The following is a 173828-nucleotide window of genomic DNA, read 5'->3' on the forward strand; positions in this document are numbered from 1 at the left end:
GCGTGCTTCTCTCGAAGCGACTACTTAATAGTAACATTTTTAGTTAACTAGGTCAATACTTTTTTGAAAAAGTTTTTGCTAGTCATGTTTGCGTCTCTTAAAAGACAACAGAAATGATTATACCATATTTATTATGGCTGTAAAGGGTTATGCCAAAAAAAAGCGCAGCTGGTTCGCTGCGCTTTTTCTCACACTTCTTCTTGTGATTCTTCTAGATCGTCTTCTTCATTTTTCTCTACTAATGCTACTGTAGCAACATGCTCTTCATCTGTCATTCGGATGAGGCGCACACCTTGAGTGACACGTCCAGTGATAGAGATGTCATTGATGTCCATTCTAATGAGTACGCCGCTGGCTGTAATAATCATTAGATCCTCTTCACCTTTAGTGGCTTTAACTGTTACTAAGTGGCCGTTGTTCTCAGTGATTTTCGCTGTTTTGAGTCCTTTTCCGCCACGGCTTTGGGTTCTGTACTCTTCAGCCGGAGTTCGTTTTCCGTAACCTTTTTCAGTTACGATGAGGATATGTGATTCTTCCTCTAATATCTCCATGCCCACAACAACGTCGTCATCGGTCAAGGTGATGCCTTTTACACCTGCTGCAGTTCTTCCCATTTCCCGGACATCTGTTTCAGGGAAACGGATCAGTAATCCGTTTTTCGTACCGATGATCATTTGTTTTGTGCCGTCAGTCAGACGTACACCCATCAATTCATCATCCTCACGAAGACTCAGAGCAATCAAACCATTGTTACGGATATTAGCGAACTGAGAAAGCGAAGTCCGTTTTGAAACCCCGTGCTTTGTGGTGAAGAAAAGGTAAAGATCCGCATTGAATTCAGTGACTGGAATAATCGCGTTGATCCATTCACCCTTTTCTACTTCCAATAGGTTGATAATCGGGATTCCTTTTGCTGTCCTGCCGTATTCAGGGATTTCATATCCTTTTGCACGGTACACTTTCCCCTTATTCGAGAAGAAGAGAATCGTGTCATGTGTTGAGGTGGAGATCAAATGCTCAACGAAATCATCTTCGTTTGTTCCCATTCCCTGCACGCCTTTTCCGCCTCGTTTTTGACTGCGGTAAGTTGATGCAGGAAGACGTTTGATGTATCCGTTGTGCGTCAGTGTGACAACAATGTTTTCTCTCTCGATGAGATCTTCATCTTCAATTGCCTCTAGTCCGGAAGTGACGATCTCTGTACGTCTTTCATCGTTAAAGCGCTCTTTGATTTCTGTGAGTTCTTCGCGGATGATCTCAAGCACTTTATATTCATTTGCCAAGATGTCTTTTAGCTCTGCAATTAATTTAACAAGAGATAGGTATTCTTCTTCGATCTTCTCGCGTTCCAGTCCTGTCAAACGCTGCAGCCTCATATCGAGGATCGCTTGTGCTTGCTTTTCTGTCAGTGAGAATTGTTCAATTAAACCTGTTCTCGCAATTTCAGCCGTTTGAGAATTACGGATAAGGGAAATAACTGCATCGAGATGATCCAAAGCCACTCTCAAACCTTCTAAGATGTGAGCTCTCGCTTCCGCTTTACGCAATTCATAGGCAGTACGGCGTCTGATTACGACTTTTTGATGGTCAAGGTAATGCTCTAAGCATTGCTTTAGATTTAAAACCTTCGGCTGACCGTCAACAAGTGCAAGCAGGTTGATACCAAAAGATGTTTGCAAAGCAGTTTGTTTGTATAGATTGTTTAAAATAACATTTGCATTGGCATCGCGTCTGATTTCAATGACAACTCTCATTCCTGTACGGTCTGATTCATCACGCAGATCTGTAATGCCCTCTATCTTCTTGTCCCTTACAAGATCAGCAATCTTCTCGATTAGTTTCGCCTTATTTACTTGGTAAGGTAACTCTGTAACGATAATTCTTTCTTTACCTGAAGACGTTTGTTCGATCTCAGCTTTTGCCCGGATTGTGATAGAGCCTCGGCCAGATTCGTATGCTTTTCGGATGCCACTGCGTCCTAAGATTTGACCCGCAGTCGGGAAGTCAGGACCTGGAATAACCTCCATAAGCTCCTGTATTGTGATTTCAGGATTTTCACTGACTGCAAGTACACCGTCAATAACTTCTCCCAGCTGGTGTGGAGGAATGTTTGTTGCCATACCTACCGCAATTCCAGCAGCACCGTTTACGAGCAGATTCGGAAACCTTGAAGGCATAACGACAGGTTCTCTTTCTGATCCGTCATAGTTATCCTGATAATCGATTGTGTCTTTTGTGATGTCTCGAAGGATCTCCATTGAGATTTTAGACATTCTTGCTTCTGTATAACGCATGGCAGCCGCTGAGTCCCCGTCAACAGAACCGAAGTTTCCGTGACCGTCAACGAGCATATAACGATAGTTGAAATCCTGCGCCATTCTGACCATGGATTCATATACCGCTGAATCACCATGCGGGTGGTATTTCCCGATCACTTCTCCGACGATACGTGCGGATTTTTTATAAGGCTTGTCACTTGTCATGCCCAAATCGTTCATTGCATACAAAATCCGTCTGTGAACCGGTTTTAAACCGTCACGAACATCCGGAAGAGCCCGGGACACAATAACGCTCATTGCATAATCCAAGAAGGACGTACGCATTTCCTGACTGATATTTATTTCACGAACTTGTGGTGTGTTTTGTTCACTCATTAAAAAACCTCCCTGAAGTATCACATGAAATATGTGGGAGTAGATTGTCCATTATGATCTTCAATACGATTTCACTATTCTCCATTATATCAATAAACTTATGATTATACACATTAAATTGCTAGAATATATAGGTGTTGCAAGCATGACTGTATCTGATCTTGTTCAGAAAAAAGCCTTATTTCTTATTGGAAATAAGGCTTTTTATGATTAGATGTCAAGATTTTTAACGTATCTCGCATTCGCTTCTATGAAGTTTCGGCGCGGTTCTACTTTATCGCCCATCAGCATTTCAAATGTCTCATCCGCATCCATAGCATCTTCAAGAGTTACCTGAAGAAGTGTTCTAGAGCTCGGATCCATGGTTGTCTCCCATAGCTGAGTGGCATTCATTTCTCCAAGACCTTTATAACGCTGCAATCCAGGCTTAGGCGTTTGAGGAAGAGTTTGTAACAGGTCATCAAGCTCTTTGTCATTGTATGCATATTCAACGCGTTTCCCCTGTTGAATCTTATAGAGCGGCGGCTGTGCAATGTACACATAGCCATTTTCAATGATTTGGCGCATATATCTGTAAAAGAACGTTAATAGCAGTGTTCTGATGTGCGCGCCGTCAACGTCCGCATCTGTCATAATGACAACTTTGTGATAACGGGCTTTCTCCAGATTGAAATCTTCCCCGATACCTGTGCCGAGTGCCGTGATCATAGAACGAACTTCGTTGTTAGAAAGAATTTTGTCCAATCTTGCTTTTTCAACGTTCAGGATTTTACCTCTAAGCGGCAAAATGGCTTGGAAATGTCTATCGCGGCCTTGTTTAGCTGATCCACCTGCAGAGTCACCCTCTACGATATATAACTCGGAGATGCTCGGGTCTTTTGATGAGCAGTCCGCTAGCTTGCCGGGAAGGTTTGAAATTTCCAAAGCACTCTTGCGGCGTGTTAATTCACGCGCTTTTTTCGCAGCCATTCTAGCTCTGGCCGCCATTAAACCTTTGTCGACGATTTTTTTAGCCGCATCCGGATTTTCTAGCATAAATGTTTCCATTGCCGTAGAAAATAACGTATCGGTGATCGTCCGTGCTTCTGAGTTGCCTAGTTTTGTTTTCGTTTGGCCTTCAAACTGCGGATCAGGGTGTTTGATGGAAATAATCGCGGTCAACCCTTCTCTTACATCGTCTCCGCTTAGGTTCGGATCATTTTCTTTAATAAGCCCTTTTTTTCTGGCGTAATCGTTGATCACACGAGTTAGACCTGTTTTGAAGCCCGCTTCGTGAGTCCCGCCTTCATACGTGTTAATGTTGTTTGTAAACGAGTAAATGTTACTCGTATAGCTGTCATTATACTGCAACGCCACTTCAACCGTAATGCCGTCTTTTTCGCCTTCGATGTAAATCGGCTCTTCATGGACAACCTCTTTAGAACGGTTTAAATACTCTACATAACTTTTAATTCCGCCTTCGTAATGATACTCATTTTTGCGCTCTTGTCCTTCACGTTTATCTTCAATCGTGATGTTTACGCCTTTTGTCAAAAAGGCTAATTCGCGCACACGGTTAGCAAGCAGATCATAATCATACTCAGTTGTTTCTGTGAAAATCTCAGGATCCGGGAAAAAACGTGTTGTCGTTCCTGAATGATCTGTTTCACCAATGATTTCAAGGTCTGAAACCGGGACTCCGCGTTTATAGGTTTGACGGTGAATTTTACCGTCACGATGTACCGTCACAACAAGCTCGGTTGAAAGCGCGTTTACGACTGACGCACCTACACCGTGCAATCCTCCGGATACTTTATAACCGCTTCCGTCAAATTTTCCTCCGGCATGAAGCACCGTCATAATGACTTCTACCGCAGGCCGGCCCATTTTTTCATGAATACCGACTGGAATACCGCGGCCATTATCTATCACTGTGATGCTATTGTCTTTTTCGATTTGGATATTGATATCCGTACAATAACCGGCGAGGGCTTCGTCAATACTATTGTCGACAATTTCCCATACCAGATGGTGAAGGCCTTTGCTGTTTGTTGAACCGATATACATCCCCGGTCTTTTACGAACAGCTTCCAATCCCTCTAGAACCTGTATCTGATTTTCATCATAACTGTTTTGCTGCTGTTCCATAGCCACGTCATTCACCTACACTTTTCTAAACGATATATTCGTGATAAAAAACTTCTAAGAATCTATTTCAAACATAAATTGCGCACGTTTTTTTAATGTACTGGAAGATAAGGGAGAGTAATATATATTCTGAACCGTGACTACGATAGATTTGGGCGTGCCGTTTACGGAAGGCACCACCTTGCGTTTCTGTTTTTTTAGAAATTCTTCAACAATAGGCGACATGTTGGCTTTAAAATCAAAAATGCCGACAATATCCCGTGTTGAAACCACAAAGTCATCTCCTAAATGAATATACAATTGCTCACCTCATTTCTTCACTTCACTAACGCACCGTTCTGCACACGGAACATTCCTGCTTGACGTAAGGTTTCGTGATCAATGCCATCAACGCTTGTCGTTGTGACAAACGTTTGTACACGGCCTTGGATCGTATGAAGCAAGTGCGACTGGCGATAATCATCCAGCTCACTTAATACATCATCCAATAGTAAAATGGGATATTCTCCGATTTCCTCATGGATCAGGTCAATCTCCGCCAGTTTAAGGGACAATGCCGTTGTTCGCTGCTGTCCTTGAGAACCATACGTCTGCACATCGCGTCCGTTCACATAGAAAAGGACATCGTCACGATGAGGCCCCGAAAGCGTAACACCGCGCTCAATTTCTTTTTCTCTTAATTTAGAAAACGCTTCTTGATAGCTATCTCCTATTTTCGACAAGTCTTCAGGATCTGATACCTCAAGAGCCGTATGGTACTTCAGGGTCAGCTCTTCAAGCCCTCTTGAGATCCCCGTATGAATAGGCTGTGCCCATTTTTCGAGCTGCGCTGTAAACTGCAGGCGTTTTACGACGACTTTTGACGCAACTTCTACAAGCTGATCGGTCAAGACATCGAGCATTGTTCTGTCAGTTTGTTTTCTTGTTTGCAGCTGCTTCAAAAAATGATTTCGCTGGGAAAGGATTTTCTGGTAAAGAGAAAGATCATGCAGATAGACAGGGGAAACCTGTCCGATTTCCATGTCGAGAAACCGCCTTCTCACTTGAGGGCTTCCCTTTACCAGATTTAAATCTTCCGGTGCGAACATGATGGTATTGAGGGCCCCGACATAATGGCTGAGCTTTTGCTGTTCAATATGATTGACCTTGCCCTTTTTACCCTTTTTGGAGATGACGAGCTGCATCGGGATCGCCCCATTTTGCTTCATCACTCTTCCCTCTATTTTAGCATAGTCTTTGTCCCACCGTATAAGTTCTTTGTCATTTGATGTCCGATGCGACTTCGCCATGGACAAGACATAGATCGCCTCCATGAGATTTGTTTTCCCCTGGGCGTTTTCTCCGATGATGACATTTACTTTGTTTTCAAATTGGAGTTCAGTATGGTCGTAGTTGCGGTAAGATGTCAGTTCTAAGTTCTGGATATACAATCAGTATCACCCGCTTTAATTGACAACTTGAAATGAACCAAATCCTTCAATCTCTACCACATCTCCAACATACAGCTTTCTGCCTCGGCGGTTATCCGGCTCGTTGTTCACCAGCACTTCATGCTCGCTTAAAAACCACTTCGCCATACCGCCTGACTGAATGACATCGGCTAATTTCAAAAATTGTCCAAGTGTAATCATCTCTGTATCAATTGAAATCGGATTTGCCATTTTATCGACCTCTTTCAAATATCACTAATATCTAATTGTACTAAAAAAAACGGATTAGGGAAAGGGAAAACTTGTCGGAGCTGATACCGAATAGAAAAGCTGCCGAGCGGGTCGGCAGCGGTGTATCGGATTAATAGGTTCTGACAGGAAGGATAAGCTGTACAATCGTTTCATCATTCGGCGTGCGAATTAAGAAAGGCCTCATTGCACCTGTAAAGCTTACGCGTATCTCCGCTCCTTCAAGCACCTTTAGTGCATCCAGCATATATTTTGGACTAAATGAGATATTTAATTCCTCACCATCAATTTGATCTGCAAGAATGGCTTCCACTACTTTTCCGATTTCAGGTGAGTTAGACGAAATCTCAATGGATTCAGCAGGTTTTGCAGAAAGTTTCACTACGTTGTTGCGTCCCTCTCTGGCTAGAAGGGATGCACGATCAATCGCCTGAAGGAATTCTTTTGTGTTCACAATGATTTCTGTTTTGCTTTCCTGCGGAATCAGGCTGGTCGTGTCCGGGTAATTACCGTCCAGAAGCCGTGAGAAAAACAAGACGTTTTTGGCTTTAAACAGAACTTGAGTTTCTGTAATCACGATATCTACAAGTTCCTGATTGTCATCCAAAATCTTACTGAGTTCAGTTAAGCTTTTTCCCGGAATCACGACGTTATAAGATCTGTCTTCTGGAATATCAAGTTTCGCTTTTCTTAATGCTAGACGGTGGCTATCCGTCGCAGTGCATAATAATTCACTTTGCTCTACCTTCCAGTTTACACCTGTCAAGATAGGTCGTGTTTCTGAGGTGGACACCGCAAACACTGTTTGTCTGATTAGATTTTTTAGCAAATCAGTTGGAATCTGTATCGCATGATGCTCTTCGATCTGCGGCAAATGCGGATACTCATCGGCATCAAGCCCATTTAGGTTAAATTCAGCTTTGCCGGAACGGATAATTGTCAAATACTGATTTTGTACTTCGATTTCGACAGTTGCCATCGGAAGTTTTTTTACAATTTCACTAAAGAAGCGGGCTTGTAAGACGATGCTTCCAGGCTGTTCTATCGTGACGATTTCCTTATCGCCTTCTTCTTTAGGAATAAAGGATTCAATAGAAATGTCTGAATCGCTTCCTGTAAAGGATACTCCATCATCTGAAGCAACGATTTTAATACCAGTCAAGATGGGAATTGTAGTTCTGGATGAAACGGCTTTTAATACATCTTGGACACTTTCAACAAGACGATCTTTTTGAATCGTGAATTTCATTTTTATCCTCCTAACGGATAATGTATTAATATATATATTTTAAAAAAATAGTAGAAGTAATAGTAGGGCTTGTGGATTTGTGGATAAGTTGTGAAAAAGACAGGAAACACAGCCTATCCACATGTGGACAGACTGTGCATGACTACCGGAAAGTTATTCACACTTTCCCCGATTAATCCCCGCCTGCTATTTAAGTTGTTCTTTAATTTCTTTTACATGCTGCTGAAGTTGTTCATCGTCTGTCAGCAGTTTTGAAATTTTTTCATGCGCATGAATAACGGTCGTATGGTCACGGCCTCCAAACTCTTCCCCGATTTTAGGAAGAGAGGAATCCGTCATCTCCCTTGATAGATACATGGCAATTTGACGCGGAAAAGCAACTGATTTTGTCCGTTTTTTTGCTTTGAAGTCCTCAAGCTTAATATTAAATTGCTGGCCTACTACCCTTTGAATTTCTTTTATCGTAATCACTTTCGGTTTTGAAGAAGGAATAATATCTTTCAGCGCCTCAGCGGCCAGATCAGCATTAATATCTTTATTAATTAAAGATGAGTACGCAACAACCCTGATCAATGCTCCTTCAAGTTCCCGAATATTGCTGTCGATTTGATTTGCGATATAGAGCATAACCTCGTTCGGAATATCGAGGCCCTCTGCTTTGGCTTTTTTTCTTAAAATCGCAATTCTCGTTTCCAAATCAGGCGGTGTGATATCCGTAATTAAGCCCCATTCAAAACGTGAGCGCAATCTGTCTTCAAGTGTCGGAATTTCTTTTGGCGGTCTGTCACTTGAAATGACGATTTGTTTGCTTTCTTCGTGCAATGTGTTAAATGTATGGAAAAATTCTTCCTGGGTCTGTTCTTTTCCCGCTAAAAATTGAATATCATCTATCAAAAGCACATCAACATTTCGATAGCGATTGCGGAAGTCGACGGCTTTATTATCCCGGATAGAGTTGATGAATTCGTTAGTAAATTTCTCAGAAGACAGATAAACCACTTTGGCAGAAGGATTATGATCTATTACATAATGGCCGATCGCATGCATTAAGTGTGTTTTCCCTAGGCCGACGCCCCCATAGATAAATAAAGGGTTGTATGCTTTCGCGGGTGCTTCCGCTACTGCGAGAGAAGCAGCGTGTGCAAATCGGTTTCCAGATCCGATGACAAAAGTATCAAAAGTGTATTTTGGATTGAGCATATTTTGAGGAAAATCAGATGTCTCTTCTTTGACCGCTTTTTTGACTTGCGGTTTCGGCATAAAGTCTTCAACATCTTGATTTTGAGGAATGACAAACTTAATGCTCAATTCTTCCCCGGTTAATTCATATATTGTATCTGCAATAAGATGCAAGTATCTGGACTCCAGCCAGTCTCTGGCAAATTCATTAGGAGCGGTGATTGTCAATGTATCTCCCTGCAGTGAGTGAGCTTTGGTTGATTTCATCCAAGTTTCAAAACTCGGTTTGCTCAATTTTTTTTCGATTTGAGCTAGAGCTTGATTCCACAGATCTAATATATTTTCCATCTTCCGGCACGTCCCTCCTTTTCGTAGAAAATGGCATCCTTCTCTGTTATAGAACACAAAAAAAGAGCAAATGGCGCTTGCCATTCGTACACATTAAATGTTGAAAACATATAATATAGTAGATAAATAGCTTTTCGACAAATTTCACAACTTGTGGACAACGTTCTACACAAGTTGTGTGAAATCAATCCACAACTTATCCACAATTTGTGGATAAAGAGGGAAGGTGAGATTCGTAATCAAGAGTTAAAACACAAATATAATACCAAAATAAACGAGAGCTTGCAATGGTTGTCACAATCTTATCCACAAAGCGGACAACCTGTTGAAAATTTTTTGTCCACAGGGGTTGGTAATGTGAAAATGTTGTCGATAACCTCTGTGGATACTAAAAAAAGGCGAAAAAGATATCCACACTCGCAATTTAGGGAGAATGATGAGGTTATCTTGTTTCGTTAATTTAAGGAATCTTAAAAATAAGGTTTCGAAAGTTGAAAAGGTATGGTATCCTATTATGGTTGCAAGAAATAAAAGCACTAGTGAAGTTGACAATGAACAGGTAACGCAAATATAATAAGTAAGACTGTCTTTAACAGCTATTCCTCGAGGGAGGTGTCATAAATGAAAAGAACATTCCAACCGAATAACCGTAAACGCAGTAAAGTTCATGGCTTCAGAAGCCGTATGAGTTCAAAAAACGGTCGTCTAGTTTTAGCACGCCGTCGCCGCAAAGGCAGAAAAGTATTATCAGCTTAGGCCACTGAATAATGTCAGTGGTCTTTTTTCACTTTATGGGAAAAGATAAATGTGATGCGTAATGAACCAGGGCGTGCTTCCTGGTTCTGATGCATCTCATTTTTCATCATAAATTTTAAAAGTTTCTGCCAGCCAGTATCGGAGTGAGTCATTTGAAGAAGCGAAATCGTTTAAAGAAAAATGAAGATTTTCAAAAAGTGTTTAAGCATGGGACATCAGTAGCGAACCGCCAGTTTGTCTTATATACGCTTGATCAGCCTGAAAACGATGAGCTGCGTGTCGGGCTTTCCGTCAGCAAAAAAATTGGCAACGCTGTGATGCGAAATCGAATCAAACGTTTAATTCGGCAGGCCTTTCTTGAAGAGAAAGAGAGACTGAAGGAAAAGGATTACATCATTATTGCCAGAAAACCGGCGAGCCAGCTGACATATGAGGAAACGAAAAAAAGCCTGCAGCATCTATTCAGGAAGTCTTCTTTATATAAGAAATCTTCGTCAAAGTAAGCAAGGGCATTGCTTTCTGATCACTTTTAAAAGCGCTTCCTTTCTGGTTGAACAGAAAAAGGCACCATTTAAATCTGAAAGATGCTAAAATACATACAAGTATGCTTTGCAATAAAAGAGTGTAAAGATTAATTATAGGAGGAAATGTTGTTGAAAAGGAGAATAGGGTTGCTATTAAGTATGGTTGGCGTATTCATGCTTTTGGCTGGATGCTCGAGTGTGCAAAAGCCGATCACTGCAGATAGTCCGCATTTTTGGGACAAGTACGTAGTATATCCATTGTCTGAGCTCATTACGTATGTAGCGAAAGTCACGGGAGATAACTATGGACTATCAATTATTCTTGTTACCATTTTAATTCGTTTATTAATTTTGCCGCTGATGATTAAGCAGCTGAGAAGTTCAAAAGCGATGCAGGCTTTACAGCCGGAAATGCAAAAGCTTAAAGAAAAATACAGCTCAAAGGATCAAAAAACGCAGCAAAAGCTTCAGCAGGAAACAATGGCTTTATTCCAAAAGCACGGTGTCAATCCGTTGGCGGGATGTTTCCCGATTTTAATCCAGATGCCGATTTTAATTGGATTCTATCATGCGATCATGAGAACACAGGCGATATCAGAGCATAGTTTCTTATGGTTTGACTTAGGAGAAAAAGACCCTTACTATATTCTTCCTATCGTTGCCGGGGTCGCTACATTTGTTCAGCAAAAGCTGATGATGGCGGGCAATGCGCAGCAAAATCCGCAAATGGCGATGATGCTTTGGATTATGCCGATCATGATTATCGTATTTGCGATCAATTTCCCGGCGGCTCTTTCTCTTTATTGGGTAGTCGGTAACTTGTTTATGATTGCGCAAACTTTCCTTATCAAAGGACCTGATATTAAAAAAGATCCTGAACCGCAAAAAGCCGGAGGAAAGAAAAAGTGAGAAATGTAACTGCTGCAGGGCGAAATGTCGATGAAGCAGTACAGTCCGGATTACAAGAGCTGGAATTAACAATGGATAAGGTGGATATTACCGTTATTGAAGAGGGAAACAAAGGGTTTCTCGGTATTTTCGGTAAAAAGCCGGCGGTCGTAAAGCTTGTTGAAAAGGTTGATCCAATTCAGCAAGCGAAGTCTTATCTTCATACGATTGCCGAAGCCATTGCTGGGAAGTCTGAAGTGACTGTAAAAGAAAACAAAAAGACGGTGAGTTTCCATATAACAGGCGAAAAAGCGGCATTGTTGATTGGAAAAAGAGGACAAACCTTAAATGCTCTGGAAACTTTGACACAGCTTGTCATTAATCGTTATTCAGGGCAATTCAAAAATGTCACGGTAGATGCAGAAAACTATCGTTTAAAAAGAAAAGAAACACTGAGTCAGTTGGCCATCAGGCTTGCGGATCAGGTTTTGAAAACGAAAAAAGAAGTTCATCTTGAACCTATGCCGTCCAGTGAAAGAAAAGTCATTCATGATACTCTTTCTGAGTATGCAAATCACCAGATCAAAACGTATTCAATGGGTGAAGGCGAAAATCGCCATCTCGTTATTTCCCATAAAAAATAGCATAAAACCGAAGTCCGGTAAAAAGCGGATTTCGGTTTTTTTGTTTGAGAAAAATCTATTTTTCCTAGTCATATCAAGCTTTTGCCGTTTAAGTTTTTGCTTTTTAGGTGTATCCTGTTGATAAAAAGGAAGTTCAGGAAATAAAATTAATTGTTATTCACATGTGGATAAGTTAAAGTAATAGAGGGTGAATCCCTTATTCTGTGGATAACACATCTTCCACTTCGAACCAAACTATGTTATCTTTTAGTTTTGGCATAATAAAAATTTTTTTATATAGATGTAAGGTTAAGTAAAGAGAGGTGAACAGCATGGATACAATTGCGGCAATTTCCACACCGATGGGAGAAGGCGCGATTGCGATTGTACGGTTGAGCGGACCAGAAGCAATTCAAATCGCAGATAAAATGTATAAAGGGCCGAAGGGGAAAACACTCAGCTCGGTTGAATCACATACGATTCATTATGGTCACATCGTAGACAGACCTTCGGATCGTGTCGTTGAGGAAGTAATGGTATCAGTGTTAAAAGCGCCGAGAACTTTTACACGTGAAGATGTCATCGAAATTAACTGTCACGGGGGAATTGTGACTGTGAACCAAGTGCTTCAGCTCGCATTAAGAGAGGGAGCGAGATTAGCAGAGCCTGGTGAATTTACAAAACGCGCGTTTTTAAACGGCCGAATCGATCTTTCACAGGCGGAAGCGGTTATGGACTTAATCAGAGCAAAAACGGACCGGGCAATGAACGTCGCCATGAATCAAATGGAAGGGCGTCTTTCTGCTTTGGTGCGCCGTTTACGCAGTGAGATTTTAGAAACGCTGGCTCATGTTGAGGTAAATATAGATTATCCGGAGTACGATGATGTAGAGGAAATGACGCATCAGCTTTTGGTTGAAAAGGCAACCGCCGTGAAAAAAGAAATTGAGGCACTGCTAAGGACTTCTGAGCAAGGGAAAATCTTGCGTGAAGGTCTATCTACTGTTATTATCGGCCGGCCAAATGTAGGGAAATCATCTCTTCTGAACAGCCTTGTTCATGAGGCGAAAGCCATTGTGACTGATATACCTGGAACGACTCGGGATGTGATTGAGGAATACGTTAATGTAAGAGGCGTTCCGCTTCGTCTAATTGATACAGCGGGTATTCGTGAAACAGAGGATATTGTTGAACGAATCGGTGTTGAACGTTCTCGCCAGGTTCTTAAGGAAGCGGACCTGATTTTACTTGTGCTTAATTATAGTGAAGAGCTTTCTGAAGAAGACGTAAAGCTTTTTGAAGCCGTTGAGGGCATGGATGTGATCGTGATTATGAATAAGACTGACCTTGAGGCGAAGATTGACAGTGAGCGTGTCCGTGAGCTTGCCAATGGACGTCCTGTTGTTACGACATCTCTTTTAAAAGAGGAAGGCATCAATGATTTGGAAGAAGCGATTCAATCGCTGTTCTATACTGGTGCTATTGAAAGCGGAGATCTGACTTATGTCAGCAATACACGTCATATCTCTATCTTACAGCAAGCAAACCGTGCCATTGAAGATGCGCTTAGCGGCATCGAACAGGATGTCCCGATCGACATGGTGCAAATCGACCTGACAAGATGCTGGGAGCTTTTGGGCGAAATCATCGGAGATGCTGTCCATGAAAGCTTAATTGATCAGCTCTTTTCACAATTCTGTTTAGGAAAATAATAAAAGGAGGAACGAGAATCATGGGGTATGAAGCAGGCCAATACGATGTGATTGTGATTGGCGCCGGGCATGCCGGTGTTGAGGCTGCCCTCGCATCAGCACGCCAAGGCGCCAAAACACTTGTCTTGACCATCAACCTAGATATGGTTGCATTTATGCCATGTAATCCGTCTGTCGGCGGCCCCGCAAAAGGGATTGTCGTCCGCGAAATTGACGCGCTCGGCGGAGAAATGGGCAGAAACATCGATAAAACGCATATACAAATGAGAATGCTGAATACTGGAAAAGGTCCTGCCGTCCGTGCATTGCGTGCGCAAGCAGACAAATTCCAATATCAGCACGAAATGAAAAATACACTTGAAAAAGAACCAAACTTAACAATGCTGCAAGGAATTGTGGAGCGGCTGATCGTTGAAGACGGCGAATGCCGCGGTGTCATTACACAAACAGGCGCGCATTATCGTGCGAAAGCGGTTGTCATGACGACAGGGACATATTTAAGAGGACGAATCATTCTTGGAGATCTGTCTTACTCAAGCGGTCCGAATAACCAGCAGCCTTCTATTAAGCTTTCTGAGCACTTGGAGGAACTGGGCTTTGACCTTGTTCGTTTTAAAACAGGTACGCCGCCTCGCGTGAAAAGCGACACGATTGATTACAGCAAAACGGAAATTCAGCCTGGTGACGATGTGCCTCGCGCTTTCTCATATGAAACTGTGGAATATATTACAGATCAGCTTCCTTGCTGGCTGACATATACAAGCCCTGAAACACATGAGATTATCGACGGCAACCTGCACCGTTCACCGATGTATTCCGGCATGATCAAAGGCACGGGCCCTAGATATTGCCCGTCCATTGAAGATAAAGTTGTCCGTTTTAATGATAAACCGCGTCACCAAATCTTCCTTGAGCCGGAAGGCAGAAATACACAGGAAGTCTATGTCCAAGGTTTATCTACAAGTCTTCCAGAAGATGTACAGCAAAGAATGCTTGCAACGATTCCGGGTCTTGAAAACGTGCAAATGATGAGAGCCGGCTATGCGATTGAGTACGATGCGATCGTACCGACACAGCTATGGCCGACACTTGAAACGAAAAAAATCACAAACCTTTATACTGCGGGCCAAATTAACGGAACATCCGGTTATGAAGAAGCTGCAGGACAAGGAATTATGGCGGGGATCAATGCAGGGCGAAAAGCGCTTGGAGAAGAAGAAGTGATTCTGAGCCGTTCTGACGCCTACATTGGTGTTCTGATTGATGACCTTGTCACGAAGGGAACAAACGAGCCATACCGTCTTCTCACATCACGTGCTGAATACAGATTGCTTCTTCGCCATGACAATGCTGATTTGCGCCTGACAGAAATCGGACATCGCATTGGATTGATTTCTGATGAGCGCTATGCAGCTTTTGAACAGAAAAAAGCGGCGATCGAAGCGGAGAAAAAACGTCTGTATTCTGTGATTATCAAGCCGTCTCCGGAAAATCAAGAATATATCCGTTCTCTTGGCGGAAGCGAATTGAAAGATGGGGTTCGCGGCACAGACTTGATGAAACGTCCTGAAATGAACTATGAAACAGTCACAAAACTGGCGCCGCCAGAAGTGCCGGTTCCGCAAGACGTGGCAGAACAAGTAGAAATCCAAGTGAAATATGAAGGATATATTGAAAAATCTCTTCAGCAAGTGGAAAAACTGAAGAAGATGGAAAATAAGAAAATTCCGGATCGAATTGATTATGACGCAATTAAAGGGATCGCGACTGAGGCGCGTCAAAAGCTGAAAGATGTACGGCCTCTGTCTGTTGCCCAAGCTTCCCGCATTTCCGGTGTAAATCCAGCAGACATTTCAATTCTATTGGTGTATTTAGAGCAGGGACGCATTGCGAAGATAGCCGAATAGAAAGGATGACGGCATGAATATTGAAGAATTCACTTCTGGTTTGGCGGAAAAAGGGATATCCCTCTCTCCCCGCCAGCTGGAGCAATTTGAGCTGTATTACGACATGTTGGTTGAATGGAACGAAAAAATTAATCTGACTTCCATTACAGAGAAAAAAGAAGTGTATCTTAAGCATTTTTACGATTCCATTACAGCCGCTTTTTATGTCGACTTCAACCAAGTGAACACGATTTGTGATGTTGGAGCGGGAGCTGGTTTTCCCAGTCTTCCGATTAAAATATGCTTTCCGCACCTCCATGTCACAATTGTGGATTCACTAAACAAGCGGATTACGTTTTTAGAAAAGTTGTCTGAAGCTTTGCAAATGGAGAATACGACATTCTGCCATGACAGAGCTGAAACATTCGGACAGCGGAAAGATGTCCGGGAAAGCTATGATATTGTGACGGCGCGAGCAGTTGCGAGACTATCTGTTTTAAGCGAACTTTGCCTGCCTCTGGTGAAGAAAAACGGTTTATTTGTTGCTTTAAAAGCCGCATCAGCAGAAGAAGAACTGAATGCCGGCAAAAAAGCGATCACGACGCTTGGAGGAGAACTTGAGCATACCCATTCCTTTAAGCTGCCTATTGAAGAAAGCGATCGTAACATTATGGTGATACGCAAGAAAAAAAGTACGCCTAAGAAGTATCCAAGAAAACCGGGAACTCCTAATAAATCGCCAATTGAAGGGTAATTTAGACAGCCTGTTGTGACAATACCATCATATTTTCCTCAAAATTGATGGATGTACAGCAGGAAAAACCATGAGAAAATAGAATTATAAAAATGGCAGTTTTTAAAGGTGGTGTAGGTACATGAAGCATTCATTCTCTCGTTTCTTCGGGCTTGGTGAGAAGGAACAGGAGCCGGAGATTGCTGAACATGAGACAAACAAAGAAGAGATTCTGGAAATACCGGTAAATGCTATCGTTCCCAACCGTTTTCAGCCACGCACCATTTTCTCAGATGAAAAAATCAAAGAGTTAGCAATGACCATTCATACACACGGCATTATTCAGCCGATTGTTGTCAGGCATACAGAAGAAGAAGGCCAATACGAACTCATTGCAGGTGAAAGACGCTGGAGAGCGGTTCAATCGCTCGAGTGGGAAAAGATTCCCGCTATTATTAAGGATTTTTCCGACACGGAAACCGCTTCTGTGGCGTTAATTGAAAACTTGCAACGGGAAGAACTATCTTCTATTGAGGAAGCGCATGCCTATGCTAGGCTTCTTGAGCTTCATGATTTAACACAGGAAGCACTCGCGCAGCGTTTAGGAAAAGGACAGTCAACAATTGCGAATAAGCTGCGGTTATTAAAGCTGCCTCAGCCGGTCCAAGACGCGATCATGGAGAAAAAAATCACTGAGCGTCATGCCAGAGCGCTGATTCCGCTGAAACAGCCTGAGCTCCAAGTCACACTGCTCACAGAGATTATTGAGAAAAGTTTAAATGTAAAACAGACGGAAGACCGCGTGGTAAAAATGCTGGAGCAAGGCCAGAGAAAACCAAAGCCTAGACGCAAAGCGTTCAGCAGAGACACAAGAATTGCAATGAATACGATTCGCCAGTCACTAACAATGGTTGAAGACAGCGGTGTAAAATTGAATACAGAAGAAGAAGAATTTGAAGAATATATTCAATTAACGATCCGCATACCGAAATAAAGCTCTCCTGAAAATTAGGGGAGCTTTATTTTTGTAGTAAAAGGAAATCAATTACTTTTACTTGTTATTGTTTTATTAGAATTCTATTTTTAAGTTTGTGGATACATCCTTCAGTATCCTGTGGAAAAATTACTGCGTACCCCAAACAATATATCGTAATGGCATGCCGAGGAGCATGCAGACGAAAACCTGACTTTTTGAACACTTTTTCGATTTCTTCCGCAATGATTCGAGTTTGATCGGTCTGGGATCGATCTAGCCTGAAACTCTCACTTTCCCCAGTACAAAAGGAACGATATCGTAATATGAGAAACATCTCATCAGCGTAACGGGTACATCTTTGTTTTGTAGACCAAATTCTCTTTTGTACGGAAACTTCTTCTTTTTTCTCTGAAAACTCCTTATTTGAGTCAAAAAAACATAGAAATAACAGAATTTATAAGAGAAAGGATTAGCCACACTTTAATTTTCAATTATTTCCTTTCTTATTCAGAACAAAATGATGAAAAAAATGAAACGCTTTAATCTTTTTTTGATAGAATAGAAGCAAGATAGTACATGTTCATGTGAAAGTAGGTGACATCGTGGGAAAAATCATAGCAATTACGAACCAAAAAGGCGGAGTCGGAAAAACAACGACGTCTGTCAACCTTGGGGCATGCTTAGCTTACATAGGGAAAAGGGTTCTGCTGGTAGATATTGATCCGCAGGGAAATGCGACAAGCGGATTAGGGATTGAAAAAGCCGATGTAGAGCAGTGTGTGTACGATATTTTAGTAGACGATGCAGATGTAATAGATATAATTAAAGCAACGACAGTGGAGAACCTGGACGTGATTCCTGCGACAATACAGCTTGCAGGAGCTGAAATCGAGCTGGTTCCGACGATTTCAAGAGAAGTGAGACTGAAGAGGGCGCTTGAAGCAGTAAAGCAGAATTATGATTACATTATCATTGACTGTCCGCCTTCCTTGGGGTTGTTGACGATTAACGCGCTTACTGCCTCAGATTCTGTTGTGATTCCTGTACAGTGCGAATATTACGCGTTGGAGGGGCTCAGCCAGTTATTAAATACAGTACGTCTTGTGCAAAAGCATTTGAATACGGATTTAATGATTGAAGGTGTATTGCTGACAATGCTTGATGCCCGGACGAATCTCGGCATCCAAGTGATTGAAGAGGTTAAGAAGTATTTTAGAGATAAAGTATATAAGACGGTTATTCCGCGTAATGTCCGTCTAAGCGAGGCACCGAGTCACGGAAAACCCATCATTTTATACGATCCGCGGTCAAGAGGTGCGGAAGTATATTTAGATTTAGCAAAGGAAGTGGCTGCGAATGGCTAAAGGCCTTGGAAAAGGGATTAATGCGTTGTTCAATCAGGTCGATTTGTCGAATGAGACAGTTGAAGAAATTAAAGTTGCCGATTTACGCCCTAATCCTTATCAGCCAAGAAAACACTTTGATGACGAGGCATTAGCTGAACTAAAAGAATCTGTGCTGCAGCATGGCATTCTTCAGCCGCTTATCGTCAGAAAATCTTTAAAAGGCTATGATATTGTTGCGGGTGAACGGCGTTTTCGAGCGGCAAAGCTTGCGGGTTTAGACACGGTTCCGGCCATTGTCCGCGAATTATCAGAGGCATTAATGAGAGAAATCGCTTTATTGGAAAACCTTCAGCGTGAAGATTTATCGCCGCTTGAAGAGGCTCAGGCTTACGATTCTTTGCTGAAACACTTAGATCTCACGCAAGAACAGCTTGCTAAACGTTTGGGGAAAAGCAGGCCGCATATTGCGAATCATTTAAGATTACTGACACTTCCAGAAAACGTTCAACATCTTATTGCTGAAGGTACGCTTTCGATGGGACATGGACGCACGCTTCTTGGCCTGAAAAACAAAAGTAAGCTTGAACCGCTTGTACAAAAAGTCATTGCGGAGCAGCTCAATGTTCGACAGCTTGAACAGCTGATTCAGCAGTTAAATCAGAATGTTTCACGTGAAACAAAGAAAAAAGAGCCTGTGAAAGACGCGGTTCTTAAAGAACGGGAATCCTATCTGCAAAATTATTTTGGTACAACGGTCAATATTAAACGACAAAAGAAAAAAGGAAGAATTGAGATTGAATTTTTCTCAAATGAAGATCTTGATCGGATTTTAGAGCTTTTGTCTGAAAGAGAATCGTAAATACAGAAACCATCTTTCAAAAGAAGATGGTTTTTTGAATTAGATGCGCCCGGTGATCCTTTGAAGCGGGCTCAGGCGTTCGTGCCTCCACCCTGTCCGATCAGTTGCACTCAATCCTTCAGCAAGAACATTTGCCATATTCATGACCAAGTGCAGCCTTGTATTTTGTAAAACAAAGTATTCCATAAAACCACTCACATTTACAATTCCGTTAATATGAAGATCTCCCACTTCAGGAAGGTCCTTTTGCACACCGGCTCCCGGCTTTAGTGGTCCCTCTCCGATTTGAAAAGAACCTACACTTTTAACGCGTCCTAAGCATGCATCGACTGCTATAATGAATGGGTTTTTATGTATTTTTTGAATGTCTTGAATTTTATCCTTCATATTCACAGCGTGGACAGGATCAGATAAAGTGCCATAGACATGAAATCTAGTGAGCTGCATTTGTTTGAGTTTCATTCCTACGAGCGGGCCTAATGAATCACCGGTTGAACGGTCTGTTCCGATACAAACCACGATAATGGGTTTGCCGGCAGCTTTCCGCAAGGATGAAGAAAGGATGGTTTGGATCTGTTTTACTGCGGCTGCATCCGTGTGTGAAACATATTGCTTTACTCGTTCCTGAGAGGAAAAAAGCCCGCCTTTTCGATTCATAGGTTTCACTTCCTTGTTATAGTAGGTAGCAAAGTGGCTGTGGTGTGTGTTTAGATATGTAAGGTTGTTTACAGTATATCCAGCAGTACGATCTTTTATGCTTCGTGTATAGAGCCGGATATTTTTTATTCATAGAGGGCGTCATTAGCGGGTTAATGATAAGTATTGTGCCCAAATGTCTCGATACGATCAAGCTAGGGTTTGCTTACAAAACATTTGAGCATATATGGAAGTGTATACCAGTTATCTAAATGGCGACGAATTGAAAGGTTCCGGTATCAGAAGTGATATTTATTATCCTTCAATCGGTGGAAAAGGGTTTCTGGATGGCGATGTATACATGAGAGAAAGTGAAGAATGAGGTTTCTTTCTAAATATCTTATTTTTGACTGCCTGCATCGGCAGTTTTTTTATGTGTATTTTGGATGATAATTTCCTGATGTATATGAAAATATGGCATGTTTGCTTTCAGATACTTATATAGTAACAATAGCGGGAACAAGCCCAACTCTGTGCTATGAGGTGATGATGTTGTGGAGAGCCGGAATGAAGTGGATGCTGCTCATATTAGGGAGCCTGATCGGGGCCGGATATGCGAGCGGTCAGGAGATATGGCAGTTTTTTGGAGTGGAAAGCGGACTTGCTATTGTGCTGTTTACAATCATGTTCATGTTCTCATCTTATATTGTGATGAAAATTAGTTTTACGGTAAAATCCACTCATTTTTTGCCGGTTCTGGAGCATTTGATGGGACCATGGTTGGCGAAAATTTATGATGTCCTCATCGTTTTTTATTTGTTTTCGACGACTATGGTGATGATTGCCGGAGGCGGTGTGACCCTGCAAATGTACAAGCTTCCTTTCTGGTGGGGAATCGCGCTGATTTGTATCGTGACTGTGTGTTTGTTTTTCTGGGATGTGAAAGGGATATTATCAGTAAATGGCGTTATCATTCCTGTATTAGTTGCGGGTTTGCTGTATGCGCTGATCTCCTTTCAGAGCACCCATCACCATACATGGACAATTGATTTGACTAGGCAGTATAACTGGCCTGCAAGCATTACGTTCACCTCTTTAAACATTCTTTCTGTTGTCGCGATTTTATCCTCCGTGGGAAAAGAAATGAAAGGCCTCGGTGAAGCGAAAATCGCCAGTGTGGCAAGCGGTCTTGTTTTTGGCGTGATCTCATTTGTTTATAATGAGACGTTAGTGGAGCTGGCGGGCTCCCTTTCTCAGTTTGAAATCCCGTTGTTTGCCGTCTTGGAGGATTCTCCTTATCTCCTTATTTTATGTATGACGGCGGTTTTGTGCCTAGCGATTTATACAACGACGGTAGCGGGATTGCTTGGGCTCTCAAGCCGGCTGATGGCGCTTGTTCATATGCCGAGATGGATGATTGTATTCATTCTATTAGCATTGATGGTGCCTTTTACTTCTTTTGGATTTTCTGAATTGATCGCATTCTTGTATCCGATATATGGGATGCTGAATTTGTACTTGTTAGTTTGTCTGTTGTTATATCCTATTTTAAGTAAATGGAAATAAGAGGATGTATTTCTTTTCGGGTATCTTAATTGCTCTTCTGATCAGTTTTTTTGTACAATAGATACAGCAGTTTATGAAAAGAGGTGAAGGGTCTTGGCGGATAAAGACTTTGGCCTGAATGATATCGTAGAAATGAAAAAACCGCATCCATGCGGAGCGAACAGCTGGAAAATTATACGCATGGGGATGGATATCCGAGTTAAGTGTGAGGGATGCTCTCACAGTGTGATGATTCCGAGAAGAGAATTTGAAAGAAAACTAAAAAAAGTACTAGTCAAGCATGAGGAGCCTACTTCATAAAAAGGCCGGCACTCATGCTTTTTCATATACAAGGTAAGGAGAAGACGGCGATGGGCAAAGTGCATCAGTCAGCTTGTCCGCTGAATTGCTGGGACAGCTGCGGCTTTTTGGTGACTGTTGATGAGGGAAAAGTAACAAAAGTGGACGGTGATCCGAACCATCCGATTACGGAAGGCAAGATCTGCGGACGCGGCAGAATGCTTGAGACAAAAACAAATTCGCCTGAGCGGCTTCGCTATCCGATGAAAAAACAAAATGGCGAGTTTGTGCGGATTTCCTGGGAGCAGGCGCTTGATGAAATTGCCGACAAGCTTCGGGAGATCAAAGAAACGTCGGAAACGACTGCTGTTTTGCACAGCCATGATTATGCCAATAACGGTTTGTTAAAGGCGCTCGATCAGCGTTTTTTTAATGGATATGGCGGCGTGACTGAAATCGTCGGAAGCATATGCTGGGGCTCCGGTATCGAGGCGCAAAGCTGGGATTTCGGCCGTTCGTACGGACACGGCCCGCTTGATATTTATAACAGCAAGCATGTTGTTGTATGGGGAAGAAATGTATCCAGAACAAATATGCACTTATACCATCACTTGCAGCAGGTGAAGAAAAAGGGAGCCACAATTACGGTGATTGACCCGATCTTCAACCCGACTGCCAAACTTGCAGATCGCTATATCTCTGTCAAGCCCGGAATGGATGGCTGGCTTGCGGCAGCTGTTTTAAAGGTTCTGATTGAGACGGGAAGAACCGATGAGACGTTTATTTCTGAGCACTCTGTCGGTTTTGATGATGTGAAAAAGCTATTAGAAACGGTTTCTTTAGAGGAGTTTATTGTGAAAACAGAAACGTCTATGGAGGAACTGGCGTATTTGGCTGGTTTGTATGCAGATGGCCCGGTTTCTACCTTTATGGGGCTCGGCATGCAGCGATATAAAAACGGCGGCGAAACGATTCGTTGGATTGATGCACTTGCAGCGGCAAGCGGAAATGTTGGAATCAAAGGCGGAGGCGCGAATTTCGGGAATGTCCAGATCGGTGAAAGCTTTGCGAAAACGAAGCTGACGCTGCCGGAATTAAAAACAGCATCACGTTCGTTTTCAATGATGACGCAGGCTGAAGAGGTGCTGACGGCTGCTGATCCTGCGATTGAGATGATGATTGTGACGTGCGGGAATCCGCTGACTCAGGTGCCAAATACCAATAAAGTAAGACAAGCCTTTGAAAACATACCGATGACGGTGGCGATTGATTCGATTATGACAGATACGGCAAAGCTATGTGACTATGTGTTGCCGACTGCCACTGTTTTTGAAGAAGAGGATATCTATTATTCCAGTATGTATCATCATTACGTTCAGTACGGGAAGAAGCTTGTTGAGCCGCAGGGTGAAGCGAAATCGGACAGCTGGATCTGGACAAAGCTTGCAGAACGTCTTGGATTTGGCGAGTTGTTTGACCACAGCACTGAAGAATTTTTGGAGATGGGGCTTTCTTCATTGGAAGAAGAGGGTGTGACGCTTGAGCGATTGAAAGAAAAAGGCCATCTCCCTCTTCCAGTCAAGCAGGTTCCGTGGGATGATTATCAGTTTTTGACACCGAGCGGAAAATTTGAATTTACTTCGTCGTTAGCTGAGGAAAAAGGATTTAGCGGTTTGCTTCATTTAAACGTACCTGAAGAATCCGTTTTCCATAATGAACAGTTAGCTGGCAAGTATCCTTACACGCTGCTGTCCATTCATCCGCAACGCTCTAATCACTCTCAGCATGTGCCGTTTATCGAAAAGCTTCAGCACATTCAGGTCGATATTTCTCCAGATATAGCGGCTGAGCAGAATCTTCAGGATGGAGATGCTGTTGCCATCTTTAATGACCGCGGGCGCTTAAAGGGCAAGGTGAAGGTGATGAAGCAGGCTCACCCGAAGACGATTAACATAGATGAAGGTATGTGGGCGGCTTTTGGAGGTTCAGTCAATACCCTGACAAACGATACAAATTCCGATAATGGAATGGGAAGTACGCTTTTTGACTGTTTGGTAGGTTTGAAAAAAGCATAATCAATGGGATCAACAGGCTGAAAATGCTTTTTTGTCAGCTTGTCTTTTCCAGTGAACCTCCTTATAATTGCTCTAGGTTCAAAATACGTTTATTCAATGACGGTTTTATATAGAGGAGATGAAAGAATGGCTTTAACAGCTGGAATTGTCGGTTTGCCGAACGTCGGGAAATCAACATTATTTAACGCAATTACACAGGCCGGTGCCGAATCAGCCAACTACCCGTTCTGCACGATTGATCCGAACGTGGGAATTGTAGAAGTGCCGGACGATCGTCTGCAAAAGCTGACTGAGCTGGTCAACCCGAAGAAGACTGTGCCGACTGCTTTTGAATTCACTGATATTGCAGGGATTGTAAAAGGCGCGTCTAAAGGAGAAGGACTCGGTAACAAATTCCTTTCTCATATTCGCCAGGTTGACGCGATTTGCCACGTTGTCCGTGCCTTTTCTGATGACAACATTACACACGTTTCCGGGAAAGTTGATCCGATTGATGACATTGAAACGATCAACCTTGAGCTGATCCTCGCTGATATGGAAACAGTTGAAAAGCGGATAACACGCGTCAGCAAACTTGCAAAGCAAAAAGATAAAGACGCTGTATTCGAGTTTGAGATTCTGTCTAAACTGAAAGAAGCGTTTGAGAATGAAAAGCCTGCTCGTTCTGTTGAGTTTACAGAAGAGCAGCAAAAGCTTGTAAAGCAGCTTCATTTACTGACTTCGAAGCCTATTTTGTACGTGGCGAACGTAAGCGAGGAGGAAGTGGCTGACCCGTCTGGCAATGAAAATGTAGCGAAGATTCGCGAGTACGCTGCCGGTGAAAACGCTGAAGTTATCGTTGTCTGTGCGAAAATCGAATCCGAAATCGCCGAGCTTGAAGGCGAAGAAAAGCAAATGTTCCTTGAAGAGCTTGGCATTGAAGAATCAGGTCTTGATCAGCTGATCAAGGCGTCATACTCTCTGCTTGGCCTTGCAACATACTTCACAGCCGGAGAACAGGAAGTCAGAGCTTGGACATTCAAAAGAGGCATGAAAGCCCCTGAGTGTGCAGGCGTTATTCATAGTGACTTTGAGCGCGGATTCATTCGTGCTGAAACGGTTGCCTATGAGGATCTTCTTGCGGGCGGCGGTATGGCAGGAGCCAAAGAAGCAGGGAAAGTCCGTCTCGAAGGAAAAGAATATGTGGTCCAAGACGGAGATGTTATTCATTTCCGATTTAATGTATAGGATGCAGTTGTAAAGGGACAAGAGCTTTGGTATAATATAAAATTGTGAGTAATAGAATTATTGCTCCTTGCCCATTATGGGCCGCTTAGTCCAAAAGGAGGTGCAAACAGATGAGAAAGTACGAAGTTATGTACATTATCCGCCCAAACATTGACGATGAGTCTAAAAAAGCAGTTATCGAGCGTTTCAACAACGTTCTGACTTCTAACGGTGCGGAGATCACTGGAACAAAGGATTGGGGTAAACGTCGTCTTGCTTACGAAATCAACGATTTCCGCGACGGTTTCTACCAAATCTTAAACGTTCAAGCTGATGCTGCGGCAGTTCAAGAATTTGACCGTCTAGCTAAGATCAGTGACGATATCATTCGCCACATTGTTGTTAAAGAAGAAGAATAAGCAATTTTGAAATATATAATGGTAAAAGGTGGTCTTTCTTATGCTTAACCGAGTTGTATTAGTCGGAAGACTGACAAAAGACCCAGAGCTTCGTTATACGCCAAACGGTGCGGCTGTTGCTACGTTTACTCTTGCTGTGAATCGTACATTTACGAACCAGTCCGGAGAACGTGAGGCCGATTTCATTAATTGTGTCACTTGGAGAAGACAAGCCGAAAACGTTGCGAACTTCCTGAAAAAAGGAAGCCTTGCAGGCGTAGATGGCCGTTTACAAACAAGAAACTATGAAAACCAGCAAGGACAGCGTGTCTTCGTGACCGAAGTTCAAGCTGAAAGTGTTCAGTTTCTTGAGCCTAAAAGCGGCGGCGGTTCTGGTTCAGGTGGATACAACGAAGGAAACAGCGGCGGAGGCCAGTACTTTGGCGGAGGCCAAAATGATAATCCATTCGGGGGAAATCAGAACAACAACCAGAGACGCAATCAGGGAAACAGCTTTAATGATGACCCGTTTGCCAACGACGGCAAACCGATTGACATCTCGGATGATGATCTTCCATTCTAATGAGAATATCGCTTAATCTAAAACAGAAAGGAGGGAAATGACAATGGCAGGAGGACGCAGAGGCGGTCGTGCGAAACGCCGTAAAGTGTGTTATTTCACTTCTAACGGTATCACGCACATCGACTACAAAGATGTAGATCTTCTTAGAAAGTTTGTTTCTGAGCGCGGTAAAATTTTACCACGTCGTGTAACTGGAACAAACGCTAAATACCAACGTAAATTGACTGCAGCGATCAAACGCGCTCGTCAAATGGCTTTACTTCCATACGTAACTGGTGAGTAAGCTGATACGTAAAGAGCAAGGACTTTCGGGTTCTTGCTCTTTTTTATAGGGGGATGAAACATGAAGCTGATTTCTTGGAATGTAAACGGCCTGCGGGCTGTGATGAGAAAGATGGATTTCCTCTCTTATCTGAAAGAAGAGGATGCAGATATTATATGTCTTCAGGAAACAAAGATACAGGACGGCCAGGTCGATCTTCAGCCTGAAGGCTATCATGTGTATTGGAATTATGCAGTGAAAAAAGGGTATTCTGGCACGGCTGTTTTTTCAAGACGAGAGCCGCTGCGGGTTATGTACGGGATCGGAATAGAAGAGCACGATCAAGAAGGCAGAGTGATTACGCTGGAATTTGAAAATATGTTTGTGATGACCGTTTACACGCCCAATTCTAAAAGGGGCTTGGAGCGGATTGATTATCGCATGCAGTGGGAAGAGGCTTTATTATCTTATATTCTTGAATTGGATCAGAAAAAACCTGTCATTTTATGTGGTGATTTGAATGTAGCTCATCAGGAGATCGATTTGAAAAACCCAAAAGCGAACCGGAATAACGCTGGGTTTTCTGATCAAGAAAGAGAGGCATTCACCCGTTTCTTAGAAGCTGGATTTATAGACTCATTCCGCCACGCCTATCCTGATCTTGAAGGTGCTTATTCCTGGTGGTCGTATCGTGCCGGCGCTCGAGACAGAAATATCGGATGGCGTCTCGATTATGTTGTGGTTTCCGAAAGGCTTAGGGAGCAGATTGAGGATGCTAGCATATCAGCGGACGTCATGGGTTCCGACCATTGCCCTGTTGAACTAATGATTAATATATGATGAGATAAGCAGTAAGGAATTTACACTTACTGCTTTTTTATATAAAAAGGGAGAAAGAGATTGCAAGACTGGTTGTATTGAATCAACATCCATATGTTTCTGAAGAAAAGAGAAAACTTGTTCACCAACTTCCTTATAGCGATTGTCCCTGCTTTGATAAAATCGTAAACGGAATCACCGAGTCGACCTATCAGCATGAGAATGCAACGGTCCTCTTCCCCACCAATTATAACTCCGCTATTGCATTCAACTATTTAGAGCTGTTAAGAACGAAGAAAATAGACGGATTCATCATGACATCCGCGCCAATGACTGGGACAGCAATAGCAGGCGTATGGGCCGATCATCGAATGTGAGGAGACCGGAGACATTGATGTCCCATGTGCGTACAATGACAGAAAAGCTGCGTATGCCGAGAGCGTTCGCTATCTAAAGAGCCGGGGACATGAGAATATTGCTTTTACGTGCGTGAGAGAAGCCGACAGGAGTCCGAGCACGGCTGATAAAGCTGCGGCCTATAAAGTCATCCGCGGAAGGTTGGAAGACCGTCATATGCTGTCTGGATGCAATGATATGAATGACGGTGAGCGGGCAGTGATGAACCCGGGAGTGACGATCGGTGATAATGCGGTGATTGCATCAGGATCTCTTGTCACTAAGGATGTACCTGCCCATACGGTTGTAGGAGGAAATCCTGCGAGGGTGTTGAAGGAATTGTAGTGAGATCAGTGCGGCAGGTCCGCACTGACTTTATTAAATTTGTTTTGCATTCGTATTAGGGCCGAAGCAGATTAACAGCACGGAGCATGCGAGCCAGCAGCCGCCGATAAATAAAAAAACGCTGATATAGCCGAGCTGAACGGCGATAAACCCGACGAGCAATGAGCCAAAGATGTTTGAAAAGCGGCCGAGGCCATAGGCTAAACCGCTGCCTGACGAGCGGTATTCAGTCGGATAAGGTTCTGACGTATAGGCGTATAAGTTCGAGGTGAAAACCCGTTCCGTGATATTCACGATAAAACCAAACACAATGATCATGATCGGAATAAAAGTCATGCCATATAAGAGGCCGGCGATGGCTGTCAAAAAGGCGCTGGCGGCTAAAATCCATTTTCTTTGAAATGTTTCAGAAATCATCGAACCGAGCAGTGCGCCAAGCGGAGCGCCGACGGAGTGCAGCACGTTATACCACAATGTATTTTCCATGGTGACACCATTGCTTTTTAAGAGGCTTGGAACCCATGACGCAAATCCGTAAAATCCAAACGTTTCAAAAATCCATACAGCAGATAAAACGATGGTGATTTTGAGGTTTCTTCCTTTCAACAACCCTGCGTAACCCGCATGCTTCTGAACGGTACTGTTTGCTTTAGGCTGAGCTGGTGCCGGAAGCGGGCCTTTCTCTTGTTCAACCTGAGCCTCAATTCTGTTGAGGATCGCATCGGCTTTCGCGTATTCACCGCGGTTTTCGTGCCAGCGAGGTGATTCTTCGAGACGGCGGATAAAGAAAAAATAAATAAGGCCAACGGCACCCCATACAAATACAAGCCTCCATCCCCATGAACCGAGCGGAATGACAAAGGCAGACACAATATTGGTGATCGGAACGCCGACTAGTCCAATCATGGCACAGAAAGAAATATATTTCCCGCGGACACTGGAAGGAAAAAACTCCGCCAAATAGCTATTGGTAATGACCATAGCCGCTGCGACACCAAATCCGGTGAGAAAACGGAATGCCATTAAAGACGGGATGTCCCATGCTGCGGCATTGAATAGCGATGCGATGGAGAAAACGAAGACAAATAGATGTAAGGCTTTTTTGCGGCCGATTCGATCGGAAAGCCTTCCACCCAGTGATGCACCTAAAAACATGCCTAAAAACGAGGCCGCCGTTATATTGGCAATGGTTGAAAGCGGGACGTGCCAATGCTCAATCAGTGCAGGCGCCACATTGCTGAGGGTAAATAAATCTGCAAGATCGAAGAAATAAACAATGCCGAGAGCAGTTAAGACTTGAAAGTGAGCGCGAGAAATCGGCAGGCGGTCTAAACGATTCGCTGCGTTTGAGAAAGGGTGTTTATTCTTCTGTTTGAAGATTGGATTCATTTAAAACCCTCCTTTTGAGTAGTAAGAAAAGATGGAACACTACCTCTTGGGAATCATTATAAGTAGCTTGATTCTTTGGCGACAGAGTTCAAATCACTAGATGAAAGAACTAAATTCGCACTCTTTATTAACATTTAGCTTAAAAGATTTCCAAAACAGTAGATTTGAAGACCAATTTATGCAAATATATAGGAATATTCTCATTGAAAGGAAGAGACGTAGAAGGAATGAATTCATTTATCCGTCCATTAGAAGGAAACAATACGTTGTGGAGATATTTTTTCGCCTTTTTGGTGATGGTAGGTTTATATGTATTCGGGAATATTGCTTACCTTTTCGCTATACTGTTTACGGTTATTGTGAATCCTGATATCACATTTGATTTGGATGAAGCTGTGCTGAGTGATCCACTGGTCGATCTTTATTTGGCTCATGTCATTTATTTATTTGCGATTCCGGGAGTATGGCTGGCTGTGCGCTTTATTCTGAAACGGCCATTTCGATCGGTCATTACGCCAAACGCTAGGATCAATTGGCGGAGAATTTCCTTTGGCTTTATTGCCTATTTCTTGCTGATAATTGCTGTACAATTGATTGATTATATGATTCATCCCGGCAGCTATTCCATGCAGGATGTTGATGCTTCACGGTTTATCTGGCTGTTAGCGGCGGCTCTCATTTTGGTTCCGATTCAGACATCAGCTGAGGAACTGTTTTTCAGAGGCTTTTTGCTTCAAGCTTTTGGCAGAGTGACGAAAAATCCTCTTATCTTGATATTGATTGTCGGAGGTTTGTTTGGCGTACTGCATTTTGCGAATCCAGAAATGAACAATGGCGCTGTCTGGGCAGGAATTGAGTATTTAACATTTGGTTTTGTGTGGACTTATTACACGATTAAAACAGGCAGTATTGAAATATCACTTGGCGCCCATGCCGCGAATAATATGTTTTTGTGTATGTTTATCACAGAAAAAAACAGTGTGTATGGAGGCATCCCTTCTTTATTTATCGTTACGCGGGGGGACCCAATGTGGGAGGCTTTATTTACGATAGCGGTCAACCTTGTGTTTGCGGGAATCGCGATATGGTACCACAAGAAATCACAAAGTAGGCAGCAAGGGTCTTAATCCCTGCTGCTTATTAATGTTTGAATGGCTTCTTTGATATTTGTTGTTGGCTGCTGGCAGGCGAAGTTTTCACAAATATACACGGTTGTTTGACCATCTATGATGCGATAATCTGCCGCGAATGGCGCGATGTCTTTGCATTGGTCAGGGTGTTCTGCCACCAGAATAGAGTCGTTGGGTTTAAAGGTTTTTTGAAGCGCAGTGATTAATTGTTTTCTGTTTGGATCGTCTGCACTTCCAAAAATAACGATTTCTTTTTTAGGCGTCACATGTTTTAACACGCTTTGCATAAAGAAAGCATGGCCGCTCGGATACGCGTCGATATCCGGCTTAAACACAGAAAACATCGTTTCCGCTTTTTCAATCAATGATAAGTCGCCTGTAACTTGTCCGAGGCGCAGCAGCTGAACGGCTGCCACGCTGTTTCCGGAAGGCACGGCGCCGTCATATACTTCTTTTTCCCGGACAATTAAGGCTTCTGCATCGTGTCCGGTGAAATAGAATCCGCTATGCTCCTCATCCCAAAATAAGCCGATCATATTGTCTGTCAGTTTCTTTGCTTTTTCTAAATAAGAAAGATCAAACGAGGCTTCATAGAGGTCCAGATAAGCCCATAGGAGAAATGCGTAATCGTCGATAAAGCCTTTGTTTTTCACTTCTCCCTCTCGGTACCGGACCATCACACGGCCGTCGATGATTAAATTGTTTTCAATAAAAGTAATGGCGTTTTCCGCTAAGCTGAGATACTTCGGTTCCTGATAAACCTTTGCGGCTTTGGCGAGACCCGCGATCATCAGCGCGTTCCATGAGGTCAGCACCTTATCATCGACATGCGGATAGGTTCTTTCTTCTCGTGTCTTCAAGAGCTTTCGTCTTGCATCCTCAAGCTTGAGGATGAGCTCTTCCTCAGTTAACCCGGCATCCGCTTTGATTTGTTCCCGCTTTGAGTGAATGAGGTTCGGAATATTTTTGCCTTCAAAGTTCCCCTCTTCAGTGATGTCATATACTTGGCAATACAGTGTTCCGAGTTCGTCTCCGAGCGTTTTCAGGATCTCTTCCTTTGACCACACGTAGTACTTTCCTTCTTCTCCTTCTGTATCCGCGTCTAAAGCGGAGAAAAAGCTTCCGTCTTCATGGGTCATTTCCCGCTGAATGAAGGTGATGATTTGCTTGCAAATCTCTTGATACCGGCTGTTTTGCGTAACTTGAAAAGCTTCTGTATAAGCGGCCAGCAGCAACGCATTGTCGTACAGCATTTTTTCAAAATGGGGAACGAGCCACTCGTCATCGGTGGAGTAGCGGGCGAACCCATAGCCGATATGATCGTATATGCCGCCATTCGCCATGCTGTCCAGCGTTTTTGTGACATTGTATAAGGCATTCTCCTGCCCCGTATTGTGGTCATAACGAAGCAAATACATGAGCATATGGGGCATCGGAAATTTCGGCGCCTTCCCGAAACCGCCGTAGATCGTATCAAAACCGCTGGCAAGCTGCTGGAATGTCCGGTGAATCGCTGCTTCACTAAGGCCTTCGCCCGATTTTGCCGCCGTTTTGGTCTGCAAATGTTTAGCAGCGTTCTCCGCAATATCCTCGACATGCTCGCGATCGTTCGCAAATGTCTCAGACAGATGCTCAAGCACATCTACAAAACCGGGACGATTGAATTTACTCGTCTTTGGAAAGTATGTACCCGCATAAAACGGCTTCTGATCAGGCGTGATAAACACATTCAGCGGCCAGCCGCCCTGCCCGGTCATCAGCTGGCAGATTCTCATATAAACAGAATCCACATCCGGCCGCTCTTCCCGATCGACTTTAATCGCCACAAACCGTTCATTGAGAAGGCGCGCGATTTCTTCGTCCTCAAAGCTTTCGTGGGCCATGACATGGCACCAATGGCAAGTCGAATAGCCGATGCTGACCAGAACTGGCTTGTTTTCACGTTTCGCTTTTTCGAAGGCTTTTTCTCCCCAAGGGAACCAGTCCACAGGGTTGTGGGCGTGTTGAAGTAAGTATGGTGATTTCTCATTGATTAATCTATTGGGTTTGTTGTTAGTTGGCATGGAATCACCTTCTTTCTATACAAATTTTTATTCAGTATTGTCTATACATTATTTAATATACCAAGAAGAAGAGACCTTTTGAGGTAATCTCTTCTTTCTTATTATGGATCTTCGGAAATATATTGTCTAATTGATTAATTAAACCATACTATAATCAGAATATTTTAAAAAATGACTTGAAAAACATTTTAAATCGAATTACCTTATCTAAGAAAGGAGGATTAAAATTTGAATATAACAATTGAAGAATTACCTGAATCAAGGATTGCTTATTTCAGAAATGTTGGGGAGTATGGTGAAAAGCAAAACAAAGAATTAATGGAGACTTTTAAAAAGTGGGCAAAATTGAATGATGTATTTGATAATTCTACAATTTTAGGCATACCGCAAGATAACCCAGAGATTACTCCTAAAGAGGAATGTCGTTATGATGTTTGTGTTGTTATAAATAAAGATTTCAATGTGAAAAAACCAGCTCATGTTGGGGGATTTTCTGGTGGGAAATACGCTGTTTTCTTGCTTGACCATACAAAAGAGGCAGTCAGAGACTTTTGGGGCAATATTTCTTCTGAGATAGAAAGAAATAATCTATCAATAAGAGAGCAACCAATTATAGAAAGATATACTCCACAAATGATTGATAGTCATTTGTGTGAAATATTAATTCCTATACAGTAAGGAAGCAGGGACATTTCCTACCTTCTATTTAAAGGACGAACAATATTAGGCCTACTATGTATTTCAGATCTAACTGCAATTGAACTACCACAAGTAAATGGCACATATATGATATTTGATGTTTAAGCAGTGGTCCCACCTGAACGTTATCCTGAGTGTGGTTTCGACATGTCTGAGGAAGATATTAAGGGTCATAGGTTAGAGAAAAGTTTTTAAACTTAGGTTTCTAAAAATTCGCATTAAATTTATTAAAAGGCAACCGAAACTGGTTGCTTTTGGTGGTTATTTTAATAGACATGGCACCAATGGCAAGTTGAATAACCGATGCTGACCAGAACAGGCTTGTTTTCGCGTTTCGCTTTTTCAAATGCTTCTTCTCCCCAAGGGAACCAGTCCACAGGGTTATGAGCATGTTGAAGTAAATATGGAGACTTCTCAGCGATCAATCTATTGGGTTTATTGTTAGTGGGCATGGGATCACCTTCTTTCTTTTTTATTTGCCTTTAGGTTACCATAATAATTATGAATAAATACAAAGATTAGCCGATTTACTTAAAAGATGGAACAATTAAGCTGGAAAAAAGCTTTTTCATCCTTCTCACTCTCCCCCTTTTTTCATGTCATCATAATTGAGATTCTTCAACACTAAATTAGCTTGTTAGAATCATATGTACTTTGAGAGAAAACACTTCTGACTCCATCGTATCACTTCATTTCAGAATCGTGACAATATGATTTTACGTTCAAACCGAACTAAATCCTGTAAATTATTTTATAAGTGATAGAATCTATAAGTGAAACGGTGAGTATTGATTTATCCAAATTACTTTTTATTACAAATACAGTATTCAAGACCCTTTTAATGGATAGTTATTCCTCTTATAATTAAGTTGCATTACAAAACTTGAGAGTGGAGATGATTCACATGAAATTGAGAAGGACAATTACTGGAGTTGCTTTATCTTTAGGATTGCTTTTACCTGTTTCTGGACAAGCTCTTGCTACAAATGATTCAACGGATGGGGATATGCGTGCGAAGGCTACTTCAATTGTGGATTGTTCTAAAACTCCATTTAAAGACGCAAGTAATAGATTATGTATGTATTCAGATAATGGCGTTTTTGCAAATAGTTTTGATCGTTATGGTACTACATTTTTCTTTAAAGGCAAAGCTGGAAATTATGCATATTATGAAAGTAAAAGTAGATAAGACAACGGGGGCTTTTAGCCCCTCAGGCTGAGAGAACATCTCTAAAAGAGTGCAGCTTTGCAGCATGTGTTTCGCTACGGCCGATTGAGGTGAAAACAAAACGTAAGTGGCAAGTTCTTCTCCCATTTGCATGTCAGAACATGAAAAAGTTCATGCATCATACATACGCTAAAAATAAAAAAATGTAGAACAACCCGGAGGATAACAAAATTGTTATCCTTTTTTATTTTTAATAATATCTACTGTCAAGTCACAAAAGTATCGCTATTGTTTGACTAATAACATGGAATAGTTTAGAATTAAAGTAAATATTTATATTTTATCCACTAGGGGAGCTTTTAGAAGCTGAGAAGAGACACAAGTCCTGACCCTTTGAACCTGATTTGGTTAACACCAGCGTAGGAAAGTGAAAAAATTAGAGAGATTTTTTATCTTATCTATATTTAAGCCACTTTCCATATGAAAGTGGCTTTATTTAGTTGAAAGGATGATAGCTGCTTAAGCCTGTTACGTCTCTATCAACACAGATAGTGATCAACGTATCAAAAGAATTATAGATGAAATTTTTCGTGTGTTAAATCCGGTGCTTCTTTTGGCAAGGGAATATGGGGGAAAGAGTATTCTTATGAGGAAGAAAGAAATATTGAGTGGCCGCATGTTCCTGACTAAGCAAATTTAATTTTAAATGACTTTCATTGACCGAAGTCAATGTACTAATGTATCAACAGGAAAAGAATTTATCTCAGTAGCCATTAAACATCCCATAGGAATTGGGAAGGGCCAAGGACCTACAAATCATTTCGCGTATCGCTCAATCATTTATCAGGAGACAACGACTTAAGGAGTGTTACGATGATTTACAAGGAATATGATGTATTTTTATTCGACTTAGACGGAGTTATTTATATAGGAGACAAAGCTTTACCAGAAGCTGTTTCTTCTTTAAAACGCCTCCGTGAAGAAAAGAAATCCATTCGTTTTTTAACGAATGATCCCTGTGTTACAAGAGAAACGATTGTTAAAAGGCTTCATAAACTTGGTATTTCCGCAAGTATTGATGAAGTGATTACTTCGGGGTGGGCAACAGCTGATTACCTTGTTAAGGCCGGAGTAAAGAGAGCGTATATATTAGGAAATGATGAACTTAAAAGCGAGATTCAAAAAGCTGGTATTGATCTTGAAGAAGACCTAGCAGAGGCTGTTGTCATTGGATGGGATTACAATATTACTTTTCAAGATATACATAAGGCGGTAAATCTCATCCGCCGTGGAGCTTCATTTATTGCTACAAATGGAGATAAAACATTTCCCACCGCTAATGGGCCAGTTCCAGCTACAGGTGCCATAGTAGCGGCTGTTAAAACGGGAGCAGATAAAGAGCCCATTATAATTGGAAAACCGGAGTCTGCTATTTTTGAAAAAGTACTTGAGTCCATTGAAGACATAGAGAGATGCGTCATGATTGGAGATACACCTGAGACAGATATGATTGGAGCGAACCGAATGGGCATAGCTTCTATCTTAGTTTCTGATCAAAATATTTTATTTCCTGTAGAACATGACTTTAGAAATCCAGATGTTGTGATCCGCGATTTAAAGTATTTGTTCAATAGTGAATTTAAGATAGAAGTACGTGAGAAACCAGATTATCTATGGACAGAACAAGTGAAAGCTGGAGTCGCTGGAATAATAATTAAAGAATCACATTCGGTTTTATTAATGAAGCGTGCTGATAATGGTCAATGGGGTATCCCTTCAGGACATGTGGAACCTGGTGAATCAGTTGAACAAGCGATAATAAGAGAAATAAAAGAGGAAACCGGATTAACTGTTAAAGTTTCTAAAATGATAGGAGTTTACTCAGATCCAAGCTCACAGACATTTATTTACCCTGACGGAAGAGTGAGCCACTTTATTACCAACTGTTTTCAATGTGAAGTAATTGGAGGGACATTGAAAAAAACGACAAAGGAGGCCTTAGAAGTTAGGTATTTTAATATTCACGAGTTACCAGATAATCTATTGCCAATGCATCCTAGGTGGTTGGAGGATGCTTTAGCACAGAAAGACCTTGCTTTTATTCGTTAAGTTCACTTTATATTTTCCATTAGTAATAAAGAAGATGCCAAAGATTAAATTGGTATCTTTTTTGTTTTTCATCCCTACAGGTTTATTCTTGATGCAGTATCAGTGAGTTAAAGATACTGAGAGTTTAAAGCTTTCTTTCTCTTTTTATTTCTGGCTATTTTAATAGACATGGCACCAATGGCAAGTCGAATAGCCGATGCTGACCAGAACCGGCTTGTTTTCGCGTTTCGCTTTTTTGAAACTTATTCTCCCCAAGGGTACCAGTCTACAGGGTTGTGGGCGTGTTGAAGCAGGTATGGGGACTGCTGACTGTTCTTTAGGATTGTACTTAGGAATACGTATTCCCACGGAAGCAATTAAAATATCCAATATAATTAGCACTGTCCCAATAACTTGAAATACCTTTATTGGTGTTCCAACGGCAAATGAAATAATTACAGATATAAACTGGGAATATTAGTGATGATGGTGTTCCTGTGTTTGTTCATTTTTGCTCTGGCAAAGGATCGTTTTTTCATGATCATGCGTTGCTGTTTCCATTTGAATGGTTACGTGGGTAATGCCTTTTTGGTCAAGTTTTTGTTCAAGCTTGCGTAAAATACCTTCACTTTCTGTAATGGTCAATTGATCGTCAACAACAGCGTGGCAAGAAAGCGCGTTTAATCCGCTTGTAATAGACCAAATGTGCAAATCATGAATGCCTTGGATTCCCTCTGTCTCTTCTATTGTAAGAATGATATCGGTCACGTCGATATTTTGCGGAGTGCCTTCCATTAATATATGGATGGAGTCTTTAGACACTTTGTAGCCGCTTCTTAGAACAAGGATAGCCACAATGACACTAGCCAGTGGATCTGCCCAGCCCCATCCAAAAAAGATGATCAGGATGGCTGCTAAAATGGCGCCTACAGAGCCGAGCATATCACTGACTACATGTAAAAAAGCTCCTTTAATGTTTAGATTATTCTTTGTATCTCCGCCACTTAACATAATCCATGCGACCAATAGATTCACCACTAATCCAATGATGCTAATAATCAGCATGCCAGTAGTTGCTACCTTTGGTGGATTAGACAAACGTTCGATTGCCTCATAAATGATATAAAGGGCAATAAGAATGAGGGCAACGCCGTTGATCATGGCTGCTAGAATCTCAAATCGTTTATAGCCAAACGTTTTATCATGGGTTGCATCTCTTTCAGCTAATGTAAAAGCAATCAGAGCAACCAACAATGAGATTGAATCACTTAGCATATGGCCTGCATCTGATAAAAGCGCTAAACTATTAGTTAAAAAGCCGCCGATAGCTTCAATCATCATATAACCTGTAATAAGAGCAAATGAGATCGCTAATACTTTTTTATTTGAACCATGCGTGTGATTGTGTCCTATTGTCATTCTCCCCCTTACCCAAAGTTCATAGTTTTACCATGCCCGCGTTCATTAAAATTAAACTTTAGCATGGGCTTTTCATATGATATGACCATATATTCACGTATGGTATATGCCTTCTTATCGTATACTGTCACGATACTCTTGCATTATTTGGTAAAGCACTTTGTTTGGTTATTGTATGTTTAAATTATCAATACTAAGGAATATGTAAGGGAGATCTTTATATAGGAGGTGTTCGCCTTACTTGGTAAGGCAAACGATTGACAACCCTTAATCTTATTATCTTTGCCATTTTAATTGTATTAACCGCATTTTTTGTTGCAACTGAATTTGCGATTGTGAAAATTAGAACGTCGAAAGTCGATCAACTCATATTAGAGGGCAAAAAAGGTGCTGTGTCAGCAAAAAAAGTTGTGACTCATTTGGACGAATATTTGTCGGCTTGCCAGCTGGGAATCACTGTGACAGCATTAGGAATTGGCTGGGTTGGAGAGTCGACTTTTGAAGTGATTCTGCACCCCTTATTTGCTTATTTTCATGTAAGTGAACCCGTCTCACATGTATTGATTTTGATCATTGCGTTTGTCATGGCGACTTTTTTGCATGTAGTGGTTGGTGAGCTTGCTCCCAAAACACTCGCGATTCAAAAAGCTGAAGCCATCACTCTTTTAACAGCAAAGCCCATCATCTGGTTTTACCGAATCCTGTATCCTTTTATCTGGTTTTTAAATGGTTCAGCCCGGTTTATCGTCGGACTCTTTGGGTTAAAACCTGCGTCGGAACATGAGCTCGCCCACTCTGAAGAGGAACTGCGCATTTTACTGTCTGAAAGCTATAAGAGCGGTGAAATCAATAAGAACGAGTTAAAGTATGTCAATAACATTTTCGAATTTGATGAAAGAATCGCTAAAGAAATCATGATTCCAAGAAGAGAAATAGTCGCGATTTCTATCGAGGATTCTTATGAATCTGTTGTTAAGACGGTTAAGACAGAGAGCTATACAAGATATCCGGTTTTAAATGGAGATAAAGATACGATTATTGGTTTTATCAATGCCAAGGAATTTTTGTCAGCTTATATTGATACGGACCAGAAAACCAAGGATCATTTCAAATTAGAACATCATATCAACCCTGTGATCCATGTGATTGAATCGGTTCCGATCCATGACTTATTAGTGAAAATGCAAAGAGAGCGAACTCATATCGCTATTCTAGTGGATGAATATGGCGGTACTTCAGGATTGGTGACTGTTGAAGATATTCTTGAAGAAATAGTAGGCGACATCAGAGATGAATTTGATGAACATGAAGTGCCTGATATTAGAAAAATCAATGATGATCATTATATTTTAGATTCAAAAGTGTTGATTGAAGATGTCAATAAACTATTGGAAACCGCGTTAGCGAGTGCAGATGTCGATACCATAGGCGGCTGGTTTATGACTCAAAATATTGATGCCGAACTTGGCTCTGAAATAGAAGCTGAGGGATATGTGTTTAAAGTCCACAAAATAGACGGCCGGCATATTCATTATGTAGAGGTAAAACCGAAATGACGAGTAAGGCAATCTGACTGTTTGTCGTCAGCCACTCAAAGCCTGTGATGATTTAGCTATTCATCCAGGCTTTTTATATTCAATTAGGAGGATAAGTATGCTATATCTGATTGGCGGTTCCTCAAGGAGCGGGAAGACAACTACAGCGAAGAGAATGTTAGCAGAAACAAAAATCCCTTATTTCTCGTTAGACTATTTAATGATGGGAATTGCGAAGGGAGTTCCAGAAATGGAGGTTGATCCAACTGATGGCGATTTTGAAAATGGAGAGCGGCTCTGGAACATCATTCACCCTTTGATGACTGCCATGGTTGAAAACAAAATAGATTACATAATAGAAGGTGTACAATTCATTCCTAGTCACGTAGCAAAGTTTGAGCAGTGTTATTCTGGAAATGTTAAGGCCTGTTTTATAGGAATAGCAGAAATAGACATAGAACAGAATATAGATAAAATGAAATTTTACTCCAGCATGACAGAGAATGATGGATTGAGAAATCTAGATCATGCTCAGACCAAATCAGAATTAGAGCGGATGAAAACAGATAGTATCCGGATAAAAGAGGAATGCCAAAAGTACAATCTTCAATACTTTGAAAGCTCCTTACATTTTAATGAAACGATAGACACAATAATAGATTATCTTGTTTACAAATAATTTATGTAGATATGCACCTTATCACAAAAGCAAGCCGAAAACAGATGCTGACGAGAAGGCTAGTTTTCGCATTTCGTTTTTAAGAAGGAAGTTCACACACGTTGTGAGGGTAATGAGCACAGAGACTTTTTGTCGAGGTTACTGAATGTGTTAACATGTTATTTTATAAAGAAGAGATCGAGGAGATGCCCCTATGAAGTTAGATGAATTTTCTATTGGACAGGTTTTTCAAACGAAATCCTTTCAATTCACAAAAGAGAATGTCATGAATTTTGCAGAAGAATATGACCCGCAATACATGCACGTAAATGAAGAGAAAGCGAAAATGGGCAGATTTAATGGAATCATTGCGTCTGGCATACAAACGTTAGCCGTGACGTTTAAGCTCTGGATTGAAGAAGGGTGTCATGAGGACGATATTATCGTGGAACAGGAATGAATCATATAAAATTCCTAGCGCCCGTCTATCCTGATGATACGCTGAACACCATCGTTAAGGTTATTGATAAAAAACCAAATAAAAGTCAAACGGGAATACTTACTGTATTGTTATCTACCTATAATCAAAATGAGGAAAAAGTGTTTGAAGGTGAGTTATCCGTATTAATGAAACGGTAACATAAGATACAAACAGGAACTGATGATAGGTTCCTGCATCAATATGGTGAAAACCATTAAGACTTCTTTGGCTTTGTCAAATCGAAACTATGTTGCACCATATCCTCAAGAGCCTCTTGTGAGAGTTTGCCATCTAAGATCACTGTATTCCAATGGTCTTTATTCATATGATAGCCGGGCTTTACCTCTTTAAAAATGCTGCGCAGGAAATGGGCACGCTCAGGTTCGCACTTAAGGTTAACGCATAGATGGCCATCAAGATGAAAGATAAGCGCAAACCATTTTTTATTCCCTTTGTGACGCAATACTGTCCACCCTTCACCAAAAGGATAGTCTTTATAGGTATCTGGATATGACAGGCAATAATTGATGATTTCCTCGTGATTCATAAACCGCCACCTCCATCTTCAAAAAAACCAATGTTTCATTTTCATGATATCACAATGTAATGAATGGATAGGTGATATTGCGGATTTAAAAAAAGCTTAAAGGAGATCAAAATCATCTAATCTCCTTTACCATCAACCATTTTTTGTGCAATTAGCTGAAAATCCTTTTCACTGATCTCAAAATGCCCAAATCGAAATGAGCATCCCCAACGCTTCTCGTCCTTTATAAAAGATAGGTAGGGGAGTAATGGGCGAATGGGTATTTCTGTGGAATGAATGAAATGTATATGTCTTCGAAAAGGCTGAAAATCATTTTCCATATCAAATTGAAAAATACGATGATCTACTACTTTGCCCAAAGCCGTAAATGTTTGACATGGCGTATTTTCCTTAAGATTGACCTTTGGAGAATAATAAATGATCCAATCACCTTTATTCATCCTTTTTAAGGGGGTTTCTTTGCCATGGCAAAGTTGTGCAAACCCGCCTTGGATTGCTTTCATGACGTGATCTCGCGAAGCCACTCCCACCCAGTATCTTTTATGTTGCACAGAGTCAGCATCCACAATCATCAGATGTGCTATTGTCTTGATTTGTATGGGTGACAGGGAAGTTCATTTCTTTCCATGCTGCAATCCCTCCAGTCAACTCTTTCACTTTATATCCGTGTTCTAATAAAATTGTTGCAACTTTTGCAGCTGTATTGCACCAGACTTCCCAACAATAAACAATGATTTCCTTTTCTTTTGGTATTTCATTTAATCGAGATTGCAGTTCTTGTTCGGGAATAATGTGAGCATCTTTTATTGTTACACTCCTTACATGAGTCGGACCGTTTCGAACATCGAGTAAGAAGTATTTCTCTGGATTCATTTGCTTTGCTTTCAAATAATCCATAGGGCTTATCGTGGCTTCAAGGCGTGCAGTAAAATAATCGAGAGCTTGCATATTGTAAAACCTCCTGTTTTTTAAAAAGATTTCCAAATTTTAAACAAAAACTCTTTAAGTAATTGTCTTTCTTGTTGATGTAACGGAGCTAATACCTCTAATTCCGTATTCATTAAAAATTCCCAACGTGAATCCAATACATCGCTACCTTTGTCCGTAATTTTAAGGCTATAAGATCTTCTATCATTAGGATTCTTTGTTCTCTCAACAAATCCTAAAGCTTCCAAATGATCGATATGGCTCACCATCGTAGTCCGGTCGATTTGCAGGCTTTCAGAAATATCTTTTTGAGATGAGTAAGGGTTTTCTTTGATAAATAAAAGAACCCCGTATTGTCTTGCGTTGATTTCATATGGTCTAAGCCCTTCAGCAAATATACTTTCCATGCGCTGAAGAACTTTTCCGAGTAGAAAGCCATAGGATTGATTCCATTTTTCCAATTCTTTCACCTCCGATTATAATCAGTTTAGCATATAATCAGCATAACTGATTAATTTCCGGAAAACAAGGTTTAAGTTTTGTTTTTGAGAAAGTGTTTTGGGTGATTTTCTATGTCGATGATTCCCCCTCATGTTGAGTAACCACTGGCTGAAAGTGATTTGGCTTGGGGTCTCTTCTTTCTCTATTAATTTATGTGAAAAAGAAGAGGTTATTTAAGGTTAACCTCTTCTTTTCTTTTATTAGTGATTCCAAACAATCAACTTACATGTTTAAAAAGCGCCGTTCAACATAAGGCATAAAAAAGTGAAGGATCATTCCACCTAAACAAACAGTTAAAAGGGTTCCGATGCCGATAGGGCCTTTACATATAATGGCTAATACTAAGAAAAGAGCATAGACCAGTGTTCTTGAAAATAGGATTGTTCTTTTGGAGAGGTCGCGGATAATGAGTGATAAATAGTCGATGGGTGTTGATGCAAATGTCGTCTGAAGATAGATGGCTGTTCCAAGACCGATGAGCACCAAACCGATTCCGAAACAAGCCAGTTTGCTAAACCACATGCTCGGAACAATCGTGCTTTTTACAATAAACAACCATAGGTCAATGCCTATCCCAGTAATAAATGCTGTAAGTAACCCCAACAACATAGGTTTTTTCTCGTTAATATAGAGTTACAGATTAAGAGGAGCGCAGAAATAAGAACCTCCCAGCTCCCTACGGTAAGACCGACTTCTTCCGACAGGCCAACCAAAAGGGCATCGAAGGGCGATGTGCTTAGGCCTGACTGTATCGTTAAAGAAATGCCTAAACTTAATATGAGGATACCTAATCCGTAATACATATATTTGATTTTATTAGCACTCATTCTTTTGTCATCAAGAACTGCGGGATGCCGTCTTCTATAAATTCTGCTGAGGAAATCTGATAGCCCAGCTTTTTATAAAAGCCTGCTGCTTGTGTTTGCCCATGCAGTTTACATTTTGTCATTCCTTTTTCCTGCAAGATGTTTCTAACTCGCTTATGATAGCCTTGCCCAGCCCGTACTTACGGTAAGGTTTTAGGACACAGATTCTTTCCAGTTTTCTTGTATGGTCTACGATGCACACACGGCCTGTACCGACGGGTTGATTCTCATGAAATACCAAGATATGCTGGCATTGTTCTTGGAGCGTATCACATTCATCGAACTCAGCAGATTCAGATACATGCTGCTCCTCAATGAATACCGTTCTTCTAATAGCTAGAGCAACGTGTAAATCCATTTCAGATGTGATTCTTTTTATATTGATATTTGATCAATCCTTTTTTCATATTAGTCTGGACTGTACAGCATGCTTGTGGTCTTATAATAGTAAGGTTAAAACAATTTTGTTGTAATTGCGACAAAAATACGTGAGGGGTTTTAGGAATGAATGACATTTTGCGAGAGATCGGCATGATAGCAAGAGCGTTGGATTCCATAAGCAATATTGAATTTAAAGATTTGGACTTAACAAGAGGGCAGTATCTCTATCTTGTACGTATATACGAAAATCCGGGGATTATTCAAGAAAAGTTGGCGGAAATGATCAAAGTCGACCGAACAACAGCTGCGCGGGCCATAAAGAAACTGGAAATGCAGGGGTTTATACAAAGAATTCCTGATGAGCAAAATAAAAAATAAAAAAATTGTTCCCGACTGAGAAAGGGAACAAGGTGTATCCATTGTTAAGAAGAGAAGGAGAGCATTCCACGGAAGTGGCCTTGTCTGGTTTTACACCTGAGGAAAAGGAAACAATTTCTGTACTCATTCACAGAGTTAGGAAAAACATAGAGCGGGATTGGGAATATGTGAAGAAGGGGAACAAAAGGGATTATTAATGGTCAACAAGTCGAGCCGGTGAGAACGGATTCTTCGGGTGCATGGGGATATTTTCAAGATAATGAGTCATGAATATGCTTCCCCCACTCAAATGGCAGTCTTGATGAATGGCTCCGTTGATGATGGCATTGTAAATCGACATGACGCAGACCATTCCAAAGCACATCATCACGCCAAATATAAAACCTTCTTTTTTGTTTGTTGGCATACAATCATTCCTTCTCTCCATAATCGGTGATTAGTATACCAATGAACCACTTACGCTCATAAGTGACAAATTTTGAACGATTTATCGGCCGGATCCGTCTTGTTTTGTCATCAGCACATGAGGAATGCCATCCAGCATGAATTCTTCTGATGCTGTCTGATAGCCGAGTTTTTTATAAAAGCCTGCCGCTTGTGTCTGGCCGTGCAATTTGAATGAGGAAATGCCTTGTTCTTTCACAATACGTTCTAACGCTTCAACAATCACTTTGCCCAGCCCACATTTGCGATAAGGCTTCAGAATGCAGATTCTTTCCAGCTTGCCTACGTGGTCAACGATTCGGACACGTGCAGTGCCAACAGGTTCATTCTGATGATAAACGAGGATGTGCCGGCAATCTCCGCCGAGTGTATCGAACTCATCGAATTCATCGGAAATGGGGCAGCTTTGTTCTTCTACAAAGACTGCCTTTCTGATTTCAAACGCTGTATGTAAATCATGTTTTGCCATTATTCTCTTCACATTCATAAGGCGATCCTCTCTTTTTTATCGGTTTGTGACCCAATGGGCAGGGATTTGCAGAGACGGCGGCAGTTTTGTGTTTGCATCGCCGTTTGCGGTATTCACCTGTGCCTGTGTCAGAAAAATGCTCCCGGTCAGGTCGGCGCCGCTCAGATCGGCCTCTCTTACATCTGCACCGATAAAGTCTGACATTCTCAGGTCTGCATTTCTCAGATCGGCAGCGATGAGTAGCGCTCTTCTTAGGTTTGCTCCGCGTAAATCCAGCCCTTTCAGTTTCGCGCCGATCAGGACACTTCCCCGGCTGATTTTTTTCGGGCGTTTTGGACTGCGTGCTTGGGCGCGCACCAGTTTACTCGTTTTTAACAGCCATTCATTGATCTCAGCCCGGTGTTCGTGCACCTGTAGTGTCAGCAGATTTTCCTTGCTGAGTCTGGTGAGCTTGTCTATTTTTTCGTAACAGGCTCTGAGCTCGCGATGAAGCGGTTTGGCTGTTTCTATAGAAAGCGCTTCGTGTAAGTACCAGAGCATTTCGTGCAGCTGCTGCATGATAGGGAAGACGTCAAACATCTCGTTGACCGTTTCAGGATGGTTTCGCCAATCCTTTCCCTCATAAGTGACTTGCGATACCTTCTGGCCGGCGCCAAAGCATTCATAAGCAGAACAGCCTCGAAATCCCTTTTCTCGGAGGTCTTTATGGATACAACATTGATAGTTTGCTTGCAAGTTGCGGCAAGGCGTGCCCCCGTCTTTGTCAAAAGCAAAATCCGCAGACTTCGCATAGGGCAAGGCGACACAGCACAGGCTAAAACAGTGCTGGCAATCCGCGCTTAAACCATGATGTATATTGTCATGTAATGTCAATTCCGCAGACAATATCGTTCGCCCCTTCACTTGGGAACTTTGTTAAATATATCTATTTGATTATATAGGAAATAGGGGTCCTTTTCACTTTTGTTTTTTACGATTTCAGTGGGCCAAATGATTCATGATGATTGGGGGACCTTTTGGAACAGCAAATAAAAGATAAATCTCTGCGTGTGATTTGGCGATGCCCAAATATTGATTTTGATACATTGATGAATTTTCGCAAGGAAGATGCCGTTTTAGTTATGGTGCCAGGCATGATCACGCAAGGCGAGTGGCGTTGTGCCAGCGATCATTCATATGGTACGGATTTAATTGGTGTGTAGTGACTAATATGTCTTCCACGTGCCAATCCCGCATATAATGATTCATTCAGCTGATAAGGAAGGTGACTTCATTGAATGGAAACGACAGGTTTGATGCGGGGAGGTATAGAGGGGTTCTTCAAAATCCACACTTATTTCGGCAGCCTGTTTCCGCCCGCGCAATCATTACATCAGCTCGCGGGGATGTAACGGGAGACGGCGTTATTGACGAAGTCTTTCTGACTGGCACTCAAATGCCAGGCAGCCCTTTATGGAGAGATATTATGTTGGTGATTCGTGACGACAGAATCCATCAGGAACAGCGAATCCAGCTCCAGAACATTATGGGATACAGTCCGTCTCTTTTTCTCGGGGATTTGACAGGCGATAAGATCGTTGATGTGGCAGTGGTGATGGACACTGGGGGAAGCGGAGGCGCTATATATGCCTATATTTTTGCCTATCTAAACCGGCAGTTTCAGCAGATTTTTCATTCGGATATGTTTAATGCTGAATGGAAGTACAGTGTGAAGTACCAAAATCAATATAAAGCGAGCGTCATCAGCCATCATCAGAATGAAATGTATATGCTCGATCTTACTTACAAAGGTAGGGAATATTTGAATGAGATTTATACCGCTCAGGGTGTGTTGAAAATGCCGATAGAAGGCTGGGTGAATCCTTTGTCTGGCTTGTACCCGGTTGATTTTGACAGAGACGGCACGTACGAACTGCTGGCGTATCAGCGGATCGCCGGGAGGTATAACGCTGACTCGCTCGGATATGTCCAAACCGTGTTGAAATGGAACGGACGGAGATTTATGCTTGACCGCCAGAATGTATCGATTGTTGGGAGTGGCCTGTCGTAAGTATCAAATCGTCTTATGAGAGAGGGCTTGTTTTTTATGGCCAAAGGAAAAGAGTGCTCACCATAAGCTTTTTTTGTTTTATGCTGTTCTATCTCCCTTCTATTTTGGCCACTTAAGAGTTATTTCTTTTATTTGATTGATCTAATTCACGATTAGAGTCTTTTTTTAAACGTTTATTGATAATATTTTGGTTTGCTTTTATAAAAAAATATTGATGTATGAACTTAACAGCTACGTAGCAAAATAAGCATGCTCCGAATAATGTAACCATACTCATTACTGTATCAATAACAGAGTCAGAAAAACGAAAGAGAAATTGTGCTATGATATAACCTGCAGCTGGAGCAATGGTTAATAGGTTTGTTGTCCAAGATAACGATTTTGTTTTCTTTCGTTTATAATTAGGAAATTCAATTAGATAGTATCGTATAAAACCTATCATGACTATGCAGTAGGTTAATAGTGAGATGGCAATAAAAATCCAATTTAAACCATAGACGAAAAAGGCTCTTTTAATAGAGACAATAAAAAAACTATAAGAAATTACTGTGAAAGAGCACCCGCTATAAATTAAAAAACTATGGCTATTTTTATATTTATCTAGCCTTTTAAATAGTGCAATCAGGGACCAGATATGAACAATTAAAATTAGAGGTAAAGTCGCAAAGGTAAAAGGACGAATCTCATTAACGATTAACGGAATTAAACAACAAATATCCAGCATAAATAGAATTGCAAAAATCATGCCGAATTTTTCACGATTTGTATTTGGAGAAGTTAAATGTGTCTGTATTTCAGTAGGTAAATCTCTGTATTTCACATTTTCATTTAGTTTTAGCAATGAGACCTTCTCCATCATTAACATCTTGCCAACGCTCCTTCTGATTTTGGTTCAAATGACCCGGCGCTACTGGGTGTTTTATAGATTATTTTTAATGTTACATCATGGTATATTTGGGTTAAATAGTAAAAATGGATGTTAATATCTATGGGGTTCTGTATGCTGAAGAGTTAGCTGAAATCATTTTTTTATTCTTTACTACATCACTTTTTGAAGTTCTACATTTGATTAGAAACCGAGTGAAGAGATTGTAACGATTTTTCTTATCTTGTCACACAAAAAGAGAGCCGTTCGAGTCGGCTCTCTATTCCAGTTTAATCCTTTTCACATCCCCTAGAACAAATACATAAAAAATCAGGCCTATTAGCAATACCAGCCCGGCTACCAGAAAGCTGAGCGTAAAGGAGCCTGTCACATCAACCAAATATCCTGTCAGCGAAGCAGCGATAATGCCTCCAAACAGGTTGTTTGCCAGGTTCACCATAGAGCTTAGCAGGGACACGGAACCGATCGGCGCCAGCTCTGCGGAGATGGACCAGCCGACTGGAGCGGTTGCGGAAATGCCGGCGAGTCCGATTGAAATGCAGATAATCGCGACGGTGATATTGTTCGTCAGAATGGAGCCTAAAAAGAAAAAGCCGAAACTCATTCCGACAATGATTACGGTTCGGTATACCTTGGTGTTGGGATAACCTTTCTTAATAAAGTAATCAACGAGCCAGCCGCCGACGACAATTCCGGAAATGGTTGAGATCAGCCATGGTACAGCCGTAAATAAACCGGACGACATGATATCCATTCCGTATGTATGTTTAAAGAAAGTCGGAAGCCAGGTAAGCAGCAGGTTGAATGTATAGCCGTACCCTGTAAACCCGATCATTAAGCCCCATACTTTCCGGTTGGAGAATAGTTTTTTTAATAGCGGACCCGTTTTATAAGGGATTTGCTCTGTTGTGATTGAATTGTGTTTTTGGATATAGTTTAGCTCACCTTTGGAAATGCGTTTGTGCCGTTCAGGCTGCTCATAATACTGCCAGAAAAAGATTGTAAACAGCACATTGATGCATCCAATCGTCAAAAAAGCGACACGCCAGTCAAACGCGGTAACAAGAAAGGCGACCAATGGCGCGCCGATCACGTTTGAAAACTTGGCGGCCGAGTCGAACAGTGAGTTTGCCAACCCCCGCTCACTTGGAGGAAACCATTGAGCGGTTGCCTTAGAAGCGGCAGGAAACGCGGAGGCGCTCGTCAGCCCAATGAGAAAGCGAAATAGATACAACAGCAATTTTCCTTGCAAAAAAGCAAGGAGGATGGTTAAAAGACTCCATATGGTCATTCCAATCCTCGTGACCCACGCCACGCCAAACCGATCCAGCAAACTTCCGACAGGCAGTTGCATCAGTGTATAGGAATAAGTGTAAATGGAAAACACGATGCCGAGTTCGGTTGCAGTAAGGTGAAACGAATCTTGTATCGCAGGGGCCGCTACAGAGATGGCCACTCGGTCAAAATAATTAAGAATAATAATGCCGCTGAGTAACGAAGATATGTACCATCTGGTATGTCCAGGCCGTTTCACGCGCTCTTGACTCATGATGAAAACCTCCTCTGTCATAGCATGATCTCCTGATGGAAATACCATTCAAATTTTACATACCACAGCATGCGTTAACGTAAACGGATAACAGAAATTTGACTGGTCCGGCCCGGTGCCTTAGAATGAAAGTAATAAAAATGAACACTCCAAAGGGGAGTAGCTTTCACAGTAAAGTCGTCATTACGGGACAAGATGTCCTCGGCTTTGCTGGCAATCTCATTGTTAGCGAGACCTTTGCCAAATCTGATTTGGTGAAGGTCTTTTTGTTTCTAAACTTCACCAAAATCGGTGGAGTTTTTTCATTTTTAACATAAAGGGAGAGGAGCGTCAGGATGTCTAAGCTGAAAAAGTGGCTGAAGCGTGAATTGGTGAGGAAAGGGCTGCCATTAGCGAAAGAAAAATTGATCCCGATCTTAAAAGAAAAGATGAAGAAGAAACGATGAGGAGGCTGACGATGAAAATCATGTTGACTGTTGTTGCCGGAGTGGGGCTTTTGAGTGCAGGTGGATGCGGTATGCTTGATCAGGTGACTGACGGATTGAATTATACGAGTGAAGCGACGGGCTATGTGGAGAAGGTGAAGACATTTGCAGAGGAGGCGCCTGAATTGGCTGAACAAGCTGTACATGACGCGGAGGCGAAAGAAAAACTTGAAGCACAGCTTGAAACGATTCAGCAGGCTGCCGCTGATTTTAATGAATTAACACCGCCCGATGCCGCGGCGGAGATTCATCAAACCATTCAGGAGCATAATGAAACGTTGCAGAAAAGTGCTGAAGATGTATTGAAACAAGTGGAGGAAGGCAAAGTATCGCTTGAGGAATTGGAGCAGTCCGACATTGTCCAAAACGCAAAGCAAATCACCGATGTGATGGGACAGATTGAAAAGCTTGGCGAATAAGAAAAAGCATCCCTGCGCGGGATGCTTTCAGCGTGTCGACAAACCCTCGCATTCGTTGTCAGTTCTGCGCGTTGGTGCTCACGAATCATAACATTCGCTCCGCTCCAATGCTCGTCCTTCCTAGACTTCTAGGGTTTTCAATCACGCTGAAAAGATGACAAAGTCCTAAAACAAAAACCGTTTTAGGACTTTGTCAACAATCTGAAAGCATCCCTGCGCGGGATGCTTTTTCATTAGTCAGCCATTGCGTCAGTTAAGACAGGGACGACTTGTTTTTTACGGGAAACAACGCCTTTTAAGAGAGCTGTGTTGTTTTCTAATGTAACGTTGAACGCTTTTTCCACTTTTGCTGCTTCGTTACCGATCGCAAGGGCAAGTGAATCATTTTCTAAGATGTCTGTGATGACAAGAAGAAATAGGTCAAGATTCTTCTCGGCCACAACGGCAGAAATTGCAGCTTCTAATTCAGCTTGGCGTTTTTTCACATCTTCAATGTCCACTGTATTCACTTGTGCGATTTCGACTTTTTTGCTGCCGAGTGTAAATTCTTTCGCATCAAGAGAGATCAGCTCCTCGACTGTTTTTTTGCTTAAGTCAGCACCAGCTTTTAGCATGTTTAAGCCGTATTCTTCTGCATCTACGCCGGCGATTACAGCAAGCTCTTTTGCAGCAGCTACGTCTTGGTCTGTGCAAGTAGGAGATTTGAATAACAGAGAATCGGAAATGATCGCTGACAGCATCAAGCCGGCAATTTCTTTTTCGATTTTCACGTTATTTTCTTTGTACATTTTGTTTAAGATTGTAGCCGTGCAGCCTACAGGCTCAGCGCGATAGTAAAGCGGCTCAGCTGTTTCAAAGTTAGCGATGCGGTGGTGGTCGATAACTTCAAGAACCTGAACATCTTCAATGTCGTTGATGCTTTGCTGGCGTTCGTTATGGTCAACCAGGATAACACCGTTTACTTCGTTAGCAGCTGTTTCAACAAGACGCGGGCTTTCTTGTTTGAAATAGTCAAGCGCGTATTGTGTTTCTCCGTTGACTTGTCCGAGACGGACTGGCTCAGCATTGAAGCCGAGTTTGTTTTTTAAATCAGCATAAGCAATCGCAGAACAAATCGTATCTGTGTCTGGGTTTTGGTGTCCAAAAATAAGTATCTTTTCCATGATAGCTCCTTATCTTTTTTTAAGTATTGTCATCTTTATATAGTTTAACACGTCTTGATGCGGGTGTAATCATGCAAACCCTTAAAAATTGATGTGAATAAAAAGCATTTTCTTTGAGCCCAAGAGAAAAGGCGTGTAAAATACTGGGTAGCTAAGTTGCGAAATGTAATGTAGTATCAAAAAAGGTACTATTGGAGGTCAAGTATGAGTGAAAAAAAGAATAAATACCCGAACAAAGAAGGCTGTCCAGTTGAATTTACGCTAGATGTCATTGGCGGAAAGTGGAAAGGAATTCTTTTTTATCACATGATAGAGGGCAAGAAGCGGTTTAATGAGTTTCGCCGGATCTGCCCGAGTATCACCCAAAGAATGCTCACTCTTCAGCTGCGGGAGCTGGAAGCGGATGGCATCGTGCATCGTGAGGTTTACCATCAGGTGCCGCCAAAGGTTGAATACTCTCTGACGGAATTCGGGCGAACGCTTGAACCAATCGTGCTGCAAATGAAAGAGTGGGGAGAATCCAACAGAGACGTGCTGGAATCTTATCGTTCGAACGGCATGCTGAAGGATCAGCACAAATAGCAGCAAAGGGAACTCCTTTGCTGCTTGTTTTATTTCATTGAAAGAGCTTTGTTGGCGTTTCTGACATCATTTTTCAATAGTTCAGAAAGGTTGTAGGCTGGATAGTAACCGTGCTGATACATGTATTGGAATACTTGCGCATGCCACTTAATGGCTGCATTGAGCTGTTTGACAAGCACATTTCTTAATTGAGGTGTCGCTGTTTCAGTGATGGCGATCGCATAGTTGCGGACTGATGTTTTGGCAAGAACAAGCAGGTCGCCGCTGTAGAATGGGTTATCCGCGCGTTCTTCCTCGTCATCACGAGCCATCGGTGCTTGTGGGAAGAATGGGAGAAGCTCTCTTAGATTTTGCTCTATGGCTTGTATGGATACGGCATAAAGCTGTTTAAGCTGGGGATCTCTTACTTCCTTTATCATTTTCTTCAATTTAATGAGTCCGATTGACTGAAAAGCGACCAGCTCATGCAACTCTAATGTTTCATGCCAAGCCAATGTTCTGCGTTCATCCATTTAACAATTCTCCTTTATCAATGAGATTCCATACCAGCATATGCCCAACGCTCAATGTTGTTCATGATGTTTTGAAGTTTTTAAAACGGGAAATTCACCTTATATAGGATACGGGTTGAGAACATGCAAATGAGGTGAAACACATGTGGGACATGATAAGGAATTTTTTCTTGTTTAGCAGCGGCATTCTGCAAGCAACAACCCTTTTACTAGTGATTTTAATCTTTATGTATGTCAGAAAAACGAAAAAGAAAAACAAGGAATCTTCTGGCTTTATGGATGATAAACATTAATCGTGATGGGCATTCTTTTCAAAGAATGTCTTTTCATTTGCAATGTTTCACATGAAACATCAGCGTCATTTTACTTGCGATTTGGACTTATGTTAAAATGGAAAAGGAAAATGCAGAGAAGATATGAAAACATTCGGTGCAATGCATGTTGCAGTGATGAAGAAAGAGCAGTCGTTTATGCTGCTCTTTTCTATTCGTGTGTTCAGGATGATACGAGGTGACTAAGTGAAACAAACGAGAGCATTAATGGAAGGTGCTGTTTTAATCAGTCTTTTTGCGATCATCACGCTTTTGGTCGTATATGTACCTGTGATCGGAACAATTCTGTTTTTTGCAATGCCTCTGCCCTTGATCCTGTATACGATCAGACATGGATTGAAATTAGGGACGTGGATGGGCGCTGTCAGTCTTCCGGTTGTTTTTATTGTCGGGTCCTTCAACGGACTTATTTTAGCTTTTATGTCAGCTTGCGCTGGCATTGCCATGGGGCACTTTTTCAAGAAGAAAGAACCCGGGAACGCCATCATTTCGGGCGCTCTTATTTATATGCTTTGTATTGTCTTCTATTTTGTGATAAGCATTCAGTTTTTGGGTATCAATATCATTGATGAAGCAATGATACAATACCGGCAGACTCTTGATATGGTAGGAACGGTAGTGAAGCAGTCGGGCAATGCTGAACAGCTTGATAAGCAATTAAAACTGATGGAAGAACAAATGGGTATCGTTCAATATCTTTTTCCAACAGCTATTGTGATGGTAGGAGCTATTTTTTCTTTCCTCAGTTACCTTATCGCTAAGCCGCTCTTAAGGCGATTCTCCCCCGATATTCCTAATCTAAAGCCTTTTAGAGAGTTGAAGTTTCCACAAAGTGTTGTAGTGCTGTATTTAATGATTGTGTTGCTTTCATTTTTGCCTTTAGAAAAGGGCCAAATGCTGTACTCTATCGCTTTAAATGGGGAGTTTATACTCGGGTTTCTGATTTTCATCCAAGGTTTATCATTTATCTTTTTCTATTGCCATAAAAAACAATATCCGAAGGCTGCGGCAGTGATTGCAGTGATTCTTGGGCTGATGCATCCGATTTTTATGGCAGCGATTCGCATTTTAGGCGTAATAGATATAGGCTTTCATATAAGGAAAAAGGTGAAGTGAACATGAGTTTTACTCACATGGTGGGGAGTGATAGAATTGCCAAGCTTTTATGAAAAACCGCTGTTTCGGTATCCCATCTATGCAATGATTGCTCTGTCAATCATTACAATCCTCATCAGCTTTTATTTTAACTGGATATTAGGAACCGTCGAAGTGCTGCTGCTTGCAGTTATTTTGTTTTTTATTAAACGCGCTGATTCTCTTATTCGACAAGAGATTGATGCTTATATTTCTACGTTATCCTACAGGTTGAAAAAAGTCGGTGAAGAGGCATTGATGGAAATGCCGATTGGCATCATGCTTTTTAATGACCAATATTATATAGAATGGGCAAATCCGTTTCTTTCTTCTTGCTTTAATGAAAGCACATTAGTGGGGAGATCACTTTACGACACTTGTGAATCGGTTGTGCCGCTCATCAAACAAGAGGTGGAATCGGAAACGGTTACATTGAATGACCGCAAGTTTAAGGTTGTCATCAAACGGGATGAGCGCTTGCTGTATTTCTTTGATGTAACAGAACAAATCCAGATTGAAAAGCTTTATGAAAATGAAAGAACCGTGCTGGCGTATATTTTCCTTGATAACTATGATGATGTGACACAAGGATTGGATGACCAGACGAGAAGCACGATGAACAGCCAGGTGACATCTTTGCTGAACGCTTGGGCGCAGGAGTATGGGATCTTCCTGAAAAGGACGTCTTCAGAACGCTTTATCGCTGTGCTTAATGAACATATCTTAACGAAACTTGAAAATTCGAAGTTTTCGATTCTTGATGAGGTGCGGGAAAAAACCTCATTTGACGGCGTTGCGCTGACGTTGAGCGTTGGTGTCGGGGCTTCAGTCTCCTCGCTGAAAGAACTTGGCGATTTGGCGCAATCCAGCTTGGACTTGGCGCTGGGGCGCGGCGGAGACCAAGTAGCTATTAAGCTGCCGAACGGCAAGGTGAAGTTTTACGGAGGTAAAACAAACCCGATGGAGAAACGAACAAGGGTGCGGGCCCGCGTCATTTCACACGCCTTAAAAGAAATCGTCTCTGAAAGCAGTAATGTCATTATCATGGGGCATAAATTCCCCGACATGGATTCTATCGGCGCGGCGATCGGGATTTTAAAGGTGGCACAGGCAAATAACAAAGATGGTTTTATCGTGATTGATCCAAATCAAATCGGATCAAGTGTCCAGCGCTTGATTGAAGAAATCAAAAAATATGAAGAATTATGGTCAAGGTTTATTACGCCTGAAGAAGCGATGGAAATTTCCAATGATGATACGCTGCTTGTGGTCGTTGATACCCATAAGCCGTCACTTGTCATGGAGGAACGGCTGGTCAATAAAATTGAACATGTCGTGGTCATCGACCATCACCGCAGGGGTGAGGAGTTTATCAGAGATCCATTGCTCGTTTATATGGAGCCGTACGCTTCTTCGACAGCGGAATTGGTGACAGAGCTGCTTGAATATCAGCCGAAGCGCTTAAAAATCAATATGATTGAAGCAACAGCCCTATTAGCTGGTATAATAGTGGATACAAAGAGTTTTTCTCTCCGCACGGGCTCGCGGACTTTTGATGCAGCTTCTTATTTAAGGGCGAAAGGCGCCGACACGGTGCTTGTGCAGAAGTTCCTGAAAGAAACCGTTGATTCCTATATTAAACGGGCGAAGCTGATCCAGCATACGGTCCTTTTTAAAGAGAACATTGCGATTGCTTCTCTTCCTGAAAATGAGGAGGAATATTTCGATCAAGTGCTGATTGCGCAGGCAGCTGATTCATTGCTGTCGATGAGTGAGGTTGAGGCTTCATTTGCTGTCGCGAGACGAGATGAACAAACCGTTTGCATCAGTGCGCGGTCACTTGGCGAGGTTAATGTTCAGATCATCATGGAGGCGCTGGAAGGCGGAGGACATTTAACAAATGCGGCGACTCAGTTGTCCGGCATTTCAGTAACGGAAGCGCTGGAACGGCTGAAGCACGCCATAGATGAGTATTTTGAGGGAGGCGTACAGAGATGAAGGTTATTTTCTTGCAAGATGTAAAAGGAAAAGGGAAAAAAGGCGAAGTCAAAAACGTAGCAGACGGATATGCGCAAAACTTTCTGGTTAAAAAAGGCCTCGCGGTTGAAGCGAATGCGTCAAACATCAGCGCGCTAAACGGACAAAAGCAGAAAGAGAAGAAAGAAGCCATCGCCGAACTTGAGCAGGCTAAGAGCCTAAAAGAGACATTAGAAAAACTGACTGTTGAGATCAGCGCGAAGTCAGGTGAAGGCGGCCGTTTATTCGGTTCTGTGACTAGCAAGCAAATTGCTGAACAGCTCCAAAAAGACCATAAGATTAAAGTGGATAAGCGGAAACTTGACCTGCCGGATGGCATTCGCGCGTTAGGTTATACAAACGTGCCTGTGAAGCTGCATCCTGAGGTGCAGGCTGTATTGAAGGTGCATGTGAAAGAAGAAGCTTAATAGAAATCGTAAAGAGGCTTGGCGCAATCCAAGCCTCTCAGTTGATGACAAAGTCCTAAAACGGTTTTCATTTTAGGGCTTTGTTATTTTTTAGGCCGAATTTCTTTGTTTCCCTGTCTGAAAAATGTATTGATCCCGTCCGGCTCCCAGTCCGGCTGCTCCCATTGCAACCAGGGCAGCAATGAGAAGGATAAGCGGCATTGTCCATGAATGCGTCTGGTCAAAGAGATAGCCGACAAAGATTGGCCCTATGGCCGCAAGCAGGTAGCCGAAAGACTGTGACATGCCTGACAGCGCCGCGGCCTGCTGGGCATTTTCACTGCGGAGGCCAATCAAAGTGAGTGCCAGGCTAATGCTGGAGCCTTGTCCGATACCGATAATCACCATCCAGATGGCAAGAAGTGTGTGGCTGCCGCCTGCCAGCAATCCGCACAGCCCGATGAGGTAAACGGCGATCAGCCCCGCAACAATGCCGCGCTGGTGTTTCAAGCGGTCTGCGAAAACAGGTGTCAGAAACGTGGAAGGCAGACTCGCAAATTGCATGAGTGACACCATCCATCCGGCTGTTGCCGTATCAATCCCGTGAGAACGGAGAATTTCGGGAAACCAGGTGATGCTGCTGTAAAACAAAAAGGATTGCAGTCCCATAAAGATGGTGACATACCATGCCATTTTTGAAGCCCAAATGGAACTGGTTTGAAGCTTTACCGCTTTGTTTGCCGTATCACGGTGGCGCAGCTGTGGTATCCATATCAGCAATGCGAGTAAAGCCAGCCCGCCCCATAGGAGAAAGGCCTGCTTCCATCCGCCAGCCATCTGGGCCGCTAAAGGAACGCTGACACCCGATGCCAAAGCGGCGAATATATTCATTGATGTTGTATACAGGCTGATCATGATCCCTGACTTTTCAGGGTATTTATGTTTAATTAAGCTTGGCAAAAGTACGTTTCCGAGCGCAATTCCGATACCGATGAGTGCCGTTCCGAAAAACAAAGCGGGAGTATAGCCGGCAGAGCGAACCAAGACGCCGATTAACAGTGCCAAAAGGCCAAGCCATAATGTCCGTTCATTTCCGAGCCGCTGTCCAAGCTTGGGCGCAAGCGGAGAAAAAACGGCAAACGATAGCAGCGGGAGTGCCGTCAAAAACCCGGCCGCCCCATTGGACATATGCAGCTCTGCCCGGATTGAGCTGATGACCGGACCGACTGAAGTGATCGCGGGCCGTAAGTTAAACGCAATAAAAATGATGCCGGCGATCAGCCAAAACGATTGGTTTTTTTATTTTGTGGATGTGGCAAAGCAGTTACTCCTTCTTTCTAACATATAATGATTATGATTCCGTAAGATGTAAGCAAGTATGCGAACGGAATGCTACGATTGTTTTTCTTCTTTCTGCAATTCAGCCAACTTGGCCAGCAGGGTGTGCTGAGGCATATGCATGATCTGTTCAAGCGGCAGATTCAAGGACGCTGCAAGCTTTTGTGCAGTTTCAGCAGAAATTTGCAAAGGTCTCACAAAAGATCCCTCCTCTCTTCTGTCCATTGTACAAGAATCAGATGGGAAACGTAAGAAGATGTCACAAAGGAGTGGAGCAATCCGAAAATGCCCGTTATAAAAGAGGTAAAGGAGGGTTCCTATGCACGCGCAATTGTTAAGACAAATGCTGATTGAACACCAAAAAGACACTGAGAAAGCTGTCACCTTTGAAGAATATGTAGCAGTGAGACGAAAGCTTCAGGAGCTGATGGGGAAATGTGCTTCATTGGAGGAGTGGGACCTGTATCAAAAAGCCGCGGATCTGATGATGCACACAGGCTTCCAATGGATGAAATAAGCGAGTATCGCTAAAAAAACCCCCGCTTGAGCGAAGGGTTTTAATCATCAAAATGAGTGTTCTTCTTCCACATTTTTAAACTTGTCATAAATCACAAGCTTTGCTGGACTGTTTTCTTTTGCCACCTGTTTGGCTTTTTCAATTGCGGCGTCCTTAGATGTATACAAAGCTGTCGGCGCCACATTCTCCACTTTGATAAACCAGCCGTCCGCATCGACATTGGGTGTAACGGCATATTCTTTCATCATATTTCATTCCTCCCTCACGTTTTATTTCGTATTTCCCGAGCTGTTCCTGTCCAAAACGATCCAATCGGCTAGCTGAAAAAAATAGGAAACCAACAAATTTTCTATTTTTTTTCTGCAGAAATGGTAGAATGGAGTTTGGAGATTTTTTAATGAGAGGACGGTGCTTAGCATGACAGACCTTCTAAATGATCGGCTTCCTCCTCAAAACATAGAAGCCGAACAAGCCGTGTTAGGCGCTATTTTTTTACAGCCGTCTGCTTTAACACTGGCTTCAGAAGTATTGATACCAGATGATTTCTATAGAATGTCCCACCAAAAAATCTATAATGCGATGCTGGTGCTCGGTGACCGGGGTGAGCCTGTTGATCTAGTGACGGTTACGTCTGAGCTTGCGAACACGGAACTGTTGGAAGAAGTGGGCGGCATTTCGTATCTGACAGATATCGCAAACTCGGTGCCGACAGCGGCTAACATAGAATATTACGCGAAAATCGTTGAGGAAAAATCGATTCTTCGCCGATTAATCAGAACCGCGACAACCATCGCTCAAGACGGATATACCCGTGAGGATGAGGTCGAGGATTTACTCAGTGAAGCGGAAAAAACGATTATGGAAGTGGCACAGCGCAAAAACACAAGTGCCTTCCAAAATATTAAGGACGTCCTTGTCCAGACTTATGACAATATCGAGCAGCTTCACAATCGAAAAGGCGATATTACGGGAATTCCGACAGGGTTTACAGAACTTGACCGGATGACTGCCGGGTTCCAGCGCAACGACTTGATCATTGTGGCTGCCCGTCCGTCTGTGGGGAAAACGGCCTTTGCCTTGAACATCGCCCAAAACGTGGCGACCAAGACCGACGAAAGCGTAGCGATTTTCAGTCTTGAGATGGGTGCAGAGCAGCTCGTGATGCGTATGCTCTGTGCCGAAGGAAATATCAATGCCCAAAATCTTCGTACCGGAAACCTGACGGAAGAGGATTGGGGCAAGCTGACGATGGCGATGGGAAGCCTGTCAAACAGCGGGATTTACATCGATGATACACCGGGTATCCGCGTGAGTGAAATCCGCGCCAAGTGCCGCCGTTTAAAGCAGGAAAGCGGACTCGGCATGATTTTGATCGATTACCTGCAATTGATTCAGGGAAGCGGGCGGTCAAAGGATAACCGTCAGCAGGAAGTATCAGAAATTTCCCGTGAGCTGAAGTCGATCGCCAGGGAGCTGCAAGTCCCTGTTATCGCGCTTTCTCAGCTCTCACGTGGTGTTGAGCAGCGTCAGGATAAACGTCCGATGATGTCTGATATTCGGGAATCAGGAAGTATCGAGCAGGACGCGGATATTGTCGCGTTCCTTTACCGCGATGACTACTATGATAAAGAGAGCGAGAATAAAAACATTATCGAAATTATTATTGCCAAACAGCGTAACGGCCCGGTGGGAACCGTGTCTCTTGCGTTCGTAAAAGAATACAATAAGTTCGTCAACCTGGAACGGCGTTTTGATGACGCAGGTGTTCCGCCTGGCGCATAAACCCCAAGAGCTGATCTTGGGGTTTTTTCATTCGAAAGATGGAAGACATTCCGGTCGCTCAGAGGATGTAAATTTGAAAGCGTTTTAATAAAATGGTGTAAAAAGCAGATGGTAACATGGGAAATCGTTTTTCATATTTTCACGCTGCGCAAATCCGGATTGCCCGGCCTACGGGCCAGCTAGATGAAATCATTCGTTTTTACGAAGAGGGGCTGGGCTTGAAACGAATCGGAGAATTTTCGCAGCATAACGGATACGACGGTGTCATGTACGGCCTCCCGCGTGCTGATTATCATTTGGAATTCACTCAATATGAGGGGGAAAGCAGTGCCCCTGTTCCCCATCCCGACAGTCTCCTCGTTTTTTATGTGCCTGATGCTGATGAACTGGCAGCGATCACGTCAAAGCTTCAGCACATGGGCTATCAACAGGTGGAACCAGAGAACCCTTATTGGAGCCATGGAGGCGTGACGATAGAGGACCCGGACGGCTGGCGAGTCGTTTTTATGAATACAAAAGGGCTATCAGGCAAGTGAGACTTTTTTATGGTAAAGGACAAAAGTTTCGTAAGCTTTTGATGGCAAACCGGTGAGAAAACGCTTCTAAAACGAATGAAAGCGAACAAATATAGATTTACATTAATTTAATGTTCGGATTTACAATTGACTTTCTGTTTCTTCACTGATAAACTTGATTTGTTTGAATAGAATCGTTTTGAAAGGTTAACGGAGGTGCACGGACATGTCTTCAGTAGTTGTAGTAGGTACGCAATGGGGCGATGAAGGAAAAGGTAAAATTACAGATTTCCTGTCAGAAAATGCAGAAGTGATCGCCCGTTATCAAGGCGGAAATAACGCAGGGCATACAATCAAGTTTGACGGAGTCACATACAAGCTTCACTTAATCCCGTCTGGAATTTTCTATAAGGATAAAACGTGTGTGATCGGAAACGGAATGGTTGTAGATCCGAAAGCATTAGTCACAGAGCTTGCGTATCTTCATGAGCGCAACGTCAGTACAGATAACCTGAGAATCAGCAACAGAGCTCACGTCATTCTGCCGTATCACTTGAAATTGGATGAAGTGGAAGAAGAGCGAAAAGGGGCTAACAAGATCGGCACAACGAAAAAAGGAATCGGCCCTGCTTACATGGATAAAGCAGCCCGCATCGGAATTCGGATCGCGGACCTGTTAGACCGTGACGCATTTGCGGAAAAGCTTGAACGCAATCTTGAAGAAAAAAACCGCCTGCTTGAGAAAATGTACGAGACAGAAGGATTTAAAATTGAGGAAATCTTAGACGAATATTATGAGTACGGCCAGCAGATTAAAAAATATGTCTGCGATACATCTGTTGTCTTAAATGATGCGCTTGATGATGGCCGCCGTGTATTGTTTGAAGGCGCGCAAGGGGTTATGCTCGATATTGACCAAGGAACATACCCGTTTGTGACATCATCTAACCCGGTTGCCGGCGGCGTCACGATTGGTTCTGGCGTTGGCCCGACCAAAATTCAGCACGTTGTCGGTGTATCAAAAGCATATACGACTCGTGTCGGTGACGGTCCTTTCCCGACTGAGCTGAAAGATGAAATCGGCGATCAAATCCGTGAAGTCGGACGTGAGTATGGAACAACAACAGGCCGTCCGCGCCGTGTCGGCTGGTTTGACAGTGTCGTTGTCCGCCACGCCCGCCGTGTGAGCGGAATTACAGATCTTTCTCTGAACTCAATTGACGTTTTAACAGGAATTGAAACGCTGAAAATCTGTGTGGCGTACCGCTACAAAGGCGAAATCATTGAAGAATTCCCGGCAAGCCTCAAAGCGCTTGCTGAATGTGAGCCGGTATATGAAGAAATGCCGGGGTGGACTGAGGATATCACAGGTGCGAAGAGCTTGAGCGAGCTTCCGGAAAATGCGCGCCACTATCTTGAGCGTGTGTCTCAGCTGACAGGCATTCCGCTTTCTATTTTCTCTGTCGGTCCAGACCGTGCACAAACAAATGTCCTTCGCAGCGTGTACCGTGCGAACTAATAGATCATGCCCTTACAAGCCCCTAATTCTGGGGCTTGTTTTTTAGTGAAGCCCGAATCTAAGTTGGTCTGAGAAAAAAATATGAAAAAAACCAAAAAAGTTATTGCCACTTCTATTTGTTCGTGATATTATAAATCTCGTTGTTACGGAAACTGCTTCAATAGAGTACAAGATGAGAACTTGATCCGAGTCGTTTGCTCTATGGAATATCCGGCATATTGAGAGCCATTAGCTCAGTTGGTAGAGCATCTGACTTTTAATCAGAGGGTCGAAGGTTCGAGTCCTTCATGGCTCACCATTTCGTGAAGGCCCGTTGGTCAAGCGGTTAAGACACCGCCCTTTCACGGCGGTAACACGGGTTCGAATCCCGTACGGGTCATTGATTTACTTTAGCGTTATTGCTAAATTCCTTATTTGTCTGTGAGAGCTGACACGACAGCTCTCCGGGCAATTACTGTAAGGTCCGGTAGTTCAGTTGGTTAGAATGCCTGCCTGTCACGCAGGAGGTCGCGGGTTCGAGTCCCGTCCGGACCGCCATTTTACTTTACATAGTAGAGAAAAATAAAACATTTGGCTCGGTAGCTCAGTTGGTAGAGCAACGGACTGAAAATCCGTGTGTCGGCGGTTCGATTCCGTCCCGAGCCACTTACCAAACGCATCTGCAATTGTAGGTGCGTTTTTTCTTTTAGGAAAAGACAAACATGAGAAGTGTTATAATAGAAGAAAAAGGGAGAACCGGCCCTGCGGCCGGTTCAAAGAAGAAGACGTCATTGATAAAGACGCACTCCGATGAGGGGAGGTTTCAATTGAATGATCATTTTTTTTAAAAGATTTACCAGTATGACAAAAGAGAAACCATTGGCGGATAAAGGTGAAACATGTGTTTTTTTCTAAACCTTTATTTTTTTTATCTTTTCACCTTAAACCGTTATAATAGACAAGGACCTATTGTTTACAGGCCATAAGTGATGAAATGATTATGATATAGATGAAATGAAGTTATTCGGCAGGAGGAAAATCAAAATGATGGATAAAAAGATCCTTGTAGTAGATGATGAAAAACCGATTGCAGATATATTGGAATTTAACTTAAGAAAAGAAGGCTATGAAGTGCACTGCGCCCACGACGGAAATGAAGCCGTTGAAATGGTAGAAGAGCTTCAGCCTGATTTAATTCTTTTAGATATTATGCTTCCTAATAAAGACGGCGTTGAAGTGTGCCGTGAAGTCAGAAAGAAATACGATATGCCGATCATTATGCTGACGGCCAAGGATTCAGAAATTGATAAGGTCATCGGGCTTGAAATCGGTGCGGATGACTATGTGACAAAGCCATTCAGCACACGAGAGCTTCTGGCGCGTGTAAAAGCGAACTTGCGCCGACAGCTGACCACAGCGCCTGCGGAGGAAGAGCCGTCCTCTAACGAGATTCATATCGGTTCTCTCGTCATCTTCCCTGACGCGTACGTCGTATCAAAACGAGATGAAACTATCGAATTGACTCATCGTGAGTTCGAATTGCTTCATTATTTAGCAAAGCATATCGGACAAGTGATGACACGTGAACATTTGCTTCAAACCGTTTGGGGCTATGATTACTTCGGTGATGTCAGAACGGTTGACGTAACAGTCCGCCGGCTTCGTGAAAAAATTGAGGACAACCCAAGCCATCCAAATTGGATTGTCACACGCCGCGGAGTTGGTTATTACTTGAGAAACCCAGAACAGGACTAATGCCCTTATGAATAAGGTTGGTTTTTTTCGGTCGATCCAATTTAAGATTACCTTGATCTATGTGCTTTTGATCATCATTGCCATGCAAATCATTGGGGTGTATTTTGTCAATCAGGTCGAGAAATCGCTGATGAGCTCTTATGAACAGTCGCTGAATCAGCGAATCGACAACCTTTCTTACTATATCGAACAAGAATATAAAAGTGATAACGACAGTACCGTCATCAAGGATGACGTCAGCCGTATTTTGAATGATTTCACGAAAAGTGATGAAGTTCGGGAAATTAGTTTTGTAGATAAAAGCTATGAAGTGGTCGGTTCATCAAAACCGTATGGTGAGGAAGTAGCAGGGAAACAAACGACTGATCTTATATTTAAAAGGATTTTCTCTACTAAACAATCGTATTTAAGAAAGTACTATGACCCAAGAAGCAAAATTAGAGTGCTCATTTCCGCAAAGCCCGTCATGACTGAAAACCAAGAAGTGGTCGGTGCGATCTATGTTGTCGCGAGTATGGAAGAAGTTTTTAACCAAATGAAGACCATCAACACGATACTGGCGTCCGGCACTGGTTTGGCGCTCGTTTTGACGGCGCTCCTCGGTATTTTTCTGGCGCGCACCATCACCCACCCGCTTTCAGATATGAGAAAGCAGGCGATGGAGCTTGCGAAAGGGAATTTCTCGAGGAAGGTTAAAAAGTATGGGCATGATGAAATCGGGCAGCTCGCCACCACGTTTAACCACTTAACGAAAGAGCTTGAAGATGCCCAGGCGATGACAGAAGGAGAACGCAGAAAGCTAGCTTCTGTTATTGCGTATATGACAGACGGCGTTATCGCCACGAACCGTAACGGAGCGATTATTCTCTTAAACAGCCCGGCGCTTGAGCTGTTGAACGTTTCACGTGAAACAGCTTTAGAAATGCCGATTACGAGTTTGCTGGGGATTCAAGAGAATTATACGTTTGAAGATTTAGTGGAGCAGCAGGATTCTATGCTGCTTGAAATTGAGCGTGATGATCAATTAACGGTGCTTCGCGTGAATTTCTCTGTGATTCAAAGGGAACATGGCAAAATTGATGGCTTAATTGCGGTCATTTACGATGTAACCGAGCAAGAGAAAATGGATCAGGAGCGCAGAGAATTCGTGGCAAATGTATCACACGAGCTGCGGACGCCGCTTACGACAATGCGCAGTTATTTAGAAGCGTTAGCCGAAGGCGCATGGGAAAATAAAGACATTGCCCCGCGTTTCTTAATGGTGACGCAAAATGAAACGGAGCGTATGATCCGGCTTGTCAATGACTTGCTTCAGCTTTCCAAATTCGACAGCAAGGATTATCAATTTAACCGGGAATGGATTCAAATTGTCCGGTTTATGTCCCTTATTATTGACCGTTTTGAAATGACCAAAGAACAGCATGTGGAATTTATCCGTAATCTGCCGGATAGAAATCTGTATGTTGAGATTGACCAAGATAAAATTACGCAGGTGCTTGATAATATTATTTCCAACGCTTTGAAATACTCACCGGAAGGCGGACATGTGACATTCTCAATTGATGTAAATGAAGAGGAAGAGCTTCTCTATATTAGCGTCAAGGATGAAGGGATCGGTATTCCGAAAAAAGATGTCGAAAAAGTCTTTGACCGCTTCTACAGGGTGGATAAAGCAAGAACGAGAAAGCTTGGCGGGACCGGTCTCGGACTGGCGATTGCCAGGGAAATGGTTCAGGCGCATGGCGGGGATATTTGGGCGGACAGCATAGAAGGAAAAGGCACGACGATTACATTTACTCTTCCATATAAAGAGGAACAAGAGGATGATTGGGATGAAGCGTGAAAATATAAAAACGATATTACTTACGGTACTCGTCGTCATCAGCCTTGTGTTTACGTGGGGGATATGGACGTTCCAGCCAAACTTTTCCGGAGGCTCATCATCAACAGCGTCTCCTGTGCGTGAGAAGCATAAAATTGAAAAAAACACCCAAAGGCTGTCTGAAACGGTAAGGCCGAGAGACATGTTTATCCATGATAGCGGCGCTCATTATAAAGTGGACGATGATTCCCTTTATCATGAAGTCTGGTCTGACTTGCCGCATTGGGATGTAAAAGGAATCAAAGATATTTCTGATCAGTATGACAAGACAGCATTTAAGAGCTGGTTTTATGGGATAAGCGGGTATGATGCTAAACTCGACTTGCAATTCAATGACACGATTCCGATTGATATTTTCCAAACGCTGTTTAAATGGTCTAACCAGTCATTTGAATACAGTTCGTTTGACCACATTCTGATTCCGCTTCATGAAACAAAAGCGAACAAGAAAATCTATTTGGTATCTTTCAGCAAGCAGCTGATTCTGGAAGTGACCGTTGAATCGGCAAACTACCGAAACATGATGAATGACTTGAAAAACAGTCAATCAAACATGCCGGCATACAGTCTGTTCTCTATCGGTTCCAAGAAAGAGTTTCTGCTGCCGAACAAAACGCTTACGATGGATAAAAAAGAATTTGTGACAGAATCCATTAAAACAAACACCTTTAAGCAAGCGTTGTTCAGCGATCCAAGCATTGTAAGGGAAGATTCAAATTACAACAACAGAAACGTGCTGACAGATGGGATCAGCCGTTTAGATGTGAATTTAAGCCAGCGCCAGGTGCAGTTTCAACAGCGCAATTTGGTACAGAGCACATCCTATCAAACGGGAGAATTGATCAAAAAGAGCCAAAAATACCTTGAGGATACGGGAAGCTGGACAGATCATTATCAATTTTTCAATATCAATGACAGTCAGCAGCTAAGCTTTTATATCTTTATGGACCAGACGCCAGTCATTAACAGCACCTCCAAACCATTTGGAGCGACATCAGCGATTACGGTGCAGTGGGCGAACGATGAAATTCTCAGTTATAAGCGGCCGAATTTCAGTCTCGGAACAAATCCGATTAAAACGACAGAGACTGAGCTGATGAGAGGAAGTGAAGTGAAGCTGCTGCTTTCTAAACAAACCGCTTATAATACGGATAAAATTGATCAGATTTTCCTTGCGTATCAATTGGTGTCAACATCATCCAATAATGACCCTCTTGTTGAGCTGGAACCTGTTTGGGCAATGAAAATAAACGGGAAAATTGTGCCGATTACGAAGGACTTATTGAAGAAGGAGGGGGCAAACAGTGGAGTGGAATAAGACAAAATCAATCTTCATCGTTGCCTTCCTCATTTTAGATATTTTCTTAGGCTATCAGTTTTTTCAAAAATGGCAGTCTACCAGCAAAGATTATGAAGTCATTAAAAATGATGTCGAGCATGACATGAAGGCCGATCATATTACGTATGAAGGGCTGAATAAGGAAGCGACAGAAGGCTACCGAATCACAGCGAATCAAAAGGCCTTCACCAAGGACGAAATTGAGGCGCTTAAGGATCAAAAGCCATTGATGGAAATGCCTAGTGATGATCGTAAAGTAACGACCCTGAAAATGAAATTTACAAATCCGATCGCCTTGTCCAAGAAGAAAATCGAGGACGATGCCGAGGCGCTTGTTTCTTCGAAAATCCAAGACGGTGAAAAATATAAGCTTTGGAAGGTTAATAAATCGCAAAAAGAAATTATTTTCTTCCAAACATATGAGGGCCATTACATTTATCAGCAGACCGACACGTCTTCTAATATGATCGGGCAAGTGATTTTGCGTTTGAACGATAAAAACGAGGTTGTGTCATACGACCAGACGACGCTCGACACCTTTAAGCAAATCCAGAAGGAAAGCCTGATCACTGAAATGGATGCGGTTGAGTTATTGTATTACCAAAATCAATTAAAAGAGTACAGTACGATAAAGAGTGTCAAATTCGGCTACGTCGCGCAATATCCGCTGACAAGTACACAGGTGCTGGCGCCGGTATGGAGAATTACGGTTGAGTATGACAAAAAAGTGAACGGTGAGAAAAAGACCGTACAAGAGTATTTTACTGTCAATGCTTTGGAGAGCACGATTTTAGATACAGATCAATGAAAATAATGGAGTGAGACAAACATGAGCTTGCAATTTAGCGTACTTGCGAGCGGGAGTACGGGGAATGCGTTTTACCTTGAAACGGAGGATCACGCATTTTTGGTAGACGCCGGTTTGAGCGGGAAAGCCATGGATGGGCTGATGGCGCAAATTGGGCGTAAGCTGGATGATGTAGACGGCATTTTTGTGACGCATGAGCATAGTGACCATATTAAGGGCCTCGGCGTGGTCGCCAGAAAGTACAAGCTTCCGATTTATGCGAATGAGAAGACGTGGAAAGCAATGGAGAACCAGATCGGCAAAATTGATACCGACCAGAAATTTGTGTTTCCGATGGAGACGGTGAAGTCGTTCGGCGGACTTGACGTGGAGTCGTTTGGCGTCTCGCACGACGCGGCGGAGCCTATGTTTTATGTGTTCCATTATAACGGCCGAAAGCTTGCATTAATGACAGATACGGGATATGTCAGCGACCGGATGAAAGGCATCATCCGCTCAGCGAATGTGTTTGTGTTTGAAAGCAATCACGATGTCGGCATGCTGCAAATGGGAAGATACCCATGGAGCATTAAGCGGCGGATATTAAGTGATGTCGGGCACGTGTCAAATGAAGATGCTGCCTTGGCAATGACGGATGTCATTGGCGATGAGACGTCTCGCATTTATCTGGCGCATTTGAGCCAGGACAACAACATGAAGGATCTGGCGAGAATGTCTGTGCAGCAGACATTGGCTTCTAAAGGATTTGTGACGGGGGAGACATTTGATTTGTTTGACACTGATCCGAAGAAGGCTACTCCGCTTTGCGCTGTATAATTTTTATGTAAACCATGACTATTATAGGAGTTTCTTACCCACAATATAACCATATTAACGTTCTTGGAAAGGGTGGAATATGGTGGATTACGATCGTGAGGAAGACTATACTGCTCCTGAACAGCGAAAGCGAAGCAAAAAAGGATATTTCCTTTCTAGTCTGATTGGCGTGATTGTGGGTGCCGTATTAATGGCGTTTCTCATGCCGTACCTTTCAGATGAAGGGATCGATACGGGCGCCTTAGAACAGCAGCAGAACAACAATAACCGGGAATCAATCAGGACGGTGAATGTCAGTGTCAACAACGCAGTCACCAAGATTGTCAGCAATGTATCGCCCGCCGTTGTCGGTGTTGTGAACATCCAAAAATCAGATATTTGGGGAGAGAGCGGCGAGGCTGGGAGCGGCTCTGGCGTCATCTATAAGAAAAATGACAACGCTGCTTATGTCGTGACCAACCATCATGTGATCGAGGGCGCTTCCCAAATTGAAATCAGCTTGAAAGACGGTTCGCGTGTATCGGCTGAACTGATTGGCAGCGACCAGCTGATGGATCTTGCTGTGTTACGAGTGAAAAGCGATAAAATAAAAGCAGTCGCTGACTTCGGGAATTCAGACAAAGTGAAGTCAGGGGAGCCGGTTATCGCGATTGGGAACCCGTTAGGCCTTGAATTTGCGGGCTCTGTCACACAAGGTGTCATCTCGGGTACGGAGAGGGCCATCCCGGTGGATTCAAACGGTGATGGACAGCCTGACTGGAACGCAGAAGTCATGCAAACAGATGCGGCCATTAACCCTGGAAACAGCGGTGGTGCATTGTTAAATATGGACGGAAAAGTCATTGGCATCAATTCAATGAAAATAGCGGAGTCGGCGGTTGAAGGAATTGGCCTGTCCATTCCGTCTAAGCTTGTGATCCCGGTGATAGAGGATCTGGAGAAATACGGCGAAGTTAAACGTCCGTTCCTTGGCATCGAGATGAAATCGCTAAGCGACATTGCAAGCTATCATTGGGATGAAACATTAAAGCTTCCTAAGGATGTCACCAATGGCGCGGTAGTGATGGGTGTAGATGCCTTTTCACCAGCTGGAAAAGCAGGGCTTAAAGAACTGGATGTCATCACGGAATTTGACGGCCAAAAAGTAAATGATGTTGTTGATCTGCGCAAACGCCTTTACCAGAAAAAAGTTGGTGACCGCGTCAAAGTAACATTTTATCGCGGCGCTAAAGAACAATCCGTTGATATTAAGCTCTCCTCCGCAGATCAGCTAGGAAGGTAATCAAAGCAGTCTGGCACAATGGCCAGACTGCTTTTTTATGCAAAAAAACTGAACGAGGGCCAGGCCCGTTCAGTTGAAAAGAATATATACTAGATGGGTGTTACACGTGAAACAACAGCATTGAAAGTGAGAGTTTGTTCGGGTGGTTGCTGGGTGTGAGGCGGCTTATTTGTGTTCATGTGTGATGTTTGACGACTCGTCCGCCATTGCTGTTGACATTGTGAACTTTGCGCATATGTGCCATCTTGCCTGCGCTGGAACAGGCTGTTACTCGGCAGGCGGGTGAGAAAATTTCTTCAGCCGGTATTGGAGGCTTTGTCTGCTTATGCCAAGCTCCTGAGCGGCCTGCGAGATGTTATGGCCATATTTTCTTAACACATTTTCAATCACATATTTTTCGAAGCTCTCCAATTTTTCTTTTAAGTCCGCGGCCGGCTGGTGTCTTGGTATTTCCGGTTCTGGGCTGTCAGCCGGCTTGATTTTCATGCGGTATTGATAGGGCAGATGGGAAGCTGTAATGGTTTGCTCGTCTGTCATGAAGTTCATTGCGCCTTCAATCATATGCTCTAACTCACGAATGTTTCCCGGCCAGTCGTAGGATAAGAAAAATTGCTTCACGTCTTCACTGATATGTTCCACATTCATTTGGAACAAGTGGTTGTTTTTCTGAATAAACTCGGATGCGAGAGGCAAAATATCCTCTTTTCGTTCCCGAAGCGGCGGGATAATGAGCGTCACAACGCTCAGCCTGTAATACAAGTCCTTTCGCATTCGTTCGCCCGCAATCGCATCAATGGGGTCTTCATTCATCGTCGCAATAATACGCACGTCAATCGGCGTATCCTTAGTGGAACCGATACGCCTGATTTTCCGTTCTTGAAGGGCGCGCAGCAGCTTTGCCTGAAGGCTGAGATTCAGTGAGTTGATCTCATCTAGCAGAAGCGTGCCGCCATGGGCTTGTTCGAACAGGCCGGGCTGGTCCACAGCGCCGGTAAACGCGCCTTTTTTCGTTCCGAACAAAATGCTTTCCACAAGACTGTCTGGCAGCGCCGCGCAGTTTTGTGAAATAAACGGGCCGCCTGAACGGTCGCTGCCATTGTGGATGCTTTGTGCGAACAGCTCTTTTCCTGTTCCGGTTTCTCCTGCGAGAAGAACCGATGAAGATGTGCGCGTAGCCCGTTTCGCGTTTTCGATGACGTCTTGAATGGCTGGGCTGGTGCCGAGAATGCTGTCAAATGTATAGGTTGTGCTGCCTTTTTTGTTCATATTCTCCCTGATCAGCCGTTCAAGCTTTGTCACATCCTTGGCAATTTCGACTGCGCCCCTGATTTTGCCGTCTTGGACGATGGGATAGGTATGATTGATTGTCGTGATTTCCTGGCCTTTATTATTGAAGTAGCTCTGCTTCACATTTTTAATCGTTTTGCCTTCCTGAAGAGCCTGTACCAGGGTGCTGTCCTGCTGCTTAGAGAACATGAACACATCCATCAGGTTTTTATTCAGGACGTCATGCTTCTCCATATCTTCAATCTGCATCATTTTATTGTTATAAACGATCGTGTTTCCGTGCTCGTCCACCACGTGCAGGCCAACATCAATTTCATCCAGTATGCTCTGAAAAACCAATGTGAGGAATTCGCTGTCCTTGACCAATGTATAAACCTCCCTCAATTATTTTCTTAATATTTCTTCTATTTTATAAAAGAATGCAGAGGATATGCAAAAGAATTTTGCACTTGCTGAATTTTTCAATTGAAAAAACAGAAAATTTTTGCACCTTGTCCTCGAAAATTGTAGAAAACACACGAAATCTTGATTTGGCACAGAACTTGCATTTATATAAAGGGAAAGCAGGATATCATGTTGAAACAGAAAATAAGGGGGAATTCTAATATGCCATCTAAATCCAAAGACATTATTGATCAGACGTCTCATTACGGAGCCAATAATTATCATCCGCTCCCAATTGTCATTTCTAAAGCGCTGGGTGCTTGGGTAAAGGACCCGGAGGGCAATGAATATATGGATATGCTGAGTGCCTATTCTGCGGTAAACCAGGGGCACAGGCACCCGAAAATCATTCAGGCATTGAAGGATCAGGCTGATAAAATCACCCTCACGTCACGCGCGTTTCACAACGATCAGCTGGGACCGTTTTACGAGAAAACAGCTAAGCTGACGGGCAAAGAAATGATCCTGCCAATGAATACAGGAGCTGAAGCGGTTGAATCCGCGGTGAAAGCGGCGAGACGCTGGGCATACGAAGTGAAAGGCGTGGCAGACAATCAAGCGGAAATCATCGCGTGTGTCGGGAACTTCCACGGGCGGACGATGCTGGCGGTCTCTCTGTCTTCTGAAGACGAATACAAAAGAGGATTCGGCCCGATGCTTCCGGGAATCAAATTAATCCCATACGGCGATGCGGAAGCGCTTCGTCAGGCCATTACGCCGAATACTGCGGCATTCTTGTTTGAACCGATTCAAGGTGAAGCGGGTATCGTGATTCCGCCTGAAGGGTTTTTGCAGGAAGCAGCGGCGATTTGTAAGGAAGAGAATGTCCTGTTTATTGCCGATGAGATTCAGACGGGTCTTGGGCGTACAGGTAAGACATTCGCCTGTGACTGGGACGGCATTGTTCCGGATATGTATATCTTGGGCAAAGCGCTTGGCGGCGGTGTGTTCCCGATTTCATGCATTGCGGCGGACCGCGAGATTTTGGGCGTATTTAACCCGGGTTCACACGGATCGACATTTGGCGGAAACCCGCTTGCCTGTGCGGTGTCTATCGCCTCATTGGAAGTGATGGAGGATGAAAAGCTCGCGGAACGTTCTCTTGAGCTTGGCGAATACTTTAAAAGAGAGCTTGAGAGCATTGACAATCCTGTCATTAAAGAAGTCCGCGGCAGAGGGCTGTTTATCGGTGTGGAATTAACGGAAGCCGCCCGTCCGTATTGTGAGCGTTTGAAGGAAGAAGGGCTTTTATGCAAGGAAACGCATGATACAGTCATTCGTTTTGCACCGCCATTAATCATTTCGAAAAAGGATTTGGATTGGGCGATAGAGAAAATTAAGCACGTGCTTCAAAACGCATAACGCCGCACCATGGCGGGATATTCACCTCGTTTGTATAAATTTACAACAGAAAAATTAGCACTCCCTATTTGCTCAGCTACAGTATTTTAGTATAATGTATCTTTATGAGAAGAAGTGAATTTTATATTAAATAGATAAAAACTCTTTGGACAGCAAACTGGGATATGCACCGTGTAGTTGTTCCAGCTTAGATCCAATACAAGTTGCTGAAGGGGTGCAGAATGTGAATACAAACCAAGATAACGGAAATCAGCTCCAGCGGACAATGAAATCACGCCACTTGTTCATGATTTCATTGGGCGGAGTGATCGGAACCGGTTTCTTCCTTGGAACCGGATTTACCATTAACCAGGCGGGACCGCTCGGCGCGGTTCTGTCCTATTTAGTGGGCGGCTTTATCATGTTTTTGACAATGCTTTGCTTAGGGGAGCTGGCAGTCGCCTTTCCTGTGTCGGGGTCCTTCCAGACCTACGCGACGAAATTCATCAGCCCGGCTTTCGGGTTTGCGTTCGGCTGGCTGTACTGGCTCGGCTGGGCGGTTACATGCGCTATTGAATTCTTATCAGCGGGACAGCTGATGCTTCGCTGGTTTCCGCACGTAGACGTGTGGATATGGTGTCTGGTATTCGCGGCACTGATGTTTATCCTAAATGCGATAACAGCAAAAGCCTTTGCCGAATCGGAATTCTGGTTCTCAGGCATTAAAATTTTGATTATCCTTTTATTTATTATTCTCGGCGGAGCCGCCATGTTTGACCTGATCGATTTGAAGGGCGGAGAGCAGGCGCCGTTTTTCACACATTTTTATGAAGACGGGTTATTCCCGAACGGTATTAAGGCAATATTGATAACGATGATTACCGTGAACTTCGCGTTCCAGGGAACTGAGCTGATCGGGGTTGCAGCAGGAGAAAGTGAAGACCCTGAAAAAACGATTCCGCGGTCTATCAAACAGACAGTATGGAGAACGCTTGTCTTCTTTGTTCTTTCCATTATTGTCATTGCCGGCATGATACCGTGGGAACAGGCGGGTGTTGTGAAAAGTCCGTTTGTTGCGGTATTTGAACAAATCGGAATTCCGTATGCAGCTGATATCATGAACTTTGTTATTTTAATCGCGCTGTTATCTGTTGCGAATTCAGGTTTATACGCATCGACACGTATCCTGTACGCGATGGCGAATGAAGGACAGGCCTTCAAAGCGCTGGGCAAAACAAACAAACGAGGTGTGCCGCTGAATGCGTTAATCGCAACGATGGCTGTGGCCTGCCTATCGCTTCTATCGAAAGTGGCGGCGGCTGAAACCGTGTATATGGTGCTTCTATCTTTGGCAGGCATGAGCGCCCAGGTCGGCTGGATCACGATTACGCTTTCTCAAATCATGTTCAGACGCAAATATATCCGCGAGGGCGGCAAGAAGGAAGATTTGAAATTCAAAACGCCGCTTTATCCGGTGCTTCCGCTAATCGGCCTGACATTAAATACGGTCGTTCTCATCAGCCTTGCGTTTGATCCGGAGCAGCGTATCGCGCTGTATTGCGGCATACCGTTTATGATCATTTGCTACATCGTTTATCATGTCGTCATTAAAAAACGCCAGCAGGCAAATCATCAGCTAGAGCTTTAAACACATTGTCCGCAAGTCATCTTTGTTATAACCCGCATAGGACATTATCTTATATGTTGAGGTGGAATCACAGATGGATAGAACGATTTCGGTTATTGGAATGCCAATGGATTTAGGACAAGCACGACGCGGAGTGGACATGGGCCCGAGTGCCATCCGGTACGCCCATCTGATTGAGAGGCTGTCAGACATGGGGTATACGGTTGAAGATCTCGGTGACATTCCGATCAACCGCGAAAAGATCAACAATGACGAGGAATTAAAGAACCTGAATTCCGTTTTGGCGGGAAATGAAAAACTCGCGCAAAAGGTCAACAAAGTCATCGAAGAGAAAAAATTCCCGCTTGTCCTGGGCGGCGACCATAGTATGGCGATCGGCACGCTCGCAGGCACAGCGAAGCATTACGATCATCTCGGCGTCATCTGGTATGACGCGCACGGCGACTTGAATACGCTTGAAACGTCACCATCAGGCAATATTCACGGCATGCCGCTTGCCGTCAGCCTCGGCATCGGCCACGAGTCACTGGTGAACCTTGAAGGCTACGCGCCTAAAATCAAACCGGAAAACGTCGTCATCATCGGCGCCCGGTCACTTGATGAAGGGGAGCGCAAGTATATTAGGGAAAGCGGCATGAAGGTGTACACGATGCACGAAATCGACCGTCTCGGCATGACAAAGGTGATCGAAGAAACCCTTGATTATTTATCAGCATGTGACGGCGTCCATCTCAGCCTTGATCTGGACGGGCTTGATCCGAACGACGCACCGGGTGTCGGAACCCCCGTCATCGGCGGCATCAGCTACCGTGAGAGTCATTTGGCGATGGAAATGCTGTATGACGCAGGCATTATCACTTCAGCTGAATTCGTCGAGGTCAACCCGATTCTTGATCATGAAAACAAGACTGGCCAAACAGCAGTAGAACTCGTAGAATCTCTGCTAGGGAAGAAGCTGCTGTAGACATGAGAAAACCCCCGCATTCCCGCGGGGGTTTTTGATTTATCCAATCATTTTCTCAGCGACTTTCATCTCCTGTGAATGGGTTTGGTGGTCTGCAATAAACCATCCTGATAAAATCACCGCTGCGACGCCTACACCAATCAGACATTTTTTCATTTATATAACCTCCGTTCGTTTAATGAGTTCTTCAATTTGCAATGCCTCATAAAAAAAGTGGGCAGCTTCTTTATAAAGCTCATGCTCCTTATACTTTTCGCCAGCCAAAATGGAAAGTTCTCTTACACTGTCATACTCTTTCTCGGACACCAATTCATCCATATGTTGTTTGCATAAGTGAAACGTTTCCGCATGACCTCCTTCTGCATAAATGGCATATAAAATATCTATTTTTGCCTCACATATTCTATTCGGCTCGACAGCCAATTTTTCCTTCACATCTTGGTAATAAGATAAAGCCTGTTCTTTCTTTTGACTCTTAAACAGTTCTCGTATCAGTAGATAGACAGAATGATAGTAATAGGCGGAGCGGGCATATTCTTCGTGTTGCAGGGCCTCTTCTAATTTGGAGACCGCTTCTTCTGATTTGCCGCTTTGCGCATGAAGAAGTCCGAAGTTATGCAAAAGCTGGGCTTCAAAAAAATGATCCTCTAATTCTCTCGTGATCCGGATCGCTTCGTCCAAGTATGTTTCAGCTTCTTCAAACTGGTTCATCTCGGTGCAATTGCCTGACATCGTGATCAGCGCCGAGGCGAGTTTCTTTTTATAATCGGTCTCTTCCCTAAATGTTTTGACCGCTTGCCGTGTATGATTGAGGGACACAATATTTTGACCCAGTTTGTAATAGAGCTTACCGACCTTCAGGTGAAACTCGGCTTTTTCAATCGGATCGGGAATGTTGCCAAGATACTGCTCGGCCTCTTTATAAAGCCCAATGGCGATATCGTAATTATTTTTATAGGCTTCGTACATGCCTTCAAACAGAAAAAAGTAATATTTCAGCATGTCTGACGTAGCATTCATATGAGAAGGCTCCTCATGCTGGAAGCCCTGTCCTCTCGCTTCGTGAAGCAATACCTTGTGGCGCAGTTCCAATAAGGAGAAGTAGGCAAGCACCTCCTGATCCTCTTCCATGTCATCCAATAAAGGCTTCACTTCTTCAAACAAACGGGCGGACTCTTCCACTTCATGTTTCTTGATTGCAAGGTACCAATCGTTGAGCATATTAGCGATTTCTGCAGGTGCAATTTTATTCATGTGAAACTCCCTTCTCTCGTGACTTATCAATCTCAGTTGCTTATTCTGATAGTAACACCTCTTTCTATTTTATGTAAAATCCTCTAGTCAATAAATAAAGGAGAGATGATATGACAATGATGCTGACTCCCATGCAGACAGGAGAATTTCGGTCTTATCTCACGTACACGACCAAGCATTACGCGGAAGAGAAGGTTAAGGCGGGAACATGGCAGCCTGAAGACGCACAGCTTTTGTCTAGGCAGGCCTTTTCCAATCTGCTTCCGAAAGGGCTGGAAACCCCCGATCATCATTTGTGGAGCCTCACGCTGAATGAAAAGGAAATCGTTGGCTGGCTCTGGATTCATGCTGAACCGGAGCACCCGCAGCAGGAAGCGTTTATTTACGATTTCGGGTTATATGAACCATACCGGGGCAAGGGCTATGCAAAGCAAGCATTGGCGGCGTTAGATCAAACAGCACGCAGCATGGGAATCCGGAAGCTGTCCCTTCATGTCTTTGCCCACAATCAGGCGGCGCGGAAGCTATATGAACGGACCGGATTTCAAGAAACGGACGTGATGATGAGCAAGAAGCTGTAAGAAAAGGGCCTTTATCCGGCCTTTTTTTATGGACAGCCTACTGTAAATGATTTCTAAACATTCTGTAAATAACCTAGTTCCTTTCCTTATGTTCCTAATATAATATGGGTGAAGGAAATCACCTTCCTTACATTCACAAGAAAAGAGGAGATGTAATTGAAGTTCAAGACAAGGATGTCAATATTTATGGTAGCGCTTGCAATGTGCGGCGGATTGTTTGTTTCTCCCGCCAAAGCCGTAAAAACCACAAACTATGCAGAAGAAATCGCCGCACTGCAGCCAGGCACGACGCCGGAAGAAATCATGAAGTCCGCCAGCCAGATTGCCAAACAGCAGCACGTCAAGCAAGACGTCATTCTGAAACAGTTCTATGAGGAAATCACAGCTGATAAGGCAGAAGGCGACAGGCTCGCCAAGGAAAGCGGCATGTCTGTCATGGGCGGCTCGTCCGGCACGAAAAAACTTCCGACAAGCGCGAAAGGGAATATCTACTACACCAACTCCTACACAGCCTACTACAATCACGGCCACGTCGGCATGTATTCAGCCGCTGACAAAATTGTTGAATCTGTCCCGAGCGACGGCGTTAGGCAGATCGCTTACAATGCCAGAGACGTGGAAGACAACTCCATCGTACAGACAGTCAATGTCACTTCTTCACAGAAAACATCCGCTGCCGACTGGGCGGTATCTAGAGTCGGTGACCCATACTCATTTAACTTCGTCAATAACAGAAATACCGGCCATGACGGCGCCAAAAACTGCTCAAAGCTCCTATGGTCCGCCTTTTTGCTGAAAGCAGGCATTGATATAGACGGCAACGGAGGCTTAGGCGTATATCCGCGCGACATCACTGACTCTTCCTATACGTCGACCATCATGACCATTTACTAAGGAGAAGGATATGAGGAAGTGGATGATCCCTATCGCCATGCTGATTCTCGCAGGGATCGCACTATTTGTCTTCGTTTCTCCTCTCAAAAGCCATAAAGCTGTGAGTCAGCAGGAGCTCAGAGACCCTGATTTTCTCGATGACAAAGAAGTCCTGCTGTATCTCTCAACCTCTGCGGATCAAGATGCATTCGGCGGCGGGAAAAGCTACGCCCTGTTTATCAGCCAAGACGGGTTGCTGTCTTCTTTTAAGATGAAGGGTCTTGAGCTGGGCTCAGCCAAGGTTCACGGCGACAGTGTGATGCTGGAGGATAAAAACACGATTTACACGATCAAAAACGGCCTGCGCTCCCATAAAAGAGCCTATCAGCACACCGGTGACAGTGCGGGCTTTTTACAACAAACGGACGGTTTTTACACCCTCTACAACTCCGGCTACGACAAAAAGGGAGACGGGTACCGCTCAGAGCTGTACCGCCAGATGGACGGAGAGTGGAAAAAAGACGTTATCTCCCATTACATCCGCGCCTCCGGTTTTCATGACGGCACCATCTACACACTTGTCCCGACAGCTGACGAAAAAGGCTATCAGCTCCTCCAGATTCAAGCCGATCAACAGAAGCTCGCCTATCACACGATAACGGAATGGCAGTATCGGGAAGGAGCCTCAATCGAATCCCAGCTTGCTGTGGACGATCAAGCGGTTTATGTCATGATCCGCGGCCAAAAGGCTCGTAATCTTTATCAAATGGTCAAAATCAACAAGAAAAGCGGCAAAGTAGAGCTGTACAATATTGCCGATTACAAAAACGACGAACAAACGATTTACAGCTCCATGCCCTTCAGCTTTAAAAACAGCTTTTTCTTTCATGAGGGATACCTGTACTTCATTGACGGCTTCGGAAAAGTATATAAAATCGACGCAAAGACAGGAAAATCAACCATTGCCTTCACCCTTTCACCAGAAAAAATGAAAGCCGACTTCAAAGAAATCACCCGAAAAGGCAGCAGCCTCTATTTCTTCACATACACTTATAACCAGCCTGCATATATTGAACAATACAGCCTGAAAACCGGAAAAAAAGTGAAAGAAAAAGAGATGGGGAAGGTAAAGGATGTCGTGACGCCGAAGAGTCATTTGAAGCTGTATGATTTTGAAGTGATGAAGGGGTTTTAAGCGGCAATATTGTCACATTATTTCTCAGGAAATACGAAAAAGAGACTTGCAGGAAGTCTCTTTTTCTGTTGCTTAGTTTGATACATATCCTTGATAGAAAGCTGTCCAGCCACCGTCATAACGTGGTTCAAAGTTATAAAGCTCCAATGTTCCTTTATAGCCATCAATTGAGTAGTTGTAATAGTCAGGAATATCGTTGTAATCAGAAAGCCCCCAGTAAGTCACTTTATAACCCGTGACATATTTGATATCCTGTGCTTTGACTTCCTGTGTAGAGAATTCAGCCGCAGAAGCCGGACTAGCAAAAGTGCCTCCAACACCTAGTGAAATTCCCAAAGCCAATGTTCCAATCACAATTTTTTTAAACATTTTCTTCCCTCCCATTTTTTTGAAATCAAATATAAAATTCAATGGTTTCTTTGAGAATCCTATCTGTTTTAAATTAATTCTGTGTTAGAATTGTGAATTTTTGTAAAATAATGTATCGATTGGATTGGATGACGGGTAAAGGGGGGATCAAATGGGCACCAAACGTGTCATTATGCAAGCAGCGATTATTGGTTTGACTTCGGCGGTTACTGTGTTCCTGCTTAATGGAGGAAAAGCGGGCTGGTTGGACATCGTCGGAACCATTGTCGGCTGCTGGCTTGGCATTTTTATTGTCGTTAAGCTGCAGAAAAAACAGTCGTGAAAAAGGGAAAGGGTCATGACGAACCGAAGTCATGTTCAAGGGCGCAAAGCCCAAAACCCAAAACCATGAATGGGAGGAATGGCGTTGACTGGAAACAAAGCGGTTGTGTACAAAGGCAAAGGATCTGTAGCGGTGGAGGATATCGGTTATCCGGAGTTAATCTTGAAGGACGGGCCCGGCGTTCCAAAGGCGAATGTGAACCGAAAATGTGAGCACGGGGTGATTTTGAAGGTGCTTACCACAAACATTTGCGGAAGCGACCAGCACATGGTGAGAGGCCGTACGACGGCGCCTGAAGGCTTGGTGCTCGGGCATGAAATCACCGGAGAAGTGATTGAAACGGGAAGGGATGTTGAATTTATCAAAAAAGGTGATATCGTATCCGTTCCTTTCAATATTGCCTGCGGGCGCTGTGTGATGTGCAGAACGCAAAAAACGCATGTGTGCCTGAATGTCAATCCGGACCGGCCGGGATCGGCTTACGGCTACGTCGATATGGGCGGCTGGGTCGGCGGCCAGTCGGAATACGTCATGGTGCCGTACGCCGATTTTCAGCTATTGGTGTTCCCGGATAAAGAACAGGCGTTAGAAAAGATTCTCGATTTGACGATGCTATCCGACATTTTTCCGACCGGCTTCCACGGGGCGTACACAGCGGGCGTGCAAACAGGTTCAACCGTTTATATCGCGGGAGCGGGTCCTGTCGGTTTAGCAGCTGCACACTCCGCCCAGCTTCTTGGCGCTTCGACGGTGATTGTCGGTGACCTGAACGAAGACAGACTGGCACAGGCGAGAAGCTTCGGCTGTGAAACGGTCAACGTGCAAAAACACGACCGCCTTGGCGAGCAAATTGAACAAATACTAGGTGAACCGACCGTTGATGCCGCAGTGGACTGTGTCGGCTTTGAAGCATCTGGACACGGCAGCCAAGGAGAAGCGCCAGCCGCCGTACTGAACTCGATCATGGACGTCACCCAGGTCGGCGGAAGCCTTGGCATTCCGGGCTTATACGTGACCGAAGATCCCGGTGCAAAGGATGCGGACGCGAAAACAGGCTCTTTAAAAATCCGCTTCGGACTCGGCTGGGCCAAAGCCCACACCTTTGTCACCGGACAAACGCCCGCCATGACATACAACCGCAATTTGATGAAAGCGATCCTGAGCGGCAGAGCGCACATCGCAAAAGCCGTCAACGCCACCGTCATAACGCTGGACGAAGCGCCAAACGGCTATAGCGACTTCGATAAAGGCGCAGCCAAAAAATTCGTCATCGACCCGCATGGAATGCTGAAGTAAGAGAAAAAGCCGGACGTTCTCAGAACGCCGGCTTTATTGCTGGTCATCTGTTTCTTCAAAGTGATTTCCTGATTCGTCTTGGACGATGAAATCCCCTTCTATTTTATCCAGTCCAATCAGAATATAAGGGTTTTTCTCATTTGCCTTGGGAGCGGGTTTTCGCTTCACAGTTACAATCGTTTCTTTAGGCAAGAATTTGACGCCTGACACCTCAAGCTTTTTATCCTTCTCTCTGCTTCCAAGAGACACAACAACCATTTTTTTGCCTTCTGAAATGGTGAAGACTTGATATCCTTTTACGTCATCATGCATTTGAAGATCGTTTACGTACATTTTAATATCTGTCACTTCATCAAGTCGATCCTACTCTAACACCCAATAAGACGGCTGACACCCAGCAAGCAACAACATGAACACAAAAAGCCAAACCCATCTAAAGCGCAAATGCAGACCTCCCCAAACATCGGTTACAACCAAACTAACACACGAGCGAAATAGAGTCATCAACAGCTTGTTTGTCGAATTGTGGATAAAACTCAGCCCGAAGCACTACTAACATGTGAATAAATAGGTTATATTGGGAAGAGAACATTAACAAAAACGCAAGAAACCATCGGAGGATTTGAACATGAAACAAACGTATTATTCCTGTGAAGAACACATCGAAACCGTGCTGGATATGTACATAGACGACCACGAGCTGCCGCCCGAAATCAGAAAAATCGAACATACTAACAGTTTATCCACAGCCTGTGAATTATGTGGAGACCCCGCAGTATATATAGTGGGGAACGAATGATCTTACACAAAATACAGAAAAGATATCCACAATTGTGGACAACATATATGAATAACTTGTTTCTAAAGTGGGGATGACCTGTGAATATCAATATTGTGACAATCGGAAAACTAAAAGAAAAATACCTCAAGCAAGGCATTGAAGAATACACAAAACGACTTTCGGCCTACGCAAAAATCGACATTATCGAACTCCCGGACGAAAAAGCGCCGGAAAACCTAAGCGACCAGGACATGAAAATCATAAAAGACAAAGAAGGCGACCGCATCCTATCCAAAATCAGCCCCGACGCCCACGTCATCGCCCTCGCCATCGAAGGAAAAATGAAAACATCCGAAGAACTAGCCGATACAATAGATAAGCTGGCTACATATGGAAAAAGCAAAGTCACCTTCGTTATCGGAGGGTCACTCGGATTGAGTGACGCGGTGATGAAGCGAGCGGATGAAAAGCTGTCGTTTTCAAAGATGACGTTTCCTCATCAGTTGATGCGTCTCATACTAGTTGAGCAGATTTATCGGGCTTTTCGGATTAATCGTGGGGAACCGTATCACAAGTGATGGTAAACAAGAAACAACAGATTACTGTTGAAATGTATAAACTGTCTAAGTTGAAAAATCAAATGATATAGACGGTTTACAATTGTTTTAGAAAAAAAGAACAAGCCTAAAATAGCTTGTTCTTTTTGATGTAATTAGCTGAAATTTCAAAACATTGCAATAAAAAACAGGGTTATTTGGTAAAATAGAAGTAATAAGAAAAATAAACATTTATTAGAAAGGTAATTAACCTTTATGAATGAAAAAAAGGTAAGGTCTTTACTTTTTAAAGAAGACAAAGTTGTTATATATGACATGAAAGATGAATTTAAAAAAGACGAATTATTGAACATATCAGAGCTTGATACTAATATAACAAAATTGAAAAAATTTAAACAACATAAGCCTGCACATGATGAATACTCTATAGACTGCGATGTTTGTGAATTGGCTGTTTATATATATATGAAGGCTTGGAGATTTCTTGATGAAAAAAAAGTTAATGCTAGTAGACCTACCAAACAGTATACAAAAGAACCTTATTATTATGTGCGGAAGTATAAGTATCAATTAATAATCAACCATGATAAAGAAAAGGAGTATTATCGTGGTGATACAATGACATCTTTTGTAACTACATATAGTCATTATAAAAAGCACTTTGAAAGTAATGAGAAAATAAAAGAGCAAATAGAAAAATTTGCAAAGCTACATCATACAATAGGTAATATGATACCAGTACCAAGCTATTTCAATTCAGAGCGTAGTGGTAAGGGCGCAAGGTATGATTTTTGGGATTTAACTTTGCAACAAATTAAGAAATGGTATAAGTACTCTAATGATGAGTCATTAAAACAATTACTAAACCCAGATGGAGATAATACTAAAGAAAAAACATCAATAGCACATTGTAAAAAATGGCTTAGTCACTTTACGGGTTGGAATGACTTTGTGGAACAAAACTATTTACAAAACTTTATTCAATTAGTAGATGGTGACGAATTATTGAAGGACGAAGATGGATGTTATATTCCAATGGTTTTTTGGACTAATCATTCTTTTGAAAGTGTTGCTTTACCAATGAAACCGGAGATTTTTTATGAATACTTAAGTGTTTTAAATGATGCTATTAAAAAAAGAAATGAAAAAATCCTGATTGAGTTGTATAGGAATTTAAAAGTTAAACTCAATTAAATTTTGAGAGATTAGGGTGAATTGTATTGCAAACAATCAATAATAGGAAAACAAATCATCTGAAAAGGAGGGGTATTTAGATTGGAGTATGTCTGGGTAGAAAAAGACAAAAGCATTAAAAGTATAGTAAATGAAGAGATGAAGGTACATATAAAGTGGAGTAAAAACTCAGCAGAAGACTATACCAAGCTAGCTAAGCAGTATATGAACGCTGGCTATATTATCTTAAAAGAAATCGTAGAAGGTACGCACAATAATATTAAATATGACATGTGGTTTTTACCTAGTGTATATATGATGCGGCAAGCTATAGAATTATTGATTAAGTCAGGAATAGCTATTAATGGGGCAACTATGCGGCAAGCTATAGAATTATTGATTAAGTCAGGAATAGCTATTAATGGGGCAACTAAGAACGAATTACAAACAATATTTATTGCTACAAAACATAATGTTAAGGAGTTGTACAAGATCTATAAAGATAACTATGGAGTTGAAGAGCTAAATGAAGCTGAACAAACATGGTTAGAAAAATATTTAGATAGTATTGAATTAATAGATTCCAATTCAGACCTTTTCAGATACCCATTTAAAGATAAATTCATGCAACAGTATGGCGATAAGGCATTAGATATAGTTCATATGGGTAACCGATTAATATATTGTTATAGCACCTTAAATAAAATGATTTATGGTAAATGGTCTAATGGAGTTGAATTAAACGTTGAAGAAGAACCTCATTTTTTACAGTTAACAAACACACGGATAAATAATTGCTATTTACATGATTCACCATGGAGTAATGGATTTCATAAGCAGATTACAGGATATAGTGAGGTTGCAACGTTCTTGTTTGGAAATTTTAAAGAATCAAAAGACGAAGGATTATTTTATCCAATAGTTTTTTTAATGAGAAACGCTATTGAGATAGGATTAAAAAGACTTCTTCATATGCAGATGAGCCAAGGTGTGGACGCGCATATCGTCAAAAGTAAAAGGAACTCACACTTGTTATATAAAGACCTATGGAGGTCGATCAAACCGATGTTAGTTCATTACTCCAAAGAAGATAATCAAAAGGAAGAAATACTTGAGCTGGCAGAGAGCTATATTAGATCTATAAGTTCCATAGATAAGCATGGAGATATGTTTAGATATCCATGTTCATACAGCAATGAGTACAAGTTTAATGATGTAGAGATTGATGTAGCTAACTTTTATAGCTATTTATTAGGACTTTTCCATTTTATTGATGGTTGTGATGCGTGGTTAGATAATATCAAAGACTATGAAATGGAAATACGAAGCGAATGGGAATCAGAGATGAGAAGTTATACGGAATAAAAGTAAATAATAATTTTCATACTAAAGGCAAGTTCTAAAGAGCTTGTCTTTTTAATCGGCAGTTAAAAATTAATCATTACAGGTTTGTTATTTTGATAAAATTGAACTGTTTAAGTAATAGTTTCTTTACGGCTAATTAATGTTAAAATATGTATTGTAAGAATTATTTAGGGGGAATGCAATTGAAACCGCCGATTGAGTTTATTAAAGAAAATAATAAAGAAAATTTAATTATTTTTATTCACGGATTTACTAGTGATTCTGAGACATGGACAAACTCAACAAAATATAAGTTTCCTGAAATGCTTTCAGAAGAAGATTTCATAAATGAGAATTTTGATATAGCGTATTTTAATTACTTTACTAAGTTAATAGACTTTAAGAAAGCTAGGTTCACCTCAGGGTTAATAAGGACTATTTTTGCTAAGCCTTCAAATATTGCAAAAAATATTAGTATCAAAAGTTTAAGTGAGCACTTAAAGTCCTCGATAGAAATATATTGCGAAGAGTACAAAAATATAATATTAATCGCTCATAGCATGGGAGGGTTAATATCAAAAGCATTTATTCTTGATGATTTGAACGAAAATGAAAGTACAAAAGTAAAATTATTTCTATCACTTGCTGTACCACATAAAGGCTCAAATTGGGCTAATATAGGTGGAAAACTAGCTAGATCGAACCCACAAGTAATTGACCTAAAGCCATTAAGTGCCTTTCTTGACAAGGTTAATGAAGATTGGATAGAAAATAAGGAGAGGATTCCCAAAACAGTATATTATTTTGGGCAATATGATGAGATTGTCGAAGAGCAAAATGCAGTTTCATATCAGGTGGGGAAAAAACTAAAGGTCGCTTGTAATAATGATCACTTTAATATATGTAAGCCTGAATCAAAAAACAGCATAGTATACAAGGGGATAAAAAAAGACCTCAGTACGTATGTGAAGGAAAAACATTTTTCTGAAGATATGAAACCAAAGACGTTTATTGATGATGGTAAATTAGATGATGAATTATTTGTATTGAAGTTATTAATAGCTGATGTTCATAATTCGCTAATTGATGACTCAAAGCAAACTTTCTTTAATGCGGAGTATATGATTAGGTCCATGATAAGCAAAGGATATGATATCGAAGAATTAGATCAACTTTACAATAACTTAGAACGTTTATACCGAATATATTTCAATAAACTGGTGGATGGAGAAATAAAATCAAGTAATGAACTTCTAAATAAGATTTTAGAAAATATAATTGATAGAGACAAAGAGTTCTTAAAAACTGCAATCCCTCTAATAGATGCTAATAAAAAAACTGGTATGTTACAACAACTTGCAAACAGCCTAGATAAAGATATATGGTGGGCTAAAAGTCATTCCATAAAAAATATAGAGGATTTTAGAAAGGCTAGGGATCATAATGAGAAATAATATACCAATTATTATAACCGAAAATGACATCAATTTAAGATTGATTAGATTTTTAATAATAATAGAAATATTAGCGTACACAACAAGAGGGAAATTAATATTAAATTTAGATAAACTTACGATTTTTGATTTTTTAATTAAATATCCATATCTACTAAAACAGGTATTAGCTGTTAAAAACAAGACTAGCTTGAAATTGTTAAACATTGAAACTGGCTCGGTTTCTAGCTTATTTCCTAATAAAATTACTCTACTTGATATTAAACTTGCTAAAGAACTATCTAAATTAATGATTGCATACAACATGATAGATGTTGTTCAAGAAAAAAACGAACTTTTTTATATCCTAACGGAAAAGGGAAAAACCATAGTTAATAGAACTGAAACGGATTACACAATGAGAATTAAGGAATTATGTAATGAGATGCTTATATTAAGATCAGTAAGTACAAGTGAACTCAAGAAAATTGTAAATCCTTTAGTAAAGGGGATATAAAATGGTTGTGAAATCACCAAAATTAATAATTAATAAGATGGTTTTAATAGGTAGGTCAAAATCGTATCATGTGAATTTTGAAAATGGAATCAATATTATCCATGGAGATTCAGACACTGGAAAATCCAGCATATTAAATTTAATAGATTATTTGTTAGGAAGCAAAAAAGTGTACATGTATGATGAGATTGAACAGCATGGAAAATATGCTTTGCTAGAAGTATCGTTAAGTAATAAAGTTTATACAATAAAAAGAGACATATTCAATCCAAAAGCGGATATAGAAGTTTTTTCTTCAAATATTGAAAATATAGAGAATGTATTCCCTCTAGAGTATTCTCCTAATTATGAAAAAGAAGGGGCAGCTGGTTATTTTTCTGATTTTTTATTATCTAGTTTAAATATACCCATCATTAAAGTTAAAAAATCCCCTTCTAAGGATAATTCTCCTATGGTAAGGTTAAGCTTTAGAGATATATTTAAGTATTGTTATTTTGATCAAGACGATGTTGGAAGTAGAGACTTATTGGATAGAAAAAATTATTCGTTAATGGCTAAAAACAAAGAAACATTTAAATTTTTACATAATGTGCTAGATACACAAATTACAGAATTGCAAAATATGATAGGAGAAAAAGTTAGAGAAAAGAAAGAAATTGAAAATAAGTATGGGGCAATTTCTTCATTTTTACTTGAAACAAAACTTTCAACTGAAGGTTCGCTGCAAGCTGAAAAAGAAGAGTTAAATGAAAAGATAATTTTTCTCGAAAAAGAAAAAAATAAAATAACTGACAAAATGAAGTCGAATAATGCTGAAATGGAGGAATTACGATCTGTAGTACTTGAAATAGAACAAAAAATAAATATTCTATTTACTAAAAAATCTCACAAAGAGGCTCAGTTAGAGCAAAACCTCAGACTAAGAAAAGAGTATTACAATGAAATAAATAAATTACAAACTGTTTTACAAGTTAAGGATAGTATTTCAATGCTAAATTATAAGGTAGTTGAGTGTCCTTTGTGTGATTCTAGGATGGAAACATCAGAAATAAAAAAACATTTTATCGAGCACAATGAAGATGTTCTAAAAAAAGAAATCAATAGTATAAAAAACAGATCTAAAGACTTGAATAAAATTGTAGATGAGTTACGAGATGAACTATTTATAATCGAAGATGAAATAATATCAAATAGAACTCAATTAGATAAAGCAAAAAGTATTCTAGACACTAAAGCCGAAACTTTTATTTCTCCTTATATAAGCCAGAGGGATATGGTGATTTCAGAATTATCGAGTTATAAAGAACAACTTGATAAGGTGAAATACTTTTTAAAGGTAAGATCACAATTAAGTGAATTAAAACAAAAACAAAAGGTAATCGCTAATCAGATTAGTGAGTTGGATTCTAAATTAGAATCATTAAAAGAACAAACACCGTCTGTGGAAGAAACATTAAGTGATTTAGGGACATACTTAAAAGATTTTTTAGAGTATATTCCAATAAAGAATGCCTATGGTATAAGTTTTAGTGAAAAAACATTTTTACCAATTGTTAGAGATAGAGACTATATAGATTTAACTTCGGGAGGTCTAAGAACTTTAGTTTCTGTGGGTTATATTACAAGTATATTAAAGAATAGCTTGATCAACGAAACTAATTTTCCAAGCTTAATAATGCTTGATACTATTGGTAAATATCTAGGTAAAACAAAAAAATATAGTGAAGACGCTGATGGTGCCAAAGAAAGTAAAATAGAAGGGCTAGATGACCCGAAAAAGTATATCAGAATCTATGATTATCTACAAAAAATGTCAAATGACTTTCTTGAAAAGGGGATTGAACATCAGGTTATTTTAGTCGATAATGACTTTCCTGATGATCTTGATAAAGATTTTGCTCAATATGTGGTTAAAAGATTTAGTACGGAAGATAAAGAAGGTTACGAAATAGGTTTTATAAACAATGCAAACTAATAAACCCAAAGGGTGAAAATAAAAGAGTAACTCAAACATTTTTTAAAAAAAGAATTTATTGGTTAATTCATACTTCATGTTGGTACAGCCTACAAGAGTAATTTAAATACCTAAATATAACAAAGCTCATTATCATCATGCTAATGAGCTTTTTGTGTTTTTATATTTTTAATATTCTCCTTAAAATACTGGGAATAAATAATATATATTAACCTGAAACCAAAAGGAGGTCATAATTATGAAAAGTAATCAGCCAAGGAAACCATATTTTAACCCTTATGTACTGAAACAAGTGCTAGAAGATGTTTACCTATCGCCTATGGTAAAAGAGTTATTGAAGAAAGAGGGAAAGAGTTATAAACAAGATTTTTTTCCAAATATTAGAGACCGTTTTATGCCTGAAGCTAATAAAATAATTGAGGGTATAGAAGATACAGTAATACACGAAACACTTATTCAATTATTCTAGCAATATGAAGTATACGTCAACCCTTCTGAGCGTGACAAACAGCGCTGGTATGACGAATTAAGAGAGCAATTTGACTTACCAAGTGATTATAACTTTGAATAAAAATAGTATTTTCAAAAAAGGGGTATGTCGTTATGACATTCTTGGGGGTTTGTTTGATAGCAAATCATTTCATTTTTAATTTTTTGTTCATACAAATTAGCACACTCTATATTTGTATTGGCATTTTATTTACGCATTTATGAATTAAAACGTTGCAGAAAATTGTAATTTACAGTGCTAAATGAGATAATGGAAAACCAAAAAAAGAGCCCAGAGAATAATCTCTGAACCCCACACCCCTCACTTCATATACCGATACTCCCGCAAACTCTCCAAAATCGCAACTTCCTGCAGCAATTCCTCACCGACATTCGTTTCCTTCACTTTCTTCCGCTCGAGCTCTTTGTCCACTAATCGTTTCACCGTTAAGACGTCGGTTCCGGTGCTTAGGACTTCTGCCTTGGAGTTGAAGTGTTTATGGGCGACGAGCTGCATGCCGTAGGAGTTGTATAGCAGCGTGTAGCCGGCGATGCCTGTTGTGGATTGGTAGGCTTTGGAGAAGCCACCGTCGATGACGATCATTTTTCCGTTTGCTTTGATTGGGTCTTCTCCTTCGATTTCTTTTACGGGCGTATGGCCGTTGATGATATGGCCGTTATCTGGATTGAGGCCGAATTCTGCCAGGATGTTTCGGCAGGTTGCCTCGTCCTCGCGTAAATAATAATACGGGTTTTTCTTCTCTTTGTGTGTTTCCTTCTCTTTAATGAAATAGCGCTCAAATGTCGTCATGGCGCGTTTTCCGAAGAGAGAGGAGGATTCACCTGTCCATAAATACCAGACCATATCTGTCGCTAGGTCATCGGTTTTGTCCGGATGGGCGAACGCTTCCCGTAAGAATCGTTCAAATACATCGAGCAGCTCACGGCCCGCATAGGCTTTGTCCTCAATCATCATCGTTTCCATATTGCCGTTTTCATCGACAGGAATACAGCCGTGAATTAACAGGTTGCCGTTATATTTTAAATAAAGGCTGCCTTTTTTCATCATAAATTTCATATGGCGGCCCAGCTTTTCGGAATGCTGGACAGAGAATAGCAGCTTGTCCAGCACTTCTGCTTCTTCCTCTAATAGCTCATCAGGCTGTTCCGGGTTAATCGTCGCAAAGCAGGTGTTTTCCAGTTGATATGTTTTCCCGTGCAGCGTGATTTCATTTTTGTCATAATCAATTTTTTCTAGTAACAACCGTTCCTCCATATTAAAGTTCGGCCGTCTTTTGATAATCGGGCTCTCAAGCTTGAATTGGATCATCGCAATCGCTTGATGGATTTTTGTAATTTGCTTTATCTCAGCCTCTGGCCTGTTTTCGTCTGCCTTCGGACGGAACGCCGGATTATCGTCATAATATTTTTCCGCCAGGTTCAGCAGCGGTCTCAGGTTGATGCCGTATACGTCTTCAATAATATCCAAGTTGTCATAGCGGGCGCAGATACGGATGATATTGGCCAGACATACTTTGGAACCGGCATAGGCGCCTATCCAAAGCACATCGTGATTGCCCCACTGAATATCGACAGAATGGTAGTTGATTAGTTCTTCCATAATCCGATCCGGCTGCGGACCGCGGTCGTAAATATCGCCGACAACATGCAGATGGTCGACCACCAGTCGCTGAACGCTGTAAGCAAGGCCGGTGATCAGCTTATCAGCCTGGCCAAGTTCAATAATCTGATCTATGATTTCAGAGTAATATCGCTCCTTGTTGGCGGCTTCTTCTGTTTTATACAGCAGCTCCTCCGTAATATAAGCAAACTGGGCAGGCAGTGCTTTGCGCAGTTTGGAGCGGGTATACTTCGAGGAGCAATAAGAAACGAGCTTAATCATTCTGTTTATCGTTTCTTTATACCAATCATTCAATGCTTCTTTCGTATCAAAGTCGTGTTTGATTAACTTTAGTTTATCTTCTGGATAATAGACCAATGCTGCTAATTCATCAATTTCTCTATCGTAAATGACACCGCTGAAAATATCGCGAATTTTTTCTTTTACTCGTCCTGAACCATTACGCAGCACGTGCTGGAAGGCCTGATATTCCCCGTGCAAATCACTGACAAAATGCTCGGTGCCTTTTGGCAGGTTCAGAATCGCTTTCAAATTAATGATTTCCGTTACCACTTTTTCTTCACAATCGTATTTTTGCGCGAGTAGATCTAAGTATTTGCTTTCCAAAATCGTCCATCCCCTTTATAGAATAAAGCTATCCCTATTTATAAGCTTTTGCATGATCAGTTGCATTTAAAAGTGTGACATTGTTTTTCATCAGTCGACCTTTATATGATAGTACCGCATAACGCCTTTTAGAGACAATGAAAATGAAAGGGAAGAGGTTCCGGGGCGCGTGTGTATAAAATAAATCAAAAAAACCAGATTTCATTCAAAATCTGGTTTCCCAAAGCCGTTTAAAGTAAATTATTGTTTTTTTTCTTTCACCATCTTTATAAAGAGGAAAAAGATAATGAATCCAATAAAGTAGTTCATTGGATTCTTAAAGATGCTCATCTCTAGTGAAATCTGTAATAGTATCCAAAGTATGAAGATGGCTAGTATTGCAGGAATGATGATTTTGTACATGTCGACCACCTTTCATAGTTAATGAAAGAAGAGTTCTATATTAGAAGCAAGATGCAGCAGCTCCAGTCATCGCACCGCCAACCGCACCGGTAATTGCACCAACTGCGCCAGCCCCTACAGTTCCAATGCCGGGGATTGTGACTGTTCCTACGGCAGCTCCTGCAAGACCTAGTGTACCTCCACCAGTTATCGCACCGCCGCCAGTCCCTAGAATACATTTTCCAACCGATTGGGTGCTGATTGTACCGCTAGTTTGTCCAGAATCTTGGGTTACTAATTTGATCAAAACGCCATGATCGATTTTTTCGTATTGTGGTGTAACATGATCTCCATTTTTATCAGTTAAGCTTTTAGGAAGAACTTGTTCCTCGCCCGTTACGTGATCTTTTAGGATTGCATTTCCATCAGCGTCAAGATGAACATCTGCATGATTGAACGTCATCTTCAGCTCACTATCGTTGAGGTTTTCAACGTTGTATGTAGCTTGGGATTCTGTGGCATCTACGACATTAGGTAAAACCGGGAGGGATAAGGCACCTACTAGGATTACCAAGGCAGCCAGTTTTACTGTGGTTAGCTTCATTATTCTTTGCATAATTTATCCTCCTCCTTGGTTGTCATACTAACAGAGATATTTTTACTGTTAAACCCTTATATATAAAAATCACTGAATTTCATTACATTGAATCACCAAGTTATTCATTTTTGTTCCAAAAGTCACAGACATTGGTGGGTCCTTTTGTTTTCATATATTTAAGGGTTAGACAAATAGTTTCTTAATCTAAATAAGGTGAGATAATTAAATTCATATGAATAGGTAATGCATTGACGATAAAATTTCTTTAATTATAATTTGGAAATAAAATACAGTAGGATAGCGTAGATGTTTAGAAAACAAAGAGTCTTAATAACGACGGTTGTCTTAGGATAAGCAGTTTTAGCTGTCACTACTGTATACGCTCAATCAGGTTACTTTAACACGTATACAACTTATATACCTTTATCAAAATCAAGATATTTTACTGCGATGCAGGGCATGTGTGTGGATCGCAGTAATAAAGCTATTTATGCAGCAAAACTGAATAGTTCAACTCAAAAAACTCAATTATTCTCTTTTAAAATGAGCAGTACCTACTGTTCCAGCAAGGGATTTCCTTCTATCAAGGAACCTTATAGGTCCCTTTGTATTTCTTATTCAGGTGCCTCTGAGTTTACAAATTATTTTGATGAGTTGAAAGAGGATGCGGTACAGGTTGTACTTAAACATAAATGAAATGAAAGGAGCTTTCATTTGTAAAAAAGTGAACTTACACAGAAAAGACCAAGAATGAATTTTCTTGGTCTTTTCAATAATTGGACTCTATAACAAAAAACTATTCGCCTGCACCACAAACTGCGACTGCTCATAATTATAAGAAATCTTCGAGAAATCAAACGGAACGCCATTCGTCAGGTGAAAAATACTTTCTATATACAGCTTCGGCAGTCCAGCCTTCAGCCCCAAATATTCCGCTTCTTCCTCATTCAGCTGATCCACGTGAAGAAACAAATCCGAAAAACCAATTTTCAACCCCAGTCCTTCCCGGATGTAATGGAAGATCGAGTGGGAGACGATTTCGTTGTTCAAATATGTGACGATGGATTTGTTGTAATAGGATTCTTCATAGCAAAGGGTTTGGCTGTTGATGTAGCGGACCCTTTTGACAAAGTAGACGTCGTCATGAAGTCCGATGTTGAGGTTTTCCGCCGCTTCTGGTGTCGGCTTTCTCACGTCCAGTTCAATGACTTTTGAGGTGATATTGAAATCCTCAAGGTCTTTTTTAAATCCTTGATTCGACAGGAGGCTGATGTAGCCTTTTCGTTTATGCTTTCTGACGAAAATGCCGCTTCCTCTGAGCTGAAAGACCGCGCCTTTTTGTTCTAATAGATCCAAGGATTTTGTAATCGTGCTTTTGCTGACCTCAAAATGGGCCATAAGGGTTTCTAGCACTGGCAGTTTGTCTCCCTGTTTCAGCTCATGTTCTTCTATATACTTTTCAATCTCCGCTGCGATTTGCTGGTACTTTAACATACGCATTCCTCATTTATTCGTTTAGTTTCACTTGTCAAAATTATAACATAAACCGTTTACAATTATAGTCAATGAATAAATATTTTGTTTGGGTCTTGATTAATTATACCGATACAATTATAATGAAAGCGTAATCAAAACGAAGGGGTGGGTAAAAATGTCGGGGAAAGTAAGAGATTATAGCAGACTAGCAAAAGACATTTTGGAGGCCGTAGGCGGGGAAGAGAATGTCATTGGAGCTTCTCGCTGCGCGACAAGGCTTCGGTTGGTGCTGAAGCGGTCTAACCCTAAAGCGAAGGATATCGTGAAATCGATGCCCGGCGTCATTACGGTTGTAGAGAACAGCGGCCAATTTCAGATTGTTATTGGACAGCACGTAGGAGAAGTCTTCGAAGAATTTTCAAAACTGGTCAATATTGATCTGTCTGAGGAACAGAGTGAGAATAAAGGGACGGTTCTGAACCGGATCATTGCGACGATGTCAGCGGTGTTTGCGCCGTTTGTGTATATTCTGGCCGCTGCTGGTATTTTGCAAGGGGCACTCATTATCATTAATTTATTGTTTGATGGCTTTGATGAAACAGGAGCTTATCAGGTTTTTAGTTTCATATCTTGGGCGCCGTTTACGTTTTTGCCTATTTTTATCGCGATTACGGCATCAAAGCATTTTAAGACCAACATGTATATCGCTGTAGCGTGCTGTGCAGCGTTAGTCAGTCCGACATGGGCGGAGATGGCTGTTCAAATCGCAGACGGAAAGAGTATTTCTTTCTTAGGGATTGTTTTATCGGAAACGACATACACATCCTCCGTACTGCCGCCATTATTTTTAGTGTGGATATTGTCTTATCTCGAACGATTTTTGAATAAGAGAATGAACGAAGTGGTTAGGCCGTTATTTGTTCCGTTTCTGTGCATGGTGGTGATGGTGCCATTAACGATTGTCCTCATTGGCCCTGTAACAACATTAGGCGCAAACGGAATTGCAAACGGTTACAACTTCTTGGCGGAAAACGTGCCGGCTTTAGCTGGAGCGATCATCGGCGCTTTCTGGCAGGTCATCGTTATCTTTGGCGTACATTGGGGCATTACGCCGATGGTCTTGGCGAATTATGATTTATACGGACGGGATTCATTCCAGGCGTATCAAACGATTGCGGTCATCGCGCAGGTTGGGGCGGTCCTTGGCGTCATTTTAAAAGCGAGAAACAAGGAAACGAGAAAAGTCGGCGTTTCAGCTGGGATCACAGGCTTGTTTGGGATTACAGAGCCGGCGATTTACGGCGTGACCTTGAGATTTAAGAAACCATTTATCTTTGGCTGTATTTCCGGCGCGGTCGGCGCAGTTGTGGCAAGCTTTTTCAATCCGTATTACTTTGCCTATGCGGGGCTTCCGGGACCGCTGACGATCGTAAATGGCATCAATGAACAATTCCCGGCGTCTATTTGGGGCATTTTGATCGGTTCGGCGATCGCGATTATTCTCCCTGTTGTGCTGATTCAAATCTTTGGCTATGGTGAAGATACAGCTAAACAGGCGGAAAAGGAACATGTTCAAACGGCACAGGCAAATGAAGAAACAGTATATGCACCATTTAGCGGCAAGGTCATCCCGCTTTCTGACGTGCCTGATGAGGTATTCAGTTCAGGTGCGATGGGACAAGGGCTGGCGATTGAGCCATCTGAAAATAAGCTTTATGCTCCGTTTGACGGAACTGTCGTCATGGTCGCGCCTACAAAGCATGCGATCGGCCTTCGTACGGCGTCTGGCGTCGAGTTGCTTGTGCATATCGGACTGGATACAGTGTCATTGGACGGCACCCCTTTTGCTTTGAAAGTGAAAGAGGGCGATGCAGTCAAAAAAGGCGAAATGCTTGTTGAATTTGATAAAGCATTCATTGAAGAAAATGGGTTATCAACGATCACCCCGGTCATCATTACGAATTCACATGCGTATCAGGAAATTCTCATTGAGGATCTTGAAGAAAGTGTGTTAGACCAAAAATTATTTACAGTCGTAAGCTAAGGAGGAATAAAACATGGGACATATGCCAAAAGATTTTTTATGGGGCGGCGCATTAGCTGCCCACCAATTTGAAGGCGGATGGAATCAAGGCGGGAAAGGGCCGAGTGTCGTTGATGTCATGACTGCGGGTGCGCACGGCGTGCCGAGAAAAATCACGGATACGATTGAAGAGAACGAGTTTTATCCGAACCATGAAGCCATAGATTTCTATCACAGATACAAGGAAGATATCGCTTTGTTTGCAGAAATGGGCTTAACATGCTTGCGGACGTCTATAGGATGGAGCCGGATTTTCCCGAAAGGCGATGAGGCTGAACCGAACGAAGCGGGCTTGCAGTTCTATGATGATGTGTTTGATGAATTGCTGAAGCATGGGATCGAACCGGTCATTACCCTGTCCCACTTTGAGATGCCGCTGCACCTGGCAAGGGAATACGGCGGCTTCAGAAACCGGAAAGTCGTGGACTTCTTCGCCAATTTCGCAGAGGCTTGCTTCAAGCGTTACAAAGATAAAGTGAAGTACTGGATGACCTTTAATGAGATCAACAACCAAATGGATGTGAACAATCCGCTGTTCCTATGGACGAACTCGGGTGTTACGGTGGGCGAAAACGAAAACGCCAAGGAAGTCATGTACCAAACGGCACACCATGAATTAGTGGCGAGCGCTTTAGCGGTGGCAAAAGGAAAAGACATCAATCCAGACTTCCAAATTGGTGCCATGGTGTCACATGTGCCGATTTATCCTTTCTCCTCCAATCCTGAAGATGTGATGCTGGCTGAAGAAGAAATGAGACAGCGGTATTTCTTCCCGGATGTGCAGGTTCGCGGGTACTATCCGAGCTACGCGTTGAAAGAATTTGAGCGAGAAGGCTATGACATCACTTTCGAAGACGGCGATGATGAGATTTTACGAAACGGAACCGTCGATTACTTAGGCTTCAGCTATTACATGTCAACCACTGTGAAAAGCGATGTGGAAAATGATAATATAGGCGATATCGTTAACGGCGGACTGCCAAATGGTGTCGAAAATCCATACATCACATCGAGTGACTGGGGCTGGGCAATTGATCCAACCGGGCTGAGATATACGTTAAACCGTTTTTATGACCGGTATCAAATTCCGCTATTCATCGTGGAAAACGGCTTTGGCGCGGTGGATACGGTGGAGGAAGACGGCAAGATCCATGATCCGGAACGCATCCAATATTTGAAATCACATATTGAGGCATTGGAAAAAGCGGTCACTTATGACGGTGTAGATTTGATAGGCTACACGCCGTGGGGCATTATTGATATCGTCTCCTTCACAACAGGCGAGATGAAAAAGCGCTATGGCATGATCTATGTTGATCGTGATAATGAAGGAAATGGTTCCATGAAGCGGTATAAGAAAGATTCATTTGAGTGGTACAAAAATGTGATCCAAACGAATGGCGAAGAATTATAAGAAGCGGCCCAAATCATGCACTTTTTGAAGTGCATGGTTTGGGTTTTTTTATGTAATGTAAACAGATACCTGTTGATATAGGGATATACTTCCAGTTTCGATCGCTATGTTATGATTTCATCTGTAAAATCCTTTTTTGTATAATTGACTATTAGAACGGGAGAGAGGGAGAAGATGTGTGAGAGAAAAGGGATGAAAAATGAAGAACATGAGAGAGTTCCCTAAGCAAATCTCCTAATAAAAATTTTGGTGAGAAAGGGGCAACATCACATTGAAAAACATTTTAATCAGAGCTGGCATATCACCGTTCGATACATTCAATGCAGCTGAAATGATTGTTCGCAACTCCATTGGCGGAAACGTGGGAAACTTAGTGTATGCCTATAGTGTGTTTCGTACGCTGATGACAGAAGAAACGACGATTACACCAGACTATTATCGGATTCATCCGGCAGATGCTGAACAAATAAACAACGCATATGATATGTATATTATTCCGCTGGCAGATGCATTCCGCGAGGATTTTGCACCTTCTTTACGGAAATATACCCAATTAATTAAAAAGTTAACCATTCCGGTTGTTGTGATTGGTGTTGGTTTGAGGGCTTCGTTTGAACCAAATTTAAATGAGGGTTTTCCTTTCGATCAAGATGTGAAGGCGTTTGTGAGTGCCGTGCTGGAGAGATCAAATATGATCGGTGTCCGCGGTGAAATTACAGCGAAATACCTTTCCAGATTAGGATTCCGTGAAGGCATTGACCACACGGTAATTGGCTGTCCGTCTATGTATGCGTTTGGCAGAGAGCTGAAGATTAGAGAAACCAATATCACACCGGAATCAATGGTGACGGTTAACTCATCAAGGCTGTCTCCAAAGCATGTGCTGGACTTCATTACGAGAAGCATGAAAGAATTCCCGAACCATTACTTTATCCCGCAATGGCGAAAAGAGATGATGTTGACGTATGCCGGGGCGCCTGCGATAGCGAAGCCTGCCAATAATTATCCGGTAAGCATGGAAGACCCTGTTTATCAGAATGATAGAGTCCGGTTCTTTTTAAATGTGCCGACTTGGCTGGATTTCCTGAGACAAGCTGATTTGAGCTTTGGCGCAAGGCTGCATGGGAATATCGCGGCGGCGATTGCCGGAACACCGAGCCTTCTGCTTCCGAAAGACGCCAGAATGCGGGAATTAGCTGAGTACCATCAGTTAACACATATCATGGCAAATGAGATAACGGAGCAAACAAAACTGTCAGAGTTAATTGAAACAGTCGATTTTCAACAGCCTGAAAAACGGCAAGCGCAAAACTTTGACCACTTCATCAGCTTCTTGAATCAAAATGAATTGGATCATATTTATAAAGAGAAAGCGACTCCTGATACCGTTCCTTTTGACGAAAAACTATCTAACACGAAGCTTCTATCGCCTGTGACTACAGTTAGCGGCTGCAGTTCCACAGAAACAGCGAAACGCTGGGAAGAGCTGACGGCACTAGAAAATGCCAAGAAGGAAAAAACCATTAAAGATCTAAAGCACAAGGTCAAAAAGTATCAGGGCACTTTAAATAGAAAATCAGTGCGTTTCGCTTTAAAAACAGCAAATATGCTGAGTATGAAGTAATAGTTCACTAACATGACTACTATATTACAAATGGATAAAATATGCAATGTTAGAAAGCCGCAATGCTGCCAATCTGGCAATATTGCGGCTTTATTAGTTGCGGATAAGGTAATCAAACGCGCCGAGAGCGGCGGTTGCACCTGATCCCATGGAAATAATGATTTGGTTAAACGCACTGTCTGTGCAGTCGCCGGCAGCGAATAAGCCCGGGACGCTTGTGGCGCCGTGCTTGTCGACGATGACTTCGCCGATGCGGTTGCGTTCAACTGTTTCATCTAACCAATCTGTGTTTGGCACGAGGCCGATTTGGACGAATACACCTTGGAGTTCAACATGTTTTTCTTCGCCTGTTTCACGGTCAACGTATGTGATGCCGTTTACGCTTTGATCGCCTGTGATTTCTTTCGTTTGCGCGTTTTTCACGACAGTGACGTTAGGCAGGCTGTAGAGGCGTTTTTGCAACACTTCGTCTGCTTTCAGTTCTGGCGCGAATTCAAGCACAGTGACGTGTTTGACGATGCCTGCAAGATCGATAGCAGCCTCGATTCCAGAGTTTCCTCCGCCAATGACCGCTACGTCTTTGCCTTCAAACAATGGCCCATCACAGTGCGGGCAGTATGCGACACCTTTGTTTTTGAACTCTTGTTCACCAGGTACGTTGACATTGCGCCAGCGGGCACCTGTTGACAGGATGACTGTTTTACTTTTCAAAACAGCGCCGTTTTCGAGTTCAAGTTCGAAAAGGTCTTTCTTTTCAAGGCGTTTTGCGCGCTGAAGGTTCATGACATCAATATCATATTCCTTCACGTGCTCTTCAAGACTTGCCGCAAGCTTCGGACCTTCTGTCGCTTTGACGCTGATGAAGTTTTCGATGCTCATTGTGTCGAGAACCTGTCCGCCGAAGCGCTCAGCGACGACACCAGTGCGGATGCCTTTACGCGCCGTGTAGATTGCGGCACTTGCGCCGGCTGGTCCGCCCCCGACAACAAGAACGTCAAACGGCTCTTTGTCCGCAAATTCAGATGCATCTGCGCCGCTGCCCATTTTCGCAAGAATTTCTTCAAGCGTCATACGGCCGCTTCCGAAGGATTCACCATTTAGGTAAACGGTCGGCACTGCCATGATGTTTTTGCTTTCAACTTCTGCTTTGTATGCTGCGCCGTCGATCATCGTGTGCGTAATGTTCGGGTTCAGCACGCTCATCATGTTTAAAGCTTGTACAACGTCAGGACAGTTGTGGCAAGTCAGGCTGATATAAGATTCAAAGTGGAATTCACCGCTGATCTTCTTCACCTGGTCAATGACTTTTTGGTCTACCTTAGGCGGTCTGCCGCTCACTTGAAGAAGCGCCAAAACCAATGATGTAAATTCGTGGCCTAGAGGGATACCGGCGAATGTAACACCAGTGTCTTCTCCGACACGATTGACACTGAAGCTTGGCGTTCTGTTTAATTCAGCTTTTTCTACTGTGATTTTAGATGACATGGAAGCCAGCTCATCAACGAGAGCCAGCATGTCCTTAGAAACGCCATCTTCACCTGCGCTCACTTTGAGAACAATGTCATTCTCAATAAGCTGCATGTATTGATTTAATTGTGCTTTGATATTTGCATCAAGTACCAATGGAATGCACTCCTTAGATTTTACCTACTAGGTCAAGGCTAGGTGTAAGCGTTTCTCCGCCTTCTTCCCATTTAGCCGGGCAAACTTCACCTGGGTTTTGACGAACGTATTGTGCTGCTTTTACTTTGCTGATTAGGTTGCTTGCGTCACGGCCGATACCGCCTGCATTGATTTCAACAGTTTGGATAACGCCGTCTGGATCGATGATGAAAGTTCCGCGGTCAGCTAAACCAGATTCTTCGTCAAGAACGTCAAAGTTGCGAGAGATCGTTTGAGAAGGGTCACCGATCATTGCGTAAGTGATTTTGCCGATTTTTTCAGAGCTGTCGTGCCAGCCTTTGTGTACGAAGTGAGTATCTGTAGAGATAGAGTATACTTCAACACCTAATTCTTTCAGAGCTGCGTATTGCTCTTGAAGATCTTCAAGCTCAGTCGGGCATACGAAAGAGAAATCTGCTGGGTAGAAGCAGAATACGTTCCATTGACCTTTCAAATCTTCGTTTGTTACATCGATGAATTCACCGTTTTTGAATGCTTTCGCTTCGAATGGCAGTACTTCTTTTCCAATTAAAGACATAATATCTTCCTCCTAATAGTGATAAATGGACATTATAGATGATGTGAAGCCATGTTCCCAGTATATCTATATTAATTACAATTCTAAATAAATTATTATATAATACATTTTCTCTTGTCAAGTGAAAAGGAGAGAATAAAAAAAACATGAAGCTGCACGGGAGAGGTTTCATCTTTCTATTATATAGTATGGTTTTCTGCACATGAAAATATCACAATTTGAGTGATTCTAGATAATTTTTCTTGTTGAAAGCTGATGCGAACACAACTTGTCCGATTGGTGACTTGATTCTCATTATCGATGGTTTCTCAATCAATAAGGTCAGTAGGTGTTAATAAAAATGACGAGGGGGTATTGACGAAAAGGAGAAAATGCCAAATTACTAAAGTGGATCGTGCAGTAAAACAAAGAGATCGGCAAACCGGATGATATTTGGGCATGTTGTTTATTTCGATAATATAATAATCCAGTGCCTTTTATAGAATAGTGGGTTTTGGCTGTTTTTTATCATTCTGTTGGCGTTTTTTAGGAAAATGGCCGGGATAAGGAGCTATAAGCGAACTTATGATCCTGTTTTTTGGACGATTTTGCACGATAACGGAGCATTTTTATAGATATAGCAGGATAATGACTAACAGACCGATTCAACTGAGATAATGATGAAATATTAGAGTATATTCAATTTTACTGAACATTTTGTTTTGTAGTAAGATGTTCACATACCATTTCCGATATGGTAAAACGTTAACCCTCATCATTTATTTATGGGTGAATGTACCTAAATGTTCGCCCGGCATAAACAGTATTCTCTATTCAATCAATTATGAGTCCCCGTTTTACACATTCACTTGATCTTTTGAAAGTGCCAGTCAATATGTATTTCTAAGATTACATGTAAGATCAACTTATGAAAAAGGAGTGGTTTGTTGGAAACCGATAAGATAAAAAGGCCTTCGTTTATGTATGCACTATCGATGCTGATTGCAGCGGTTAGTGTGATATCAATTGGAATTCTTGTATTTGATGCACCGATTCAAATTCTGATGTTTATCAGCATGCTTGTATTGATCCCGTTTATGATGGGATTGGGTTTTACCTATAAACAAGTAGAAAAATCGATGTTGAAATCGATGAGCAGGGCACTGCAGCCTGGGCTGATACTGTTAACCGTCGGGATTTTAATCGGCGCATGGATCGCATCCGGGACAGTACCTACATTAATTTATTATGGTATACACGCGATTTCACCACAATTCTTTTTAGTCACAACTTTAGTTTTTTGTTCATTAGTATCTGTCGCAACAGGTACGTCATGGGGAACAGTCGGAACTGCCGGGGTTGCAATGATGGGTGTTGGAGCCACAATGGGGATACCAGCAGGGCTGACTGCCGGGGCTATTGTCAGCGGAGCGTATTTCGGAGATAAAATGTCTCCGCTTTCGGATACGACGAACTTAGCGCCTACTGTTTCAGGCGGAGACATCTTTAGCCATATTAAACACATGCTTTGGACGACAATTCCCGCATATATCATAGCGGCGATCATTTATACCATTGTTGGTTTGCGATACAATTCAGCATCGGTAAATTCAGAGAGTGTCAATCAACTGACGTCTTATTTGAGCGAAACGTTCCATCTCGGACTTGTGCCAATGATTCCGATTGTTGTCCTGATTGCGCTGTTAATGTTAAAGAAACCAGCGATTCCTTCCATTTTCATTGGGGCGGCTGTTGGCGGCGTTATCGCGATGTTCTATCGAGGCTTGAGTTTTCAAGATGTCATGAATACGTTCTATGCCGGGTATACAGTTGAATCAGGCATTGACATGGTTGATAGCTTGCTTCAGCGGGGCGGACTTTCCAGTATGTTGAGCTTAATTGCCTTGTTCTTATTTGCGCTTGGTTTAGGCGGAATGCTGGCGGAGTCACAAGTATTAGAAGCGTTGATTGCATCTTTTGCCCATAAAATTAAGCATACAGGGATGGCTGTTTTTGTGACCATCATTGTGAGTTATGTGACACTTGCCATTGGTGGATCTGTGTACTTCTCAACGGTTATGGGCGGTACATTGATGAGGCCGATTTATGAACGCCTACACTTAAAACCGGAAAATCTATCGCGCGTTTTAGAGGATTCAGGAACACAAGCAGCACCACTTATTCCATGGACTGGCGGCGGTCTCTATACAGCTGGAGCTTTAGGGATTGCAACAGTCGCTTATCTTCCGTTTTGTTTCTTGGCATTCATCACGCCATTGGTTTCTCTTTTCTACGGAATCACTGGATTGACGATGACAAAAAAAGAAAAGCGGGACAAAAAGACAGCAAAAAAACTTGTGGAATTAGAAGCATAATTAAAACCCTCGCTCGAAATAAGCGAGGGTTTTAGCGTGTCGACAAACCCTCGCATTCGTTGTCAGTCCTGCGCGTTGGTGCTCACGAATCATAACATTCGCTCCGCTCCAATGCTCGTCCTTCCTAGACTTCAAGGGTTTTCAATCACGCTGAAAAGATGACAAAGCCCTAAAACAAAAACCGTTTTAGGACTTTGTCAACAATCTGGAACCCTCGCTCGAAATGAGCGAGGGTTTTTTGGTTACTGCCAATTGGTATGAAAAACGCCGTCCATATCTGTTCGTTCGTACGTATGGGCGCCGAAGTAATCACGCTGCGCCTGCAAGAGGTTCGCATTGGAACGTCCTGTGCGGTAGCCGTCGTAATAAGAGAGCGCAGTGGTCAAGCATGGGAATGAGATTCCTGTGCTGATGACCTCGCAAACGACTTTTCGCAGGCCTGTTTGATAGCCTTGCAGCTTATCTGAGAAATAAGGCGCGATCAGCAGGTTTGACAGGTTTGGCTGCTCGCTGAATGCTTCGCTGATGACGTTTAGGAAATCTGCGCGGATGATGCAGCCGCCGCGGAAAATTAAAGCGATGTCTTTGAGCGGCAGGTTCCAGCCGTAAAGCTCAGATGACATTTTGTATTGGGCAAAGCCTTGTGCGTAGGCGCATACTTTCCCCATGTAAAGAGCCTGTCTGACATATTCAATCCAAGTGTCTTTATCGAAGTGTTTTTCTTCAATTTCCGGGCCTGATAACACGTCTTGAGCTGCCATCCGTTCTTCTTTTAAGGATGACAAGTAGCGGGCGAACAAGGACTCTGTGATGATGGTGGACGGAATGCCGTTATCAATCGCCTGCATGCTCGTCCATTTTCCGGTGCCTTTTTGGCCGGTTTTATCAAGGATGACATCAATCAGAGGCTGTCCTGTTTTTTCGTCTTTTTTGCGTAAAATCTCAGCTGTAATTTCTATTAAATAGCTTTTCAGCTCACCTTGGTTCCATGTTTCAAAAATAGATGCAATCTCATCGAGCGGCAGGCGCAGTGTTTCTCTTAGAAACGTGTACGCTTCTGCAATCAGCTGCATGTCGGCATACTCAATGCCGTTGTGCACCATTTTTGTAAAGTGTCCTGCCCCTTTTGGGCCGATGTAGACACAGCATGGATCTTCTCCGACTTGTGCTGCGATTTTTGTCAGGATAGGAGCGACTTTGTCATAGACGTCGCGATCCCCGCCCGGCATGATGGAAGGCCCTGTTAATGCACCGATTTCGCCGCCGGAAATGCCGATTCCCAGGTAGCCGATGCCTTTTTCCTTCAGCTCGTCATATCTTCTTTCTGTATCTTCATAGTGGGAGTTGCCCCCGTCCATGATGACGTCGCCTTCTTCAAGCAAAGGCTTTAACGATTGGATGACGGAATCTACGGGTTTTCCCGCTGTGACCATCAAAAAGATTTTTCTTGGTTTCTCTAACGATTGAACAAAATCCTTGAGCTCGTAGTACGGGCTGAGAGATTGTCCATCCAGCTTTTGGACAAGCTGGTCCGTTAAGTCTCTGGTGTAATTATAGACGGCGACGTTTTCACCTTTGTTTGCCATGTTTAAGGCGATATTGCTTCCCATTACGCCTAAGCCTATGACACCAATCGTATTGAACATGTGTTACAGCTCCTTCTTAATTTCATACAACTAAACTTAACAATAATATGAATCCAAGTCCAGCAACGGAAATAATCGTTTCCAGCAATGTCCATGTGGCAAATGTTTCTTTCATGCTTAATCCGAAGTACTCTTTGAACATCCAGAAGCCGGCGTCATTGACGTGCGAAGCAATGACACTTCCGGCGCCTGTTGCAAGCACGACTAATGCCAAGTTGACATCAGAATGTCCCAATAACGGAATGACGAGCCCTGTTGTGCTTAACGCGGCAACGGTGGCTGATCCTAGAGAAATGCGGAGGATCGCCGCGATGACCCATGCCAGGACAATGGGCGATAATGCCGTTCCTTTGAAAAGGTCTGCCACGTAATCGCCAACACCGCCGTTGATCAGCACTTGTTTGAAGGCGCCGCCTCCACCGATGATCAATAGCATCATGCCGATTTGTGAGATGGCTGCTGAACAAGAGTCCATCACGGTTTTGACTGGAATGTTGCGTGCGATGCCCATTGTATAGACTGCGACCAATAACGAAATAATCATAGCAGTCGATGCGTTTCCAATCAATCGAATAAAAGCTAAAACGCCGTTATCCGCAAATCCGATTGTTTCTTGAAGCAGGTCGATAATGGTCGCGACCGACATGATGATAATCGGAAGCATTGCCGTAAAGACGCTGATTCCGAAGCCAGGTGTCTCCTCAAGCTTGAACGTTTTTTGCGTGCCGAGTGATGCGATATTGCCGCTTTTCGCGAATGATGCAGGCACGATTTTTTTCGCGATCTTTGTAAACAATGGCCCTGCGATGAGCACTGTCGGAACAGCAACGATAAAGCCGTACACCAGCACTTCCCCAATGTTTGCGCCGTACTCACCGGCAATGGCCGTAGGCCCCGGGTGCGGCGGCAGAAATCCGTGTGTGACGGAAAGCGCTGCGACCATTGGAATTCCAAGATATAAAATAGAAATCTTCAATTCTCTTGAAATCGCAAATACAATCGGAATTAATAGAACCAATCCTACTTCAAAAAATAATGCAATCCCAATAATGAATGAGGCAATGACAACGGCCCATTGAATGTTTTTCTCCCCGAATTTATTGACGAGCGTCATCGCGATGCGCTGGGCGCCTCCTGAATCCGCGATCAGCTTGCCCAGCATCGCACCAAGCCCGAAGATGAGCGCGATGTGGCCAAGAGTTCCCCCTATTCCTGCTTCTATAGAGCTGACAACTTGATCGAACGGCATCCCGAGTGCCAATGCCACGCTGAACGATACGATCAGCAAGGAAATAAATGTGTTTAATTTTAAGCCCATTATCAACAGCAGTAAAGCTAAGATCCCAATTGCAACGATGATTAATGGCATGATAATGCCCTCCCCTTCATGTCATGTACTAGTTGTGTGTGATTAAGCCTCTCTGATAATCTGAAATTTGTGTATATTGATTCTCTAATGATCTTGAGAGATGAATAAAGATCGGGATTAATTTTCTGTATTCTTTGGCTGAGTCTTCAATCGGCGTGTGTCTGTGTGTGCTGCCGACCATGTCGGACACAGCCTCGAATGAATCAATTTTTCCTAACGCATACAGGCCTAAAATGCAGGCGCCGAGACATGAGCTTTCGTAGCTTTCCGGAACGACGACCTCTGATTCGAAGATATCCGACATCATTTGGCGCCAAACCTCAGACCTTGCAAATCCCCCTGTCGCCTGAATGCGGGTTACCGGGCCGTCCATGCATTCGGTTAATGCCAGGAACACCGTGTACAGGTTGTAAATGACCCCTTCTAAAGCCGCGCGTATCATATGTTCTTTCTTATGCGACATGGTCAAGCCGAAAAATGAGCCGCGTACATCCGGATTCCACAGCGGAGCGCGTTCTCCGGCGAGGTATGGGTGGAACAGCAGACCGTCGGAACCGGGTCTGACGCGTTGGGCGATCTTCGTCAGCACGTCATATGGATCAATTCCCAGCCGTGTCGCTGTCTCGATTTCGGAAGAGGCAAATTCGTCTCTGATCCAGCGCAGGACGATTCCGCCATTGTTCACCGGTCCGCCGATGACCCAGTGCTTGTCTGTCAAGGCGTAGCAGAAAATCCGTCCTTTTTCATCGGTTTGCGGCTGGTCAATAATCGTCCTGATAGCGCCGCTTGTTCCGATGGTGACGGCGATCTCGCCCTTATGAATGGCGTTGACGCCGAGATTGGATAAAACACCGTCGCTCGCGCCGATGACAAAAGGTGTTTCCGGATCGATGCCCATCTGTATCGCTACATTCGGGTTGCAATGCTGAAAGACCTCGGTTGTCGGCACGAGTTTTGATAAGTGGTCCGGCGTAATGCCTGCGATGCGCAGTGCTTCTTCGTCCCAATCCAAGCTTTTCAGATTCATCATGCCTGTCGCTGAGGCCAATGAGTAATCAATAACATATTCATTGAACAGCTGTTTGAAAATGTACTCTTTGATGCCGATATATGTTTTGGCTTTGGAAGCGATTTCTTTTTGTTCGTTCGTGATCCAGGTGATTTTGCTTAGCGGTGCCATCGGATGAATCGGTGTTCCTGTCCGTTTGTACACCTCATGCCCGTTCAATTCCTCCTTAATCTTATGCGCCCAGCCTTCGCTCCGGTTGTCGGCCCATGTGATGCATGGCGTCAGCGGCTGGTCATTTTCATCAATTGCGATGACACTGTGCATGGCGCTGCTGAATGAAATGAATGAGATCTGTTTTTCTGGATGCTGCTTTGTCACTCTCGCGGTTGTTTGGATGACCGCACGAAAAATCTCTTCCGGATCTTGTTCAGCCGTTGAGATGTCCGGTGTATGGAGCGGGTAGCCGATGCTTTCTTTCTGTACTACGTCTCCGTTTTCACTGAACAACACAGCTTTTGTGCTTGTCGTGCCGATATCGATTCCTAACATATAACTAGTCATTATGGTGTTCAGCTCCTTTTGCCAGCATTTGTTGTGAGAGCCACAGGTCTTCTACCTTTTCTTGCACATCATCAAAGTTTTGGTGAAGAGACTGAATCATCAGCGCCCTGTCCTTTGCTTTAATGGCCTGAATATAAAGCTCATGGTTATCTAAAATCCTTGTGAAATCCTCGTGTTTTTCCTTTAACCGTGCCCGCATGGACAACAGAATCAAGCTTTCCATAACGGGTTTTAGATTGTTCCAGATCATCTGAATGTATGAATGGTCGATAGCTCGGATAATCGTTTCATGAAACAGCACGTCTTGAAATGAAAATTCATCTACGTCCTCATATTTGATGGAGACTTTCATCATTTCGAGTATTTTGCTGAGGTCCTTGACTAAGGGCTCAATGTCGATTTTGACAAGCCGTTCAAAGACAAATGTTTCTAATAGTAAACGCACATCATAAATCTCTGTGATTTCCTTCTCAGTTAATCCAATTGCGACCGCTCCCATTCGTTCTAAGCGGATGATTTTTTCGGATGCGAGTATTTTTAACGCTTCGCGAACCGGCGAACGGCTTACTGAAAACTCGGCGGCGATCGTATTTTCTGATAAAATGGTACCGCTTTCAATCAAACCTGAAATAATTCTCATTCTCAGCTCGTATGCGATACGAACACCGGTTGACGCTTTTGAGAGCCATTTTGCGGGATACAACAGGTCTTTGGAGTCTAGCATACATTCACCTTCCTCACTCAAGAAGTATACTTGTATACAAGTATGATAACGCGATTTTTTCATTTATGCAAACACTTTCATTTCTAATTTTTATTAAATTTTTACCAAAAGAAATGGAATGTATTTCCAAAGTTGATATGATACATTGGAGATAGAACGTGTAAGTGAATCATGTATTGAAAGAGGCGATTTGAATGAAAATCATTATTGCACCGGATTCATTTAAGGAAAGCTTATCAGCTCTGGAGGCCGCTGACGCGATAGAAAGAGGTTTTCAATCGGTATTTCCTGCCGCTGATTACAGGAAACTGCCGATGGCGGATGGCGGAGAGGGCACCGTTCAGTCTCTGGTTGACGCCACAAACGGATGGATTAAAGAACAGGTTGTCACAGGGCCGCTGGGAGAACCGGTGAAAGCGTTTTTTGGCATGATGGGAGATGGGAAAACAGCAGTGATTGAAATGGCTGCCGCCTCAGGGCTTCATCTCGTGCCTGTTGAAAGGCGCAATCCGCTCGTCACGACAACAAAGGGGACGGGAGAATTAATGGCAGCGGCTCTGGACGCGGGCGCAGAGCATTTGATGATCGGGATCGGCGGAAGCGCAACGAATGACGGAGGAGCCGGGGTGATTCAAGCGTTGGGCGGAAGGCTTCTTAATAAATCAGGCCGTGAGATCGGGCCCGGGGGCGGCGCGTTATCTCAACTTGCATCACTCGATATCAGCGAGCTTGATCCCAGATTGGAGAATGTCAAATTGGAGGTCGCCTGCGACGTGGACAATCCATTAACAGGGCCAAAAGGGGCTGCGGCTGTTTTCGGGCCGCAAAAAGGCGCGACAGAAAATATGGTGGTTACGCTGGATCAGAACTTGGCCCATTTCGCGGATGTGGCAGAAAAAGCGCTTGGAACAACATCCAGAGAAATAAAGGGCGCCGGCGCAGCAGGCGGTCTCGGGTGGAGCTTGCTGGCTTTTCTTGATGCTGATTTGAAAAGAGGCATTGATATTGTCCTGGAAGCGGTTGATTTTGAAGATGCAGTTCAGGATGCGGACCTTGTGATTACCGGTGAGGGGCGAATCGACAGCCAAACGATTTACGGGAAGACACCGATCGGCGTAGCCAAAGCGGCTAAATCATACGATGTGCCCGTCATTGGCATAGCGGGATCAGTCTCACGGGACAGTGATGCCGTCTATCAGCACGGAATTGATGCACTTTTCAGCATCGTTCCCGGCGCCGTGCCTCTTGAAGACGCGTTTGAACATGCCGCAGAATACATGGAAAGAACGGCGCGGGACATTGCCGCATCCATCAAATTGGCGAAAACGATGTTTCTGATATAGCCGGCGCACATGCCGGTGCATAGCCACCCTCCTTTTGGGGTAGATACAGTTAGCTACACAATGAGGCAATCATCCCAGAAGGAGGACGAAGACATGACGGTACAAGAAATCAAAGGCAAGAAACTAGTAAAAGGCATTGCGCCAAATGTAGAGCCAGAAGCCCTGTTACATGATAAACGAAAAGTATTTTTGTTTGGTTCCCCGAGTTACACAAACATTGGTGACCAAGCGATTGCGTATGCGGAAGAGAAATTTATCAGAAATCATTTTCCGTATTATGAATACATTGAGATTATGGATTATGCGACGGATGAGGGTATTGAGCTTGTGAAGGAGATCATTCGGGAAGACGATATTGTCTGCTTTACAGGAGGAGGGAACTTAGGAAACCTGTATCTCGATATTGAGGAAGACAGAAGAAAGGTCTTCTCGGCGTTTAAGGACTACAAATCGATTTCTCTGCCGCAATCTGTTTATTTTGAAGACACAGAGGAAGGAAATAAAGAAAAGAAAAAAACACAGGATGCGTATCATCAAAATCCTAACTTAACGATAGCCGCGCGTGAGACGCAAACACTGGATGTGGTGAAAGAGACCTTCGACTCCAATGTGATCTTTACCCCGGACATGGTGCTTTCCTTGGATATTGTGCCGAGAGAGCTTGAGCGGGACGGCGTTCTCTTTATTTTAAGAGCGGATAAGGAGAAAGTGACCGACGAAGATTTTATTTCACAGATGAGAAAATGGGCAGAAAAAACAACCTATACGGAGCGTACTGATACGGTGCTGGATACGGTTGACACTATCGATTACGCCGATCGCGAGAAGCATTTTATGGAGATGCTTGACCGCATCGGATCCAGCAAATTGGTGGTCACTGACCGCCTTCACGCGATGATTTTCTCGATTATCACCAAGACACCTTGCCTCGTCTTTGGGAACAGCTACGGCAAAGCCAAACATTCGTACCGTGATTGGCTCGAAAGCTTAAATTTCATTGAATACACAGATCAACATGATATAAAGGAACTGGAGCGCATGATCGACCGGCTGCTTCAAGCAGAACCGAATGACGTTGATGTATCAAAGGATTTTCAGCCGCTGATTGATTTTTTCAAATCATAAAAGAAAAAGCAGACTGATGGCAGTCTGCTTTTTTGCGTTAGTGATCCTCTTCCAACCCAACGATTTCATCAATGATACGCGCTTGCTCTTGTTCAGCTACTTCGTTTGAAATGATATCTTCCTTTGATAAGTTCTCGATCGCTTGATATTGGGCGTATAACGCATGTTTTTTCAAGATGGCTTGCTGTTTGTTTTTGAGTTCCGGATAGGTTTCAAATAATTGGTTTGTTTGTTGATGCAGCTGGCTGACCTCTTCTTTGTACTGGTCTGTCAGTTCGCTGGAGACAGCTTCGTGAATCAGCAAATTGTGTTTGACTTGCTGGACTTCCTGGATAGCGGTTTCTAGCCGGTGCCCCTTTGCAAGCAATGTCTCATATTCCTGATTGCCTTCTTCCTTTTGATTCACGCCTAACCGTTCCAGAAGCGGCTTGATCGTGAGCCCCTGAACAACAAGAGAGAACAAAACGACACTGAAGGCGAAAATCAGAATGTCTTCACGCCCTGGGAAGTCTCTCGGCAGGCTCAGTACGAGTGCAATAGACAGAGACCCCTTCAGCCCGCCCCAATTGATGGTATGCTTCCATGTCACCGGAAATTTTTTGATAAAGGCCAGACTGATATAGACGGCGGCACTTCGGGCGATGAGCACAATGACAATGGCCATAATCGCCAACCCCCATTTGTCAGTCAGGTCAATTCTCGTGATTTCAAGTCCCACCATTAAAAAGACAAGGGAGTTCGCGAGCAAGGCGGCGACGTCCCAAAAGTTATTGATATTCAGCTTGGTCGTCGGGCTCATGCCGATTTTTGCCCCGTAATTGCCGAAAATAAGCGCGGCGACTACGACAGCGATTACGCCGGAGGCACCTGCCATTTCCGCCAATAAAAATGAACTGTAAAACAGAATAATACTAAAAATAATTTCTAAAGGATAATCATCAAAATACTTGGTGAGCTGGGAAAAGACAAATCCTAGAGCGCCTCCGATGATGAGGCCGAGAGAAATGACTTTGACAAACTCCCACAAGCCTAAACCGGCGCCTTGGATGCCCAGATCCAAATAAGTCATCAAGTAAAATGCGGAAATATTGAACAGCACAACCGCCAGCCCGTCATTGAACAGACTTTCTCCTTCAACGACAATCGACAGCTTTTTCGGCGCGCCGACGCTTTTGAAAATGGACAGCACACTGACTGGGTCTGTCGCACTCATCAGCGCGGCAAACACAAACGCCGCCGGAATGGCTAAATGCATCAGCCACATGGAAGAAAAGCCGACGATCAGAAACGAGATGAGCGTGCCGCCGAAGGCCAGCGCCAGAACGGGACGCTTATTTTCTCGCAAATGGGAAAAGGGCAGCTTCAGCGCCGCTTCTCCTAATAAAGCCGGCAAGAACAGCGTAATGATGACGAAGTTAAAGACTTCGCCCTCAGTGATAAAATCTTTCAGCGGTTCAAAAAGCGGAATATGTACAAGTCCAATGATCGTTCCGACAATCACGAGCGCGATCGGATAAGGCTGCTTGCACTTCTTGGCAATCGCAGTGATCCCTGCTGCAATCATAACCAGCAAAAAACCGAGTTCAAAAATATGATGCAAATCTAAGTGTTCCATTAGAACCTCCTTTTGTGAATTGTAGAACTAACACATTACCCTCATTTTGTCATTTGTAATCATATCATATGTAAAACAGCCCTTTGCCAGTCTGCGCAAAAAGCAAAAAAGCAGGCAAACTGCCAGCTTTGGGTTGTTTATTCTATAAACCAATGGAATTGATTACACTCGATACATGGGAATGAACATTATCAAAAGATAGATGATCCTTCATCTTATCAGTGACACTATCAATCGCTTTTCCTGACATATGATGGCCGAGAATGTCCCGCTTTGTCTTAACTGCCTGATCATACTTTTCTTTTGAGTAAAAAAGGTGATGTGGTTTGTTTATTTTCAGTTTATTGATCAGATCATCGACATCAGAAACGGATAATTCATCATATGTGCCAAACCCAACCATTCGCGTATGCATTTTTCTGACATCTTCAATAGAATCCTTTACTTTGTCATCGATTCTTTCAATCTGGCGTATAATCTTAGACCATTCGGTTTCCGCGATATGTTTTAACTGTGTGCTTGTATTCATCAATACATGTGACTTAATGAGGATTGAAACCCCTGTATTGGCTTTTACATTGGTTGACTTCATTTGCTTAAGCATCGTTAATGCAAAGTCAGGATTGTTTTTTAACACATCATCAACAGTTTGGACAGAGCCGTCTGAATTGAAATGATATCGGTCCAAACCGTGACTTCCGACCAAGGCTTCGTAAAATAGTGTGACGTCAAGAGATGGATTGCTGTAATGTTGAATTGCAAGCCCCAGCTTTTTCTTCACTGAAGCTGAGAGACCATTACTTTGTACACCATTTGGTAAAGCCTCGTCATACATTACTTTCACTTTGCCTACTTCAGCGGCATCCCGATTCAGCAACGATAACCCATCATTTAAATTAATATATTCTGTTAAACGGCTGCGGAAATCCCCTTTTAATGCTCGGGCTTTGACATCCTCAGGCAGGTTTTCATATATGTTAGGATTTTCGAAAGTAACGCCGCGTTTGATAAAGTCATTCATCACGACTGCATAGCTTGCATTAGAGCCGCCTAATGAGTGACCCGTTACTTGAATGTCAGCTTTTTTAAAATCTTTATGTATTTTTTTGGCATATTGATCTGCCTGAATAGCCTGGTTTTCTGTCCCGTCATCAAAAGGTTTTTTGCCAACCAAATATCTGGTGTCCATATGGAACCAATCTTGCAAAATCTCATTTGAATATTCAGGAACCCCTTGTGCGTAGTCATAGAAAGAACCATCTTCATCTTCAGGGATGTTGATTCCTTTTTTCTCTACTTCTTTTATGAGTTGTTCCCGCTCATCACGATATGGCTTTATGGTGTCTTGTAATTGGCCCGGACTGATGGGCTCTGATCCGCGGTAGGCGATGATGGCGTTTTGGATTTTTTCAGGGTGTTTGCTTTTAAGGGAATTACGATAATCCTCTCTAGTAACAAGTGTGAGGGCGTTAAGGCCCTTTTCTGTTTTTTTATAATCGATAACGTATAATCTTTCTCCATTACTAACTTCAATAGTCTCTCCAACATGGTATTTTTCTATTTTATAAGCATTATTTGAAATAAGGTTGAAATCTTCAGCGGTTCATTTTTTTGAACTGTATTTAGACAATCACAAAACTCCTAATCTTTACATATCTAGTATAATAAAATAAAAAAGGGTGAAAAATCATGTCATTTTCCAAAAAAACACTTTTTGTTGGGGTGATTATAGTATTTTTAATTGGAATTGTTTACTTTAATCATAATCAATCATCAGATGGAGGGGATCATAGCGTGAACACAAATGAAAAAAATGAACAACAAAAGGCAGAAGAATACGCTGAAAAAATGAAACCGAAAATAAAGGAAAAATTGAAAAAAGATGATATCCATCATTTTGTTAATGATATAACATTCGATAAGGATGTCTCAATCAGTCCAATGGGAATGATCGAACTATCAGGGTACGTAAACAACAATCCTGAAAAATTCTCATTCGATGTCTCTTTGAGATATGGAACTGATAAAGTAGATTCCATAGGTTATGATAAAGACTTAGCGGACCGATTTGAAAACTGGAATGATTTTGATAAAGAGGTCAAAGAAGACTTTTTAAATAGTTTATCGAAAGAAGAACGAGAACAATATTTAAAAGATATAGGGGAAATAAAATAATCTATGAAAAAACAAGCGCCATTTAAACTACTAGCTTTTGTTAGCGTCTTGTTAATCGTAATGGTTGGTTTCATTTATGAAATCAAAAAAACGTCAGACACTTCTAAAAGTCAAAAATACATAGGTAGTAAAGAAAAAGCTGAAGCATACGTCGACGAAATGAAACCAAAAATAGAAGAAGAGTTAAGAAAAGAGGATATTCATCATTTTATAAAGTCTGTAACTTTTGAAGATAAAGTTACTATAAATCCGATGGGAAGAATTATAGTGAATGGCTATATCAATGACAATCCGGATAAATTCGACTTTTCCGCAGATTTGATATACGAGTCCAATAAAGTAGATGGAATAAGTTATTCTCAAGATGTATCAGATCGTTTCAGGGATTGGAGCGAATACAGCAAAGAAGTAAAAGATAAATACATCAAAACAGCTTACCCCGATAAAAAAGAACGTGAACAGTATTTAAAAGACATAGGTGAAATGAAGTAAAAATATGAAAAAACAAGCGCCATTTAAACTACTAGCTTTTGTTAGCGTCTTGTTAATCGTAATGGTTGGTTTCATTTATGAAATAAAAAAAACGATAGACACTCCTAAAAAGTACATAACTAGTAAAGAAAAAAGTGATCAAGAAAAAGCTGAAGCATATGTCGAAGAAATGAAACCGAAAATAGAAAAAGAGTTAAGAAAAGAGGATATCCATCATTTTATTAAGTCTGTAACTTTTGAAGATAAAGTCACGATAAATCCGATGGGAAGAATGATAGTGAATGGCTATATCAATGACAATCCAGATAAGTTTTATTTCTCAGCAGATTTAATTTATGATTCCAATAAAGTGGACGGAATGAGTTATTCTGAGGATGTAGGTAATCGTTTTACCGATTGGAGCGAGTACAGCAAAGAAGTAAAAGATAAATACATCAAAACAGCTTACCCTGATAAAAAGGAACGAGAACAATATTTAAAAGATATAGGGGAATAAAATAAACAGGCAAAACGCCTGTTTATTTTTGTGATCGGTTTACTTTCTCCTCTTCGATATCCCCCCAAGCCACCAGTCCGGCAACGACTGCAGCCGATACAATCGGGCGTTTTGTGGCTTTCACGTAATAGCTTCTTGACCGCATCCATCCTTTGTTTGTGCCCCTGTCATGCATGCCGAATCCCGCTTCATAAAGCGCGTTTTCTTCACGCGGTTTGGACGGTCTTTCGGCATGCTGGCTGTGGTACATGATTTTTTCCATTAGTTTGTCGGTCAGCCGGGGGAAAAGAGCGCCCAGCATGGCGATGGCTTTTGCCTGTGATCCGATGTACATGTCGCGCTTCGGGTGTTCAGCTGCAAACAGGATGGCTTCGGCGACCGCTTCCGGCGGGTAGATCATCGAGCGGCATGAGCCGGCTGTTTGTCGAGGTAGCTGTGAGCATGCTCGTTGTAGGGCGTGTCAATTCTGCCAGGATGGATGAGCGTAACCGAGACGGGTGCCTGTTCTTTTTCAAGCTCCATCCGGATGCTTTCCGTCCAGCCGTGAAGCGCAAATTTGGCATTCGTGCCGTGACAAGGCCGGTCCCGCTTGTAGCGCCGGTAATGACGATCACTTGATCCTTGAGTTTTTTCAGTTTGATCTTCGTTTTCATGCCCGGGTTTTGTTGTTCAAGCTTTTCTGTATTCGTGACTGTATAATCATTTGTCATTGAGATCCCTCCTAGACGCTGTTTTTCTACATTTACTCCATCCCCGGAGGGTTCTTATCCCTTTTTGACAATCACAGGGTTCTTTTTTATATTATATAAGTCGCTTTACCATACCTAGGAGGGAATGTTTTATGACTAGCAGAGGAGATTCACGTGAAAAAATTCTTCACACGGCGTCACGTCTGTTCCAGCTGCAAGGATATCACGCGACGGGTTTGAACCAGATTGTGAAAGAAAGCGGTGCTCCGAAGGGATCGCTTTATCACTTTTTCCCGAACGGCAAAGAAGAATTAGCGATTGAAGCGGTTACATATACAGGAAAACTGATTGAACATCTGATACAGCAAAGCATGGATGAATCCTCTGATCCAATAGAAGCGATTCAGCAATTTATCAAAAAAACAGCCAGCCAGTTTGACAATACACAAAACATTCAAGGCCTTCCGGTTGGTTTGCTGGCGAGTGAGACTGCGTTAAGCAGTGAACCGCTGCGGACGGTTTGCATGAAGGTGTTTAAAAGCTGGGAAGCTGGTTTTGCCAGAAAACTAATGGAAAACGGATTTGCAGAAGAAGAAGCAAATCAGCTCGGAATGCTGATCAATTCGATGATTGAGGGCGGTATCATGCTTTCGTTAACGAATAAAGACAAAACGCCCCTTCTTCTCATCGCCGATCAAATTCCAGTGCTTGTGAGAAAAAAAGGGTAGCGTTTTGTTATCCTTTCTCCTACAATTATATAGAACGGTCTAGTTATATATGAAAACTGGTTTAAACTGGAGGAACGATTGATGAAAGCATTACGTGAACATTCATTGCCAAAAGAAAAAATGCCATATTTGCTCCGCAGCGGAGAAGGCGAGCGCTATTTGTTCGGCAGACAGGTTGCCGCGGTGATGGCGAATGGGGAGAGCACAGGCGATCTATTTGAGATCGTGCTGCTTTCCGGGGGAAAAGGAGATGCTTTTCCGCTCCACGTCCACAAGGACACACATGAAGGGATTCTCGTTTTGGACGGGAAGCTTGAGCTGACGATTGATGGAGAACGCTATTTATTAGTATCAGGCGATTATGCGAACATTCCAGCCGGAACACCGCACAGCTACCGGATGCAGAGCCACAGAACGCGACTGGTGTCTTACACGATGAAAGGAAATGTGGCGCACATGTATTCCGTGATTGGAAATCCATATGCTCACGTTGAACATCCGCCGCACGTAAGCGAAGAGGTGTCAAACGAGCGATTTGCAGAAGCAGCCGCTGAGGCGGACATTGCATTTCTGGATGAAGAAAAGCCTGCCGGTGCGGCGAAATTAGCGGAACGTACAGAGCTTCCGGATGGAGCTGTTCCATACGTGCTTGAGTCTGGAGAAGGCGACCGCCTGTTGACGGGAGATCAGCTTCACCGCATAGTGGCTGCACAAAAAAATACAGACGGCCAGTTTATCGTCGTCGTATCAGATGGCCCTAAAGGCGACCGAATCGTTGATCACTACCATGAACATCATACAGAAACATTTTATTGCCTAGAAGGGCAGATGACGATGTGGGCAAATGGGCAAGAAATCCAGATGAGCCCTGGAGATTTTCTGCATGTTCCTGCGAATACGGTTCACTCCTATCGTTTGGATTCCCATTACACAAAGATGGTGGGCGTATTGGTTCCGGGCTTATTTGAACCGTTTTTCCGGACGCTAGGTGAGCCGTACGAAGGCCACATCTTCCCAAGTGAGCCTCGGGCTCTGCGCTTTGATCGTGTGTTGCAGAATATCGAAGCACTAGATTTAAAGGTAATGAAACCATAAAGATGACAAGATTGTAAGATTTCCATACCTGCCTGACATCTCAATCGATGTTTCCGCGCTCCTCATTTTTATACCCTTAAGGTACAGAAAAAAGGAGCGTGATGGCTATGTCTTCATTACATCCCATTTCGGCAAATGAACGGATTGGCGTGCTTGATGTGTTAAGGGGAATAGCGATTTTCGGCATCTTATTTGTCAATCTGGCACATTTCAGTTATCCGGATATGTATTTGTCGATGCTTGGGAAAGAGAACTTTTTTACGGAAAAGTGGTCAAAAGCCGATTTTGCAGTAGCAGACATACTGACATTCTTCATCCAAACAAAGTGTATTTTATTGTTTTCCTTTTTATTTGGATTTGGCATGGTTGTTATGAGGGAGAGGACAGAAAGCAAAGGGAAACGATTTGTTCCGTTATATGCGAGAAGGTTAACGGCGCTTCTCTTTTTTGGGACGATTCATGCCTTTTTGATATGGGACGGTGACATTTTGATGGAATACGCCCTGCTCGGCTTTGTCCTGCTCTTATTTCGGAAAGCAACGCCGAAAACACTGATGATATGGGCGGTCTCTTTGTATCTTTTGTTTACGGTCCCGTTCATTTTGGCAAGCTTTTATCAATCTAATGGACAGGAAGGGGCAGAAGTTGCAGTTCACCAGGCACAGCAAGCGCTCCATGTTTACGGAAGCGGCAGCTTGAAGGAGATTGCGGAACAGCGGATTCGTGATCGTCTCGTTTACATGTCTTCGAGTGGCATGCTTACGTTTAACCCGATCAGTTTTTTCTTTGCATCGATTCCTTATTTCAGCATGTTTTTGCTGGGAGCTGCGGCGGCGAAGTCACGCTATTTGCACGAGCCCCGAAAGCATTGCAAAGGATTAGAAAGAGTGTGGATGGCTGGGCTAGTCATCGGCATCAGCGCCCATGTTGTGTACAGTGTAACGGATAGGGAAGTGTTTTTGCTGATTGGCGCGCCTTTTCTCATGTTTTTCTATGTCACAACGGTTATCTATCTTTATCATAAAACAAGAGTGAAAGCCGTGCTGCAATCTTTCTCCGCTGTCGGACGGATGGCATTTACCAATTATCTGATGCAGTCTATCGTGTGTACGTGGATATTCTATCATTACGGCTTGGGGCTGTACGGGAAAGTGTATCCTGCTGCTGGCGTGTTTATGACGATTACGGTTTGTGCCGTTCAAATGGTCTTCAGCCATCTGTGGCTTCGTTTGTTTAAGATGGGGCCGTTTGAGTGGCTGTGGAGAAGCGCTGCGTATTTGGCGTGGCAGCCTATGGTAAAAAAAGCAAAAGTCTAGACTCCTATTGGCGTCTAGACTTTTTTTTCTATTATTTATACACGACACGTGTTTTGCAAATGATGTCATGCAGGCCTTTTTTCTCTCCAAAACCGATCATGATAAAACCAATATAAAAGATGATTCCAGATAAGATATAGGCGAAGTAACGGCCGATTGCCTGTCCGACAGAAACCCGTTCGCCTTGTTCATTGACCACTTTCAAGCCAAGAATTTTTTTGCCAAGTGTGCCCTGCATTTTAGAAGCTGTGAGCAGACCGTAATATAACACACAGATGACGAGCATGATTAGCATGGTAGGCAAAAATGCGAACGTCATGTATTTCACGAGATACTCCTCTTCTGTCATGTATGGGTCTGTTGCCACAGAGCCAGCTATAAACACGCTATTGATAATAAATAGAATAATATAACTAGGAACAGATACAATAATGCCATCGATAAAATAAGCTAAAAAACGAATCCAAAATCCTGCTGGTTTTTCCATGTCTTTTTCTCTCTCCTTTGAATTAATCTGGAATAGTATACTTTGAAAAAATAACATATGCAATATGATATGGTGATAAAATCCTGATATGCCTGAAAAATGAGTCTTTTATCCTCTGTTTTTTACTATATGAATATCCCGGTAAAATCTAAATTGATTGTATATTGAATTCACCAGCTGGATAACCCATCATAAAAAAGGATAATATTTCTATTCGGGGGAGGAGTTTGATGTCTAGAAAAAACAGCGTGGCGATCATGACAGTCATTTCTGCTTTTCTTTTCTGCGCTATGATTGCTGCGGCTTCACTTTCGCCGCTGTCCGAAACGGGCGGGGCGGCCAATCAGTTCAACTCAGTCGGCATGTGGTCAGCTATTGGTATGGTCCTTGTGTTGTACTTCATTCCTTTTCTCATTTACATGCTTGGAGTAGATGCGATGAGGTATGTCATGGCGGTGCTTTGCGCCTTTGGGCTGCTGATTCACTTGTCTGCGGCCGGTTTTATCTTGCTGTTTGGCCTATTCAGTGAAGATCTCCTTTCTGAGGTGATCTTTGTGATTGGAGTTTGTCTCGCTGCGGCAGCTGTCAATGTTATTTGGTTTGTGGCTGCATTTCGTTCAGATTCTAAACAAGCTGCCATTTGCTAAACGAGTAGAGTGAACATGTCATAGCGGTCGCAAAAAATTAGAAATTCAGGCTGGCGAGGACAACTCGGCAGCCTGTGTTGGGTTTAATCAATCCTATATTTACTTTGATAAATAACCTTCGTCCCGCAAATATAATCGTGCAATGCCAGTTTAGCGGGAAAGGCCGCCATGATGAAACCAATATATAGGATCCTTGACAATGTGTAGGCAAAGAAACGACCGAAGCTGTGCCAAAAAGAAATACGTTCACCATATTGATTGACAACGATGATGCCCATGAGTTTTTTTCCCAGTGTTGCTTGCATGTGTGATGAAGTCAGCACACTATAGTAAAGAATACAGGCGAGCAATATGATCGCAAAAAGGGGTATTGTACCAAATATCAACATATAGAATTGATATTGAGCTTCTGTCATATGTGTCCCTGCCGCATCAATGAGAGGCATTACAATAAGGACGTTAATAAGAGACATAATAAAAATGAATATCGATAGGATCAGTCCATCAATAATAGCGGCGGCTGCGCGTATCCAAAATCCTGCAGGTTTTTCCATGTTTAATTTTATCTCCTTTGAAGTTTTCTGGGATATTATACGTGAGCGACAGTAGGGTTTCAATGAAATTCACTAGAGGAATTTGGTCTTGTAGCAAAAACGGTATTTTATGACTATTCATTTCTTCTATTTTCCTTTTTCTATTTAGGTTAATAGGGTGATAAAAAAGAGAATCTGCAAGATCATGCAGATTCTCTTCACGTCATTATTTAACAGCTTGAATCAATACACCCTTCTCATGAGAAAATGCTTTGAATCCGTATACCCCATGATAGGAGCCGATACCGCTGGTGTTGACGCCGCCGAATGGCAGGTTGACGTCACTGAAATGGGCAACAACATCATTGATGGCTGCGTTGCCTGAAGTCGTGTGCTGAAGGACGTTGTCGATCAGGTCTTGGTTGTGGCTGAATACATAAAGCGCAAGCGGTTTATCGCGGTCATTTACGTAATCGATCACCTCGTCGATGTCTTCATAGTTCATCATCGGCAGGATTGGTGCGAAGATTTCCTCCTGCATGATTTTCATGTCAGGCGTGACGTTTTTTAAAACGGTCGGCGAGATCGTGCGGTCACTGGCATCAAATACGCCGCCGAAGACGACTTCCGCCCCTTTTTCGATGGCGTCGTCGAACAGGCCTTTGACGCGGTTGAAGTTGCGGTCATTGACGATCTGCGTGAATTTGCTGCGGTCTGGATTACGATCATCCTCCATAAATCCCGCGTTGACGATTGTTTGTAACATCCCTGCGAACTTGTCCTGCGCGTCTTTTTTAATGAACAAATAATCAGGTGCGATGCAGGTTTGGCCGGCGTTTACAAATTTTCCGACGGCGATCTTTTTCGCTGCGTCCATGAGATCGTATTCACTGTCAATGATTGTCGGGCTCTTGCCGCCAAGCTCAAGTGTGACAGATGCCAAGTGTTTGGCAGCCGCTGTCATGACGATTTTTCCGACATTTGTGCTTCCGGTAAAGAAAATGTGGTCGAACGGCTGATCCAGAAGCTCAGTTGCCACCTCAACCTCTCCTTCAAAAATCGCAACTTCTTTTTCATCAAAAGCATCTCGGATTACTTTTGCGGCAATGTTGCTTGTGTTCATCGTAAAATCAGACAGCTTCACTATCGCGCTGTTTCCGGCTGCAATCGAAGCGGCCAGCGGCGCCATCGTCAGCATAAACGGATAGTTCCACGGTCCGAGGATGAGTGTGACGCCTTTTGGCTCGTACATGAGAATCCCATTTGCCTCGGGGCTTAACGATGAACCGACTTCTTTAGGTGCCATCCATTTCTCCAGGTTGTTCATATTATCTCTAATCGCTTTTTTTGTTCCTTCGATTTCCGCTTTTTTGACCTCGTGATATGGTTTGCGGACGTCTTTGCGGATCGCTTTGATGATGTCTTCCTCATGGGCGATGACAGAATCTAAAAAGCGCTGAAGCTTTTCTCTGCGCTGTTGCGCTGTTGAAGCGCGCAATGCTTTTTGCTGTTTTTTCTGAAGCTGAAAGACACGCTGAATGTCGTCTTTTACTTGCTGTTCCATTGTAAAATCCCCCTCATTTGCTTTCTTCTATTCTCGGACCTATTATAAAGTGGTACCTTTTCTGTAAGAAAGACAACGGTGAACCATCTATACGTTACCGTACATATAACGAACTTGTGTCTAATGATTGGGGGTGTCTGGTGTGCCGGAATCTGCTGAAGCTCAAGTGAAACAGGCGCTGCTGGCTCTATTGGAAGAAAAAGATATTCAACAGATTACAATGAAAGAAATCGCCGAGAAGGCCAAAGTGAGCCGCGGGACGCTCTACCTTTATTATGAAGATAAGTTTTCAATCATTGAGGACGTGATTGAAGACATGAAGGAGGGGCTGGGTCAAGCGCTTTATGGGGCTTTCAAGTATATGGATACCCTCCATTTGAACAAAAAACGGCAAACGGTGCATCCGACCCTGTCCTTTGTTCACGAGCATCGATCCTTTTTCCGTACGATGATGAACAGAGAACATGTTCATCGTTTTTTTAAGGATGTGTTTCAGCAGGATATCCTGCTCGCTCCGATCCATGTGAACTTGACGCCGATCGAACGGGACATTTACGGACATTACCGGGCTTTGTACACGTACGCGATTATTCGGTATTGGCTGAACGAGGATGCGGGCGCGACGCCAGAAGCGATCAGCCAAAAGGTATGGGAGCTCGTTTCTCAGAAGCGGTTTTATTGGCTGTTTGGACAGGCTGTGGCAGGGGAGCGGCAGGAGAACAAGCAAATCGACAGGCGGGTGGTGCGAACGAGAGAGGCGCTGCAGAAGGCTTTGCTGGACGTATTGGCGGAGAAAAAAGATTACGCAGCCATCACGATTTCGGATATTGCCCGTAAAAGCAACCTCCGCCGCGCAACCTTTTATGATCACTATGCCAGTAAAGAGGAATTGCTTCAAACCATGATTCAGCAATCATGCGCGGAGATCATAGACCACCTGACGATTGCCTCTAGTCCGAGTGGGCTTTCCCTAGAGGAAGGGGAGGAGGCGCTTGCCAGCTTGCTTTCTGCTTTATCAAACATGCCTATTGTCCACTTTCTCAATCGGGACGGGGGCGTGCCCCATGTGATAAGCGATATGTTCAAAGCACTGGAATCGTTTTACCTGTATCAGCAGACTGACATTCATGCAGAGAAAAAACTTCACGCCTACTATGTATCCGCGATGATTATCGGGCTGATTTTGTATCGGCTTGATGAAGGAAGGGCGCATGCGCCGGAAGTGCTGGCGAGGGAGTTTTTGCAGTTTTTGGATGTGAAGAAGTATAAGGTGGTCTTGCTGTAAACGAATCGAACTGGATATACATTCGCCCGGATACTCAGTCCGGGCTCTGTGTCGTTGTGTCACTTGGCTTGGTCTTTTGAGTTTCTTTCTTTTCCTTCAAGGTGTACTTTAAAAAGAGAAGGGCCAAAAGAAATAGAGCAATGTTCACCAACCAAGATGTCCAGCTTGCAGTAGGGTCTAAAATTGAATTGAGCGAGTGAAGGATAGCAGAAAATGACAAAATGAAAAATAATAGTTTGTTTTCAGACATAAATGACGTACCTTTCTATATGGAAAATGTGATGTTTTAAACATTCAATAGCTGCCTCCACATTTTATCCTGCTAGATTTTATTTTAGTATTAATTTGAAGTTTCGGGGCTTTTAGCTCGCCTATATAAAAAAAGTGCAAAGTTAAAATAGATAAGATATAAAGCAAGATTAAAAATACCTAAATCAAAAAGGCAAGAAAGAGAAATGCTAATGAAGCCTCCTAAAATGATATAGATAAATAGCAATTTCATTCTAACAACTCCCAATAAATTCTAAATCTATTGTAGGATAGGATCGACAATATGTAAAATATATAGAGTAAGGCAGTCTGTTTTTTTTCTGCAGGAGAGCGAAAAAAGATTGAGGAATGATGAAGAGGGAGCTTATCCTCTAGTGATTAAGGAAAAGCTCCCTTTTATGATTGATATTTGATCATTGATAATGCTCAGACTATGTTTATTTCGTTTCTTCCTTCCACTTCTCATCAATCAGCATCTTCCCAGGCCATGTATAAGCCATAATGCCGCCGTCTGCGGTGATGTCTTCTCCTGTGACATACGAGCTGTCGTCTGAGGCGAGGAACAGCGCCACTGTTGCCATTTCCTTCGGCTTACCGAGGCGTCCGAGCGGCGTGATCCACTTGTTGGCTTCACGGAATGTTTCGCCCATTTCCTGTTCCTTGGTACCTGCTAATTTGTCAATCAGCGGCGTTTCGATCGTGCCCGGTGAAATGGAATTGACGCGGATGCCGTCTCTTGCGTAATCAATCGCCATCGCTCTTGTCAGATTGGTGATTCCGCCTTTTGCGGCGTTGTAGCCGGAGCGATCGAGGTCCGCGGCCTGGCCTGACATGGAGGAGGTGTTGATGATGGAGCCTCCGTTTTCGAGCATGAGCGGAATCAAGTATTTGCTGCAAAGAAACGTGCCGCGCAGGTCGACGGCGATAATGCGGTCAAACAGGTCAACGGGATATTCGTGCACTTTTCCGCCCTCCTGATCAACCCCGGCGTTATTAAACAGAATATCAATGTTACCGTAAGCATCCTTGATTTGATCCGCAAATGCTTTCACACTGTTTTCATCTGACACATCGAGGTGAAAGGCGTCCGCCTGTCCTCCCTTTTGTCTGATCGCTTCAACTGTTTCTTCCATTTGATCTGCATTGATGTCTCCAATTATCACACGCGCGCCTTCATTGGCAAAAACCTCTGCCGTCGCTTGCCCAATGCCTGTCGCGGCGCCTGTGATGACTGCGGTTTTGTTTTCGAGTCTTCCCATGATACGAGTCCTCCTTTTTTTATAACTGTTCCCCATGAATGAGGGGATAAACATACAGGCTCCATTTCTACTAATAAATATGTTAATATTATCTAGGATATATGATTAGGAGGCTTGCATATTTTGAATATACAGCATAAGAAGGAGATTTCGTTTTATTGTTATGCCATTGTTCCTATGGGTTTTGCTATTTCTACCATTATCTCTATTTTATCTCATGACATCACATTCCCTCTCACGGTAAAAAATGTTTTGAATGAGTCTTTGCGAAACATATGGTTTCTTTTCTTATTTAGCTTGTTTTTCTACCCGATATACATATGGATGAAGCAAGTATTTGGCCGCTGGAAGGAAGAAGAAAAGAGAGGATGGTAAAATTCTCTTATTTCATCTGTAAAATGTAATAAAGAAAAAGCTTACTTCTATATTGTTCTTATGAGAGTGGAAAACCGCAGTTATAAAAAAAGGTGAAAATAACCGAATAAAATGTTAAATTTACATATATATGCATCTATCAATCGGATTGACAATTGCCACCGGATGTGATAAATAGATGCTGAAAAGAGTTTACATAACACAACAACATATAAAAAGGAGCGATCTAGAGTGGCGAAAAAAGAGTTTAAAGCAGAGTCCAAACGACTGCTGGATATGATGATTAACTCCATTTATACCCAAAAAGAAATTTTCCTGCGTGAGTTAATCTCCAATTCGAGTGATGCGATTGACAAAATCTATTACAAAGCACTGACGGATGATGCGCTTACGTTTGATAAAGACAGTTACTACATAAAGGTCACAGCTGACAAAGATGCGAGAACGTTAACGATCTCTGATACCGGAATCGGGATGACAAAGGATGAACTTGAGCAGCATCTCGGCACAATTGCAAAAAGCGGTTCCCTTGCGTTTAAAAAGGAAAACGAGCAGAAAGACGGCCATGACATCATTGGACAATTTGGTGTCGGTTTTTACGCGGCGTTTATGGTTGCCGATGTCGTGACGGTCATCAGTAAGGCGCTCGGCAGCGAAGAGGCGTATAAATGGGAGTCTGCGGGCGCAGACGGCTATACGATTGAGCCGTATGAAAAGGATGCTGTCGGTACAGACATCATCCTGAAAATCAAAGAGAACACAGAAGATGACAGCTATGACGAGTTTTTAGAGGAATATCGTTTAAAAGCAATCATCAAAAAGTACTCCGACTTCATTCGCTACCCGATCAAAATGGATACTACCATTAATAAGCCGAAGGAAGATAGCGAGAATGAATTTGAAGAGGTGCAGGAGGAACAGACCGTCAACAGCATGGTGCCGATCTGGAGAAAAAACAAAAGCGAGCTGACAGACGAGGACTATGAAACGTTCTATGCTGAAAAGCATTACGGATTTGATAAACCGCTCTCACACGTTCATATCAGTGTGGACGGCGCCGTTCGCTACAACGCGATTCTATTTATTCCTGAAAATATGCCGTTTGACTATTATTCCAAGGAATATGAGAAAGGCTTGGAGCTGTATTCCAATGGCGTGCTGATCATGAACAAATGCGCGGACCTGCTTCCGGACCACTTCAGCTTCGTGAAGGGGATGGTCGATTCTGAGGATCTGTCACTGAACATTTCCAGGGAAATGCTGCAGCATGACCGCCAGCTGAAGCTGATCGCGAAAAACATCAGCAAAAAAATCAAAAGCGAGCTGCAAAGCCTGCTCAAAAAAGACCGTGAGAAATACGAGACGTTCTACAACTCATTCGGCAGACAGCTGAAATTCGGGGTGTACAATGACTTTGGCGCGAATAAAGATCAATTGAAGGACCTCTTATTATTCTACTCTTCGAAAGAGAAAAAACTGGTCAGCCTAGATGAGTACGTATCCAGAATGCCTGAGGAACAGACATACATTTATTACGCGACTGGTGATTCCTACGATCGCATTGAGAAATTGCCGCAAACGGAAATGGTAGCGGACAAAGGCTATGAAATCCTCTACTTCACTGAGGACATCGATGAGTTTGCGATTAAAATGCTGGCATCTTATCAGGAAAAAGAATTCAAATCCGTATCGAGCGGAGACCTTGGCATCGACACGGAGGAGGATCAAAAGCAGTCCGAGGAAGAGGAAAGCAAGTACAAGGATCTGTTTGAGGAAATGAAAAGTATATTGTCAGACAAAGTGAAAAACGTCAGAATCTCAAAACGGCTCAAATCACATCCAGTCTGCCTTGCTGCTGACGGCGAAGTGACAATCGAGATGGAAAAGGTGTTAAACGCGATGCCGGACAGCCAACATGTACAGGCGGAAAAAGTGCTGGAAATCAACCCGAATCACGAGGTGTTCAATACGCTGCAAGACGCGTTTGAACAAGATAAAGAGAAGCTGAGCCTGTACACGAACCTTCTGTATAATCAGGCGCTTCTCATCGAAGGCCTGCCGATTCAGGATCCTGTGGAATTTACGAACAACATGTGCAAGGTGATGGTGTAACTGAGAAAGGAATCGTCCTGTGGACGATTCCTTTTTTATAATGTACGCTCGTTCAGCACTTGGCTTTGCGTGCTGTTCTTCTTTTTAAACCGTTGTTTCAGGCTGGCTTCAATTTCCTCCAAGCTTTTCCCTTTGGTTTCAGGAACGATGTAGAAGGCGAAGAAAAACGATAGCAGGCAGATCACTGAAAAAATGGTAAAGACCCATGCGATGCCCATGGCACTGAGCATCAGCGGGAAGACGAGCGACACAATCAGGTTGGTTGCTGATAAGACCAATGTTGTAAAACCTGTTGCAGCCCCGCGCACTTTGGATGGGAAAAGCTCAGGCATCAGAACCCATACAACCGGTCCCCATGTTGCCTGGTAAAACACGATATAGACGCCGAGAAACACGACGGTCAGCCACGCTGTTGATGTAGAGAGACCCAGTGTAAGGAGCACAGCTGCTAGTGCAGCCAAGCTCAGTGTAATGCCGACGCTTCCCCAGATCAGGAGCTTTTTGCGCCCGACACGGTCAATTAAGATCATGGCGGCGATACACATGATGACGTTGAGGACGCCGATCCCCATTGTGCCGAGTACTGATGCCGATGTGCCGAGACCGGCCTTCGTAAAGATAGTCGGCGCGTAGTAGATGACCGTGTTAATGCCGACGGCTTGCTGGAAAATGGCAAGACCGACGCCAATCAAAAGCATAGGGCGAATCCATTTTGCTTTCAGTAAGCCGAGTGTCGTTTCCTTTTTCTCTGCTTCCCCTTGCTTCATCTCCGCCAATTCCATTTCAATATTCTTGGGATCATGAGTGATGTTCATGATCCGTCTCGCTTCATCTTCACGCCCGCGTTTCACGAGCCATCTTGGTGATTCAGGCATAAATGCGATCCCGATTAATAAAAGCACGGCAGGAACGGCTGCCAGCCCTACCATCCAGCGCCAAGCTTCAAATGGCGTGAACAGATAGTTTACGATATATGCTAATAAAATACCGGTAACAACTATTAAGTTGTTCATTGTACCGAGTGTCCCGCGAATTTTCGTTGGTGCCATTTCTGACAGGTACACGGGTACAAGCGCCGTTGAACCGCCGACGGCCAACCCGAGAACCACCCGAGACGCAATCAGCATGCCGATCGTTTGAGAAAACGCGCAAGCGAGCGCGCCGATAATGAAAATGATGGAAAGGACAAATACTACTTTTCTCCTGCCCCAGCGATCTGAGCATGTGCCGCTTAAAGCCGATCCGAAAATCGCGCCAAGAAGCAGCATGCTGACGACCAGTCCCTCGGTCAATGTCGTTAGGGGAATGTCGTTGTTGATAAACAGCAGCGCTCCAGAGATGACGCCCGTATCGTAACCGTAAAGCAGCCCTCCTAAAGCGCCGAAAAAGTAGATCATATATTTCCTTATGTCTTTCTTCACAAATGTTCCCCCTCAGCTGTTGAGCCAATAAGCACCTCATATATGTTTAACAAAGTTAATAAATGAGTACCCTTTTCCTATCTGATTTGAAACATTTGTTTTGAACATTAAAGCCAAAATGCGGGATACTGGCGATTTTTGCGCAAGTTATTAATAACAAGAGCGATGATCACGATGATAACAGATCCAATAAGTACGGGAAATACTAAATAGCTCCAAGCATACGCCCCTTGAATGACAACAATCGGATCCGCACCGGCAGGAGGATGAGTGGTTTTGGTCAGCATCATCAAGCAAATGGCAAGCCCTGTGCCCAATGCAAAGGTCCATGGATGGGCCCCGAATACCTCAAAGACAACAATCCCTGTAAGTGCAGAAATAAAATGGCCGCCAATCACATTTCTCGGCTGTGATAATGGAGCATTCCAAGCGCTGAATACGAGCACACAGCTTGCTCCAAAAGGCGCCATTAACCATAGGCTTGAGGTATAAGCGGTCAGCGAGGCAAGTGCGAGTATAGTGATAAATCCTCCTATAAGCCCTGTCACAGCATCTTTGCCGTTTACCTGTAAAGGTGTTTTTCCTTTTCCTTTCATTTTCAAAAAGTAGTTGTTTTCCAAATAAATCCCTCCAGTATGTATAGAATAATAGTTGATAACTAACCTGTCAATATTATTTTTAGTGGTTAGTTTGTTTATAGCAATAAAAAACCCATTCACTGGGGAACGGGTTTTCACTCATTATTGATCTTTTTCTGATGGCGCGAGACCTTTTGCCTGTTGCCGCATATTTTCATGGAGCACCATTTTCGCCTTCCTGTTTTATCAAGAAAGAGCAAAATGCATTTTTCGTTTGCGCACCGTTTCAGCTGTTGGATTTCTTTTGTATGAATCAGCGATAGCGCGTCGTAAGCGATAAGCGATAAAATAGAGTGATCGAGTGTTCCATTCGGAATGCGGGCAAGCTTTTCCTCTATGAGTTGATAAGAAAAGGGAGCGGCGGCAATTTGATCTTGCAGGAAAGAGATAAAAGCTTGGGAAGGTTCACTGCCCTCGGCGATACGCTCAAAGTGTTTTCTCAGCTCAGCGCGGAATTGATGAATCCGCTGCAACACGAGAGAACCGTGTTCTTGGACTTGCTGTAACGTAAAAGAATGGAGAAAAGGAGCTGTTACTCCCATTTGGTCAAACCATTCCATCAAATGAGTTGCTGACTGGATGAAATCGTGCCGTTTATCATAGCTTATGATTTCAGTATTCACGAGATCGAGAGAAAGGTTTTGTGTGATCAGAGGAAATTGAGTATTTGCCATTGTAATCATTCCTTTCAACATTATTGTAAGCGCCAAAACCTTTTTCACGCAAGGATATAAGAAAAAGGAGGCTTTTCTATGTTGAAAAAGCAAATGCTTAAGACGTTTAGCAACCAATTGGTTTTTTTGCCACATATCAGTATTCAGGAATTTCACCAGCCTGATTCACAATCATTCGTTTTTTTCTTAACAGCTGAACGACCAGAAGAGAGATCGGTGGAAGACGTCTTTTGTTTATTGATGGAGAGGGAAGAGTACGCGGAAGAAGGCTGGGAATGGAACAGAGCGGCGGTAGAGAAAAACAGAGATGCTGTAATCACCAAAATAATGGAACCGGTGATAGAGCATGGGATTTTTTTGGACATCGATGGAGTTTCTGTTTTACAGCGAATCCTTGCTTTTGGCCATAAAGGCATTCAACTTGATGAGCGGCTGTTTACAGATGAAAGCAGACATGTCGTCATCTATGATGAATGGAATTTGTTCGTAGTGTTTGGATATGAAGGGACGAGAGCTTATTTATATACGTGGTTTACAACAGCATAGAGAGATGTTCTTGTGATTGTCCTATGCGAAATCGTTTTGGCTTGTTCTTCGATGAGGAACATGCATGAAAAAACCTTACTCCTCATAGGGTAAGGTTTTCATTCTTATGCTGCAGGTGTAACGATTTGATTTCTTTCTAAAATCGCTTGGGATTCTTCGTTTGCCGGGCGGTATCCCTTTTCAATGAGTTCTTTTATGTAGAGCTTGTTATAAATAAATGAAAAAACAATGCCGCTGACCCAGCCGCCGATTCCTAATGTAAATGAACCAAGGGCGACAGAAATAATAAACATGATGGCAGCCCATTTTAAATCACCGCGGAATAACGCAGGGAAAAACCCGAAGAAGAAAGTCGTCCAGCTAAATCCGACTTTTACTTCCTTTGTCAGTCCGCCTTCATTTTTCAGCAAAACCTTCATCGTATTCAACCTCTTCTCTAAGATGATAGTTGTAAGCAGAATTTAAAAAATAAGACAATAGAAAGATTGCAATGTGCATTTTCTGCTCAACAATTCCTATCATACTATGACTTTAGGGAAAAAGTAACTTCAATTTTTAAAAAATGAAAAAATCGAGTGTATAAATCCATTTCAGTTTAAATATGGAAAATCAAATAAACCCGCCTTTAAACGTGAAGGCGGGTTTATTTATTATGAGAACAGCTTATCAATAAATGAAATATCTTCTTGAGAAAGCGTGACGTCGGCTGTTTTGATGTTATCAACCAGCTGATCGGCGCGTTTTGCTCCTGGGATTAAAATATCAATTTCCGGTCTTGCCAAATACCAAGCCAATACGATGTGCGGGATGTCAACGTTGTGCTTTTCGGCAATTGGCGCAAGCTTGTTGACCTTTCTGATATTTTCTTTGAAACGCTCGCCCTTGAAGTGTTCCTGTTCGTTTCGCAGGTCTCCTTCAGGGAACGTTGTATCTTCTGTATACTTTCCTGCCAGTAATCCTGATACGAGCGGGAAGTAAGGGATAAATGAAATATTATGCTCCTTCGTATACGGGAAGAATGTCTTTTCCGCTTCACGGTTTAACAGGTTGTATTCGCCTTGCAAGACATCTACCAAGCCGTCTCTGTTAGCTTCTTTCAGCTGCTCTAAAGAGAAGTTGGATACACCGATGGAGCGGATTTTCCCTGCTTGCTTCATTTCATTCAGCGCGTTGACCGCTTCATCCTTCGGCGTATGTTCGTCCGGGAAGTGAATGTAGAACAAATCGATATAATCCGTATTCAAACGCTTCAGGCTATCATCAACTGATTTCTTAAGGAATTCTGGTGAATTATCAAAGACAAAGTCATTTCCTTGTTTTTTGTGTGCCGCTTTCGTCGCGATGACCACATCTTCACGGTTGAATTCGCTTAGCACTTCACCAATTAATTCTTCGGAACGGCCAATCCCATAAATGTAAGCGGTGTCTAACATGGTCACACCATTACGGATCGCCTCGCGCACCAATTCTTTTCCGGTTTCTTCATTCAGGTTCGGGTAGAGGTTATGTCCTCCGACAGCATTTGTTCCTAATCCGATAGGGAATACCTGCAAGTCTGATTTTCCGAGCGTAGCTTTTTTCATGATCTGCCTCCTAGAATAAAATGGATGAAAGACTCTCAACACCATTGTAGCGTGTTAGGCTAGATGAATGCCGATTTGGTGCTCATTGCAGTACTGTGTGTACTCGTCATCTAATGGCTGGGATGTCACAATGCAATGCAGCCTGTCAAACGGCGCATACGTCAAAAGCGTTGATGTTCCGAATTTAGAATGGTCAGCCAATAAATACACTTCTTTTGCTTTTTCCGAAATCCTTTTTTTAATTTCGTACTCCAGCAGATCCGAATTGGTCAATCCATGTGTCAGCGTTGTTCCGGTTGCGGACATAAATGCTTTGTTGATATTGTACTTATCAAGCATTGCCGGGTCGTCCATGCCGACAAAGGAGCGCGTTTTTCTCTTATAGTTGTTTCCGATAATGATTAAGTTGATATTCTTTAAAGCTGATGCCGCATTGATAATGTCCAAACTGTTGGTTAGAATGGTGACATTTTTGGAAGGATCAAGCGTATCGAGAATAGACTTTGTTGTTGTTCCTGAATCAATGAAGATTAAATCATGATCTTCAATAAAACGTGAAGCATAATGGGCAATTTTTGTTTTTTCATCTTGATTCTGAATGGTGCGATTTTCAAAAGGAACCAATGCGGTTTTTTCGATAGATGTTACGCCGCCGTATACTTTTTCAATCGCGCCCTTTTCCGTTAGCTTGTTGATATCACGTCTGACTGTGTTTTTAGAGACATTGAACACTTGGCACAGCTCATCTAAGGAAACAGTCCCATGCGATAAAATGTACTCCTCCATTTCCTGAATCCGCATCAGTTTCATATAAATAAACTCCTTCTTGAATCTTTACGTAACATAAATATATAATAAAACCCAAGAGTTGATCAATAGTTGGTTAAAAAATGATAACATTGGTGTATATCTTTTGCAAGATTCGACGGGCTTCTCGTTACTCTATTTAGTAGTTAAAAGATTAGTATCATAAAAATAATGAAAAAATTTAGTGTTTATGATTGACTTATGGGTATTATGCGATTAGAATATAACCAAGAAATGACCAAAAAGTAACCTGATTTGCATGAAATGGTTGCTTGTATCTAACATTGCATCGCCATTTATTTTTTTGGTTTTTATGAAAGCGTTTAATTCTTGGCTTACTGAAACAGTGGATATTGATATGAATCTATCCTGAACCATCCATACAAGTGTATGTGTTTACTAATGAAGGAGGCAATAAGAATGGCAGAAATCAGAAAATTAAAAAACTATATCAACGGTGAATGGGTTGAAAGCAAAACAGATCAATACGAAGACGTTGTGAATCCGGCAACGAAAGAAGTGCTTTGCCAAGTGCCGATCTCTACAAAAGAGGATATTGAGTACGCTGCGCAAAAAGCGGCTGAGGCATTCCAAACATGGTCAAAAGTGGCGGTTCCGCGCCGTGCCAGAATTCTATTTAACTTCCAGCAGTTGCTTTCTCAGCATAGAGAAGAACTTGCTCATTTGATTACCATTGAAAATGGCAAGAACACAAAAGAAGCGCTGGGAGAAGTGGGACGCGGAATTGAGAACGTTGAGTTCGCGGCTGGAGCACCTTCCCTGATGATGGGCGACTCGCTTGCTTCCATCGCAACGGACGTTGAAGCGGCAAACTACCGCTACCCAATCGGAGTAGTCGGCGGAATCGCGCCATTCAACTTCCCGATGATGGTTCCTTGCTGGATGTTCCCAATGGCAATCGCACTCGGAAACACATTTATTTTAAAACCATCTGAGCGGACGCCGCTGTTAACAGAGAAATTGGTTGAGCTTTTTGAAAAAGCGGGCCTTCCGAAAGGGGTATTCAACGTCGTATACGGTGCGCATGACGTGGTGAACGGCATCCTCGAGCATCCTGAAATTAAAGCGATTTCATTCGTAGGCTCCAAGCCGGTCGGCGAATACGTCTACAAAAAAGGAAGCGAAAACTTAAAACGCGTTCAATCTTTGACAGGAGCGAAGAACCATACGATTGTCCTGAACGATGCGAATCTCGATGATACGATCACAAACATCATCGGAGCAGCCTTTGGTTCTGCCGGTGAACGCTGCATGGCTTGTGCGGTTGTAACGGTTGAAGAAGGGATCGCTGATGAGTTTATGGCGAAGCTTCAGGAAAAAGTGGCTGACATTAACATCGGAAACGGCCTTGATGATGGTGTATTCTTAGGACCGGTTATTCGCGAAGACAACAAGAAACGCACACTCAGCTATATCGAAAAAGGTTTGGAAGAAGGCGCGAGACTCGTATGTGACGGACGTGAAAATGTGTCTGACGAAGGCTACTTTGTCGGCCCGACGATCTTTGACAATGTCACGACAGAGATGACGATTTGGAAAGATGAAATTTTTGCTCCGGTCTTATCGGTTATTCGCGTGAAAAACCTGAAAGAAGCGATTGAGATAGCCAATGAGTCTGAGTTTGCGAACGGTGCCTGCCTGTTCACATCCAACTCAAACGCAATCCGCTACTTCCGTGAAAACATTGATGCGGGAATGCTCGGGATCAACCTGGGTGTGCCGGCTCCAATGGCGTTCTTCCCATTCTCAGGCTGGAAGTCTTCATTCTTTGGAACGCTGCATGCGAACGGAAAAGACAGCGTCGACTTCTATACGCGTAAAAAAGTGGTAACGGCAAGATATCCGGCACCTGATTTCAACTAAACGATGAACAGCCGAACGGCGTCCATGTGCGCTGTTCGGGCTCATTCTTACAATAGAAAGAGGAGGGCTTCACTATGAGTTATTTATTGCGTAAGCCGCAGTCGAATGAAGGCTCGAATGGGGTCAAGCTGGTGCACGAAGTAACGAAATCCAACTCTGATCTCACCTATGTAGAGTTTAAAGTGGTAGATCTCGCTTCCGGTTCCAGTTATGCAGAAGAGTTGGAAAAACAGGAAGTCTGTATTGTAGCGGTTACGGGGAAAATCACTGTGAGCGATCATGAGTCGATTTTTGAGAATATCGGCACACGTGAAAGCGTATTCGAACGGAAACCGACAGACAGCGTCTATATTTCTAATGACCGTTCATTTGAGATCACAGCGGTCAGCGACGCAAGAGTGGCGCTGTGCTATTCACCGTCGGAAAACCAGCTTCCGACCAAGCTGATCAAAGCGGAAGACACCGGAATTGAGCATCGCGGGAAGTTTTCAAACAAACGTACTGTTCACAACATTCTTCCGGACTCCAATCCTTCAGCTAACAGCCTTTTAGTAGTTGAAGTCTATACGGACAGCGGCAACTGGTCCAGCTATCCGCCACATAAACATGACCAAGACAATTTGCCGGAAGAATCTTTCTTAGAAGAAACGTACTATCATGAGGTAGATCCGGGACAGGGCTTTGTGTTTCAGCGCGTATACACAGATGACCGCTCCATTGACGAGACAATGACCGTAGAAAATGAAAACGTTGTCATTGTTCCTGCGGGATACCATCCGGTAGGCGTTCCGGACGGATATACATCCTACTATTTAAATGTCATGGCAGGGCCGACGCGGAAATGGAAGTTTCATAACGACCCGGCACATGAGTGGATTTTAGAACGCTAACAAGTGAGGAGTGGCTGTTTACGATGAAGTATACATTCAATGAAGAGAAGGCTTTTGATATTGTTGCCATCGGCCGGGCATGTATTGATTTGAACGCAGTGGAATACAACCGCCCAATGGAAGAAACGATGACGTTTTCGAAATACGTCGGCGGTTCACCTGCGAATATCGCGATCGGCAGCGCGAAGCTTGGCTTAAAAGCGGGCTTCATCGGCAAAATTCCAGATGACCAGCATGGAAGATTCATAGAGTCCTATATGAGAAAAACCGGTGTTGATACAACACAAATGATTGTGGATCAAGATGGTCATAAAGCGGGCCTTGCATTTACAGAAATCCTCAGCCCAGAAGAATGCAGCATCTTAATGTATCGCGATGATGTGGCGGATCTTTATCTTGAGCCTTCAGAGGTAAGCGAGGACTATATCGCAAATGCGAAAATGCTGCTTGTTTCCGGTACAGCGCTCGCCAAAAGCCCGTCACGGGAAGCGGTGTTAAAAGCTGTTCAATACGCGAAAAAGCATCAGGTCAAAGTGGTGTTCGAGCTCGATTACCGCCCGTATACGTGGCAGTCAGCTGATGAAACAGCCGTTTACTATTCTTTGGTCGCCGAGCAGTCTGATGTCGTCATCGGCACACGCGATGAATTTGATGTAATGGAAAACCTCACAGGCGGAAGCAATGAGGAATCCGTCAACCATTTATTTGAGCATTCAGCCGACCTCGTTGTCATCAAACACGGCGTCGAAGGCTCTTACGCATACAGCAAATCCGGCGAGGTATTCCGCGCCCAAGCGTACAAGACAAAAGTGCTGAAAACCTTTGGAGCCGGTGATTCTTATGCATCAGCCTTCATCTATGGCCTTGTCAGCGGAAAAGATATTGAAACGGCATTGAAATACGGCAGCGCTTCAGCCTCCATTGTGGTGAGCAAGCACAGTTCGTCAGAAGCGATGCCGACTGCGGAAGAAATCGTACAGCTTATTGAAGCACAGTCATAATTGAAAAAGATCGAGTAAAGGTGGGATCGTTTGTGGGTCAGAAAATTCGCTTAACAACAGCACAAGCGCTGATTAAATTCTTAAACCAGCAGTACATCCATGTAGATGGAAGGGAAGAGCCTTTCGTTGAAGGGATTTTCACGATTTTCGGTCATGGAAACGTACTGGGGATCGGGCAGGCGCTTGAGCAGGATGCAGGCCATTTGAAAGTTTATCAAGGGAAAAATGAACAAGGAATGGCGCATGCCGCAATGGCGTACAGCAAGCAAATGCTGAGAAGAAAAATATATGCGGTCTCTACATCCGTCGGACCGGGAGCGGCCAACTTAGTGGCGGCGGCCGGCACCGCATTGGCAAACAATATCCCGGTTCTCTTGATTCCGGCAGATACATTTGCGACAAGACAGCCAGACCCTGTACTGCAGCAAATGGAGCAAGAATACAGTGCGGCGATTACAACAAACGATGCATTGAAACCTGTATCGAGATACTGGGACCGCATTACGCGCCCTGAGCAGCTTATGAGCAGTTTGCTGCGGGCGTTTGAAGTCATGACTGATCCGGCAAAAGCAGGTCCGGCAACGATTTGTATTTCTCAGGATGTTGAAGGAGAAGCGTACGACTTTGATGAAAGTTTCTTCGTCAAACGGGTTCACTATATTGATCGCATGCAGCCGAGCGAGCGCGAGCTTCAAGGTGCGGCGGAGCTGATCAAAGCCAGCAAGCATCCTGTGATCCTCGTCGGCGGAGGCGCAAAATACTCCGGTGCGCGCGATGAATTGGTCGCCATTTCTGAAGCGTATCACATTCCGTTAGTTGAAACGCAGGCAGGAAAGTCGACCGTTGAAGCTGATTTTGCGAACAACCTCGGCGGAATGGGCATCACAGGTACACTTGCGGCAAATAAAGCGGCCCGCCAAGCTGATTTGATAATCGGTATCGGCACAAGATACACGGATTTTGCGACATCCTCTAAGACCGCTTTTGATTTTGATAAAGCGAAGTTCCTGAACATCAATGTCAACCGAATGCAGGCGTATAAACTCGATGCGTTCCAAGTGGTGGCGGATGCGAAAGTGACGCTTGGCAAACTGCACGGCTTGCTTGAAGGCTATAAGAGTGAATTCGGCTCAACGATTAAAGAGCTGAAGGACGAATGGCTCGCTGAACGCGAACGCCTCAGCAAAGTGACGTTTAAACGGGAAGCGTTTGATCCGGAAATCAAACATCATTTTTCTCAAGAGGTTCTAAATGAATACGCTGACGCGTTGAATACAGAGCTTCCGCAAACAACGGCATTGCTGACCATCAACGAGACGATTCCAGAGGACAGCGTGATCATCTGTTCAGCAGGCTCCCTTCCAGGAGATTTGCAGCGCCTGTGGCATTCTAATGTTCCGAATACGTATCATCTGGAATACGGGTATTCCTGCATGGGCTATGAAGTGTCCGGGACACTGGGCTTGAAACTGGCCCACCCTGACAGAGAAGTGTATTCCATTGTCGGAGACGGCAGCTTTCTAATGCTTCACTCCGAGCTGATTACGGCGATTCAGTACAACAAGAAAATCAATGTGCTGCTCTTTGATAACTCTGGTTTTGGATGTATCAACAACTTGCAAATGGATCATGGCAGCGGCAGCTACTATTGCGAGTTCCGCACAGATGACAACCAAATTTTGAATGTTGATTACGCAAAAGTTGCGGAGGGATACGGCGCGAAAACCTACCGTGCAAACACAGTAGAGGAGTTAAAAGCGGCGTTAGAGGATGCGAAGAAACAGGACGTATCAACGTTAATTGAAATGAAGGTTCTGCCAAAAACAATGACGGACGGCTATGACAGCTGGTGGCACGTCGGCGTGGCAGAAGTGTCTGAACAAGAAAGTGTTCAGAAGGCATACGAAGCAAAAAAGAAAATGCTGAATTCTGCGAAGCAGTATTAGGGGGGAGGCTCATCGATGGGCAAAGATAAGATCCTGTGGGGCATTGCTCCAATAGGGTGGCGGAATGATGATATTCCTGAAATCGGAGCGGGAAATACACTGCAGCATTTGTTAAGTGATATTGTTGTCGCACGTTTTCAAGGCACGGAAGTCGGGGGCTTTTTCCCCGAACCTGCCATCCTGAACAAAGAGCTGAAACTTCGAAATTTAAGAATCGCAGGAAAATGGTTCAGCAGTTTTATCTTGCGTGATGGACTTGGTGAAGCGGCAAAAGCATTTACCCTGCATTGTGAGTATTTACAGCAAGTAAACGCGGACGTCGCTGTCGTTTCTGAACAAACCCACAGCGTACAAGGCTTAGAGAAAAACGTCTTCAAAGAGAAGCCGCACTTTACGGATAATGAATGGGAACGGCTTTGCGAAGGGCTGAATCACCTTGGCAAAATTGCCGACAAGCATGGCTTAAAGCTCGTCTATCACCATCATCTTGGCACTGGTGTCCAAACGGCAGAAGAAGTCGACCGGCTGATGGCAGGAACAGACCCTGCGCATGTACACCTCCTTTATGATACAGGGCATGCGTATATTTCTGACGGTGACTACATGGGAATGCTTGAGAAGCATATCGGACGCATTAAGCATGTGCATTTTAAAGATGCCCGCCTAAATGTCATGGAACAATGCAGACTCGGAGGGGAGTCGTTTCGGCAATCATTTTTAAAAGGCATGTTTACTGTCCCCGGCGATGGGTGCATTGATTTTAGAGACGTATATCAGCTGCTGTTAAAGAACAATTATTCCGGATGGATTGTCGTTGAAGCTGAACAGGACCCCGATGTCGCAAACCCGCTTGAGTATGCATTAATCGCAAGAAACTATATTGATAAGCAGTTGTTGGATCTGGTTTAATGGGGACTGAATATATGGGACATACCAAAGCGGATTCAGCCTTCAATAAACGGACAATCGCAGCGGCATTGGCCAATTATATTGACGCCGGTTCCATTGTAGCTGGATCTGCTGGTTTATCGTTATGGGTCAGTTACCTCAAGTTATCTGATACGCAGATCGGGCTGCTTGGCGCGCTAAGCGCAAATGCAATTTCAGCCGCTGTCGGCGCTTTGTTAGGCGGGTTTCTAGCAGATAAAATCGGACGGAAGGCTGTTTATACCAATAGCATGCTTGTGTATGCGCTAGGGATTTGTTTGGTTCTGTTCGGGGCTAATTTCCCCATGTTGTTAAGCGGTTACATGATTATCGGTTTATCAGTAGGGGCCGACATTACCGCGTCATGGACAATTATCGCAGAAAATGCGCCAAAGAAAAATCGGGCCCGGCATTGCGGCGTCGCACAAGTCGCCTGGGCCGCGGGGGCTGTGGTTGTGCTGCTTCTCTCCGTACTGGTCGGTGATTTAGGCCTTCTGGGCAATAAAATTGTATTTGCCCATCTGCTTGTCATCGCGCTGATCACGTACGTGCTGAGAATCAGGCTTCCAGAGTCAGATGCCTGGCAGCCAAAAACACAGCCGGGACATTCGCAGGCAGGGAAGCCTGCCATACTGAACAAAACATCGTATTTTGATTTGCTCAAGCCGATGTATCTGAAAAACATACTGTTTTTAATGGGTGTGTTTCTGGTTTGGAATCTTGCAGCCGGCGTGATGGGCTTCTTTATGCCATACATTTATCAGCAGGTCGGCGGTGTATCGCCCACTACGGCAAACCTTTTGCAAATGGGGCTGTTTATCTTCACAGGGTTAGGGGTCGCCTTGATCTTCATGCCCTATGCTGACAAGTATAGAAAAACTGTATTTGGAATCGCGGCCTTTATGGCGGTGATTGGATGGACACTGTTTCTGCTGCCGGTTGAGGGCATGCCGATTCTGCTCCTGTTTATTGTTGTGATCGGCATCAATAACGGAGCCGGGCAGCAAGCAAACTATCAGTTATGGGCCAGTGAAATCTTTCCCACGCAGTATCGTGCATCTGCACAAGGACTGATGTTTTTCCTCGTCCGTATTTCAATAGGGATTTGGAGCTTGTTTGTCCCAATGGTTATGACCAATTTCGGCATTGGAACAATGGCTGCAATTCTTCTCGGATGTGTGACGGCCAGTATGATCATCGGGCTTCTCTACGCGCCGAATACGTCTGGCAAGTCGCTTGAAGAAATTCAAGAAGAACTCTACGGCTCTCATCGGAGCCAGGTAAAGCAAGGAACAGAAAGCAAAATCATGTAACCAACAGAAGGAGTGGCTGTCAATGAGTTTACGTATTGGCGTAATTGGAACTGGAGCAATCGGAAGAGAACATATTAACCGGATCACGAACAAGCTGTCCGGCGCGGAAATCGTTGCTGTAACCGATGTGAATCAAGAAGCAGCACAAAAGGTCGTTGAGCAATACCAATTAAACGCGTCGGTTTATCCGAACGATGACAGCCTGCTTGCAGACGAAAATGTAGACGCTGTCTTAGTGACAAGCTGGGGCCCTGCGCATGAATCGAGCGTATTGAAAGCGATCAAAGCCCAAAAGTACGTGTTCTGTGAAAAACCGCTCGCGACAACGGCTGAAGGATGCATGCGGATCGTCGAAGAGGAAATCAAAGTGGGCAAACGCCTTGTTCAAGTCGGTTTCATGCGCCGTTATGACAGCGGTTACGTACAGCTGAAGGAAGCGCTCGATAACCATGTCATCGGTGAGCCGCTTATGATTCACTGCGCGCACCGCAACCCAAGTGTTGCCGAAAATTACACAACGGATATGGCCGTTGTTGATACGCTTGTTCATGAAATTGATGTGCTGCACTGGCTCGTCAATGATGACTACGAGTCCGTTCAAGTCATCTATCCGAAAAAATCGAAAAATGCGCTTCCGCATTTAAAAGATCCGCAAATCGTAGTCATTGAAACAAAAGGCGGCATCGTCATCAATGCAGAAATCTATGTGAACTGTAAATATGGCTATGACATTCAATGTGAAATCGTCGGAGAAGACGGTGTCATCAAGCTCCCTGAACCATCAAGCATCAGCATGAGAAAAGAAGGGAAATTCAGCACGGATATTCTGATGGATTGGCAGAGACGCTTTGTGGCTGCGTACGATGTGGAAATTCAAGACTTCATTGATTCGATTCAAAAGAAAGGCGAGGTCAGCGGACCGACGGCGTGGGACGGCTATATTGCCGCTGTTACGACTGACGCGTGTGTAAAAGCTCAGGAATCCGGACAAAAAGAAAAAGTTGATTTGAAGGAAAAGCCTGAATTCTATCAATCTTATACAACAGTTGAAAACTAAAATAATAGAGGAGTGAAAATATGAAATTAGCATTGGATCCATCGATGTATCGTGATGATTTAACGTTGGAGGAAATGGTTTATAAAACGGCGGAGCTTGGCTATGAATATATTGAGCTGTCGCCTCGTGAGGATTTTTGTCCATTTTATAAATATCCGAAGGTCGATTCAGCAAAAATCAAACAATTAAAGCGGCTTTTAAAGGATACAGGTGTTAAGCTTTCATCTCTCCTCCCTCTTTACCACTGGGCGGGCCCTGATGAAGATCGCCGCCAGGCTGCGGTGCGCAATTGGAAAAGGGCGATCGAAATTGCGGTTGAACTTGAAGTGGATTTGATGAACAGTGAATTCAGCGGTTCAAAATATGATCCTTTAACAAGTGAAGAAAAATTTATCAAATCGATGGATGAGCTTCTGCCAGTCTTTGAAAAAGAAGGCGTTAAACTCAATCTTCAAGCCCATCCATACGATTTTATCGAAACGCACAAAGGCGCGATGGATATGATCCGCGCGCTAGACAAGGATTGGATCAATCTTGTCTACTCGACAGCGCATACGTTCTTCTATGATGACGGCAAAGGCGACATCGAGACCATGTTTGACGAAGCCGGCGACCGCCTTACACATGTTTTATTTGCGGATACCTATAATCACAAAGCGGCTCATGGCCTGCGCTATATCGTCAACCCGCCTGACGCCAAAGTAACGGTTCATCAGCATTTAGACATTGGCCAAGGCGAAGTTGATTTTGATACGATTTTCAGAAAGATGAGAGAAATGAAGTTCGATGGAATTGCGACCAACGCCGTATTTGCTTGGGTTGATAAAAGAGCGGATGAATCAAGCCGTTTTATGCTTCAAAAAATGAAAGAAGAATTAGGTCTGGCATAAGCTGAGCATGGAGTTCGGCGGGATATGGTAAACAGCCTTCCTGCCGAACTCCCTTCATATCTAAAACGCAGATGGGGGAGTCTGACATGAAACTTTGTTTTAATGAAGCAACAACATTGGAAAACTCAAATCTTAAACAGGATTTAGAACTATGCGAAAAGCACGGCTATGATTATATTGAAATCCGCACATTGGATAAGCTGCCAGAGTACTTAAAAGACCATACATTGGACGATCTGGCGAAGTATTTTCAAACCCATCACATCAAACCGCTTGCTTTAAACGCACTCGTTTTCTTCAACAACCGTGATGAAAAGGGGCACAATGAGATCATCGCTGAATTTAAAGATATGATGGAAACGTGCAAAACCCTCGGTGTGAAATATGTCGTGGCCGTTCCGCTTGTGACTGAGCAGAAAATTGTAAAAGAAGAGATCAAAAAGAGCAGTGTAGAGGTGCTGACTGAGCTCTCAGATATCGCGGAGCCGTACGGCGTAAAAATCGCGTTCGAGTTTGTCGGCCATCCACAGTGCACAGTTAACACATTTGAACAGGCATACGACATCATAAACACGGTCGACCGTGACAATGTCGGGCTTGTCCTTGACAGTTTCCACTTCCATGCGATGGGGTCAAATATCGAGAGCTTAAAGCAGGCGGACGGAAAGAAAATTTTCATCTACCACATCGATGATACCGAAGATTTCCCAATCGGCTTTTTAACGGATGAGGATCGTGTGTGGCCTGGCCAAGGGGCGATTGACTTAGATGCCCACTTATCAGCCCTCAAAGAAATCGGGTTTTCTGATGTTGTATCGGTTGAGCTCTTCCGTCCCGAATACTATAAGCTGAGTGCCGAGGAAGCTATTCAAACAGCGAAAAAAACAACGGTTGATGTTGTTTCAAAATACTTCAAGATCTAATGGATAAAGGAGGGGTGAACATGGCTTTTGTATCGATGAAAGAGCTTCTTGAAGATGCAAAGCGGGAGCATTACGCAATCGGCCAGTTTAATATCAACGGCCTGCAGTGGACGAAGGCGATTTTACAGGCTGCGGAGGAAGAACAGTCGCCTGTCATTGCTGCGGCGTCGGACCGGCTGATCGACTATTTAGGCGGATTCAAAACCGTAGCCGCGATGGTCAATACGCTGATGGAAGAATTGTCAGTTACCGTTCCCGTTGTCCTTCATCTTGATCATGGAAGCAGTGTGGAGCGCTGCAAACAAGCCATTGACGCAGGGTTTAGCTCGGTGATGATTGACGGGTCACATTCGCCGATTGATCAGAACATCACCATGACGAAAGAGGTAGCGGACTATGCGAAGCTTCACGGTGTGTCAGTGGAGGCTGAAGTCGGCACAGTAGGCGGCATGGAGGACGGCCTTGTGGGCGGTGTCAAATACGCTGATCTTCATGAATGCCAGCGTCTCGTGGAAGAAACCAATATTGACGCCCTGGCGGCTGCGCTCGGATCAGTACATGGCAAGTATCAAGGTGAGCCTAAACTCGGCTTCAAAGAGATGGAGGAAATCGCTAAGACCACGAACATTCCGCTTGTTCTTCACGGCGCATCGGGAATTCCGGCTGATCAAATCGCACGAACAATCCAGCTTGGCCACGCGAAGATCAACATCAATACAGAATGTATGGTGGCATGGGCAGAAAAAACGCGCGTCATGTTCGAGAACAATCCTGACTTATATGAACCCCGCGCTTATATGACCCCGGGAATCGACGCGGTAAAAGAAACAGTGAAAAGCAAAATGAGAGAATTCGGCTCAGCGGGAAAAGCCGCTAGACAGCAAGTCAGCTGAAGAAAAAGCACTCACGTCAGCGTGAGTGCTTTTGTCATGCCATTTTTTATTTTTGGTTTTCTTTCTCGCGCTTCACCAGCATATCAGCAATCAAATCAACCTGTTTGCTGACGGAGATCGGGTCGTACGGGTAGAATGTGTCAAAATCGTTGATGAACACACGGTTATGTTTGACAGCGTCTAGGTTTTTCCAGATAGCGGATTCCTTTAGCTTATCGAGTGTGTTGCTTTCGCCGTTCGGATTGTAGTCCGTAATGAACATATAATCTGCGGCATACTCAGGAATAACCTCTTGAGAGAGCTGTTTCATCTCTCCTTTTTTAATGACATCCTGTTCGATTTTTTCAGGCGCTCTTAACCCAAGCGCGTTGTATACAGCTTGGCCGCCGCGTCCGCCATTATCATTAAACACCCAGAATTCGCCCTTGTCCGTGTTTTCATATATGCCGAAGGTTGCATCCTTGTCGATGACGCCGGCCACTTTCTTTTTGGCTGCTTCCGCTTTTTTGTTAAAGTCAGCCATAAATGATGCTGCTTCATCTTTCGCTCCGGCGATATCCCCGAACATGCTGACTGTATCCTGTACATTTTTCGCTGTGTTATAAGGAACAACAACAGTTGGAGCGATTTTCTTTAATTGATCGACATTCTCTTCATTCATGACAACAATTAAGTCAGGCTGAAGCTCCATCACTTTTTCAACGCTGATTGGATCACCGATATTCTTCACATCTTTTAGCTTTGATGTTAAAAACGGATTATCAAATGACCATGAGCCCGAGCCGACCACATTCGCTCCGACAGACAGCAATTCTCCAGCATAAAAATCAGTGACGATGCGTTTTGGATGTACCGGAATGTTGACGTTCCCTTTTGTTGATTTGTATGTTCTCATTTCTGTCTTTTCGGTATCTGAATCACTTGAGCTTCCTTTCGAAGCCGTGCCGCTGCAAGCGCTGGCAAACATAAGAAGCAGCACCAGCATGCCCACGAGCAATATGTTCTTTTTCATCAAGACCCCCCAATATGTATGGTGATTTCATTAATAATGATTATCATTATCAATTAATAATATAGCAAGAAACCTGTTCTCCGTCTATCTCTATTTTAGGGAGAGAAAGTTTTTTTCGTTTACAGATGACGCGGTATGCTTAATCAATTATTATAGGTGAATGGGAGGAGAAAAATATGGGAATCACAAAAAGAGGTGCCGCGTGGGAGTGGCTGAATAGCTGGTGGATGCTGTTTATTTTCATGCCTTTTGCCATAACCAGTTTTTTTGCTTTTTTATTTATTGGCATCAAGGTCAGAAATAGAAAGTGGATCATGTATGGAATCATTTATTTTTTCGTATTTGCATTTGGTTTTGTGCTGCCCGATGAACCAGGAATTTTTGTTGTTCTCCCATTATGGGCTGTGACGATTATTCATGGTTTTAAAGTGCGTCCGCTGTATCTGATTCAGCTCGATGTCTACAAAGACAATGTGGAGGCACGGGCCTTTGCTGAGGCAAGAAGTGAAGCCGAGAGCAGATTTCATGCTCCGAAGCAGTCTATTCAGGATATACATATTCGCAAGGAACGGTAAGAAAAAGCTCAACACGAACAGGGTGTTGAGCTTTTTCTGATGGCAAAGTCCGGCTGAGGACAAAAGATTTCATTTTCACCTTGTCATGAAAACGCGTGCAGACAGGAATGGAGAGCGTTGTTGGGCACGATTTTTACAGGTGACGGCGTTGTTCAAGCATCACGTTTGGTCGATTGCCTTCTTTTTTTATTTATTTCTCATCTTTCTAAGTATCGAATGAGTGCGTTTCTAACGATTCGAAAGATGCAATGACGGAAGCCAAGCGCGGTTGTTTGTACCATAACTTTTGCTCTGGCCCATATCCTCAAGGGACCCATTTTGATAATGAATAGATAAAACCAAGTCGGGAATCGTATCATAACCAACCGATGCAAGGTGCCTTACTTCAGAACCGTAATGAGATAACGCTACTGAGGTAAAGTCTTTCGTTAATGGATCTTTTTCTAAAGCTTCACGATACACATCCAAAATATCACGACCATCCTCTGTCATGAACGTTCCATTTTGTGCTTGAAGATCACCAAGAAGATAACCGGTTTTTTCATATATTTCTCGAACGGCTTGATACTTGTCGTATGGCTCTTTCTCAAATTGTGCAGAATCATCTGTTTTGCTTCCCATGATATGTTGAAATAACTCTTTGCCGTTATCACCGCTATTCAAAAGTGCTTCAATGGTATCAATGATATGTTGATCATCAATTCCAGTTACTGTTGTAGCATAATCAAATGGTGTAATGGTAAATGTTAATTGTGTATTCTCCGGAATCGTCAAGTTTTGGCGATCAAAGAGAAGACCCATTTGTTGATTCACGATATCTCGCTGAAATGCTTTTGCTCGATCATCCTCATTTGGTGCAGACATATCCACATGACGAAATGCCGCATCACGCATATTGTAATGTTGTGCTTTCCCTTTATAAAGCCACTCTGTCTCATTGTCATATGCTGCTTGTCTCTCTTCACTTGTTAAATCATGACGAAAATATGGTGAATTGGCATTTTTATATTTATCGCGTATATAATCAAACGGATACTCTTTTGACAAATTGATTTTATTGATTCGACTATATTTTTCATCAAGTATTTGAAGTTTAATGTCACTTTCGGAAACATATGGATTTCTACTATGAATTAACGTTTCCTCACCTGTATCTACAACTGTTTGCTCATTCGCTCGTTGATAGCGTTTTGCCACATCAGTCTTATCACTCATCACCGATTCTCTAGAATAATTGATTCGTTTCAGACTGTTGTTCTGTGCGGGCGATGATTTTATGTAAGCATGGAACTGATTCTCCTGTTTTGCCACTGTATCTTTTTTGCGGATGGATGTATGACTTTGTTTATTGATTTGTTGTGCAAAGTATTGCAGCTGGACAATATCCTTTATGTGCATACCATTTCCTCTTTTCATCTTTTCGTTTGTTATGGATGATATCGACAAATAAATCAATTTTTTAACATAATATAGGTGAATTTGTAATTATGAGTTATTAGCGGAGATAAAACTATGGATTTGCCTTTTTTGTGGTAAACGCAGATAAAGATCATCTTGAAGGGTCTAAAATCGTGTTCAATGCAGGCCGTTTTTGCTGTCATGAATCGTAAAGAAATGATTAAATTGAAATAAAAGACCCCGCCTCAAATCAAAATTTGAAGTGGGGGTCTGTCTTCGGTCTGAGCTCAACACGAACAGTGTATTGAGCTTTTTCTATGGTTACTGCTGATAGGAATGCTGCTGGAATGACGTGTTTTGGCCGAACGGAAGTGTAGAAACATTCGTATTCATCACGCTGGATTGTCCAGTGAGTTCCTGCTGCATTTGGTTGCACATATTGACAACTTGCTGGCATTTTTGAATGGCCGTGTCATGTCCGTGCAGCGCTTGCTGAATGGTATGTGCAGCTTGTTGTTCGTGGTTTAGAATTTGCTGCAGCATTTGGATGTTTTGCTGTTCCTGATGAAGCATTTGACGATATTGCTGGCTGCTTTGCTGTGTTTGCTGAATAAGCTGCTGAGCAGTCTGGCGGGCTTGGTTCAGCTGCTGCAAGCCGTGTTGTATATTGTGCATGAGTTATCCCTCCATGTGATCGATTGACGTGAGTCGGTATTATCATGCAACCTGATTGAAAAGAAATTCCTCAAACGAGAAACTACAATTATTTTCCTCAGTTTTTCTTTCTTTGAACACAGTCGGTGTAGAATTGTATACTTTGTACAAACCCTTTTTATGTAAATGTTCCGCTATTCATACAGTAAGGATGGCGGAAAACGAAGCCCTGAAATGGGGGAGTCGTCTTCCGCTTTTTTGTTTGCCCGCTTCAAAAACCGCCTTCACCCGCGGTAAATGGGATATTCAGCCTGTTTTCGACTGTACGGAGGCGCTGATTGAGCCGATTTAAGCGGCGGGTATGGCGTTCAATAGCTTGGCTTAACTGACTGACCTGTTCGGCCATCCGGGCAATTTCTCGATTTTGGCGCCGGTCTTCATTTGTGAGCCGTGTCAATTCCCTTGTTTGTTGTTCATTCTGCCGTTCAAGAGCTGCAACTCTTCTTTCTAATGCCGGCGGCTGTCTGTCTATGGGTTGTGGGTTGTATTCATCCTGCCGCGGATGAGGATTGTATTCATAGTGGCTATAGGAAGGTTCCTGCTGATGCGGCTGCGGGCCGTAATATGGATAAGGGTACATGTGATCAATCTCCTTAAAAATGTAATGTATGGGTGAATTCTTTATAACTTATGTAGTCATTGGCACAGTGCCACGGCATTCACCCAACAAGGAGAGAAAGGACGGTGATCGCCATGAGAAAAAACTGTGTCATGTTACTAGCGGCTTTATGTTTCATGATAGGGGGCTGCCAGCAGCAAAAGGAGGAGACGCCGTTTTATTACGGAACGTGGGATGAGGGAATAACCCCAGGACCTATGGATGGCGTGAGGTCAGCAACGGTTACATTTACCAAAGATGAGGTGCTGGAGACGGAAATGATAAAAGGAAGAGGAGAGGTACAGCTCCCTTCTAATGCATACAAGGTGTTGTCCCAAAGCACTGACGGGTCCATCGAGATTCAGTATCTCGGCTCCTATTATCCGATCAAAAGCACGCTGAAAAGAGGAGAAAACGGGACGTTGATATGGGAGCAAAATGGCCAGACAAAAACAATGACTAGAATAGAATCAAAGGCTGGCAAGGAGGAGACATATGAGAAATAAAAAAGCTGAAAGCCTGGTGTTAACAGGACTTATTTTACATATCATACAATGGACCTTGATAGTAGGGGTTTTTCTCAAGATGAAACATTTATTTAGTGACTATACGATCTATAACCCAAATGTCATCAGCGGATCTATGCAATCCTTATCGTTTATCCAAATGATGCGCGCTATGATGTACTCAGGGGCTTTCGTCAATTATATTTTGTTTTTTGCGCTTGCCTTTCTTATTTATTGTGTCGTGTTGCATGCCATCTTGATTGTGATGGAAGTGGCCGCTTACGTCATGATTAGACGGGACCCTGCATCATCATGGTCAGTCTTTTTGGCGGCGGCAGGTGTGAAACTCGCCATCTTGAATATAACCGGCATTCCTTTTTTAGCTGCCGGCTTCCTGTTGATGAAACAGAAAAAAGCAGAAAACGGCGAAATGGTGACAGAAAGAAAGCGGAAACCGCGCACGCGCATCAGAAGACAAGGCCGGCGTCTTAATAGAATCAGAAGAAAATCATCTCTTCCAGTTGAATATCAAAAAGAAAAAACGATATGATGGGACTATAGCCGGAAAACGACACGAAGGAGATGCAGGATGTACAAACTAATTGCAATTGATATGGACGGAACACTTTTAAATGACCACCATGAAGTAACAGAGGAGGTCCGCAACGCGCTTCACGCGGCAAAAGCGGAAGGCGTTAAAATTGTGCTTTGCACCGGGCGGCCTATCGGGGGAGTGCGGAGATATTTAGATGAACTGAATCTAATTGAAGAAGGCGATTATGTCATCGCATATAACGGAGCGCTCGTTCAAAACACGCATACAAATGAAGTGGTTACGGAGCTGTCTCTCGGATATGATGATTTGACATCATTATATGACCTGAGCTTAGAGCTGAAGACGCCGATGCATTTCTTTGATTCATCTTCTTTGTATACGCCTAACCGCGATATCAGCGAATTTACCGTATACGAATCCTATGTGACACAAGTGCCGCTTTACTACCGAAAAGTTGACGAAATGCCAAAAGACATCCTCATCCCGAAAGTGATGTTTATTGATAAACCGGAGAACTTAAGCCACGTCATTACATCGATTCCTACAGACGTGAGAGAAAAATACACGATGGTTAGAAGCGCGCCTTTCTTTTATGAAATTCTGCACCCTGAAGCCAGCAAAGGAAATGCAGTACGCCAGCTGGCGGAGTTGCTTGGAATTGAACAGGCCGAAGTCATGTCGATTGGCGACAACGGGAACGACCTGACAATGATTGAATGGGCGGGCTGCGGCGTTGCCATGGCAAACGCCATTCCGGAAATATTGGAGGCAGCAAACTTTCAAACGCGCTCCAATAATGAACACGGCGTTGCGCATGCGATTCAAGAGCTTGTGTTGGCGAAATAAGAAAATCCAGCCTTTTAGGAGGCTGGATTTCCTGTTTAGTCAGTTCAAAACACAAACATAGAATTCTTTTTTGCACAAAACATATTTGCGTGCAAACTATCATTCCAATGTGTTTCTGTTCCTCTGTTAATGAAAAATCAATCAAATGTTACATCTCCTTATTCATTGCAAAGTTCAGCAGTATTTTTCCATCCAAACCCGGCTTTTCATAATGTTTCAAGGCATCATGAAAATTTTCAAAATCATATATCTTTTCTGGAGCACTCATTACCATTTTTCCGCTCTTGAAAAGCTTAATGACCTCCGAAAAGCGATTGCGATATTCAGAAACGGAATGTCTCTCATTCCAGAGTCTTAAGGCGAATAATTGGGGTGACACGCGGTATACATCATGAAACCTTTTCCAATTATTTGGTATACCTGACAAAAGCCCAAAACTGATAAATGTTCCTTGAGGTTTTAACGCCCGAGCTAACAATTCGCCGCTTTCTCCTCCAACAGAGTCAATTGCATGGTCAACAGATCTGCCGCAATAATCAGAAATCTGTTCGGGTACAGAACCCTTGGAAGTATCGATCACTCTCCATGCCCCAAGTTTTTGAAGTTTGCTTACCTTGCGGCTGTTTCGTGTAATGACGACTAAGCGGAATCCCAGTAAAGTAGAAATCTGTGCAAACAGCCCTGCGATAGATGTACCTCCGCCATTCATTAAAACTATTTCATTTGGTTGAACTTGTAATGATTCCGTGCAAATGAGCCAAGCTGTTAATGGATTAATATACAGCTGACTAGCATCTTCATCACTGATTGATGGAGGAACCTCTAATGCATAATTAGATGCTGTGGTTACATATTGTTGCCAAGTTCCTTCTCCTCTTACAGGAAGAACCCTTTTTCCAATCATCGACCCTGAAACCTCTTTACCATGATCTACAACAATACCTACGCCATCATAACCTGCAACTGACGGCAGCTTAATTCTATGAGAATAGGCCCCTCTAATTGGAATTAAATCAGAAGGATTGAGAGGGCTAGCAAGCATTTTGACAAGAATTTCATTTGGCTTGAGAGGTGATTTCTTTCCATTGCTAAGTTGTAAGTTTTTTAACGGGTCACCGAATTCTTTGTAAACTAAAGAAACATTATCCATTACTTATTCACCACCTTCAAAGTAAATAACTTCATAGTTAAGCGTGCACTTTTTTTGAATTATGTCAATATAATCTGTCGTTACAAATTAGTGATGTTCTAGAAAAACACCGTTTGGCATGTGAGAAAGGAAAATCGGATTGAGCTAGATCAAAAGAGGCAATGAAAAATGAAAAAGAGTAAACATGGTAAGTACGGTATTCACTGAAACATTATCGGAATGAGCAAATAGTGGTGGTTTTGTGGCAGGTAAGGAAATAGAATCGCAACAGCGATGTGCATAGGAAAACTAGCAGGCGATATGACGGGCAGTAGCTGCTGTTGCATGGTCAACACCATTATTCAGTCCAGAACTATCATCAAGCTTCAGGAGTCCAGTTGAATATTACGATTAATATGCGGTTTATTTCTTCTTGCTGTTTCAATTTTATCCAGACGGGAATGATTTAGTAAGTTTTTGGCGAGAGAGGTTTAGCACATGGAATCAAAAGAACGGTGTTTTTCTAAAATCAAACAAGAAACCAAGCCTTGGATTAAGAGGTGCGGGAGGTTTGGTTACTTTGCATTTGGCGGCGTTTTTATCCTGCTCGGGATCTTAGCGTGTATGACGGCAGCTGGAGCGGGAAGCGCGAAAGATTCGAGCGGAGCGCTCCACATGTTATCACGCATGCCGTATGGACCGATCTTGCTTTTGCTCATTGGCGTCGGTCTCACCGGCTATGTGATATGGATGGTGTTGAGCGCGTTCAAAGACACAGAGGGACACGGAACAAGCAGGCGTGGGCTGTCGCGGAGGATGGGAAATCTTTTTAGCGCCGCTGTATACGGAACCATTGCTTGGAAAGCCTTGCGATTTATATTTGGCCAAGGGGGAGGAAGCACGTCAGAACAGACGTGGTCCGCTTATGTATTGGCACAGCCGTTTGGCCAATGGCTCACAGGGCTTACGGGTGCGGGTTTTGTCCTATTTGCGATCGTTCAATTTGTGAAGGGCGTCCGGGCTTCATTTATGAGAGAATTCGATACATCAAAAATGAACAAACAGATGATATGCATCGCGAAAAACACCGGGCGCGCAGGCCATATCGCCCGAGCGATTATTTTCTCGGCCATCGGCTATTTTCTCATTAAGACAGCCATGACCGCTGACCCTGATGATACAAGAGGCTTTGACGGCGCGCTCGCCGAACTCGCACAGCAGCCGCATGGCAAATGGATTCTATCTATGTTGGCGTTCGGGCTGATTTTATATGGAATGTACGCCATTATGAAAGGCATTTATCAGTCTATGACATGGAAGAAGTGAGCTCTGGACAGGTCCGCGTTTAGAGCGTTTTTCAATTTCTCTGAAATCAGGTGGATGAAAGCCGGCGTCAGCCTGTATAATAAAAGCAAATCGAAAGCAGTTTCAATATGAACTGATCCACAGGGAGGTGCGGAATGGATCGGGAAAAACAACAATTAAGCATAGAAGCGGCAAGGCTCTACTATCAGTCTGATTACAGTCAGCAGCAAATTGCTGAGCAGCTCAACATTTCAAGGCCGACCGTTTCCCGGCTGCTGCAATATGCAAAAGCAAAAGGGTTTGTCCAGATTCGCGTCATGGACCCGTTTGAGGATTTGGATGCCCTCGGTTCAATGCTTGAAGAAAAGTACGGGCTTCTCGAGGCGCATGTTGTGTTTTCCCCGACACCCGATTATGCAGGAATTACACATGACCTAAGCCGCTATGGTGCAGAATATATGCATGAAACGGTGAAAGACGGCGACATTGTCGGTGTCAGCTGGGGAACCACGATGTATCAAATTGCGCAAAACATGCAGCCGAAGGAGGTAAAAGGCGTCGAGGTCGTCCAGCTGAAAGGCGGCATCAGCCACTCCCGGGTGAACACGTATTCTGCTGAAACGATTCAGCTGTTTGCAGAGGCTTTTCAAACGATGCCGCGCTATCTCCCGCTTCCCGTCGTATTTGATCATGCGGATGTAAAGCAAATGGTGGAGAACGACCGGCATATCGAACGGATTATCGAGATGGGCAAGCAGGCGAATATCGCTCTCTTCACGGTGGGAACGGTCCGTGACGAAGCGCTGTTATTCCGGCTCGGGTATTTTAATGAAGAAGAGAAAGCTCTTTTGAAAAGGCAAGCTGTCGGGGATATCTGTTCACGCTTTTTTGATGCAAAAGGGAATATTTGCAGCAGCGCCATCAATGACCGGACCATCGGCGTCGAGCTTGAAGACCTCAGGCAGAAGGAACGCTCCATTTTAGTGGCCGGCGGGAGCAGAAAAGTGTCCTCCATACACGGGGCGTTGACAGGAAAATACGCCAACGTTTTAATCATCGACCAGCATACCGCAAGGGCGCTTGTTCATGATTTGTGACATGTGCTAACCGTTCGCTGAACAAAATTTCAATTACCAATTTACATATGTTCAAAAGTCGGTTATGCTAAAAAATATCTTAACAAAAAAGGAAGTGTGGGACGGATGTCATTAGCTAACATAATTGATCATACAGCTTTGAAACCGCATACACAAAAAGCGGAAATTCTAACATTAATCGAAGAAGCGAAAACATACAAATTTGCTTCTGTATGTGTCAACCCGACATGGGTGCAGCTTGCTGCAAAAGAGCTTGAGGGAACTGGAGTTGACGTTTGTACGGTCATCGGCTTCCCGCTCGGTGCCAGCACAACTGAAACAAAAGCGTTTGAAACAAAAGACGCGATTTCAAAAGGCGCCACTGAAGTGGACATGGTCATTAACATTGCCGCTTTGAAAGACAAAGAAGATGATATGGTTGAAGCGGACATCCGCGGTGTGGTGGAAGCTGCAGCCGGAAAAGCGCTTGTCAAAGTCATTATCGAAACATGCCTTCTGACTGATGAAGAAAAAGAGCGTGCATGCCGTTTAGCGGTTTCTGCGGGAGCGGATTTCGTGAAAACATCAACAGGCTTCTCTACAGGCGGCGCAACGAAGGAGGATATCGCCTTAATGCGCAAAACAGTAGGCCCTGATATCGGCGTGAAAGCATCCGGCGGCATCAGAACGAAAGAAGATGTTGACACAATGGTCGAAGCGGGAGCGAGCCGAATCGGCGCTAGCGCAGGCGTTTCCATTGTAAAAGGGGAACATGCATCTGGCGGAGACAACTATTAAGAAGCTGACGGAAGGCTGATTGCTTTCCGTTACTCTTCTATTATTCACGGGGAAATATTATTGTAAGCGAATACAGATAAAGGAGAACACATATGAAGTATTTGATTGGGATTATCGGTTTAATCGTGTTTTTAGGCCTTGCATGGATCGCAAGCAGCGGAAAAAAGAGAATTAAGATCCGCCCAATTGTTGTTATGCTCATTTTGCAATTTATACTCGGCTACATTCTCCTCAATACCGGTGTAGGGAATTTCCTTGTAGGAGGATTTGCAAAAGGATTCAATTACCTGCTTGAATACGCGGCAGAGGGAATCAACTTTGTGTTTGGCGGTCTGGTGAATGCGGACCAAACGACGTTCTTTATGAATGTTCTCTTGCCGATTGTGTTTATTTCCGCACTGATTGGGATTTTGCAAAAATGGAAAATACTCCCGTTCATTATTAGATATATCGGTCTTGCTCTCAGCAAGATAAACGGTATGGGAAGATTGGAATCGTATAACGCAGTCGCTTCTGCTATTTTAGGGCAATCTGAAGTATTTATCTCCTTGAAGAAAGAACTCGGTCTTTTAAATCAGCAGCGCATGTACACGCTTTGCGCCTCTGCGATGTCAACCGTATCCATGTCAATCGTCGGCGCGTATATGACGATGCTAGAGCCGGAATATGTTGTAACGGCGCTGGTCTTGAACTTATTTGGCGGTTTCATTATTGCTACGATTATTAATCCTTACGATGTGGAAGAAGAAGAGGATATGCTGCGTGTTGAAGAGGAAGAAAAGCAATCCTTCTTCGAAGTGCTCGGAGAATACATCCTTGATGGCTTCAAGGTAGCGGTTGTTGTCGCTGCGATGCTGATTGGATTTGTCGCGATCATTGCCTTGATTAACGGTATTTTTAACGCAGTATTCGGTATTTCCTTCCAAGACATTCTTGGATATGTGTTTGCTCCATTCGCTTTTCTTGTGGGGATCCCATGGAATGAAGCTGTTAATGCGGGAAGCATTATGGCAACAAAATTGGTATCTAATGAATTTGTCGCCATGACGACATTAACGCAAAACGGATTCGAATTCAGCGGCCGAACAACAGCGATCGTATCGGTATTCCTTGTGTCATTTGCGAACTTCTCCTCAATCGGGATCATCGCCGGTGCCGTAAAAGGACTGAATGAAAAACAAGGAAATGTTGTTGCTCGTTTCGGCTTGAAATTATTATACGGCGCAACGCTTGTCAGCTTTTTATCAGCGGCAATTGTGGGCTTGATTTACTGAACATAATTGAAAAGGATCGGTGACCATAATGAGAATGGTAGACATCATCATCAAAAAACAAAACGGAAAAGAACTCACCACAGAGGAAATTCAATTTTTCGTGAACGGCTATACGGACGGAAGCATTCCTGATTATCAGGCAAGCGCGCTTGCCATGGCGATTTTTTTCCAGGATATGAGTGACCGCGAGCGTGCGGACTTGACGATGGCTATGGTGAACTCTGGTGAAACGATTGATCTTTCTGCCATTGAAGGGATTAAAGTGGATAAACACTCCACCGGCGGCGTCGGCGACACGACAACACTCGTTCTCGCCCCGCTTGTTGCGGCTCTTGATGTGCCGGTAGCCAAAATGTCAGGACGCGGCCTCGGCCATACGGGCGGAACGATTGATAAATTAGAGGCCATTGACGGGTTTCACGTGGAACTGTCGAAGGACGAATTTATTAAGCTCGTGAACCGCGACAAGGTTGCCGTCATCGGCCAAAGCGGCAACTTGACGCCGGCTGATAAAAAATTGTACGCGCTGCGTGATGTAACGGGAACGGTTAATTCCATCCCGCTCATTGCAAGCTCGATTATGAGCAAGAAAATCGCTGCCGGAGCGGACGCCATCGTACTAGACGTCAAAACGGGAGCGGGCGCCTTCATGAAAACGGAAGAAGACGCCGCTGAACTCGCCAAAGCGATGGTGCGTATCGGAAATAACGTCGGCCGCCAAACCATGGCAGTCATTTCTGACATGTCCCAGCCGCTCGGCTTTGCGATCGGCAATGCGCTTGAAGTCAAAGAAGCGATTGACACGCTCAAAGGCGAGGGTCCTGAAGATCTTCATGAGCTAGTTTTAACGCTCGGTAGCCAAATGGTTGTGCTTGCGAAAAAAGCCAATACATTAGACGAGGCGAGAGCGAAGCTGGAAGAAGTCATGAAAAACGGCAAAGCGCTGGAGAAATTCAAGGACTTCCTGAAAAACCAAGGCGGCGACTGCTCGATTGTTGACGATCCGTCTAAGCTTCCGCAGGCTGCCTATCAAATTGATGTGCCTGCCAAAGAAGCCGGTTTCGTCTCCGAAATCGTCGCGGACGAAATCGGCGTCGCAGCCATGCTGTTAGGTGCTGGACGTGCCACAAAAGAAGACGAAATCGATTTAGCCGTCGGCATCATGCTCCGCAAAAAGGTCGGCGACAAGGTAGAAAAAGACGAACCGCTCGTCACGCTTTACGCCAACCGTGAGAACGTCGATGAAGTCATGGCGAAAGTCTATGACAACATCCGCATCGCAGCGGAAGCGAAGGCGCCGAAGCTGATTCATACGTTGATTACGGAATAAAAATAAAGCACATCCCATCCTGAGTGGGGTGTGCTGTTTTTATTGTTTTTGTATTCCCTCTCGGCTGCTTTTTTGAAAAGATGGGATCAAAAGTGAGGACGATGCAAGAAGGCATAAGAGGTTAAAGCGGTGTGCGAAAAGTCAGATCCTTTACTTTCTCTCTTTTTTAAGATTCTCTTTCTAAAGTTAGCGCTCGCATTCTCATCTATATAGGAAGGTAAAGGCCCCTGATTGTTTAAGCGACCGAGCTAAATGAAATCTAGGGTATCGCCAAGTTGACTGAAACCGTAACGATCAGTCAGGTATGATAATAAAAAATGTCACGAAAAGGGAACTGATCCTGAAGAAAGCCGCTTTGTTATAATCTATGACGTGACAAGACCGGCCGAAGGTTTGACACATGTGGATGGAAAAATAGAAAACATAAAGAAGGAAAAACGGCAAAAGGGTTGAATTATGAAGTAGAGGATATGTAAGCGCTTTAAATTTTAATAAAAAAGTGAGGCGAATTGTGCAGATGTTCAATCGATTATTCCGTGTATGTTTTCTTGCAGCCCTTATCATGGCCTTCACCCTGCCAAACTCCGTGTATGCAAAAAAGGAAGAAAAACCCGTTTTTACAGAAGTCAGTGTCCATGACCCTTCTGTCATTGAGACAAACGGCACCTTTTATGTTTTTGGATCTCATCTTGCTTCAGCAAAAACAAATAACCTTATGCAGTGGCAGCAGCTGACGACCAGTGTAAGCAACAACAATCCTTTGATTCCGAATGTCTACGAAGAATTAAAAGAAACCTTTGAATGGGCCCAATCCGATACCTTGTGGGCGGCTGACGTCACACAGCTGGCGGACGGCAAATACTACATGTACTATAACGCCTGCCGCGGCGATTCGCCAAGATCAGCCTTGGGTGTTGCCGTCGCTGATCACATTGAAGGCCCTTATAAAAACAAAGGCATCTTTTTGAAATCAGGCATGGAAGGCACAAGTGACGATGGAACACCGTATGACGCGACCAAACATCCGAATGTTGTCGATCCGCATACCTTCTTTGATAAAGACGGCAAGCTGTGGATGGTATATGGATCTTACTCTGGCGGCATTTTCATTCTAGAAATGAATCCGAAAACGGGCTTTCCGCTTCCTGGCCAGGGATACGGTAAAAAATTGCTCGGCGGCAACCACAGCAGAATCGAAGGCCCGTATGTTCTGTACAATCCAGAGACCAAGTACTACTACTTATACTTATCATATGGCGGTCTCGACGCAACAGGCGGCTACAACATCCGTGTGGTCCGCTCCAAAAAACCGGACGGTCCATACTATGACGCAGAAGGCAACCCAATGATTGACGTCCGCGGCAAAGAAGGCACAGTCTTCGACGACCGCTCGATCGAACCATACGGTGTCAAACTGATGGGCAGCTATTCGTTTGAGACAGAAAATGAAAAAGGAACAGGATACGTCTCGCCAGGCCACAACTCGGCATATTATGACGAAAAAACCGGACGTTCCTATTTACTCTTCCACACCCGCTTCCCGGGCAGAGGTGAAGAACACCAGGTCAGAGTCCATCAAATGTTCATGAATAAAGACGGCTGGCCGGTAACAGCGCCATATCGCTATGCGGGTGAAACGCTGAAAGATGTAAAACAAAAAGACATCACAGGAACCTACAAGCTCATCCAGCACGGAAAAGACATCTCAGCCGACATCAAAAAAACCATCAGCATCCAGCTCAACACAAACGGCACCATTTCCGGGGAAATGACCGGAACATGGAAGAAAACCGGGGAAAACACAGCCGACATCACGTTAGCCGGCAAGAAATATAGCGGAGTGTTTTTACGGCAGTGGGATTCGGTGAGAGAGAAGAACGTGATGACGTTTAGTGTGCTGAATGGCAGTGGTGAGGCTGTTTGGGGAACTAAATAAAATGGAGAAACGCCTTCGTAGGAAGGCGTTTTTTTATCCGCTTTATTGACTAGAAGTAACAGTCCAAAGGAAGAAAAACCAGAGGATCGGTAAGGAATAAAGACCTAAATAAAAAGTCCTCTCTATTCTAATTATCCTCCTTATAAAATCATCAAAAGTGAGTTTTTAGCATTTTTGAACTAACCACTCCTCCTCTAAGATAAAACTTTACACCTATTCATCCGATATGACCCATCATGTAATATGAAAATAGTCTGTATTGTAAAGAATTAACACAGTTTGATAGAAACATGAGGTGTTGCGGCATGCATAGTGAAATGTTGTTACATTCGGTAAAAGCCGATTTATATGATAAGCAGGAACAGATCCATCAGTTAAAGCGAGTGCTACATGAAATCAGACAAATCAAACATGATTTTTCCAAAGTTCAGCACTTCATCCACCAGCCGCACCTTGACCGGAATGCATGGAGAGGAAAACATGCTGAGCGGTTTGAAGATATTCGTGATGGAATGAACAAAATGTATGATCAAATCAAAAGCCAACAGGTCAGCGGAATCATGAAAAGCATAGAAGGGAAAATCAATTCATTAGAGGAAGACGTCTATTTCATAAGACGTCAAATCACAAAAATAGAGCATGAAATAAAAATTGAAAAACATAGAAAGTGAGGTGCGCACAAATGGCACAGGAAATTAAAATGGTGTATGGCACAGTGAAGCAAGGGCTTTCCCAGCTCAAGAATTCAGCTGAACTCAAGTCCTCCGTGCCCAGCCATATCTCAGGCAGAAACCATTTAAACGTTGTGAAGTCCATCGAGCAATTAAATAAGGACATCAAAAAGCTCACTGAAGCATATGCGTCCGTTCTGGCCAAGCATATCGCACAAACGGAAAGCGCGGTAAACGCCATGAAGGAAACGGACGAGAACGTATCATCTTCCATGAAATAAAGCGCGGGAGGACAAGGGATTGAAAACATTAGATGTCCACGCTCTTCACGAGGGTATTCAGCATACAATTGAGAAACTGGACAAGCAAAAACAGCAGCTGGAGAAGCTGGAAAAAAGCGTTGAGCATCTGGCAGGCATGAAGGATGCGTTAAAAGGAAAAGGCGGAGATGCGATCCGAACCTTCTACGAGGAGTGCCACAAGCCCTTTCTCCTTTTCTTCGGCATGTTTATCGACGAATACAAAAAAGTGCTGAAACAAACGCAGCATGCGATTTCCTCTGTAGAATCTGACTCCCACGGCATAATTGCGGAGGCTTTTCTCTCACAAGATGCAAGACACGGGGTCAAACATGCAAGAGAAGTGACAGAACAGCTCACAGACGCAGTCAATCGTCAGACATCGACCATTGGCCACATCATCAGCCTGCCAACAGTCAATGACTCCTTTTTTCAGATGGAAACAGAACAGGCTGAACGGATTATTACAGACGCCCTGCATAAGCTCATTCGATTTGAAGGCCAGCAAACCTACGTGCTAGAAACAGCAAAAACAGATTTTCAAACGATGAAAAAGTACATAGATCAGCTCGAAGCGATGTACACCGGCCCGGAAATCGGAATCACAGGCTACAAAAGCGGCTCCATCCTGAAATCGCAGGAAGAAGAAAACATCAACCAAACCTTCGGCGCCATTAACCCGCAAATGAAGCAGGCGGTTGATTCACCGATGGAGATGATGTTGAAGAAGTTAGACGAGAAAGAAAAGTCTAAAGTCGATTCAGTTGTCAAAACGGGTCATTCTAAAAAGGTAAATGAAAATATCATTGTTATTAATGGTAAAGTGTATAATACGAGTGAACATGTAGAACATGTAGAACATGTAAAAACTGATTTCTCAAATGCAGAGGTTAAGCAAGTTGTTTATAATGATACACTTTACAATGTATACATATCAGGTAATAACATGAAACTTGAACCTGTCGTCTCGCTTTCGGACATCAAAGTGGATGAGAGTGGATATGTGAAGATCATAGAGACAGCTGTAGATCTTACCGGCGTGAATGATCTTTTTAAGGCCGTCACAGGCAGAGACCCTATAACAGGCGAAAAAGTCACAGGAAATGACCGTATTGTTGCCTCCATAAACTCAGTACCATTTGCTAAAATAGCTAAGTTAGAAAAGTTAAGAGATATTAATAAACTAATTGATGATGGGAAAAAGGCGAAGAAGGCTAAGGAAGTTAAAAACGTTGCTAAGGGTAAGGATAATCTTAAATATGATGACAGAGTTTTAAGAAGGATGAAAGAAGATATAGGTACACATCATAACTTCCCTACATCTTTTGACAAAACGATTTTATCTAATAAGCCATCAGTTGTTAGACCTGATGGACGTGCAGAATATTTACACACAGGAACAATTAACGGTCAACAAGGTGTGTATCATATAACACTTAAAGACGATGTTGTAACTCATCGTTCGTTTATTCCACAGAGCGATTGGAAAAGGTATTCTAACCGTTGGGAGTTACCTTCTCAAGTTACTCCATAAAACAGGAGGTTGAAAGCACTTGAAAAAACTTGATTATAAAACTTATGGAGAATTTACAAATGAATTGTTAAAACTGAAATACGACTCACAAATAATATATGAGGGATATACAGATGACTTAATAACTTCAGTAGCAGGTGATTTAGAGCTAAAATTAAATTATGGTATGAGTAATACTTCTTCTGTAATCGCTAGAAAATATGGTGACCATATAGTATGGATACCAAAAATTCCTTTAGAATCAGATTATAGATACAAAACTATTATTTTTAATTCAAAGCAGTTTGCAGAATTATGGACATTCTTAAAATATAAGGCAGAAGATGACTTAGAAATAATAAAAAATATAAGTACCGATGAATTAAAACTAATGTGGATGATTGGGGCTAGAGGGACAGAACGAATTGAAGATATATCAAGTCTGATTAAATCAGTTAAAAAGAATACCATCGCACTTTCTACAAGTTTAGAACACGAGGATACAGTCTTTTATAATCTTATTGAAAATCAGTGGGCATTAAAAATAGATAAGATAATAGAAGATCAAGACTATTGGGAAAGTTTTATTGCTTATCTTGATAAGGGAGTATATGAAGAGTGGGAGGCTTTTAAAAAAGATAATAATGATAATCTATATATTCACTTAGGTAATGGATATTGTTTACCGATTTAATACTAGGGGCGGCTATCGAATGATAGCTGTCTTTTTTAGAGTGCGGAGTGCCTAAAAAGCATATATTTTATATACCAATTTTAAGCCCTATATAATATTTTACCGACTGATGATAGTAATGTAACAGTTCTACAGAAAGAAGCAGCAGCCCATCCGAAAGTCTATAATGACATACGGGTGATAGATGATAAACTGTACAATCATAAAAGATTAAAAAAGATAGATACGATTGAAGTGATTGACGAGTTAGAAAGTGATACTGCAAGCATTGACTACGTCGGCGGCAAATATTTTGTATATGAAAACGGGCAAATTGTGAGAGAATTCTATGCTGGAGGGAAAAAGCGGCTAGAAGAAGTTTCTTACATTCCAGAGGATAAAGTTGGCGGAGCTAAGCCGCTTGATTCGTTTCTTTATGGTAATGAATGTAGGTCAAGAAGAGAGACTAAAAGTTAAATTTTACAAACAAGTTGGAGTGGAGTTACTTTAAAATAGTCTTATTCTATTAGAAAGAAGAATATATAAAACAATTATGATATTTTCTCAGATAAATCAGTAGGTGAAGTAGTTGATACTTCTAAATATAATGTTATTGTTATCATACCTTGACTGGCTATATGCCTTTCAAGGTTTTTTAATAACAATAATTTTTTAGAGTGTAGATAAAATAAGAACTTTAGATTGCAATATAAGCCAAAAGAAAAAATGTGGAGAGCTAACTTCACTGAAAATGAAATTACAGTTGTAGGGTCAAAAACAGAATTAAGAAATGTACATGTTGATATTTTAGATTAAAAGGTGGGATATAATTATGTTAGAAATTAAAGCTTTAACTAAGGACTATGAAAATTGGGGAGAAGACGCTGATGATTTCTACATTTCATTTGAACTTGATGTAGGATTACATGATGTCCCTGGTGCTTCTGATTTATTTACTTTTAACATTATAAGCCCTAAAAGATTGGATAAGGTACTTGAAAGTACAGAAATTGAATTAGGTCATGGATATTTCATAATGAGAGATTTTAATATAAAAACTGTCAATTCTACTGTAGAGACTATCATGAATAAATGTAAAGACGATGACTATGATAAGTATATGAATAATTTATCTCAATACTTTAAATTACAAGGATAACAACAAAAGAGTTGTTGGCTAGTTGCTTATAGTTATACATGTTATATGATAAACAATTAGAGGTTTTTCATGTCAGAAGAGAATTAAACTCTCACTTCTTAATTATTTTAATTAAATGGTTTTCAGGACCCTCTGATTTGCTTCCTAGTGAGTAACTTTAGAGTAGTGTAGTGGTAACTGTTTTACCTTGATTGGCAAAGTGCCTTTCAAGGTTTTTTAATAAAAATAATTTTTTATAAAGCTAATCCACAAGCCCTTTCTCCTTTTCTTCGACATGTTTATCGACGAATACAAAAAAGTGCTGAAACAAACGCAGCATGCGATTTCCTCTGTAGAATCTGACTCCCACGGCATGATCGCAGAGGCTTTTCTCTCACACGACGCGAGACACGGGGGCAAGCATGCGCGAGAAGTGACAGAGCAGCTCACAGACGCAGTCAATCGCCAAACATCAGCTATCGACCACATCGTCAGCCTGCCGACAGTCAATGACTCCTTTTCCGGATGGAAACAGAACAGGCTGAGCGACTGATTTCGGATACCCTGAATAAGCTCTTTCACTTTGACGGCCAGCAAACCCAGGCATTAGAAACAGCAAAAACAGATTTTCAAACGATGAAAAAATACATAGATCAGCTCGAAACGATGTACACCGGCCCAAAAATCGAAATCACAGGCTACAAAAGCGGCTCCATCCTGAAATCGCAGGAAGAAGAAAACATCAACCAAACCTTCGGCGCCATTAACCCGCAAATGAAGCAGGCGGTTGATTCACCGATGGAGATGATGTTGAAGAAGTTAGACGAGAAAGAAAAGTCTAAAGTCGATTCAGTTGTCAAAACGGGTCATTCTAAAAAGGTAAATGAAAATATCATTGTTATTAATGGTAAAGTGTATCATACGAGTGAACATGTAGAACATGTAAAAACTGATTTCTCAAATGCAGAGGTTAAGCAAGTTGTTTATAATGATACACTTTACAATGTATACATATCAGGTAATAACATGAAACTTGAACCAGTCGTCTCGCTTTCGGACATCAAAGTGGATGAGAGTGGATATGTGAAGATCATAGAGACAGCTGTAGATCTTACCGGCGTGAATGATCTTTTTAAGGCCGTCACAGGCAGAGACCCTATAACAGGCGAAAAAGTCACAGGAAATGACCGTATTGTTGCCTCCATAAACTCAGTACCATTTGCTAAAATAGCTAAGTTAGAAAAGTTAAGAGATATTAATAAACTAATTGATGATGGGAAAAAGGCGAAGAAGGCATCGAAAGTTCATAAGGGAGCAGGTGAGTCTAGTAAGAAAGCCAGCGGCTCTAAATTTGATGATGTTATAAAAAATGGGGAGAAGATGCCGAAACATAGTGAAGTGAAAAATAAAAATAGTTTGCCTGGAAAAGGTGAACCTAATTCTTCAACTGATCTGTTAAATTCTGATGGAACTGTAAAGCAAAGAAGATACTATGATGAAAAAGGAAGGGCAAAAGAAGATATAGATTTTAACCACTCTGATGATGGAACACATACATTTCCTCATAGGCATAAGTGGGATTGGACTCAAAAAAAACCTAGACAAAAACCAGAATAAGGAGCTAATCGATGATGGAGAAAATCCACGACAGTAAAATTTTAAATTATCAAATAGACTTCGAGTCATCAATAATACAAATACTCTCGGAGAGCGATAACGGAGAGCTATTTAAAATTGTATTTGAAGATTTTTTCGCTTTTCATTTTGAAGACCAGATACCTAATAGTATACTTTTGGATATCTTTGAAGAAGAGATCAATTCGTTTGTTTTAGAGAATGAAGAGTTATTAGAAAAAGGTAAATCCTATTATTGGCCAATGGATTATGATTCTATAGAGGAATTAATGAATCATATTAAGGAAAATAGCTATCAATACTTTAAAATACAAGCTTCTTATGGTTTAAATGGGTGGATATTGTCAAAAAAGGTGCTTATTAAAGAATAGCGCAAACGCTTAAAATCGGATTTAAGTATTATATACCTTACAGAGGAAGCGATGAAGGACTAGAATGGATAAAAGAAAAGTGGAGTGAATTGGATTTTATTATATGAGGAAAAAGCATTGGCTACATACATTTTATTACTAAAGGAATTTGAAGATGAGGAAAGTGTGGTTTACAAATTTGGGCCTAATAAAAATACTATGGGCAAAGTCAAATTAAATAAAATAACTAGAAATTTTTAGAGTTAGAAGAAATTGCTGATAAAGATCTCCCGTCAACATTTTATTTTGATCGAGCTGCACAAAGATTAGCAGGTTGTTTAGTAAGAAAAGACGGTGTAATTTACAGAAAAAATGTCTTTTGAGTCTTAGCAAATGATAAAACCTTGATTGGCAAAAAGCCTTTCAAGGTTTTAATCTGCATTCAATATAATAAAAAAATCGAAGAGGTTTTCCTATGAAATATAAGGCGCTTGTTAAAAAACTTGATCCGCATATCGAAGAGGAAGTGATTCTTGAAATAGAAGGGGTAGAATTTACAGGTTTTTCTTCCGTCTGTCCTTATGAAATTGAAACGGGAAAACATTATCCTGTATTGGTTGGCTTTACAATTTTGGATGAGTTAGTTATTCGTGAAAATAAAGAAAAAAGAAAAGAATTAGAACGGATTGGTTTGGGATATCAATATTATATTAGGGGAATTTTGCAAAAGGATTCAATTGATGCAGGAATCCTCATTTAAGGGAAAAATAAATGAATCATTATTAATCATTCAGATTGTTTTCCCCCTAACAGGAATATTTCTAACTATCATGACAATCTGGTTAGCAAATGCCAATCAAGTTAACGATATAGAGTTATATGTGATTGCTGGTTTTTCATATGGTGTATTTTTCTTTGTATTCCCTTTAGGTATTTATATATTCAGGAAAAGAGTACTTATAAAAAAAGTAAAAGATATAGGCGGATATCAATAGAGTTGCTAAAGCGTGAACGTACAGTATAAGTGCCATTGGTTGAAAGAAATCCATTCAAGAAAGTGCATCAGGGAATAGGGTTTGAACTATTATTAGAAGGTAATCTGAAATCATGTTAAAAACATTAGAATGTAGAGATAAAAAGCTTATGAAAATAGAATTTGATGTCTATACACCCATTAAAGCTAGCAGAAGTTTACGCAGATATGAATTACCCTGAAGATATGGAGGCTTTATTTATTATCAGCCTTCTAATGACGCAGGCAATCCGCATTTACATTCCTATGAGAAAAATATAAATAGATTATGCAATTTGTTTCAAGACTTTTTAGTAAAAGAAAAACAATATATACAAAATGGCTTACCGCTATATAACTAAAACAGTCCTTAATAAGTAATTCTCTTAGTCAATACCAAAAATGAAAGCGTTGACATAAAATAAACCTAGTGCTAAAGTATACCTACAAACAAATACATCGACCCGTCAGGATTGTTACTGCGAAAGCAGGCAAAACCTAAATGGTGCAGGTGCAGGAGGAGACTCTCGCAATCTGTGTCATTTAGGTTTTTTTTATTCTCTATTTAGGAGGTGATGCGGCATTTGATACAAAAAAAGCTGGAGAAAGGCGGCCACCTTTCATCCAGCGGGTCCCCCCAAAAAAAGGAGGTATACACATGGATTATGATAAATTATCGAAAGACATATTACAACTCGTAGGCGGTGAAGAAAACGTTCAGCGCGTGATTCACTGCATGACGAGGCTTCGTTTTAACCTTCATGACAATTCGAAGCCGGATCGCGGTCAATTGGAGCGGCTGCCGGGTGTGATGGGCACAAATATCAGCGGCGAGCAGTTTCAAATTATTATCGGAAACGATGTGCCGAAGGTGTATCAGGCGATGCTGCGGCATAGCAATCTCAGTGATGAGAAGAGCGCGGGTTCATCCTCGCAAAAAAAGAATGTGCTGAGTGCGGTCTTTGATGTGATTTCTGGTGTGTTTACCCCGATTCTTCCGGCGATTGCAGGAGCGGGGATGATTAAAGGGCTTGTTGCGTTAGCTGTTACATTCGGCTGGATGACAGAGACGAGCCAGGCACATGTGATTCTTTCGGCTATCGGTGACGGCGCGTTCTACTTCCTGCCGCTTCTGCTTGCGATGAGCGCGGCGAGAAAGTTCGGAAGCAATCCATATGTAGCGGCGGCGATTGGGGCGGCGATTCTGCACCCGGATTTGACGGCGCTGCTTGGAGCGGGGAAACCGATTTCCTTTATCGGGCTTCCTGTAACCGCTGCCACGTATTCGTCAACAGTCATTCCGATTTTGCTGGCGATTTGGATCGCATCGTATGTTGAGAAGTGGATTGACCGGGTCACCCACTCTTCTCTGAAGCTGATTGTGGTTCCGACCCTGACATTGCTGATTGTTGTGCCGCTGACGCTGATGACAGTCGGTCCGTTAGGCGCTATTTTAGGAGAATACTTGTCTGTCGGTGTAAATGTTTTATTTGATCATGCAGGGCTTATTGCGATGATTTTGCTTGCGGGAACATTCTCTTTAATCATTATGACGGGCATGCACTATGCACTTGTGCCGATTATGATTAACAACATCGCCCAAAACGGGCACGATTACTTGCTTCCGGCTATGTTTTTGGCGAATATGGGGCAGGCTGGGGCATCCTTTGCCGTTTTCCTTCGCTCCAGAAACAAAAAGTTTAAATCACTTGCGCTCACAACGAGTGTCACGGCGCTGATGGGGATTACAGAACCCGCGATGTACGGCGTGAATATGAGATTGAAAAAACCGTTCGCGGCGGCTTTGCTGGGTGGCGCGGCCGGCGGAGCGTTTTACGGTGTGACGGGTGTTGCTTCCTATATTGTCGGGGGGAATGCGGGTCTGCCGAGTATCCCTGTCTTTATCGGCCCAACGTTTATTTACGCCATGATCGGTCTTGTGATTGCGTTCGCGGCGGGAACAGCGGCAGCTTATCTCATTGGATTCGAGGATGTGCCGTCTGACAGTGATCATCAGCCGTCTGTGACAAATGGCCATGAAGGCAGCGGAGAAATCATTCACAGCCCGATTAAAGGTGAAGTAAAGGCATTAAGTGAAGTCAATGACGGAGTGTTTTCTGCCGGGATCATGGGGAAAGGATTCGCGATTGAGCCGGAAGAAGGAGAAGTAGTTTCACCTGTGAATGGCAGCGTTACCACCATTTTTAAAACAAAACACGCGATTGGCATTACGAGTGATCAGGGAGCTGAAATTCTCATACACATTGGATTGGACACGGTGAAGCTGGAAGGACAATGGTTCACCGCTCACGTCAAAGAAGGCGACAAGGTCGCGCCGGGCGATCCGCTCGTTTCCTTTGATCTCGAACAAATCAAAGCGGCGGGATATGACGTCATTACCCCGGTGATCGTGACCAACACAGACCAATATTCGATATCGCCGGTGAAAGAAATCGGCAAAGTGCAGACAAAAGAGGCGCTGCTTGCTTTATCTTAAAAAAACTGATGGGGTGATCAATATGAGTTCAAATGCAAAACGATTTCCAGAAGGATTTTTATGGGGCGGCGCGGTTGCCGCTAACCAAGTCGAGGGTGCTTATAACGAGGGAGGCAAGGGGCTTTCAACGGCTGACGTATCACCGAATGGCATTATGTCTCCATTTGATGAGTCAATGACGTCCTTGAATCTGTATCATCACGGAATTGATTTTTATCATCGGTATAAAGAGGACATCGCTTTGTTTGCGGAAATGGGGTTTAAGGCATTCCGCACATCCATTGCGTGGACGAGGATTTTTCCGAATGGCGATGAAGAGGAGCCAAATGAAGAAGGCCTCAACTTTTACGACGATCTGTTTGATGAGCTGTTAAAGCATGAGATAGAGCCTGTTGTCACCATCTCTCATTATGAAATGCCGCTCGGTTTAGTGAAACAGTATGGCGGCTGGAAGAATCGCAAGGTCATCGAGTTCTATGAACGTTATGCCAAAACCGTTTTCAAACGTTATCAGCACAAAGTGAAGTACTGGATGACGTTCAATGAAATTAACGTGGTGCTCCATGCGCCATTTACCGGAGGCGGGCTTGTTTTTGAAGAAGGAGAAAACAAATTAAACGCGATGTACCAGGCCGCGCATCACCAATTTGTGGCCAGTGCTCTTGCCGTCAAAGCGGGCCACGAGATCATCCCTGATTCGAAAATCGGCTGTATGATAGCGGCAACGACAACCTATCCGATGACACCTAAGCCGGAGGATGTCTTCGCGGCACTGGAGAATGAACGCAAAACCCTTTTCTTCTCTGACGTGCAGGCTAGAGGCGCGTATCCGGGCTATATGAAACGCTTCTTAGCAGAAAATCATATTGAAATTGAAATGGCTGATGGCGATGAAGAGATTTTGAAAGAACATACGGTGGATTACATCGGATTCAGCTACTATATGTCGATGGCGGCAAGCACTGATCCAAAAGAACTCGCAAAATCAGGGGGCAACCTGCTGGGCGGCGTCAAAAACCCTTACCTGAAATCATCTGAATGGGGCTGGCAGATTGATCCGAAGGGCTTGCGAACCACGCTCAACACCTTATATGACCGCTATCAGAAGCCGCTGTTTATCGTGGAAAACGGCCTTGGTGCGGTAGACAAAGTGGGGGAGGACGGCTCTATTCAGGATGATTACAGAATCAACTATCTGCGAGAGCACCTCATTGAAGCCCGGGAAGCGATTGCTGACGGTGTCGACCTAATCGGATACACGTCGTGGGGGCCGATTGACCTTGTCAGCGCATCCACTGCGGAAATGAACAAACGCTACGGCTACATTTATGTTGATCGGGACAATGAAGGCAACGGAACATTAAACCGCATCAAGAAAAAAAGCTTCGACTGGTATCAGCAGGTCATCGCCACAAATGGAGAGAGTCTCTGACAACTTTTTGAATACTCATGCGCTTCAATTGACAATAACCGGAAGCAGGCGGACAATAAAAGAGAAAGATGAACCACCCACAGTCTGAAAGGCGGGAAGAGCATGTTTAACAAAATGATAGTTGCGATTGACGGATCAGACATGAGTGCAAAAGCGCTTGATGCAGCAGTGCATTTGGCCAAAGAACAGCAAGCGGAACTAAGCATTCTTCATGTGGGGAGAGAAGCCGTCGTTACGACTTCTTCTCTGACGGGAATTGTCTATGTGCCTGAACATTTTATTGAAGAAATCAGGGGCGAGGTTAAAAAAGAAGGCCTGAACATCCTTGAAAAGGCAAAAGAACAAGCAGCCGAGAACGGCGTTCAAGCTGAAACAATTTACGCGCAAGGCGAGCCGGCGCATGAGATTCTAAACACCGCAAAAGAGAAAAGCGCCAGCCTGATCGTAGTCGGCAGCCGGGGCATCAGCGGACTGAAAGAAATGATGCTTGGAAGCGTCAGCCATAAAGTGTCTCAATTATCGCCCTGCCCGGTATTGATTGTTCGATAAAAGAATAAGTGATTAGGTCTAATAGAAAAAATAAAAAATTGAATTACGAAATATAAAATTAAGAAATCTTATAAACATCGAAAAAATTAGAAAAGGGTTAGTGATTTATAGTAAAAGAAACTTGGATGATTTTGAATAATTTGTAGAGGGAGCTAATAAGCTC

162 protein-coding genes, 4 tRNA genes, 17 pseudogenes and 1 riboswitch are annotated in these 173828 nt (G+C 42.9%); of the genes and pseudogenes, 120 read left to right on the forward strand and 63 right to left on the reverse strand.

Annotation, left to right across the window (positions count from 1 at the left end; translation table 11 throughout):
• Positions 1-188: 188 nt before the first annotated feature.
• From gyrA to dnaA, 7 genes are all read right to left on the reverse strand, one after another.
• Positions 189-2654 carry a DNA topoisomerase (ATP-hydrolyzing) subunit A gene (gene gyrA / locus SC79_RS09745; protein WP_039074859.1) on the reverse strand — a complete coding sequence of 822 codons (2466 nt, stop codon included), beginning with the start codon at positions 2652-2654 and terminating at the stop codon, positions 189-191.
• A gap of 210 nt (positions 2655-2864) precedes the next feature.
• Positions 2865-4781 carry a DNA topoisomerase (ATP-hydrolyzing) subunit B gene (gene gyrB / locus SC79_RS09750; protein ID WP_039074860.1) on the reverse strand — a complete coding sequence of 639 codons (1917 nt, stop codon included), beginning with the start codon at positions 4779-4781 and terminating at the stop codon, positions 2865-2867.
• Between the two features lie 54 nt (positions 4782-4835).
• Positions 4836-5081 (reverse strand): extracellular matrix regulator RemB, encoded by a 246-nt coding sequence (gene remB, locus SC79_RS09755; protein WP_039074861.1) that lies wholly within the window; start codon positions 5079-5081, stop codon positions 4836-4838.
• 17 nt (positions 5082-5098) lie between these two features.
• Entirely contained in the window at positions 5099-6211 is a 1113-nt protein-coding gene (recF, locus tag SC79_RS09760) for a DNA replication/repair protein RecF (RefSeq protein ID WP_039074862.1), read from the reverse strand.
• Positions 6212-6226: 15 nt separating this feature from the next.
• A complete protein-coding gene (gene rlbA / locus SC79_RS09765) occupies positions 6227-6442 on the reverse strand; it encodes a ribosome maturation protein RlbA (RefSeq protein ID WP_003219264.1) in 216 nt (71 codons plus the stop codon).
• A gap of 130 nt (positions 6443-6572) precedes the next feature.
• Positions 6573-7709 (reverse strand): DNA polymerase III subunit beta, encoded by a 1137-nt coding sequence (dnaN, locus tag SC79_RS09770; protein ID WP_039074863.1) that lies wholly within the window; start codon positions 7707-7709, stop codon positions 6573-6575.
• A gap of 186 nt (positions 7710-7895) precedes the next feature.
• Positions 7896-9236, reverse strand: coding sequence for a chromosomal replication initiator protein DnaA (gene dnaA, locus SC79_RS09775; RefSeq protein ID WP_039074864.1), 1341 nt, complete (start codon positions 9234-9236; stop codon positions 7896-7898).
• A gap of 621 nt (positions 9237-9857) precedes the next feature.
• Here dnaA and rpmH point away from each other — a divergent pair.
• From rpmH to spo0J, 10 genes are all read left to right on the forward strand, one after another.
• Positions 9858-9992 (forward strand): 50S ribosomal protein L34, encoded by a 135-nt coding sequence (gene rpmH, locus SC79_RS09780; protein WP_003178075.1) that lies wholly within the window; start codon positions 9858-9860, stop codon positions 9990-9992.
• Between the two features lie 152 nt (positions 9993-10144).
• On the forward strand, positions 10145-10495 hold the full coding sequence (rnpA, locus tag SC79_RS09785; protein ID WP_003242628.1) for a ribonuclease P protein component: 351 nt from the start codon (positions 10145-10147) through the stop codon (positions 10493-10495).
• Between the two features lie 144 nt (positions 10496-10639).
• The gene (gene spoIIIJ, locus SC79_RS09790) at positions 10640-11425 is read left to right on the forward strand and encodes a YidC family membrane integrase SpoIIIJ (RefSeq protein WP_082022642.1); all 786 of its coding nucleotides are present in this window, start codon (positions 10640-10642) and stop codon (positions 11423-11425) included.
• A complete protein-coding gene (gene jag, locus SC79_RS09795) occupies positions 11422-12048 on the forward strand; it encodes an RNA-binding cell elongation regulator Jag/EloR (RefSeq protein WP_039074866.1) in 627 nt (208 codons plus the stop codon). The genes spoIIIJ and jag overlap by 4 nt, the downstream gene beginning before the upstream one ends.
• A 311-nt stretch (positions 12049-12359) precedes the next feature.
• Positions 12360-13739 (forward strand): tRNA uridine-5-carboxymethylaminomethyl(34) synthesis GTPase MnmE, encoded by a 1380-nt coding sequence (gene mnmE, locus SC79_RS09800; RefSeq protein WP_039074867.1) that lies wholly within the window; start codon positions 12360-12362, stop codon positions 13737-13739.
• A 20-nt stretch (positions 13740-13759) separates the two neighbouring features.
• A complete protein-coding gene (gene mnmG, locus SC79_RS09805) occupies positions 13760-15646 on the forward strand; it encodes a tRNA uridine-5-carboxymethylaminomethyl(34) synthesis enzyme MnmG (RefSeq protein WP_039074868.1) in 1887 nt (628 codons plus the stop codon).
• 13 nt (positions 15647-15659) lie between these two features.
• Positions 15660-16379: a 16S rRNA (guanine(527)-N(7))-methyltransferase RsmG gene (gene rsmG / locus SC79_RS09810; protein ID WP_039074869.1), complete on the forward strand. Its 720-nt coding sequence runs from the start codon at positions 15660-15662 to the stop codon at positions 16377-16379.
• A gap of 121 nt (positions 16380-16500) precedes the next feature.
• The gene (gene noc / locus SC79_RS09815) at positions 16501-17352 is read left to right on the forward strand and encodes a nucleoid occlusion protein (protein WP_039074870.1); all 852 of its coding nucleotides are present in this window, start codon (positions 16501-16503) and stop codon (positions 17350-17352) included.
• 584 nt (positions 17353-17936) lie between these two features.
• The gene (soj, locus tag SC79_RS09820; RefSeq protein ID WP_003219244.1) at positions 17937-18698 is read left to right on the forward strand and encodes a sporulation initiation inhibitor protein Soj; all 762 of its coding nucleotides are present in this window, start codon (positions 17937-17939) and stop codon (positions 18696-18698) included.
• Positions 18691-19539 carry a stage 0 sporulation protein Spo0J gene (gene spo0J, locus SC79_RS09825; protein ID WP_039074871.1) on the forward strand — a complete coding sequence of 283 codons (849 nt, stop codon included), beginning with the start codon at positions 18691-18693 and terminating at the stop codon, positions 19537-19539. The genes soj and spo0J overlap by 8 nt, the downstream gene beginning before the upstream one ends.
• A gap of 39 nt (positions 19540-19578) precedes the next feature.
• Here spo0J and yyaC read toward each other — a convergent pair whose 3' ends face one another.
• Positions 19579-20196, reverse strand: a complete 618-nt coding sequence (gene yyaC, locus SC79_RS09830; RefSeq protein ID WP_039074872.1) for a spore protease YyaC — start codon at positions 20194-20196, stop codon at positions 19579-19581.
• 528 nt (positions 20197-20724) lie between these two features.
• On the opposite strand from yyaC, the gene SC79_RS09835 reads away from it, so the two are divergent.
• The 10 genes from SC79_RS09835 to SC79_RS21530 all read left to right on the forward strand — a co-directional run bounded on the left by SC79_RS09835 (position 20725) and on the right by SC79_RS21530 (position 28104).
• Positions 20725-21741, forward strand: a complete 1017-nt coding sequence (locus SC79_RS09835) for a YkvI family membrane protein (protein WP_039074873.1) — start codon at positions 20725-20727, stop codon at positions 21739-21741.
• Positions 21742-21834: 93 nt separating this feature from the next.
• Positions 21835-22041: a DUF951 domain-containing protein gene (locus SC79_RS09840; protein ID WP_039074874.1), complete on the forward strand. Its 207-nt coding sequence runs from the start codon at positions 21835-21837 to the stop codon at positions 22039-22041.
• Between the two features lie 50 nt (positions 22042-22091).
• Positions 22092-24095, forward strand: a complete 2004-nt coding sequence (locus tag SC79_RS09845) for a molybdopterin-dependent oxidoreductase (protein ID WP_039074875.1) — start codon at positions 22092-22094, stop codon at positions 24093-24095.
• Between the two features lie 126 nt (positions 24096-24221).
• A complete protein-coding gene (gene ychF, locus SC79_RS09850) occupies positions 24222-25322 on the forward strand; it encodes a redox-regulated ATPase YchF (protein WP_039074876.1) in 1101 nt (366 codons plus the stop codon).
• A 110-nt stretch (positions 25323-25432) separates the two neighbouring features.
• Positions 25433-25720, forward strand: a complete 288-nt coding sequence (rpsF, locus tag SC79_RS09855; protein WP_014115888.1) for a 30S ribosomal protein S6 — start codon at positions 25433-25435, stop codon at positions 25718-25720.
• A gap of 40 nt (positions 25721-25760) precedes the next feature.
• Complete coding sequence (gene ssbA, locus SC79_RS09860) at positions 25761-26282, forward strand: single-stranded DNA-binding protein SsbA (protein ID WP_039074877.1); 522 nt, start codon at positions 25761-25763, stop codon at positions 26280-26282.
• A 43-nt stretch (positions 26283-26325) separates the two neighbouring features.
• On the forward strand, positions 26326-26565 hold the full coding sequence (gene rpsR, locus SC79_RS09865) for a 30S ribosomal protein S18 (RefSeq protein ID WP_010332656.1): 240 nt from the start codon (positions 26326-26328) through the stop codon (positions 26563-26565).
• Between the two features lie 60 nt (positions 26566-26625).
• Positions 26626-27384 (forward strand): exodeoxyribonuclease III, encoded by a 759-nt coding sequence (gene xth / locus SC79_RS09870; RefSeq protein WP_039074878.1) that lies wholly within the window; start codon positions 26626-26628, stop codon positions 27382-27384.
• Between the two features lie 77 nt (positions 27385-27461).
• Positions 27462-27740, forward strand: a complete 279-nt coding sequence (locus SC79_RS21525; protein ID WP_156122668.1) for a hypothetical protein — start codon at positions 27462-27464, stop codon at positions 27738-27740.
• Positions 27741-27753: 13 nt separating this feature from the next.
• Positions 27754-28104: a hypothetical protein gene (locus tag SC79_RS21530; RefSeq protein WP_269422340.1), complete on the forward strand. Its 351-nt coding sequence runs from the start codon at positions 27754-27756 to the stop codon at positions 28102-28104.
• 33 nt (positions 28105-28137) lie between these two features.
• Here SC79_RS21530 and SC79_RS09880 read toward each other — a convergent pair whose 3' ends face one another.
• Positions 28138-29493, reverse strand: a complete 1356-nt coding sequence (locus SC79_RS09880) for an MFS transporter (protein WP_039074879.1) — start codon at positions 29491-29493, stop codon at positions 28138-28140.
• Between the two features lie 227 nt (positions 29494-29720).
• Between SC79_RS09880 and SC79_RS09885 the strand changes: the two genes are divergently transcribed.
• A complete protein-coding gene (locus SC79_RS09885) occupies positions 29721-30620 on the forward strand; it encodes a CPBP family intramembrane glutamic endopeptidase (protein ID WP_039075000.1) in 900 nt (299 codons plus the stop codon).
• Here the strand turns inward: SC79_RS09885 and SC79_RS09890 are convergent.
• Positions 30617-32686: a thioredoxin domain-containing protein gene (locus SC79_RS09890; protein WP_039074880.1), complete on the reverse strand. Its 2070-nt coding sequence runs from the start codon at positions 32684-32686 to the stop codon at positions 30617-30619. The two genes, SC79_RS09885 and SC79_RS09890, sit on opposite strands and share 4 nt — an antisense overlap.
• A gap of 228 nt (positions 32687-32914) precedes the next feature.
• On the opposite strand from SC79_RS09890, the gene SC79_RS09895 reads away from it, so the two are divergent.
• Positions 32915-33364, forward strand: a complete 450-nt coding sequence (locus SC79_RS09895; protein ID WP_039074881.1) for an AraC family transcriptional regulator — start codon at positions 32915-32917, stop codon at positions 33362-33364.
• 293 nt (positions 33365-33657) lie between these two features.
• On the opposite strand, the pseudogene SC79_RS09900 reads toward SC79_RS09895, so the two are convergent.
• Positions 33658-33837 (reverse strand): annotated as a pseudogene (locus SC79_RS09900) (DUF255 domain-containing protein); the annotation flags it as partial.
• Positions 33838-34289: 452 nt separating this feature from the next.
• Here SC79_RS09900 and SC79_RS09905 point away from each other — a divergent pair.
• The 3 genes and pseudogenes from SC79_RS09905 to SC79_RS09910 all read left to right on the forward strand — a co-directional run bounded on the left by SC79_RS09905 (position 34290) and on the right by SC79_RS09910 (position 36662).
• On the forward strand, positions 34290-34574 hold the full coding sequence (locus tag SC79_RS09905; RefSeq protein WP_039074883.1) for an LCI fold-containing protein: 285 nt from the start codon (positions 34290-34292) through the stop codon (positions 34572-34574).
• A gap of 318 nt (positions 34575-34892) precedes the next feature.
• Positions 34893-34996: riboswitch (TPP riboswitch) on the forward strand.
• Positions 34997-35289: 293 nt separating this feature from the next.
• Positions 35290-35415: pseudogene (locus tag SC79_RS20980) on the forward strand (bifunctional hydroxymethylpyrimidine kinase/phosphomethylpyrimidine kinase); the annotation flags it as partial.
• 11 nt (positions 35416-35426) lie between these two features.
• Positions 35427-36662: an HAD-IIA family hydrolase gene (locus SC79_RS09910; RefSeq protein ID WP_039074884.1), complete on the forward strand. Its 1236-nt coding sequence runs from the start codon at positions 35427-35429 to the stop codon at positions 36660-36662.
• Between the two features lie 165 nt (positions 36663-36827).
• Here SC79_RS09910 and SC79_RS20550 read toward each other — a convergent pair.
• The 3 genes and pseudogenes from SC79_RS20550 to SC79_RS09915 all read right to left on the reverse strand — a co-directional run.
• A pseudogene (locus tag SC79_RS20550) lies at positions 36828-36985 on the reverse strand (DUF255 domain-containing protein); the annotation flags it as partial.
• Positions 36963-37106 (reverse strand): annotated as a pseudogene (locus SC79_RS20985) (EamA/RhaT family transporter); the annotation flags it as partial. The pseudogenes SC79_RS20985 and SC79_RS20550, both read right to left, overlap by 23 nt.
• A 12-nt stretch (positions 37107-37118) precedes the next feature.
• Positions 37119-38054 carry a cation diffusion facilitator family transporter gene (locus tag SC79_RS09915; RefSeq protein WP_039075001.1) on the reverse strand — a complete coding sequence of 312 codons (936 nt, stop codon included), beginning with the start codon at positions 38052-38054 and terminating at the stop codon, positions 37119-37121.
• 263 nt (positions 38055-38317) lie between these two features.
• Between SC79_RS09915 and SC79_RS09920 the strand changes: the two genes are divergently transcribed.
• From SC79_RS09920 to SC79_RS09930, 3 genes and pseudogenes are all read left to right on the forward strand, one after another.
• The gene (locus SC79_RS09920; protein ID WP_039074885.1) at positions 38318-39616 is read left to right on the forward strand and encodes a hemolysin family protein; all 1299 of its coding nucleotides are present in this window, start codon (positions 38318-38320) and stop codon (positions 39614-39616) included.
• Positions 39617-39713: 97 nt separating this feature from the next.
• Positions 39714-40274 (forward strand): adenylate kinase, encoded by a 561-nt coding sequence (locus SC79_RS09925; RefSeq protein WP_039074886.1) that lies wholly within the window; start codon positions 39714-39716, stop codon positions 40272-40274.
• A 193-nt stretch (positions 40275-40467) separates the two neighbouring features.
• Positions 40468-40892, forward strand: a pseudogene (locus SC79_RS09930) (MaoC family dehydratase).
• A gap of 56 nt (positions 40893-40948) precedes the next feature.
• On the opposite strand, the gene SC79_RS09935 reads toward SC79_RS09930, so the two are convergent.
• The 6 genes and pseudogenes from SC79_RS09935 to SC79_RS09960 all read right to left on the reverse strand — a co-directional run bounded on the left by SC79_RS09935 (position 40949) and on the right by SC79_RS09960 (position 43891).
• Positions 40949-41281 (reverse strand): MmcQ/YjbR family DNA-binding protein, encoded by a 333-nt coding sequence (locus tag SC79_RS09935; protein ID WP_039074887.1) that lies wholly within the window; start codon positions 41279-41281, stop codon positions 40949-40951.
• Positions 41282-41397: 116 nt separating this feature from the next.
• Entirely contained in the window at positions 41398-41832 is a 435-nt protein-coding gene (locus SC79_RS09940; protein ID WP_039074888.1) for an EVE domain-containing protein, read from the reverse strand.
• Between the two features lie 4 nt (positions 41833-41836).
• Complete coding sequence (locus SC79_RS09945) at positions 41837-42229, reverse strand: rhodanese-like domain-containing protein (protein ID WP_039074889.1); 393 nt, start codon at positions 42227-42229, stop codon at positions 41837-41839.
• A 20-nt stretch (positions 42230-42249) separates the two neighbouring features.
• Positions 42250-42678, reverse strand: a complete 429-nt coding sequence (locus SC79_RS09950; protein ID WP_231559186.1) for a MarR family winged helix-turn-helix transcriptional regulator — start codon at positions 42676-42678, stop codon at positions 42250-42252.
• 253 nt (positions 42679-42931) lie between these two features.
• Positions 42932-43521, reverse strand: a pseudogene (locus tag SC79_RS09955) (YczE/YyaS/YitT family protein).
• Between the two features lie 11 nt (positions 43522-43532).
• Positions 43533-43891 (reverse strand): annotated as a pseudogene (locus tag SC79_RS09960) (GNAT family N-acetyltransferase).
• Positions 43892-44079: 188 nt separating this feature from the next.
• Between SC79_RS09960 and SC79_RS09965 the strand changes: the two are divergent.
• Positions 44080-44531, forward strand: a pseudogene (locus SC79_RS09965) (MarR family transcriptional regulator).
• A gap of 104 nt (positions 44532-44635) precedes the next feature.
• Here SC79_RS09965 and SC79_RS20555 read toward each other — a convergent pair.
• From SC79_RS20555 to SC79_RS09980, 3 genes and pseudogenes are all read right to left on the reverse strand, one after another.
• Positions 44636-44740: pseudogene (locus SC79_RS20555) on the reverse strand (DUF2798 domain-containing protein); the annotation flags it as partial.
• Between the two features lie 81 nt (positions 44741-44821).
• Positions 44822-45265 carry a GNAT family N-acetyltransferase gene (locus SC79_RS09975; protein ID WP_039074892.1) on the reverse strand — a complete coding sequence of 148 codons (444 nt, stop codon included), beginning with the start codon at positions 45263-45265 and terminating at the stop codon, positions 44822-44824.
• Positions 45266-45283: 18 nt separating this feature from the next.
• Positions 45284-46132, reverse strand: a complete 849-nt coding sequence (locus SC79_RS09980) for a pentapeptide repeat-containing protein (protein WP_039074893.1) — start codon at positions 46130-46132, stop codon at positions 45284-45286.
• A 131-nt stretch (positions 46133-46263) separates the two neighbouring features.
• On the opposite strand from SC79_RS09980, the gene SC79_RS20990 reads away from it, so the two are divergent.
• Entirely contained in the window at positions 46264-46449 is a 186-nt protein-coding gene (locus tag SC79_RS20990; RefSeq protein WP_039074894.1) for a hypothetical protein, read from the forward strand.
• 62 nt (positions 46450-46511) lie between these two features.
• Entirely contained in the window at positions 46512-47297 is a 786-nt protein-coding gene (locus tag SC79_RS09990) for a hypothetical protein (RefSeq protein WP_082022647.1), read from the forward strand.
• Between the two features lie 112 nt (positions 47298-47409).
• On the opposite strand, the gene SC79_RS09995 is transcribed toward SC79_RS09990, so the two are convergent.
• Together SC79_RS09995 and SC79_RS10000 are read right to left on the reverse strand one after the other, a co-directional pair.
• Positions 47410-48162: a hypothetical protein gene (locus SC79_RS09995; protein ID WP_039074896.1), complete on the reverse strand. Its 753-nt coding sequence runs from the start codon at positions 48160-48162 to the stop codon at positions 47410-47412.
• 280 nt (positions 48163-48442) lie between these two features.
• A complete protein-coding gene (locus tag SC79_RS10000; RefSeq protein ID WP_039074897.1) occupies positions 48443-49753 on the reverse strand; it encodes an MFS transporter in 1311 nt (436 codons plus the stop codon).
• 436 nt (positions 49754-50189) lie between these two features.
• On the opposite strand from SC79_RS10000, the gene SC79_RS10010 reads away from it, so the two are divergent.
• Positions 50190-50636 (forward strand): DUF6376 family protein, encoded by a 447-nt coding sequence (locus tag SC79_RS10010; protein WP_039074899.1) that lies wholly within the window; start codon positions 50190-50192, stop codon positions 50634-50636.
• Positions 50637-50869: 233 nt separating this feature from the next.
• Here the strand turns inward: SC79_RS10010 and SC79_RS10015 are convergent, their stop codons facing one another.
• Positions 50870-51799, reverse strand: coding sequence for a manganese-dependent inorganic pyrophosphatase (locus SC79_RS10015; RefSeq protein ID WP_039074900.1), 930 nt, complete (start codon positions 51797-51799; stop codon positions 50870-50872).
• Between the two features lie 204 nt (positions 51800-52003).
• On the opposite strand from SC79_RS10015, the gene hypR reads away from it, so the two are divergent.
• Positions 52004-52381 carry a transcriptional regulator HypR gene (gene hypR / locus SC79_RS10020; RefSeq protein ID WP_039074901.1) on the forward strand — a complete coding sequence of 126 codons (378 nt, stop codon included), beginning with the start codon at positions 52004-52006 and terminating at the stop codon, positions 52379-52381.
• A gap of 29 nt (positions 52382-52410) precedes the next feature.
• Here hypR and SC79_RS10025 read toward each other — a convergent pair whose 3' ends face one another.
• Positions 52411-52893 (reverse strand): spore coat protein, encoded by a 483-nt coding sequence (locus SC79_RS10025; protein WP_039074902.1) that lies wholly within the window; start codon positions 52891-52893, stop codon positions 52411-52413.
• Positions 52894-53036: 143 nt separating this feature from the next.
• On the opposite strand from SC79_RS10025, the gene SC79_RS10030 reads away from it, so the two are divergent.
• The 4 genes from SC79_RS10030 (at position 53037) to rplI (ending at position 56803) form a co-directional block, all read left to right on the forward strand.
• Positions 53037-53186, forward strand: a complete 150-nt coding sequence (locus SC79_RS10030) for a hypothetical protein (RefSeq protein WP_039074903.1) — start codon at positions 53037-53039, stop codon at positions 53184-53186.
• 225 nt (positions 53187-53411) lie between these two features.
• A complete protein-coding gene (locus SC79_RS10035; RefSeq protein ID WP_039074904.1) occupies positions 53412-54341 on the forward strand; it encodes a YybS family protein in 930 nt (309 codons plus the stop codon).
• A gap of 36 nt (positions 54342-54377) precedes the next feature.
• The gene (gene gdpP / locus SC79_RS10040) at positions 54378-56357 is read left to right on the forward strand and encodes a cyclic-di-AMP phosphodiesterase GdpP (protein ID WP_039074905.1); all 1980 of its coding nucleotides are present in this window, start codon (positions 54378-54380) and stop codon (positions 56355-56357) included.
• Positions 56354-56803 (forward strand): 50S ribosomal protein L9, encoded by a 450-nt coding sequence (gene rplI / locus SC79_RS10045; RefSeq protein ID WP_039074906.1) that lies wholly within the window; start codon positions 56354-56356, stop codon positions 56801-56803. The genes gdpP and rplI overlap by 4 nt, the downstream gene beginning before the upstream one ends.
• Before the next feature lie 90 nt (positions 56804-56893).
• Here rplI and SC79_RS10050 read toward each other — a convergent pair.
• Together SC79_RS10050 and SC79_RS20025 are read right to left on the reverse strand one after the other, a co-directional pair.
• Positions 56894-58101, reverse strand: a pseudogene (locus tag SC79_RS10050) (CynX/NimT family MFS transporter).
• 73 nt (positions 58102-58174) lie between these two features.
• Entirely contained in the window at positions 58175-58318 is a 144-nt protein-coding gene (locus SC79_RS20025; protein WP_052245589.1) for a YycC family protein, read from the reverse strand.
• Between the two features lie 121 nt (positions 58319-58439).
• Here SC79_RS20025 and SC79_RS10055 point away from each other — a divergent pair, with 121 nt between their 5' ends.
• Entirely contained in the window at positions 58440-58637 is a 198-nt protein-coding gene (locus SC79_RS10055) for a hypothetical protein (RefSeq protein ID WP_039074907.1), read from the forward strand.
• Between the two features lie 47 nt (positions 58638-58684).
• Here the strand turns inward: SC79_RS10055 and SC79_RS10060 are convergent, their stop codons facing one another.
• Positions 58685-58885, reverse strand: coding sequence for a DUF2188 domain-containing protein (locus SC79_RS10060; protein WP_082022651.1), 201 nt, complete (start codon positions 58883-58885; stop codon positions 58685-58687).
• A 169-nt stretch (positions 58886-59054) separates the two neighbouring features.
• Here SC79_RS10060 and dnaB point away from each other — a divergent pair, with 169 nt between their 5' ends.
• From dnaB to SC79_RS10125, 13 genes are all read left to right on the forward strand, one after another.
• Positions 59055-60419 carry a replicative DNA helicase gene (dnaB, locus tag SC79_RS10065; protein WP_039074908.1) on the forward strand — a complete coding sequence of 455 codons (1365 nt, stop codon included), beginning with the start codon at positions 59055-59057 and terminating at the stop codon, positions 60417-60419.
• A gap of 116 nt (positions 60420-60535) precedes the next feature.
• A complete protein-coding gene (locus tag SC79_RS10070; protein ID WP_039074909.1) occupies positions 60536-60955 on the forward strand; it encodes a VOC family protein in 420 nt (139 codons plus the stop codon).
• 205 nt (positions 60956-61160) lie between these two features.
• The gene (purA, locus tag SC79_RS10075) at positions 61161-62453 is read left to right on the forward strand and encodes an adenylosuccinate synthase (protein WP_039074910.1); all 1293 of its coding nucleotides are present in this window, start codon (positions 61161-61163) and stop codon (positions 62451-62453) included.
• A gap of 222 nt (positions 62454-62675) precedes the next feature.
• Positions 62676-62751 (forward strand) — tRNA-Lys (locus tag SC79_RS10080).
• A 9-nt stretch (positions 62752-62760) separates the two neighbouring features.
• A tRNA-Glu gene (locus tag SC79_RS10085) sits at positions 62761-62832 on the forward strand.
• A gap of 81 nt (positions 62833-62913) precedes the next feature.
• Positions 62914-62990, forward strand: a tRNA-Asp gene (locus SC79_RS10090).
• A 35-nt stretch (positions 62991-63025) separates the two neighbouring features.
• Positions 63026-63098: transfer RNA gene (locus SC79_RS10095), tRNA-Phe, on the forward strand.
• A 381-nt stretch (positions 63099-63479) separates the two neighbouring features.
• The gene (gene walR, locus SC79_RS10100; protein ID WP_003244363.1) at positions 63480-64187 is read left to right on the forward strand and encodes a cell wall metabolism DNA-binding response regulator WalR; all 708 of its coding nucleotides are present in this window, start codon (positions 63480-63482) and stop codon (positions 64185-64187) included.
• 7 nt (positions 64188-64194) lie between these two features.
• Positions 64195-66030, forward strand: coding sequence for a cell wall metabolism sensor histidine kinase WalK (gene walK, locus SC79_RS10105; protein WP_039074911.1), 1836 nt, complete (start codon positions 64195-64197; stop codon positions 66028-66030).
• Positions 66020-67387, forward strand: a complete 1368-nt coding sequence (gene yycH / locus SC79_RS10110; protein ID WP_039075003.1) for a two-component system activity regulator YycH — start codon at positions 66020-66022, stop codon at positions 67385-67387. Before walK ends, yycH begins: the two co-directional genes overlap by 11 nt.
• On the forward strand, positions 67374-68216 hold the full coding sequence (locus SC79_RS10115) for a two-component system regulatory protein YycI (RefSeq protein WP_039074912.1): 843 nt from the start codon (positions 67374-67376) through the stop codon (positions 68214-68216). Before yycH ends, SC79_RS10115 begins: the two co-directional genes overlap by 14 nt.
• 21 nt (positions 68217-68237) lie before the next feature.
• Positions 68238-69032 (forward strand): MBL fold metallo-hydrolase, encoded by a 795-nt coding sequence (locus tag SC79_RS10120; RefSeq protein WP_039074913.1) that lies wholly within the window; start codon positions 68238-68240, stop codon positions 69030-69032.
• A gap of 79 nt (positions 69033-69111) precedes the next feature.
• Entirely contained in the window at positions 69112-70314 is a 1203-nt protein-coding gene (locus tag SC79_RS10125) for a S1C family serine protease (RefSeq protein WP_039074914.1), read from the forward strand.
• A 267-nt stretch (positions 70315-70581) separates the two neighbouring features.
• Here the strand turns inward: SC79_RS10125 and rocR are convergent, their stop codons facing one another.
• Complete coding sequence (gene rocR / locus SC79_RS10130) at positions 70582-71967, reverse strand: arginine utilization regulatory protein RocR (RefSeq protein WP_039074915.1); 1386 nt, start codon at positions 71965-71967, stop codon at positions 70582-70584.
• 240 nt (positions 71968-72207) lie between these two features.
• Here rocR and rocD point away from each other — a divergent pair, with 240 nt between their 5' ends.
• The 3 genes from rocD to rocF all read left to right on the forward strand — a co-directional run bounded on the left by rocD (position 72208) and on the right by rocF (position 75998).
• Positions 72208-73407, forward strand: a complete 1200-nt coding sequence (gene rocD / locus SC79_RS10135; RefSeq protein WP_039074916.1) for an ornithine aminotransferase — start codon at positions 72208-72210, stop codon at positions 73405-73407.
• Between the two features lie 223 nt (positions 73408-73630).
• Positions 73631-75034, forward strand: coding sequence for an amino acid permease (locus SC79_RS10140; RefSeq protein WP_039074917.1), 1404 nt, complete (start codon positions 73631-73633; stop codon positions 75032-75034).
• 73 nt (positions 75035-75107) lie between these two features.
• Positions 75108-75998: an arginase gene (gene rocF / locus SC79_RS10145; RefSeq protein ID WP_039074918.1), complete on the forward strand. Its 891-nt coding sequence runs from the start codon at positions 75108-75110 to the stop codon at positions 75996-75998.
• A gap of 39 nt (positions 75999-76037) precedes the next feature.
• Here the strand turns inward: rocF and SC79_RS10150 are convergent, their stop codons facing one another.
• Both SC79_RS10150 and rapG read right to left on the reverse strand, forming a co-directional pair.
• The gene (locus SC79_RS10150; protein WP_039074919.1) at positions 76038-76154 is read right to left on the reverse strand and encodes a Phr family secreted Rap phosphatase inhibitor; all 117 of its coding nucleotides are present in this window, start codon (positions 76152-76154) and stop codon (positions 76038-76040) included.
• Positions 76155-77252, reverse strand: a complete 1098-nt coding sequence (rapG, locus tag SC79_RS10155) for a response regulator aspartate phosphatase RapG (RefSeq protein WP_039074920.1) — start codon at positions 77250-77252, stop codon at positions 76155-76157.
• A 110-nt stretch (positions 77253-77362) separates the two neighbouring features.
• Here rapG and SC79_RS10160 point away from each other — a divergent pair, with 110 nt between their 5' ends.
• The 3 genes from SC79_RS10160 (at position 77363) to SC79_RS10170 (ending at position 79901) form a co-directional block, all read left to right on the forward strand.
• Positions 77363-77833: a GNAT family N-acetyltransferase gene (locus SC79_RS10160; RefSeq protein WP_039074921.1), complete on the forward strand. Its 471-nt coding sequence runs from the start codon at positions 77363-77365 to the stop codon at positions 77831-77833.
• Positions 77834-77989: 156 nt separating this feature from the next.
• Positions 77990-78727, forward strand: coding sequence for a YiiX/YebB-like N1pC/P60 family cysteine hydrolase (locus SC79_RS10165; protein WP_039074922.1), 738 nt, complete (start codon positions 77990-77992; stop codon positions 78725-78727).
• 10 nt (positions 78728-78737) lie between these two features.
• The gene (locus SC79_RS10170) at positions 78738-79901 is read left to right on the forward strand and encodes a hypothetical protein (RefSeq protein WP_039074923.1); all 1164 of its coding nucleotides are present in this window, start codon (positions 78738-78740) and stop codon (positions 79899-79901) included.
• Between the two features lie 72 nt (positions 79902-79973).
• Here SC79_RS10170 and SC79_RS10175 read toward each other — a convergent pair whose 3' ends face one another.
• Positions 79974-80270, reverse strand: coding sequence for a hypothetical protein (locus SC79_RS10175; RefSeq protein WP_039074924.1), 297 nt, complete (start codon positions 80268-80270; stop codon positions 79974-79976).
• Between the two features lie 151 nt (positions 80271-80421).
• Here SC79_RS10175 and SC79_RS21140 point away from each other — a divergent pair, with 151 nt between their 5' ends.
• Both SC79_RS21140 and fdhA read left to right on the forward strand, forming a co-directional pair.
• Positions 80422-80592 carry a hypothetical protein gene (locus tag SC79_RS21140; RefSeq protein WP_039074925.1) on the forward strand — a complete coding sequence of 57 codons (171 nt, stop codon included), beginning with the start codon at positions 80422-80424 and terminating at the stop codon, positions 80590-80592.
• Positions 80593-80661: 69 nt separating this feature from the next.
• Positions 80662-81888 (forward strand): formaldehyde dehydrogenase, glutathione-independent, encoded by a 1227-nt coding sequence (gene fdhA / locus SC79_RS10185; protein WP_082022653.1) that lies wholly within the window; start codon positions 80662-80664, stop codon positions 81886-81888.
• Positions 81889-81921: 33 nt separating this feature from the next.
• Here fdhA and SC79_RS10190 read toward each other — a convergent pair.
• Positions 81922-82332 (reverse strand): annotated as a pseudogene (locus SC79_RS10190) (hypothetical protein).
• Positions 82333-82516: 184 nt separating this feature from the next.
• Here SC79_RS10190 and SC79_RS20565 point away from each other — a divergent pair.
• The 8 genes from SC79_RS20565 (at position 82517) to SC79_RS10225 (ending at position 90137) form a co-directional block, all read left to right on the forward strand.
• Positions 82517-82687 carry a CxxH/CxxC protein gene (locus SC79_RS20565; protein ID WP_003236479.1) on the forward strand — a complete coding sequence of 57 codons (171 nt, stop codon included), beginning with the start codon at positions 82517-82519 and terminating at the stop codon, positions 82685-82687.
• 80 nt (positions 82688-82767) lie between these two features.
• The gene (rlmH, locus tag SC79_RS10195; RefSeq protein WP_003226975.1) at positions 82768-83247 is read left to right on the forward strand and encodes a 23S rRNA (pseudouridine(1915)-N(3))-methyltransferase RlmH; all 480 of its coding nucleotides are present in this window, start codon (positions 82768-82770) and stop codon (positions 83245-83247) included.
• 234 nt (positions 83248-83481) lie between these two features.
• Positions 83482-84420 carry a DUF6994 family protein gene (locus tag SC79_RS10200; RefSeq protein WP_039074927.1) on the forward strand — a complete coding sequence of 313 codons (939 nt, stop codon included), beginning with the start codon at positions 83482-83484 and terminating at the stop codon, positions 84418-84420.
• Between the two features lie 81 nt (positions 84421-84501).
• A complete protein-coding gene (locus SC79_RS10205; protein WP_039074928.1) occupies positions 84502-85764 on the forward strand; it encodes a hypothetical protein in 1263 nt (420 codons plus the stop codon).
• A gap of 182 nt (positions 85765-85946) precedes the next feature.
• Positions 85947-87197, forward strand: a complete 1251-nt coding sequence (locus tag SC79_RS10210; protein WP_052245591.1) for an ABC-three component system protein — start codon at positions 85947-85949, stop codon at positions 87195-87197.
• Complete coding sequence (locus SC79_RS10215) at positions 87187-87693, forward strand: ABC-three component system middle component 4 (RefSeq protein WP_039074929.1); 507 nt, start codon at positions 87187-87189, stop codon at positions 87691-87693. The genes SC79_RS10210 and SC79_RS10215 overlap by 11 nt, the downstream gene beginning before the upstream one ends.
• Position 87694: 1 nt before the next feature.
• Entirely contained in the window at positions 87695-89668 is a 1974-nt protein-coding gene (locus tag SC79_RS10220) for an AAA family ATPase (RefSeq protein ID WP_039074930.1), read from the forward strand.
• Between the two features lie 238 nt (positions 89669-89906).
• Positions 89907-90137: a hypothetical protein gene (locus tag SC79_RS10225; protein ID WP_039074931.1), complete on the forward strand. Its 231-nt coding sequence runs from the start codon at positions 89907-89909 to the stop codon at positions 90135-90137.
• A 342-nt stretch (positions 90138-90479) separates the two neighbouring features.
• Here the strand turns inward: SC79_RS10225 and fbp are convergent, their stop codons facing one another.
• From fbp to SC79_RS10240, 3 genes are all read right to left on the reverse strand, one after another.
• On the reverse strand, positions 90480-92405 hold the full coding sequence (gene fbp / locus SC79_RS10230; RefSeq protein WP_039074932.1) for a fructose-1,6-bisphosphatase: 1926 nt from the start codon (positions 92403-92405) through the stop codon (positions 90480-90482).
• Positions 92406-92645: 240 nt separating this feature from the next.
• Positions 92646-92807, reverse strand: a complete 162-nt coding sequence (locus SC79_RS10235) for a hypothetical protein (protein ID WP_039074933.1) — start codon at positions 92805-92807, stop codon at positions 92646-92648.
• 40 nt (positions 92808-92847) lie between these two features.
• The gene (locus SC79_RS10240) at positions 92848-93402 is read right to left on the reverse strand and encodes a hypothetical protein (protein WP_039074934.1); all 555 of its coding nucleotides are present in this window, start codon (positions 93400-93402) and stop codon (positions 92848-92850) included.
• A gap of 447 nt (positions 93403-93849) precedes the next feature.
• Between SC79_RS10240 and SC79_RS20570 the strand changes: the two genes are divergently transcribed.
• On the forward strand, positions 93850-94080 hold the full coding sequence (locus tag SC79_RS20570; protein WP_197057936.1) for a hypothetical protein: 231 nt from the start codon (positions 93850-93852) through the stop codon (positions 94078-94080).
• 87 nt (positions 94081-94167) lie between these two features.
• On the opposite strand, the gene SC79_RS10245 is transcribed toward SC79_RS20570, so the two are convergent.
• The gene (locus tag SC79_RS10245) at positions 94168-94878 is read right to left on the reverse strand and encodes a GntR family transcriptional regulator (RefSeq protein WP_039074935.1); all 711 of its coding nucleotides are present in this window, start codon (positions 94876-94878) and stop codon (positions 94168-94170) included.
• Between the two features lie 157 nt (positions 94879-95035).
• On the opposite strand from SC79_RS10245, the gene SC79_RS10250 reads away from it, so the two are divergent.
• From SC79_RS10250 to SC79_RS10260, 3 genes are all read left to right on the forward strand, one after another.
• A complete protein-coding gene (locus SC79_RS10250; protein ID WP_039074936.1) occupies positions 95036-96904 on the forward strand; it encodes a beta-glucoside-specific PTS transporter subunit IIABC in 1869 nt (622 codons plus the stop codon).
• Positions 96905-96917: 13 nt separating this feature from the next.
• A complete protein-coding gene (gene bglA / locus SC79_RS10255; protein ID WP_039074937.1) occupies positions 96918-98357 on the forward strand; it encodes a 6-phospho-beta-glucosidase BglA in 1440 nt (479 codons plus the stop codon).
• 271 nt (positions 98358-98628) lie between these two features.
• A complete protein-coding gene (locus tag SC79_RS10260) occupies positions 98629-99981 on the forward strand; it encodes a polysaccharide pyruvyl transferase family protein (RefSeq protein WP_039074938.1) in 1353 nt (450 codons plus the stop codon).
• 93 nt (positions 99982-100074) lie between these two features.
• Here SC79_RS10260 and ahpF read toward each other — a convergent pair whose 3' ends face one another.
• A complete protein-coding gene (gene ahpF / locus SC79_RS10265; protein ID WP_039074939.1) occupies positions 100075-101604 on the reverse strand; it encodes an alkyl hydroperoxide reductase subunit F in 1530 nt (509 codons plus the stop codon).
• Between the two features lie 13 nt (positions 101605-101617).
• The gene (ahpC, locus tag SC79_RS10270; protein WP_039074940.1) at positions 101618-102181 is read right to left on the reverse strand and encodes an alkyl hydroperoxide reductase subunit C; all 564 of its coding nucleotides are present in this window, start codon (positions 102179-102181) and stop codon (positions 101618-101620) included.
• A gap of 926 nt (positions 102182-103107) precedes the next feature.
• Between ahpC and nhaC the strand changes: the two genes are divergently transcribed.
• The gene (nhaC, locus tag SC79_RS10275; protein WP_039074941.1) at positions 103108-104535 is read left to right on the forward strand and encodes a Na+/H+ antiporter NhaC; all 1428 of its coding nucleotides are present in this window, start codon (positions 103108-103110) and stop codon (positions 104533-104535) included.
• 242 nt (positions 104536-104777) lie between these two features.
• Here nhaC and gnd read toward each other — a convergent pair whose 3' ends face one another.
• The 4 genes from gnd to gntR are packed head-to-tail and all read right to left on the reverse strand — an operon-like array spanning position 104778 to position 109844.
• Complete coding sequence (gnd, locus tag SC79_RS10280) at positions 104778-106181, reverse strand: decarboxylating NADP(+)-dependent phosphogluconate dehydrogenase (RefSeq protein WP_039074942.1); 1404 nt, start codon at positions 106179-106181, stop codon at positions 104778-104780.
• Positions 106182-106203: 22 nt separating this feature from the next.
• The gene (gene gntP / locus SC79_RS10285) at positions 106204-107550 is read right to left on the reverse strand and encodes a gluconate permease GntP (RefSeq protein ID WP_039074943.1); all 1347 of its coding nucleotides are present in this window, start codon (positions 107548-107550) and stop codon (positions 106204-106206) included.
• 28 nt (positions 107551-107578) lie between these two features.
• Entirely contained in the window at positions 107579-109120 is a 1542-nt protein-coding gene (gene gntK, locus SC79_RS10290; RefSeq protein WP_039074944.1) for a gluconokinase, read from the reverse strand.
• Positions 109113-109844, reverse strand: coding sequence for a gluconate operon transcriptional repressor GntR (gntR, locus tag SC79_RS10295; RefSeq protein WP_039074945.1), 732 nt, complete (start codon positions 109842-109844; stop codon positions 109113-109115). The genes gntK and gntR overlap by 8 nt, the downstream gene beginning before the upstream one ends.
• 194 nt (positions 109845-110038) lie before the next feature.
• On the opposite strand from gntR, the gene SC79_RS10300 reads away from it, so the two are divergent.
• Together SC79_RS10300 and SC79_RS10305 are read left to right on the forward strand one after the other, a co-directional pair.
• Entirely contained in the window at positions 110039-111187 is a 1149-nt protein-coding gene (locus SC79_RS10300) for a glycerate kinase (RefSeq protein ID WP_039074946.1), read from the forward strand.
• A 93-nt stretch (positions 111188-111280) separates the two neighbouring features.
• Complete coding sequence (locus SC79_RS10305) at positions 111281-112312, forward strand: polysaccharide pyruvyl transferase family protein (RefSeq protein ID WP_039074947.1); 1032 nt, start codon at positions 111281-111283, stop codon at positions 112310-112312.
• Between the two features lie 37 nt (positions 112313-112349).
• Here SC79_RS10305 and SC79_RS10310 read toward each other — a convergent pair whose 3' ends face one another.
• The gene (locus SC79_RS10310) at positions 112350-113927 is read right to left on the reverse strand and encodes a Na+/H+ antiporter (protein WP_039074948.1); all 1578 of its coding nucleotides are present in this window, start codon (positions 113925-113927) and stop codon (positions 112350-112352) included.
• 142 nt (positions 113928-114069) lie between these two features.
• Positions 114070-115116 carry a hypothetical protein gene (locus tag SC79_RS10315; protein ID WP_231559187.1) on the reverse strand — a complete coding sequence of 349 codons (1047 nt, stop codon included), beginning with the start codon at positions 115114-115116 and terminating at the stop codon, positions 114070-114072.
• A gap of 500 nt (positions 115117-115616) precedes the next feature.
• On the opposite strand from SC79_RS10315, the gene SC79_RS10320 reads away from it, so the two are divergent.
• Genes SC79_RS10320 through SC79_RS10330 form a run of 3 tightly spaced genes read left to right on the forward strand, consistent with a single transcriptional unit; the run spans position 115617 to position 117090 of the window.
• Positions 115617-116102: a hypothetical protein gene (locus tag SC79_RS10320; protein ID WP_039074949.1), complete on the forward strand. Its 486-nt coding sequence runs from the start codon at positions 115617-115619 to the stop codon at positions 116100-116102.
• A 3-nt stretch (positions 116103-116105) separates the two neighbouring features.
• The gene (locus tag SC79_RS10325; protein WP_039074950.1) at positions 116106-116594 is read left to right on the forward strand and encodes a DUF1433 domain-containing protein; all 489 of its coding nucleotides are present in this window, start codon (positions 116106-116108) and stop codon (positions 116592-116594) included.
• Between the two features lie 4 nt (positions 116595-116598).
• On the forward strand, positions 116599-117090 hold the full coding sequence (locus SC79_RS10330) for a DUF1433 domain-containing protein (protein WP_039074951.1): 492 nt from the start codon (positions 116599-116601) through the stop codon (positions 117088-117090).
• 22 nt (positions 117091-117112) lie between these two features.
• On the opposite strand, the pseudogene SC79_RS10335 reads toward SC79_RS10330, so the two are convergent.
• Positions 117113-117800: pseudogene (locus tag SC79_RS10335) on the reverse strand (hypothetical protein).
• Positions 117801-117931: 131 nt separating this feature from the next.
• On the opposite strand from SC79_RS10335, the gene SC79_RS10340 reads away from it, so the two are divergent.
• From SC79_RS10340 to SC79_RS10350, 3 genes are all read left to right on the forward strand, one after another.
• A complete protein-coding gene (locus SC79_RS10340; protein WP_039074952.1) occupies positions 117932-118507 on the forward strand; it encodes a TetR/AcrR family transcriptional regulator in 576 nt (191 codons plus the stop codon).
• An 81-nt stretch (positions 118508-118588) separates the two neighbouring features.
• Positions 118589-119602, forward strand: coding sequence for a quercetin 2,3-dioxygenase (locus tag SC79_RS10345; RefSeq protein WP_039074953.1), 1014 nt, complete (start codon positions 118589-118591; stop codon positions 119600-119602).
• 107 nt (positions 119603-119709) lie between these two features.
• The gene (locus SC79_RS10350) at positions 119710-120918 is read left to right on the forward strand and encodes a DUF418 domain-containing protein (RefSeq protein ID WP_039074954.1); all 1209 of its coding nucleotides are present in this window, start codon (positions 119710-119712) and stop codon (positions 120916-120918) included.
• A 31-nt stretch (positions 120919-120949) separates the two neighbouring features.
• On the opposite strand, the gene SC79_RS10355 is transcribed toward SC79_RS10350, so the two are convergent.
• Entirely contained in the window at positions 120950-121405 is a 456-nt protein-coding gene (locus tag SC79_RS10355) for an RDD family protein (RefSeq protein WP_039074955.1), read from the reverse strand.
• A gap of 230 nt (positions 121406-121635) precedes the next feature.
• On the opposite strand from SC79_RS10355, the gene SC79_RS10360 reads away from it, so the two are divergent.
• Complete coding sequence (locus SC79_RS10360; protein WP_039074956.1) at positions 121636-122052, forward strand: DUF5391 family protein; 417 nt, start codon at positions 121636-121638, stop codon at positions 122050-122052.
• 83 nt (positions 122053-122135) lie between these two features.
• On the opposite strand, the gene SC79_RS10365 is transcribed toward SC79_RS10360, so the two are convergent.
• Both SC79_RS10365 and SC79_RS10370 read right to left on the reverse strand, forming a co-directional pair.
• The gene (locus tag SC79_RS10365) at positions 122136-122606 is read right to left on the reverse strand and encodes an RDD family protein (protein WP_039074957.1); all 471 of its coding nucleotides are present in this window, start codon (positions 122604-122606) and stop codon (positions 122136-122138) included.
• A 205-nt stretch (positions 122607-122811) separates the two neighbouring features.
• Complete coding sequence (locus tag SC79_RS10370; protein WP_039074958.1) at positions 122812-124149, reverse strand: aldehyde dehydrogenase family protein; 1338 nt, start codon at positions 124147-124149, stop codon at positions 122812-122814.
• 142 nt (positions 124150-124291) lie between these two features.
• Here SC79_RS10370 and SC79_RS10375 point away from each other — a divergent pair, with 142 nt between their 5' ends.
• On the forward strand, positions 124292-125434 hold the full coding sequence (locus SC79_RS10375) for a TetR/AcrR family transcriptional regulator (RefSeq protein ID WP_039074959.1): 1143 nt from the start codon (positions 124292-124294) through the stop codon (positions 125432-125434).
• Between the two features lie 707 nt (positions 125435-126141).
• Here SC79_RS10375 and SC79_RS10380 read toward each other — a convergent pair.
• Complete coding sequence (locus SC79_RS10380; protein ID WP_039074960.1) at positions 126142-126963, reverse strand: SDR family oxidoreductase; 822 nt, start codon at positions 126961-126963, stop codon at positions 126142-126144.
• A 123-nt stretch (positions 126964-127086) separates the two neighbouring features.
• On the opposite strand from SC79_RS10380, the gene SC79_RS21285 reads away from it, so the two are divergent.
• Together SC79_RS21285 and htpG are read left to right on the forward strand one after the other, a co-directional pair.
• On the forward strand, positions 127087-127338 hold the full coding sequence (locus SC79_RS21285; protein ID WP_039074961.1) for a hypothetical protein: 252 nt from the start codon (positions 127087-127089) through the stop codon (positions 127336-127338).
• Positions 127339-127569: 231 nt separating this feature from the next.
• Complete coding sequence (htpG, locus tag SC79_RS10390; RefSeq protein ID WP_039074962.1) at positions 127570-129450, forward strand: molecular chaperone HtpG; 1881 nt, start codon at positions 127570-127572, stop codon at positions 129448-129450.
• 35 nt (positions 129451-129485) lie between these two features.
• Here htpG and SC79_RS10395 read toward each other — a convergent pair whose 3' ends face one another.
• The 3 genes from SC79_RS10395 to SC79_RS10405 form a co-directional block, all read right to left on the reverse strand.
• Positions 129486-130871, reverse strand: a complete 1386-nt coding sequence (locus SC79_RS10395) for a sugar porter family MFS transporter (protein ID WP_039074963.1) — start codon at positions 130869-130871, stop codon at positions 129486-129488.
• Positions 130872-130978: 107 nt separating this feature from the next.
• The gene (locus SC79_RS10400; RefSeq protein ID WP_231559190.1) at positions 130979-131467 is read right to left on the reverse strand and encodes an HPP family protein; all 489 of its coding nucleotides are present in this window, start codon (positions 131465-131467) and stop codon (positions 130979-130981) included.
• A 137-nt stretch (positions 131468-131604) separates the two neighbouring features.
• Positions 131605-132183, reverse strand: a complete 579-nt coding sequence (locus SC79_RS10405; RefSeq protein WP_082022662.1) for a CGNR zinc finger domain-containing protein — start codon at positions 132181-132183, stop codon at positions 131605-131607.
• Positions 132184-132261: 78 nt separating this feature from the next.
• On the opposite strand from SC79_RS10405, the gene SC79_RS10410 reads away from it, so the two are divergent.
• Positions 132262-132729 carry a hypothetical protein gene (locus SC79_RS10410; protein ID WP_039074965.1) on the forward strand — a complete coding sequence of 156 codons (468 nt, stop codon included), beginning with the start codon at positions 132262-132264 and terminating at the stop codon, positions 132727-132729.
• A gap of 104 nt (positions 132730-132833) precedes the next feature.
• On the opposite strand, the gene SC79_RS10415 is transcribed toward SC79_RS10410, so the two are convergent.
• From SC79_RS10415 to iolR, 3 genes are all read right to left on the reverse strand, one after another.
• Entirely contained in the window at positions 132834-133148 is a 315-nt protein-coding gene (locus SC79_RS10415) for a hypothetical protein (protein WP_014481421.1), read from the reverse strand.
• Positions 133149-133379: 231 nt separating this feature from the next.
• Positions 133380-134312 (reverse strand): aldo/keto reductase, encoded by a 933-nt coding sequence (locus tag SC79_RS10420; RefSeq protein ID WP_039074966.1) that lies wholly within the window; start codon positions 134310-134312, stop codon positions 133380-133382.
• 54 nt (positions 134313-134366) lie between these two features.
• A complete protein-coding gene (gene iolR, locus SC79_RS10425; RefSeq protein WP_039074967.1) occupies positions 134367-135122 on the reverse strand; it encodes a myo-inositol utilization transcriptional regulator IolR in 756 nt (251 codons plus the stop codon).
• A 417-nt stretch (positions 135123-135539) separates the two neighbouring features.
• On the opposite strand from iolR, the gene iolA reads away from it, so the two are divergent.
• The 10 genes from iolA (at position 135540) to fba (ending at position 146843) form a co-directional block, all read left to right on the forward strand.
• Positions 135540-137003: a methylmalonate-semialdehyde dehydrogenase gene (iolA, locus tag SC79_RS10430; RefSeq protein WP_039074968.1), complete on the forward strand. Its 1464-nt coding sequence runs from the start codon at positions 135540-135542 to the stop codon at positions 137001-137003.
• 74 nt (positions 137004-137077) lie between these two features.
• Positions 137078-137893 (forward strand): 5-deoxy-glucuronate isomerase, encoded by an 816-nt coding sequence (gene iolB, locus SC79_RS10435; RefSeq protein WP_039074969.1) that lies wholly within the window; start codon positions 137078-137080, stop codon positions 137891-137893.
• 23 nt (positions 137894-137916) lie between these two features.
• Positions 137917-138894: a 5-dehydro-2-deoxygluconokinase gene (iolC, locus tag SC79_RS10440; RefSeq protein ID WP_039074970.1), complete on the forward strand. Its 978-nt coding sequence runs from the start codon at positions 137917-137919 to the stop codon at positions 138892-138894.
• Positions 138895-138926: 32 nt separating this feature from the next.
• The gene (gene iolD / locus SC79_RS10445) at positions 138927-140840 is read left to right on the forward strand and encodes a 3D-(3,5/4)-trihydroxycyclohexane-1,2-dione acylhydrolase (decyclizing) (RefSeq protein ID WP_039074971.1); all 1914 of its coding nucleotides are present in this window, start codon (positions 138927-138929) and stop codon (positions 140838-140840) included.
• 15 nt (positions 140841-140855) lie between these two features.
• Positions 140856-141749, forward strand: a complete 894-nt coding sequence (gene iolE, locus SC79_RS10450) for a myo-inosose-2 dehydratase (RefSeq protein WP_039074972.1) — start codon at positions 140856-140858, stop codon at positions 141747-141749.
• 14 nt (positions 141750-141763) lie between these two features.
• Positions 141764-143080, forward strand: a complete 1317-nt coding sequence (locus SC79_RS10455) for an MFS transporter (protein WP_039074973.1) — start codon at positions 141764-141766, stop codon at positions 143078-143080.
• Between the two features lie 22 nt (positions 143081-143102).
• Positions 143103-144137, forward strand: coding sequence for a bifunctional inositol 2-dehydrogenase/D-chiro-inositol 1-dehydrogenase (iolG, locus tag SC79_RS10460; RefSeq protein ID WP_039074974.1), 1035 nt, complete (start codon positions 143103-143105; stop codon positions 144135-144137).
• A 20-nt stretch (positions 144138-144157) separates the two neighbouring features.
• Positions 144158-145027, forward strand: a complete 870-nt coding sequence (locus tag SC79_RS10465; RefSeq protein WP_039074975.1) for a sugar phosphate isomerase/epimerase family protein — start codon at positions 144158-144160, stop codon at positions 145025-145027.
• Between the two features lie 86 nt (positions 145028-145113).
• The gene (gene iolI / locus SC79_RS10470) at positions 145114-145950 is read left to right on the forward strand and encodes a 2-keto-myo-inositol isomerase (protein ID WP_039074976.1); all 837 of its coding nucleotides are present in this window, start codon (positions 145114-145116) and stop codon (positions 145948-145950) included.
• A 20-nt stretch (positions 145951-145970) separates the two neighbouring features.
• Entirely contained in the window at positions 145971-146843 is an 873-nt protein-coding gene (gene fba, locus SC79_RS10475; protein WP_039074977.1) for a class II fructose-1,6-bisphosphate aldolase, read from the forward strand.
• A 46-nt stretch (positions 146844-146889) separates the two neighbouring features.
• Here fba and SC79_RS10480 read toward each other — a convergent pair whose 3' ends face one another.
• Positions 146890-147855, reverse strand: a complete 966-nt coding sequence (locus SC79_RS10480; protein ID WP_039074978.1) for an iron-hydroxamate ABC transporter substrate-binding protein — start codon at positions 147853-147855, stop codon at positions 146890-146892.
• A gap of 176 nt (positions 147856-148031) precedes the next feature.
• Between SC79_RS10480 and SC79_RS10485 the strand changes: the two genes are divergently transcribed.
• Positions 148032-148430 carry a hypothetical protein gene (locus tag SC79_RS10485; protein ID WP_039074979.1) on the forward strand — a complete coding sequence of 133 codons (399 nt, stop codon included), beginning with the start codon at positions 148032-148034 and terminating at the stop codon, positions 148428-148430.
• Between the two features lie 228 nt (positions 148431-148658).
• Here the strand turns inward: SC79_RS10485 and SC79_RS10490 are convergent, their stop codons facing one another.
• The 3 genes from SC79_RS10490 to cotNE all read right to left on the reverse strand — a co-directional run bounded on the left by SC79_RS10490 (position 148659) and on the right by cotNE (position 151122).
• Positions 148659-149828 (reverse strand): DUF4885 family protein, encoded by a 1170-nt coding sequence (locus tag SC79_RS10490; protein ID WP_039074980.1) that lies wholly within the window; start codon positions 149826-149828, stop codon positions 148659-148661.
• Between the two features lie 321 nt (positions 149829-150149).
• Positions 150150-150503, reverse strand: coding sequence for a hypothetical protein (locus tag SC79_RS10495; RefSeq protein WP_039074981.1), 354 nt, complete (start codon positions 150501-150503; stop codon positions 150150-150152).
• 250 nt (positions 150504-150753) lie between these two features.
• Positions 150754-151122: an inner spore coat protein CotNE gene (cotNE, locus tag SC79_RS10500; protein ID WP_039074982.1), complete on the reverse strand. Its 369-nt coding sequence runs from the start codon at positions 151120-151122 to the stop codon at positions 150754-150756.
• Between the two features lie 113 nt (positions 151123-151235).
• Between cotNE and SC79_RS10505 the strand changes: the two genes are divergently transcribed.
• The 3 genes from SC79_RS10505 to yidA are packed head-to-tail and all read left to right on the forward strand — an operon-like array spanning position 151236 to position 153048.
• Entirely contained in the window at positions 151236-151646 is a 411-nt protein-coding gene (locus SC79_RS10505; protein WP_039075006.1) for a DUF3255 family protein, read from the forward strand.
• Positions 151636-152196, forward strand: coding sequence for a hypothetical protein (locus tag SC79_RS10510; protein WP_039074983.1), 561 nt, complete (start codon positions 151636-151638; stop codon positions 152194-152196). Before SC79_RS10505 ends, SC79_RS10510 begins: the two co-directional genes overlap by 11 nt.
• Before the next feature lie 39 nt (positions 152197-152235).
• Entirely contained in the window at positions 152236-153048 is an 813-nt protein-coding gene (gene yidA / locus SC79_RS10515) for a sugar-phosphatase (protein WP_039074984.1), read from the forward strand.
• A gap of 148 nt (positions 153049-153196) precedes the next feature.
• Here the strand turns inward: yidA and SC79_RS10520 are convergent, their stop codons facing one another.
• Complete coding sequence (locus tag SC79_RS10520) at positions 153197-154198, reverse strand: zinc-dependent alcohol dehydrogenase family protein (RefSeq protein ID WP_039074985.1); 1002 nt, start codon at positions 154196-154198, stop codon at positions 153197-153199.
• 477 nt (positions 154199-154675) lie between these two features.
• On the opposite strand from SC79_RS10520, the gene SC79_RS10525 reads away from it, so the two are divergent.
• The 21 genes and pseudogenes from SC79_RS10525 to SC79_RS10620 all read left to right on the forward strand — a co-directional run bounded on the left by SC79_RS10525 (position 154676) and on the right by SC79_RS10620 (position 173665).
• Positions 154676-155503 (forward strand): DUF1206 domain-containing protein, encoded by an 828-nt coding sequence (locus tag SC79_RS10525; protein WP_039074986.1) that lies wholly within the window; start codon positions 154676-154678, stop codon positions 155501-155503.
• 134 nt (positions 155504-155637) lie between these two features.
• Positions 155638-156579 carry a DNA-binding transcriptional repressor DeoR gene (deoR, locus tag SC79_RS10530; RefSeq protein ID WP_039074987.1) on the forward strand — a complete coding sequence of 314 codons (942 nt, stop codon included), beginning with the start codon at positions 155638-155640 and terminating at the stop codon, positions 156577-156579.
• A gap of 105 nt (positions 156580-156684) precedes the next feature.
• The gene (gene deoC / locus SC79_RS10535) at positions 156685-157356 is read left to right on the forward strand and encodes a deoxyribose-phosphate aldolase (RefSeq protein ID WP_039074988.1); all 672 of its coding nucleotides are present in this window, start codon (positions 156685-156687) and stop codon (positions 157354-157356) included.
• A gap of 92 nt (positions 157357-157448) precedes the next feature.
• Positions 157449-158630: a nucleoside permease NupC gene (nupC, locus tag SC79_RS10540; protein ID WP_039074989.1), complete on the forward strand. Its 1182-nt coding sequence runs from the start codon at positions 157449-157451 to the stop codon at positions 158628-158630.
• 28 nt (positions 158631-158658) lie between these two features.
• Positions 158659-159960, forward strand: coding sequence for a pyrimidine-nucleoside phosphorylase (locus tag SC79_RS10545; protein ID WP_039074990.1), 1302 nt, complete (start codon positions 158659-158661; stop codon positions 159958-159960).
• Between the two features lie 517 nt (positions 159961-160477).
• A complete protein-coding gene (locus tag SC79_RS10550; RefSeq protein ID WP_039074991.1) occupies positions 160478-161896 on the forward strand; it encodes a glycoside hydrolase family 43 protein in 1419 nt (472 codons plus the stop codon).
• A 305-nt stretch (positions 161897-162201) separates the two neighbouring features.
• The gene (locus SC79_RS10555) at positions 162202-162567 is read left to right on the forward strand and encodes a YwqH-like family protein (RefSeq protein WP_039074992.1); all 366 of its coding nucleotides are present in this window, start codon (positions 162202-162204) and stop codon (positions 162565-162567) included.
• 11 nt (positions 162568-162578) lie between these two features.
• Positions 162579-162848, forward strand: coding sequence for a YwqI/YxiC family protein (locus SC79_RS10560; protein WP_039074993.1), 270 nt, complete (start codon positions 162579-162581; stop codon positions 162846-162848).
• 19 nt (positions 162849-162867) lie between these two features.
• A pseudogene (locus SC79_RS10565) lies at positions 162868-164130 on the forward strand (T7SS effector LXG polymorphic toxin); the annotation flags it as partial.
• Positions 164131-164419: 289 nt separating this feature from the next.
• Complete coding sequence (locus tag SC79_RS10570) at positions 164420-165073, forward strand: hypothetical protein (RefSeq protein ID WP_039074994.1); 654 nt, start codon at positions 164420-164422, stop codon at positions 165071-165073.
• A 108-nt stretch (positions 165074-165181) separates the two neighbouring features.
• Positions 165182-165499: pseudogene (locus SC79_RS10575) on the forward strand (T7SS effector LXG polymorphic toxin); the annotation flags it as partial.
• A 385-nt stretch (positions 165500-165884) separates the two neighbouring features.
• Positions 165885-166211: an Imm8 family immunity protein gene (locus tag SC79_RS10580; RefSeq protein ID WP_039074996.1), complete on the forward strand. Its 327-nt coding sequence runs from the start codon at positions 165885-165887 to the stop codon at positions 166209-166211.
• A gap of 232 nt (positions 166212-166443) precedes the next feature.
• Positions 166444-167807: pseudogene (locus SC79_RS10585) on the forward strand (T7SS effector LXG polymorphic toxin); the annotation flags it as partial.
• 11 nt (positions 167808-167818) lie between these two features.
• Positions 167819-168196, forward strand: a complete 378-nt coding sequence (locus tag SC79_RS10590; RefSeq protein WP_231559188.1) for a hypothetical protein — start codon at positions 167819-167821, stop codon at positions 168194-168196.
• A gap of 117 nt (positions 168197-168313) precedes the next feature.
• A pseudogene (locus SC79_RS21290) lies at positions 168314-168565 on the forward strand (hypothetical protein).
• A gap of 85 nt (positions 168566-168650) precedes the next feature.
• Positions 168651-168932 (forward strand): annotated as a pseudogene (locus SC79_RS10600) (hypothetical protein); the annotation flags it as partial.
• Positions 168916-169170: a hypothetical protein gene (locus tag SC79_RS10605; RefSeq protein WP_039074997.1), complete on the forward strand. Its 255-nt coding sequence runs from the start codon at positions 168916-168918 to the stop codon at positions 169168-169170. The pseudogene SC79_RS10600 and the gene SC79_RS10605, both read left to right, overlap by 17 nt.
• A 235-nt stretch (positions 169171-169405) precedes the next feature.
• Positions 169406-169549 (forward strand): DUF2247 family protein, encoded by a 144-nt coding sequence (locus SC79_RS21000; protein ID WP_231559191.1) that lies wholly within the window; start codon positions 169406-169408, stop codon positions 169547-169549.
• Between the two features lie 296 nt (positions 169550-169845).
• The gene (locus tag SC79_RS10610; RefSeq protein ID WP_039074998.1) at positions 169846-171684 is read left to right on the forward strand and encodes a beta-glucoside-specific PTS transporter subunit IIABC; all 1839 of its coding nucleotides are present in this window, start codon (positions 169846-169848) and stop codon (positions 171682-171684) included.
• A 22-nt stretch (positions 171685-171706) separates the two neighbouring features.
• Entirely contained in the window at positions 171707-173116 is a 1410-nt protein-coding gene (gene bglH, locus SC79_RS10615; RefSeq protein WP_039075010.1) for an aryl-phospho-beta-d-glucosidase, read from the forward strand.
• Positions 173117-173218: 102 nt separating this feature from the next.
• On the forward strand, positions 173219-173665 hold the full coding sequence (locus SC79_RS10620) for a universal stress protein (protein WP_039074999.1): 447 nt from the start codon (positions 173219-173221) through the stop codon (positions 173663-173665).
• The last annotated feature ends 163 nt before the right edge of the window (positions 173666-173828 follow it).

This window comes from Bacillus sp. MSP13, assembly GCF_000815295.1.
GTDB lineage: Bacteria > Bacillota > Bacilli > Bacillales > Bacillaceae > Bacillus > Bacillus vallismortis.

Bases quoted from the DNA above. Each gene is read 5' to 3' on its own strand.
- gyrA (WP_039074859.1), bottom strand. From the start codon at position 2,654: ATGAGTGAACAAAACACACCACAAGTTCGTGAAATAAATATCAGTCAG.
- gyrB (WP_039074860.1), bottom strand. From the start codon at position 4,781: ATGGAACAGCAGCAAAACAGTTATGATGAAAATCAGATACAGGTTCTA.
- rlbA (WP_003219264.1), bottom strand. From the start codon at position 6,442: ATGGCAAATCCGATTTCAATTGATACAGAGATGATTACACTTGGACAA.
- dnaN (WP_039074863.1), bottom strand. From the start codon at position 7,709: ATGAAATTCACGATTCAAAAAGATCGTCTTGTTGAAAGTGTCCAAGAT.
- dnaA (WP_039074864.1), bottom strand. From the start codon at position 9,236: ATGGAAAATATATTAGATCTGTGGAATCAAGCTCTAGCTCAAATCGAA.
- rpmH (WP_003178075.1), top strand. From the start codon at position 9,858: ATGAAAAGAACATTCCAACCGAATAACCGTAAACGCAGTAAAGTTCAT.
- spoIIIJ (WP_082022642.1), top strand. From the start codon at position 10,640: ATGTTGTTGAAAAGGAGAATAGGGTTGCTATTAAGTATGGTTGGCGTA.
- mnmE (WP_039074867.1), top strand. From the start codon at position 12,360: ATGGATACAATTGCGGCAATTTCCACACCGATGGGAGAAGGCGCGATT.
- mnmG (WP_039074868.1), top strand. From the start codon at position 13,760: ATGGGGTATGAAGCAGGCCAATACGATGTGATTGTGATTGGCGCCGGG.
- rsmG (WP_039074869.1), top strand. From the start codon at position 15,660: ATGAATATTGAAGAATTCACTTCTGGTTTGGCGGAAAAAGGGATATCC.
- noc (WP_039074870.1), top strand. From the start codon at position 16,501: ATGAAGCATTCATTCTCTCGTTTCTTCGGGCTTGGTGAGAAGGAACAG.
- spo0J (WP_039074871.1), top strand. From the start codon at position 18,691: ATGGCTAAAGGCCTTGGAAAAGGGATTAATGCGTTGTTCAATCAGGTC.
- yyaC (WP_039074872.1), bottom strand. From the start codon at position 20,196: ATGAATCGAAAAGGCGGGCTTTTTTCCTCTCAGGAACGAGTAAAGCAA.
- SC79_RS09835 (WP_039074873.1), top strand. From the start codon at position 20,725: ATGTTGTGGAGAGCCGGAATGAAGTGGATGCTGCTCATATTAGGGAGC.
- SC79_RS09845 (WP_039074875.1), top strand. From the start codon at position 22,092: ATGGGCAAAGTGCATCAGTCAGCTTGTCCGCTGAATTGCTGGGACAGC.
- ychF (WP_039074876.1), top strand. From the start codon at position 24,222: ATGGCTTTAACAGCTGGAATTGTCGGTTTGCCGAACGTCGGGAAATCA.
- rpsF (WP_014115888.1), top strand. From the start codon at position 25,433: ATGAGAAAGTACGAAGTTATGTACATTATCCGCCCAAACATTGACGAT.
- ssbA (WP_039074877.1), top strand. From the start codon at position 25,761: ATGCTTAACCGAGTTGTATTAGTCGGAAGACTGACAAAAGACCCAGAG.
- rpsR (WP_010332656.1), top strand. From the start codon at position 26,326: ATGGCAGGAGGACGCAGAGGCGGTCGTGCGAAACGCCGTAAAGTGTGT.
- xth (WP_039074878.1), top strand. From the start codon at position 26,626: ATGAAGCTGATTTCTTGGAATGTAAACGGCCTGCGGGCTGTGATGAGA.
- SC79_RS09880 (WP_039074879.1), bottom strand. From the start codon at position 29,493: ATGAATCCAATCTTCAAACAGAAGAATAAACACCCTTTCTCAAACGCA.
- SC79_RS09885 (WP_039075000.1), top strand. From the start codon at position 29,721: ATGAATTCATTTATCCGTCCATTAGAAGGAAACAATACGTTGTGGAGA.
- SC79_RS09890 (WP_039074880.1), bottom strand. From the start codon at position 32,686: ATGCCAACTAACAACAAACCCAATAGATTAATCAATGAGAAATCACCA.
- SC79_RS09905 (WP_039074883.1), top strand. From the start codon at position 34,290: ATGAAATTGAGAAGGACAATTACTGGAGTTGCTTTATCTTTAGGATTG.
- SC79_RS09910 (WP_039074884.1), top strand. From the start codon at position 35,427: ATGATTTACAAGGAATATGATGTATTTTTATTCGACTTAGACGGAGTT.
- SC79_RS09925 (WP_039074886.1), top strand. From the start codon at position 39,714: ATGCTATATCTGATTGGCGGTTCCTCAAGGAGCGGGAAGACAACTACA.
- SC79_RS09935 (WP_039074887.1), bottom strand. From the start codon at position 41,281: ATGAATCACGAGGAAATCATCAATTATTGCCTGTCATATCCAGATACC.
- SC79_RS09945 (WP_039074889.1), bottom strand. From the start codon at position 42,229: ATGCAAGCTCTCGATTATTTTACTGCACGCCTTGAAGCCACGATAAGC.
- SC79_RS09975 (WP_039074892.1), bottom strand. From the start codon at position 45,265: ATGAATGTGAAGAGAATAATGGCAAAACATGATTTACATACAGCGTTT.
- SC79_RS09995 (WP_039074896.1), bottom strand. From the start codon at position 48,162: ATGTTAATGATGGAGAAGGTCTCATTGCTAAAACTAAATGAAAATGTG.
- SC79_RS10000 (WP_039074897.1), bottom strand. From the start codon at position 49,753: ATGACAGAGGAGGTTTTCATCATGAGTCAAGAGCGCGTGAAACGGCCT.
- SC79_RS10010 (WP_039074899.1), top strand. From the start codon at position 50,190: ATGAAAATCATGTTGACTGTTGTTGCCGGAGTGGGGCTTTTGAGTGCA.
- SC79_RS10015 (WP_039074900.1), bottom strand. From the start codon at position 51,799: ATGGAAAAGATACTTATTTTTGGACACCAAAACCCAGACACAGATACG.
- hypR (WP_039074901.1), top strand. From the start codon at position 52,004: ATGAGTGAAAAAAAGAATAAATACCCGAACAAAGAAGGCTGTCCAGTT.
- SC79_RS10025 (WP_039074902.1), bottom strand. From the start codon at position 52,893: ATGGATGAACGCAGAACATTGGCTTGGCATGAAACATTAGAGTTGCAT.
- SC79_RS10030 (WP_039074903.1), top strand. From the start codon at position 53,037: ATGTGGGACATGATAAGGAATTTTTTCTTGTTTAGCAGCGGCATTCTG.
- rplI (WP_039074906.1), top strand. From the start codon at position 56,354: ATGAAGGTTATTTTCTTGCAAGATGTAAAAGGAAAAGGGAAAAAAGGC.
- SC79_RS10055 (WP_039074907.1), top strand. From the start codon at position 58,440: ATGCACGCGCAATTGTTAAGACAAATGCTGATTGAACACCAAAAAGAC.
- SC79_RS10060 (WP_082022651.1), bottom strand. From the start codon at position 58,885: ATGATGAAAGAATATGCCGTTACACCCAATGTCGATGCGGACGGCTGG.
- dnaB (WP_039074908.1), top strand. From the start codon at position 59,055: ATGACAGACCTTCTAAATGATCGGCTTCCTCCTCAAAACATAGAAGCC.
- SC79_RS10070 (WP_039074909.1), top strand. From the start codon at position 60,536: ATGGGAAATCGTTTTTCATATTTTCACGCTGCGCAAATCCGGATTGCC.
- purA (WP_039074910.1), top strand. From the start codon at position 61,161: ATGTCTTCAGTAGTTGTAGTAGGTACGCAATGGGGCGATGAAGGAAAA.
- walR (WP_003244363.1), top strand. From the start codon at position 63,480: ATGGATAAAAAGATCCTTGTAGTAGATGATGAAAAACCGATTGCAGAT.
- walK (WP_039074911.1), top strand. From the start codon at position 64,195: ATGAATAAGGTTGGTTTTTTTCGGTCGATCCAATTTAAGATTACCTTG.
- yycH (WP_039075003.1), top strand. From the start codon at position 66,020: ATGAAGCGTGAAAATATAAAAACGATATTACTTACGGTACTCGTCGTC.
- SC79_RS10120 (WP_039074913.1), top strand. From the start codon at position 68,238: ATGAGCTTGCAATTTAGCGTACTTGCGAGCGGGAGTACGGGGAATGCG.
- SC79_RS10125 (WP_039074914.1), top strand. From the start codon at position 69,112: ATGGTGGATTACGATCGTGAGGAAGACTATACTGCTCCTGAACAGCGA.
- rocD (WP_039074916.1), top strand. From the start codon at position 72,208: ATGCCATCTAAATCCAAAGACATTATTGATCAGACGTCTCATTACGGA.
- rocF (WP_039074918.1), top strand. From the start codon at position 75,108: ATGGATAGAACGATTTCGGTTATTGGAATGCCAATGGATTTAGGACAA.
- SC79_RS10150 (WP_039074919.1), bottom strand. From the start codon at position 76,154: ATGAAAAAATGTCTGATTGGTGTAGGCGTCGCAGCGGTGATTTTATCA.
- rapG (WP_039074920.1), bottom strand. From the start codon at position 77,252: ATGAATAAAATTGCACCTGCAGAAATCGCTAATATGCTCAACGATTGG.
- SC79_RS10160 (WP_039074921.1), top strand. From the start codon at position 77,363: ATGACAATGATGCTGACTCCCATGCAGACAGGAGAATTTCGGTCTTAT.
- SC79_RS10170 (WP_039074923.1), top strand. From the start codon at position 78,738: ATGAGGAAGTGGATGATCCCTATCGCCATGCTGATTCTCGCAGGGATC.
- SC79_RS10175 (WP_039074924.1), bottom strand. From the start codon at position 80,270: ATGTTTAAAAAAATTGTGATTGGAACATTGGCTTTGGGAATTTCACTA.
- SC79_RS21140 (WP_039074925.1), top strand. From the start codon at position 80,422: ATGGGCACCAAACGTGTCATTATGCAAGCAGCGATTATTGGTTTGACT.
- fdhA (WP_082022653.1), top strand. From the start codon at position 80,662: ATGGGAGGAATGGCGTTGACTGGAAACAAAGCGGTTGTGTACAAAGGC.
- SC79_RS20565 (WP_003236479.1), top strand. From the start codon at position 82,517: ATGAAACAAACGTATTATTCCTGTGAAGAACACATCGAAACCGTGCTG.
- SC79_RS10200 (WP_039074927.1), top strand. From the start codon at position 83,482: ATGAATGAAAAAAAGGTAAGGTCTTTACTTTTTAAAGAAGACAAAGTT.
- SC79_RS10215 (WP_039074929.1), top strand. From the start codon at position 87,187: ATGAGAAATAATATACCAATTATTATAACCGAAAATGACATCAATTTA.
- SC79_RS10220 (WP_039074930.1), top strand. From the start codon at position 87,695: ATGGTTGTGAAATCACCAAAATTAATAATTAATAAGATGGTTTTAATA.
- SC79_RS10225 (WP_039074931.1), top strand. From the start codon at position 89,907: ATGAAAAGTAATCAGCCAAGGAAACCATATTTTAACCCTTATGTACTG.
- SC79_RS10235 (WP_039074933.1), bottom strand. From the start codon at position 92,807: ATGTACAAAATCATCATTCCTGCAATACTAGCCATCTTCATACTTTGG.
- SC79_RS10240 (WP_039074934.1), bottom strand. From the start codon at position 93,402: ATGCAAAGAATAATGAAGCTAACCACAGTAAAACTGGCTGCCTTGGTA.
- SC79_RS10245 (WP_039074935.1), bottom strand. From the start codon at position 94,878: ATGTTAAAGTACCAGCAAATCGCAGCGGAGATTGAAAAGTATATAGAA.
- SC79_RS10250 (WP_039074936.1), top strand. From the start codon at position 95,036: ATGTCGGGGAAAGTAAGAGATTATAGCAGACTAGCAAAAGACATTTTG.
- bglA (WP_039074937.1), top strand. From the start codon at position 96,918: ATGGGACATATGCCAAAAGATTTTTTATGGGGCGGCGCATTAGCTGCC.
- ahpC (WP_039074940.1), bottom strand. From the start codon at position 102,181: ATGTCTTTAATTGGAAAAGAAGTACTGCCATTCGAAGCGAAAGCATTC.
- gnd (WP_039074942.1), bottom strand. From the start codon at position 106,181: ATGTTCAATACGATTGGTGTCATAGGCTTAGGCGTAATGGGAAGCAAT.
- gntP (WP_039074943.1), bottom strand. From the start codon at position 107,550: ATGCCATTAATCATCGTTGCAATTGGGATCTTAGCTTTACTGCTGTTG.
- gntK (WP_039074944.1), bottom strand. From the start codon at position 109,120: ATGACTAGTTATATGTTAGGAATCGATATCGGCACGACAAGCACAAAA.
- gntR (WP_039074945.1), bottom strand. From the start codon at position 109,844: ATGCTAGACTCCAAAGACCTGTTGTATCCCGCAAAATGGCTCTCAAAA.
- SC79_RS10300 (WP_039074946.1), top strand. From the start codon at position 110,039: ATGAAAATCATTATTGCACCGGATTCATTTAAGGAAAGCTTATCAGCT.
- SC79_RS10305 (WP_039074947.1), top strand. From the start codon at position 111,281: ATGACGGTACAAGAAATCAAAGGCAAGAAACTAGTAAAAGGCATTGCG.
- SC79_RS10310 (WP_039074948.1), bottom strand. From the start codon at position 113,927: ATGGAACACTTAGATTTGCATCATATTTTTGAACTCGGTTTTTTGCTG.
- SC79_RS10315 (WP_231559187.1), bottom strand. From the start codon at position 115,116: ATGGACACCAGATATTTGGTTGGCAAAAAACCTTTTGATGACGGGACA.
- SC79_RS10320 (WP_039074949.1), top strand. From the start codon at position 115,617: ATGTCATTTTCCAAAAAAACACTTTTTGTTGGGGTGATTATAGTATTT.
- SC79_RS10325 (WP_039074950.1), top strand. From the start codon at position 116,106: ATGAAAAAACAAGCGCCATTTAAACTACTAGCTTTTGTTAGCGTCTTG.
- SC79_RS10330 (WP_039074951.1), top strand. From the start codon at position 116,599: ATGAAAAAACAAGCGCCATTTAAACTACTAGCTTTTGTTAGCGTCTTG.
- SC79_RS10340 (WP_039074952.1), top strand. From the start codon at position 117,932: ATGACTAGCAGAGGAGATTCACGTGAAAAAATTCTTCACACGGCGTCA.
- SC79_RS10345 (WP_039074953.1), top strand. From the start codon at position 118,589: ATGAAAGCATTACGTGAACATTCATTGCCAAAAGAAAAAATGCCATAT.
- SC79_RS10350 (WP_039074954.1), top strand. From the start codon at position 119,710: ATGTCTTCATTACATCCCATTTCGGCAAATGAACGGATTGGCGTGCTT.
- SC79_RS10355 (WP_039074955.1), bottom strand. From the start codon at position 121,405: ATGGAAAAACCAGCAGGATTTTGGATTCGTTTTTTAGCTTATTTTATC.
- SC79_RS10360 (WP_039074956.1), top strand. From the start codon at position 121,636: ATGTCTAGAAAAAACAGCGTGGCGATCATGACAGTCATTTCTGCTTTT.
- SC79_RS10365 (WP_039074957.1), bottom strand. From the start codon at position 122,606: ATGGAAAAACCTGCAGGATTTTGGATACGCGCAGCCGCCGCTATTATT.
- SC79_RS10370 (WP_039074958.1), bottom strand. From the start codon at position 124,149: ATGGAACAGCAAGTAAAAGACGACATTCAGCGTGTCTTTCAGCTTCAG.
- SC79_RS10380 (WP_039074960.1), bottom strand. From the start codon at position 126,963: ATGGGAAGACTCGAAAACAAAACCGCAGTCATCACAGGCGCCGCGACA.
- SC79_RS10400 (WP_231559190.1), bottom strand. From the start codon at position 131,467: ATGAAAGGAAAAGGAAAAACACCTTTACAGGTAAACGGCAAAGATGCT.
- SC79_RS10405 (WP_082022662.1), bottom strand. From the start codon at position 132,183: ATGGCAAATACTCAATTTCCTCTGATCACACAAAACCTTTCTCTCGAT.
- SC79_RS10410 (WP_039074965.1), top strand. From the start codon at position 132,262: ATGTTGAAAAAGCAAATGCTTAAGACGTTTAGCAACCAATTGGTTTTT.
- SC79_RS10415 (WP_014481421.1), bottom strand. From the start codon at position 133,148: ATGAAGGTTTTGCTGAAAAATGAAGGCGGACTGACAAAGGAAGTAAAA.
- SC79_RS10420 (WP_039074966.1), bottom strand. From the start codon at position 134,312: ATGAAAAAAGCTACGCTCGGAAAATCAGACTTGCAGGTATTCCCTATC.
- iolR (WP_039074967.1), bottom strand. From the start codon at position 135,122: ATGAAACTGATGCGGATTCAGGAAATGGAGGAGTACATTTTATCGCAT.
- iolA (WP_039074968.1), top strand. From the start codon at position 135,540: ATGGCAGAAATCAGAAAATTAAAAAACTATATCAACGGTGAATGGGTT.
- iolB (WP_039074969.1), top strand. From the start codon at position 137,078: ATGAGTTATTTATTGCGTAAGCCGCAGTCGAATGAAGGCTCGAATGGG.
- iolC (WP_039074970.1), top strand. From the start codon at position 137,917: ATGAAGTATACATTCAATGAAGAGAAGGCTTTTGATATTGTTGCCATC.
- iolE (WP_039074972.1), top strand. From the start codon at position 140,856: ATGGGCAAAGATAAGATCCTGTGGGGCATTGCTCCAATAGGGTGGCGG.
- SC79_RS10455 (WP_039074973.1), top strand. From the start codon at position 141,764: ATGGGACATACCAAAGCGGATTCAGCCTTCAATAAACGGACAATCGCA.
- iolG (WP_039074974.1), top strand. From the start codon at position 143,103: ATGAGTTTACGTATTGGCGTAATTGGAACTGGAGCAATCGGAAGAGAA.
- SC79_RS10465 (WP_039074975.1), top strand. From the start codon at position 144,158: ATGAAATTAGCATTGGATCCATCGATGTATCGTGATGATTTAACGTTG.
- iolI (WP_039074976.1), top strand. From the start codon at position 145,114: ATGAAACTTTGTTTTAATGAAGCAACAACATTGGAAAACTCAAATCTT.
- fba (WP_039074977.1), top strand. From the start codon at position 145,971: ATGGCTTTTGTATCGATGAAAGAGCTTCTTGAAGATGCAAAGCGGGAG.
- SC79_RS10480 (WP_039074978.1), bottom strand. From the start codon at position 147,855: ATGAAAAAGAACATATTGCTCGTGGGCATGCTGGTGCTGCTTCTTATG.
- SC79_RS10485 (WP_039074979.1), top strand. From the start codon at position 148,032: ATGGGAATCACAAAAAGAGGTGCCGCGTGGGAGTGGCTGAATAGCTGG.
- SC79_RS10490 (WP_039074980.1), bottom strand. From the start codon at position 149,828: ATGCACATAAAGGATATTGTCCAGCTGCAATACTTTGCACAACAAATC.
- SC79_RS10495 (WP_039074981.1), bottom strand. From the start codon at position 150,503: ATGCACAATATACAACACGGCTTGCAGCAGCTGAACCAAGCCCGCCAG.
- cotNE (WP_039074982.1), bottom strand. From the start codon at position 151,122: ATGTACCCTTATCCATATTACGGCCCGCAGCCGCATCAGCAGGAACCT.
- SC79_RS10505 (WP_039075006.1), top strand. From the start codon at position 151,236: ATGAGAAAAAACTGTGTCATGTTACTAGCGGCTTTATGTTTCATGATA.
- SC79_RS10510 (WP_039074983.1), top strand. From the start codon at position 151,636: ATGAGAAATAAAAAAGCTGAAAGCCTGGTGTTAACAGGACTTATTTTA.
- yidA (WP_039074984.1), top strand. From the start codon at position 152,236: ATGTACAAACTAATTGCAATTGATATGGACGGAACACTTTTAAATGAC.
- SC79_RS10520 (WP_039074985.1), bottom strand. From the start codon at position 154,198: ATGGATAATGTTTCTTTAGTTTACAAAGAATTCGGTGACCCGTTAAAA.
- SC79_RS10525 (WP_039074986.1), top strand. From the start codon at position 154,676: ATGGAATCAAAAGAACGGTGTTTTTCTAAAATCAAACAAGAAACCAAG.
- deoR (WP_039074987.1), top strand. From the start codon at position 155,638: ATGGATCGGGAAAAACAACAATTAAGCATAGAAGCGGCAAGGCTCTAC.
- deoC (WP_039074988.1), top strand. From the start codon at position 156,685: ATGTCATTAGCTAACATAATTGATCATACAGCTTTGAAACCGCATACA.
- nupC (WP_039074989.1), top strand. From the start codon at position 157,449: ATGAAGTATTTGATTGGGATTATCGGTTTAATCGTGTTTTTAGGCCTT.
- SC79_RS10545 (WP_039074990.1), top strand. From the start codon at position 158,659: ATGAGAATGGTAGACATCATCATCAAAAAACAAAACGGAAAAGAACTC.
- SC79_RS10550 (WP_039074991.1), top strand. From the start codon at position 160,478: ATGTTCAATCGATTATTCCGTGTATGTTTTCTTGCAGCCCTTATCATG.
- SC79_RS10555 (WP_039074992.1), top strand. From the start codon at position 162,202: ATGCATAGTGAAATGTTGTTACATTCGGTAAAAGCCGATTTATATGAT.
- SC79_RS10560 (WP_039074993.1), top strand. From the start codon at position 162,579: ATGGCACAGGAAATTAAAATGGTGTATGGCACAGTGAAGCAAGGGCTT.
- SC79_RS10580 (WP_039074996.1), top strand. From the start codon at position 165,885: ATGTTAGAAATTAAAGCTTTAACTAAGGACTATGAAAATTGGGGAGAA.
- SC79_RS10590 (WP_231559188.1), top strand. From the start codon at position 167,819: ATGATGGAGAAAATCCACGACAGTAAAATTTTAAATTATCAAATAGAC.
- SC79_RS10605 (WP_039074997.1), top strand. From the start codon at position 168,916: ATGCAGGAATCCTCATTTAAGGGAAAAATAAATGAATCATTATTAATC.
- SC79_RS10610 (WP_039074998.1), top strand. From the start codon at position 169,846: ATGGATTATGATAAATTATCGAAAGACATATTACAACTCGTAGGCGGT.
- bglH (WP_039075010.1), top strand. From the start codon at position 171,707: ATGAGTTCAAATGCAAAACGATTTCCAGAAGGATTTTTATGGGGCGGC.
- SC79_RS10620 (WP_039074999.1), top strand. From the start codon at position 173,219: ATGTTTAACAAAATGATAGTTGCGATTGACGGATCAGACATGAGTGCA.